126 protein-coding genes and 14 pseudogenes (1 of these 140 only partly in view) are annotated in these 230,686 nt (G+C 71.9%); 79 read left to right on the top strand and 61 right to left on the bottom strand.

The annotated features are described in order from the left end of the window. Positions 1 to 70 precede the first annotated feature (70 nt). The 6 genes from BLV72_RS35135 to BLV72_RS50415 form a co-directional block, all read right to left on the bottom strand. Positions 71 to 676: a LuxR C-terminal-related transcriptional regulator gene (locus BLV72_RS35135; RefSeq protein ID WP_167746449.1), complete on the bottom strand. Its 606-nt coding sequence runs from the start codon at positions 674 to 676 to the stop codon at positions 71 to 73. Positions 677 to 1,007: 331 nt separating this feature from the next. After that, positions 1,008 to 3,815 (bottom strand): ATP-binding protein, encoded by a 2,808-nt coding sequence (locus BLV72_RS35130; protein WP_093467437.1) that lies wholly within the window; start codon positions 3,813 to 3,815, stop codon positions 1,008 to 1,010. Beyond that, positions 3,805 to 6,561, bottom strand: coding sequence for an AAA family ATPase (locus BLV72_RS35125; protein WP_093467436.1), 2,757 nt, complete (start codon positions 6,559 to 6,561; stop codon positions 3,805 to 3,807). The genes BLV72_RS35130 and BLV72_RS35125 overlap by 11 nt, the downstream gene beginning before the upstream one ends. A gap of 57 nt (positions 6,562 to 6,618) precedes the next feature. Then, positions 6,619 to 9,519: a helix-turn-helix transcriptional regulator gene (locus tag BLV72_RS35120; protein WP_093467434.1), complete on the bottom strand. Its 2,901-nt coding sequence runs from the start codon at positions 9,517 to 9,519 to the stop codon at positions 6,619 to 6,621. A 225-nt stretch (positions 9,520 to 9,744) separates the two neighbouring features. Further along, complete coding sequence (locus BLV72_RS35115) at positions 9,745 to 10,251, bottom strand: ATP-binding protein (RefSeq protein WP_093467433.1); 507 nt, start codon at positions 10,249 to 10,251, stop codon at positions 9,745 to 9,747. Beyond that, a complete protein-coding gene (locus BLV72_RS50415; protein ID WP_093467431.1) occupies positions 10,248 to 10,442 on the bottom strand; it encodes a DUF5999 family protein in 195 nt (64 codons plus the stop codon). The genes BLV72_RS35115 and BLV72_RS50415 overlap by 4 nt, the downstream gene beginning before the upstream one ends. Before the next feature lie 377 nt (positions 10,443 to 10,819). On the opposite strand from BLV72_RS50415, the gene BLV72_RS35105 reads away from it, so the two are divergent. Further along, positions 10,820 to 13,123: an ATP-binding protein gene (locus BLV72_RS35105; RefSeq protein WP_244321160.1), complete on the top strand. Its 2,304-nt coding sequence runs from the start codon at positions 10,820 to 10,822 to the stop codon at positions 13,121 to 13,123. Positions 13,124 to 13,320: 197 nt separating this feature from the next. Continuing rightward, positions 13,321 to 15,348, top strand: a complete 2,028-nt coding sequence (locus BLV72_RS35100) for a pyridoxal phosphate-dependent aminotransferase (RefSeq protein ID WP_093467428.1) — start codon at positions 13,321 to 13,323, stop codon at positions 15,346 to 15,348. 11 nt (positions 15,349 to 15,359) lie between these two features. Here the strand turns inward: BLV72_RS35100 and BLV72_RS35095 are convergent, their stop codons facing one another. Continuing rightward, on the bottom strand, positions 15,360 to 15,830 hold the full coding sequence (locus tag BLV72_RS35095; protein WP_093467427.1) for a hypothetical protein: 471 nt from the start codon (positions 15,828 to 15,830) through the stop codon (positions 15,360 to 15,362). A gap of 212 nt (positions 15,831 to 16,042) precedes the next feature. Here BLV72_RS35095 and BLV72_RS35090 point away from each other — a divergent pair, with 212 nt between their 5' ends. After that, the gene (locus BLV72_RS35090; protein ID WP_093467425.1) at positions 16,043 to 16,903 is read left to right on the top strand and encodes a helix-turn-helix domain-containing protein; all 861 of its coding nucleotides are present in this window, start codon (positions 16,043 to 16,045) and stop codon (positions 16,901 to 16,903) included. Between the two features lie 5 nt (positions 16,904 to 16,908). Continuing rightward, the gene (locus BLV72_RS35085; protein ID WP_059142886.1) at positions 16,909 to 17,145 is read left to right on the top strand and encodes a DUF397 domain-containing protein; all 237 of its coding nucleotides are present in this window, start codon (positions 16,909 to 16,911) and stop codon (positions 17,143 to 17,145) included. A gap of 113 nt (positions 17,146 to 17,258) precedes the next feature. On the opposite strand, the gene BLV72_RS35080 is transcribed toward BLV72_RS35085, so the two are convergent. Both BLV72_RS35080 and BLV72_RS35075 read right to left on the bottom strand, forming a co-directional pair. Then, positions 17,259 to 18,413, bottom strand: coding sequence for a M20 family metallopeptidase (locus BLV72_RS35080; protein WP_093467424.1), 1,155 nt, complete (start codon positions 18,411 to 18,413; stop codon positions 17,259 to 17,261). A 47-nt stretch (positions 18,414 to 18,460) separates the two neighbouring features. Further along, positions 18,461 to 20,134 (bottom strand): AbgT family transporter, encoded by a 1,674-nt coding sequence (locus BLV72_RS35075; RefSeq protein WP_208906084.1) that lies wholly within the window; start codon positions 20,132 to 20,134, stop codon positions 18,461 to 18,463. Between the two features lie 93 nt (positions 20,135 to 20,227). On the opposite strand from BLV72_RS35075, the gene BLV72_RS35070 reads away from it, so the two are divergent. Then, positions 20,228 to 21,241, top strand: a complete 1,014-nt coding sequence (locus BLV72_RS35070) for an Lrp/AsnC family transcriptional regulator (RefSeq protein WP_093467422.1) — start codon at positions 20,228 to 20,230, stop codon at positions 21,239 to 21,241. 60 nt (positions 21,242 to 21,301) lie between these two features. Continuing rightward, complete coding sequence (locus BLV72_RS35065; RefSeq protein WP_093467421.1) at positions 21,302 to 21,712, top strand: SRPBCC family protein; 411 nt, start codon at positions 21,302 to 21,304, stop codon at positions 21,710 to 21,712. 46 nt (positions 21,713 to 21,758) lie between these two features. On the opposite strand, the gene BLV72_RS35060 is transcribed toward BLV72_RS35065, so the two are convergent. Further along, positions 21,759 to 22,592 carry an MOSC domain-containing protein gene (locus tag BLV72_RS35060; protein ID WP_093467419.1) on the bottom strand — a complete coding sequence of 278 codons (834 nt, stop codon included), beginning with the start codon at positions 22,590 to 22,592 and terminating at the stop codon, positions 21,759 to 21,761. Between the two features lie 1,528 nt (positions 22,593 to 24,120). Here BLV72_RS35060 and BLV72_RS35055 point away from each other — a divergent pair. After that, entirely contained in the window at positions 24,121 to 25,275 is a 1,155-nt protein-coding gene (locus BLV72_RS35055; RefSeq protein WP_093467418.1) for a transglycosylase family protein, read from the top strand. 214 nt (positions 25,276 to 25,489) lie between these two features. On the opposite strand, the gene BLV72_RS35050 is transcribed toward BLV72_RS35055, so the two are convergent. Next, the gene (locus BLV72_RS35050; protein ID WP_093467416.1) at positions 25,490 to 26,224 is read right to left on the bottom strand and encodes a DUF429 domain-containing protein; all 735 of its coding nucleotides are present in this window, start codon (positions 26,222 to 26,224) and stop codon (positions 25,490 to 25,492) included. 61 nt (positions 26,225 to 26,285) lie between these two features. Here BLV72_RS35050 and fdh point away from each other — a divergent pair, with 61 nt between their 5' ends. From fdh to BLV72_RS35030, 4 genes are all read left to right on the top strand, one after another. After that, positions 26,286 to 29,549 (top strand): formate dehydrogenase, encoded by a 3,264-nt coding sequence (gene fdh, locus BLV72_RS35045; RefSeq protein ID WP_093467415.1) that lies wholly within the window; start codon positions 26,286 to 26,288, stop codon positions 29,547 to 29,549. Next, positions 29,546 to 30,571, top strand: a complete 1,026-nt coding sequence (locus BLV72_RS35040) for a 4Fe-4S dicluster domain-containing protein (RefSeq protein WP_208905825.1) — start codon at positions 29,546 to 29,548, stop codon at positions 30,569 to 30,571. The genes fdh and BLV72_RS35040 overlap by 4 nt, the downstream gene beginning before the upstream one ends. After that, entirely contained in the window at positions 30,568 to 31,638 is a 1,071-nt protein-coding gene (nrfD, locus tag BLV72_RS35035; protein ID WP_093467413.1) for an NrfD/PsrC family molybdoenzyme membrane anchor subunit, read from the top strand. The genes BLV72_RS35040 and nrfD overlap by 4 nt, the downstream gene beginning before the upstream one ends. A gap of 175 nt (positions 31,639 to 31,813) precedes the next feature. Then, complete coding sequence (locus tag BLV72_RS35030) at positions 31,814 to 32,608, top strand: eCIS core domain-containing protein (RefSeq protein WP_093467412.1); 795 nt, start codon at positions 31,814 to 31,816, stop codon at positions 32,606 to 32,608. 56 nt (positions 32,609 to 32,664) lie between these two features. Here BLV72_RS35030 and BLV72_RS35025 read toward each other — a convergent pair whose 3' ends face one another. Next, positions 32,665 to 33,750: a hypothetical protein gene (locus tag BLV72_RS35025; protein WP_244321158.1), complete on the bottom strand. Its 1,086-nt coding sequence runs from the start codon at positions 33,748 to 33,750 to the stop codon at positions 32,665 to 32,667. A 53-nt stretch (positions 33,751 to 33,803) separates the two neighbouring features. On the opposite strand from BLV72_RS35025, the gene BLV72_RS50410 reads away from it, so the two are divergent. Further along, the gene (locus BLV72_RS50410) at positions 33,804 to 33,992 is read left to right on the top strand and encodes a hypothetical protein (RefSeq protein ID WP_167746448.1); all 189 of its coding nucleotides are present in this window, start codon (positions 33,804 to 33,806) and stop codon (positions 33,990 to 33,992) included. A gap of 114 nt (positions 33,993 to 34,106) precedes the next feature. Continuing rightward, a pseudogene (locus BLV72_RS48245) lies at positions 34,107 to 34,430 on the top strand (ATP-binding protein); the annotation flags it as partial. A gap of 119 nt (positions 34,431 to 34,549) precedes the next feature. Here BLV72_RS48245 and BLV72_RS35015 read toward each other — a convergent pair. Both BLV72_RS35015 and BLV72_RS35010 read right to left on the bottom strand, forming a co-directional pair. After that, a complete protein-coding gene (locus tag BLV72_RS35015) occupies positions 34,550 to 35,491 on the bottom strand; it encodes an IS5 family transposase (RefSeq protein WP_208905824.1) in 942 nt (313 codons plus the stop codon). 79 nt (positions 35,492 to 35,570) lie between these two features. Further along, entirely contained in the window at positions 35,571 to 37,499 is a 1,929-nt protein-coding gene (locus BLV72_RS35010; protein ID WP_093467410.1) for an alkaline phosphatase family protein, read from the bottom strand. 244 nt (positions 37,500 to 37,743) lie between these two features. Here BLV72_RS35010 and BLV72_RS35005 point away from each other — a divergent pair, with 244 nt between their 5' ends. From BLV72_RS35005 to BLV72_RS48240, 4 genes and pseudogenes are all read left to right on the top strand, one after another. Then, positions 37,744 to 38,115, top strand: a complete 372-nt coding sequence (locus BLV72_RS35005; RefSeq protein ID WP_093467409.1) for a MerR family transcriptional regulator — start codon at positions 37,744 to 37,746, stop codon at positions 38,113 to 38,115. Between the two features lie 23 nt (positions 38,116 to 38,138). Beyond that, the gene (locus BLV72_RS35000) at positions 38,139 to 38,489 is read left to right on the top strand and encodes a VOC family protein (RefSeq protein ID WP_093467407.1); all 351 of its coding nucleotides are present in this window, start codon (positions 38,139 to 38,141) and stop codon (positions 38,487 to 38,489) included. A 42-nt stretch (positions 38,490 to 38,531) separates the two neighbouring features. After that, positions 38,532 to 39,047, top strand: coding sequence for a DinB family protein (locus BLV72_RS34995; protein ID WP_093467406.1), 516 nt, complete (start codon positions 38,532 to 38,534; stop codon positions 39,045 to 39,047). A 10-nt stretch (positions 39,048 to 39,057) separates the two neighbouring features. Next, a pseudogene (locus BLV72_RS48240) lies at positions 39,058 to 39,246 on the top strand (class IV aminotransferase); the annotation flags it as partial. Between the two features lie 133 nt (positions 39,247 to 39,379). Here the strand turns inward: BLV72_RS48240 and BLV72_RS34985 are convergent. Next, positions 39,380 to 42,634 carry an AfsR/SARP family transcriptional regulator gene (locus BLV72_RS34985; RefSeq protein ID WP_244321156.1) on the bottom strand — a complete coding sequence of 1,085 codons (3,255 nt, stop codon included), beginning with the start codon at positions 42,632 to 42,634 and terminating at the stop codon, positions 39,380 to 39,382. Positions 42,635 to 42,854: 220 nt separating this feature from the next. On the opposite strand from BLV72_RS34985, the gene BLV72_RS34980 reads away from it, so the two are divergent. From BLV72_RS34980 to BLV72_RS34940, 9 genes and pseudogenes are all read left to right on the top strand, one after another. After that, positions 42,855 to 44,054, top strand: a complete 1,200-nt coding sequence (locus BLV72_RS34980; RefSeq protein WP_093467403.1) for an SGNH/GDSL hydrolase family protein — start codon at positions 42,855 to 42,857, stop codon at positions 44,052 to 44,054. A gap of 62 nt (positions 44,055 to 44,116) precedes the next feature. Beyond that, complete coding sequence (locus BLV72_RS34975; RefSeq protein ID WP_093470729.1) at positions 44,117 to 44,572, top strand: phage tail protein; 456 nt, start codon at positions 44,117 to 44,119, stop codon at positions 44,570 to 44,572. 3 nt (positions 44,573 to 44,575) lie between these two features. Next, positions 44,576 to 45,363 (top strand): annotated as a pseudogene (locus BLV72_RS34970) (CIS tube protein). A 40-nt stretch (positions 45,364 to 45,403) separates the two neighbouring features. Then, positions 45,404 to 47,025: pseudogene (locus tag BLV72_RS34965) on the top strand (VgrG-related protein); the annotation flags it as partial. Between the two features lie 86 nt (positions 47,026 to 47,111). Beyond that, the gene (locus BLV72_RS34960; RefSeq protein WP_093467401.1) at positions 47,112 to 47,282 is read left to right on the top strand and encodes a PAAR domain-containing protein; all 171 of its coding nucleotides are present in this window, start codon (positions 47,112 to 47,114) and stop codon (positions 47,280 to 47,282) included. A gap of 3 nt (positions 47,283 to 47,285) precedes the next feature. Beyond that, positions 47,286 to 47,693 carry a GPW/gp25 family protein gene (locus BLV72_RS34955; RefSeq protein WP_093467400.1) on the top strand — a complete coding sequence of 136 codons (408 nt, stop codon included), beginning with the start codon at positions 47,286 to 47,288 and terminating at the stop codon, positions 47,691 to 47,693. Beyond that, positions 47,690 to 48,229: pseudogene (locus BLV72_RS34950) on the top strand (putative baseplate assembly protein); the annotation flags it as partial. The gene BLV72_RS34955 and the pseudogene BLV72_RS34950, both read left to right, overlap by 4 nt. 144 nt (positions 48,230 to 48,373) lie before the next feature. Continuing rightward, positions 48,374 to 48,934: a phage tail protein gene (locus BLV72_RS34945; RefSeq protein WP_093467398.1), complete on the top strand. Its 561-nt coding sequence runs from the start codon at positions 48,374 to 48,376 to the stop codon at positions 48,932 to 48,934. Between the two features lie 488 nt (positions 48,935 to 49,422). Continuing rightward, a complete protein-coding gene (locus BLV72_RS34940) occupies positions 49,423 to 50,106 on the top strand; it encodes a discoidin domain-containing protein (RefSeq protein ID WP_244321155.1) in 684 nt (227 codons plus the stop codon). Between the two features lie 84 nt (positions 50,107 to 50,190). Here BLV72_RS34940 and BLV72_RS34935 read toward each other — a convergent pair whose 3' ends face one another. Beyond that, complete coding sequence (locus BLV72_RS34935) at positions 50,191 to 50,949, bottom strand: GntR family transcriptional regulator (protein WP_093467397.1); 759 nt, start codon at positions 50,947 to 50,949, stop codon at positions 50,191 to 50,193. A gap of 147 nt (positions 50,950 to 51,096) precedes the next feature. On the opposite strand from BLV72_RS34935, the gene manD reads away from it, so the two are divergent. The 6 genes and pseudogenes from manD to BLV72_RS34905 all read left to right on the top strand — a co-directional run bounded on the left by manD (position 51,097) and on the right by BLV72_RS34905 (position 60,394). Further along, positions 51,097 to 52,314, top strand: coding sequence for a D-mannonate dehydratase ManD (gene manD / locus BLV72_RS34930; RefSeq protein ID WP_093467395.1), 1,218 nt, complete (start codon positions 51,097 to 51,099; stop codon positions 52,312 to 52,314). After that, the gene (locus BLV72_RS34925) at positions 52,311 to 53,744 is read left to right on the top strand and encodes a mannitol dehydrogenase family protein (RefSeq protein ID WP_093467394.1); all 1,434 of its coding nucleotides are present in this window, start codon (positions 52,311 to 52,313) and stop codon (positions 53,742 to 53,744) included. Before manD ends, BLV72_RS34925 begins: the two co-directional genes overlap by 4 nt. A 33-nt stretch (positions 53,745 to 53,777) precedes the next feature. Then, the gene (locus BLV72_RS34920) at positions 53,778 to 55,148 is read left to right on the top strand and encodes an MFS transporter (RefSeq protein WP_093467392.1); all 1,371 of its coding nucleotides are present in this window, start codon (positions 53,778 to 53,780) and stop codon (positions 55,146 to 55,148) included. A gap of 9 nt (positions 55,149 to 55,157) precedes the next feature. Further along, positions 55,158 to 56,009, top strand: a pseudogene (locus tag BLV72_RS50405) (alcohol dehydrogenase catalytic domain-containing protein); the annotation flags it as partial. 296 nt (positions 56,010 to 56,305) lie between these two features. Next, positions 56,306 to 56,728, top strand: a complete 423-nt coding sequence (locus BLV72_RS34910) for a YchJ family protein (RefSeq protein WP_093470727.1) — start codon at positions 56,306 to 56,308, stop codon at positions 56,726 to 56,728. Positions 56,729 to 56,887: 159 nt separating this feature from the next. Then, positions 56,888 to 60,394: a phosphodiester glycosidase family protein gene (locus tag BLV72_RS34905; RefSeq protein WP_093467391.1), complete on the top strand. Its 3,507-nt coding sequence runs from the start codon at positions 56,888 to 56,890 to the stop codon at positions 60,392 to 60,394. 100 nt (positions 60,395 to 60,494) lie between these two features. On the opposite strand, the gene BLV72_RS34900 is transcribed toward BLV72_RS34905, so the two are convergent. Continuing rightward, positions 60,495 to 62,831 (bottom strand): collagenase, encoded by a 2,337-nt coding sequence (locus BLV72_RS34900; RefSeq protein WP_093467389.1) that lies wholly within the window; start codon positions 62,829 to 62,831, stop codon positions 60,495 to 60,497. 149 nt (positions 62,832 to 62,980) lie between these two features. On the opposite strand from BLV72_RS34900, the gene BLV72_RS34895 reads away from it, so the two are divergent. Continuing rightward, a complete protein-coding gene (locus tag BLV72_RS34895; protein WP_093470726.1) occupies positions 62,981 to 64,366 on the top strand; it encodes an aminopeptidase P family protein in 1,386 nt (461 codons plus the stop codon). A gap of 70 nt (positions 64,367 to 64,436) precedes the next feature. On the opposite strand, the gene BLV72_RS34890 is transcribed toward BLV72_RS34895, so the two are convergent. Next, on the bottom strand, positions 64,437 to 65,123 hold the full coding sequence (locus BLV72_RS34890) for a GntR family transcriptional regulator (RefSeq protein ID WP_093467388.1): 687 nt from the start codon (positions 65,121 to 65,123) through the stop codon (positions 64,437 to 64,439). A gap of 98 nt (positions 65,124 to 65,221) precedes the next feature. Next, on the bottom strand, positions 65,222 to 65,788 hold the full coding sequence (locus BLV72_RS34885) for a tyrosine-type recombinase/integrase (RefSeq protein ID WP_093470725.1): 567 nt from the start codon (positions 65,786 to 65,788) through the stop codon (positions 65,222 to 65,224). A 98-nt stretch (positions 65,789 to 65,886) separates the two neighbouring features. On the opposite strand from BLV72_RS34885, the gene BLV72_RS34880 reads away from it, so the two are divergent. From BLV72_RS34880 to BLV72_RS34865, 4 genes are all read left to right on the top strand, one after another. Beyond that, a complete protein-coding gene (locus BLV72_RS34880) occupies positions 65,887 to 66,399 on the top strand; it encodes a metallophosphoesterase family protein (RefSeq protein ID WP_093467386.1) in 513 nt (170 codons plus the stop codon). A 110-nt stretch (positions 66,400 to 66,509) separates the two neighbouring features. Then, complete coding sequence (locus BLV72_RS34875; protein WP_093467385.1) at positions 66,510 to 67,901, top strand: MFS transporter; 1,392 nt, start codon at positions 66,510 to 66,512, stop codon at positions 67,899 to 67,901. Positions 67,902 to 67,992: 91 nt separating this feature from the next. After that, positions 67,993 to 68,472 carry a DoxX family protein gene (locus BLV72_RS34870; protein WP_342030692.1) on the top strand — a complete coding sequence of 160 codons (480 nt, stop codon included), beginning with the start codon at positions 67,993 to 67,995 and terminating at the stop codon, positions 68,470 to 68,472. Positions 68,473 to 68,710: 238 nt separating this feature from the next. After that, positions 68,711 to 69,208 carry a hypothetical protein gene (locus BLV72_RS34865; RefSeq protein ID WP_093467383.1) on the top strand — a complete coding sequence of 166 codons (498 nt, stop codon included), beginning with the start codon at positions 68,711 to 68,713 and terminating at the stop codon, positions 69,206 to 69,208. Between the two features lie 119 nt (positions 69,209 to 69,327). Here the strand turns inward: BLV72_RS34865 and BLV72_RS50400 are convergent, their stop codons facing one another. Together BLV72_RS50400 and BLV72_RS50395 are read right to left on the bottom strand one after the other, a co-directional pair. Further along, positions 69,328 to 70,464, bottom strand: coding sequence for a transketolase-like TK C-terminal-containing protein (locus tag BLV72_RS50400; RefSeq protein WP_244321154.1), 1,137 nt, complete (start codon positions 70,462 to 70,464; stop codon positions 69,328 to 69,330). Positions 70,465 to 71,027: 563 nt separating this feature from the next. Continuing rightward, positions 71,028 to 71,471: pseudogene (locus BLV72_RS50395) on the bottom strand (thiamine pyrophosphate-dependent enzyme); the annotation flags it as partial. Between the two features lie 363 nt (positions 71,472 to 71,834). On the opposite strand from BLV72_RS50395, the gene BLV72_RS34855 reads away from it, so the two are divergent. Beyond that, complete coding sequence (locus BLV72_RS34855; RefSeq protein ID WP_093470724.1) at positions 71,835 to 72,317, top strand: Lrp/AsnC family transcriptional regulator; 483 nt, start codon at positions 71,835 to 71,837, stop codon at positions 72,315 to 72,317. A 373-nt stretch (positions 72,318 to 72,690) separates the two neighbouring features. Here the strand turns inward: BLV72_RS34855 and BLV72_RS34850 are convergent, their stop codons facing one another. The 3 genes from BLV72_RS34850 to BLV72_RS34840 all read right to left on the bottom strand — a co-directional run bounded on the left by BLV72_RS34850 (position 72,691) and on the right by BLV72_RS34840 (position 74,913). Next, positions 72,691 to 73,200 (bottom strand): acyltransferase domain-containing protein, encoded by a 510-nt coding sequence (locus BLV72_RS34850; RefSeq protein ID WP_093467382.1) that lies wholly within the window; start codon positions 73,198 to 73,200, stop codon positions 72,691 to 72,693. Positions 73,201 to 73,599: 399 nt separating this feature from the next. Beyond that, positions 73,600 to 73,869, bottom strand: a complete 270-nt coding sequence (locus tag BLV72_RS34845) for a hypothetical protein (protein WP_143059829.1) — start codon at positions 73,867 to 73,869, stop codon at positions 73,600 to 73,602. A 597-nt stretch (positions 73,870 to 74,466) separates the two neighbouring features. After that, the gene (locus BLV72_RS34840; protein WP_093467379.1) at positions 74,467 to 74,913 is read right to left on the bottom strand and encodes an anthrone oxygenase family protein; all 447 of its coding nucleotides are present in this window, start codon (positions 74,911 to 74,913) and stop codon (positions 74,467 to 74,469) included. 94 nt (positions 74,914 to 75,007) lie between these two features. On the opposite strand from BLV72_RS34840, the gene BLV72_RS34835 reads away from it, so the two are divergent. Then, entirely contained in the window at positions 75,008 to 75,586 is a 579-nt protein-coding gene (locus tag BLV72_RS34835; protein ID WP_093467377.1) for a TetR/AcrR family transcriptional regulator, read from the top strand. A 231-nt stretch (positions 75,587 to 75,817) separates the two neighbouring features. On the opposite strand, the pseudogene BLV72_RS34830 reads toward BLV72_RS34835, so the two are convergent. Beyond that, positions 75,818 to 76,143, bottom strand: a pseudogene (locus tag BLV72_RS34830) (Tn3 family transposase); the annotation flags it as partial. A gap of 498 nt (positions 76,144 to 76,641) precedes the next feature. On the opposite strand from BLV72_RS34830, the gene BLV72_RS34825 reads away from it, so the two are divergent. The 4 genes from BLV72_RS34825 to gndA all read left to right on the top strand — a co-directional run bounded on the left by BLV72_RS34825 (position 76,642) and on the right by gndA (position 79,526). Continuing rightward, on the top strand, positions 76,642 to 76,938 hold the full coding sequence (locus tag BLV72_RS34825; RefSeq protein ID WP_143059828.1) for a hypothetical protein: 297 nt from the start codon (positions 76,642 to 76,644) through the stop codon (positions 76,936 to 76,938). Between the two features lie 64 nt (positions 76,939 to 77,002). After that, positions 77,003 to 77,248, top strand: coding sequence for a hypothetical protein (locus BLV72_RS34820; protein WP_093467374.1), 246 nt, complete (start codon positions 77,003 to 77,005; stop codon positions 77,246 to 77,248). A 229-nt stretch (positions 77,249 to 77,477) separates the two neighbouring features. Beyond that, positions 77,478 to 77,738, top strand: a complete 261-nt coding sequence (locus BLV72_RS34815; RefSeq protein ID WP_244321153.1) for a hypothetical protein — start codon at positions 77,478 to 77,480, stop codon at positions 77,736 to 77,738. Positions 77,739 to 78,071: 333 nt separating this feature from the next. Beyond that, on the top strand, positions 78,072 to 79,526 hold the full coding sequence (gndA, locus tag BLV72_RS34810) for an NADP-dependent phosphogluconate dehydrogenase (RefSeq protein ID WP_093467370.1): 1,455 nt from the start codon (positions 78,072 to 78,074) through the stop codon (positions 79,524 to 79,526). Positions 79,527 to 79,778: 252 nt separating this feature from the next. On the opposite strand, the gene BLV72_RS34805 is transcribed toward gndA, so the two are convergent. Together BLV72_RS34805 and BLV72_RS34800 are read right to left on the bottom strand one after the other, a co-directional pair. Then, the gene (locus BLV72_RS34805; protein WP_093467368.1) at positions 79,779 to 81,113 is read right to left on the bottom strand and encodes an MFS transporter; all 1,335 of its coding nucleotides are present in this window, start codon (positions 81,111 to 81,113) and stop codon (positions 79,779 to 79,781) included. Between the two features lie 77 nt (positions 81,114 to 81,190). Continuing rightward, positions 81,191 to 82,342 (bottom strand): XdhC family protein, encoded by a 1,152-nt coding sequence (locus tag BLV72_RS34800; protein WP_093467366.1) that lies wholly within the window; start codon positions 82,340 to 82,342, stop codon positions 81,191 to 81,193. A gap of 51 nt (positions 82,343 to 82,393) precedes the next feature. Between BLV72_RS34800 and BLV72_RS34795 the strand changes: the two genes are divergently transcribed. The 5 genes from BLV72_RS34795 to BLV72_RS34775 all read left to right on the top strand — a co-directional run bounded on the left by BLV72_RS34795 (position 82,394) and on the right by BLV72_RS34775 (position 87,763). Further along, entirely contained in the window at positions 82,394 to 82,972 is a 579-nt protein-coding gene (locus BLV72_RS34795; RefSeq protein ID WP_093467364.1) for a 2Fe-2S iron-sulfur cluster-binding protein, read from the top strand. Next, complete coding sequence (locus BLV72_RS34790) at positions 82,969 to 83,970, top strand: FAD binding domain-containing protein (RefSeq protein WP_093467362.1); 1,002 nt, start codon at positions 82,969 to 82,971, stop codon at positions 83,968 to 83,970. Before BLV72_RS34795 ends, BLV72_RS34790 begins: the two co-directional genes overlap by 4 nt. After that, on the top strand, positions 83,967 to 86,129 hold the full coding sequence (locus BLV72_RS34785; RefSeq protein ID WP_093467360.1) for a xanthine dehydrogenase family protein molybdopterin-binding subunit: 2,163 nt from the start codon (positions 83,967 to 83,969) through the stop codon (positions 86,127 to 86,129). Before BLV72_RS34790 ends, BLV72_RS34785 begins: the two co-directional genes overlap by 4 nt. A gap of 10 nt (positions 86,130 to 86,139) precedes the next feature. Next, positions 86,140 to 86,787, top strand: a complete 648-nt coding sequence (locus BLV72_RS34780) for a TetR/AcrR family transcriptional regulator (protein ID WP_093467358.1) — start codon at positions 86,140 to 86,142, stop codon at positions 86,785 to 86,787. Between the two features lie 82 nt (positions 86,788 to 86,869). After that, positions 86,870 to 87,763, top strand: coding sequence for a lysozyme (locus BLV72_RS34775; protein ID WP_093467356.1), 894 nt, complete (start codon positions 86,870 to 86,872; stop codon positions 87,761 to 87,763). 11 nt (positions 87,764 to 87,774) lie between these two features. Here the strand turns inward: BLV72_RS34775 and BLV72_RS34770 are convergent, their stop codons facing one another. The 3 genes from BLV72_RS34770 to BLV72_RS34760 form a co-directional block, all read right to left on the bottom strand. Further along, positions 87,775 to 88,374: an extensin gene (locus BLV72_RS34770; protein ID WP_093467354.1), complete on the bottom strand. Its 600-nt coding sequence runs from the start codon at positions 88,372 to 88,374 to the stop codon at positions 87,775 to 87,777. Positions 88,375 to 88,545: 171 nt separating this feature from the next. Continuing rightward, positions 88,546 to 89,802, bottom strand: coding sequence for an acyltransferase family protein (locus BLV72_RS34765; protein ID WP_093470723.1), 1,257 nt, complete (start codon positions 89,800 to 89,802; stop codon positions 88,546 to 88,548). Then, a complete protein-coding gene (locus tag BLV72_RS34760; protein WP_244321152.1) occupies positions 89,799 to 92,093 on the bottom strand; it encodes a glycosyltransferase in 2,295 nt (764 codons plus the stop codon). Before BLV72_RS34760 ends, BLV72_RS34765 begins: the two co-directional genes overlap by 4 nt. A gap of 711 nt (positions 92,094 to 92,804) precedes the next feature. Here BLV72_RS34760 and BLV72_RS34755 point away from each other — a divergent pair. Next, on the top strand, positions 92,805 to 93,986 hold the full coding sequence (locus BLV72_RS34755) for an FAD-dependent monooxygenase (RefSeq protein ID WP_093467350.1): 1,182 nt from the start codon (positions 92,805 to 92,807) through the stop codon (positions 93,984 to 93,986). 80 nt (positions 93,987 to 94,066) lie between these two features. Here the strand turns inward: BLV72_RS34755 and BLV72_RS34750 are convergent, their stop codons facing one another. Both BLV72_RS34750 and BLV72_RS34745 read right to left on the bottom strand, forming a co-directional pair. Next, positions 94,067 to 94,921, bottom strand: coding sequence for an ABC transporter permease (locus BLV72_RS34750; protein WP_093467348.1), 855 nt, complete (start codon positions 94,919 to 94,921; stop codon positions 94,067 to 94,069). After that, a complete protein-coding gene (locus tag BLV72_RS34745; protein ID WP_093467346.1) occupies positions 94,918 to 97,722 on the bottom strand; it encodes an alpha/beta fold hydrolase in 2,805 nt (934 codons plus the stop codon). The genes BLV72_RS34750 and BLV72_RS34745 overlap by 4 nt, the downstream gene beginning before the upstream one ends. A gap of 167 nt (positions 97,723 to 97,889) precedes the next feature. Here BLV72_RS34745 and BLV72_RS34740 point away from each other — a divergent pair. Both BLV72_RS34740 and BLV72_RS34735 read left to right on the top strand, forming a co-directional pair. After that, positions 97,890 to 99,157 (top strand): annotated as a pseudogene (locus BLV72_RS34740) (VWA domain-containing protein). Then, a complete protein-coding gene (locus BLV72_RS34735) occupies positions 99,157 to 100,023 on the top strand; it encodes a hypothetical protein (protein WP_093467344.1) in 867 nt (288 codons plus the stop codon). The pseudogene BLV72_RS34740 and the gene BLV72_RS34735 overlap by 1 nt, the downstream one beginning before the upstream one ends. A gap of 93 nt (positions 100,024 to 100,116) precedes the next feature. Here BLV72_RS34735 and BLV72_RS34730 read toward each other — a convergent pair. After that, a pseudogene (locus BLV72_RS34730) lies at positions 100,117 to 100,650 on the bottom strand (TerD family protein); the annotation flags it as partial. A 156-nt stretch (positions 100,651 to 100,806) separates the two neighbouring features. Between BLV72_RS34730 and BLV72_RS34725 the strand changes: the two are divergent. Beyond that, a complete protein-coding gene (locus BLV72_RS34725) occupies positions 100,807 to 101,175 on the top strand; it encodes a BlaI/MecI/CopY family transcriptional regulator (RefSeq protein ID WP_093467340.1) in 369 nt (122 codons plus the stop codon). 197 nt (positions 101,176 to 101,372) lie between these two features. Further along, entirely contained in the window at positions 101,373 to 102,083 is a 711-nt protein-coding gene (locus tag BLV72_RS34720) for a M56 family metallopeptidase (RefSeq protein ID WP_342030691.1), read from the top strand. A gap of 79 nt (positions 102,084 to 102,162) precedes the next feature. Here the strand turns inward: BLV72_RS34720 and BLV72_RS34715 are convergent, their stop codons facing one another. The 4 genes from BLV72_RS34715 to BLV72_RS34700 form a co-directional block, all read right to left on the bottom strand. Then, entirely contained in the window at positions 102,163 to 102,840 is a 678-nt protein-coding gene (locus tag BLV72_RS34715) for a DUF305 domain-containing protein (RefSeq protein ID WP_093467337.1), read from the bottom strand. Positions 102,841 to 102,911: 71 nt separating this feature from the next. Next, a complete protein-coding gene (locus BLV72_RS34710) occupies positions 102,912 to 103,415 on the bottom strand; it encodes a hypothetical protein (RefSeq protein ID WP_244321151.1) in 504 nt (167 codons plus the stop codon). Positions 103,416 to 103,512: 97 nt separating this feature from the next. After that, positions 103,513 to 103,992: a general stress protein gene (locus BLV72_RS34705; RefSeq protein WP_093467334.1), complete on the bottom strand. Its 480-nt coding sequence runs from the start codon at positions 103,990 to 103,992 to the stop codon at positions 103,513 to 103,515. A 420-nt stretch (positions 103,993 to 104,412) separates the two neighbouring features. Next, positions 104,413 to 104,709, bottom strand: a complete 297-nt coding sequence (locus BLV72_RS34700; protein WP_093467332.1) for a hypothetical protein — start codon at positions 104,707 to 104,709, stop codon at positions 104,413 to 104,415. 123 nt (positions 104,710 to 104,832) lie between these two features. On the opposite strand from BLV72_RS34700, the gene BLV72_RS34695 reads away from it, so the two are divergent. Further along, positions 104,833 to 105,201, top strand: coding sequence for an arsenate reductase family protein (locus tag BLV72_RS34695; RefSeq protein WP_093470722.1), 369 nt, complete (start codon positions 104,833 to 104,835; stop codon positions 105,199 to 105,201). Between the two features lie 113 nt (positions 105,202 to 105,314). Here BLV72_RS34695 and BLV72_RS34690 read toward each other — a convergent pair whose 3' ends face one another. Beyond that, entirely contained in the window at positions 105,315 to 106,949 is a 1,635-nt protein-coding gene (locus BLV72_RS34690; RefSeq protein ID WP_093467331.1) for an AMP-binding protein, read from the bottom strand. 461 nt (positions 106,950 to 107,410) lie between these two features. Between BLV72_RS34690 and BLV72_RS34685 the strand changes: the two genes are divergently transcribed. Continuing rightward, on the top strand, positions 107,411 to 109,414 hold the full coding sequence (locus tag BLV72_RS34685; protein ID WP_244321150.1) for a M6 family metalloprotease domain-containing protein: 2,004 nt from the start codon (positions 107,411 to 107,413) through the stop codon (positions 109,412 to 109,414). A 115-nt stretch (positions 109,415 to 109,529) separates the two neighbouring features. Here the strand turns inward: BLV72_RS34685 and BLV72_RS34680 are convergent, their stop codons facing one another. After that, entirely contained in the window at positions 109,530 to 110,927 is a 1,398-nt protein-coding gene (locus tag BLV72_RS34680; RefSeq protein WP_093467328.1) for a M28 family metallopeptidase, read from the bottom strand. Between the two features lie 290 nt (positions 110,928 to 111,217). Between BLV72_RS34680 and BLV72_RS34675 the strand changes: the two genes are divergently transcribed. The 12 genes and pseudogenes from BLV72_RS34675 to BLV72_RS34635 all read left to right on the top strand — a co-directional run bounded on the left by BLV72_RS34675 (position 111,218) and on the right by BLV72_RS34635 (position 145,713). Beyond that, positions 111,218 to 111,865, top strand: a complete 648-nt coding sequence (locus BLV72_RS34675; RefSeq protein WP_093467326.1) for a hypothetical protein — start codon at positions 111,218 to 111,220, stop codon at positions 111,863 to 111,865. Positions 111,866 to 111,904: 39 nt separating this feature from the next. Then, positions 111,905 to 121,621 (top strand): type I polyketide synthase, encoded by a 9,717-nt coding sequence (locus BLV72_RS50390; protein ID WP_143059827.1) that lies wholly within the window; start codon positions 111,905 to 111,907, stop codon positions 121,619 to 121,621. After that, a complete protein-coding gene (locus tag BLV72_RS47490; RefSeq protein ID WP_167746445.1) occupies positions 121,555 to 123,681 on the top strand; it encodes a type I polyketide synthase in 2,127 nt (708 codons plus the stop codon). The genes BLV72_RS50390 and BLV72_RS47490 overlap by 67 nt, the downstream gene beginning before the upstream one ends. Beyond that, the gene (locus BLV72_RS47485) at positions 123,681 to 126,122 is read left to right on the top strand and encodes an SDR family NAD(P)-dependent oxidoreductase (protein WP_143059825.1); all 2,442 of its coding nucleotides are present in this window, start codon (positions 123,681 to 123,683) and stop codon (positions 126,120 to 126,122) included. The genes BLV72_RS47490 and BLV72_RS47485 overlap by 1 nt, the downstream gene beginning before the upstream one ends. A gap of 62 nt (positions 126,123 to 126,184) precedes the next feature. Next, a complete protein-coding gene (locus BLV72_RS48235) occupies positions 126,185 to 126,352 on the top strand; it encodes a hypothetical protein (RefSeq protein ID WP_167746444.1) in 168 nt (55 codons plus the stop codon). A 53-nt stretch (positions 126,353 to 126,405) separates the two neighbouring features. Further along, positions 126,406 to 132,972, top strand: a pseudogene (locus BLV72_RS34665) (SDR family NAD(P)-dependent oxidoreductase); the annotation flags it as partial. Between the two features lie 140 nt (positions 132,973 to 133,112). Continuing rightward, positions 133,113 to 138,935: a type I polyketide synthase gene (locus tag BLV72_RS34660; protein ID WP_093467325.1), complete on the top strand. Its 5,823-nt coding sequence runs from the start codon at positions 133,113 to 133,115 to the stop codon at positions 138,933 to 138,935. Next, positions 138,932 to 139,369: a nuclear transport factor 2 family protein gene (locus BLV72_RS34655; RefSeq protein ID WP_093467323.1), complete on the top strand. Its 438-nt coding sequence runs from the start codon at positions 138,932 to 138,934 to the stop codon at positions 139,367 to 139,369. Before BLV72_RS34660 ends, BLV72_RS34655 begins: the two co-directional genes overlap by 4 nt. Positions 139,370 to 139,404: 35 nt before the next feature. Further along, positions 139,405 to 139,872 carry a nuclear transport factor 2 family protein gene (locus tag BLV72_RS34650; RefSeq protein WP_093467322.1) on the top strand — a complete coding sequence of 156 codons (468 nt, stop codon included), beginning with the start codon at positions 139,405 to 139,407 and terminating at the stop codon, positions 139,870 to 139,872. Between the two features lie 35 nt (positions 139,873 to 139,907). Further along, positions 139,908 to 141,338, top strand: a complete 1,431-nt coding sequence (locus BLV72_RS34645; RefSeq protein WP_093467320.1) for an NAD(P)/FAD-dependent oxidoreductase — start codon at positions 139,908 to 139,910, stop codon at positions 141,336 to 141,338. After that, positions 141,335 to 145,018, top strand: a pseudogene (locus BLV72_RS34640) (type I polyketide synthase); the annotation flags it as partial. The gene BLV72_RS34645 and the pseudogene BLV72_RS34640, both read left to right, overlap by 4 nt. Before the next feature lie 287 nt (positions 145,019 to 145,305). Then, entirely contained in the window at positions 145,306 to 145,713 is a 408-nt protein-coding gene (locus BLV72_RS34635) for an acyl carrier protein (RefSeq protein WP_093467317.1), read from the top strand. Positions 145,714 to 145,807: 94 nt separating this feature from the next. Here the strand turns inward: BLV72_RS34635 and BLV72_RS34630 are convergent, their stop codons facing one another. Further along, positions 145,808 to 147,067: a cytochrome P450 gene (locus BLV72_RS34630; RefSeq protein ID WP_093467316.1), complete on the bottom strand. Its 1,260-nt coding sequence runs from the start codon at positions 147,065 to 147,067 to the stop codon at positions 145,808 to 145,810. Positions 147,068 to 147,239: 172 nt separating this feature from the next. On the opposite strand from BLV72_RS34630, the gene BLV72_RS34625 reads away from it, so the two are divergent. Next, a complete protein-coding gene (locus tag BLV72_RS34625; RefSeq protein ID WP_093467314.1) occupies positions 147,240 to 148,106 on the top strand; it encodes an alpha/beta fold hydrolase in 867 nt (288 codons plus the stop codon). 105 nt (positions 148,107 to 148,211) lie between these two features. Here the strand turns inward: BLV72_RS34625 and BLV72_RS50385 are convergent, their stop codons facing one another. The 9 genes and pseudogenes from BLV72_RS50385 to BLV72_RS34595 form a co-directional block, all read right to left on the bottom strand. Continuing rightward, positions 148,212 to 149,585: a beta-ketoacyl reductase gene (locus BLV72_RS50385; protein ID WP_244321468.1), complete on the bottom strand. Its 1,374-nt coding sequence runs from the start codon at positions 149,583 to 149,585 to the stop codon at positions 148,212 to 148,214. Positions 149,586 to 149,956: 371 nt separating this feature from the next. Continuing rightward, positions 149,957 to 153,220: a type I polyketide synthase gene (locus BLV72_RS34620; RefSeq protein ID WP_244321149.1), complete on the bottom strand. Its 3,264-nt coding sequence runs from the start codon at positions 153,218 to 153,220 to the stop codon at positions 149,957 to 149,959. A gap of 16 nt (positions 153,221 to 153,236) precedes the next feature. Continuing rightward, positions 153,237 to 165,356: a type I polyketide synthase gene (locus BLV72_RS34615; protein WP_093467312.1), complete on the bottom strand. Its 12,120-nt coding sequence runs from the start codon at positions 165,354 to 165,356 to the stop codon at positions 153,237 to 153,239. Between the two features lie 41 nt (positions 165,357 to 165,397). Next, positions 165,398 to 177,601, bottom strand: coding sequence for a type I polyketide synthase (locus BLV72_RS34610; protein ID WP_093467311.1), 12,204 nt, complete (start codon positions 177,599 to 177,601; stop codon positions 165,398 to 165,400). Between the two features lie 16 nt (positions 177,602 to 177,617). After that, positions 177,618 to 188,504, bottom strand: coding sequence for a type I polyketide synthase (locus tag BLV72_RS34605; protein ID WP_244321148.1), 10,887 nt, complete (start codon positions 188,502 to 188,504; stop codon positions 177,618 to 177,620). A 98-nt stretch (positions 188,505 to 188,602) separates the two neighbouring features. Beyond that, positions 188,603 to 189,724 (bottom strand): annotated as a pseudogene (locus BLV72_RS50380) (beta-ketoacyl synthase N-terminal-like domain-containing protein); the annotation flags it as partial. A gap of 86 nt (positions 189,725 to 189,810) precedes the next feature. After that, a complete protein-coding gene (locus BLV72_RS34600) occupies positions 189,811 to 196,518 on the bottom strand; it encodes a type I polyketide synthase (protein ID WP_244321147.1) in 6,708 nt (2,235 codons plus the stop codon). Between the two features lie 41 nt (positions 196,519 to 196,559). Beyond that, positions 196,560 to 198,899, bottom strand: coding sequence for an acyltransferase domain-containing protein (locus tag BLV72_RS52170; protein WP_425288417.1), 2,340 nt, complete (start codon positions 198,897 to 198,899; stop codon positions 196,560 to 196,562). 5 nt (positions 198,900 to 198,904) lie between these two features. Then, positions 198,905 to 203,902, bottom strand: coding sequence for a beta-ketoacyl synthase N-terminal-like domain-containing protein (locus BLV72_RS34595; protein ID WP_425288416.1), 4,998 nt, complete (start codon positions 203,900 to 203,902; stop codon positions 198,905 to 198,907). 243 nt (positions 203,903 to 204,145) lie between these two features. Here BLV72_RS34595 and BLV72_RS34590 point away from each other — a divergent pair, with 243 nt between their 5' ends. The 4 genes from BLV72_RS34590 to BLV72_RS34575 all read left to right on the top strand — a co-directional run bounded on the left by BLV72_RS34590 (position 204,146) and on the right by BLV72_RS34575 (position 208,718). Beyond that, the gene (locus tag BLV72_RS34590; RefSeq protein WP_093467308.1) at positions 204,146 to 204,958 is read left to right on the top strand and encodes an SAM-dependent methyltransferase; all 813 of its coding nucleotides are present in this window, start codon (positions 204,146 to 204,148) and stop codon (positions 204,956 to 204,958) included. Positions 204,959 to 205,693: 735 nt separating this feature from the next. Next, on the top strand, positions 205,694 to 206,464 hold the full coding sequence (locus tag BLV72_RS34585) for an AfsR/SARP family transcriptional regulator (RefSeq protein WP_059144684.1): 771 nt from the start codon (positions 205,694 to 205,696) through the stop codon (positions 206,462 to 206,464). A gap of 26 nt (positions 206,465 to 206,490) precedes the next feature. Continuing rightward, positions 206,491 to 206,721, top strand: a complete 231-nt coding sequence (locus BLV72_RS34580; RefSeq protein WP_093467306.1) for a DUF5988 family protein — start codon at positions 206,491 to 206,493, stop codon at positions 206,719 to 206,721. Positions 206,722 to 206,807: 86 nt separating this feature from the next. Further along, the gene (locus BLV72_RS34575; RefSeq protein WP_093467305.1) at positions 206,808 to 208,718 is read left to right on the top strand and encodes a Xaa-Pro dipeptidyl-peptidase; all 1,911 of its coding nucleotides are present in this window, start codon (positions 206,808 to 206,810) and stop codon (positions 208,716 to 208,718) included. Positions 208,719 to 208,759: 41 nt separating this feature from the next. Here BLV72_RS34575 and BLV72_RS34570 read toward each other — a convergent pair whose 3' ends face one another. After that, complete coding sequence (locus BLV72_RS34570) at positions 208,760 to 209,611, bottom strand: class I SAM-dependent methyltransferase (RefSeq protein ID WP_093470721.1); 852 nt, start codon at positions 209,609 to 209,611, stop codon at positions 208,760 to 208,762. Between the two features lie 320 nt (positions 209,612 to 209,931). Between BLV72_RS34570 and BLV72_RS34565 the strand changes: the two genes are divergently transcribed. After that, complete coding sequence (locus BLV72_RS34565) at positions 209,932 to 211,125, top strand: CapA family protein (protein WP_093467303.1); 1,194 nt, start codon at positions 209,932 to 209,934, stop codon at positions 211,123 to 211,125. Positions 211,126 to 211,149: 24 nt separating this feature from the next. Here the strand turns inward: BLV72_RS34565 and BLV72_RS34560 are convergent, their stop codons facing one another. Continuing rightward, entirely contained in the window at positions 211,150 to 213,801 is a 2,652-nt protein-coding gene (locus BLV72_RS34560; protein ID WP_093467302.1) for an ATP-dependent Clp protease ATP-binding subunit, read from the bottom strand. A gap of 127 nt (positions 213,802 to 213,928) precedes the next feature. After that, positions 213,929 to 215,038, bottom strand: coding sequence for a PP2C family protein-serine/threonine phosphatase (locus BLV72_RS34555; protein ID WP_093467300.1), 1,110 nt, complete (start codon positions 215,036 to 215,038; stop codon positions 213,929 to 213,931). Positions 215,039 to 215,242: 204 nt separating this feature from the next. On the opposite strand from BLV72_RS34555, the gene sigJ reads away from it, so the two are divergent. Both sigJ and BLV72_RS34545 read left to right on the top strand, forming a co-directional pair. Continuing rightward, complete coding sequence (sigJ, locus tag BLV72_RS34550) at positions 215,243 to 216,115, top strand: RNA polymerase sigma factor SigJ (protein WP_093467299.1); 873 nt, start codon at positions 215,243 to 215,245, stop codon at positions 216,113 to 216,115. 74 nt (positions 216,116 to 216,189) lie between these two features. Continuing rightward, positions 216,190 to 217,272: an NAD(P)/FAD-dependent oxidoreductase gene (locus tag BLV72_RS34545; RefSeq protein ID WP_093467297.1), complete on the top strand. Its 1,083-nt coding sequence runs from the start codon at positions 216,190 to 216,192 to the stop codon at positions 217,270 to 217,272. 88 nt (positions 217,273 to 217,360) lie between these two features. Here the strand turns inward: BLV72_RS34545 and BLV72_RS34540 are convergent, their stop codons facing one another. The 4 genes from BLV72_RS34540 to BLV72_RS34525 form a co-directional block, all read right to left on the bottom strand. Further along, on the bottom strand, positions 217,361 to 218,821 hold the full coding sequence (locus BLV72_RS34540; protein WP_093467296.1) for an aldehyde dehydrogenase family protein: 1,461 nt from the start codon (positions 218,819 to 218,821) through the stop codon (positions 217,361 to 217,363). A gap of 76 nt (positions 218,822 to 218,897) precedes the next feature. Further along, on the bottom strand, positions 218,898 to 220,646 hold the full coding sequence (locus BLV72_RS34535; protein ID WP_093470720.1) for an ABC transporter permease subunit: 1,749 nt from the start codon (positions 220,644 to 220,646) through the stop codon (positions 218,898 to 218,900). Between the two features lie 179 nt (positions 220,647 to 220,825). Continuing rightward, a complete protein-coding gene (locus BLV72_RS34530) occupies positions 220,826 to 222,412 on the bottom strand; it encodes an ABC transporter substrate-binding protein (RefSeq protein ID WP_093467294.1) in 1,587 nt (528 codons plus the stop codon). Between the two features lie 72 nt (positions 222,413 to 222,484). Then, on the bottom strand, positions 222,485 to 222,970 hold the full coding sequence (locus tag BLV72_RS34525) for a GNAT family N-acetyltransferase (protein ID WP_425288547.1): 486 nt from the start codon (positions 222,968 to 222,970) through the stop codon (positions 222,485 to 222,487). Positions 222,971 to 223,102: 132 nt separating this feature from the next. Here BLV72_RS34525 and BLV72_RS51610 point away from each other — a divergent pair. Next, a pseudogene (locus tag BLV72_RS51610) lies at positions 223,103 to 223,636 on the top strand (ATP-binding protein); the annotation flags it as partial. 100 nt (positions 223,637 to 223,736) lie between these two features. Next, positions 223,737 to 225,518, top strand: coding sequence for a tetratricopeptide repeat protein (locus tag BLV72_RS34520; RefSeq protein WP_342030689.1), 1,782 nt, complete (start codon positions 223,737 to 223,739; stop codon positions 225,516 to 225,518). 44 nt (positions 225,519 to 225,562) lie between these two features. Here BLV72_RS34520 and BLV72_RS34515 read toward each other — a convergent pair whose 3' ends face one another. From BLV72_RS34515 to BLV72_RS34505, 3 genes are all read right to left on the bottom strand, one after another. Beyond that, a complete protein-coding gene (locus BLV72_RS34515) occupies positions 225,563 to 225,886 on the bottom strand; it encodes a hypothetical protein (RefSeq protein ID WP_093467291.1) in 324 nt (107 codons plus the stop codon). Positions 225,887 to 225,997: 111 nt separating this feature from the next. Further along, entirely contained in the window at positions 225,998 to 226,567 is a 570-nt protein-coding gene (locus tag BLV72_RS48230; protein ID WP_093467290.1) for a hypothetical protein, read from the bottom strand. A 155-nt stretch (positions 226,568 to 226,722) separates the two neighbouring features. Next, entirely contained in the window at positions 226,723 to 227,049 is a 327-nt protein-coding gene (locus tag BLV72_RS34505; RefSeq protein ID WP_059144654.1) for an MmcQ/YjbR family DNA-binding protein, read from the bottom strand. Between the two features lie 53 nt (positions 227,050 to 227,102). On the opposite strand from BLV72_RS34505, the gene BLV72_RS34500 reads away from it, so the two are divergent. Continuing rightward, positions 227,103 to 227,762 carry a PhzF family phenazine biosynthesis protein gene (locus BLV72_RS34500; protein WP_093467288.1) on the top strand — a complete coding sequence of 220 codons (660 nt, stop codon included), beginning with the start codon at positions 227,103 to 227,105 and terminating at the stop codon, positions 227,760 to 227,762. 45 nt (positions 227,763 to 227,807) lie between these two features. On the opposite strand, the gene BLV72_RS34495 is transcribed toward BLV72_RS34500, so the two are convergent. Both BLV72_RS34495 and BLV72_RS34490 read right to left on the bottom strand, forming a co-directional pair. Beyond that, positions 227,808 to 228,731, bottom strand: a complete 924-nt coding sequence (locus BLV72_RS34495) for a pseudouridine-5'-phosphate glycosidase (protein ID WP_093467286.1) — start codon at positions 228,729 to 228,731, stop codon at positions 227,808 to 227,810. Continuing rightward, the gene (locus tag BLV72_RS34490) at positions 228,728 to 229,864 is read right to left on the bottom strand and encodes a PfkB family carbohydrate kinase (protein ID WP_093467285.1); all 1,137 of its coding nucleotides are present in this window, start codon (positions 229,862 to 229,864) and stop codon (positions 228,728 to 228,730) included. The genes BLV72_RS34495 and BLV72_RS34490 overlap by 4 nt, the downstream gene beginning before the upstream one ends. 166 nt (positions 229,865 to 230,030) lie before the next feature. Here BLV72_RS34490 and BLV72_RS34485 point away from each other — a divergent pair, with 166 nt between their 5' ends. Next, a protein-coding gene (locus BLV72_RS34485) for an ATP-grasp domain-containing protein (protein ID WP_093467283.1) crosses the window boundary here: on the top strand, positions 230,031 to 230,686 show its 5' portion. Its footprint extends 250 nt past the window's final position; 656 of the gene's 906 nt are visible here — the first part of the coding sequence; it begins with the start codon at positions 230,031 to 230,033; its stop codon lies beyond the right edge, outside the window.

The raw sequence follows: 230,686 nt of genomic DNA, 5'->3' as shown, positions 1-230,686 counted from the left end.
GGCGACGCGCCATGGCCGGCCCGAATTCGGGCCGGCCATGACGCGTCTGTCGGCACCCGCGGGGGGCGCGTCATTTGACGAAGTCGTCGACGACCTTTGGCGGCCAGCAGCCCACGTTGAGGACGCCTATGGAGTAGGCGCGGGAGACCAGGGCGGCCCGGTTGGGCACCCGCAGCTTCCGCAGCAGCCGTGTCACGTGGTACTCGACACCCTGCCGGCTGAGGTAGAGCCGGGAGGCCAGCGGGATCGTGGAGAGCCCGGCCGCGATGCCCTCCAGAATGCGTGCCTCGGTCTCGGTGAGGAGCTTCTTACGGTCGGTGACCATGTCGACCTCCTCGCCGCCCGCCGCGGGCCGCAGCACCACGAGGATCGAGGCCACATGGGCGGAGCCCTCGCGCACGGCGACCGCCGTGAGCCCGCTGGTGAAGGCGGCCCCCTCGGCCCCGATGGCCACCACATGGGTGGTGAACCGGTGACGGGAGCCGTCGAGGAGCCGGCTGAACTGCCGCTTCACCGCCTGCCGCACACTGGGGTGCAGAAGGTCACTGAAGTCACGGCCGCACACGTCCGTGGAGGCGTCGTCGAACTGCCGGAAGAACTCCCGGTTCGCCTGCTGGACGGTGAGCGACGGGTCAAGACAGACGACACAGGCCCCTGGCTGGTCGAACTGGCGCAATAGATCCGTGTACTCGGTCTGCTCGTGTCCAAGCTCGTGGGGGGTTGGCCGAGCCGAATCGGTCAGTAAAGGCAATGCCAAGGGACTGCCATCCCTTCCTAATTCTCAGAATTTGGAATTGAATACCAGATATTCAATTCCAAATGTTCATTTCAGAATTGAGACTAGGGATCTACGAGCACGGAAGTCAACGTCAACAGGGGTGTCGCCCCCAATCCTGTGGTGGGGTGCCCCGAAGGTTCGGTCCGCACCCCACCCCTTCGGTGGGCCGGTACGGTCGGTTCACGAATCCTCGTCAAACACCGACCAATTATCGCCGTTAACGCTACGTTCATAAATCCATGCGAGGCAGCAGCTCGATGAGCTCGCGGCGTCCGGAGACGCCCAGCTTGCGATAGGAACTCGTCAGGTGCTTCTCGACGGCGCGGGAGCTCACCCCCAGCTCGGCGGCGGCCTCCTGGTTGGTGAGGCCGCGTCCCACGAGGGAGGCCACGGTGCGCTCGGTACGGGTGAGGGCCGCCTCCGGCGGGGCGGCCGACGCACCGCTGCCGTCCGCGGCGCGGATCCGCTCGACCAGCCAGGGGACCCCGCACGCCGCGGCCAGCGCCCCGGCCTCCTGGAGTACCGCCGCCGCCTCGCCGCCCGATCTCAGCTGCCGGCCCAGCAGCAGGAGCGTGCGGGCGAGTTCCAGTTCATCGGCCGAGGCGCGCAGCACATCGACCGATTCCCGCAGCAGCCGCACCCCCTGGTCACCGCCGATCAGCCGGGCCTTCACCCGCAGCGCGCGGCCGAGCGCCACCGGGGCGCCCCACTCCCTCGCCCGCAGCAGCTCCTCCTCGGCCAGCGCCCCGGCCGCGCCGGGGTCGCCGACGCGCCGGTGAAGTTCGGCCGCCCAGGGCCGCCAGGCGAAGAGCACGGGATTGCGCCAGCCCGAAGCCTCCAGCTGCCGGCCGCAGGCCAGGAGGGTTTCCAGGGCGCTGGTCCAGCGTCCGTTCCCGGCGTCCTGCGCCGCCTTGGCGAACTGCAGAGTCGCGGTCAGGGCCAGGCTCGAGGAGCGGCGCCGCCCGGGACCGTCCAGAATCCGCTCGATCAGTACCGGGTCCTGAAGGTCCAGGGCGACGCGGGTGAGGGCGAGGGTGGAGACGACCCCGGCCTCCTGCCAGTGCACCTCGGCCAGCCGCACGGCGCGCTCGGCGTACTCACGCGCCTGGGAGACGCGCCCCCGGGCGCTGAGCACCATGGCCTGCTGGACGTTGACGAGCGCGTCGGCGACCGTGCCGCCCTGCCGCCGCGTCTGCTGTTCCATCGCGAGCCAGGAGCTGATCCCCCGGACCGAATCGGCGGCGACCAGCCCGATCACCACCAGCGGCAGCGGGGTGTGGACCTGTTCTGAGGTGGCCGGTTCGCGCTCCAGGATGCGGTTCGCCAGCCGGGAGACCTCGGCCGCGGACCATCGGGCGGTGAGCACCGCCGAGTTGAGCAGCACCGCCGTCAGCTCACGCTCGGCGGCGGTGATCAGCGCCGGCTCCTCCCCCAGCGCGGACAGCCGCTCCACCGCGGCGGCCAGCTCCGCCGGATCCTCGTGCCCCGCGTGCCGCAGCCGCGCCTCGAGCCGCAGCGCCACATCGCGCGCCGTGCCCTCCAGCGAGGTGGCGGGCCCCAGGTCCTCGGCGACCTGGTGCAGCAGATCGATGGCCGACGGGGGCCCCAGGCCCACGATGGTCGGCGAGATCCGCAGGGCGGCGGCGGCCCGGAGCCGGGGCGTGGTCAGCAGGGGTATCGCCTGGGAGATATGGCGTTCACAGGCGGCCGGGTCGAAGCCGCGCTCCGCGGTGGCCAGATCGATCAGCAGCCGGGCCCGGCCCTCCCCCGCCAGCGAGCCGTCCAGAAGGGCGCGGCGCAGATAGCGGGCGGCGGTACGCGGCGCTCCGCGGCGCAGCGCGGTGTCCGCCGCGGCCCGCAGCACCTCCACCGCCCAGGGATGGCCCGAGTTGGTGACGGCCATGAGCTGGGCCGCGACCAGTTCGGCGGGGCGTCCGTTGTGGTAGAGCAGGGCCGCCGCGGCGTCGTGCAGCCGCTCCCGTTCCGCCACGGTCATCGAGGACTCGACCGCGTCCTGCACCACCCGGTGGAGGAAGCGCGGCTCCTGCTCGGCGGCGAGCAGCCCCACCTCGTGGAGGTCGCGCAGCGTGGCCAGGAAGCCGATCGGGTCCAGCCCGGCCAGCCGGGCCAGCAGGTCCGGTTCCGCCTGGCCGCCGAGGACCGCGATGGCCGCGGCCAGATCCCGCGCCGGCCGCGGCTGGACGCGCAGGGAGCCGGCCAGCCGCTCGCGCAGCAGGGCGGGGCGCAGCGAGCGGACCGCCTCGACCTGCCCGGCGGTGGGCCGCAGGCCGCCCACGGCCAGCTCCGCCAGCACCGACTTCAGGAACAGCGGGTTGCCGGCGGAGGTCTCATGGCAGGCGCGGGCGAACTCCTCGTCCCCCGGCACGCCGAACTGCTCGTGGATCACTTCCTTGGTGGCGCCCAGCGACAGCGGCGCGGGGCGCAGCACCCGCCGCGCCGCGTCGACGACCTCCCGCAGCAGGGGGTCCCCGGGGCGCCGATAGCCGTCCCGCAGCCCGCAGACGACCACGGCGCGCAGCCCGTGCAACCGCTTGACGAGGAAGGCCAGCCAGCGCAGCGACGGTGCGTCGACCCACTGCAGGTCGTCCACGAGGATGAGCAGCGGGCTGTCGGCGCTGACGGCGGCCAGCGCCGAGCGCAGGCCGTACAGCGCCTCCTCGGGCATGGTGAGGGTTCCGCCGTCGTCGAGCAGCGGGGCGTCGTCGGAGAAGACCGTCCGGTAGAGGTCGCCCTCTTCCCCCAGCCGGGACTCGTGGAGTTCCCCCGGGGCACCGGTCAGCAGGCTGTCGAAGAGCTGGCGGACCACGCCGAGGGTGAAGTCCTGCTCCACCGGCGCGGCGTTGGCGCGCAGGACGCGGATCTCCTCGCCGTCGGCGAGCATCGGCAGCTGCTGCAGCAGCGCGGTCCGGCCGATGCCCATGGGGCCGGTGAGCAACACCAGCGACGAGTCGCCCGCCGCCGCGGCCCGCAGGGCCTCCGCGACCTGGGCCAGTTCGGCCTCCCGCTCAAGCAACATCCGTTCCGCCTCCCTCTGCCGCCCGCAGCAACGCGATCAGCTCCGCTCGGCCGCTGATCCCCAGCTTCCGGTACGCGCCGCTGAGCCTCAGCTCCACGGTGCGTCTGGTGACAGAGAGGGTTTCCGCTATCTCCCGGTTGCCATGGCCGAGTCCGACAAGGGCCGCGGTGCGCTGCTCGGGTTCGGTCAGACTCGCCCACGCCGGATGCGGAACGCGTCCGCGAACGGCGGACGGCCCGGCCCGCTCGGACAGCGCGCGCACGCGTGCGACCAGCCGGCTGGAGGACCGGTGGGCGATGACGAAGCTGAACAGCTCGGCCACCAGGGGGGCCGCGGCCTGCGGGTTCCCCGCGTCGAGCTCGGCCGTGGCCAGCTCCATCAGGGACCCCGCGTAGGCGAGTCGGGCCGGGGTGCCGCGCAGGGTGGCCACCGCCTCGCGGAGACGGTCGACCTGCCCCTCGCGGGCCACCCGTCCGGCGCCCAGCTGAGCCCAGCCGATCGTGTTGGGGGCGCCCCACAACCGGGCCAGCGTGAGCTCCTCATCGGTGAGCCGCCGTGCCTCCTCGTGGTCGCCGAGGGCGTCGTGGACCCGGGCGGCCATCGAACGCCATGGCATCAGGGCGGGGTTGATCCGCCCGCGGCCCAGCTCCCATCTGCCGGTGGACCGGAACAGCTCCAGCGCCTCGGGCAGCCGGTCGTCCTTGACGGCCACCAGCGCCCTGGCGAAGAGCAGATAGCCCCAGGAGGCGCCCTCCCGCGACTCGGCGGGCGCGGACGCGCCCGCGAGCACACTGGCCTGGCCGACATCGCCGTTCTCCAGGGCGATGAGGATCCGGATGGCCATCAGATACGGGACGGTGTGGCGATGCCAGAGGGAGCGCGGCAGTGACCGCTCCGCGGCGGCCACGTCCCGTTCGGCCATGTCGAGCCGGCCGCGCCGCAGGTTCAGCTCGCCGCGGACGGCCAGGGCCTGGGCGGCGGCCGCGCGGGCGTGCCGCCTGCGCAGATCGGTGTGGAGCACGTCCAGCCGGACCTCGGCCTCGTCCAGGTCGTCGGTCAGCAGCAGGGTACGGGCGGCGGTGAGCCGGGGCAGGATCAGGGCCCCCGCGGCGCCGTCCACGGTGAAGACCCGCTGGGCCAGCGCCCTGGCGGTGGGCAGGTCCTCGCCGCGCAGGGCCAGGCGCCAGGCGAGCGCCGCGGCCTGTACCGGGCAGGTGGGGTCGGGAGGCAGCGGTGGGATGCCGTCCGGGACCAGATCGGTGTCCTCCTGCCCGGCGGACTCGGTGAGCCAGAACAGCCCGGCCAAGGCCCCCCGTTCCTCGCCGTCGGTGAAGGGCAGCACATCCGCGATCGCGCGGCGCAGAGCCTTGTCGTCGCCGCGGGAGAGCCCCAGGTCGGCGGCGCGTACCCGGATCCGGCCGGGCCCGCCGTCGCCGGTGCGGATGATCTCCGCCAATCGGCGGCCCGCGGCCTCGGGGACGGCCAGCACTTCGATGGCGGCCAGTTCCAGGCCCAACTGGGCGCGCGGCGCCGGGTCCAGCGGCTCCTGAAGCGCCCGCGACAGACAGGCGATCGCCTGGGCGGTCCGGCCCCCGCGCAGCGCGGCGGCGCAGGTGCGGCGCAGTACGGGGATCACCCAGGGCTCGTCGACCGGGCGGGCGGCGAGCAGCAGCCGGGCGATGTCCTCGTCGGGTACGGCCGCCCGATAGGCCAACTCGGCTGCGCGGGCGTGCAGCTCGGCCCGCTCGTCGCCGGGCATCTCGGCGAGGATCCAGCTCCGCACCTCGGGCCGGCTCAGCCGGAGCCCGGTTTCGGTGGCGGTGGCGAGCCCGCTTTCCTGGAGTGCCTCGGGCAGTCCGGGCTCGCCGGCGGCGCGGGGGTCCGCGAGGGCGTACAGCAGGGACAGATCCAGTAGATCGCCGCAGACGGCGAGGGCGCGGACGACGGCGACGGCCGTGTCGGACAGCGCTGCGAGTGCGCGGAGGGCGTATTCACCGCTGACGGCCTCGGCGATCGTGCACAGTTCCGGCACCCGCCCGGCCACCGGTGTGTATCCGCGTCTGATGAAGCGCCTCAACGCCTCGGACAGCACCTCGGGGTTGCCCGCGCTCGCCTCCAGGGCGGCCGAGGTGAAGGCGGTCTCGCCGGGGCGGTCGCAGATCAGCGCCACCGTGGCGGCCACATCGCGCGGGGCGAGCGGGGCCAGCTCGACTTCGAGGGTGATCACTTGGTGCGGCGCGGTGGAGAGGGGGCAGGCGCCGGGGCGGAGCCGGCCGGTGCCGCTCACCAGCAGGGCGATCCGGGCGTCGGGCAGGCGCCGGATGAGCGCCCCGAACCAGCGCAGCGAGGCCGGGTCCAGCCATTCCACATCGTCGACCACCAGCAGCGTGGGCTGTCCACGCGCGGTCCGTAGCAACTCGGTGAGGCCCGGTAAGCGGCTCTCGGGTCCCCGTCCGGTCAGGGCCTTCAGCGAGCCGTCGGTGAGTCCGTCCATCGGGGCCAGCAGCTGTGCCACCACGCCGTAGCGCACCTCGCGCTCGCCCGGCGTCGCCTGGGCGCGCAGAACGCGGTAGCCCTGGTCCTCGGCCAGCCGGGCGGCGAGGTTCAACAGGCGGCTCTGTCCGTAGCCGGGCCTGCCGATCAGCGTCACCACCGAGGAACGGCCCCTGCCGAGATCGGCGACGGTCTGGGCAAGCATGGCCTGCTCTCGTTCACGGCCGGGGAACGGGAGCCCGTTGAGCTGCATGGTGTGACTATATGCCTGGGGCGGGGTGCGGACGTGGCACCCGGTCCCGCGTGCGCGTCAGCGTCGGCCGCGGGAGGCGAAGACCCACGCCGGTGCCTGTGGGTCGGGAAGGCTCGGGGTGCTCAGCACCGAGGCCAGCTCACCGCGCTGACCGACACTCAGCTTCCGGTAGACGCTGGTGAGATGGGTCTCGACGGTGCGTACGGTGACGAACAGCGACTCGGCGATCTCGCGATTGCCCGCCCCGCGCGAGGCCATTTGGGCCACTTTGCGCTCGGTGCCGGTGAGCAGGTCGACCGGTGAGGCGGTGATCTCGCGCATCCGGCCGCCCGCGGCGACCAGCCGGTTACGGGCGTCCTTGGCGAGCGCGAGCGCGCCGCAGCCCTGGGCGAGGTCGACGGCCGAGCGCAGCCGCTCCCGGGCGTCGCGCGGCCGCCCGATGTCCAGCAGCGCCCCGCCGAGCAGGAACTCGGCCCGGGCGTGCTCGGCGCGGGCGGGCGAGCCGGAGAGGTGCTCGACCGCCTCGGTGAGATGCCCGATGCCCTCCTCGCCGGGGGTGGTCACCCCGCGGGCGAGGGCGGCGAGTCCGAAGGCGCGCGGGGTGCTCCAGCGGCGGGCCAGCTCGGCGCCGTGCTCGACCAGATCCCGCGCCTCGTCCGCCCGCTTCTCCGCCGCGAGCACACAGGCCGCCTCGGTCCACCAGGGCAGGAACGCCGGATTGGCGAAACCCGAATCCTCCAGGGAGGCACCGCAGTCCAGCAGCAGCCGCAGCGCGGTGGCGCCGTCGCCGAGCGCCCAGCGGGCTCGGGCCCGGGCCATGAGATACCAGTGGTACTCCATGACGAACCCGTCCAGATTCGGCCGGGTGACGGCGGCCAGCAGTTCCTCGGCCCGCTCCGGTTCGCCCCGGTCGATGAGGATCGTCGCCAGCGCGGTCTGCGGCATGGTCACATTGCCGCTCCAGCGCTCCTCGCCGATGATCTCGACGGCGGTCTGGGCGTCGGCGAGCGCGTCGGGGATCGCGCCGACGCCGTGCAGCAGCATGGCGCGGTAGGACAGGGTGATCACATAGGACCACACCGCGGCGTTGTCCTGGCCCTGGCGCAGCGCATGGTCCAGCGCCTCCATCGCCCCCTCGACCTCGTCGGCCAGGCCCAGGGTGAACGCGGAGAAGAGCAGCGACCAGTTGTCGAGCCGGTCCGAGGAGTCCAGCGCGCGGCGGGCCTGTTCCACGGTCCGCCGCACCGAGCGGCCCTCCATCGCGGACAGGACCGTCATCATGGCGAGCATCTGCCGCTGGGCGGGGGTGTCCCCGGAGGGTTCGGGAATCCGCGCGAAGCGCTCCCGGACCGTGTGGATCGTGGCCTTCTCGTCGGATCCGCTGATCAGCAGCGCCGATTGGACGAGGGTGCGCAGCTCACGGTCGCGCGGATCGGGGTCGGGCCCCAGCTCGGCCTCGAGCTCGTCGAGCACCTCGCTGAGCACCCGGACGGCGGTCGGCGACTGCTGGACGGTGAGGCAGGTGAGGCCGAACTGCACGGCGATGGGCGCCTTGGTGCGAACGTCGGTGGCCAGCGTGAGCGCACGCCTGAGCAGGCGGATGGCCTCGGCGGGATTGATCTCCGCGAGCGCCTTGGCGAGCGGGACATGGGCCGACAGACTGTCCGGCTCCGCCTCCAGGACGCGGTAGAGATAGCGGGCGGCGGCCTCCGGGGCGCCGCGGTGCTCGGCCTGGACGGCGGCCTCCCGCAGCACCCAGCCCATCCAGGGCTGGGGGGTGCCGGGCACCAGCAGCACCTGGTTGGCGACCTCCTCGGCGGGCCGTCCGGCATCGCTCAGCAGCAGGGCCGCCCGGGCGCGCAGCTCGGCCAGCGGCTCCTCACCGGCGGCCTCCAGCACCGCGGAGCGCACCACGTCATGGGCCAGGTCCGCCCGGTCCGGCGCCATCACCTCGGCCCCGCGCAGCAGTTCCACGGCCTCCGCGACCCGGGCCGCGGGCACCCCGGCCAGCGCGCCGATGTGCTCCACGTCCTCCTCGCCGAGCACCGCGATGGCGGTGGCCACGTCCCGGACCCAGCCGGGCCGGGCGTCGAAGAGGGCACGCACGGACAGGGCGACCACGTACTGCCCGACCTCGGCGATCTCGCGCAGGCCGCTCTCGTCGGGTGAGACGCCCTTGGCCCGCAGTTCGCGCAGCAGCCGGGTGACGGTCAGCGGATTGCCGCCGCAGACGGCGGCGGCGCGCCCGGCGAAGGCGTGCGCGACGGGGGCCGCGAAGACCTGGCGGGCCATTTCGGCCACTTCTAAGTCGGTCAGCGGGTCGAGGCGGATCACCGAGGAGCGGGGCTGGGCGAGGATGTCCGCCAGGGTCGCGGGGGCGACCGGTTCCTCCTCGGTGCGCTGGGCGAGCACCACCAGCAGCGGCAGCTCGTCGGCCCGGCGCAGCAGGAAGTCGATCCAGCGCAGGGACCGCTCGTCGCACCAGTGCACATCGTCCATGACGAGCACGAGCGGGCCCTGGGCCATCAGGTTGGCAGCCAGCCAGTACAGGCCGTGCAGCACCGGGTAGACGGAGGCGGCCGTGGACGGCCCCTCCTCACCCGGATGGGGGCTGAGCGCCGGGAGGGCTCGGCGGGCGCTGCCGCGCAGCAGCGCGGATTCCTGGGCGTCCTCGGCCGAGAGCCCGAGTCCCCCGAAGAGTGCACGTACTCCGCTGTAGCCGGCGCCGGCCACCACCTGACCGCAGGTGCCGTGCAGAACGGTCATCTTCCGGCAGACGTCGCTGTCGAGGAACGCGCGCAAAAGACTGGTCTTGCCGATTCCGGCCGGGCCCGCCAGGGCCACCAGACCGGAACGCCCGTTGTGGGCGGCCTCCGCGTGGGCGGTCAGCGCCGCGAGTTCGGCAGCGCGCCCGACAAGCGTGCCGGGTAAACCGGAATCGATTTTCCGGTCCACCACGCAGCCTCCTCGCGCCACAAAAAGCGAACAACTTTCAGAAAAGTGTGCTACTGCCGCGATCAGGAGGCTACATGACCGCTGTCATGACGATCAATATCGATCAGTGAAGCCCGGAGACGGAAGGCGTGGTGAGGGCGATCACCATTCCGTCCCCGGGCCTTCGGTATCACTGTGTGGGTACGAGGCGTGAAGTCGTCTATGGCATCTCCTTTCGTGGGCTCACGTTCACGGGGTCATGTGCCCTTCTTCCAGGGCGGCTTCCAGCGCGAGGGCAGGTGGGTGGAGCTCGAACCAGACGACCTTGCCCGCCGCGGTGCAGGTGGAGCCCCAGCAGCGGGAGAGCAGGTCCAGCAGATGGAGTCCGCGGCCGCCTTCGTCATCGCCGCACGGCCGGCGCACCCGGGGCTGTCCGGGGTCCTCGTCCGCCACCTCGCACCGGAAGGCGCGGTCGACGGAGCACAGGGAGAGCGTCAGGCGGATCGGTCCGCCGGCGTGCCGCAGGGCATTGGTCACCAGCTCGCTGACGAGCAGCTCGGCGTCGTCGGAGAAGTCGTGCAGCGCCCATACCCCGAGCTGGGCGATGGCCAGCCGCCGGGCCCTGGGCACCGACGAGGGCTCGGAAGGCAGCAGCCACGACGTCCCGCCACTGGTGGCGGGAGGCCGGGCCGTCTCGGGCCGGCGCTCGGTGCTCACCGGGGCGCCGCGCGAGAGGGAAACGGTGGTCGCATTCATGTCGACTGATCGGGACTGATCCGCGGGGCGGGGATGGCACGCCCGTCGGGAAGGAGTTCACCCGCGTCCGCGAAGATCACCACTCCGTTGCAGAGCAGGCTCCACCCCTGCTCGGGGTGGGTGGCCACCAGACGCGCCGAATCATGATCCGATGCGTCGGCCGACGGACAGGGAGGTTGGTGGAGGCACATGGTCCGAACCTTCGATCTTCCACCATGGACTGGCGGAACTCGTTTCCGAGGTCACCATGGTGGGTCGGCGGAGCGGTGCGCGACGAGGGGAGATCTCCCCGCATCGGTACCCGAACCCGCCCCTGGCCCCCGGGGAGGTCACGGGTGGCCGGCGTCCGCTCACCCTCGGTGAAACACCGCCCCGGCGGGCGGCCCACCCGCCCGAAGTGCGTGCGGTGGCTCCCGGCCCGGGCATAGCCTGGAATGGAGGGCTTCGGGTCCGTGCGGGCATCGGCCCGTCCGTCCGAGCCCGGTGCGAGGCATCGATGGGTGCGGTGGTGACGAGCACCCCGACCGGACGGCAGACAGTGAGGCTGCCGGCCGAGGTGACGAGTTTTGTGGGACGTCGGCATGAGGCGGCCGAGGTCAAGGAGATGCTGTCCGCGTCCCGCCTGGTCACCCTCACCGGCGTCGGCGGAGTGGGCAAGACCCGGCTGGCGCTGCGGGTCGCGGACGAGGCGCGCCGGGCCTTCCCCGACGGCGTCTGGCTGGCCGAACTCGCCGAGCTGGACAACCCGGCCCTCCTCGCCCAGGGCGTCACCGAAGCACTGGAGATACGGGACCACTCCCCCCGCCCGGCCCTCGACGTCCTCGTCGACCATCTGCGGGACCGGCAGGCACTGATCGTCCTCGACAACTGCGAACACCTCCTGGAGGAGTGCGCCCGGCTCGCCGACCGGCTGCTGCGCGCGGCGCCCCGGCTGCGGCTGCTGGCCACCAGCCGTCAGGCGCTGGGCACGGCCGGTGAGCAGAGCCTGGCCGTCCCCACCCTGGGGCTGCCGGACCCCGAGGGGCCACGGCCCACCCTCGCCGCGCTCGCGCGGTGCGACGCGATACGGCTGTTCACCGAACGGGCGGCGGCCATCGTGCCCGGATTCGAGCTCACCGAGGACAACCGGGAGTCCGTCGAGCTGATCTGCCGACGGCTCGACGGCATCCCGCTGGGGATCGAGATCGCGGTCGTACGGCTGCGCGCGCTGTCCGTCCAGCAGCTGCTGGACCGGCTCGACGACCGGTTCCGGCTGCTCACCACCGGTTCCCGGACGGTCCTCCCCCGCCATCAGACGCTGCGGGCGCTGATCGACTGGAGCTATGAGCTGTGCAGCGAGCGGGAGCGGCTGCTGTGGGCCCGGGTCTCGGTGTTCGCCGGAAGCCTGGACCTGGACGCGGCCGAGGCGGTCTGCTCGGACGAGGGCATCGACCGCGAGGAGATCCTGGACCTGGTGACCGAGCTGGTGGACAAGTCGGTGCTGCTCAGGGAGGAGCACCGGACGACGGTGCGCTACCGGATGCTGGACACCCTGCGCAGCTACGGCCGTGAGCGGCTGGCGGCCGCCGGGGAGGAGGCCGTACGGCTGGGCCGCCATCGCGACTACTACCGCGGGCTCGCCGCGGACGCGCGGGCGGCGCTCTTCGGACCGGCCCAGGTGCAGTGGTTCGCCCGGCTCCAGCTGGAGCACGCCAATCTGCGCACCGCCCTGGAGGGCTGCCTGACCGGGCCCGGGCAGATCGGCCACGGTCTGGAGATGGCGGCCGATCTGCTCTACCACTGGATCACCAGCTACTACCTCGGCGAGGGCCGCCGCTGGCTGGACCAGGCCCTGGAGCTGTGCACCGAACCCACCGGGGCACGGGCGCGGGCCCTGTGGACCGACAGCTGGCTGGCCGTCATCCAGTCGGACACCGACACCGCCGCGGCCATGCTCGAGGAGAGCCGGTCCATCGGGACCCGGTTGGGCCTGGACCCGGTGCTCGCCTACACCGCGCTCTACTCCGGCATGGTCGCCATGTACCGCGGCGAGACCCGATCCGCGATCGCGCTCTACGAGGAGGCCGTGACGCGCCATCGCGCGACCGGCGATCCGGTGGGGCTGGCCCTGGCGCTCATCCGGCTCTCGCTCGCCCACTCCTTCATCGGCGACTCACCCCGCGCGATCGCCCTGGGCGAGGAGTCGCTGGCGGTGTGCGACGCGTACGGCGAGGGCTGGCACCGGGCCTACACGATGATGGCGCTCGGCCTGGACGTATGGCGCCAGGGCGACACCGCCCGGGCGGCCGCCCTGGAGAAGGACAGCCTCACGTTCAACCGCTCGCTGGACGACCCGCTGGGCGTCGCGGTCAATCTGGAGGTGCTGGCCTGGATCGCGGCCACCGACCGGGACCACACCCGGGCGGCCAGGCTGCTGGGCGCCCTGCGGACCATCTGGCACGCCATCGGCGCCGCCCACTCCGGCTACGGGCATCTCGTCCACTACCACGACGAGTGCGAGGCCACGGTGCGGCGGGCACTGGGCAAACCGGCCTTCAACGTGGCGTCCAAATCGGGCGCCCGGCTGTCCTACGCCGAGGCGCTGGTATACGCGCTCGAAGACGAAATGCCCAGCGAGGAGACGGCGGTGGGCGGGCGGCCATCGCCGCTGACGCCCCGGGAGTCCGAAATCGCGCAACTGGTCGCGCAGGGGCTCAGCAACAGGGAGATCGCCTCGTCCCTGGTCATCGCCCAGCGCACGGCCGAGGGCCATATTGAGCACATTTTGAGCAAGCTGGGTTTCACCTCGCGTGCGCAGGTGGCGGTCTGGGTAGCGGAACAGCACCGCACCGCGGAGGCCGATGGCGCACACCCGCCAGGGGGTACGGTCTGAGACCGCGCCGACATTCTCAAGGGGCAAGAGGCGGAATTCTATTCGATACGGGCGCACATGTCCCCGAAGTTTTCACAAGCCCCACGAAAATCCTCGCCCGGCCCGGCTTCGAGGGATCATGCGTCAGGCTCGAGGGACGAGCCGCAACGGCCGTGTCAGCGCGTCGACGCGACCCATGCGACCGAGGAGGTCCCGCCGTGACTGTTGCCGCAGTCGGCAATACCGGTGATGCCACGGAACTTTTCCGCGGCACCGCCCACAGCCCGTCGTTCTTCGCGCTCAACCGCGCCGGGGTCACGGGTGGCGGACAGGAGCTCGTGGACTTCTGCATCCCCTGCAATCCCTACTTCCCCACCCCCGCCATGTTCGCCGTGATGGCGGTCAGGCTGCGGGACATCCTCACCTACTACCCGAGCTCCGCGGAGACCATCACCGCCGAACTGGCCGATGTGCTCGGGCTGCAGCCGCAGACCATGGCGATGGGCAACGGCTCGACCGAGCTCATCACCTGGATCGACCATCTGCTGGTGAAGGAAAGCCTGGCGGTGCCGATTCCCACCTTCGGCCGCTGGACCGACCAGCCGATGGAGACCGGCAAACGGGTCGACATGTTCCAGCTTCCGGAAATGAGCGGATTCGCACTCGACCCGAACGCCTTCGTCAACTTCGTACGCTCCCGAGGCTCTCGGGTCGCCGTGATCTGCAACCCCAACAACCCCGACGGCGGACTGGTGTCCCGCCAGGCCCTCATCGGCATCATGGACGCCCTGGCCGACCTCGATCTGATCGTGATCGACGAGTCGTTCCTGGAGTTCGCGGACGCCGAGGCGTATCCGAGCGTCGTCGACGAGGCCATCCTGCGCCCGAATGTGATCGTGCTGCGCAGCCTCGGCAAGAACTTCGGGCTGCACGGTGTGCGCTTCGGCTATCTGGTCGCCAATCCGTCACTCGCCGTGCAGATCCGCTCCCGGCTGCCGAAGTGGAACCTCAACTCCTTCGCCGAGGTCATCGTCTTCATGCTGAAGCGGTACCGGCAGGAGTACGTGGACAGCCTGCGCATGCTCAGCCGCGACCGACAGCAGATGACCACCCAGCTGGCCGGGCTGCCCGGGATGACGGTCTACCCCTCCCAGGGCAACTTCGTCTTCGTCAAGCTGCCGGCCGGAACGGACGGCGGCTGGGTCCGGGACCAACTGCTCTCCCAGCACGGAGTGCTGGTGCGCGAATGCGGCAACAAGCTGGGCAGCAGCAGCCAGTTCATGCGGCTGGTGGTGCGCTCCCAGCCCGATGTGCAGCGACTGCTGACCGGGCTGAGCACGGTGCTGTACGGGACGTCCTTCTACGCTCCGCAGGTCGGCTGGGACCAGCAGCCGTCGCTGTCCTCGGGGTACGCGGGATCCTCGGGGTACGCGGGATTGTCGGGGTCCTGGGGACCTGCCGCCGCGCAAGCGCCGTCGCTGGACTACTCCTACCAGCAGCCGCCCCAGCTGCCCGCGGCGCCCATGGCGCAGGAGCCCCAGCCGATGTACTCCGCGGCCGCCCTCCCGGCCCCGCAGGGCGTGACCGGCGATCCGTACGGGCAGGCGTCCTTCGCGGGTGCCTCGGCGGGGTACGCCCAGCAGCAGCCGCTCGCGGAGCTGTCGCCCGCGTATGTCGCCACTCCCCCGGCCCAGACGCCGCTGTACCAGGCCCCGGCGGCGCTGCCGCAGCCCCAGATGACCCAGCCCCAGATGGCCCAGCCCCAGATGACCCAGGCCGCGCAGCCGCTGATCCCGCAGCAGGCACCGGCGCAGCAGTTCCAGGCCCCGCGGTTGCAGCCGGCCCAGAGCCAGGCGCCGCAGGGCCAGGCGCGGTTCATGCAGATGGCCCCGCAGCCGCAGAGCGCGCCGTACCAGGGCGCCCAGGCGCAGACCGGCCAGATCCCGATGGTCCAGGTCCAGGGCGCTCAGGGGCAGGGGGCAGGGGGCGGGTACAACCTGTTCCGGCCCGAGGAGACGACGGTCGACCAGATCCCGGTCTACGGTCAGGGGGACGCCGGGGTGCCCGAGCCGTCGTCGGTGGAGCGGACGCAGGCCATGACCTACGACCCCGCCGAGCTGAAGGCCGCGGCCGCGGCCCCGGTGGTGCCCCTCAGCGAGCAGGAGGACGACCCGACGGGGCAGACTCCGGCACTGCAGCGCTATCCGCGCCCCGCGGCGTACCTCCAGGACGACTCGATGTCATGACCAAGCCGAGGTCATGACCGTGGCAGCCCTTCGTCGCACGGCCAGGCCGGGGAAACCCCGGCCGCCGCGCAGACCGCGATATGCAGCAGCAGGGGATGGGTGTACGGCTCCCCGTCGCCCGGCCAGTGCACCACACCGGCCTCCTCGGCCCCGGTGGGGCCGGTCCGCCGCCCGGGCGGGCCGGTCACCATGGCGCCGACCGCGTAGACGGCCGGTGCGGGCCAGTTGACCCCGATGTCCGACTGCGGCGGCACGATCCACCACCAGCGCCCGGCGCGGGCGAGGACACATCCCGCCCGGGGCAGCAGGTCCATGACCCCGGGGCCGTGCCGCTCGGCGATCCCCACCGCGTCATAGGCCCGGTCCGTCCGCAGCGCCGACGGCAGTTGAAGGCGGTGGCGTCCGAACGCCGGACGGAATCCGCGCCGGCCGAGCCGGCCGCGGACGAGGCCGGTCAGCGCACCGGCGAAGGCGTACGTCATCTAGGGGCACTTCACAAAGGTCGGGCCGCTTGCGCCTGCGGTCGCCGCGGCAGAACGCGGTAACGGGATCATGACGCAACTATGCGCACCGCCGCGCACACTTGGCAAGGGGCACTCTGAAAAGTGCAGAGTCGTAAGTGCAATGTGTCCGTTCCGCACTGGCCATGGCACACTGCGAACATCAGCGTTGGGGAGGTCAGGGAGGGATTCAGGTGAGCGAACCGCGGTCGGCCCCGACCGTGGGTCAGGTCGTCCTCGGCAAGAGGCTGCAGGACCTGCGGGAGAAGGCGGGGTTCAGGCGGGACGAGGCGGCCAGAGTGCTGCGGGTCGCGCCCGCCACCGTCCGTCGCATGGAGACCGCCGAGGTCGCACTGAAGGTTCCGTATGTGCAGATGCTGCTGGACGCCTACGGGATCACCGGCGACGAGCTCGATTCCTTCATCACCCTGACCGAGGAGGCCAACAAGCCCGGCTGGTGGCAGCGGTTCCACGACATCCTCCCGGACTGGTTCAGCGTGCATGTCAGCCTCGAGGGCGCGGCCGAGATGATCCGGGCGTACGAGCCGCATTTCGTCCCCGGACTGCTCCAGACCGAGGAGTACGCCCACGCGGTCATGCAGACCGGTGCGGTCGGCCAGTCCGCTCCCCGGCAGGCGGAGCGCCATGTGGCACTGCGCATGGAGCGGCAGACGCTGCTCAGCCGGCGGGACGCGCCCCGGCTGTGGGTGGTGATGGACGAGACGGTGCTGCGCCGCCAGGTGGGCTCGGCGGAGGTGATGCGCGACCAGATCGACCGGCTGCTGGAGGCCGTCGAGATGCCGCACATCACGCTGCAGATCTCGGAGTTCACCTCCGGACACCATCCGGGCACCTACGGGCCCTTCGTCCTCTTCCGCTTCGCTGTTCCCGAACTGCCGGACATGGTCTACGTCGAGTACCTGACCGGCGCCGTCTACCTGGATGAGCGCATCGAGGTGGCCTCCCATCTGGAGGCCCTGGACCGCATGGCGGCCCAGGCGGCAACCGCACGACGCACAAAGGAAATCCTCCGCGATTTCCGCAAGGAGCTCTGATCGGAATGGATCGCATTCACAACGGCATGCGCGCGAGCGACCTCGGCAGCGAGGGCTGGCACAAGCCGTGGAGTGGTGGCAACGGCGGCAACTGCGTCGAAGCCATGAGGCTGGACGACGGCCGGGTCGCGATCCGTCAGTCGACCGATCCGGACGGTCCGGCGCTGATCTACACCCGCAGCGAGATCATGGCGTTCATCGAGGGCGCCAAGGCGGGCGAGGCCGATTTCCTCATCTCCTGATAGGCCTCCCGTGCACCGGCCCGCGCACCGTGGCCGCGCCGGTGCCACCGTGGGCCGCCGCCGTATCCGGACACGGCGGCGGCCCACGGGTTTCCGGCCGTCGGCGTCGGACGCTACGAGGCGTCCGCCGCCAGCGCCCGCAGCAGACCGACGGTCAGCGCAGTACGAACCGGGATCGGGGCGAGCACCGTGTGCTCATGGCGGGCGTGGGCGCCGGAGCCGAGGGCGCCGAGCCCGTCGAGGACCGGACGGCCGAGCGCGGAGACGAAGTTGCCGTCGCTGGCCCCGCCGACCGCGGTCTCCTCCAGCTCCCAGCCGTGTTCCGCGGCGACCGCGTGGGCCTGCTCGAACAGTCGGCGGGACGGATCATTGGGGACCATCGGCGGGCGGTTCCACTCACCGGTGACGGTCAGCCGCACCCGCTGGTCGGAGGGGGTGAGGGCGTGCAGCGCGGTGTCGATCCGCTTCATCTCCTGTGGTTCGGCGATCCGGATGTCGATACCGCAGCTCGCCTGTGCGGCGATCACATTGCGCCCGGTGCCGCCGCTGATCAGCCCCACGTTGACCGTGGTTCCGCGCTCCGGGGCGCTGAGCGCGGCGATCTGCGGGACGACCTCGGCCAGCGCGTGGATGGCGCTCGCGCCCGCGAACGGGTCGAGTCCCGCATGCGATTCGATGCCGTAGGCGGTCACATCGAACAGCCCGACGCCCTTGCGGGAGGTCTTGAGCGCCCCGTCCAGCGACGCCTCGAAGACCAGCGTGGCCAGCACGTCCTCGCTCAGCCGCTCGATATGGCGCCGGGAGGCGGGGCTGCCGATCTCCTCGTCGCCGCCCAGCAGCAGCCGCACCGAGGGGTGGGGAAGCTCCAGCTCGCGCAGCAGCCGCAGGGTCCAGACGGCCTGCACCAGACCCGTCTTCATATCGAAGACACCGGGGCCGCTCGCCCGGCCGTCCTCCACCTGGAAGGGCCATTCGGCGAGCGTTCCGGCCGGCCAGACCGTGTCGTAGTGGCACAGCAGCAGTACGGTGCCGGGGGCCGTGCCGCGATAGGTCACGGCCAGCACATCGCCGTACGTCCCGCAGTCGTGGCGCTCGGTTCCGTCCGGCTCGCCGAGCCGGTCGACGAGCCAGCCGCTGATCGTGGCGAGCCCGGCGTTCAGCAGCCGCTTGTCATTGCTCGGCGTCTCCAGCTCCACCAGCGTCCGTAGGTCGTCGATCATCTCGGGCAGCACCCGGACGGTGGCGGCGGCGAGATCGGAGGGGGTCATTCGAGGGGGTCCTTCCCGAGGTGGCGTGGGTGAGGGAGCGGCCGGGGTCAGCGGACGGGCGCGCCGGGGCCGAGCGGGATGCCCAGCGCCCACCAGACGTAGAAGAGCAGGGTCCAGGCCACCAGCATGGCCACGGAGAGCGGCAGGGTCAGCGAGGCGAGGGTGCCGATGCCCGCGGAGCGCCGGTAGCGCTGGAGGAAGCCGAGCGCCATGACGAAGTAGGCGCTCATCGGGGTGATGGCGTTGGTGCAGGAGTCGGCGATGCGGTAGACGGCCTGGGTGGCCTCCGGGGGGATGTGCAACAGCATCAGCATCGGCACGAAGACCGGGGCCACCAGCGCCCACATGGCAGAACCGCTGGTCATCGCCAGATTGATCACCGTGCACACCAGCACGATGCCGACGAAGGCGACCGGGCCGGTGACCCCGAGGTCCTTGAGCAGATCGGCGCCGCGGATGGCGAGCACCTGGCCGACGCCGGTCCACTTGAAGTAGGCGAGGAACTGCGAGATGGCGAAGAACAGCACCAGGATGGGGGCCATCTCCCGCATGCCCTGTGCCATGAAGTCCGGGATGTCACGGCCGCCGCGCACGGTGCCGGCCGCGCGTCCGTAGACCGCGCCGAGGAGGGCGAAGAGCAGTCCGAGCACCACGGCGATACCGGAGAGCACGGGCGATTCGACGATGCTGCCGCCCTCGCCGCGCAGCGGTGACCCGGTGGGGATCATCGCCACCACGACCACCGCGAGAAAGACGAAGAGGGCGACGGTGGCGTGGCGCAGCCCGCGGCGCTCCTCGGGTGCCAGGGCGAGTTCGACCTCCGTGGTCGGCCCGGTCTCCCCGGCGGTGTCCGCGGCCGTCTCCTCCGGCTCGGGCGGAAGCGCCGCCACCCGCTTCACCAGCACTTTCTCGGTGACGAAGGTGATCACGGCGGCCAGCACCACCGAGGAGGCCAGGGAGAAGAAGTAGTTGGACAGCGGGGTGACGACATAGCCGGGGTCCACGGTGTGCGCGGCGGCCGTGGTCAGCCCGGACAGAACCGCGTCCATCGGGGTGATCAGCGGGCTGGCGTCATAGCCCGCCGATACGCCCACGAAGGCCACCACGATCCCCAGGAGCGGACTGCGTCCGACGGCCCGGAAGGCCAGCCCGCCCAGGGGGACCAGCGCCACATAGGCGGCGTCGGACGCGATGTGGGCGACCATCGCGGTGAAGGCCAGGGCGAAGGTCATCCAGCGGGCCGGGACCTTGGCGACACCGGCCCGCAGCATCGCCCCGAGCAGCCCCGACCGGTCGGCGACGGCGACACCGAGCATGACGACCAGGATGGTGCCGAGCGGTGGGAAGGTGGCGTAGTTGGTGATCGCGTCGCTGATCATCGACCGCACCCCGTCGACCGAGATCAGGCTGCGCACCGCCACGGTCTTGCCGCCCGCCGGATCGACCGCGGAGACGTCCGCGGTGGCGAGCCCCCAGCTGATCAGCGCGAGGAGGACGCTGAGTATCGCGAACAGCCAGAAGGGATGGGGAAGTTTGTTGCCCGCGCGCTCGACGGCGCCGAGCACCCGGAGCAGTGCGGACAGCGCCGCCGAGGACTCCCCGGGCCCATCGGGAGGCGTTGCGCCGGGTGGCTTCCCGGGCGTGTTGTCGGGTGTGGTCGTGGTGTCTTTGGAACTCACCGTCCGCACTCCTTCGTCGGCGACGCAGTAGTGGTCGTCCATTAGAGAAGGCATGACGGAATGAGGCAAGTAAAAGAGTTGTAACGCAAGAATGATTCACGCATGGAGCACCAATCGCACGATAGATTCGTATCCATGGCAGACGTTCCCACCACACCACCGGTACTCGACGACGCCGACCTCGATCTGGTGGCCGCCCTGCAGGTGGCGCCGAGAGCGCCGCTGAGCGCGCTGGCCGAGGTGCTCGGCAGCTCGGCCAGCACCGTCGGCCGCCGGCTGACCCGGCTCGGGGAGGAGCGGCTGCTGCGGGTGATCGGGCAGGTGGAGTGGCCGATGCTGGCCGAGGGCAATCCCATGCACCTCTGGGTGGCCACGGCCCCGGGGCAGGCGTGGCAGGTGGCCCGGCGGCTGTCCGAGCTGCCCGAGATACCGTTCGTCGCCACGACCACGGGCCGCACCGATGTCTACTGCTCCCTGCACGCGACCCGGCGCGACCGGGCCCGGGAGCTGCTGATGACCCGGATCCCGTCCGTCCCCGGTGTGCGGTCGGCCCATACCGAACTGGTGCTCAGGGCGACGGCGAAGTCCGACTCCTGGCGGCTGCGGCGGCTGGACGACGCCCAGGTGGGGGCACTGCGGGAGGTCGCCGATCCGGTGGCGGAGCCCACCGCCGTCACCGAGTTCAGCGATGACGAGCTGCGGGGCGTGGAACTGCTGCGCCGGGACGGCCGGGCGAGCGCCGCCGATGTGGCGCGCGGTCTCGGCATCAGCCGGTCCACCGCCTACCGGCTGACCCAGTCGCTCCTCCAGCGCGGTCTGGTACGGCCCCGGGTGGAGATCGAACCGGCGCTGCTCGGCCATGCGCTGGAGGTCGTGATCGAGCTGCATGCCGCGCCCGGGGCCATCCAGGAAGTGGCCGACGCGCTGGCCCGGCATCCTTCGGCGCGCTATGTCTCGATCGTCGCGGGCACCTCCTCGGTGATCCACCACGGGGTGTTCCGGGACGAGGACGGCCTCGCCGACCTGCTCACCCGCGATCTGGGGAAGCTCCCCGGCATCACGGCCTGCGAGGTGTCGGTGGTCCTGGATGTGCTGCGCCGGTACTGGATCGGCCGGGAGGACGGAAAGTTGCTGAGCCAGGACCGATGAGTTCTGTGCGGCGGGCCGGTCTGATGGTGACGACACCTTCCCGCTCGCCGAGGAGAGACCATGAGCGACACCGAGATCACCGTCACCCGGGACCTGGACGCACCGCGCGAGACGGTGTGGCGGGTGTGGACCGAACCGGAGTACTTCGCCCGCTGGTTCGGCGCCGCCCCCGAGTCCGTCGCCCTCGACGTCCGGCCGGGCGGCGCCTGGACGGCGAACGTCGCCACTCCCGGGGGCGAGATGCCGATGCGCGGCGTCTACCGCGAGGTGGTCGGCCTGGAGCGGCTGGTGTGGACCCTGGACCTTCCGCAGGGGGTCATGGAGATGACCGCCACCTTCGCCGAGCTGGGCGACGGCCGGACCCGGGTGGTGCTCCGGCAGCCGGCCCCGCCGCAGGAGCAGTGCGCCCAGGCCGAGGAGGGCGCCGCCCAGCTTCTGGACAGCTTCGCCAAGGTGCTCGCGTCGGTCTGAGCGCTCGCGTCGGTCTGAGCGCTCCCGTCGGTCTGAGCGCTCCCGGTCACTCCCCCGGCGGCGGCCCATCCCACTCGATGACGTCCACCTCATCGCCGATCGCCAGCTTTCCGGCGCGGGTCACGGAGAACTGGCAGCCGAACAGGGTGGCGCCGTCCGGGCCGCGCCGGTAGCCGGCCAGGGTGCGCAGTGGCTCAGGACCCGCTTTGACGCCCTTGTTCTGATCGACGGTCGTCACGACGCACCGACCGGTGCGCTTGGCGAAGCCCAGCTCGGCGCCGCCGATGGCGATCCGGCGGATCCGGTCCTCCCGATGGGGTTCGTCCCATCCGCCGAGCACAATGCCGGGGCGGAAGCGGTTCATCGGCAGTGCGGCGCCGCCCGCCTCGGCGATTCGCCTGTTCAGCCCGTCCAGGCTGGCCCGGGAGACGAGGTGTACGGCACCGCTGTCGGCGTAGCCGCAGGTGCCGGGGATCCAACCTTCGGTCACCCGGTCGTGCTCCGGGGGGACCCGCACCAGCCTGCTCGGCGCGCCCAGCGCCTGCGATAGCCACGTGGCGGCCTCATCGCCCTGGTCGATCCCGAGGAAGGGGTTGTGGAACAGCTTGACCTCGCGCCGGGCGGAGGTGGTGTCGATGTCGATGGCCACCTCGCCCTCGCCGGGTGCCGACAGGGTGAGCCGGGTGCCGTCCAGGTCGATGGCGGGGCGGATGACGGCGAGCCGGGGATCCCGCCGCTGGGTGCGGCACTCTCCGTCCTCGCCTATGACCATGAAACTGCGGTCGTGTCGCAGACCCGCCTCCGTCAGCAGCGCATCGGATACGGGAACACCCGCGCATCCCTTGACGGGATAGGAGGTCAGCTCGACAACGGTCGCCACACGGCAACCCTACCCGGGGCCCCGCCCGGGGGTCGCGTCGCCGATCGGCCGGTCGGGGCGCGCCTTGCGCCCTCGCCCGGTGCCCGACCGGCGTTTCATGGCACGTCCCGGCTCCGCCATGCGCCCCCGGCCCGGCGTCCGGCGGCGGGGCGTAGCGCGGAGTACGGCGAATGACCCACCGCGTACGGCCGGTGACCACCGGCATATGGCGTAGGCGCGCTGCGCCTCCCCGCCGACAGGAACCCAAAACCGGCCGTTTCCCTGGAGCGGCGGACGAGATCGCGGGAAAAGCACGACCTCCGGCGTCGCCCGGGGTACCGGACCGGCGGGGTGAAGGGTGCTGATTTCGGGGCCGCCCCTGAGAGCGGCTCGAAGGGGGGAAGTCGATGTGAGGCAATGATATGCGCGGGGGCGCGGTTCCCGCTATACACAGACCGCGTGATTCTCCGCCAGTTCCCCGCCACCATGACGACCGGCTGATTTCGGAGAACTGCCGCGGTGCACGGGCGCTCGGCGAGGCGATGCACGACAAGAGATACGGTAAACGCCAAGTCAAGTCCGTACGTACACCCGCGAGTTGGTCCAGTCGTCAAGCGACTCCCCCTGTCCGCGGGCCATACCGGATGCCGGAGAAGGGACGAGCCGGGGCCGGGGTTCCGCACCCGGCACCCTCGATCCCGCACCATCTCCCCTCGCGTCTTCGCCCACGCCGCCCCCGACCCCGACCGGCCCCGCCGCTGAACGCCGCGGTCGGCGGCACGCGCCCGTAGATACGTTTCAAGGACCGGCCGCACCCAGGGAAACGCCACCGAGCCCGCCGGGCGCATTCGCTCATGCGTCCCCTCTTCCCCCACTCCACCGCAAGGCCGTCCTATTTCCCGCCCCTCGCTCTGCCTCCCGCTCTCCCCTCTCTCCTCCACTCCCCGGCATTCTCCGGTTGTCGGCAGGAAGAGCGGAACGGCCAGTTCCAGCGCGGTGCCGCGCGGTTACGGCCGCCCGCCGCGGCCCGGCCGCCAAGCGGCCGATCTTGACCGGGCGGCGACGCAATAGCGCCGAGGAAGATCCCGTGCCGCACGTCCGGCCCCCACCGGGCGCCGTATTGAGCCGCCCGCCGCTCGTCCGGGCTTCAACCGTCCATGCCCCGGCCGCAATTCGCCCGGCCCGCCGCCCGGGATCGGTCACCGATCATCCGGAAACGAATCCGGCGGAATAGCGTCCGCCCCCTCCGGCGCCCCGGAGAATCATTTCCCGCCGTACGAGGACGTCCAGCGAGGCCGGATCGCCCGCCTCCGGCCCGGCCCGCCGGACCCGCCCCGCCGGCGGCCGTGCGCCCCCGGCCCTCCATGCGCCTCCCGCCATCCAACTGACGGAGCGTCATCGGATTCCGGGGTGGCACCGGGCGGCGCACGGCCGTCCATGAGGCCCCCTGCGCCTTGTGACCAGCGGGGCCGGGCTGCGGTACTCGTACAGCCCGCCGGGTCCTCCGGAGGGCACGTCGAGAGCCGTTGTGTCGAGAGGAACCAGCCTCATGGCCGTACGAGGAAGTCACCGACGCCCCGCATCGCCCAGCCGGGTCTCCCCGCTGTGTGCGGCCCTCACCGCCGGCGGTGTCGGCATCGTCCTGCCGCTCCTCGGCACCGGGCCCGCCCATGCGGCCTCGGTCGGCACCTGGGACCGGGTCGCCAAGTGCGAGAGCGGGGGCAACTGGCACATCAACACCGGCAACGGCTACTACGGCGGGCTGCAGTTCTCCCAGCACACCTGGGCAGCGTTCGGCGGCACCGCCTACGCACCGCGGGCCGATCTGGCGTCCAAGGCCCAGCAGATCACCGTGGCGGAGGTGGTCCTGCGCAAACAGGGCCCGGGCGCGTGGCCGGTCTGCTCCGTCCGCGGCCGGCTGAGCCGGTCCGGGCCGCCCGCCGAGGTGGCGAGCCGCGGCGCCGAACCCCGCGCCGAGCACCCGGCCGAGCCCGCCAAGAAGTCGGCCAAGTCCGCCGCGAAGTCCCGGGCCCGGCAGCACACCGCCCGCGCGGCGTCCGGCTCGTACTCGGTCGTCCGCGGCGACACGCTGTCCCGCATCGCCACGCGTGCGTCGGTCAGCGGTGGCTGGAAGGCGCTGTACCACGCCAACCGCGGGACCATCGGCCCCAATCCCCATCTGATCCACCCGGGGCAGCGGCTGGCCCTGCCCTCGGGCGCCCGGCACCAGCGCAAGGCGGCGCCCCGCCATCGCGCCTCGGCCATCTCGAGCCACACGGTGGTCCGCAAGGCCGCCGCCCGCCCGCATACGGCCCCGGTCAGCGGGACGGTCAGCGCGGCGTACGGCCTCCGCGGCGCCCGGTGGGCGAGCGGCCATCACACCGGCGTGGACTTCGCGGTCCCCATCGGCACCTCGGTGCGCGCGGCCGCCCCGGGCACCGTGGTGGCGGCGGGGTGGGGCGGCGCCTTCGGCTACCAGGTGATCATCCGCCACGCCGACGGCCTCTACACCCACTACGCGCATCTGTCGGCGCTGACGGTCCGCACCGGGCAGTCCGTCGAGGCGGGCCGCCGGATCGCCCGGTCCGGCAACACCGGGAACGCCACGGGACCGCATCTCCACTTCGAGGTCCGTACCGGTCCGCACTACGGGTCCGATATCGACCCGCTCGCCTATCTGCGCTCACGCGGCGTCGGCGTCTGACGGCTCACACCGGACGCACGGCGCCCCTCACGAAGGTGTCCGGCGGATCGTGACGCCTGCGGCAGGCTGCTCCCCTCCGCCCCCGGCAACGGGAAGGGGCGGAGAGGGGAACGACCCGCCGGACACCCCATAGGTCCATCTCCAGGGGGTGGGGGAAGGGGAGGCCGCCCGAGGCACGGCTCGGGCGGCCTCCCGCCGTTCGCGCGGGGATCGGTCAGTACCAGATCGCGGCGGACAGCCCGGTGTCCGCCTCCTGAGGCGGATCGGGAAGGCTCCGGGCGGTCCGGAGCGCGATGCGCCGCGCGCTCCAGGCCGCCACCGCCGCGTCCAGGACGTCGTCGGACGGCACCCGGCCGGCCGGTCCGAGGTCGTCGGGCAGGACGATGCCCTGGTCCTCCAGCAGCCGGCGGCGCACGGCCTGGCCGTTCCAGCCCTTCTTGCTCCAGGCCACGGGCCGCCCCTCGTCGATGGCGGCGAAGGAGACCTCGGGATGAACCTCGTAGAGCCGGTGGTCGCCCCCGTCGCGGCAGGCATTGGCCTCGCGCAGCTTCGCGGCCAGCCCCCAGGTCTGACGGCTCAGCCCCTGACCGGTCAGGGAGCGGCAGCGCCGATTGGCCTCGTCGAAGTCCTCCGCCTCCCAGACCCCGCGCGGCGGTACGGGAAAGACCCGGGAGCGGTGCGGGGCCACCATCGCGACGGCCAGAGCCTCCGCCTCGCGCCATCCGGCCGTCAGCAGTCCCAGCGGCATGTCGACCGCGACCACGGCGGCGTCCGGAAGCCGGCCGAGCAGCTCGCTCAGCCCGCCGGCGGTATCCGCCCCGGCGAACTGACCCTCCTCGCACAGCGTCACGGCCACCCAGCCGGTACGGCAGGCGTCCACCCCCACGACGGGTGATCCGGCGCATCCGGGTGCGAGCGGGGTGTGAAAAGCATCGCGGCGGGAACCCATGCGCCGTATCCGACCATGCCGATGGGCCGGTGCGGGGCAGAACGGCGCGAAAGGACGGGCGATGGGCGTACGTACATGGATTCAGGAGTGGCCCGTCTACCGCCAGCTGACCGGAAGCGACCCACTCGGCCGCGGCGCCGCCGCCACCTCGGCCGCCACCCGTGGGCAGCGCCCCCGCACCGTCACCGCCGACAAGGTGGTCAAGTCGGTGTGCCCCTACTGCGCGGTGGGGTGCGCCCAGAACGTCTATGTGAAGGACGAGCGGGTGGTGCAGATCGAGGGCGACCCCGACTCACCGGTCAGCCGCGGCCGGCTGTGTCCCAAGGGCTCGGCGTCCCTCCAGCTCACCACCGGCGAGTCCCGGCGCCACGAGGTGCTCTACCGCCGCCCGTACGGCACCGAATGGGAGCGGCTGGACCTGGACACCGCGATGGACATGGTGGCCGAACGGGTGGTCCGCACCCGCCGCGAGGGCTGGCAGTGGGAGCAGGACGGGGTCAGCGTCAACCGCACCCTGGGGATCGCCAGCCTCGGCGGCGCCACCTTGGACAACGAAGAGAACTACCTCATCAAGAAGTTGTGGACGGGGCTCGGGGTGATCCAGGTGGAGAACCAGGCCCGGGTCTGCCACTCCTCCACCGTCGCCGGGCTCGGCACCTCCTTCGGCCGCGGCGGCGCCACCACCTTTCTGCAGGATCTGCAGAACTCGGACTGCATCGTGATCGAGGGCTCCAACTTCGCCGAGGCCCATCCCGTGGGCTTCCAGTGGGTGATGGAGGCCAAGGCTCGCGGTGCGAAGGTCATCCATGTCGATCCGCGCTTCAGCCGCACCAGCGCGCTGGCCGATCTGTATGTGCCGATCCGGGCCGGCACCGACATCGCCTTTCTCGGCGGCATCATCAACCATGTGCTCACCGGCGGCCATGACTTCCGCGACTACGTCCTGGAGTACACCAACGCCTCGACCATCGTCGGCGAGGACTTCGAGGACACCGAGGATCTGTCGGGGATCTTCTCCGGCCTCGACCCGGAGACCGGCCACTACGACATCTCCACCTGGAGCTACGAGGGCGCCCGGGTCCAGGCGCCGCAGGGGGCGCCCGACGAGCTGTACGAGGAGCGCACCGGCCGTGGCGCGTCCCTCTCGACCGCCGCCCAGTCCGAGTCCCATGGCTCCGGCGGCGCGCCCGTCCATCCGGACGTCCCCACCGACCGCACCCTGCAGCATCCGCGCTGCGTCTATCAGGTCCTCAAGCGCCACTTCTCCCGCTACACACCCGAGATGGTCGAGGAGACCTGCGGGATTCCCCAGGACACCTTCCTGGAGGTGTGCCGCGCGCTGGTGGAGAACTCGGGCCCGGACCGCACCTCGGAGTTCGTGTACGCCGTCGGCTGGACCCAGCACACCGTGGGCGCCCAGTACATCCGCACCGCGAGCATCCTTCAGCTGCTGCTCGGCAACATCGGCCGCCCCGGCGGCGGCATCCAGGCGCTGCGCGGCCACGCCAGCATCCAGGGCTCCAGCGACATCCCGACCCTGTTCAACGTGCTCCCCGGCTACATCCCGATGCCGCATGCCCATGCGCATGAGGACCTGGACACCTTCGTCGAGGCCGTCAAGACCGACAAGGGGTTCTGGGGCGAGATGCGCTCCTATGTCGTCAGCCTGCTCAAGGCGTACTACGGCGACGCCGCGCACGCCGGCAACGACTACTGCTTCGATCATCTGCCCCGGCTGACCGGCTCCCACAGCACCTACCACACCGTGAGGGAGATGCTGAACGGAGTCTGCAAGGGCTTCTTCCTGATGGGTGAGAACCCCGCCGTGGGCTCGGCCAACACCAAGATGCAGCGCCTGGGCATGGCCAACCTGGACTGGCTGGTGGTCCGCGACTTCTCCCTCATCGAGTCCGCCACCTGGTGGAAGGACGGACCGGAGATCGAGACCGGCGAGCTGCGCACCGAGGACATCGCCACCGAGGTGTTCTTCTTCCCCGCCGCCGCCCACACCGAGAAGTCCGGCTCCTTCACCAACACCAACCGGATGCTGCAGTGGCATTTCGCGGCCAAGGAGCCGGACGGCGAGGCGCGCAGCGATCTGTGGTTCATGTACCACCTGGGCCGGCTGGTCAAGGAGCGGCTGAAGGACTCCACCGACCCCATGGATCGGGCCGTCCACGATCTGGCCTGGTCCTATCCCACCGAGGGCCCGCTCGCCGAGCCCAGCGCCGAGGCGGTTCTGGCCGAGATCAACGGCCGCGACGCGCGGGGCGCGCCGCTCAGCGCGTACACCCAGCTCAAGGACGACGGCTCCACCTCCTGCGGCTGCTGGATCTACTGCGGGGTGTACGCGGACGGCGTCAACCAGGCCGCCCGCCGTAAACCGCATACCGAGCAGGACTGGATCGCCGCCGAATGGGCCTGGGCCTGGCCCGCCAACCGGCGCATCCTCTACAACCGCGCCTCGGCCGATCCGGCGGGCCGGCCGTGGAGCGAGCGCAAGGCGCTGGTGTGGTGGGACGCGAGCCAGGAGCGGTGGACCGGCCATGACATCCCGGACTTCATCCCCGACCGGGCGCCCTCCTACCGCCCGCCCGAGGACGCCCGGGGCCCGGACGCGCTCAGCGGAGTGGATCCGTTCATCATGCAGGCCGACGGCAAGGGATGGCTGTACGCCCCGGCCGGGCTGGTGGACGGTCCGATGCCGACGCACTACGAGCCGCAGGACTCACCGGTGCGCAATCCGCTCTACCCGGAGCAGCAGCGCAACCCGGTCCGGGAGGTGATCTCCGATGAGCACAACGCCTTCCATCCCAGCGGGGGCGAGCCGGGCAGCGAGGTGTTCCCGTACATGATCACCACCTACCGGCTCACCGAGCACTTCACGGCGGGCGGGATGAGCCGCTGGACGCCGTATCTGGCCGAGCTGCAGCCGGAGTTCTTCTGCGAGGTCTCTCCCGAGCTGGCCCGCGAGCGACATCTGGAGCACACCGGCTGGGCGACGCTGGTCAGCGCGCGCGGGGTGATCGAGGCCCGGGTGATGGTCACCGAGCGGATGTCCCCGATCAGGGCCGGGGGCCGCACGGTGCATCAGATCGGGCTGCCGTACCACTGGGGCCCCAATGGCTACACACGCGGGGACGCCGCCAATGAGCTGTCCGCGATCGTCCTCGACCCGAATGTCCATATCCAGGAGGTGAAGGCGCTGAGCGCCGACATCCGTCCCGGCCGCCGCCCCCGCGGCCCGGAGCTGACGGCTCTACTCGAAGACTATCGGCGGCGCGCCGGGATCACGGCGCGGACCGGAACGGAGGTGCGGGGATGACCGACACCTCCCGGCGCTCATCACTGATCGGCCGCAATCTGCTGGCCGGAGCCGAACCGGACGTGGCCGGGGACGCCGGACACGACGGCCATCCGCCCCGGGTCGGCTTCTTCACCGACACCTCGGTGTGCATCGGCTGCAAGGCGTGCGAGGTGGCGTGCAAGGAGTGGAACGCCATCCCGGAGGACGGGCTGGACTTCACCGGCATGTCCTTCGACAACACCCAGGGCCTTGACGCCTCCAGCTGGCGCCATGTGGCCTTCATCGAGCAGAGCAAGCCGCTGGGCCGGGCCGAGGCGGCGGTCGACCACAGCGATGTCGATGTGCTGGCCCTCGCGGCGCAGGGCTCCGGGACCCCGGTCGGGGAGGCGGCGATCACCCCCACCTCCCCGGCACCGTCCCCGTCCGCCGACGGGCAGACCGGGCTGCGGTGGCTGATGGCCTCGGACGTGTGCAAGCACTGCACCCACGCGGCGTGCCTGGACGTCTGCCCGACCGGTGCGCTCTTCCGCACCGAGTTCGGGACCGTGGTGGTCCAGGACGACATCTGCAACGGCTGCGGCTACTGCGTGGCCGCGTGTCCGTACGGGGTCATCGATGTGCGGCCCCAGGACGGCGGGGCCCATAAGTGCACCCTGTGCTACGACCGGCTCGGCGCCGGCCAGGAACCCGCGTGTGCCAAGGCGTGCCCCACCGACTCCATCCAGTTCGGCCCCCTGGACGAGCTGCGCGAGCGCGCCGCCGCCCGGGTCGAGGAGCTGCACCGGGTGGGCGTGGAGGATGCCCGGCTGTACGGACACGACCCGGAGGACGGTGTCGGCGGCGACGGTGCCTTCTTCCTGCTGCTGGACGAGCCGGAGGTCTACGGGCTGCCACCGGACCCGGTCGTCACCACCCGGGATCTGCCCTCGATGTGGCGGCACGCGGGCGCCGCGGCACTGACCCTGCTCGGCGGCGTGGCCGCCGTGTTCGCGGCCCACGGCGGCATGAGCGGACGCCGTACCGGAAGGAGGGGCCGATGAGCGAGTCGGACGTCACCCGTGACGGCATCCGCGGCGCCCGGCCGGACCGTGACGCGCTGGTGGGCAAGGGGATGGAGAACGGCGAGCGGCGCCGCCGCAAGGGCGGAAAGGGCCGCAAGGGCGATCAGTCAATGGTCCCCCGGGCGGAGTTCACCTCCTACTACGGGCGGCCGGTGCTGAACCCGCCCACCTGGAGCGCCCGGGACGTCGCGGGCTATCTCTTCCTCGGCGGGCTCGCGGGCGCCGGCTCGGTGCTCGCGGCGGGCGCCGAGCTGACCGGCCGTCCGGTCATGGCCCGCGCGCTCAAGGTGTCCTCGGTGGCCGCCCTGGCCGGCTCCACCGCCGCGCTGATCCACGACCTCGGGCGCCCCGAGCGGTTCGCCAATATGCTGCGGGTCTTCAAGCCCACCTCGCCGATGAGCGTCGGCTCATGGCTGCTGATGGTCTACGGCCCCATCGCCGGCGCGGCCGCCGCCTCGGACCTGGCCGGGCGGCTGCCACGCGCCGGCCGGGCGGCCACGGTGGGCGCGGGGCTGCTGGGCCCGGCAGTGGCCTCGTACACGGCGGTGCTGGCCGCCAACACGGCCGTCCCCGCATGGCACGACGGCTACCGCGAAATGCCGTTCGTCTTCATCGGCTCGGCCGCCACGGCGGCGAGCGGCATGGCCCTGCTGGTCTCGCCGGTCGCCGAGAACGCCCCGGCGCGCGGGGTCGCGGTCCTCGGTACGGCGCTGGAGACCGCCGCCGTCAAGGCCATGGAACGGCGGGTCGGCGTGGTCGCCGAAACCTACCGCGAGGGCCGGGCGGGCCGGCTGATGCGCGCCGCCGAGGCACTTTCGGCGGCGGGCGCCCTCGGCGGCGCCCTCCTCGGCCGCCGCAATCGCACCGCCGCGGCCCTCAGCGGTGCGGCCCTGCTGGCGGCCTCCGTCTGCACCCGTTTCGGGGTGTTCCACGCCGGGATCCGGTCGGCGGAGGACCCGAAGTACACGGTCCTGCCCCAGCGGGAGCGGCTCGACGCGCGACGGGAACGACCCGACGCACAGCGGGACCGGCCGCAGGACGGCTGACCCGCCGCGGCGCGCCGTAGGACCGCCCCCGCCGCGGCCGTACGGCGCTGCCCGAAAGGGCAGCCCGCACTGCCCTTCCCCGGCGGGCCCCGGCCTGGACGGCGCGGCATCCGTCCCGCGACGCTGACTGGAGGCGGACATCCGGTGTGGGGCGGCAGTCCCCGGGGAGCGGCAGATGCACGCACATGAGCATGACCACGGACACGAGCACGACGAATCCCTCGCCTCGCCGAAGCGGACGGGCCCTGATATGCAGGCGGAACTTCCGCATCTGCTGAGGGCCGCCGCCACGGGCCGTACGGAGGTGCTCGGCCCTTCCGGAATGAGCACCCTGCAGCGCACGGTGGGCAACTCGGCCGTCGGAGCGGCGATCCAGCGGGACGCCGAGCGGGGCGAGGAGGGCGAGGGGCGGTCGAGCGTCCATGACGTCGTCGCCTCCGGCGGCGGGGAGCCTTTGGACACCGACACCCGCGGCGACATGGAGGCCCGGCTCGGCGCCGACTTCGGGGACGTACGGGTGCACACCGGCTCCGCGGCGCACGAGTCGGCGACGGAAGTCGGCGCCCGCGCCTACACGGTGGGGAACAACGTGGTCTTCCAGCGGGACGCCTACGACCCGTCCTCGCATCAGGGCAGCACCACGCTCGCCCATGAGCTGACCCATGTCATCCAGCAGCGCAGCGGCCCGGTCGACGGTACGGAGGCCCCGGGCGGGATCCGGGTGAGCGATCCGTCCGACCGCTTCGAACAGGAGGCGTCGGCCAACGCCGAGCGGGTGACGGCGGAGCCGTCGCCCGCCCCGGGCCCCGCGCCCGCCCCGGCGGCGGCCGCGCCCTCCACCGCCGCGCCGCCGGTGCAGCGCCAGGAGGCGGACGAGGACGAGGAGCCGGCGGACGTCCAGGGGTCGTTCGTCCAGCGGGCCGCCGAGGGCGGGACCGAGGACGAGGAGGAGGCCCCGCCCGAGGGATAGACCGGCTGGGGGGGGTGGGCCCACCTGCGGGATGGGCCCACCCCGGTATCGTCCTGTCAGCCGTTGGTCTCCGTCGCCGAGATCTTGCCGCCCAGGAACAGCGACTCCGAGCACTGGGACGGCGCCGGGGCCTTCACCGGCCGGCCCACCTCACGGCAGCTCACCGAGATGGTGACCTTGCCCTTGGCCGCCACCTGGATGGGGGTCACGAAGTGGTAGTCGGAGTCCCGGAAGTTCTCCAGCGCCAGATTGAGCAGTTGTCCATCGTCACTGGAGATGACCAGCGTGCCGGTGTCGCCCTGCGGATTCTGCACCACGATGTCGGTGAGCTCGAAGCTCTTCCCGTCGGGGACCGTGTACGCGGTCCGCTCGGCGGCCCCGCCACCCACCGCGTCGCGCACCTGCACCCGTGCGCTGGCCGGGGCCGCGGGCCCGCCGGGCTCCCCGGGCTCGGCATCCGAACCGTCGGACGGCGCGCGGGACTTGCCGCCGCCGGGGCCGGTCGAGCCGCCGTCCTGACCACCATCTTGACCGCCGCCGCCCGACGCCCCCTGTCGGCCGCCCTGCTGCCCGTCCTGAGCTCCGCCGCTCTCCTTGTCCCCTTGTTTCACGGCGGATTCGACCGCCTGCGGGGTGATCGCCTCCCGGGCGGCCGACCGTACGGTGGGGCGCAGCAGCGCGTACCAGAGGCCCACCAGGAGCGCGGCCACCAGGACGGCGGCGGCGAGCGTCCGGGGAAGCCAGCGGGGCAGGATGGCCTGTTGTTCGTAGGTGCCGTCCAGGACCACCGGCTCATACGGGTCCTGGCCCTCCCCCGTCCGTGGTGTCACCACCGCCTGGAACGGATGGGTGATCGGGGTGCCGCGCCACAGCCGCTGGGTGGGACGCACCCTGAGCGTGGCGAACTTGGCCTCGCCCGGTGGAACGGTCAGCTCGGCGGGCTCGAAGGCCATCTTGGTCCGCTCGGTGGCGCCGCGTGCGCTGAGCACCACCGGAAGGGGTGTGTTGCCGCGGTTGTCCACCGCCACCTTGTGACGGCCGTGCCAGGCGCTGTTGGAGCCGCGGGGCACCAGCTCCGAGGTGACCTCGGTGAAGGGCCGCACCGTCACACCGCGTTCGAGTAGATGACATGGACACGCCATTCTCCCATGCTTGGCCATGCCCCTCCCTCAGTCGCCCGAGGGGAGAGAGCGACGTGAATCAAACGACGGGAGAACGCGTTACGGTGGCGCTGCGCGTCCAAGGCCCGGTGTCGCGGGCCGGAGTGGCCAGCCAACTGCGCACCCGGCCCGAGGTCAAGGTCATCGACTGGGACGAACCGGACTCACCGCAGGTCGTGGTCGTCGTCCTGGACGTTCTCGATGATGGCGCTCTACGCGTGTGACGCCAGATTCAACGGACCAGCGCAGCGCGGGGGGTGCTGGTCACCACCCAAATCGATGAGCAGCAACTGGTCAACGCCGCGGAGTGCGGCTTTGTCGGAGTCGTCCGCCGCGCGGAGGCGACGCCGGAGCGGTTAGTGCAGGTGATCGACTTCCCCCTCCCCGACGCCGACCACCGCCGCCTGCTGTGGGACCGCTCACTGGGCACCGTCCTCCCCCGCTCCACCGATCTGGACCTGGACTTCTGCGCCGAGTCCTTCGAGCTGGCGGGCGGCAACATCCGCTCGGTGGCCGTCACCGCCGCCTACCTCGCGGCCGAATCCGGCAGCCCGGTGACCATGCCCGACCTCATCCACGCACTGCAGCGCGAATACCAGAAACTGGGCCGCCTGACCCTGGCCTCGGAATTCGGCCCGTACATGCCCCTGCTGAGGGACTGACGGACTTGGTGGCGGGCCAGGAGAGCCATCGCCTCGCCACGAAGACCACTGGCCGGACCGCATCGGCCACCACCACCCTGGTGGACCGTGGAACAACCGATCGACCCGCCCCGGCGCGCCTAGGCCGTTTCTGATGGCTCTTGGACGGTGTCGCGGAGCCAGATGACGATCGCGGAAACGGCCAGGGTGCCGTTGAAGATGTAGTCGCGCTTGTCGTACCGGGTGGCCACGGCGCGGAACTGCTTCCACTTGTTCACGCACCGCTCGACCGCGTTGCGGCGACGGTACTGGGCCTTGTCGAAGGCCGGGGGCCGACCGCCGGAGCGTCCGCGGCGCTTGCGGTGGACCCGCTGGTCGTCGGGCTGCGCGATGGTGGCCTTGATGCCGCGCCGTCGCAGGTAGTCGCGGTTGTCGCGGCTGGAATACGCCTTGTCGCCGCGCACCCGGTCCGGCCGGCTGCGCGGGCGGCCCGGGCCGCGGTGCTGGATGCGTAAGCCGTTCAGCACCGCGGCGAACATCGGGCTGTCCCCACGCTGACCTGGTGAAGTCAGCCAGTGCAGCGGGCGGGCCGGTCGTCGGAGAGCAGATGCACTTTGCTGGTCAGCCCGCCCGCGAGCGTCCCAACGCCTCGCGTCCATCTGCCTCCTCACGGGCCCCGCCCCCTTTTGCGGGTGGTCGGCCGGAGGCTTGCGGGGCGCCCCGGCCGCGTGCTGATGCGCCCGGCAGGAGGTCGAGTCGATGTTCACGGCCCACTCCTGCCGGGACACCTGGCGGGCGAATGCCCCATCCGGGTCACCGGCATCTGCCTCGATCTGCAGCTCCTGAAGGATGACCTGCCATGTGCCATCGGCCGACCAGCGCCGGTGACGCTCGTAGACGGTCTGCCAGGGACCGTACCGTTCCGGCAGATCCGGCCAGGGCACCCCAGTCCGGGCCCGGAAAAGCACCCCATTGATCACTCTGCGGTGATCCGCCCACTGCCCGCCCGGCTTGCCGTTGCCAGGCAGCAGGGGTTCGATCTTCTGCCACTGCGCGTCCGTGAGCTCGTGTCGCCGCACCATACGGGCGTCCTGCCCGACCAACCACGAGATCCACCCAGTCCACCAAGAGCCATCAGAAACGCCCTAGGGCCACCGAGGACTATCGCTTCGCGGAAGCCTTCGCCGAGGCTTTCGGCGAGGCCGACGGCGAGGAAGGCGCCGTGCCGCCGCCCGGGTTCGGACCGTAGGCGTCCAGGAAGCGGTCGCGGAAGGAGCTCATCTTCCACACCGGGGCCTTCGCGCCCGGCATCAGGCCGTCCTCCCAGCCCCAGTGGGAGATCCGGTCCAGCACCGCCTTGTCGTGCGCGACGATCGCGACCGGTACGTCCCGGCTGGCGTTGTTGCCGCTGACCCGCGAGAGGGGTTGGTGGTCGCCGAGGAAGACGAGCACGGTGTTCTTGTTGCCGTACTTCAGCACATAGTCGATGAGGCTGTTCACCGAGTACTGGATGGACTTTCCGTACTCGGCCTTCACCTTGGTGGAGTCGGTGAACACATCCGCGGGATTCTTGCCGGCCTTCTGGATGGCCTTGTAGACCGAGCCGTCGCCGACCTGGCTCCAGGGGATCGTCTTGGGGATGGGCGCCCAGGGCTGGTGGCTGGAGGTCAGGATGATCTCCGACATCAGCGGCTTGTCGCGCTTCTTGCCGTGCTCCAAGTGCTCGAACGCCTTGAGGGCGTACTGGTCGGGCATGGTCGACCAGCTGAACTTCGGGCCCTTGTAGCCGAGGTCGCGGGAGTCGTAGACGTGGTCGAGGCCGTAGAACTTGCCCTCCGGCCAGCCCTTGGTGACTCCCGGCATGATGCCGACCGTCCGCCAGGCGCCGGTGCGCTGGAAGGCGCGGGTGATGGACATGTGGTCGCCCGCGGTGACGGTGCGGTAGCGGTTCTGGTTGTCGATCCACAGGCCGGTGAGGAAGGTCGAGTGCCCCAGCCAGCTGCTGCCGCCGTAGGTGGCCGAGGTGAGCCAGCCGCTCTTGGAGGCGAACCCGGCCTTGCTCAACCGCTTGGTGGCGTTCTTGAGGGTCTTGTCCACACCGGGGGCGATCGCCGGGTCCTCGATGGCCGAGCGGCCGTAGCTCTCGATGAAGGTGAACATCATGTCCTTGCCGCGCAACCCGGTCAGCAGCTGGTCGCCGGGGGTGTCGCCGTAGGTGTCCACGGCGGCCACCTTGGCGAACTCCCGCTCGTCCTTGAGGGTCTTGCGGACCCGCTCCGCCCGGTCCTGGACGAGCGCGGTGGTGCTCCGGGACGCGAACGGCGCCCCGGCCACCTGCACGCCGAGCGCCGCGCACATGACCCAGACGGTGCCGAGCACCAGGGTGGTACGGGTCGCCACGGCGCTGTTCCTCGCCATGACGTTGCTGATCCGCAGGACGGCGAGTCCCATCAGGACGAGCACGGCGACGGCCAGGACCACGACACCGATCACGGCGGCGGTGGCGGCCGTCCCGCCGAGCGCGTCCTTGACGTACGACTGGGCGTCGTCCAGGAGTATCCAGTCGAGCACCACGTTGAACCCACGGCCGAGGAACTCGTTGAAGCCGATGTCGAGGAGGTTCAAGATGGTCAGCGCCCCGAGGGCCACCCCGGCGAGCACCGCCACCACCCGTCGCGCCATCGACGGCAGCATGAGCAGCAGCGTGGCGCCGAACACCCCCTCCACCGGGATGCGCATAAAGGCCCTGGGTTCGACGAGGCTGAGCTGGGTCGGCAGGAGGAGGGCGATGAACACGAGGGCGAGGGAAAGCCCCGTGGCCGCCCATGCCACCGCCCGCGCCACGGCGGGGTATGTGGCCCGCCAGCCCTTGGGGGCGGCGGGCGTGTCGTGGACGGAGCTCACCTCCTGGTCGGGGACCGCGTCCGGCTCCCCGGTGTCATCCTGCCGCTGGGCGGGGAGATCCGGCGTGGCCTCAGGCTCAGCCTCAACCTCAGGTGGACTCTCCGGAGTCGGGCCCTCCGTCGGGGCCCGCTCCGTGGTTCCCTTGTCCGTTTCCGACCGCTGATGAGAGCTCGATTGGCGCGACAACCCGAAGGTCCTTCCCTGCGAAGCCCGGTGGTGGCACGGCGGACCCGGCTCGGGTAGTCGGGCCCGTCGTTATCCGTACGGCGTGCCGGGGGCCTCCGTTCAATCACCTGGCATTTTTCCCGGCGCCTTCCGCCCGCTCGCGAGCGCACCCGCGCCCCTCGCGAGCGCACCCGCCCCACGATACGCTGCAACCTTCACATGGATGGGATCGGCGGCACGCGGGCGGAGAGACAAGGACGGACACATGCGCATCGGAGAGCTCTCGGAGCGCACCGGCACACCGCGCCGGCTGCTGCGCTACTACGAGGAGCAGAAGCTGATCCTGCCCGACCGCTGTGCGAACGGCTACCGCTCCTACGACGAGCGCCTCGTCGACCGGGTGCTGCAGATCAGGGGGCTGCTCGACGCGGGGCTTCCGACCCGGATCATCAAGCAGATCCTGCCGTGCCTCGACAAGCCCCGGCGCATTCACTTCTCCGACGCCACACCGGAGATGATCGCCACGCTGGAGAGCGAGCGGGACCGCATGACCGAGCGCATCGAGTGCCTGACCCGCAACCGGGACGCGATCTCCGAGTACCTTGACGCAGTGCGCAGCAACAACACCGCCAGCTGACCCACCACCCCGGGGAGCCCACGATGACCGTCCGCCGTGTCGTACCCAACGTCCGGTCCGAAGCGATGCGGGAGAACCGGGAGTTCTACGGTCTCCTGGGCTTCGAAGAGGTGATGAACCAGGGCTGGATCATGACGCTCGCCTCCACCACCAACCCCACGGCCCAGATCAGCGTGCTCACCCACGACGAGACCGGACCGGTGGTCCCCGATGTGAGCGTCGAGGTGGACGACGTGGACGCGGCCTACGCGGTGATGTGCGACAGCGGCGCCGAGATCGTGCACTCTCTGCGGGACGAGGAGTGGGGTGTCCGCCGCTTCTTCGTCCGCGACCCCAACGGCCGCGTGATCAATGTGCTGAGCCACCGCCGATAACCCGATGCGCCCCGCCCCCGCACTCGGCTGGCGTCCGCCCTCATGACGACGCCACCGCGCATCCGCCCGCCCCGCACCGCCGATGAGCGCACCCAGCTGCTGGGCTGGCTCGATATGCAGCGTGCCGTCATCGCGTGGAAGTGCGAGGGCCTGTCCGAGGCGGACGCCCACCGATCCTTCCTCCCCACCTCGCCCCAGATGACCCTGGCCGGGCTCGTCTCCCATATGTGCTGGGCGGAACACCTGTGGTTCGAGATCGTCCTCCTCGGCCGCCCGGCCCAGGGCCCCCGGTTCGACGAGGACGTCGAGGATGCCCATATGAGGGTCGAGGGCGTCCCGCTCGCTCAGCTCCTCAAGGACTACGCGCAGCAGTGCCAGGTGTCCAACGAGATCATCGCGGCCCACTCCCTGGACGACACCGGCCGCCACCCGGAGTACAACGCCAGCTCCACCAGCCTGCGGTGGATCCTCTTCCACATGATCGAGGAAACCGCCCGCCACGCCGGCCACATGGACACCATCCGGGAACTCGTCGACGGGACGAAGGGCCACTACTAAAGGGCCACTACTGACGCCCCGCTACGGTGGCCGGGTGACCTACATCGAGATCAACGGCTCGCCCGCCACCGCGGACACATTGCGGCTGCCCGCGCTCACCAGCTACGGGCACTTCACGGCGATGCAGATCCGAGACGCCCGGGTCCGCGGCCTCGACCTCCACCTCGATCGGCTGCGCTCGGCGACCCGGGAACTGTTCTAGCCCCCGGCACGGACTTCGACCCGGACCACATCGCACACCACTACTGGCGCCTCCACACCCAGCCCCGCGACGCCTGGAAACGGGAAATCCTCCACACTGGCGCCAGCTGACCCCCGCCTCGCTGGAACAGCTACCTGTCGACGGTGCCGGACAGCCGGGCCGGGTCGGCTGCGGCCACCGCCGTCCTCCCGTCCAGCTCCCAGCCTTTCGCGTACGCCGCGGCGAACTCCTCGCCGCCCAACGCGGCCTCTCCCCGGCGGGTGAGCTCGTGGACCTGCGGATCGGTGTGGTCATGCGTGCCGCGAAGCCGGGCCGCGGTTCCCAGCAGTACAGCTGACTCGTGCTGCCGCCCGCGCGTCTCGGCGAGCGCGGCCGTGTTCACCGTCACCAGTGACAGGATCGGCAGATCCCGGGTTGCCAGCGCGGCCGCGTAAGCCTCGCGCAGCGCCTTGTCCACGCCGGGCAGGTCGCCCAGCGCCAGGCAGAGCGCGGCCCGTGCGCTGCCGACCAGCGTCCGGACGTGGTCCGTGGGGAACCCGGTTTCCTCGAGCAGGCACCGTTCGGCGGCGTCGAGCAGGTCGCCCGCTCTGTCCAGGTCGCCGAGCCGCACCCGGAAGTCGGCCTCGCATACGTCGACCAGGACCAGCATGTCCGCCGAGGACGCGTGCAGCGCCCGCTCCCGGGCGGAGTCGATCACCGCGAGCGCCCGGTCGGTGTCGCCGCGCCGCAGGTGCACGTCGATCCAGCGCAGGTCGCTGTAGAGCTGGTCGCCGAGGCTGAGCGAGCCGAACTCACCCGCCAGCGTCCGGGCCTCGCGCAGGTCGGCCAGCGCGCCGTCGAGGTCGTCGTATCGCCGCAAGTGGGCGCTCATCGGCAGCGTGGCGGCCCGGCCCCAACGGTCGCCGGCCTGCCGGAAGCGGTCCAGGGCCGCCTTCACATGGACACGCATCCGCGTCAGCGCGCCCCCGTTCTCGGCGATCTCGGCCTGGAACATATGGGCCAGCCCGGACAGCCATACGTCGTCGTCGCCGTCGGCCAGGCGCTGGAAGATCGCGAGTGCGGCCTCCTCCTTCTGCAGGAAGAGCAGGACCGGGCCGAACACGCGGTAGTGGCTCGGCAGCTCCGGATGCGTGAGCAGCCGGTCGGCCAGCTCGCGCATCTCCGTCCGGTCGTCCGCGGCTTCCCCGGCGGTGATCCCCGACAGGATGTCCGCCCGGTTCAGCAGGTAGGCGGCTCGGACGCAGTCGCGCTCGGGTGTCGGCCCGCCGCTGGTCGCCGCCAGCACCTCGCCCAGCCAGTAGGCGGCGTCGGAGTGGCGGCCGCACATCTGCCAGTACCAGACCAGGGTCAGGGCGAGGGTGGTCGCGCCGTGGGAGTCGCGGGTGGCGCACAGGTGGCGCAGGGCGGCGAGCGTGTTGTCGTACTCGGCGCCGATGACCTCCATGGCTGTCAGCTGGCCGGGCCCGCGCAGCAAAGGGTCCTGACCGGTCATCACCTGCGTGAAGTGGGCGGCGGCCAGATCGCGGGCCGTGCCGAGGTCGCCGGTGTCGGTCAGCCGGTCGGCGCCGTACTCGCGGATGGTTTCGAGCATGCGGTAGCGGCCGGTGCCGGGCGCGAGCTGCAGCAGTGAGCGGTCGACGAGGGTGGCGAGCAGTTCGGGGATGTCGGCTGTGGGCACGGTGGTGCCGGCGCAGACGGCGGTGGCCGAGGCGAATGTGACGCCGCCGGGCAGGATGGAGATCCGTTCCGCGACGGTGCGTTCGTGCTCGCCCAACAGCTCCCAGCTCCAGGCGATGACCGCGCGCAGGGTGCGGTGCCGGGGTGGTGCGGTGCGGCTGCCGGTGGTGAGCAGCCGGAACCGGTCGGAGAGTCCGTCGGCCAGGTGGGGCAGTGACAGCGTCCGCAACCGGGCGGCGGCCAGCTCGAGGGCCAGCGGCAGGCCGTCCAGCCCGTGCACCACGCGCACGATGTCGGGCAGCGAGGTCTCGTCGACGTCGAAACCGGGTCGCACGGCGGCGGCCCGCTCGGTGAACAGGCGCACCGAGGCCGCCCTTCGGGCCTGTTCGACGCCGTCGCCCGGGTCGGGCAGCACGAGCGGGGCCAGCGGCACGAGCGCCTCGCCGTCGACCGCGAGGGGTTCGCGGCTGGTGGCGAGCACGCGCAGCCCCGGGCAGCGGGGCAGCAGCGCCGAGACGAGGCGGGCCACGGCGTCGATCAGGTGCTCACAGTTGTCGACCAGCAGCAGGCTCTCCCGGCCGCCGAGCTCGCCGACGAGGACATCCAGCTCGTCACCCTCGATCCGCTTGCGGGCGTCGAGCATCGCGCCGCCCCGCAGGCCGATCCCGGTGAGCACTGCCGTGGCGATCTTCGCCGGTTCGGTGACGGAGACGAGGTCGATGAGCCAGGCGCCGTCGCGCAATGCGTGGCGGTGCCGGCGGGCGGCCTCCAGCGCAAGCCGGGTCTTCCCGGCGCCACCGGGACCGAGGACAGTGACCAGGCGTCCGGTGGTGAGCAGGGTGTCGATGCGGGTGAGGTCGTCGTCGCGGCCGATGAAGCTGGTCAGCGGCGCGGGCAGGTTGGTCGCGCCGCCATGTCCTCGCGGCTCGTCGGGGACAGCGTGAACTCGGCGCGACCGAATCCGCTCGGGTCCGGTGGCCGCCGGGCTCCCGGCCGGAGCGCCCTCGACCGAGGCGTCCGGCACCAGGATCGGCCGGCCGGGGCGCAGCAGGCGCAGATGGCGTTCCCGCAGGGCGGTGCCCGGGTCGGCGCCGAGGACATCGGCCAGCGTCTCGCGGACCCGCTCGTAGACCGCGAGCGCCTCGGCCTGACGGCCCTGAGCGGCGAGCGCGTCCATCAGCAGTGCGGCCGCCCGCTCGTTGACCGTCTGATCGGCCAGCAACCCGGTCAGCCGGGCGGCTGCCAACTCGGCCCGCCCCAGCGACAATTCGGCGTCAGCGAGATCGACGACCGCCTCGATGGACACCTGCGCCAACCGTGTCGCGACCGCGGGCGCGACCGCGGCGATGGCCGCGGGTTCGGTACCGGGATGGTCGCCCCACAACGCCACGGCCTTGGACAGCGCGGCGACCGCGGCCTCCGGGTCACCTGCCCGCAGCCCGTCCCGACCGGCAACGGTGAGCCGTTCGAAGCGCAGCGCGTCCACGTCGGCCGCGTCCACCGCCAGCCGGTAGCCGCCCGTGATCTGCACGACCACGCCACGGGCCGGGTCAGTCGGGGTGAGGGCGCGGCGCAGCCGGGAGACGAGGGCCTGCAGGGCGTGGGCGGGGCCGGACGGCGGCTCCTCGGCCCAGATCGCGTCGACCAGCACGCCGGGCTCGACCGCGTGGCCACCGGCGAGCGCCAGCCGGACGAGCAAGCCCCGCAACCGCGCTCCCGAAACGGTCAGAACGGCGTCACCGCGAGACACCCGAAACGGGCCGAGCAGCGTGATGCGAAGCCGTGCGCCCCTGTCCATTCCCCGATCTTCGCGCGCCCGCCCGCGAGGCCCAAATCAGGGCGACCGTGTCAGCTCCGTGTGAGCCCGCTGTGAGCGGCCCGCCTCAGTCTTCCCATGCCGCACACCGTCACGAGCAATGGAGGCAAAGATGACCGGGACAAACAACGCCTGCAGCTGGGTCCGGAGCTGGGGCGCCTCGCCCCAGGCGGCTCACGACGGGCTCGGCTCGCTCAACGACTACCCGCCCCTCGCCGACGTGACCCTGCGCCAGGTCGTGCGCATCAGCGGCGGCGGGCGGCGGGTGCGCATCCGTTTCACCAACGAGTTCGGGACCGCGCCCTTCACCATCGGCGCGGCGCGGGTGGGCCTCGCGGCGCCCGGTGGCGGGGTGCGGCCGGGCAGCGAGCGCGTGCTGGCCTTCTCCGGCGCGTCGTCCGTCACCGTCCCGGCGGGCGCGCCGATCCTCAGCGACCCGGTCGACCTGCACCTGCCCGCCCTCGCCAAGCTGTCCATCAGCCTCTACCTGCCGGGGCGCGTGGAAACCTGCACCTGCCACGACCCCGCCCTGGAGATGGGCTGGACGATTCCGGGCGACGCCGTTGCCTCCCCCGCCCTGCCGGAGAACGCCGAGGTGCTGCCGGTACGGGCCCTGATCTCCGCCGTCGAGCTGCTTCCCGACGCCCCTGCCAAGGCCATCGTCGTGGTGGGCGACTCCCGCTCCGACGGCGCCGGCTCGACCCCGGACACCAACCACAGCTGGCCGGAGCTGCTGGCCGAGCGTCTCGCCGAGCGGGGCATGGCCACCGGCTACGTTTCCAACCAGGGAATCAGCGGCAACCGGATGCTCAACAACGGCATCGGTGTCGCCGCCACGGCCCGCTTCGACCGTGATGTGCTGGCAACGCCCGGCCTCGGTCACGTGGTGCTCTCCGTGGGCGGCAACGACCTCGCCATCTCCTTCGCCCCACGGGGCGGCGACGGCCCCTTGGCCGATTTCCTGAAGGTGTTCCCCGGCGCACCGGTGACGACGGACGACGTCATCGCGGGCTACCGCCAGCTGATCGCCCGGGCGCATGACCACGGCGTGAGGGTCTATGCCACGACGATCGCGCCGTATGAGGGCGCGGAGGTCTACACACCGGAGGGCGAGCGCGCCCGCCAGGCGGTCAACGAATGGATCCGCACCAGTGGCGCCTTCGACGCCGTACTGGACTTCGACGCCGTCTGGCGCGACCCGACCTGCCCCAGCCGGGTCAGGGAGGACTTCCACGTCGGCGACCATCTGCACGGCAACGATGCGGGCTACCGGGCCCTGGCCGACTCCATAGACCTGTCGCTGTTCAGCTGAGTCGCGGCCGACCTGCCGCCGGAGCGCTTCCGTGTTCGGGCGGTTCCACACACAACCACGACCTGCGGCCCGGTTCTGGACGCGGAGCGCCCGTTACCGATGACCCGGCGGTCAGCGTCTGTTTCGTCGTCACGGTCGACGGCATCGAGCTCGGCTCGTTCAACACCTGTGAGGGCCTCGGCTGCGAGGTGGTGCTCGAACAGCGCGAGGAGGGCGGCAACAACAGCCATCTGTGGCAGCTGCCCACCCGGCTGAAGTACCCCAACATCAAGCTGTCCCGGCCGCTGACCCGTGACACCGAGAAGGTGGCCAAGTGGTTCGCGAGCATGACCACCGGGATCGCCCGCCGCACCGCGCATATCGAGGCGCGGACGGGTGACGGCCACAAGGTGGCCCAGTGGGGTCTGCTCGAGGTGGTGCCGGTGCGCTGGACCGGGCCGTCGTTCAACCCGGAGTCGCCCAAGGTGGCCATGGAGACCATCGAGATCGCCCACCACGGCTATGTGATGGAGGGCTGACCCATGAGCTCACCCGTGGCGTTCAGCGCGGCGGGCGGCGGGGCCGCCGCGGGCAGAACAGGTGGCGGGGCCCGGCCCAAGCTGGAGCACGCCTATCTGGAGCTGCGCACCCCGCCGCCGGGTGGCGGTCTGACGCCCGGCGGGCCGTGCGGGCGGATCGACTTCCAGTTCAACCCCAAGGAGCTGAGCCTGACCAAGGCGGCGCGGCCAAGGGGGCGAAGAGCGCGGGGCCGCCCGAGTACCAGGGGCCGCAGCCCAGCAAGCTGACCGTCGAGATGTTCTTCGACGCGAGCGACACCCAGGACACCAGCGTGGTGACCTCGGTGGAGCGGCTGTTCACCTGCTGTGTGCCGACCGACGAGACCCGGCAGCAGCAGCGGGCCTCGCCGCCATGGGTGGTGTTCCACTGGGGCGGGCTCACCGGGTTCCCCGGCTACGTCAGCCAAGTGCAGGCGAAGTACACCCTGTTCACCACCTCCGGTGTGCCGATCCGGGCGGTGTGCCAGGTGACGATGGAGGAGATCACCGGGGAGCCCCCGGGGCAGAATCCGACGTCGGGCGCGCTGCACGCACGCCGGGTGCACCGCGTGCGCACCGGCGACACGCTGCCGCTGCTGGCCTGGCGTGAGTACGGCGATCCGGCGGCATGGCGGGTCATCGCGGAGACCAACGGGATCGACGATCCGATGCGGCTGCCGGGCGGTCTCGAACTGCTGCTTCCGGCGCTGGACGAGCTGGACCGCGACGAGGGGGCCGGAGCCCACGGCGACGGTCATGGCGGGGGGTGGTGAGCGATGGCCCAGCAGAGCGTCGCCAAGGCCCTGGTGGGCGGGGGTGGAGATCGGTACCGAGGTGCGGCTGATGGCCGGCGCCGGGGGCGCTCCTTTGCCGCGTCCCCTGCTGACCGGGAGCGTCACCGCGCTGGAGGTGGAGATCGACGACACCGGCACCTTCACGGTGGTGCGCGGGCTGGACGAGTCGCACCGGCTCTTCCGAGGCCGCCAGGTGGCCAGCTACCAGAACATGACCCTCGCCGACATCTGTGTCCGGGTGGCGCGGCGGGCGGGGCTCAAGCCGGGGAAGGTCGATGTGGCGGGCCCGGTGCTGGAGCATGTGGCGCAGCCGAACATCAGCGACTGGGAGTTCCTCCGCGGGCTCGCCGAGGAGGCGGGCGCCCAGGTGTATGTGACGGACGGCCGGCTGCATATCGCCAAGCCCACCGAGGCGGGTGGCGCCCCGGACACCTCGGCGCGCGCCGCCCGCGACCCCCTGGTGCTGGAGATGGGGGACAATCTGCTGCGCTGCCGGGCCGGGGTGTCGGCGGCCGAGCAGGTGTCCACGGTCGAGGTGCGGGGCTGGGACGTCAAGACCAAGCAGCCGCTGGTGGGCCGCGCGGACGCGGGCACGGCGGCGACGTTGGACCTGGGGGTGACGGCGGCGGAGGTGGCGCGGCCGTTCGGCGAGGCCAGCTTTGTGGTGTCCGACGCGCCGTACGGGCACCAGGCGCAGGTGGATCAGGCCGCAGGCGCCCTCGCGGCGCGGATCGCGGGGTCGTTCGCCGAGCTGGAGGCGGTGATCCGGGGAAACCCGGAGGTGCGGGCGGGGGGGCGCGGTCACCCTGGCCGGGGTCGGCAAACCCTTCGAGGGGCGCTAGACCGTCACCTCCTCGCGGCATGTGTTCGACCCGGTGCGCGGCTATGAGACCTGGGTGACGGTGTCCGGGCAGCAGGAGCGTTCGCTCTTCGGGCTGACCGGCGGCGGGTCCGGTGGTGGTGGCGCGGAGACCGCCGCCCGGTGTTCGGGACTGGCCAACGGCACGGTCACCGACACCAAGGACCCCGACGGGCTCGGCCGGGTCAAGGTGCGGTTCCCCTGGCTGTCCGACGAGTACGCGAGCGACTGGGCGCGCACCGCCCAGGCGGGCGGGACCGGTGGCGGGGAGGCGTTCATCCCCGAGGTCGGCGACGAAGTGCTGATCGGTTTCGAGCAGGGCCATCTGGACCGCCCGTATGTGCTCGCCGGTCTCTACAACGGCAAGCACAAGCCGGGGCAGGGCCAGGGCACTTCGGGGCAGGGGCAGGGGCAGGGTCTCGGTCCTCAGCAGGGCCGGGGCGACGGCCAGGAGGCGGCGGCGGTCGACCCCACCAGCGGCGCGGTCAACAAGCGCGCGTTCGGCTCCCGCGGCGGCAACAAACTGGAGCTGCTCGACGCGGCGAACGGCCCGCAGGGCGTACGGCTGGTCACGCGGCACGCTGGAGCTGGGCGGCGCCACGGTGAAGCTGACCGCCCGCGGCGGCGTGCAGGTGGACGGCGGCAACGGCCAGGTGAAGCTGTCCACCGGCGGCGCGGTGGAGGTGCGGGGCAACCAGGTGGCGGTGAGCGGCACCACCCGCACCGAGCTCAAGGGCGGGGATTCGCTCTCCGTCAACGCGCCGATGGTGCGCATCTACTGACACCGCACACGACAGCGCCGAGTCGGTGTGAAGAGACGAGCGAAGAGACAGGCGAAGAGACAGCGACCAGGCAGGGGGCACAGCACATGCCAGCAGCCGCACGCGTCGGCGATCCCACCGGCCACCCCGGGGTGGTCGGCCCGCCCGGCGAGCCCACCGTGCTCATCGGCGGCCGGCCGGCGGCGCGGGTGGGTGACACGGCGGGGTGCGGCGCGTCCATCACGTCCGGGTGTCCGAGCGTGCTGATCGGAGGGTGAGGGATGGGACGGCAGTTCATCGGCGCGGGCTGGGCGTTTCCACCCCGTACGGACGCCACCGGATCGATCGCCCTGGTCCGCGAGGAGCGGGAGATCGAGGAGTCGATCCGGCTGATCCTGGCCACCTCGCCCGGTGAGCGGCCGATGCGGCCGGAGTTCGGCTGCGCCCTCGGCGACTATGTGTTCGCACCCGCGGACGCCGGTACGGCCGGGCAGCTGGCCTACGAGGTGCGGCTGGCCCTGGAGCGGTGGGAGCCGCGGATCGAGGTGGCGGATGTCGCCGTCCGCTTCGACGAGGCGGACAACGGGGTGCTCTACCTCGACATCGGCTACGCGGTGCGCGGCGCGAACGACCCGCGCAACCTCGTGTTCCCGTTCTATGTGATCCCGCACGGCGAGGAGGGCGGATGACACTCCCCAGCCCGAACCTGGACGACCGGAGATTCCAGGGATTGGTGGACGAGGCCAAGCGGCTGGTGCAGCAGCGCTGTCCGGAGTGGACCGACCACAATGTCTCCGATCCGGGTGTCACGCTCATCGAGGCGTTCGCCACCATGGTCGACCAGCTCGTGTACCGGCTCAACCGGGTGCCGGACAAGAACTATCTGGCCTTCCTCGACCTGATCGGGGTGCGGCTCTATCCGCCCACGGCGGCGCGCACCGAGGCCACGTTCTGGCTGTCGGCGCCGCAGCCGGAGCCGGTGCGGATCCATGCGGGCACGGAGGTGGCCACGGTGCGCACCGAGACCGAGGAGGCGGTGGTCTTCACCACCGGCCGGGATCTGTCGGTGGTGCCGTGCGACCTGACCCATCTGGCCACCTGGCCGGCCACCGGCGATGCCACCGACCGCTCGCAGGAGCTGGGGCTGGGCCGTGATGTGCCCTGCTTCGGCCGCACGCCCACCCCCGGCGACTGTCTCTACCTCGGTCTCTCCCAGCCGGTGCCCGGCGTGGATCTCGTCGAGGACGTACGGCTGTTCCCGGCGGACCCGGTGACCGGGCAGCGGGCGGAGGCCACCACGAGGATCGAACTGGACCGGCACGCGCTGGTGTTCAGCTATGAGCACCAGCTGCGGGTACGGGAGGCATGAGTGCGCGGAACACTTCCCGGGCTGCCCACGGCCCATCCCCTGCTCCATCAGCTTCCCGCCGTCTATCTCGACCATCCGTTCCTGGAGCGGTTCCTGAGCGCGCTGGACGAGGTGCTGGCACCGGTGCTGCTCACCCTGGACAACCTGCCCGCACATCTGCATCCGCGCACCGCGCCCGAGGATCTGCTGGCGTGGCTGGCCGAGTGGGTGGCGGTGGAGGTGGACCCGGAGCGCCCGGTGACCCAGCGGCGCGCGGTGGTGGCGAGCGCCGTCACCCGCCACCGCCGGCGGGGCACCCGGGAAGGGCTGGCGGCGGCCGTGCGCGTGGAGACCGGTATCGAACCGGAGATCATCGAGAGCGGCGCCACGGACTGGTCCACCGAACCCGGGGCGCCGCTGCCCGGTTCGGCACGGCCCTGGGTGACGGTGCGGCTCACGGTGCCGGACGCCGACGCGGTGGCGCCGACCCGGCTGCGGCTGGAGCGGCTGCTCGCCGCGGAGGTGCCGGCGCATGTCGTCTACCGGGTGGAGGTCGCGGCCGAGGGGACGGGGGCGTCATGATCTGTCCCGACTGCGGACACCGCAATGAGGCGGGGGCGCACTTCTGCGCTTCCTGCGAGGCGTTCCTGGCCTGGGACGAGGAACCGGACCGGCGGCCGGGGGCCTCGGCGCCGCCCGCCACCCCGCCGGGCTCCGGTACGGGCGAGGGGGCGCGCCCCGGGTCGCCCACCCCGGCACCCGCCCCGCCCGCCGCGCCGCCCGTAGCTCCGCCAGCCGCCCCGCCCGTAGCTCCGCCTGCCACTCCGGCTGTCGCTCCGGCCGTCGCTCCGCACGCCGTGACACCGCCCGCCGTGCGCCCGAACGAGCCCGCGGCGGCGCCCCGGCGGCCCGGGGACCGGCTGGACGACACCGATACCGGTCCGGACCACCGGCCGGGTGCGCCGGACGAGCCCCCGGCGTCGCCCCCGCGGCCCGACGCCCCGCCGCGCCGCCCCGGCCGCCCGTGTCCCCGGTGCCGTGCGGACAATCCGTCGGACCGCAGGCTCTGTATGCGCTGCGGCATCCTGCTCGACTCCGCGCCGGAGCCCGGCCGGCCGCGTCGGCTGCCCTGGTGGCGCCGGATCTTCCGGCGCGACGCCCAGCGCCCGCTGGCCGCGGGCAGCAGGCCCGCCCACCGGACCTGGCCGCGGCCCCGGCTGACCCTTCCGGTCCTGGTGCTGGCGCTGGCCGCGGCGGCGTGGTTCGCCCGGTCCCAGCTGTCCGAGGTCTTCACCTTCACCCAGGACCAGACCGGCGATCCAAAGGCCCTGCATCCCACGGCGGTGCGCGGCTCCAGCCAGGCGCCGGGCCACCGGGCCGGGGCGGCCTTCGACGGCTACAACAACCGGTACTGGGCGCCGGCCACCGCGGGCCCTGGCACGGGCCAGTACCTGGAGGCCGACTTCGACCGGCCGGTGCGGCTGCGGAAGCTGCTGATCACCTCGGGGCGCTCGGCGAAGGCGGATGAGTTTCTGACCCAGGCGCGGCCCTCGGAGCTCACTCTCACCCTGGTCACCTCGGAGGGCGAGCGCACCACGAAGGGCGTCAACCTCCAGGACCAGCCCGGTCAGCAGAGCTTTGATGTGCGCGGCTCGGACGTGGTGCGGATCCGGCTGCCGGTCGACGCGGCGTACGGTGCCCGGTCGGACCGGCGGACGGCCATCGCCGAGGTGGAGTTCTTCGGCCGTCAGTGACGCGGGGTGCGTCCCTGACGGCCGGTCAAAGAGGACGGACGACGGTCACGCCTCGCCCGGGACGGCCGGTCGCACCCGGCCAGGTCAGCCCTCTCCCCGGGAGGCCGTGCGCCGGGCGCTGTCGCGGCGCGGCCTGAGGGGGGCGTCCTCGTCGCTGAAGAGTTCCGGGTGCTTGGCGCGGATCTTCTCCACATCGCTGAAGACCAGCCGCAGATGGGAGCGCAGCGCCCCGTCGGCCCGGTCCAGATCGCCCTCTTCCAGCAGGTCGACCACCTCGCGGTGCTGGCCGATGAGCAGGGACATCTGCTGGGTCATGGGGAGTGACAGCCTGCGGGCGCGGTCCAGCTGGGCCTTGGCCTGGCTGACGACGGGCCAGGCGGAGGCGTGTCCGCTGACGGCCATCAGCCGGGCGTGGAACTCCTCGTCCAGCTGGAAGAAGCCCTGCATATCGGACTGGCGGTCGGCCTCCTCCTGCGCGATGAGCAACACCCGCAGCTCCGCCACGTCCCGCGCGGTGGCCTTCTCCACGGCCTCCCGCAGCGCGGCGCACTCCAGTGCCTCCCGGATGAACTGGGCGGAGGCGACATCGCGCTCCCGGATGCGCGAGACGAACGTGCCCATCTGGGGATAGATGTCGACCAGCCCCTCGTCGGCGAGCAGGATCAGGGACTCGCGGACGGGGGTGCGGCTGACCCCGAGCTCGGCCGCCAGGTCGTTCTCCGAGACGGCGGAGCCGGGCTCCAGCTCCAGGCTGACGATGCGCGAACGCAGCACCTCATGGACCAGTTGCCGGGTGTTGCGCCCCCGGGAGCGTGCCGCGTGCAGTCCCTCCGCCGGTGCCATCTGACCCCTTCCGAACCCTTGACTCGCCTCACTGACGTACTTGTATGGTAGCCGACCGACAGCCCGGACTCCACCCCCGGAGCCACCGGAGCCCCTCGGGAACCCTCCGGAACCCCCGGCAGCCCGCTCAGTGAGGAGCACATGCGTATGGCCACGATCACGGAGGCCAAGGTCATCGTCACCTCGCCGGGTCGCAACTTCGTGACCCTGAAGGTGACCACCTCCGACGGCGTGACCGGTCTCGGTGACGCGACCCTCAACGGCCGCGAACTCGCGGTCGCCTCCTACCTGGAGGACCACCTCGTACCGCTGCTCATCGGCCGCGACCCCGCCCGTATCGAGGACACCTGGCACTACCTCTACAAGGGCGCCTACTGGCGCCGCGGCCCGGTGACCATGACCGCCATCTCGGCCGTGGACACCGCGCTGTGGGACATCAAGGGCAAGGTCGCGGGCCTCCCCGTGTACGACCTGCTGGGCGGCAAGGCCCGCGAGGGCGCCATGGTCTACGGCCACGCCAGCGGCGGCGACGTCCCCGAGCTGCTGGAGGACGTCGCCCGCTTCCAGGAGATGGGCTACCGCGCGATCCGTGCCCAGGCCGCCGTCCCCGGCTCACCGGGGACCTACGGCATCCGCCACGGCACGGTCGCCACCGTCTACGAGCCCGCCACCGGCGCGCTGCCCGAGGAACAGCCCTGGTCGACCGAGGCGTATCTGGACTTCGCACCGCGCTATCTGGAGGCGGTCCGCGAGCGGTTCGGCTTCGACTTCCATCTGCTGCACGACGTCCACCACCGGCTCACCCCCACCGAAGCGGGGCGGCTGGGCCGCAGCCTGGAGGAGGTGCGGCTGTTCTGGATGGAGGACCCCACCCCCGCCGAGCTCCAGGAGTCCTTCCGCCAGATCCGCCGTTCCACCACCACGCCGATAGCGGTCGGCGAGGTCTTCAACTCCATCTGGGACTGCCAGCAGCTCATCACCGAGCGGCTCATCGACTACATCCGCGCCTCGGTCGTGCACGCCGGCGGCATCACCCATCTGCGGCGGATCTTCCACCTCGCCGAGCTGTACCAGGTGCGCACCGGCTCGCACGGCGCCACCGACCTGTCGCCGGTGAGCATGTCCGCCGCCGTCCACCTCGATGTCACCGTGCCCAACTTCGGCATCCAGGAGTACATGGCGCACGACCCGCTCACCCATGAGGTGTTCCGGCCGACCTACGAGCTGCGGGACGGCGCGCTGCACCCCTCGGCCGCGCCCGGCCTCGGCATCGAGCTCGACGAGGAGGCGGCCGCCCGCTTCCCGTACGACCCGAAGTACCTTCCGGTGAGCCGCCGTACCGATGGGTCGGTGCACGACTGGTGAGCACCCATCCCCCACGGCGCCTGTCCCTGGCCACGCTGCCCGGCGTCCCCGCGGAGAGCCGTCCGCCGATCGACCCGCGGGCGCTGCGCCCCCGGATCGTGCATCTGGGCATCGGCGCCTTCCACCGCGCCCACCAGGCCCTCTACACACAAGCCGCCGAGGCGGCGCACGGTGGCGGCTGGGGCATCGCCGGTGTCACCCAGCGCAGCCGGTCCGTCGTGGACGCGCTGCGCCCGCAGGACGGGCTGTACTCGTTCACCGAGCGGCGCCCCGACGGCCCGGCCACCCGCGTGGTCGGCACCGTGACCGAGGTGCTGCACGCCGCCGACGACGGCGCCCGGCTCGGCGGGCTCCTCGCCTCCCCCGAGGTCACCCTCGTCACCCTCACCGTCACCGAGAAGGGCTACCGGCGCGACGCCGCCACCGGCGGACTCGCCCTGGAGGACCCGCTCGTCCGGGACGATCTGGAGGGACGGCCCGCCCCCGCGAGCGTGGCCGGGCAGCTCGCGGCGGGGCTGCGCGCCCGGCTGCGGGCCGGCGGCGCCCCTCTGTCGATGGTGTCCTGCGACAACATGGCCGACAACGGCGTCGTACTGCGCCGCCTGGTGCGGGAGTTCATCGCCGCGACCGCGTGGGAGGACCGTGACCGCCTGCTGGACTGGATCACCGGCTCGGTCGCCTTCCCCGCCACCGTCGTCGACCGCATCGTCCCCGCCACCACCGACGCCGACCGGCGGGCCGCCGCCGGCGCGCTGACCGTGGCCGACGAAGGCGCGGTGACCGGCGAACCGTTCACCCAGTGGGTCCTCCAGGACATCTTCGCCGCCGACCGCCCGCGCTGGGAGACGGCGGGGGTGCGCTTCGTCGCGGACGTCGCCCCCTACCAGCTCGCCAAGCTCCGGCTGCTCAACGGCTCCCACTCGCTCATCGCCTATCTCGGCCTGGCCGCCGGATGCGAAACCGTCGCCGATGTCCTGGCCACCCCCTGGGGCGAGGAGACCGTACGCGCCTACTGCGCCGAGACCGCCCAGAGTCTGCCGCCCACCGAGGGGCTGGACCTCCCCGCCTACATCGACGGCCTGGTGCACCGCTTCGCCAACCCCGCGATGGAACACCGCATCCGGCAGATCGCCATGGACGGATCCCAGAAGATCCCCGAACGGTGGCTCGCCCCGCTGCGCGAGCTGCGCGCCGCCGGACGGGACACCCCCCTCCTGGCCACGGCCCTGGCCGCCTGGGCCCGCCGCACCCGGGACCACCCCCTGGACGATCCGCGCGCCGAGGAGCTGCGCCGCGCCTGGGACGGCCCGCACGCCGAGGCCCCGCGCCGGCTGCTGCGGCTGCTGGGCGCCGAGGACCTCGCGGACGACACCGCCCTCGTCGCGTCCGTACGGGCGGAGCTGGACTCCGGCGCCCGGCCGCCACGCTGACCGCACGCACCGCCCCCGCAAAGGAGAGCCGCCTTGAAGACGCCCAGAGTCGCCCCCGCCACCGACACGCCATCCCAGGACGAGGCCACGACCGGGCCACCGCGCCCACGCGGCCTGCGGCACAACACCCGCTGGCTGATGGTCTTCCTCTGTTTCCTGGGCATGACCGTCAACTACGTAGACCGCGCCACCATCTCCATCTCCCTGCCCTATATGACCGATGACCTGCACATCGGCCCCGAGTGGCAGGGCGTCATCCTCAGCATGTTCTTCGTGACCTACGCGCTGGGCCAACTGCCCGCCGGGGCGCTGATCGACCGCTACGGCGAGAAGCGCATGTTCGCCATCGGCGGGCTGCTCTGGTCGCTGGTCACCGTGGGCACCGGCTTCGTCCGGGGCATCGGCAGCCTGCTCTTCGCCCGTCTCGCCCTCGGCGCGGGCGAGGCCCCGGCCTACCCCTCGTGCGCCAAGTCCGTCTCCCGCTGGTTCCCGGTCCGCGAACGGGCGCTGGCCAACAGCGTCTGGGACAACGGCGCCCGCGCCGGCACCGCCGTCGCCGCCCCGATCGTGACCGCGCTGATCGCCTGGCAGGGCTGGCGGATGGCGTTCTGGGTCACCGGCGCCGTGGCCCTGCTGTGGGTGGCGCTGTGGCTGAAGACGTACCGCGAGCCCACGGCGCGCGACGGGCTCAGCGCCGAGGAGCGCGCGTACGTGACGGCCGGCGGCGCCCGGCTCGAGGAGAGCCCCGCCGAGGAGACGGCCCCGGAGGAGCCCGCCGTCCGCTGGCGCGACCTGTTCCGCCACCGCACGGTCTGGGGCATGATGATCGGCTTCTTCTGCCTCAACTACGTCATCTACTTCTTCATCACCTGGTTCCCCAGCTACCTCGTCGACGCCCGCGGCTTCGACCTGCTCAAGCTGGGCTTCTACGGCGCCCTGCCCGGCATCGTCGCCATCGCCGGCAGTCTGCTCGGCGGCTGGACCAGCGATACGCTGCTGCGCCGCGGCTGGTCGGTGACCCGGGCCCGCAAGACCTGTCTGGTGTGCGGCATGCTCTTCTCCTCGGTCATCGCCTTCGCCGTGCTCGTCCCCAGCGCCATGTGGGCCCTGGTGCTGCTCTCCGTCAGCTACGCGAGCCTGGCCTTCTCCGCCGCCTCGGTGGCCAGCCTGCCCGCCGACGTCGCGCCCACCCCGCGCCATGTCGCCTCGCTCGGCGGCATCCAGAACTTCGCCTCCAACCTGGCCGGGGTCCTCGGCTCGACCACCACCGGGCTGCTGCTGGGCTTCTTCCACCACTCCTTCGTCGCACCGCTGATGCTGTCCGGCGCGCTGTGCGTGGTCGGCGCCCTCACCTACGGCCTGGTCGTCCAGCGCGTCGAACCGCTGCGGCTGTCCGCCGCCTGAGCCCCACTGATGCACGAGGAGAACCACCCCGATATGAACGACGCCACCGCCGCGATCCTGCACGGCCCCAAGGACGTGCGCATCGAGCGGCGCCCGCTTCCCCAACCCGCCGCCGGCGAGGTCCTCGTGAAGATCGGCGCGGTGGGGCTGTGCGGCTCCGACCTGCACTACTACGCCCACAGCGAGAACGGCCCCAATGTGCTCCGCTCCCCCACCGCGCTCGGCCACGAGGCGGCCGGAACGGTCATGGCGGGCGACGGCCCCCTGGCCGCGGGCACCCGGGCCGCGATCGAGCCCGCCATCCCGTGCGGACGCTGCCGCGCCTGCCGCACGGGCCGCTACAACCAGTGCCCCCACGGCCGCTGCTTCGGCTCCCCGCCCACCGACGGCGCCCTGACCGGGTATCTGACCGTGCCCGCGGAGTTCGCCCATCCGCTCCCCGACGACTTCCCCCTCACCTCCGGGGCGCTCATCGAACCCCTCGCGGTCGCCCTGCACGCGGTGCGCCGCGGCAATGTCACGGCCGGGGACCGGGTGCTGATCACCGGCGCCGGGCCGATCGGCCTGCTGGTCCTCCAGGCCGCCCGCGCCGTGGGGGCGGGCGAGACCGTGGTGACCGACGTCAACCCCGGCCGGCTGGCCCACGCCCGCCGCCTGGGCGCCGACCGCGCCCTGGACACCTCCCGTGAACCCCTCCCCCAGGATCCGGCGTTCGACATCGCACTCGACTGCTCCGGCATCGAATCCGCCCTGACCGCCGCCGCGCACGCGGTACGCCCCGGCGGCACCGTGGTCGCCGTCGGCAACCCGCCCCAGCCCCGCACCACGCTGCCCCTGGCCTGGATGCAGCGCCAGGAGCTCACCCTGGTCACCGCCTTCCGCTACGCCGGGGAGTTCCCCGCGGCGGTGTCCCTGGCCGCCACCGGACGGATCGACCTTGAGTCGCTGGTCACCGCCCGCTTCCCCTCGAACGTACGGCGGACGCCCTGGAGACGGCGCTCTCCGACCCCACACAGCTCAAGGTCGTCATCGAGCCGTGAGCCATGGCCGCCCGAGCGGTCGGTCCCTGAGCCATGGCCGCCCGAACAGTCGAGCCCGGAGCAGCCGTCCGGGCCTGAGCGGCCCCCGTCCGTCTCCCACCCGTCACAATGGGGATCATGTCCCGACGTACCCGACGCCCGCAGCCGGCCCGCCCCACCCCGGCCTCCTGCCCCTGCGGGCTGCCCGCGGCCTACGACGACTGCTGCGGCCGGCTGCACCGCGGCCAGGCCCGCGCGACCACCGCCGAGCAGCTGATGCGCTCGCGCTACAGCGCCTTCGCCGTCGGGGACGAGGCGTATCTGCTGCGCAGCTGGCACCCCACCACCCGGCCGCCCGGCGCCGGGCCGGACCCGGGGCTGCACTGGGTGCGCCTGGAGATCCTGGGCACCAGCGAGGGCAGCGCGTTCCACACCACGGGCACCGTCGAGTTCCGCGCCCACTACACCGAGGGCGGCCGCGCGGGCTCGCTCCACGAGAACAGCCGCTTCGTACGGCACGAGGGCGACTGGGTCTATCTCGACGGCGTGACCGGCGACTGACCGCGCTTCACGAGGGTCGGTGCGGTCACGGTCCGCGCCGACTTGGTCATTTGTTTCCCGTGTCGTCGCCGACGCCTTCTGGTGCCCGGTCAACTCCGGGGCGATGCTGGGGCGCTGTGCGTGTGAACCACGCGAGTCCCCTGGCCCCATGGAGTTGCCGTGCCTCCTGTCGCGTTCGCCAGACCTCTGGCGGCCCTGGCCGCGGTGTCCGCCCTTGTGCTGGGCGCCGCCGGGCAGGCCACCGCCGACACCACCCCCGCCCCGGCGCCCGAACCCCTGCCGCGGGTCTCCACGGAGATGCTGCGGCCGGTCGCGCCGCCCGCCGCCAGCGGTGCACCGGGCACCCGGTCCGTGGCCGAAGGCGACGGGCTGCAGACCGCCCGCTCCTCGCGGCCGGTCGCCCCGGGGGTGAAGCTGACCTCGTACGACCGGCTGGAGTCGGACAAATGGCTGCGGGTCGACGCGCTGTCGGTGGACCTGGCCGGCGGCACCAAGGTCGACTATCTCCACCCCGACCAGGTCGCCAAGCGCCGGACCGTCTCCCAACTGGCCGCCGAGCACGACGCCGGGCCGGGGCGCCGCACGGTCGCGGCGATCAACGGTGACTTCTTCGACATCAACCAGACCGGCGCCCCCGAGGGCAACGGCATCGGCGACGGCCGCCTCGTCAACTCCGCCTCCGCGGCCGGGCCCGCCCAGGCCGTCGGCATCGGCCCGGCCGACGCGGGCCGCATCCTCCAGCTCTACTTCGACGGCACCCTGACCCTCCCCGACGGTCCCCATCCGCTCGCGGCACTCAACGCCGCCAACGTCCCGGCCGCCGGGATCGGGGCGTACACCGCCCAGTGGGGCGAGGCGGACCGCGCCCAGACCGTGGACGGCGCACGGCGCACCGCCGAGGTCACGGTCGTGGACGGCAAGGTCACCAAGGCGGCCGGCGCGCCCGGCAAGGGCCCGATCCCGGCCGGTGCGACCGTGCTGCTCGGCCGGGACGCCGGGGCCGACGAGCTGTCCTCACTGGCCGTCGGCGACGCGGTGTCGATGGAGTACCGGCCGCGCACCGGCGGCGGCGACCTGCCGCGCACGGCCCTCAGCGGCCGGGAACTGCTGGTGGTGGACGGCGAGCCGGTCGGCCACGACGGCGAGGGCAACAACACCACGGCGCCGCGCACCGCGGTCGGCTTCTCCCGCGACGGCCGCACCATGCAGATCCTCACCGTGGACGGGCGGCAGGCCGACAGCGGCGGGGTGACCCTCACCGAGCTGGGCCTGATGATGAAGGACGCGGGCGCCTACAGCGCGCTCAACCTCGACGGCGGCGGCTCCTCCACGCTCGTCGCCCGCGAGCCCGGCAGCGACACCACCCGGGTGGAGAACAGCCCGTCCGACGGCGCCGAGCGCACCGTCCCCAACGGCCTGGCCCTCACCGCGCCCGACGGCAGCGGCCGGCTCAAGGGCTTCTGGGTGGACACCGCGATGGACCGCGCGTCCGCGCCCACCGCGGACCCGGTCCAAGGCGGCCACCCCGAGCGGGTCTTCCCCGGGCTCACCCGCCGCCTCACCGCGGCCGGTTACGACGAGACGTACGGCCCGGCCGACGGCGCGCCGCAGTGGCGGACGGCCGATTCCCGTATCGGCCGGGTCGGCTCCGACGGCACCTTCACCGCCCGCCACGGCGGTGACACCACCGTCACCGCCCGGCGCGGCGCCGCCCACGGCGACCTCGGCCTCACCGTCCTGGACCGGCTGGACCGGATCCAGCCCACCGGCCGGCTGGTCGGCCTGGCCGACGCCGAGGCCACGGGCCGGTTCGGCATCGTCGGCCTGGACGCGCACGGCACCAGCGCCCCCGTCGAACCCTCCGATGTGCGGCTCTCGTACGACCACGCGCTGTTCGACATCGCCCCGGACCCCCGGGCGGGCACCTTCACCGTCAAGGCGCGCCACGACCAGGCCGCGGCGCAGGTCAAGGTCCGCGTCGGCGGCGCCACCACGGTGCTCGCCGTCACCGTCGGCCTGACCGAGCGGCAGGAGGCGTCCTTCGACGACGCCGACGGCTGGACCTTCAGCCAGGCCCGCGCCTCCGGTTCGGCGGAGGCCACGCCCGACGGCCACACCGGCACCGGGCTGAAGCTGGACTACGACTTCACCCAGTCCACGGCCACCCGCGCCGCCTATGTCACCCCGCCGCAGCAGATCGAGGTGGACGGGCAGCCGCAGTCCTTCGGCCTGTGGATCAAGGGCGACGGCAAGGGGGCGTGGCCCACTCTGCACCTCAAGGACGCGGCGGGCTCCGACCAGTTGCTCCGCGGACCGTATGTCACCTGGACCGGATGGCGGCACGTCGACTTCGCCGTCCCGGCCGGGGTCGCGTATCCGCTGAAGGTCAACCGCTTCTACCTCGCCGAGACCGCCGCCACCCGCCAGTACACCGGCAGTGTGGTCGTCGATGACCTCTCGGCGCGGGTGCCGCCCTCCGTCGAACTGCCCACGGAGAGCGTGCGCCCCGATCCGCTGATCTCCACCGCCGCGCAGGTGCGGGGACGCGACTGGCGGTTCGCGGTGATGTCCGACGCGCAGTTCGTGGCCCGCGATCCGGGCAGCCCGATCGTCGCCCAGGCCCGCCGCACCCTGCGGGAGATCAAGGCGGCCGAGCCCGACTTCCTGGTGATCAACGGGGACCTGGTGGACGAGGGCTCCCCCGCCGATCTGTCCTTCGCCCGCACCGTGCTGAAGGAGGAGCTGGGCGATGACCTGCCCTGGTACTACGTGCCCGGCAACCATGAGGTGATGGGCGGCTCCATCGACAACTTCACCGGCGAATTCGGGCCCGCCCACCGCTCGTTCGACCACCGGGGCACCCGCTTCCTCACCCTGGACACCTCACGGCTGGGGCTGCGCGCCGGTGGCTTCGACCAGATCAAGGAGTTGCGCGCCCAGCTGGACGCGGCCGCGAAGGACCCCGACGTCGGCTCGGTGATGGTGATCGAGCATGTGCCGCCGCGCGACCCCACCCCGCAGCAGGGCAGCCAGCTCGGCGACCGCAAGGAGGCGGCGCTGCTGGAGGGCTGGCTGACCGACTTCCGCCGCACGACGGGCAAGGGCGCGGGGTTCATCGGCAGCCACGTCGGCACCTTCCACGCCGCACGGGTGGACGGCGTCCCGTATCTGATCAACGGCAACTCGGGCAAGAACCCCGCCACCCCGCCCAATCAGGGCGGGTTCACCGGCTGGTCGATGGTCGGCGTGGACCACGTCTCGGCCCGGGACCAGGCGGCCGCGCGCCACGCACCGTGGCAGGGCGGCCCGGACTGGGTGTCCGTGCAGACCCGCGCCCATGTGGACGGGCTCACCGTCACCGCACCGGAGGACCTGCACACCGGGCAGGCCGCCGCCATCACGGCGACCGTCTTCCAGGGCGAGGGGATCGATGCCCGCCGGGTGCCGGTCGGCTTCCCGCTGAGCGCGGACTGGACCGGCTCGCCAGGCGTCCACATCGGCGATCCGGACGACGCCGGGCGCCGTGATGTGGCGGCGTACGACCCGGCGAGCGGCAAGCTGACCGCGCTGCGCCCGGGAACGGCCACCCTGGCGGTGCGCGTGAACGGCGCCACCGCCCAGGCGCGGTTCACCGTCACCGCGGCGGCCGCGGCGCCCGCGGCCTGAGGGCTCTCCGGCGGAACACGATTCCGGCGGCCGGCCCGCCGGGACATCGGCCCGCGCATCCGCACCGAGCAGGTGCGGATGCGCGGTACCGAACGTCAGATCACCGCCGCAGCGGTCCCTCGCAACTGAAGTCCGCGGTACCGGAGTTGCCCGTCACGGTGGGCCGGCCGAAGCCGCAGTTCATATCGCCGAAGTCGACGGCGGCGGGCTTGGAACGGTCGAGCAGATTGGCGTCGACCGCCTCGGACATCTCCGTGAAGACCTTGTTGAGGCTGCCGGGGTCGCTGAGGTTCGCGGTGATCCGGCCGGTGCAGACGAACCGTCCGTGCTCGCCGTCGCCGTTGTCCTCGCAGGCGGGCTGGTTGCCGGTGGCCCGGGAGAAGGCGCTCTGCGCCCCGGCGGCGTCGGTGAGCGTCAGGTCCTCGTTGGGCACGAACGTGGTGTCCGGTACGAACAGGTCGTCGACGATGGCTGTCTGAGCGTCGAGGAACGCGTCGTACTGCAGCTGGAGGTTGGTGTCCGCGCCCTGCTGGTTGCGCCAGTTGTCGAAGGCGACGGGGTCGTCGGCGCGGATGAACCGGTACATCTCCTGGAGCTTCGCCGGGTGGTCGCGCCACAGGAACTCGAAGAAGGTGCCCGCGTAGGAGTAGAAGCGGAAGCCGTCGCGGTCGTAGGTCGCGTGCAGCATCTCGTCGATCGTCATCCGCGGCCTGCCGCCCTGGGTGTCGTTGATGATGTCGCGGACCAGGGACTGGCGTACGCGGATGCCGTCGTCACGGGTCGAGCCGTCGAAGAACTCGGCGCTGCCCTCGTCCATGGCGGTCGTGCGGTCGCCCTCGTACCAGGGGCCCTCGCCGAAGAAACCCGGGACGGCGAACCGGCCGTTGAGGTAGTGGGTGTACTCGTGCCGGAAGAGCTCTTCCAGGGTGAGGGAGGAGTCCTGCGGCACACGGCGCTGGTAGGTGTAGAAGGTCGCACCCTGCTCGATGTAGACACCGCCGTTGTCGGTCCCCATGCCGGTGAGCATCGGGTGGTAGACCTCGTAGTCGGAGCGTGAGGCGTACAGCACGATGGTGAGAGTGGCGTTGGGGTCGCCTGCGAGCGGCTCCTCGGTGCCGAGCACCCGGTGGAACTGTGCCCTGACCTGCTTGGACGCATAGTAGAGCTGGTCGACGGTGGCACGGTCGAGGGCGGTGCGGACCTTGATGCCGCCGTTGTCGTAGGAGTACGTGTGCGGGAAGATCCGCTTCTCTATGTCCTCCTTGCACACGCCGTAGGGCTTGCACGCCTCGAAGGTGATGAGCCAGGAGACGACCTTGCCCCAGGGCGCGCTGCCCTCGCCGAAGTTGTGGACGGTGACGGGCAGCAGGGCTCCGAGGTCGGTGATGGTCTGCTGCTCGAGGGAGTCGATCTCGCCGAAGCGGCCGTATTCGAGGAGGGCGTCGCGGACCACCCAGGCGTTGGGGGTGTCCTTGAGGTGGGTGTAGTCGGCGAACGCCTTGAAGGCGGCACGGTAGCCGGGGTCGGCGGCGACCGCGGCCCGGAACTCCTTGTCCTGGTTGCCGGAGTAGACGCCCAGGTAGTTCAGCGAGAGCGCGGAGAGGGCGGCATTGCCCCAGGACTGGTCCCTGTTGGTGGCGGTGTGCCCCGGGTCCATGGTGGCCAAGGTCCTCTTGACCAGGCCGAGTTGGTACTGGCGTCCGCCGGGCCCGCTGCAGGCGATCAGGGCCTCGCGCAGGGTGTCGGCGTTGGCCCGGGTGGCGTCGAAGGTGTGGGCCGCTGCGCCGAAGGCGTCGACCGCGCCGCGTACCGCGTTGACGGTGGGGGCGTCGGTGGTGTCGATCTCGTCGTGCGAGAAGTCGTGGTAGGCCACCGCGTGGAGGTACGTGAACATCTCGTACAGGTGGCTGGTGTTCTCGCCGTCGTGGCCTGGCGCGAGGAAGGCGATGCGCCGGGCCACGGTCTGGACGTGTGCGTCGGACATGACGGGGATCAGCCGCGAGTCCCAGTTCCAGATGAGGCCACGCAGACAGCCGTCGGCGGTGACCGCGGGGTCGGCGAGGAAGTCGGCGAGCTGATCGGGGCTCAGCCCGGTGATGCCGTCCAGGGTGCAGGGGGCGACTGCTGACTTCTTGCCGTGGTGAGCGGTGGCCGCCTCGGACAGCGGGCCGGGGATCCGTCCGTCGGCGGTGACGGAACGAGGCGCGGGAGGCGGAGACGCGCTCAACTTCGGATCCCGCTGCAGGCGTTGGGCGTGGTCGAAGCGGTTGTCGGCGGGCCGGGGCGGGGGCTTCGGTGCCGCCTTCGGCTGCCACGGTTGGGCGGATGGTACGGGGTCCCTGGGGGCGGCCGCGGCGGCCTGCCCGAGTGGCATCACGAGCGCGGCGGCGAGCGTCGCGGCCAGCAGGAGTCTGCGCGAGGGGCGCGAAGGTAACACCTGAACCTCCAAGAGGCGGTGGGGGGGTGAGTGGGGCCCGAGGCGCTGGCCTTCACGTCACGAGGTGTGACCTGTAACATAGTAATGTGAAATTGCACTGACAAGGCGTCAGGAAAAGGTCATCCAGATTTCCTTCACCGGAGGTGTCCGTGACCGCGCGTGCCACCCAACTCCACACCGGCAGCCATGACGTGCCCGTATCGGACGCCCTCGCCCGCTCGATGGCCGACGGCTGGGCCCCCGCCCCACCCCCCGGTGACTCCCGTGTCCCCGGCTTCGAGCAGCTCACCGGCCGCCGGGCCCGGCTCGCCGCCCGCTTCCCCGGGGAGCGGCTGCTCATCCCGGCCGGCGAGCTGAAGGTCCGCTCCCACGACTGCGACCACCGCTTCCGCCCGCACAGCGCGTGCGCCTGGCTGACCGGGCTGACCGGCGAGGACCAGCCCGGCCATGTGCTGGTCCTGGAGCCGGACGGCGAGCCGGTGCTGTACCTGCGGCCGCGGTCACCACGCGACGAGGGCGGGGAGTTCTACCGGGACCGCAAATACGGCGAGTTCTGGGTCGGCCGCCGCCCCGACCTGGCCGAGGCCGCGCGGCTGACCGGCGTCCGCTGCGCCCACCTGGACGGCCTCGCCCGCCTCGGCCCCGGCAGGGACGCCTCCCGCGATCCCGAACTCGCCTCCGCGCTCAGCGAGTTGCGCTTGGTGAAGGACCCATGGGAGGTGGCCCAGCTCCAGCAGGCCGTGGATCACACCACCACCGGATTCGAGGACGTCGTCCGTGCCCTGCCGTCGGCACTGCGGCACCCCCGCGGCGAACGCTGGATCGAGGGCGTCTTCCAGCTGCGCGCCCGCGCCGAGGGCAACGGCACGGGCTACGAGACCATCGCCGCCGCCGGCGCCCACGCCTGTGTGCTGCACTGGACCCGCAACGACGGCCCGCTCGACCCGCGGCATCTGCTGCTGCTCGACGCGGGCGTGGAGACCGACGCGCTGTACACCGCCGACATCACCCGCACCCTGCCGCTGTCCGGACGCTTCTCCCCCGTCCAGCGCCGGGTCCACGAGCTGGTGCTCGCCGCGCAGGACGCCGGGATCGCCGCCCTCAAACCGGGCGCGAGCTTCCGCGACTTCCACCGGGCCTGTTCCACCGTGCTCGCCGAGGGCCTCGCCGACTGGGGCGTACTGCGCATCCCCGCGGCACAGGCGCTCACCGCCGAGAGCGGCCTCCACCGGCGCTACACCCTGTGCAGCTCCGGCCATATGCTCGGGCTCGACGTCCACGACTGCGCCCGGGCCCGCGCGGAGCAGTACCTGGACGGCGTCCTGGAGGAGGGCCAGGTCCTCACCGTCGAACCGGGCCTCTACCTCCAGCCCGACGACACGACCCTGCCGCCCGAACTGCGCGGGATCGGCGTCCGCGTCGAGGACGATCTGGTGATCACGGCCGACGGTGCCCGCCTGATGTCAACGGCCCTGCCCCGCACGGCCGATGCGGTGGAGGAGTGGATGGACCGGCTGCTGTCCCCGTCCGGCTGATCCGCGGTAGCGCTGCGCTCCCGTTCAAGGGCCCGCTCCTGTCCAAGGGGCCCGGCGGGGCGGCGCCCCGTCAGGGCACTCGCGCCGCCTCCTCGCGGCCCTGGGCCCACAGGGAACGGACATGGCCGAGGTGGCGGGTCATGCAGGCCTCCGCCGCCTCGACGTCCCCGGCCAGCATCACATCGAGCAGCTCCACGTGCTCCTCGGCGGACGGCAGCAGCTGGTCGTGTTCGTCGAGCCAGGTCAGGCCGTAGAGACGGGAGCGCTTGCGCAGGTCGCTCACCGTCTCGACGAGCCGGTCATTGCCATTGAGGCCCAGCAGTTCGAGATGGAAGCGGCGGTCGGCCTCCAGATAGCCGACGAGGTCATGGGCGGCGGCCGCGTCGACGATCTCCAGGGCGATCGGGCGGAGCGCTTCGAGCTGGGCGCGGGTCGCGGTGCGGGTGACCCGGCCGACGACCGGGACCTCGATCAGCGCCCGGATCTCGGTGTACTGGTCGAGATCGCGCTCGCTCACCTCGGTGATCCGGAAGCCCTTGTTGCGCACCGGCTCGACCAGCCCCTCGCGGGCCAGGTCGAGCATGGCCTCCCGCACCGGTGTGGCCGAGACCCCGAAGTCCGCGGCCAGACCGGGCGCCGAGTAGACCGTGCCCGGCCGGAGTTCACCGGCTATCAGGGCCGCACGCAGCTGATGGGCGACCTGGTCGCGCAGCCGGTGCTGAACGGTGGCCAGGCTCCGATGCTTGAGTTCACCCATCTCGGCCCTCCGAATGGCACGTCGAGTCGGCGCGGAGTGCCAGCGTACAATGTCACGTTGCGCCGGCGGCCCGACAATGGCCCGGCCGGGACCTGGGCTCAGGTGTCCCAGACCCGGCGGACCTGTTCGAAGCGGGTGGGCAGCGGAGGGCGGCGACCGGCGTACCGGGCGTTCGTACGGTGGACGAACCGGCGCCAGGAGAGCACCAGCCCCTGCCGGGTGATGGGCAGCCCGGCCACCACGGTCACGCCGTTGTCATGGGTGTGGTGCACCGTCAGCAACAGCGCGTCCGGCACCGACCCCTCCAGCTCGGCGCAGAGCTCCTGCCGCACCCGCAGCCAGCGGCGCAGCACCAGCACGGTGCCGCGGTCCAGGCCGTGCCGGCGCGGGACGCGATGCTTGCCGTGCTCGATGGTCACCCATCCGGAGTCCAGGTCCAGCGCGGACATGGTGCAGCGCAGCAGTCCGCCGTACCGGGCGCCGCTGGCCCGTGCCAGGCCCACCACCACGGCCAGCCGTACGGTCTCCGGCTTCGCGCCGTCCTCCATGGCCTGCACCGACAGCTGCCGCCAGATCCACTCCGCCTCCGCCGCCTGGACCAGCGGCCGCGGATAGCGGTCCTGCACCGCCTCCTTCGCCGTCCGCGTCTGGGACCGCGCTGCCATGTCCACCCCCTGGGAGCTTCGCGACACCGAGTCGCTTGGCACACTATTTCTTCCGTCGATGTCCTCGTCAAGGGCATCACGGCGGTACGGTCGTCCGTGTGCGTCTACTGCTGATGTCCGACACCCATCTCCCCCGGCGCGCCAAGGCGCTCCCCGGGGAATTGCTGGAGCGGCTGCCGCACGCCGATGTGGTGGTCCACGCGGGCGACTGGGTCGACCTCGCCACCCTCGATCTGCTCCAGGAGCGATCGCGCCGGCTGATCGGGGTGTACGGCAACAACGACGGGCCCGAGCTGCGGGCGCGGCTGCCGGAGGTGGCCCGGGCCGAGCTGGCGGGGGTGCGGCTGGGCGTGGTGCACGAGACCGGAGCGGCGCGGGGGCGGGAGCGGCGCTGCGCCGAGCGGTTCCCCGGCCTTGATGTGCTGGTGTTCGGCCACAGCCATATCCCGTGGGACTCCACGGCCGAGGGGCCGCAGGGACCGCTGCGGCTGCTCAACCCCGGCTCCCCCACCGATCGGCGCCGACAGCCGTACTGTACGTATCTGACGGCCACGATCGAGGGCGGGCGGCTGACCGCCGTGGAGCTGCACCGGCTGCCGCCCCGCCGCTGACCGATCGCCGTTCCCCGGGTGTGATGGCCGCGCCCGTTTCCTTCCGTTCGCTCGTCTCTCTTTTCAGCCCCGGTATCCGACAGGTCCTTTTCGGTGCCGAGGAGTGTGTGATGACGGCGAAAAATGGCGAGTCCGCGGGGCGATGGGCCCCGGCGGCGGTGTCCGCGACCGTGTTCTGCGTCCAGCTGGACGCGTTCGCGCTGAACCTGGCCCTGCCCGGGATCGGGCGGGATCTGGGGGCGGCGGGCGGCGGTCTGCAGTGGGTGGTGAGCGGGTATCTGCTCGCGGCCGGCGCGCTGATGGTGGGTGCGGGGCGGCTGGGCGATCTGTACGGCCGCCGCCGGTTGCTGATGGCGGGGCTTGCGGTGTTCGGCGGGGCGTCGCTGGTCTGTGCGCTGGCCCCGTCGCTTCGGGTGCTGGTGGGCGCGCGGGTGGTGCAGGGCGCGGGCGGGGCGATGGCCATGCCGGCCGGTCTCGCGCTGCTCACGAACGCCTGCTCGCCCGGTTCGCGGGCGCGGGTCATGGGCCGGGCGCTGGGGGTCGGGGGCGTGGCCACGGTGTGCGGGCCGTACGTCGGCGGGGTGCTGACCGAGGCCGTGTCCTGGCGGGCGGTGTGCTGGCTGAACGTACCCCTCGCGCTGCTCGCGGCGGTGTGCGCGGCGCGGGCCGGGGAGTCGCGGGACACCACCGCGCCGGCGTCCGTGGACGTGGCGGGGCTGGTCACGGCGACCGGCGCGCTCGCGGCGCTCGCGGTCCTGGTCGACCGGGGGCAGCTGTGGGGCTGGGTCTCGGGCCGTTCGGCGGTGGCCCTGGCGCTGGCGGTCGGGCTCGGGGCCGTCTTCGTACGGCATGAGCGGGCGGCGGCGCATCCGCTGGTGGATCTCGCGCTGTTCGGCAACCGGCCCTTTGTGGCGCTCACGGCGGCGGGGGCGGCGGCCAATACCGCGACCGTGGTCGTCCTGTTCGCCGTGCCCCTGGCGCTGCAGGGGCCGTGGCGGCTGTCGGCGGCGGGCGCGGGGGCGGCATTCCTGGCCCCGGCGGCGGCGATGGCGCTGGCCGGGCCGGTGGCGGGGCGGATCCGCACGGCGGACGCGGTGCGGGCGATGGCCGGGGCCCTGGTGCTGGGGGCGGCGGCGCTGGGCGCCGCCACCGCGGCGCCGACCCTGCCGGTCTTCCTCGTCGCGGTCACGGGGTGCGGGGCCGCGCTCGGGGTCGCGGGCGCCCTGACGCTCATCGCCACCCAGGCGGTGGTGCGGCCCGACCGCGCCGGGGAGGCGTCGGGGGTGACCAAGACGGTCATCACCACCGCGGCGGGGCTGGGGGTGACCCTGTCCGGGCCCGCCGCCGGCGCACACGGCACCGCCACGGCCACAGCGGTCGACGCGGCCCTGATGGCGGCCGGGGGCTGCTGTCTGGCCGGGGCCGCGCTCCTGGTGCTGACGACGGTACGGCCCGGCGGCGCACGCGGGGGCCGCTCCGCGGCCGACGGGTGCCCGGATTGAACCCCGCAGCTCGATGGAATAGAAAGTATTTAAGGTGCATATCGGATCTCGGCTCGACGATCCGCGCCGAGCCCGACCAGACGAGGGCGCCATGACTTCTTCCCACCCCGAGAACGCCACCGCACCCGCCCCGGCCTCGCCCAGGTCAGCGGCGCATGTGCTCCGAGCCCATGATGTCGGTCTGCTGGTTCTCCGACTCGGCGTCGGGCTGATCGTCGCCGCGCGCGGCGCACAGCACCTCTTCGGCTGGTGGGGCGGCCTGGGCATCGACAAGACGGCCGTGGCGTTCGCGCAGTTCGGCTATCCGGCGCCCAAGGCCATGGCCGTGATCGCCGGGCTCACCGAGACCTTCGGCGGCCTCGCCCTCGCCGTGGGGCTGCTCACCCCGGTCGCCGGTGCGGCCGTCGCGGCCACGATGGCCAACGCCGTCGCCGCCGCCTCGCCACTCGGCTATTTCGGCGGTTTCGAGTTCCCGCTGCTGGTCGGGGTCGGCGCGGCCGGGCTCGCGCTCTCCGGCGCCGGCCGGATCTCCCTCGACGCGCTCCTCCCCTCCTGCGGTCGCAGCGGCTGATCTACGGCATCACCATGCTGGTGCTGGCGGCGATCCTGGCGACGGTGACGATCCTCCTCAGCAAGACCTGACGGCCACCGTCACGGGGCCACGAGGAGCCCGGGCACGGGGCGGGAAGAAGGATCGCCGTAGCACGGGTGAACACCAGGGGCCGGTTCTCCGTATCGCTCTGTGTGCGTCCTGCCCATGGGACGCGCGCCGCCCGCACAGGCCGATACCGAGACCGGAGGCCCCGTCCATGAACGACCCGTTCATCCCTCCCATCCAGGCGCTGCCGGATGGCGACGCCGAAGTCCGCCTGGTGCTCCATCTGCCCTGGGAAGTGGTCGCCGCGCTGGGCCAGGAGGCCGGCCGGCTGGCGGCCCAGACGCAGCGGCCGGTGAGCCTCGACGAGGCGGTCAGCCATCGGCTGCGCCAGGGGACCCACACCATCGGTGTCCACGCCAAGCCCGAGCGGGAGCGGACCCAGCCCGCGGCCACGGCGCCCCACCCCGCACCGCCGCTGGCGGCCCGCTCCCCCGGTGAGCAGGCCCGGCAGGCGATCGAGAAGATCAACGGGTCGGCGCATCCGCACAACGGCACCGCGAACGGCAGCGCCGGTGCCGCCGAGACCACGGGCCCGCAGCACACCACCGGCGCCCCGGAACCGGCCCCGCCCGACACCCGGGGCATCCTGGAGCGCCCCACCAGGGCCACCGGAACGGTGAACGGCACGTCCACGGAGATGCCGAGATAGCACCGGACCCAGACATCGGGCAACGGCTGGAATGGCCGCGGATACGAGGGTGCCGTCCTCCACCGGACGGCACCCTCGTATGTGCGGCACCTCGAAGGTGCGAGGCTCAGCCCCTCGCCCTACTCGACGTGGTCCAGCGCCGCGGCGACGATGCCGTCGCTGTCGATGCCGTGGTAGCGGTAGACGTCCTCGATCGCACCGGACTGGCCGAACCGGGTCACGCCGAGGGTGGTGACGGGCGTGTTCTGGATCGTGCCCAGGAAGGACAGGGTGTGCGGGTGTCCGTCCAGCACGGTGACCAGCGGCGTGGTCCGCTCGGCGGGGAAGACCTGGTCGAGGATCCAGGTCGGGTCCTCCGACAGGCCACGGCGGGCCTGCAGCGCGCGGAAGAGCAGGTCCGGGCTGGTCACGCACACGACATCGGCGCCGTGGCCGAGTGCGGCGAGCCGGTCGGCGGCGGCCAGGGCCTCGGGGACCAGTGCGCCCATCGCGGCGATGGTCACCTCCGGGTTCTCGTGCTGCCTCAGCCGGTAGGCTCCGGCGACCGCGTGCCGGCGGCGCCGCTCACGCGCGGCCGGGTCGGTCGGCACCGCGGCCGCGGACTGGTCGACGGGCCGGGTGGACAGCCGCAGGTAGGCCGAACTCCCGTCCGGCCGACCGAGGTTGCCGAGCGCGGCCAGCAAACACCATTCGGTGTCGATCGCGAACGCGGGCTCGTAGGTGACACAGCCGGGCTGCTCGATACCCAGTGACGGAGTGGTGATCGACTGGTGGGCACCGCCCTCGGGAGCGAGCGTGACACCGGACGGCGTGCCGACCAGGATCGACTGGCCACCGGCGTAGATACCGAAGGACCACGGCTCCAGCGCCCTGTTGACGAAGGGGTCGTAGACCACACCGATCGGCAGCAGCGGCTGGCCCCAGCGGCTCCAGGTGGTGCCCAGTTCGCCGAGCAGACCGACCAAGTTGGTCTCCGCTATGCCCAGCTCCACATGCTGGCCCGTGGGCCGCTCCCGCCAGTGCAGGATCGTCTCGGCGTCGTCGGCGAACCAGTTGGGGCGCTCGGTCGGGGACCACACCCCGACCTTGTTGAGCCAGCCGCCGAGATTGGTGCTGGAGCTGACGTCGGGGCTGACGGTGACGATCCGTGCCGCCGCCTCCGGCGCCCGCCGGGTGAGGTCCAGCAGGACGCGCCCGAGCGCCTGCTGGGTGTTGCCGGTGCCGGTCGGTGCCGGGCGGGCCAGGTCGGCGGGCACCTCGGGGGCCGCCGCGACGCGTGTCCGGGGCGGCGCAGCCGATCGGCGGCCGCCGCGCACAGGGCCGCTTCCGGCGAGCCGTCGCCGAAGGCCGCCCAGGGGCGGTCGAGGTCCGTCCCCAGACGGTCGGCCAGCGCCTTCATCTGGTCGCCGGTCAGCAGCGAGGAATGGTTCTGCGGATGGCCCTCGGTGGGCAGCCCGCAGCCCTTGACCGTATACGCGAAGATCACGGTCGGGCGGGTGTCGTCGACGGCGTCGTACGCGTCCATGAGGGCGGGGATGTCATGGCCGCCCAGATTGCGCACCGCCGCCAGCAGCGAGCCATCGTCCAGGGGTGCGATGAGGTCGGCGATCGGCCCGGCCGTGGAGCCGGTGCCGGGCAGGCGCTCACGCAGTTCGTCGGCGGAACACCGCAGCAGGCGCTGGTATTCGGGGTTGCCCATGGCGTCGATACGGGCGCGCAGCGCCTCGCCGCCCGGCCGTGCGAACAACTGCTGCAGGAGCTGCCCGTACTTGAGGTTGATCACCTGCCAGCCGGCTGCGGTGAACATGCCCCGCAGCCGCTCCGCGGCGATACCGGGCACCACGCGGTCCAGGGACTGCCGGTTGAGGTCGACGACCCACACCACCTCGCCCAGGCCCGGCACCATCGGGTCCTGGATCGCCTCCCAGATCGCGCCCTCGTCCAGTTCCGCGTCGCCCAGCAGGGAGTACTGCCGTCCCGTACCGGCCCCGCCGAAATGCCCATCGGCGTAGCGGCGCGCGATGGCTCCCCACAGGGGGGCGGTGGCGCCGATGCCGACCGAACCGGTGGAGTAGTCGACCGGGTCGGGGTCCTTGGACCGGCTGGGGTAGCTCTGCAGGCCGCCGAAGGCGCGCAGGGTGGTCAGACAGGACTCGTCCAGCTCGCCCAGCAGGTAGTTGATCGCATGCAGCACGGGCGAGGCGTGAGGCTTGACCGACACCCGGTCCTCGGAGGTCAGCGCGTGGAACCACAGCGCCGTCATGATCGAGGTCATCGAGGCGCTGGACGCCTGGTGACCGCCGACCTTCAGCCCCGAAGGGTTCGGCCGCACCCGGTTGGCATGATCGATGATCGCCGTGGACAGCCACAGCACGCGCCGTTCGACCGCCTCGAGCGCGGCGAGTTCCGCCTCCTTGGCGACGCCCGGGCCCTTGCCGCCGGCTGACCTCGGCTCCGAGTTCACGACCGTCACAGAGCGCACCCCACTGTCCGCACCTTGCTTCCGCAAAAATTGACGTTGTGCTCCGCAAGTAGACAGATAATCCTTTGGATGCACAACATGTTCCCGTAGCACTGTGCATTCTGCTCAGACTCCGAGGCGGATGAGGGACATCGATTGGGCACCATGAGCGATGAACGAGGCGTGGACGCCACCGACGCGCGGATCCTGCTCGCCCTTGCCGCCGATCCACGAGCCACCATCGTCGCCCTCGCCGAACAGCTGGGGTTGTCCCGCAACACCGTCCAGGCCCGGGTGGCCAGATTGGAGCAGGGCGGCGCGCTGGACTCCTTCGAACGCCGGATCACCCCGAGGGCGCTGGGCCATCCCCTCACCGCGTTCGTCACCGCGCGGGTCCATCAGCACCGGTTGGCCGAGGTGTCCGAATCGCTGGCGGGCATCGACGAGGTCGTGGAGGTCTTCGGCCTCAGCGGCGAGACGGATCTGCTCATACGGGTGGCCTCCACGGACGTGGAGGCCCTGTACGGAATCGCGGGACAGATCCTGGCCATCCCCGGCATCGAGCGCACCACGACGGCCCTGGCCATGCGCGAACTGGTGCCTCACCGCCTCACCCCACTGCTGCGCCGTGCCGCGGCGGGTGGATAGCGGGCTGTCGGGCGACACGGCGGGCCGGGGGAACTCCTGGATACCGCCGGGTCACGGCGGCGCCCGGAAGCGAGGTCAGCCGGCGGCGCCGACCTTGGTGTCATCCGCTGCCGGTTCGGGGGACACGGCGGACGGATGCAGCACGGCCCGGGCCCGGTCGGCGTCGAAGTCGTTCACCGCGACCGCCATCAGCGCCCTGGAGAACCGCGAAAGCCACCGCGAGAACTGACGCGGCCGGCGCGGCTGAAGCGCTCGACGATCACGGACCCAGGATGGGCCGGGCGAGGGTGATGGTGTGCCCTTCACCACCGTCTGAAGATGTCTTCCGCGGTGTGCGGAACACCCGTGGCTTTCCGTGGGATTATCGCTTCCTTCAGCCCCGCGACGGCGGCGGCGACGGCCTCGCTCGGGCCCGAGACGACCGGCTGGGTGGGCGAGTTGTGGTTGGCGCCACCACGTCGTCCGCCAGGTCCGCGAGGCGCAGCACCTCCTCGACCTGACCGGCGGAGGCACCGACCGCGGCCATGGTCCCCGCGTCGCCCTCCGGGGCCCGGCCGAGGATGGCCTCGGCGCGGGCGGCGCCGGCGGCGAGCAGTTCGTCGGGGGTGAACACTCCGGCGGCGGCGAGCGCGGCGAGTTCGCCGTAGCTGTGGCCGCCGGCCATCGCGGGGCGCACCCCGAGCGAGCTGAGCAGGTCGGTGGCGGCGAGCGCGGTGGTGCCGAGGGCGGGCAGGACCACCGCCGTGTCGGTGATCCGGGCCTGGGTGCGGGCCGCGGCCTCGGCGTCGAGCGCGGCCGGCGGGAAGAGCGCGTCGGCCCAGCGGGCGCCGAGGTGCAGATGGCGGTGGATTCCGGGGAAGGCCGCGAAGAGCGACGCGAGCATCCCGGGGCGCCTGGCTGCCCTGGCCCGGAAAGTGCAGCGCGAGCTGGCCCTCCGCGACCTCCCGCGGCACGGCGCGGGCGAGGGTGGATGCCGTCGGCGGGGGCGGGTTCGCCCTCGGCGGCCCGGCGCAACAGCTCTGGCAGTTCGGCCGACGAGCGGGCGATCACCGCGATCAGTACGGGTTCGCCGCGCACGGTTGGCGCGCCATTCAATCCCACCGTAAGTCGTCACACGCTGACGGGCCTTGAGGACGAATTCGCTAGCGCTCACTTCTTGCCAGCCTCCGATCTGCCGCCAACATCACCAAATTCCGACTCTCCTGTTTCAGGAGAAAAGGCGAGGGCCCGGGAATCGCAAGTCGCGCGATTCTCGGGCCTTGCACTTGACACAAAGGCCGCATCAGGCCCGGAGGATGCTCATCGACCGCCTCGTCTCGCCCGAGCCCAGCCAGCTCGTGTCGCCCGAGCCCAGCCGACAGTCACACCAGAGGATGCTCATCGACCACTTCGTGTCGCCCGAGCCCAGCCAGCAGTCAAAGTCGAGAGCGCCAGGAATATGCTGGGAACTCGAAGGATTGACGATGGCGTTGCCGCGTGCCTCGCAGCTGGCCGCCGAGTAGAACCAGTTCTCGTAGTAGACCTCCCAGCCCTGAACCTTCTGGACCGCCATTTGTGGCGCTGCTACTGAGGACTCAACGGCCGTAGCTTGCGTCGCCGTTACAGCGCCGAAGCCGAGGAGCGCGGCACACATAGCCCCAATGACAGCGAACCTCGATAACTTCATGACAAACTCCCTTCTCGCTTGTCCCGGCATAGCTGTTATCGACCGCGTCGAACGTACCGCCGGGCGCCCGGGACCCGTCCCGTCGTCCTCGCGCCGAGGCGCGTACAACTGTCGCGTAGCCGGAGGGAGTCCCACCTTCCCGCTGCCACGGATTTCGGCGTGGCGCGACGACGCGGTGGCTGAGCGAGACGCGTGCATCGTGAACCCTCCAGGTGAGGCGGGCTGGTGCGCGGCCGAGCACTGGGTCAAGGACGGGCTCCTAGGCTCGGCGTATTCGGGTCCAGGTTCTGCAGCATGGCCATTCCCGGCACTTCTTCTCGCTATCGGTCAGTGGGAGTCGCTGGCGCCCGCGCCCTGGGGGTACCAGCGGAGTCCGAGGGTGTTGGTGTCCGGGTCCTGGATGTAGATGGAGGTGGCGGTGCCGCACTTCGGGCGCACGGCCGAGGGGTTGCGGCTGATGACCGGACGGGTGAGCCCGCGGGCTCAGGCGAGAGCGGCGACCAGCAGGGTGAAGGCGGCGATGATGACGGCGACGCGGACGTAGTGGAAGCGGTCCCAGCGGTTCATCTGCTCCTTCCAGTCGGCGGGCCGGTTGTCAGGGGTCCACGTCTTGCCCCGGTTGTTGATCGGGACGAGCAGCAGAAGCGACATGATCACGCTGAGGATCAGCAGCGCGCCGGCGGTGACGACGAGGCCGGTGCCGTGGTGGTGCCATCCGGCGATGGCCCAGACCGCGACAAGGGCGAGCGAAGTGAGGTACCAGACCGGCATCACGGCGCCGAGCATCCGGCCCCCGTGGGCGTGGCCGAGTTGACCGCTGTCCTCCGGGAGGGCGTTGAGGATCGGGTTGATGACGAAGGCGACGGAGAACTCCACCCCCACCATCACGCCGACGACCACGGTGGTGACGACCTCGAGTGCGTTGAGCATGACGCCCACCCCTCTTCGCATCTAGTGTTGCTAGCTGGCGAGGCAACGCTAGTGCTGCTTTAGCTCGCTTGTCTAGCGATGCTAGGATCGAATCATGTCGGTACAGGAACGCAAGGAGCGCGAACGGGCAGCCCGCGAGCGCCTCATCGTGGCGACGGCCCGCGAACTCGCCGAGCAGCAGGGCTGGGACGCCGTCACCACCCGTCGGCTCGCCGAGCGCATCGAGTACAGCCAGCCCGTCCTCTACAGCCACTTCCGTGGCAAACGGGAGATCATCGGTGCCGTCGCCCTCCAGGGCGCCACCGAGCTGGCCGCGGCGGTGCGTGCCGCGGCCTCCAGCGCGAACAGCCCGCGCGAGCGGGTCGCCGCCCTCGCCCGCGCCTACCTCGACTTCGCTCAACGCCATCCGGCGGTCTACGACGCCATCTTCCAGCTCGACGGCGGTCTCGCGTACGCACAGGAGGACACCCCGGAACCTCTCAAGGACGCTTTCGCCGCGCTGCTGGAGTGCCTCGGCGAGGTCGCCGGGGACGGCGTCCACCCGGGGCTGTTCACCGAGGTGTTCTGGGCGTCCCTGCACGGCGTCGCGACCCTGACCCGGGCGGGGCGGCTGCCGCCGGAGGACACCGAGCCGAGGGTGGAGCTGCTGGTGGACCGGCTCGCCATGGTCTGACACACCATCCCGGCGGGCACTCAGCCGGGGCCCTCGGGCCCCGCCGCTGCCTGCCTGCGGCATCGCGGTCACTCGCGTCCACCCGGCGCAGCCGCAGATCGCCGGGCCCCCGTACCTCGGACGGGCACCCGCCCCGGAAGCTGCGATGCTCATTGATCACGACCCGATACGCACCCTAACGCCGCGTCATTCGCCGGTGCCCTCGTCGTCCTCGTCGAGGTGGACGGTCGCCGGGGCGACGACCCGGAGCAGGTGCAGGGTCTTGGCGATGCGCCCGTACTCGGCGAACGCCTGGCCCAGCGGGGTCGGCCGCCCCTCGGGGCCGAACATCCGCAGCAGGTGGTAGGCGCGGACCTGCCCGGTCACCAGTGAGCCGGTGACCCGCAGCATGTCCGGCCAGTGTGTGATGACCTTGGTCAGGTTGGCCTCGTTGCGGGCCAGGTCCTCCAGCGGCCCGTGGTCACCGTCCCCACACCGGGCATCTCCACCCGCCGGAGCCGCTGGTCGCCCAGGTCCTTGAAGCGCGGCGAGAAGTTGTAGCCCAGCAAGGCCCGAATCGCGCTCCTCGAACAACTCACCAGGCCCGGGTACTTCGTCGCCGGCGCCCACCTGGACTCGCCCGGAGTGGGGCAGGTGACACGCAAGGGCACTGGCTACGCGCTTGAGTACCTTGCGCCGTCGCTCGCCTGAATCTGTCGAGCACGCACCTGTGGCCGATGCCGCGCTGCGACCAGGATTCCTTGGCAGAAGACCTGGTCCTACGACGTGACGGGCGTGCGGGACCCCTCCCGGGCGCCCGCGTGTAGAACGGTCCCATGAACCCATCGGAATCACCGGCCCACCGCCGTAGGACCAGGCTGTCTGCGGCGCGCGGCCCGGCGGGGACCGTCTGCGTCCTGGCCCTCGCCGCCGCGCTGACCGGCTGCGGCTCCGACTCGGGCGGCGACACGGGGGCGCCCGCGCCAGCCGCATCCTCGCGTCCGGCCGAACCGTCCCCCGCCTCGCCGACACCCACGAAGCCCTCCTCATCACCGTCGCCGACCGCGGTGAAGCCGATGAAGCCGTCAACCCCGGCCGAGCTGCGGGCGTGTGCGGACGGAAGCTGCACGGTCGTCGTGACGAAGGGCACCGAGATCCCGCGCGTCGACGGCCTTCGGGCGGGACCGTTCTCGGTGAGCGCCGTCGGTGCCGAGGGCGTGGACCTGAGCTCGGTCGACGCGAGCGGATTCGCCTCCAACCTGCTCGGGCAGCGCCCCGACCAGGGCGGGCCCTCCACCGTCAACGAGCTGTCGATCGCCGTTCTCGCCATCGCGGGGGACACCGCGAAGCTGCGGCTCTTCCCGGCGAAGTAGGGCCAGTGCCGTTTCGGCCTACAACGCCGACAGCGCACCGTACGCGGGCGAGGGTCCGCATCCGATGACGATCATCCACCATGACTCCGGCCCCGCCACGCTGGAGCTGCAGTACGTCGCCCTGCCCGACGGCTGGGACCCAGAGGTCGACTTCGACTGGACGGATGAGGATGAGGATCACACCAAGGTCCAACTGGTGGTCTGCGACGATGCCGTCGCCACCGGAGAGACGCCCCTCACGTGGCCGCGCCCTGCCTTGGGCGGGAGGGGTCCCGGTGGGGGCGGGGTTCCATGGGGCCATGATGCGTAGAACGTCATCCACCGCCGCCCTCGCCGTTGTTGTCGCTGTCGTGTTCGCCGCTCTCACGTCGTGTTCCTCGGACACCTCGGACGGGTCCCCCGCCGAGGGCCGGCCCAGCGGGTCCGGCTCCGGGTCGCCGCCGACTCCCACGGAGTCGGCCACGCCGTCGCCCTCGCCAACCGGGCCGTGCGCTGACGGGACGTGCGAGATCGAGGTCGCCGCGGGAGACATTGTGACAGTGCCGGCGACGTACGGCCTCGGGCAGATCAAGGTGACGGCGATCGCTGGCCGCGAGGTCGAGATGGTCGCGCAGCTGACAGGTTCGGGCTTCAGCGTTTCGGGCTGTTCCGGTGGCGGCGGCGTGTCGTCGGAGGGCGGAGGCGGCGTCGGACTGAGCTGCGGTGAGGGACCCGCCGCGACCATCAACGACGCCATGAGCCTGAAGGTCGTCAAGATCCACGACACCGCCGCCGTCCTCCGTATCAAACCCGCCGGATGACCTACGGCTCGACCCTTGGGGCAGGGCTCCTCGCGTCTCCGTAGGGGGGCGGTACCGCGAGGGCTGCCCGCCGCAGGGCCCATCACGCGCACATCGCACGCTCACCACCCGTCCACCAGCCGCCTTGTGGATACCCCACAACTCGGCGCACCGGCCGGGTGGGAGAAAGATGACACACCTCGGCCGCTTTCTTCGGACACGCGTCCGCCGTCGGGAACATCGTGCAACTATGACCGGGCGATGCCCGGCTGACCGAGAGGGAAGATCCCCGCTCCCCTCGTCGTTGCCACCTCGCATAAGCATTCGATGCGCGTGACAGGAGTGGAACACCGTATGCCCAGCCCTTCCACCACCCAGCCCACCGCCCAGATCGGCGTCACCGGGCTCGCCGTCATGGGCAGCAACCTCGCCCGTAACTTCGCCCGGCACGGGCACACCGTCGCTCTCCACAACCGCACGTTCGCCAAGACCAAGGCGCTGATGGAGGAGCACGGCCACGAGGGGAGTTTCGTGCCGGCCGAGACCGCCGCGGAGTTCGTCGCGGCCCTGCAGCGGCCGCGGCGGCTCGTCATCATGGTCAAGGCGGGTGCGCCCACCGACGCCGTCATCGAGGAGTTCGCACCCCTCCTCGAAGAGGGCGACGTGATCATCGACGGGGGCAACGCCCACTTCGAGGACACCCGGCGCCGGGAGAAGTCCCTGCGCGAGCGCGGGCTGCACTTCGTGGGCACCGGCATCTCCGGCGGCGAGGAGGGCGCGCTCAACGGGCCCAGCATCATGCCCGGCGGGTCGGCGGAATCCTACAAGTCGCTCGGGCCGCTACTGGAGGACATCTCCGCCAAGGTGGACGGCACGCCGTGCTGCACCCACATCGGCCCGGACGGCGCCGGCCACTTCGTGAAGATGGTGCACAACGGCATCGAGTACGCGGACATGCAGCTCATCGCGGAGTCGTACGACCTGCTGCGACGGGCGCTGGGCATGGCGCCGGGTGAGATCGCCGAGGTCTTCCGCACCTGGAACGGCGGCCGGTTGGAGTCGTATCTGATCGAGATCACCGCCGAGGTGCTCGGGCACACCGACTCCGCCACCGGCAAGCCGTTCGTGGACGTGGTGCAGGACCAGGCCGAGCAGAAGGGCACCGGCCGCTGGACCGTCCAGACCGCGCTGGACCTGGGCGTGCCGGTGAGCGGGATCGCCGAGGCGGTGTTCGCCCGCTCGCTGTCCGGCCACGCGGATCTGCGGGACGCCTCGCAGGGGCTGCCGGGGCCGTCCGGCAAGAAGCTCACGGGCGCGGCGGCGGAGCGGTTCGCCGACGATGTCGAGCAGGCGCTGTACGCGTCGAAGATCGTGGCGTACGCGCAGGGCATCCACCAGATCGAGGCGGGCAGCCAGGAGTACGGCTGGGACATCGACCCGGGGGCGGTCGCGAAGATCTGGCGCGGCGGCTGCATCATCCGGGCGCGGTTCCTGAACCGGATCACCGAGGCGTACGCCAAGGACCGCAAGCCCGTCACGCTGCTCACCGATGACCACTTCGCCGAGGCGCTGGGCGCGGCGCAGGACGCCTGGCGGCGAGTGGTGGCCACCTCGGTCGAGCTGGGCGTGCCGGCGCCGGGCTTCTCGGCGGCCCTGGCGTACTACGACGCGCTGCGCTCGGAGCGGCTGCCCGCCGCGCTGGTGCAGGGGCAGCGGGACTTCTTCGGCGCGCACACCTACCGGCGGGTGGACCGCGAGGGTTCGTTCCACACGATGTGGGGCGCCGACCGCGACGAGCGTACGGCCTGACGTCGCGAGGGCCGTGTCCCCGCGCCGGGTTCCGGCGGGGACACGGCCCTCGTGCCATTGTGTGCGCGGCCGCGCCATGTGCACCGCGCCCGCACGAGGGGCGCGCCGTGTGCACCGCGCCCCTCGTGCGGTTGTGCCACCGACCTCGTACGTGCGGTTGTGCCACCGACCTCGTGCGGTCGCGCCACGGCCCGGACCTCGTGGCGTCGCGCCGCTGCCCGGCACTCATTCCGGCGCGCCGCGGCCGCCTCGTCAGGGCGTGTAGCGGCGGAAGGCGGGCACCGCGGCGGCCAGCCCGAGCGTGCTGACGGCCACCAGCAGCCCGCCCGCGGCGACCGCCGCGCGGGCCCCGACGAGGGAGCCCGCGGTGCCGTGCAGCAGGTCGGCGATGCGCGGGCCGCCCGCCACCACCACGGTGAACACGCCCTGCATCCGGCCGCGCATGTCGTCGGTGGCGGCCGACTGGAGAATCGCCCCGCGGAAGACCATCGAGACCATGTCGGCGACGCCCGCCAGGGCGAGGAAGGCCACCGCCCACCACAGGTTCGGGCTGAGCCCGAATCCGGCGATGGCCACGCCCCAGGCCACCACGGCGGTGATGACCATCAGGCCGTGGCGGCGGGCGCGGGAGAAGGTGCCGGACAGCAGACCGCCGGCCACCGCGCCGATCGGGATCGCCGCGAAGAGCAGGCCGAGCGCGAACCCCTCGCCCCAGGGCGCGTACGTGTGCGAGGCGAGCTGGGGGAAGAGCGCACGGGGCATGCCGAAGACCATGGCGATGATGTCCGCGAGGAAGGACATCAGCAGGATGCGGTGGGCGGCGATGTACCGGAAGCCGTCGACCACATCGCGCCACCCGGCCCGGCGGCCGCCGCCCCCGGCGCCCTCGGTGAGGGGCGGCAGGGCCGGCAGCCGCCAGACGGCCCACAGGGTGATGCACAGCGCCACGGCGTCGACGAGATAGAGCGTGGGCAGACCGAGGACGGGGATCAGGGCGCCCGCCAGCAGCGGGCCGATGATCATGCCCGTCTGGGCGACGGTGGACTGCAGGGCGCCCGCGGCGGGCAGTTCGTCGGCCGGGACGAGACGGGCGACGGAGGCGCTGCGGGCCGGGGAGTTCATGCCGAAGAAGCCCTGCTGGACGGCGAGCAGCACCATGAGCACCGCCACCGAGTCCAGACCGGCGAACGACTGTGCCCAGAACAACAGCGAGGTGACGGCGATGCCCACGTTGGTGACGAGCATCAGGGTGCGCCGGTCCATCCGGTCGGCGACCACCCCGCCCCACAGCGCGAAGACCACCAGCGGGAGGAGCCCCGCGAAGCTGGCGTAGCCGACCCACGCCGATGAGCCGGTGATGTCGTAGATCTGCTTGGGGACGGCCACGGCGGTCAGCTGGCTGCCGATGGCCGTGACGGTGGTGGAGGTCCACAGCCGTCGGAAGGGGCGGTGGCGCAGCGGCCGGGTGTCCATCACCCAACGACGCCAGCCGGCTTTCGGCGGCGGGGCGGGGGCGCCGTCCCCGGTCGTGTCGTCGTCCCGGGCGGTGGGTTCTATCTCGTCGTCGCTGCTTCTGGCGGTCTCCACGGCTGGTTCGATTCCTCCTACATCCATTCGGGCCGGGAACCATTGTGACGACCCCCGGCCCGCGCCGTGGCCCCGGCTCAGTCTCCGGCCGCGGGCCGCATCGACCGCGGGCGGTGGATGCTGCCGCTCAGGGAGGTCAGCCGGGTGCCGCTGCCGCCCCCGCGGTCGGCGATGATCTCGGCCGCGATGCTGATCGCGGTCTCCTCCGGAGTGCGGGCGCCGAGGTCCAGGCCGATCGGCGAGGCCAGGCGGGCCAGCGCCTCCTCGCCGAGGCCGGTGGCGCGCAGCCGGCGGAGCCGGTCGTCGTGGGTGCGGCGGGAGCCCATGGCGCCGACGTAGGCCATCGGCAGGCGCAGGGCGACGTCCAGCAGTGGCACATCGAACTTCGGATCGTGGGTGAGCACACAGACCACCGTGCGTTCGTCGATCCGGCCCGCCTCCGCCTCGGTGCGCAGATAGCGGTGCGGCCAGTCGGTCACCACCTCGTGTGCCTCGGGGAAACGGCGCGCGGTGGCGAAGACCGGCCGCGCGTCGCACACGGTGACGTGATAGCCGAGGTACGCGCCGATCCGGGCCATGGCCGCCGCGAAGTCGACGGCGCCGAAGACCAGCATCCTCGGCGGGGTGGCGTGGACGGAGACGAACAGGGTGAGCTCCTCGTCCATGCGCGTGCCGTCGTAGCCGTAGCGCAGGGTCTCGGTGCGCCCGCCGGCCAGCAGTCCGCGCGCGTCCTCGGCGATGGCCGCGTCCAGCCGCGCGGAGCCGAGGGAGCCCGAGGTGCCCTCGGGCCGTACGACCAGCCGTCGGCCCAGCCGCCCCTCCGGGTCGGGCCCGTCGACGGCCACGCAGATCACCTCGGCCACCGGCTCCCCCGCGGCCACCGCCGTGGCCACCTCGCCCAGTTCGGGGAAGCCTTCGGGGTCGACCCGCTCCACATACACATCGATGATTCCGCCGCAGGTCAGCCCGACCGCGAAGGCGTCGTCGTCGCTGACGCCGTAGCGCTCCAGCACGGGCCTGCCGCTGTCGGTCACCTCCTGCGCCAGTTCGTAGACGGCGCCCTCGACACAGCCGCCGGAGACACTGCCGATCGCGGCGCCATCGGGCCCGACCAGCATGCTCGTCCCGGGCGGCAGCGGGGAGGAGTGCCAGGTCGCCACCACCGTGGCACGGGCGAACGGCTCGCCCTCGCCCCACCATCGGTGCATCTGCGCTACGACGTCTCGCATGGAATCCAAATCTCCTCGCCGACCCATGTAAGAGGTTGATACATTCAATGTATGAGCCTCTCACATCACTCACCGAGTAGCGACATCACCTTGCGGATCAACGGCACGTCCCACCCCATGACCATCGACAACCGGACGACCCTGCTCGATGTGTTGCGCGAGCGGCTGGCGCTCACGGGCACCAAGAAGGGCTGCGACCACGGTCAGTGCGGGGCCTGCACGGTGCTGGTCGACGGTGAGCGGGTGAACAGCTGCCTGGTGTTCGCGGTGACCGCCGAGGAGCGGGAGATCGTTTCCATCGAGGGCGTGGCGGCTCTGTCGGACGGCGGGGAGCTGCACCCGGTGCAGCGCGCCTTCCTCGACCACGACGGGCTGCAGTGCGGCTACTGCACCCCGGGCCAGATCTGTTCCGCCATCGGGGCGCTGGGCGAGGCCGGGCGCGGCTGGCCCAGCCATGTCACCGAGGACACCGCCGCCGGGGTGGCCGATGTCGCGGAGCTGGACGCGCGGGAGGTGCGCGAGCGCATGAGCGGCAATCTGTGCCGCTGCGGTGCGTACAACGGCATCGTGGAGGCCGTGCTGGAGGCCGCGGGCGCCCAGGACACCGCCACGGTCGGGGGCGCCCGATGAAGGAGTTCGCCTACGCCCGCGCGGGCGACGCCGACGAGGCGGCCTCGCTGATCGCCGAGCGCCCGGATGCCACCTATCTCGGCGGGGGCACCAATCTGGTGGATCTGATGAAGCTCGGCGTCACCGGCCCCGGGCTGCTCATCGACGTCTCCCGGCTGCCGTACAACCGGATCGAGCACCGCGACGACGGCTCCGTGCTCATCGGCGCCACCGTGCGCAACGGCGCTCTGGCGGGCGATCCGGGCATCCGCGAGCGCTTCCCGCTGCTGTCCCAGGCGCTGCTGGCCGGGGCGTCCGGGCAGCTGCGCACGGTCGCCACGGTGGGCGGCAATCTGCTGCAACGCACCCGTTGCGGGTACTTCCAGGATGTGACCAAGCCGTGCAACAAGCGCGAACCGGGCTCCGGGTGCCCGGCGATCCAGGGTGCGCACCGCGATCTGGCCGTGCTGGGCACCTCCGACCACTGCGTGGCCTCCCACCCCTCCGACATGGCGGTGGCACTGGTGGCGCTCGACGCGGTGGCGCATCTGCGGTCCGTGGACGGCGGCTCGCGCACCGTTCCGGTGGCGGAGCTGTATCTGCTGCCCGGCGACACACCGCACCGGGAGACCGTCCTGGACCACGGCGACCTCATCACCGCCGTGGAGCTGCCTGCGCCGCCGCCAGGTGCCCGGATGCGCTACCGCAAGGTGCGTGACCGCTGGTCGTACGCCTTCGCGCTGGTGAGCGCCGCCACCGCGGTCTCCGTGGCCGAGGACGGCTCGCTCCGGGACGTGCGGATCGCGCTCGGCGGGGTGGCGCCCCGGCCGTGGCGGGCCCGGATCGCCGAGGAGCGGCTGCGCGGCGGCCGGCCGGACGAGGACACGCTGCGGGAGGCGGCCGGGGCCGAGCTGGCCGAGGCACGGCCGCTGCCGGACAACGCCTTCAAGGTCGACCTGGCCGTTGATCTGATCGTCGCGGGCGTCCGCGACCTCGTCGCGAGGAAGGATCGCGCATGACCACCGTCGAGCGATGCGTCGGCGCCCCGATGACCCGGGTCGACGGCCTGGACAAGGTGACCGGCGCGGCGCGCTACGCCTATGAGTTCCCGACCCAGGGCGTCGGCTACGTGTGGCCGGTGCAGGCGACCATCGCCCGCGGCCGGGTGACGGAGGTGGATCCCGCCCCGGCGCTGGCCCTGCCCGGTGTGCTGACGGTGCTCGACCACACCAACGCCCCGCGGCTGAACGCCGAGGCGGAGGCGAGCGCGGACCTCTTCGTGCTGCAGTCCCCTCAGGTGGCCTACCACGGCCAGATGGTGGCCGCCGTGGTGGCCACCTCGCTGGAGGCGGCGCGCGAGGGTGCGGCGGCGGTCCGGGTGAGCTATGAGCGGGAGCCGCACGATGTGGTGCTGCGCGCCGACGACGAGCGGCTGGAGATCGCCGAGACGGTGACCGACGGCAGTGCCGGCCTGGTCGAGCGCGGTGACGCCGACGCGGCGTGGGCCGACGCCCCGGTGCGGGTGGACCGGACGTACACCACCCCGGTCGAGCATGTGAGCCCGATGGAGCCGCATGCCACCATCGCGGTGTGGGACGAGGACCGGCTGACGCTGTTCAACTCCGACCAGGGCCCGTACATGAGCGCGCAGCTGCTGTCCGCGCTGTTCGGGATCGAGCTGAGTGCGGTCGAGGTCGTCGCCGAGTACATCGGCGGGGGCTTCGGGTCCAAGGGCATTCCGCGCTCGCCGACGGTGCTGGCGGCGCTGGCCGCACGGGCCGTCGGACGGCCGGTGAAGATCGCCCTGACCCGGCAGCAGATGTTCCAGCTGATCCCCTACCGCTCCCCCACCATCCAGCGGGTGCGGCTGGGTGCCGGGCGCGACGGCCGGCTGACGGTGATCCAGCACGAGTCGGTGCAGCAGCGCTCGGCGCTGGTGCCGTTCGCCGACCAGACGGTGTCCTCGACGCGGATGATGTACGCGGCGCCCAACGCCCGTACGACGGTGAAGGTGGCGCCGCTGGATGTGATGACGCCCGCCTGGTTCCGCGCGCCCGGCCACACTCCGGGGATGTTCGCGCTGGAGTCGGCCGTCGACGAACTGGCCGAGGCGCTGGGCATGGACCCGATCGAGCTGCGGATCCGCAACGAGCCGGAGACCGACCCGGAGAGCGGTAAGCCGTTCAGCAGCCGCAACCTGGTCGCCTGCCTGCGCGAGGGCGCGGCGCGCTTCGGCTGGGAGCACCGCGATCCGACACCGGGGACTCGGCGCGAGGGGCGCTGGCTGGTCGGCACCGGTGTGGCCGCCTCGCACCACCCGGACTACACCTTCCCCTCCTCCGCGGTGGCGCGCGCCGAGGAGGACGGGACGTTCCGGGTGCGCGTCGGCGCGGCCGACCTCGGCACGGGTGCCCGCACCGCCCTCACCCAGGTGGCGGCGGACGCGCTGGGCATTCCGGTGTCGCGGCTGCGGCTGGAGATCGGCCGCGCGTCGCTGGGCATGGCGCCGTTCGCGGGCGGTTCGCTGGGCACCGCCTCCTGGGGCTGGGCGGTGGACAAGGCGTGCCGTGCGCTGCTGAAGGAGCTGGACGTCTACGCGGGTGTGGTCCCGGACGGCGGTCTCGAGGTGGTGGCCGACACCACCGAGGACCTGGGGCAGCGGGCGGATCTGTCGCGGCACACCTTCGGGGCGCAGTTCGCCCAGGTGCGGGTGGACGGCGACACCGGTGAGGTCCGGGTGGACCGAATGCTGGGCGTGTTCGCGGCCGGGCGGATCGTCAATCCGCACACCGCGCGCTCGCAGTTCCTGGGAGCCATGACGATGGGTCTGTCGATGGCGCTGCTGGAGATCGGCGAGGTCGATCCGGTCTTCGGCGACTTCGCCAACCATGACTTCGCGGGCTATCACATCGCCGCCCACGCCGATGTCCCGCGGCTGGACGTGGTGTGCCTGGAGGAAACTGACAACACCTCCAACCCGGTGGGTGCCAAGGGCATCGGCGAACTGGGCATCGTGGGCGCGGCGGCCGCCATCGGCAACGCCTTCCACCATGCCACCGGCGAGCGGGTGCGGGATCTGCCGATCCGCATCGAGCGCTCGCGGGAGGCGCTCCGGGTGGCCCGGTTCGCCGAAAAGCGCAGGCCAGAGGCCAGCGAGCCGGAGCCTGGGGTCGGGTAGGGTCACCCGAATGGCACCCACCCCGAAGGGACGCGCCACCTACCACCACGGCGACCTGGCCGCCGCGCTGGTGGAGGCGACCCTGGAGATCATCGACGAGGTCGGGGTGCGCGGTTTCTCCGTCGCGGAGGCCGCGCGCCGCACCTGTGTCAGCCCCGGTGCCCCGTACCGCCATTTCGCCGACCGTGACGCGCTGCTCGCGGCCGCCGCGCTGGAGGTCTCGCGGCGGCTGCGGGCCATCTACCTGGAGACCGCGGCCGGGACCGGCTCCGCTCAGGAGCGGCTGGCGACGGTGGCGGGCACCTTCGTGCGCGCGGCCGCCCGCTACCGCGGCGGGCTGGACATTCTGTTCGCCCCGGGGTTGCGGGCCACCCATCCGGAGCTACGGGACAGCACCAGGGAGTTCGTCGATCTGCTGCTGCCGAGCGCGTTCGAGGTAATCGCTCCGGGTGAGGGACCGGCGACGGCCGTGGCGCTGCTCGACGCGCTGCATGCACTCGCCCGGGGGTACGTCGCCCAATTGCTGGAAGGGAAGTTCGGCGATCCCAAGGACGTGGTCGAGGGGGTCGCCACCCGTGCGACCCAGGCCGCCCGGGCGCTGGTAGCGGGCTACGGCGTGCCTTCGGGGCACGTCGGCGAGGTGGCACGGGACCGCTGACGGAGGGACAGAATTTCCCGTTCCGCTTCACGTTCTTCGTTCGGCGCGCATACCGTCGTTGCGGAACGGATCGGAGGAACAGATGTCCCTGAAATCCGGTAAGGGCGCCCACCGGGCCCCTTCGCGTCTGCGCTCGCCGCACGCCATCGGCGCACTGGGGGTGGCGGTCACCGCCGCCGTCCTCGCCACCCTCGCCCCGGCCATGGCCGGGGCGGCCGACCCCGACCACGACGCCGGTACCGACCCGGCCCCCGCATCCGTCCCGCACCCCGAGCGGGACTGGATGGGCTCGACGATCGCCCGCCACGAGAAGTCCGACCCCGGCGCCGCACCCAGGGCCACCAGAGCGGGCTCGGTGGAGGGTGTGGATGTCAGCGACCATCAGGGTTCGGTCGACTGGGCGGCCCTGTGGGACGACAACGTCCGATTCGCCTATGTGAAGGCCACCGAGAGCACGACCTACAAGAACCCCTCGTTCGCCGCGCAGTACAACGGCTCCTTCCAGCAGGGCATGATCCGCGGCGCCTACCACTTCGCCCTGCCGGATCGTTCCAGCGGCACCCGCCAGGCCGACTTCTTCGTGCGCAACGGAGGCGACTGGTCCGACGACGGCAAGACGCTGCCGCCCGTCCTGGACCTCGAGTACAACCCGTACGGAGCAACCTGCTACGGCTTGACCGCATCCCAGATCGTGGACTGGATCGGCGACTTCACCGCGCGGATCAAGGAGCGCACCGGACGCCAGCCGGTGATCTACACGGCCACCGGCTGGTGGAAGACGTGCACCGGGAACAGCGCCGCCTTCGCCGAGCGGAACCCACTGTGGCTGGCGCGGTACGCCGCCACCCCCGGGGCCCTGCCGGCCGGCTGGGACACCCACACCCTGTGGCAGTACACCTCCACCGGACCGCTGGTGGGCGACCACAACAGGTTCAACGGAAGCCTGGCCGGTCTCAAGGCGCTGGCCACGGGGTGAGGCGGCGGCGCTCAGCCGCCGAGCACACCGCCGAGCACTCCGTCGAGCGTGTCCCCGACACCGTCCACCAGACCGCCCACCAGCCCCTTGCCGTGGTGACCGTCCCCGCCGGGGGTGGACTGCGGCGGCTGGCTGGGCTGCTGCGAGGGGGTGGTCGGATCGGCGCTCGGGGTCGTCTCGCTGGGCGAGGAGGGCTCCGAGGGGACCTGGTCGTCCCGCTGCGCCGGGGTGGGGGCCGCGTGGGTCGCGGCCTTGGAGGGCGCCGCGTCGGGGGTGGCCGGGGTGGTGGGCCGCTGCGCGCCGGCGCTCCGGTCCGTCGCCCCGCCACCGGGAGTGGCGGCGTCCGTGTCGTCGGAGATCAGCTTCGGCTTCGTGGACTCGCTGGGCGAGACATGGCTCTGCGAGGGCGAGTGGCCGACGGCGGGGTCGATGTGCGGCGCCTGCTCCTGCTGGGTGTTCACATCGGAGCTGGCCTGCACGGACTTGTCACCGTCTGCGGCCATCGAGTGGAGGCCGAAGGCTATGGTTCCGGCCACTCCGAGGGCGGTAGCCGCCTTGAGCGTCGTGGTACGCGCCTGCTGAGCGGCGGTCGGTCGGCTGTGTCGACCCATTTCGCTGGTCTCCCCGTTATGACATGGGTTGGGTGCAGTGCACCGGAAGGCCCGGTTCCGAGAGGAACTGATGTCCGACGCATACGTGTTACAGAGTAAAGAATGAGCCAGATGATAACCATGGCCCCCCGGTGTACGGCCACCCGCACACCGGGGAACGTTTGTCCATGGCTAGCGCGCGGCCTCCGGATAGAAGTCGCGTGAACGGCCCTGACCGTCCTTGAGCTTGCCGAGCAGGCTCGCCGGATACTCGATGAGCCAGTAGCTCACCGCGGCGGCGGCCACGGCCACCACCAGCACGATGACCACGGCCGGCGGGAAGCCCGCCTGACCGTCGGGGGGCAGCAGCCCGGCGTTGTACAGGCCCAGCATGATCGGCTCATGCCAGACGAAGAGGCTGTAGCTGGCCAGCCCGGCGCCGGTGAGCCAGCGGACCGTGAGCCACCGGTGCCACCGTCCCTGCCGCCGCACATGGATGGTGCTGTACAGCAGCAGCATCCACAGCAGGGCGGACAGCGGATGGTAGAAGGTGGTGGGGAAGTCCTCCGCCTCCGTACCGGACCAGGACAGCAGATACAGCCCCAGGAGGGCGGCCACCCGCAGCGGGATCGCCACCTTCGCGTGGAGCCGGCCCCGGTCGCCGAGGGCGACCATCATCACGGCCAGGCCCATGCCCGCCGCGAATCCTCCGAAGCGGGCCTGCGGTCCGAAGTACACCGGCCATTCGGTGTGCGGGATCTCCAGCACATAGCGGGCGACCGCGATCCAGATGAACGGCCCGATGTACAGCAGGGCGCATCCGGCCGCGCACACCGCCACCCGGGAGGCCCGCTTGCGCAGCGGACGGCAGGCGCGGGCGGCCAGGGGGCCGAGTCCCACCAGCGCCAGATAGAACATGATTTCCAGCGACAACGACCAGGTGGGGCCGATGGTGTAGAAGATCTGCTCCTGGTCGAAGACCTGAGTGAAGGTGAGATGGTGCACCAGGTCCGACCACTCGCCGGGCAGGGTGGGATTGCGGGTGGCCCACACGCACAGGACAGCCAGGAAGTACAGCGGGATGATCCGGATGGCGCGCCGGAAGAGGAACACCCGCCCGGGGCGGGTCGAGCCCCCGTCGATCGCCGCCCGTGCGTAGGACAGTGTCAGCAGATACGCGGACAGGACGAAGAAGAAGTCGATGACCTCCAGCGACACCAGCGCGTTCGCGTACCGGTTGGGCACCGGTGAGTGGGCGCCGTCCCGGTCGTAGGTGAAGTACTGCTGCCAGACGTGGAAGACGACCGTGAGGAGCGCCGCCATGCCCCGGAAGCCCTGGATCTCCGCGTTCCTCCGGTTCCGGGAGGGCGCGCCCTTGGCGGGCGTGCCGTTGACCGGCCGGCGAACGGTGGCGGGCGCGGGGGTGAGGGTCGTGGACACCGTGCTCATGTCCGCTTCACCGCCTTCTCGCCGGGTCGCGGGGTGACCCGCCACTGGCGGTCCCGCAGCACCTCCTTGAGGAGCGACTGACGGGCCACGATGTTCTTGAAGTGGCTGTAGAAGAAGGTGGACACCACCAGATACCGCCAGAACCACGCCCTGCGGCGGCGCAGTTCGGGCACGGCGAGCCGCCATGCGAACAGCGCCTGGACCAGCCCGGCGGACAGGGTGAACAAGGTGGCCAGCAGGCAGACCGGCACCGCCCAGTCGAGCTGGTCCACGCCGCCCGCCCGCCACGCCGAGTACAGCAGCACCGGCAGGATCTGCAGGGTCAGCCACGGCTGGATCTCACGCCAGCCCAGCAGCACCACCAGTCCCGCCTTCTGGCGGGCGGTGAAGGCCGGGGAGCGCAGTCCGCGCCACAGATACTTCAGCGACACCTGGAGCCAGCCCTGGGCCCAGCGCGACCGCTGGTTCCACAGCGCCTTGAGAGTGGTGGGCGCCAGTTCGCGCGAGATGAGCGTGCGGTCGGTGGCGATCCGGGCGCCCTCGTGCAGGGCGCGCATCGAGGAGTCGATGTCCTCGGTGAGCATCGTGCCGTGCATCCGGGTGCGGGCGAGCAGATCGGTGCGCCAGAAGCCGTTGGAGCCGCCGAAGACACCGAAGGTGTAGAGCCGGGTCCGGCCGGGGTGGCTGACGGCGTAGATGGCCTCGAACTCCACGCCCACCAACTTGGAGACCCAGGAGCTCTCGCCGTTGCGGATCACACAGTGGCCCTGGACCACGTCGTAGCCGTTTGAGAGCCAGTGCCAGGCGTGCTGGAAGGCGTCGGGCACCGGGTGGTGGTCCGCGTCGAAGATGCCCACGAACTCACCGCGCACCCGGGTCACCGCGGCGTTGACGTTCTGCGCCTTGGAGGTGCTGCCCGCCACCGGCATCAGCACCAGCCGCGGGTCGCGGCGGGCCATCTCCCGCAGGGTCTCCTCGACGGGCATGGGGTGCGGCGTGTTGTACGCGAGCACGATCTCCAGCTCGTTGGGGTAGTCCAGGCGCAGAAAGGACTCGATGGTGTCGACGATGGTCGCGGCCTCATTGGGCAGATATGCGGCGATGACCGCGCTGGCCGGCGGATACGGCTGGGCGGGCCGTTCGGGCCGGGGTTTGGCGTCGAGCGAGAAGAGGCACTCCAGCACGATCATCGCGGCGGAGAGCACCAGCCCGGACACCACGACCCAGTAGGCGGCCGAGCCGACGTCCCAGCCCAGTTCGTACATCTGCTGGTAGAAGACGAACGGGATGCCCACGCCGAAGAGAAGCACCAGGATGGGCGAGAGCGCCGACAGCAGGGCGCGGAGCGCGGTGGCCAGCGGGCGGCGACGGCGGCGGTGGCTGCCGCGCATCCACGCCGCGTACTTGACCGGCCGCAGATCCCGGTGGCGGATCGATTCCTCGACCGCGTTGCGGGAGTTGGCGACGGCCTGGGCGCGGTCCGGGCAGTCGGCCAGTGGGGTCCATCCGATCGCCGGGGTCAGCCGTACGTTCTCGTCGGCGACCACGAAGCGGGTCCCGGCCACGGCGTTGGCGAACTTCTGCAGTTCGTCGCGCGCGGTGTCCTCGTCCACCCCGGGCATCAGCATCAGCAGATGGCCTTCGTCGTCCCAGCCGAGCCGGTCGCAGACGCCGCCCAGCTTCTCCGCCACTCCGGCGAGGCGTTCGGCGACCTCACGGCGCACCCGCGGCCCCAGCCGGGCTTCGAGGGCGGCTATCTCGGCGACGCCGACCATGGCGACGACACCGCCGACGCGGCTGTCGTCGACCCGCTTGAGCTCCCGGTCGAGTTCGCCCAGGAAGTGGGGCTGGGAGTACAGACCGGTGCGCGGGTCGAGCAGCAGATTCTCGACGGGGACCGGGACCCGGCGCAGCTTGGCCTCGATCCGGGCGGAGAGCTCGACGGGGTCGGAGCTGTCCGGTACGCAGTCGTCGGCGCCGCCGCGCAGCATGTCGGCGACGCCGACGGGGCCGGGGTCGGAGGTGACCACGAGCAGGGGAAGTGCCCGTCCCGCGGGCACGGCGCGGACCTCGCGTATCAGGTCCAGTCCGTCGTGGGCGTCGTCCAGGGCGACGATCGCGTCCGGAGGGGATTGCCGCATCTGACGGCTGACGTCGCCGGGCGCCGCATGGCTCACCTCATGCCCGGTCGAGACGAGTGTCCGGGTCAGCTGATCGAGTCTGGGGCCCGGTGTGCCGACCGCCAGCACCCGCCCGCTCGGTTCCGCCACATCGCCGCGAGCGGCGGGCACGGGTTGCTGGTATTCGCGTGATCGTGGGTGGTGCGAAGTAAGCACCTGAGTGGTTCCTTTCTGGAAGACGTGCGTCACCGAACGGGCCGTGGGCGCGCGGACATTCCGGCCGGGGTCAGGGCAGACCACGTGGCCCGCGGGCATGCCGACATGGGCATGCGTCCACGGGCAGGCCGGAGGACGGCGGCGCCGGGAAGGCCGGGGCGATCCGCCGTTCGGTGAGTGGTGAGAGGCGGCTACGCCGCGACCGTGGCCGATCCGCGCGGGGAGAGGTGAGGTCTCCGGCGGGGTCTCGGGCAGACGGACGCGACGGCGGCGGGGGACACGCGAACGTGCTCCAGCGAATTGCGCATAAGGTCCCATCCTGTTCGGATCGTGGGGGGCGGACCGAACGTCACCAGTGCGGGTCGACCGATCTTTTGGGCTGACCGGTCGGAATCCTTAGTCTCATCGATCACTACGGAACCACACAACACATCGAAGTAACACTCTCATTAACCGATGAGAGAGTTCCGCGCGCCGACGGTCGATCGCCCCCTGTCCCAACTTCCGCACGGCGGCGGGGTGTCGGAGCCCTGTCGGTGCGGCGTCGGTGGGGCGTCGGCGGGTCATCCACCCGGCGTCGACGCCACGTCGGTGCGGTGTCGGTACCTGCGGCCAGTCTTTTTCCAGGCACCACATTCGGTGGTTGAATTCGGAAGGGACAACACCATGCACAAAACCCGGGTCCTGATTTCCGGCGCCAGTATCGCCGGGCCCGCCCTCGCCTACTGGCTGGACCGCTATGGCTGCCAGGTCACCGTGGTGGAGCGCGCCGCGGGCCCGCGCCCGGGCGGGCAGGCGATCGACGTACGAGGCCCGGCGCTGGAGGTGTGCGCGCGCATGGGTGTGCTGGAGGAGATCCGGGCGCAGCGCACCGGGCTGCGCGGTATGTCGATGGTCGACGGCGACGGAAAGGAGCTGTTCAGCACCACCGAGCGCACCATGACTGGCGGAGATTTCGACAGGCCCGACGTCGAGATTCTCCGGGACGATCTGTCCTCGGTCCTGATGGCCGCGGGGGGCGACGGGATCGAGTACCTCTTCAACGATTCGATCGCCTCGCTCGCGCAGGGCCTCGATGAAGTGGCGGTCACCTTCCACCGGGGCGGTTCGCGCGCCTTCGACATCGTGGTGGCGGCCGACGGGGTGCACTCGTCCACCCGGGCGCTGGTCTTCGGCCCGGAGGAGCAATTCCTGCACCATATGGGGGGTTATCTGGGCGTGTGGACGGCGCCGAACTATCTGGGCCTCGACCGCTGGGAGGTCATCTACCAGATGCCCGGCGACGTCTGGGGCGGCATGGTGATGAGTGTCCGCGAGAACGCCGAGATCCGGGTCTACGTCGGCATCGACTCGGACGAACCGCCCGCCCAGTTCCTCGGCTCCCGGACCGTCTCGGATCAGAAACGGCTGGTGGCCGAGCGGCACAAGGACGCGCGCTGGGAGGTGCCACGGCTGCTGGAGTACATGTGGGGGGCGCCCGACTTCCACCTCGACGTGTCGGCCCAGATCCATATGGACACCTGGTCCCGTGGCCGGGTGGCCCTGGTCGGCGACGCCGGTTACTGCGGCTCGCCGATGTCAGGGCAGAGCACCAGCGTGGCCATGGTCGGCGCCTATGTCCTGGCGGGCGAGCTGAAGGCCGCAGGCGGCGACCACACCGCGGCCTTCGCGGCCTACGAGCGCGAGCTGCGGGGCTATGTGGCGGCCAACCAGCAGATCGCGCTGGACCACAAGGCACGGAAGGACGCGGAGACCGCCTCGCCCGGGCAGGAGTCCGACACCAACCCGACCCATATCGGTGACGGCTTCTACGAGGTGGTCAACTCCTACACCCTCAAGGACTACTGACCGGGCCGCCCGACGGCCGTGGACGTGGTCTCGTGTCCCCGTGGCCTCATGGCCCCGTGGCCCCGTGGCCCCGTGGCCGGCTAGGACACCACGTCCTTGCGGCCGAAGCCACGGAAGGCGAACGCGAGGAGCACCAGCGCATAGGCGACGGACACCGAGACGCCCTTCACCATTCCGCCCCATTCCATATGGGGCTGGAGTGCGTCCGCCCACGCGAACTGCCAGTGCGCGGGCAGGAAGTCGCGCCAGGAGCCGAGCGCTGTGACCGCGTCCAGCACATTGCCCACGATGGTGAGCCCCACCGCGCCGCCCACCGCGCCCAGCGGCGCGTCGGTGACGGTCGAGAGCCAGAACGCGAGGGCGGCCGTGACCAGCTGGGACAGGAAGATGTACAGCACCACGAGGGCGAGCCGGACGAGGGCGTCCCCGATCGGCAGTTCACCGCCCGTGGGCATCTGCAGCGGCCCCCAGCCGTATGCGGCGGTGCCCACCGCGAGCGCGACCAGCGGCAGCAGCACCATGGCGGCGGCGCTGAACGCGAGGGCCACCACCAGCTTGCTCCCCAGCAGCCGGGCCCGGGGCACGGGCGCGGCCAGCAGATAGCGCAGCGAGGACCAGCTGGCCTCGGAGGCCACGGTGTCACCGCAGAACAGCGCCACCGGCACCACCAGCAAAAAGGCGGCCGAGACGAACAGCGCGGTGGCGGCGAGGTTGGCTCCGGAGGCGGTGGCCGTGGTCATCAGGGTGACCCGGTCCTCCCGCCCCTCGGGGGTGCCGCCGATGGCGAACGCGGCGACGAGGACGAACGGCAGCAGCGCCAGCACCAGCCCCATGACCAGGGTCCGGCGGCGGCGCAGCTGCCGTACGGCCTCGACCCGCAGCGGCAGGGTGTGATGGGCCCGGTAGCCGGGCGCGACCTGGGACAGGGAGCTCACGCGGATCCTCCTGCAATCAGCGTCAAGAAGGCGTCTTCCAGGCGCCGGTTGGGCCCGAAGCTGGTCACCGGAATCTCCAGCCGCACCAGTTCGGCGAGCAGCCGCGCCGGGGTGGTCCCGTCGAGCTGGACGAGCAGTCCGTCGGCGGTGCGGGCGGCGGAGGCGATACCGGGCAGCGCGTTCACCTTGTCGACGTGGACGTCGCTCAGCTCGCCGTCGTGGCCCACCAGCACACTGCCGCCGTTGCCGGTGATCTCGCCGACCGGGCCCGCCTGGATGAGCCGGCCGCGGTCCATGACGACCAGATGGGTGCAGGACTGCTCGACCTCGGCCAGGAGATGGCTGGAGACGATCACGGTGCGCCCCTCGGCGGCGTACCGGATCATCACCTCGCGCATCTCGCGGATCTGCGGCGGGTCGAGGCCGTTGGTCGGTTCGTCGAGGATCAGCAGATCGGGCAGGCCCAGCATGGCCTGGGCGATGGCCAGCCGCTGCCGCATGCCCTGGGAGTAGGTGCGCACCGCACGCTCCAGCGCGCTGCCCAGGCCCGCGATCTCCAGCGCCTCCTCGATATGGGCGTCGGCGGCGGGGCGGCCGGTGGCCCGCCAGTACAGCTCCAGGTTGGCGCTGCCGGTCAGATGCGGCAGGAAGCCCGCCCCCTCGACGAAGGCGCCGACGCGGGAGAGCACGGGCGCGCCGGGCCTGATGGCCTGACCGAAGACACGGATCTCGCCCTCGTCGGGGGCGATGAGCCCCATCAGCATGCGCAAGGTGGTGGTCTTGCCCGCGCCGTTGGGCCCGAGCAGCCCGAGCACCTGCCCCTTCTCGACGCGGAAGGACAGCTCGCGTACCGCGTAGCGATCGGCGGACTTGGCGTAGCGCTTGCTGAGACCGGTGATCTGCAGGGGCACCTCGGCCAGTTCGGGATCGGGCGCGGGAGTGGCCGTACGCCGCCTGCCGGTCACCACCAGCGCGAGCGCCACCACGGCCGCGGCGAGCGGCAGCCCCCACACCCAGGCGGGCAGCGGGGCGGGCTGGGTGTGCACCGCGGGTGCGGTGGGAACCGTCAGGCCGCCGTCCACGAGCCCGACCGTGTAGGTGGCGGGCTCGGTCGGGGAGGCGTAGCCGAGATCGGTGGAGGCGAGGACGAGCCGCAGCCGATGGCCCGCGATGAGCTCGTGGTCGACGGCGGGCAGCCGGACGGTGACGGTACGGCCCTGCTTCGCGCCGGTGACGCGCAGCGGTGTGACCAGTTGCTCGGGCAGCACCTGCCGGCCGTCCGGTCCCACGTCGTAGACCTTGGCGAACAGGACGGCGTCGTCCGTGTCGGCCTTGACCCGCACCTTCACCTCGGGCGATCCGGTGATGCGCAGGGGCCGGTCCAGCCGCGCCGAGTCGAACCGCGCGAACTGGCCCGGGACGTCGAGAGAGAGGCCGACGCCGAGCGAGGACGCCTGGGACAGCCCGGCCACGCCCGGCACCGTGGAGATGGAGGGCGGCCCCGCCCCGGGCGGGTTGGCGAACGACTGCTCGCGTCCGGGCAGTGCCACCTTCCGGGTGCCGTCGCCCAGGCCCGGGTAGCGGTCGCCGTCGGCGCCGCGCAGCTGGACCGCGCCGTTGGTGGTGTCGATGCCGCCGGTGCGGCTGATCCGGAAGGCGGGCCCGGTGTCGGTGCCCTTGTCGCCCTTGAGGTAGCGGTCGAACCAGGCGTGGGTGCGCGCCGCCACGCGCGAGGTCTCGCGGTCGCCGCCGTCATGTCCGCCGGCCGTCCAGTCGACGGCGACCGGCGCCCCGGTGGCCCGGATCGACTTCGCCATCTCATCGGCCTGGCCGAGGGGGAAGAGGGAGTCGACCTGTCCCTGGAGGATCAGCGTGGGGACCTTGATCCGGTCGGCGACGGCGGACGGGCTGCGGGCCTCGAGCAGCCGGCGGGCGGCGGCGTCGGGCGCTCCGGCAACCGCGACCCGCTCGTACATCTCGCACAGCCGCTTCTCGAAGCGACCGCAGCCCCGGCCTCCCAAGGGCTTCCCGCCGCTCTCGTCCCCTGCGCCGTTCGTGTCTCCGGGGTCCGCCCGGACTCCCTGGCCCGCCCCGCCGTTCGCGCCTCCCGGGCCCGACTGGCCCATGCCGCCGCCCGCTCCTCTCCCGCCGTTCGCGTCCTCCTGGTCTCCCTGGGCCTGGGAGAGGTCGGCCGAGCCGGTGGTGAAGAACAACCCGGCCCAGAGCTTTTTGTAGACACCGTTCGGGAAGAGCGCGTCGGCGAGGTTCCAGTAGGTGATCTCGGGCGCGATGGCGTCCACCCGGCGGTCGTATCCGGCCGCGAGCAGGGAGATCGCCCCACCGTAGGAGGCGCCGGCGACGCCCACCCGGGGGTCGCCCTGGCCGTCGAGCCGCACTTCGGGGCGTTTCGCCAGCCAGTCGATCAGCCGCCGGGCATCGGCCACCTCATGGTCCGGGTCGTTCAGCCCGATCTTCCCCGTGGATCTGCCGAATCCACGCGCCGACCAGGTGAGCACGGCGTATCCGTCGCGGGCCAGTTCCTCGGCCCGGTCGCGTACGTCGTCCTTGCTGCCCCCGAAGCCGTGGGCGAGCAGGACCGCGGGCCTTCGGCCGGAGCCCGAGGTGAAGTACGAGGTGTCGATGCGCGCCCCCGGCATGTCCAGCACGCGGTCCTGGCGGTGCACGGCCGGCCGGTCGTCGGAGGCGGCGGCCGCCCAGGTGCCCGCGCCCGCGAGGACGGCCGCGGCGGCCACGGCGGCGGCCAGGCGCCGGCCCCGCAGCCGGGTCTTTCGGAGATCCATACCCGCAACCCTAAGAGGAGGACGCAAACGCCGGAGCTGACACCAGACGGATTCTCGTCCCCTCCCGGGGAGTACCCGGACACCTCCCGTACACCCGGCGCGGTATGCCCCCGGCCGCGGCGGCCGGGCTTTTGGACCCGTCAGGTGAAGCTCCATAAGATGCGCCGGTGATCATAAAGAAACGTCTGGCGACAGGCGCGTTGGGGCTGCTCGCGGCCCTCGCCTGCGGTCTGATATCCCCTCCCGCCGCCATGGCCGGCGAACCGGCTTCCGATTCCCGAAGGTCGAACTGGTGCTCGATGTCAGCGGCTCCATGCGGGCCCGCGACGTCGACGGCGACACCCGGATGGCGGCAGCGAAACAGGCGTTCAACGAGGTGCTGGACGCCACTCCCGAGGAGGTGCGGCTGGGCATCCGCACCCTCGGCGCCAATTACCCGGGCAAGGACCGCGTGGCCGGCTGCCGGGACAGCGAGCAGCTCTACCCGGTGGGCCAGGTGGACCGCACCGAGGCCAAGGCGGCCGTCGCCACCCTGCGCCCCACCGGCTGGACGCCCATCGGGCTCGCGCTGCGCGGCGCGTCCAAGGACCTCTCCAGCGGCGACGGAACGCGCCGGATCGTGCTGATCACGGACGGCGAGGACTCCTGCGGTCAGCCCGACCCGTGTGATGTGGCCCGTGAGCTGGCCGCCCAGGGAACCCACCTGGTCGTCGACACGCTCGGGCTGACGCTGGACCGCAAGGTCCGCGAGCAGCTCAGCTGCATCGCCGAGGCCACCGGTGGCACGTATACCGCGATCCAGCACCGGGACCAGCTCTCCAGCCGTATCAAGCAGCTGGTCCGGCGCTCCGCCGACACCCCCGTGCAGACGCCCACGCCGGTGCGGGGCGCCGCACAGTGCGCGAAGGCCCCGTACCTGGGCTCCGGCCTTTACAGCGACCGGGAGAGCTTCGGCGAACACCGCTGGTACCGGATGCGCGTGGCGCCCGGTCAGGAGCTGCGGGCCTCGGCGAGCGTGGCCGTGGACCGCGCCGTCGACCCGGACTACGGGGTGCTGCTGCGGGCGATGACCCCGGGCGGCCGGGAGCTGGTGCGCGGCAGCGAGGCGGGCAGCGGCCGTACGGACGTCCTCTCCAGCGGGCTGCGCTATCCGGTCGCCGATGTGGACGACGACGAGGACGAGACCGCGCGGACGGTCTGCCTGGAGCTGAGCCAGTCCTTCTCCGCGCCCGCTTCCGTCAAGCGCGCTCCGGGCCTTCCGGTGGAGCTCGCCGTCGATGTGGTCGGCAACGACGATCCGCCCGCCGATGTGGCCGCCTTCGGCCTGGGCCGCGGCTGGATGCTGCTGGGTGTGCTCACCGTGGGCGGGCTGCTCGCGGGGTTGCTGTGGGGCTGGCTGGCCCGCTGGCGTGTCACCGTCTGGAGGTCCAACTGATGCGAGCCCTGCGTACCGTGGGCGCCGCGCTCACCCTGTGTGCCGCCGCCTGGCTGACCGCCGCCGTCCCCGCCGCCGCGGACGGCACGGACAGCGCGGCCGGCAAGAAGGACGGCGCACCCACCGAGGCGGGCACGAACTTCCGTACCGCCACCGAGATCAAGCCCGGCCAGAAGGCCACCGCGGCGGCCTCCACCGGCGACTATCTGTACTGGGTGTTCCCGGCCGCCGCCGGGCAGATACCCAAGGTCGAGGCCGAGCTGAAGCTGCCCGACGCTTCGAGCCGGCACGGCAGCGCCACCTGGCAGCTCGATGTCTACGACGGTCTGCGCCGCCACCAGCCGTGCGCCTCGGGCACCCCGGCGCGCAGGGCGGCCCAGCAGGACGGGTCGGTCACCGTGAGCTGCACTCTGCGCCAGGTGCGGTCCTGGTCCGAGCGCTGGGCCAACGACCCTCTGCAGGGCGCCTATTACGTGCGGCTCACCGTCGTCGATCTGCCCGCCGAGGACCTCGGGCTGCCGATCGACGCCGAGGTGGAGGCGTCCGTACCGGACGCGGGCGGGGCGCACGCCGACGGCGGGGACGTGACCCCGCTCAATCCGGTGCTGCGGTCCGGAACGACCCCGGGCACGGACTCCGAGCCGTCGGGCGACACGTCCTCGGCTTCCGCGGATTCCGCTGACGACAAGGACGGGGGCATCCCGCACGCGGTCGCCGAGCCGGAGGACGACTGGGGCTCCGGCTGGTGGTCGGACCGATGGGTGTGGACCGTGATCGGCGCGGCGCTGGCGGCGCTCGCCGGGGTGGGCGGCTACACCCTCACCCGGGGGCCGCGCTTCCCGGGCCGCCCGCCGAGCGACGCCTGACCCGATATCTGACCCGATGTCCGGAATCGGCGCGCGGCCCGCACCTTCACCGTGCGGGCCGCGCGCCACACCGGACCCCGATCGCCGGGACCCTCAGGAATAGTCCTGGCCCATGAGCCGCCCAAACTCTTCGGGATCCGTGTCGAATCCACGAATAGCGCTCTGCATTCCCCATTCCCCCGAGTCGTCCCGGGTGAATACCGCTACCGTGGCGGCAGTGGCTTCTGCGACACCGGTGAAGTCGCTGTTAATGAGCTCGGTGTATCCGTTGAGAATCCGGACGCTGGTGTTCGGCACATCTCCGAACGCCTTCCGTCCCGAGCTCGGCTGGATGACTATCCCGACGACCACCCGTGAGTATTCGGACGACAGCCGTTCGAGTTCGAGGGTCATGGACTCGTCGGTGCCAAGGCCCTGACCGGTGCGGCTGTCCCTGTTGAGGTTGATGGTGCCGTCCGGTGAGCGGCTGTCGAAGTGGACGAGATACGCGGGCTCACCGTACGGATCGGCGGCGCGGTACGTCCCCGCCACGATGTCGAGATCATGGGGCGGCTCGCCGGTGGGACTCGGATCCCACTTGAGCGCCACCTCGATTTTCCGAAGCCCCTTGTTGAGACCAGTCACCCGGACTTCCCTTCCCTCGAACCGTGCGGATGTTGAATGCGCGTGGCGTCAAGCCTATCGCGGGCAGGGCGAGTTGAGGATTTCCCGACGGCCGCGTGCGGGGCCTCCCCGAGGGGTCTCTACTATGGGCCTCCGTACTAACGGCGGAAGGAAGCGTCCATGCGACGGTTGGGGGAGCTCGAGGCGGAGATCATGGACCGCCTCTGGGCTTGGCAGCGTCCCACCACAGTGCGGGAGATCGTGGACGACATCAATGAGCACCGCCCGGTCGCCTATACCACGGTGATGACCGTCGCTTCCATCCTCTACAACAAGGGCTGGCTGCTGCGCGCCAAGGAGGGCCGGGCGTGGGTGTACTCACCGGTCCGCAGCCGCGAGGAGTACACCGCCGCCCTGATGGAGGACGCGCTCGGCACCAGCGAGGACCGCTCCGCCGCCCTCGCCCATTTCGTCGAGCAGATGGGCCCGGAGGAGGTCAGCGCGCTGCGCAAAGCCTTGCGGACCGCGGCGCGGCGGACCCAGGCGTGACGGCCGCCCTCGCGCTGGGCTGCTACGCCGCCGTGGTCGGCTCGGTGGCCCCGAAGGCGCTGTCGCGCAGCGCCTGGCCGCATCGCGCACCCGGTTTGGCGGTTGCCGTTTGGCATGGATTGGTCCTGTCGTTCACCATCGCGCTGGCTCTGACCACTTATCACCTCGTCACCCCAACATGGCATCTTCATAATGGAATGTCCGGCTTACTCCGGTTCTGTGGGTTGTCGTTCGACGTCCGTATCCCGGGCACGGGCCCGGTCGGCGTTCCGGCCATCGCGGTACCGGCCTTGGTGGCCCTGCTTCCGTTCGCCTGCTTCGCGCATGAGCTGCTGCGGGCCCGGCGCGTTCGCGCCCGCCACCGGGGCGTACTGGACATGGTCGGGCGGCGCTCGGCGCGATGGCGCGCCACCGTGCTGGACCATGACACGCCCGCGGCGTACTGCCTACCCGGCCGCAGGCCGCGGATCGTCGTGAGCGCGGGCGCGCTGAGACTGCTCTCCCCCGCGCAACTGGAGTCCGTACTGGAGCATGAGCGCGCGCATATCGCGGGCCGCCACCATCTGGCGATGGCGGCCGCCGAGGCGTTCGCCCGGGTGTTCCGGTGGCTGCCGCTGGCGCGCGAGGCCAGGGCGCAGACGGCACTTCTGCTGGAGATGGCCGCGGACGACCGGGCGCTGCGCCGCCATCCGCGCGAAGCGCTCGTCTCCGCCCTGTACGCGCTGGCGGCGGGCCAGGCTCCCGGCGGGGCCTTCAACCTCGGCGGACCGGACGCGGTGGTCCGGCTGCGGCGGATGCTGGAGGCCCGGCGGCGTCCGCATCCGGCGCTGCGCGGCGCGGTGGTGGCGGCCGCGGTGGCCGTACCGCTGCTGCCCCCTCTGCTCGGCTGCGCCCCCGGGATGGGGTAACGGCCCCTGCGCGCCTCGGTGGCCGCTCCGGGCCACGCGGAGGGACCGCGCGGCCCGGAGCGGCGGGACTCGATGCGGATCAGAGCCGGTCGAGGAGGGTTCGCAGGGTGGCGACCTCGGTGGACTGGTTCTTGACGACGCCGTCGGCGAGCTTCTTCGCCTTGGCGTTATGCCCGTTCTTCTTCTCGCCCTTCGCCATGGCGATCGCGCCCCGGTGATGGTCGATCATCATGCTCGCGAAGGCGCGGTCGAAGGCAGGCCCCTTGGCGGCCTCGAGCTTCCGCATGTCCTCCTTGGACATCATTCCACCCATACCGCTCTTACCGCCTGAACCATGCTCCATGCCATCCATGCCGTCCATACCGCCCGATGACGGCTTCTCCGGCTTGCCCCAACCCTTGAGCCAGGACTTCAGGGTGGCGATCTCCGGGTCCTGCGCCTTCTCGATCTGCCCCGCCAGGCTCGTGATCCGCGCGTCCGAGGCCCGGTCGTCGGCCAGTGCGGCCATCGCGAGGGCCTGCTCATGATGCGGGATCATCATCTGCGCGAAGCGGACGTCCGCGTCGTTGAACGTGCCCGCAGCGGAGCCCGTGGTTGCCTCGGAGGCGGTGGACTCCTTCGTGCTCGTGTGGTCCATGCCCTTCTTGTCGTCGCTCCCGCCACAGCCGGCGAGCAGCAGCCCTCCGGCGGCGACGGCGCCCACGAACGCGAGACGGCGATGGAGCGGCCGACGCGGGACATGCGTGAATGCGGTCATGTCGATATACCTCTTTTTGCCAAGTGTTGACTGTTCCATGGGGCGTACCGGCGCTTTGCGCGCGGTTCGGCCTAAATCCGCAGAACAGATAGGGCAGTGAGGTCGGGTCCACGTGACGGAGGGTCGGGCCGTGCGACGACGGCCGACGTCACGGGGAGCCTCAGCGAGGGACCGCCGCGGCGGGCGAGCACCGCGCGCAGGAGCACTCCGAGCACCCAGACGCCGAGCACCGCGACACACAGCGAGGCCATGTCCATCCCGGTCATGGGTGCGCGTGGCTTTGTGTGTGGCGTTGTCTCGGGTACGGCCGGCGCATGCGCGGCCGCGACGGACGGGGCGGGCGCGGCCCGATGCGGCCCGGAGCCGATGGCGGCCGTACCGCCGTCGCGGTCACCGCCGTACGGCGCGGGGCGCGGCTCACCGAAGGCGTGGTGTGCCGAGGCGCTCCCACCCGGACCGGATCCGCCGGCGGGATGGCCCAGGGTGTGCATGACGAAAACACCGAGCGCGAGCACGACGACGAGCAGGAGCCGCGGAAGGACTCCGTCCGCGCGCATACTCCTGCCGGTGTTCACCGTCGCTCCTCGGGGTCGGTGTGATCTCTCGGAGCCACACCCTACTCCTAATTCCGTTAGTACGTGCACCGGCCCCCGGAGGACCCTCGGAAGTCGCTCAGCTCTCCTGCATCGCGAGCCTGGCCAGCATGTTCTTCGCCTCATCGGCGACCTCGGCGTCCGCGACCACGTCATAGCGCGCGGCCACGATCTGGCTGCGGGACGAGAAATCGCGCTGCCCGCGGGTCATGGCATGCCCGACGAATCCGAAGATCGCGCCGAACACCGCGCCGTAGACGAGACCGCTCACCAGCAGCACGATCACATTATTGGCCCCGGCGGCGAACACGGTCAGCAGCAGCCCGACCAGCAGTCCGAACCAGGCGCCTGTACCGGCCCCCGCCAGCGCCGCACGGCCCCTGGTCATCCGCCCGAGCACCGTCTCGACCATCCGGAGGTCCGAACCGATGATCGCCATGTGTTCCACCGGAAACTTGTTGTCGGAAAGGAAGTCGACCGCGCGCTGGGCGCCGGCGTAGGTCGGAAACGAGCCGACGACCGGGCGGTCGACCACCTCCGACGGCGGTTGCTGGGTCATCGCCGCCTCCCTCCGTCAAGGAGAGCGTGCGCCCGCGCCTGCCCCCTCGCAACGGGAGAGGCGGCGGCGAGCAGCGAGGGAAAGCGGCGGAACCTCCGAGGAGGGCCCGCGCCGCCGGATATCCGGAACGCCGGCGCGGCTATCCGCGGAACATTTCCCCGGCCCTCTTCGCCCTTCTCCCTGCCACTCTTCGCCCTTCATTTCCCACCGGGCACGAGGGCCGCGCCATTCTTGGAAGGAGCCGTTTCCTTTCGCGCTGTCGGGGGCATGGGGCGCTCCCCCGCCCGGGAAACCGTTATCCGTTTTCGGTTAACCGTTGACAGTGATCACAGCTGCGGGTACGGCTGACGCTGACGCGGTGACCGCGCGCCGTCGGGCCGGGCCCGCCGCGCTCCGAGGAGGCGCGGCGGGCCGGCGGTTCTAGCTGCGGGCGGGGCGGTCGGTGTGATCGGTGCGGATGAGGGAGCGCACCATCCGGCAGGTGATGTCGGAGGGCGGATGCACTCCGATCCGGGCGGCCGTGGAGCGTATCTTGCGGTTGGACGCCTGCTCGGGGCGGTAGACACCGGAGTTGAGCAGCGCGATGGCCAGACGCATGGCCTTCAGACGGCGGTTGTGGGACTCGTACCACTCACGCGGACGCCCGGCGGGCATCCGCTTCTTCGGCAGGGTCGGAAAGCTCGGCAGCTCTTGAAGAGGGGGTGCGGCAACGGCCATCGGCAGCCTCCTGAGATGGTCGGGAAACCTTCCCTTCAACTGCCTCTATTCTACGGCCGGGCACTGACAAAGGCCCCTGGTCAGGCGCCATTTACGAGGCGGTCTCGCGATACCGTGTACGGCATGGAGATCTGGATCAATCCGGCATGCTCGAAGTGCCGTGGCGCGCTCACCCTGCTGGACGCGGAGGGGGCCGGGTACACCGTCCGCCGCTATCTCGAAGACGTACCGAGCCAGGACGAGATCCGCGAGGTGCTCGGCCGGCTCGGGCTGGAGCCGTGGGACATCACCCGCACCCAGGAGGCGGCCGCGAAGGAGCTGGGGCTGAAGGACTGGCCGCGCGAGGAGAGCGCACGGGACCGCTGGATCGCGGCGCTCGCCGAGCACCCCAAGCTCATCCAGCGGCCCATCATCACGGCGGACGACGGCACGGCCGTGGTGGGGCGCACGGAGGAGGCGGTGCGGGAGGCGATGTCCCGGTCCCGGGAGTGACTCAAGGCGTGGTCACGAGGCGCCGGCGCCCCGTGCTGCGACACGGGGCTCCGGGGCGTCGCGCGGTACGGCTCCGGGGCGTGCGCGGAGGCCGCCTCGGCGCGGGAGGCGGCTCAGCGGCGCCGGGGCGAGGGCTGCTGCGGACGCAGCAGGAACCGCTGTGTCTTACCGCTGGAGGTCTTCGGCAGCTCGGCGACGAAGTGGACGTTCCGCGGATAGGCGTGCTTGGCGTACCGCTCCCTGACCAGCTGCTGCAGCTCGGCCACGAGCCCGTCGCCCGCCTCCGTCCCGGGACGCGGCACGACGAACGCCTCCACGACCTCGCCGTACTCCTCGTCCGGTACGCCGACGACGGCGGCCTCCGCCACCGCGGCGTGCTCCAGCAGCACGGTCTCCACCTCGAAGGGGCCGATGCGGTAGCCCGCCATCAGGATGATGTCGTCGCCGCGCCCGGAGAAGAACAGATGGCCCTCCTCGTCGCGGGAGGCGGTGTCCCCGGTGTAGAACCAGTGCCCGTCGGGGCTGAACTTCTCGGCGGTCTGCTCGGGGGCGTCGCGGTAGCCCTTGAACCACATCAGCGGGCTGTCCTCGATGTCCACCACGACCCGGCCGGGGATGTCCACGCGGGCCAGCGCGGAGTTGGTGTCCTCGCGCAGCACCTTCACCCCCCAGCCGGGCAGCGGACGGCCCATGGAGCCGCGCTTGATGTCGTCGCGCAGGGCCGGGTGCCAGGCGTGGGCGATCACCATGCCCAGCTCGGTCGAGCCGTAGTGGTCGCGCACGGGGACACCGAGTGTCTCGAGCGTCCAGTCGACGACGTCCGGGGGCAGCGGCTCGCCCGCGGCGGAGCAGCAGCGCAGCCGCAGATCGCCGGGGGCGGGGATGCCGGAGGCGCGCAGTTTGCGGTAGACGGTGGGCCCGGCGGCGAAGTTGGTGACCCCGAAGCGGGAGAGCACCTCCCAGGTGGACTCCGCGGAGAACAGGCCGCTCAGCAGCAGCGCGCGCTGCCCGAGGGCGAGCGGCCCGATGAGCGCGTAGTACAGGCCGTACGCCCAGCCGGGGTCGGCGGCGTTCCAGAAGACGTCGGTGGGCCGGTGGTCCAGGCCGAACTGCTGGTACATCGCGAAGCCCGCGACGGCCCGCAGCGGAATCGGGACGGCCTTGGGGGTGCCCGCGGTACCCGAGGTGAACAGCTCGACGATGAGCCCGTCGCCGCCCACGGCCACCGGCTCGGGGAGCGTGGCGTCTCCCTCGGCCAGTTCCGCGAAGGACAGGTCGGACCCGGTGACGGGCCCGGTGGTGACGATCCGCCAGGGGCGCTCGCCGGGGAAGCCCGACTCCGGATCCAGCTTGGGGCGTTGGTCGGCGTCGCTGATCACGACCTTGGTGGCGTCGCCCGCGATCCGCAGCGCGATGGCCGGCGGGGCGAACGCGGTGAACAGCGGCACCTGGACGGCCCCGAGCCGCCAGATCGCAAGGCTGGCGACCAGCAGGTCGGCTGATTTGCCCATCAAAGTGGCGACGCGGTCGCCCACTCCGACGCCCAGGGCGGCCAGGGCACCGGCCATACGCGACGAACGGTCACGCAGCTCCCTGTACGTCATGTCGTGGCCGGTCAGGTCCTTGCCCACCACAGTGAACGCGACGGCGTCGTCCGGGTGCCTGTCGCACAGCAGGTACGCGGTGTTCGCCGCGGGCTCACCGAAGGTCTTGAGCAGGTCAGCCATGCGCTGTTCCGGGCTGGTCAAGAGGGCTCCTAGTGCTGGTATCCACGAATCGCGCCGGACGGGAGACAGGGTCGGTGCCCGGCTTCGGGCGAGTGCGGACGCACCTCGGGGGCGCGGGCGCATCTCGCCTTCCGGGGTGGGCTGTTCCCGGGTTGCGCTGAGCCGAAGTCCCAGGCGGCAGCTCCCGTTGGCCTGTACACGCTATCGCGCTTTCCCGCCGGTCCGGCAGCCGTCCTCCGGTACCGGAGACCGGGACGGCCTCCGCGAGCCGGAGCGGAGTCGGTGCGGAGCCGATGCGGAGCCCGCGGCGCAACCGGCGGACGATGGCCCCGTCCGTCACCGACGCACTCTGGCGCCCCCTCTTTCCCCGCCTTACCTTTGGGCAGCGGTAGGCATACCGCCTGTACGGCTTGTCATGTCTGAGCTCCAAGACGCCCGACACGAGGTGAGCCTTGTTACTCCTCCGAAGACCCGTCGGCCGGTTGACCGTCGTCGCCACGGTCCTCGCCACCGCCGCGGCCATCGCCGCCGGACCCGCGCGGGCCACCCCCGATGACACGCCGTCGGCCGGCTCCGCCCATCCCTCGCTGGTGCGGCCGATCGACCCGCAGCAGTGGCGCAACCCCGACGACATGACCTGGGCCGACTACCGTGCGGTCCCCGGAACGCGCTGGGCGGACCCCGACGTCAAACCCACACAGCGCACCTTCAAGGGTGCGCTGGTGCTCCTGGACTATCCGGACGAGGAGTTCACGGTCAGCCGCCCGGCCGGATCCACCCTCTTCGGCAATCCCCAGGCCAGTGCGTCCGATATCCCCCGCGACCGCCTCCCGCGCTTCTACCAGGACTTCCTCAACACACCAGGGCCGCTGAACAACGGTCACACCATCAACGAGTACTGGATGGAGGACTCCGGCGGCCGCATCGGTGTCGATCTGACCGCCTTCGGTGTGTACCGCATGCCGGGCAAGTCCTATCAGTACGGCGTCGAGGACTCGATGAACCCGGGCGCCTGCCCGGCCGGGGACACCTGCGACCAGGACATCCGGGCCGACGGCAAGGCCGCCTGGGTGTCCGATGTCGGCGCCGACAAGGCGGACTCGTTCGACTTCGTCTTCTACCTCACGGCCGGACAGGACGAGTCGTCCACCTGGCAGGAGTTCGGCCAGATGAAGTTCCCGAGCGCGGCGGACATACCCGCCGACTGGGGACCACCGGCCACCGCGGGCGACAATTCCGCCCGGACCCGCTATGTGCCGTGGACGTCCTGGCAGTCCGCCGCCCGTATCTGGCCCAACGCCGCCGACGGGTCGTCGGTGCAGGCCGAGAGCTCCGGCATGGCCGTGTACGCCCATGAACTCAGCCATATCCTGGGCATCGGGGACAACTACAACAACCCGTACGGCACGCCCCTCAGCCGTTCGTACACCGGTATCTGGGGCATGCTCTCCCGCGGTTCGTTCAACGGCCCCGGCGGGCCGCACACCCGCTGGCAGATCCCCGCCACCGCCGGGGGCTCGATGGGCTCCCAGCATGTGCTGCGCGACAAGCTGAAGCTCGGGATCGTCGACGAGAAGAACGTCCTGCGGCTGGACCGCGACGCCCTGAAGAGCTCCGGCCTCGTCGTCGCCCGGGTCACCGCACGCTCGGCGCCACCGGGTGAGAAGGGGCTCTCCGGGGTCAACATCGCCCTGGGCCGCGATCTCTCGCCGTCCTGCGACAACGCCACCGACCCGCTGTGCGACGGCGGTGGCTACGACAACTACACGGTCGAGATCGTCGACCGCATGGGCATGGACTCGTTCACCCCGGATCACGGGGTGCTGCTCACCAAGACGAAGAACAAGGACCGGGCGCCGTTCGCCTGGGTGGTCGACGCGCATCCCGAGGACATCGACCTGGTGGACTTCCAGCGCCCCGACGACACCACCCAGAAGATCACCATGGGCGACTACCGGCAGCTCAGCGATGCGCTCTTCCACGCCGGAGCCGACTCAGGCAGCCAGTACGAGTACATCGACCGGGCCAACCGGCTGCACTTCTATGTGCTCGGCCTCAAGCGCGACCGGTCCGGAGTGCTTTCGTACACCATCGCCGTGAAGTCCCTCGACGGCGCGGGACCGCAGCGCCGCGGACTGGCCCTCCACCGCGGCGAGGCCAAGGGGGACGCCGCCCTCTCCCGGGCCGTGTGCACCTTCGGCCTCGACAACACCGGACGCGCTACGGGCAACCGGGCCGAGTCGGCGGCCACTTCGGTGGACTCGGATGTCTACCGGCTGTCGGCGAGGGCCGTCGGCCGGGGCTGGTCCGCGTGGCTGCCCAACCGTCTCGCCACCGCAAAGGCCGGTGAATCGGTGGATGTCGAGGTGGCCGTGGCCGCGAAGAAGGGCGCCACACGGCAGGGGGCGGTGATGCTCACCGCCCGCTCGGAAAGCGATCCGCACCGCACCGCCAAGGCCATGTGCCGGCTGTCGAGCCGCCGGTAGGGCGATGGGTGACAGGTGACGTGTGACAGGTGACGTGTGAAACGGGTGACGGCCCGCCGGCATACGGCGGGCCGTCGCTGCTGTCCGCTCCGCGGGCCGTCGGGGCTCGGTGGCTTTACTCCGTCTCGTCCCCCGGGGTCTGGATCGGCACCCGGAGGGTGTCGGGCTCACAGCCGGCCGTACCGGCGATGATCCGTGCCGCCCCCTTGGTGAGTGGCACCAGGCTCTGCTCGTCCACCTTGTCCGGGGTGTCCCGCGGATCGAAGATGTACATGGGCGTGGTGATCAGCTGCACCAGTGGCACACCCGTGTAGTAGAAGTAGGCGCCGTCGGTGGCCGGGTTCGGCGCGAAGGCGGTCGGCGACAGGATCCAGGAGCGGCGCAGGTCCTCCGCCGCGAGGGACTCGGCCACCAGCTCCTCCAGCCGGGGCGCCTGGGTGGTGAACCACCAGCGCACCTCGGGGTCGTCGGTGGGCACGACCTCCCCGTCGACCACCACCGCCTGGCGTGCCGCGTGTTCCAGATGCATTTCGAGGACGACCTGCGGAAACAGCTCCGGGTGCGCCGCGATGAACGCCTGTGTGCCCGCGGCGCCCGCCATATGGCCGGACGTCAGCACGAACAGCATGTTGTGCGGTCGCAGCTCCTGGGGCACGGACGCCCAGAACTTGGCCTGCGCCAGCACGAGCGCGACCCCGGACGCGTCCTCCACGGCCGACGCCCAGGGGCCGTCGTGGTGTGAGCCGATGATCAGCCAGTGGTCGGAGGCGCCGGGCAGGGTGCCCACCACATTGTGGGTGGTCTCCTCGGTGATGGTGGCGTCGGAGACGATCCGGCCCTCGCACTCCCCCGACGCCATCAGCTCGCGGACCCGCTGCCCGTCCTCGCCACTCAGCCAGATGCCGGGGATGGGGCGCCGTTCGGCGTCATAGGGCCAGTAGAAGTCGCTGGTCTCCCAGGGCAGTCCGGTGAGCAGCCCGACGTAGGCCGTGGCACCGTCCTTGATGGCGATGTCGAAGTCCAGCACATGGGGAAGGTCGAACGGCACGGTCTGGACGAGGTCGGGGAACACGCCCTCGGGGTCGTAGGAGCCGGTGGCCCGGGCCTGCACCTCGGTCTGCGGCAGCCGCGTGAAGCCGATCTCCTGGACCGCGATGGAGCCGCGCACCTCCCCGTCCTCCATCCGCACCAGCGGGCCCTCGGTGCCCTCGGTCGGGGTGGTGTACGGCAGGGCGAGTCCCTCGAAGCGGACGGCCTCATCGGGGCGGCCGGTGGGCCAGATCTCGAAGGCGGCGGACCGCGGCCGCCAGATGGGCGTGTCCAGCGGCTCCAGCCGCACGTCCGCCAGCCCGGTCTCCCGGAACTGTTCCGCGGCCCACTCCTCGGTCCAGCCGTCGGCCGGATAGCCCGCCCGGCGAATGCCCTGGCTGACGATCAGTTCGATCCAGGCCATCATCTCCTTCGACGTGGGTGCCCGATCGAGGTACTTCTCCAGCGCCGGCCAGCCGCTCATCGTCATCCTCCTCATCGCCACGGTCCGGATTCATGCTCGATGAGCGGGCTAAAGCTGGGCTAACGCGATGCCAGTGCGCCTCTTTTCGCGGGGGCCCTTTCCGTCTCGGTTCGTATCCATCGGTTCGTATCGAGCGGTTCGTATCAAGCGGTTCGCGTCTGGGAGGAGGCCAAGCCGGGCGTTAGACCCACTTTGGCGACGGCGCAAATGATGGTCGCCGTATCCGGACTGGTCGCCCGGCAGGCGGCTCAGCCGCAGGTCAGTGCCCGATTGACGGTTGGGAGTCGAGTGTGCGCGCCGAGAAGTCAGAGGAACGGGAACCGGATGGCACGGCCCGGCGGAGGAAGTGGATCCGGCGCGTCCCGGCCGGTGTCGTGGGCGTGGCCGCCGTGAGCCTGATCTCGCTCACCGTCTCCCCGGTGAACGCCGAGCCCGATAGCAGAGCGAAACCGCCGCGCGGCAGGAATCCACTTCCCGCTCCCCCGCAGATCCGGGATCTCGACTTTCTGCTCGGTTCGTACACCTGCGAGTACACCCCACCGCCGGGCGGCACGGCGGCGGTGCTGAAGCTGACCACCAGGCGGGCGATGGGCGGGCATTACTTCTACACGGACGCCACCCTCGAACCCGGAAACGTGGTCGGCCGTTCGACCTTCGGCTGGAATCCCGTCGACGGGAAATTCATCAACCAGTACCACGACAACTGGGGTTCCTCCGGAAACTACATCTCGTCCGGCTGGAAGGACGGCCACCTGATATTCAAGGGCCCCCTCACCCAGGTGATCACACCGAATGCCACGGGACAGACATCGGGCGTGAAGCTGGACCTCATGGATGACTACCAGGTGCTCGGTCGAGGGCATTTCAAGAACTCCACGAGTTTCACCTTCCCCGATGGAAGTACCTTGCACGGCAGTTACGACTGCCGCCGCCAATAGCGTTCAGTTCCGGACCGAGGGAAGTGGGGGTGGCCGACCATGGCGAGCAATGAAGAGAAGCTGCTCGACTATCTGAAGCGGGTGACGGCGGATCTCCGGCAGACGCAGCGCCGTCTCAAGGATGCCGAATCCGCGGGGCATGAGCCGGTCGCGATCGTGGGAATGTCCTGCCGCTTTCCCGGAGGCGTACGGTCCCCCGAAGAGCTGTGGGAACTGGTCGCCACCGAGCGGGACGCCATCTCGGAACTCCCCACCGACCGCAATTGGGACCTGGAGAATCTCTTCCATCCCGACCCGGACCACCCGGGGACGAGCTATACGCGCGAGGGCGGCTTCATCGACGACCCCGCGGGATTCGACGCCACGTTCTTCGGCATCAGCCCCCGCGAGGCTCTCGGGATGGCCCCGCAGCAGCGGCTGGCCCTGGAGGCGTCCTGGGAGGCCATCGAGCACGCCGGTGTCGACCCGGAGTCGCTGCGAGGCAGCCGGACCGGCACCTTCATCGGCTGCGATCACCTCGACTACTGCTCCGACGCCTCCCAGGTGCCCGAGGGTTCGGCCGGCTACTTCACCATCGGCAACTCCGCCAGTGTGGTGTCCGGCCGGGTGGCGTACACCCTCGGTCTGGAAGGCGCCGCGGTGACGGTGGACACCGCCTGCTCCTCCTCCCTGGTCGCCATGCATCTTGCCTGCCAGGCGATCCGGCAGGGCGAATGCGATATGGCGCTGGCCGGGGGCGTGGCCGTGATGTCCTCCACGGCGCCGTTCATCGGCTTCAGCGAGCTGCGGGGGCTCGCCCCGGACGGCAGGTCCAAGGCGTTCTCGGCGAACAGCGACGGCATGACCCTGGCCGAAGGCGTTGGCGTCCTGCTGCTGGAGCGGCTGTCGGACGCGCGCCGCAACGGCCACCAGGTGCTGGCCGTGATCCGGGGCACGGCGGTCAACCAGGACGGCGCCAGCAACGGCCTCACCGCACCGAACGGGCCCTCGCAGCAGCGCGTGATCCGGCAGGCGCTCGCCAACGCGCGGCTGTCACCGTCCGAGGTGGACGCGGTCGAGGCGCATGGCACGGGCACGACGCTGGGTGACCCGATCGAGGCACAGGCGCTGCTGGCCACGTACGGGCAGGAGCGGGACGAGGGACGTCCGCTGTGGCTGGGGTCCATCAAATCCAACATCGGGCATGCGCAGATGGCGGCAGGTGCGGCCGGGGTCATCAAGATGGTGATGGCGATGCGGCATGGGGTACTGCCCGCCTCGCTGCACATCGACGAACCGACACCCCATGTCGACTGGAACGCGGGCGATGTCCACCTGCTGACCGAGGCGCGGGAGTGGCCGCAAGGCGAGCATCCACGCCGGGCGGGTGTGTCCTCGTTCGGCATCAGCGGGACGAACGCCCACCTGATCCTGGAGCAGGCCCCCGAGGAGGCCGCGACGGAGCTCGGGAACCTCGGGGTGGAGCCGGTGAAGCCGGTGGCGGTGGCGCCGGTGCCGGTGGCGCCGGTCGCCGCCGAGGTGGAGCCGGGGGCGGTCGGGGCGGAACCGGTGGCGGTCGCGGTGGAGGCGGTGGCCGTCGGGGTGGAGCCGGTCGCGGTCGAGTCGGTGGGCGGGCCGGTGCCGTGGGTGGTGTCGGCGCGCGGTACGGAGGCGCTACGCGGCCAGGCCCGGGCGCTTGCCGCACGGGTGAACGCCGATGCGGGGGTGAGCGCTGCGGAGGTGGGCTGGTCCCTGCTGCGGACCAGGACGCTCTTCGACCACCGGGCCGTGGTCATCGGCCACCGCGACGAACTGGTGGCGGGGCTGGAAGCACTGGCCGCCGGAGAACCGCATCCGGGCCTGGTGGGGCCCGGACAGGCCGCCGAGGCCGTGGGGCAGACCGTGTTCCTGTTCAGCGGGCAGGGCAGCCAGCGCCCCGGCATGGGCGCCGAACTCTACGACCGCTTCCCCGCCTTCGCGGCGGCTTTCGACGAGGTCTGCGGTCTTCTCGACCCGCATCTGGAGCACCCCCTGCGGGAGTTGGTCTTCAGCCGCGAATCCGAAGACGCGGCGCTGCTGGACCACACCACCTATGCCCAGGCGGGGCTGTTCGCCCTGCACATCGCCCTGGCGCGGCTGCTCGACTCACTCGGCGTACGCCCCGACGCCGTCATCGGCCACTCCATCGGCGAGATCGCCGCAGCCCACATCGCCGGAGTCTTCGACCTCCCCGACGCCTGCCACCTCGTCGCCACCCGCGCCACCCTCATGGGAGGACTCCCCAAGGGCGGAGGCATGGCCACCATCACCGCCACCCCCGACGAACTCGCCGAGGACCTGGCCCACTACGACGGCCAAGTGAGCATCGCCGCCCTCAACACCCCCGGCAACACCGTCATCTCCGGCCCCATCGACCTCATCACCGACATCAGCAACTCGTGGGCCGAACGCGGCCGCAAAACACGCACCCTCACCGTCAGCCACGCCTTCCACTCCCCCCTGATGGACCCCATCCTCGCCCCCTTCAAGGAAGCCATCAGCGAACTCACCTACCACCCACCCACCATCCCCCTCATCAGCAACCTCACCGGACAACCAGCCGACCACCACATCACCACCCCCGACTACTGGACCCAACACATCCGCCAACCCGTCCACTTCCACCCCGCCATCACCCACACCGCACCCCACACCAGCCTGTATCTCGAACTCAGCCCCGACCCCATCCTCACCACCGCAACCCACCACACCCTCCACCACCACACCACCACCAACACCGAGCAGAGCAACCCCACCGACCGGCCGACGCCCCTGATCACGTCCGCCCTCACCCGTAAGCAGCCCGAGGAACGGGCCCTCACTCATGCCCTCGCCCGGCTGCACACCACGGGCGTGGAAGTCGACTGGACCAGTTGGTTCCCCACCGACCCGGCGCCCCAGGTGGTCGGGTTGCCGACGTACGCCTTCCAGCACCAGCGCTTCTGGCTGGCCCCGCCCGCCGCTCGTACGAGCTTCGAGGGGACTGCCGAGGATTCGGCCGAGGCGCAGCTCTGGCATGCCATCGAAGAGCTGGACGTCGACACCCTCACCAGCACACTCCAGCTGGAGAAGGACGGCCGCGGCATCGACGCCCTGTTGCCCGCACTCCCCGTGCTGTCCGCCTGGCGGCGTCAGCACCGTGAACGTTCCACCATCGACTCCTGGCGCTACCGGGCCACTTGGCAGCAGCTCCCCGACCCGGCCACACCGGCCCTGACCGGCACCTGGCTGGTGGTCGCCCCTGCCGAGCAGGAGGAGCACCCGACGGTCCGGGTCACCGTCCAGGCGCTGCGGGCGCACGGCGCCACGGCGCTCCCGTTGGCGGTCGACGCTCATGACGTCGATCGCGCCACGCTCCGCGAACGCCTCGGCCGGCTGACCGAGGAGACCGAGGAGACCGAGCCCTCCGGAGTCATCAGCCTGCTCGCCCTCGACCAGGAACCGCTCGTCGGCCACTCCGCGGTGCCCGCCGGGCTCGGCGCCACCGTCGCTCTTCTCCAGGCTCTCGGTGATGCCGACATCAGCGCGCCCCTGTGGTGCGTGACGCAAGGCGCCGTGGCCACCGGTCGCAGCGACCTCCTCCCCCACCCCGAGCAGTCGCAGATCTGGGGGTTCGGCCGCGTGGCCGCGCTGGAACATCCGCAGCGCTGGGGCGGCCTCATCGATCTGCCCGCCACCATGACCCACCACACCGCGGGTCGGCTGGCAGCCCTTCTCGTACCCGGGCAGCCCGAGGACCAGGCCGCCATCCGCACCACCGGAACGTACGCGCGCCGCCTCACCCGTGTGCCCGCCGTCGACACCGCCCCCGCCCCCTGGGAGCCGTCGGGGACCACGCTCATCACGGGTGGCACCGGGGGTCTCGGCGCCCATGTCGCCCGCTGGCTCGCCCACCACGGCGCACCCCACCTCCACCTCATCAGCCGTTCCGGACCCGATGCGCCCGGCGCGTCCGAGCTCAGCGAGGAGCTCACCGCTCTGGGGGCGGACGTCACCATCACCGCCTGCGACGCCTCCGACCGCGCCGCACTCCGGCAACTCATCGACACCGTCCCCACCGAACACCCCCTCACCGCCGTCTTCCACACCGCCGGCACGATGGAACTCGGGCAGATCAGCGAGCTGGATCCCGGGCGGTTGCAGTCCGTTCTGCGGTCCAAGGCCCTGGCCGCCGCTCATCTGCACGACCTCACCCAGCACCTCGATCTCACGGCCTTCGTTCTCTTCTCGTCGAACGCCGCCACCTGGGGCAGCGGACAACAGGCCGCCTACGCCGCCGCGAACACCTACCTGGACGCGCTCGCCGAACACCGCCACACCCGGGGCCTGCCCGCCACCAGCCTTGCCTGGGGCCCCTGGGGCGAGGCAGGCATGGCCGCCGACCAGCACACGCTCTCCCACCTCAAGCGGCGCGGTCTGTCGCCTCTCCCCACCGACCTCGCCATCGCGTCGCTGCACCACGCCCTGGCCCACCACGACACCGCCGTCACGATCGCGGATGTCGACTGGGCGAGGTTCGGCAGTACGTTCACCGCGCAGCGCCCGAGTCCGTTCCTCACCCGGCTGATGCCGTCGTCCGCCGAGCCCGCCACGCCCACGGACACCGCCGACGACAATCCGTTGCGCCAGCAGCTCGGCGCGGCGCCGGCCTCGCAGCGGCACCAGATCCTCGTCCGTCATATCCAGACCCTGGCCGCGACGATCCTCGGTCACCCCGGCCTGGACGCCATTCCCCCGGCGCAGCCCTTCCAGGAGCTGGGCTTCGACTCCCTCACCGCGGTCGAGCTGCGCAATCAGCTCGCCACCACCACCGGCCTCCCGCTCGCCCCGGCGCTGGTCTTCGACCATCCGACGCCGAATGCACTCGCCACCTATCTGGGTACCGAACTGACGGGGCAGAAGGCCGCCGTCACCACCCACACGGCGTCCGCGGCCGCTGACGACGAGCCGATCGCGATCGTCGGCATGGCCTGCCGTTACCCGGGCGGCGTGCGCTCACCGGAGGAGTTGTGGGAGCTGGTCGCCGCGGGCCGGGACGCCGTCGGGGAGATGCCCACCGACCGGGACTGGGATCTGAACACCCTCTTCGATCCCGACCCCGAGCGTCTGGGCACCAGCTATGCACGCGAGGGCGGCTTCCTCCACGGCGCGGCCGGGTTCGACGCGGCGTTCTTCGGCATCAGCCCCCGCGAAGCGCTCGCCATGGACCCCCAGCAGCGCCTGCTCCTGGAAACCGCCTGGGAGACCTTCGAGAACGCTGGCCTGGACCGGGACACGCTCGCAGGCAGCGTCACCGGTGTCTTCGCGGGCGGCACCTATCAGGGCTACGGCGCCTCCGGAAGCTCCTCGGCGCGGGAGGTCGAGGGATATCTGCTCGCGGGCGGTACGCCGAGTGTCATGTCCGGCCGGGTGGCGTACGCGTTCGGCCTCGAAGGCCCTGCGGTGACCGTGGACACGGCGTGTTCGTCCTCCCTGGTGGCGATGCATCTGGCGGCCCAGGCGCTACGGCAGGGCGAGTGCACAATGGCGCTGGCGGGCGGCGTGACGGTGATGGCCACGCCGACCACCTTCATCGAGTTCTCCCGCCAGCGCGGTCTGGCGGCCGACGGCCGGTGCAAGCCGTTCGCATCGGCGGCCGACGGCACCGGCTGGGGCGAGGGCGCCGGTCTGCTGCTGCTGGAGCGGCTCTCGGACGCGCGCCGCAACGGCCACCAGGTGCTGGCCGTGCTCCGGGGTTCCGCGGTCAACCAGGACGGCACCAGTAACGGCCTCACCGCGCCGAACGGGCCCTCACAGCAACGGGTCATCGGCCAGGCGCTCGCCAACGCGCGGCTGTCGCCTTCAGAGGTCGATGTGGTGGAGGGGCACGGCACCGGGACCACGCTCGGCGATCCGATCGAGGCGCAGGCGCTGCTGGCCACGTACGGGCAGGAGCGGCGGAGTGGACATCCGCTGTGGCTCGGCTCCATCAAGTCCAACATCGGCCACACCCAGGCCGCCGCAGGCGTAGCCGGGGTCATCAAGATGGTGATGGCGATGCGGCATGGGGTACTGCCCGCCTCACTGCACATCGACGAACCGACACCCCATGTCGACTGGAACGCGGGCGAAGTCCACCTGCTGACCGAGGCGCGGGAGTGGCCGGGGGACGAACATCCTCGTCGGGCGGGGGTCTCCTCCTTCGGCATCAGCGGGACCAATGCGCATGTCATCGTGGAGCAGGCCCCCGAGGAGCCGTCGGCGGCGGTCGAAGCCGTCGAGACGGAGCCGGTGGGCGGGCCGGTGCCGTGGGTGGTCTCGGCGCGCGGTACGGAGGCGCTACGCGGCCAGGCACGGGCACTGGCCGCCCGGGTGAACGCCGACCCGGGGGTGAGTCCTGCGGAGGTGGGCTGGTCCCTGCTGCGGACCAGGACACTGTTCGACCAGCGCGCGGTGGTGATCGGCCAGGACCGTGAGGAGCTGGTGGCGGGGCTGGAGGCACTGGCCGCCGGAGAGCCGCACCCGGGCCTGGTGGGGCCCGGGGAGACGACTGGCGATGCGACCGGGCAGACCGTGTTTCTGTTCAGCGGGCAGGGCAGCCAGCGCCCCGGCATGGGCGCCGAACTCTACGACCGCTTCCCCGTCTTCGCCGAAGCCTTCGACGAGGTCTGCGCCCTCATCGATCCGCATCTCGAACACCCGCTACGGCAGGTGGTCCTCAACACTGATGCAGAGCGTGCCAGGTTGCTGGATCACACCACCTACGCCCAAGCCGGACTGTTCGCCCTGCACATCGCCCTGGCGCGGCTGCTCAACTCACTCGGCGTACGCCCCGACGCCGTCATCGGCCACTCCATCGGCGAGATCGCCGCCGCCCACATCGCCGGAGTCTTCGACCTCCCCGACGCCTGCCACCTCGTCGCCACCCGAGCCACCCTCATGGGAGGACTCCCCAAGGGCGGAGGCATGGCCACCATCACCGCCACCCCCGACGAACTCGCCGAGGACCTGGCCCACTACGACGGCCAAGTGAGCATCGCCGCCCTCAACACCCCCGGCAACACCGTCATCTCCGGCCCCATCGACCTCATCACCGACATCAGCACCACCTGGGCCGAACGCGGCCGCAAAACACGCACCCTCACCGTCAGCCACGCCTTCCACTCCCCCCTGATGGACCCCATCCTCGCCCCCTTCAAGGAAGCCATCAGCGAACTCACCTACCACCCACCCACCATCCCCCTCATCAGCAACCTCACCGGACAACCAGCCGACCACCACATCACCACCCCCGACTACTGGACCCAACACATCCGCCAACCCGTCCACTTCCACCCCGCCATCACCCACACCGCACCCCACACCAGCCTGTATCTCGAACTCAGCCCCGACCCCATCCTCACCACCGCAACCCACCACACCCTCCACCACCACACCACCGACCGGCCCTCCCCCTTCACCACCTCCACCCTCACCCACAAACGGCCCGACACAGAGGCCCTCACCCACACCCTCGCCCAACTCCACACCAGCGGAACCACCATCGACTGGACCAGCTGGTACCCCGCCACCCCCACCCCCCGCACCATCGACCTCCCCACCTACGCCTTCCAACACCAGCACTACTGGCTGTCGTCGGCTTCCTCCTCGGACCCGGCGCCCACCGAGGCGGCCCTGGCCGACCGGGAGTTCTGGGAGGCGGTGGAGCGGGAGGATCTGGAAGCGCTCGCGGCGACCATCGACTCACCGGCGGACCAGCAGCCCATGCTGAGCGCCGTTCTCCCGACGCTGTCCGCCTGGCGGCGGCATCACCGGGAGCAGTCGGTCATCAATTCCTGGCGGTATCAGGCCACATGGAAGCGCCTTTCCGCTCCCTCCACGCCTCCGACCCTCTCCGGCACCTGGCTGCTGGTCATCCCCTCCGGTCAGTCCGGCCATCCTGCCGTGGCAACCGTCGAGCAGGCCCTGATCTCTCACGGCGCCACCCCGCTCCGCCATGTGCTCGACCCCCACACCGCCGATGGCGACGCCTTGGCGGACCACCTCACCCGTCTCACCTCAAAGGCCGAACCCGCCGGAGTGCTGAGCCTGCTCGCCCTCGACGAGGAGCCGCATCCCGACTACGCCGCCGTGCCCTCCGGGCTGGCCGCGACCACCGTGCTCATCCAGGCCCTCGGCGGCGCCGAGATCCCGGCACCCCTGTGGTGCCTCACCCAGGGCGCCGTCGCCACCGGCCCCGGCGATCAGCTCCCGAGCCCGCGGCAGGCGCAGACCTGGGGACTGGGCCGCGCGGCGGCCCTGGAACACCCTCGCCGCTGGGGTGGCCTGATCGACCTCCCGACCGTCATCGACCACCACACCTCCGACCGTCTGGCCGCCCTGCTCGCCCCCGGTCGACCGGAGGACCAGACCGCCATCCGCGCCACCGGCAGCTACGCCCGGCGCCTCCGTAGGGCCGGTGCCCCCGCCACCGCGCCCAGGACCTGGCAGCCCACGGGTACCACGCTCATCACCGGCGGCACCGGGGGTCTCGGCGCCCATGTCGCCCGCTGGCTCGCCCACCACGGCGCACCCCACCTCCACCTCATCAGCCGATCCGGCCCCGACGCCCCCGGCGCCACCCAACTCACCCAAGAACTCACCACCCTGGGCACCACCGTCACCATCACCGCATGCGACGCCTCCGACCGCACCGCACTCCACCACCTCCTCGACACTATCCCGGCGGAACACCCCCTCACCGCCGTCATCCACGCCGCCGGAACGTCGGACACCGAGCTCATCGCCGATCTGGGGCCGGAGCGACTGCAGCATGTGCTCGGGCCCAAGGCCCTGGCCGCCGCTCATCTGCATGAGCTGACGCAGGGGCTCGACCTCAGCGCCTTCGTACTCTTCTCGTCCGGCGCGGCCGCGTGGGGCGGCAGTCGGCAAGGCGCCTACGCCGCCGCGAACACCTACCTCGACGCCCTCGCCGAGCACCGCCGCGCCCGAGGACTCCCCGCCACCAGCCTCGCCTGGGGCCCCTGGGGCGACGCGGGCATGGCCGCCGACGAGACGGCGCTCGCGTTCTACGGCCGACGTGGACTGTCTCCGCTGAGCCCTGAAATGGCCGTGGCATCGCTCCAGCACGCCCTGGACCACCGTGACACCACCCTCACCGTCGCGGACATCGACTGGGAGAAGTTCCCGGCGGCCTTCACCGCCCAGCGCCCCAGCCCGCTCCTCGACGACCTGATCACGACCACCGAGAACCCCACCGAGCGAACGAGCAGCGCATCGACGGGCGCGTCCGCCGGCACCTCGCTCCAGCAGCGGCTCTCCGCCGGCACCCCCGAGCAGCAGCACCAACTCCTGCTGGAACGGATCCAGACCCTCGCGGCCTCGATCCTGGGCCATTCCGGGCCGGACGCCATTCCGCCCGCCCAGCCGTTCCAGGAGCTCGGGTTCGACTCCCTGACCGCCGTGGAGCTGCGCAACCAGCTCGCCACCGCCACCGGAATCGACCTCGCGCCCGCGCTCGTCTTCGACCACCCCACGCCCAACGCCCTCGCGACGTACCTGCGCGCCGAACTCACGGGCCAGCAGGTCGCCGTCGCCGCTCACAGCCCCACCACGGCCGCCCAGGACGAGCCGATCGCGATCGTCGGCATGGCCTGCCGCTACCCCGGCGACGCACACTCCTCGAAGGATCTGTGGGACCTGGTCGTCGCCCATCGCGATGCCATCGCGGAGATGCCACCGACCGCAACTGGGATCTGAACGCGCTCTACGACCCCGACCCCGACCGCGCGGGGACGAGTTACGTCCGGGAGGGCGGCTTCCTCTATCAGGCAGCCGAGTTCGACCCCGGGTTCTTCGGCATCAGCCCGCGCGAGGCGGTCGCCATGGACCCCCAGCAGCGCCTGCTTCTGGAAACCGCCTGGGAGACCTTCGAGAACGCGGGCCTGGACCGGGACACGCTCGCAGGCAGCAATACGGGAGTGTTCGCGGGGGTGACGTCCCAGGACTATCTGTCCCTGACCGGCGATACGGCGAGCGACGTCGAAGGCTATGTCGCCACGGGCAATATCGGCAGCGTGGTGTCCGGCCGGGTGGCGTACTCGTTCGGCCTCGAAGGGCCCGCGGTGACGGTGGACACGGCGTGCTCGTCGTCGCTGGTGGCGATGCATCTGGCGGCCCAAGCGCTGCGGCAGGGCGAATGCACGATGGCGCTGGCGGGCGGCGTGACGGTGATGGCCACCCCGGGCGCGTTCATCGAGTTCTCCCGCCAGCGCGGTCTGGCGCCCGACGCGCGGTGCAAGCCGTTCGCGGCTGCGGCGGACGGCATGGTGTGGGGCGAGGGCGCCGGTCTCGTACTGCTGGAGCGGCTGTCGGACGCGCGCCGCAACGGCCACCGGGTGCTGGCTGTCGTCCGGGGCTCGGCCGTCAACCAGGACGGCACCAGTAACGGCCTGACCGCACCGAACGGACCCTCGCAGCAGCGGGTGATCCGGCAGGCGCTCGCCAACGCCCGGCTGTCACCGTCCGAGGTGGACGCGGTCGAGGCACACGGTACGGGCACGACGCTGGGTGACCCGATCGAGGCGCAGGCCCTGCTGGCCACGTACGGCCAGGACCGACCGGAGGACCGGCCGCTGTGGCTCGGCTCCGTCAAGTCCAACATCGGCCACACCCAGGCCGCCGCCGGAGTGGCCGGTGTCATCAAGATGGTGATGGCGATGCGCCACGGGATGCTGCCCGCCACGCTGCACATCGACGAACCGACACCCCATGTCGACTGGAACGCCGGCGACCTGCGCCTGCTCACCGAACCCGTCCCATGGCCCCAGGGCGAACGGCCCCGGCGGGCGGGGATCTCCTCCTTCGGCATCTCCGGTACGAACGCCCACCTCATCCTTGAGCAGGCCCCCGAGCCGATCGAGCCCACCCCGGTATCGAACGCCGCTGGTGTGGCTCCGTGGGTGATCTCCGCACAGAGCGAGGCGGCGCTACGGGGCCAGGCGCGAGCCTTGACCGGGCACATCAACAGCGATCCCAAGATGACACCGGCCGAGGTGGGCTGGTCGCTGCTGCGGACCAGGACGCTCTTCGACCACCGAGCCGTGGTCATCGGCCAGGACCGCGACGAACTGGTGGCTGGGCTGGAAGCACTGGCCGCCGGAGAACCGCATCCGAGTCTGGTGAACCCCGGACAGGCCGCCGAGGCCGTGGGGCAGACCGTGTTCCTGTTCAGCGGGCAGGGCAGCCAGCGCCCCGGCATGGGCGCCGAACTCTATGACCGCTTCCCCGTCTTCGCCGAAGCCTTCGACGAGGTCTGCGCCCTCATCGATCCCCATCTGGAACACCCCCTGCGGGAGTTGGTCTTCAGCCACGACCCCGAAGACGCGGCGCTGCTGGACCACACCACCTACGCCCAAGCCGGACTGTTCGCCCTGCACATCGCCCTGGCACGACTGCTCGACTCGATCGGCGTACGCCCCGACGCCGTCATCGGCCACTCCATCGGCGAGATCGCCGCCGCCCACATCGCCGGAGTCTTCGACCTCCCCGACGCCTGCCACCTCGTCGCCACCCGCGCCACCCTCATGGGAGGACTCCCCAAGGGCGGAGGCATGGCCACCATCACCGCCACCCCCGACGAACTCGCCGAGGACCTGGCCCACTACGACCGCCAAGTGAGCATCGCCGCCCTCAACACCCCCGGCAACACCGTCATCTCCGGCCCCATCGACCTCATCACCGACATCAGCAACTCGTGGGCCGAACGCGGCCGCAAAACACGCACCCTCACCGTCAGCCACGCCTTCCACTCCCCCTGATGAACCCCATCCTCGCCCCCTTCAAGGAAGCCATCAGCAAACTCACCTACCACCCACCCACCATCCCCCTCATCAGCAACCTCACCGGACAACCAGCCGACCACCACATCACCACCCCCGACTACTGGACCCAACACATCCGCCAACCCGTCCACTTCCACCCCGCCATCACCCACACCGCACCCCACACCAGCCTGTATCTCGAACTCAGCCCCGACCCCATCCTCACCACCGCAACCCACCACACCCTCCACCACCACACCACCACCAACACCGAGCAGAGCAACCCCACCAACCGCCCAACACCCCTCACCACCTCCACCCTCACCCACAAACGGCCCGACACAGAGGCCCTCACCCACACCCTCGCCCAACTCCACACCAGCGGAACCACCATCGACTGGACCAGCTGGTACCCCGCCACCCCCACCCCCCGCACCATCGACCTCCCCACCTACGCCTTCCAACACCAGCACTACTGGCTCGCCCCGCCCGCTCCGCGCGCCGACGCTCATGCCAACGGCCACGACCCGGCCGAGGCCAGGCTCTGGGAGGCCATCGAAGAGCTCGATGTCGACGCACTCACCAGCACACTCCAGCTGGAGAAGGACAGCCCCGGCGTCGATGCCCTGTTGCCCGCGCTCCCCGTACTGTCGACTTGGCGGCGCCGGCACCGCGAACGGTCCACCATCGACTCCTGGCGCTATCGCGTCGCGTGGAGGCAGTTGCCGGACCCCGCCACCGCGCCGACGCTCAGCGGGACCTGGCTGCTGCTCGTCCCCTCCGGACTGGAGGAGCACCCGGCCGTCCACGCCGCCGTCCAAGCGCTCGACGCGCACGGCGCGGCCCATGAGCTTCGGTCGGTCGATGGCGCGGACGCCCGGCGCGACGGCCTTGCCCCACTGGTCTCGCATCTGCCCGACGGCAGCACACCGGAGGGCATTCTGAGTCTGCTCGCGCTCGACCAGACGCCCCACCCCGACCACCCCGCCGTCCCCATGGGACTGGCCGCTACGGCCGCGCTCGTCCAGGCCCTCAGCCAGACGGCGCCGGTCGCGCCCCTGTGGTGTGTCACTCAGGGTGCGGTGGCCGCCGTCGCCACCGATCCGCTCCCCCATCCGCACCAGGCCCAGATCTGGGGTATGGGTCGGGTCGCGGCGCTGGAACACCCGCATCTCTGGGGCGGTCTCCTCGACCTCCCGGCCGTCGTCGACGGCCGCACCCCCGCCCGTATCGCCGCCGTGCTGATGCCCGGGCAGCCGGAGGACCAGGTGGCCATCCGCTCCACCGCCCTGGCCCGCCGGCTGGAGCGCGCCGCCTGCCCGGACACCGCACCCACCACGTGGCGCCCCACCGGGACGACCCTGATCACCGGCGGCACCGGGGGTCTCGGCGCCCATGTCGCCCGCTGGCTCGCCCACCACGGCGCACCCCACCTCCACCTCATCAGCCGATCCGGCCCCGACGCCCCCGGCGCCACCCAACTCACCCAAGAACTCACCACCCTGGGCACCACCGTCACCATCACCGCATGCGACGTCACCGACCGCACCGCACTCCACCACCTCCTCGACACCATCCCAGCGGAACACCCCCTCACCGCCGTCATCCACGCCGCCGGTATCGCGGAGAACACCCCGCTCACCGAGCTGGATCTTCCGGGGATGGAGGCGGTACTGCGGCCCAAGGCGCTCGCGGCCGCCCTGCTCCATGAACTCACCGAGGATCTCGACCTCAGCGCGTTCGTGCTCTTCTCGTCCGGCGCGGCCGCGTGGGGCGGGAGCCGACAGCCTTCGTACGCCGCCGCCAACGCCTATCTCGACGCCCTCGCCGAGCACCGCCGCGCCCGCGGACTCCCCGCCACCAGCCTCGCCTGGGCGCCGTGGAGCGATGCGGGCATGGCCGCCGACGAGGCCGTCGTCGAGTATTACCGTCGGCGCGGGATGCGCCCCCTGGACACCGATCTCGCCATCGCCTCGCTCCAGCACTCCCTCGACCACGACGACACCACGATCACCATCGCGGACATCGACTGGGAGAGGTTCCCGGCCGGTTTCACCGCACAGCGGCCCAGCCCGCTGCTGTCCGACCTGGCCGCCGCCGCGTCGCCGGGCGTCGATGCCGCCCCGGACGACGCCGCGGCCGTGAGCGGTTCACTTCAGCGGCAACTGGCCACCGGCACTCCCACCCAGCAGCATCAGCTTCTCCTCCACCACATCCAGACGCATGCCGCGGCGATCCTCGGCCACCCCGCCATCGATGCCGTTCCACCCGCCCAGCCCTTCCAGGAGCTGGGGTTCGACTCCCTCACGGCCGTCGAATTCGGGCATCGGCTCTCCGCCGCCACCGGTCTCGACCTTCCGCCCACGCTGGTCTTCGACCACCCCACCCCCAAGGAGCTGGCCGACTTTCTGCGCGAGCGGCTCGTCGAGGGGAGCTGACCTCCGAGGGACATCTGCTGTCGGAGCTCGACCGGTGGGACGCGGTCTCGGCGCCCTCGGCGGTGGACGAGGCGGCCCGTCGGCGGATCACCGGCCGACTGCGGCTGCTGCTGGCCAAGTGGAACGACACGGAACGGGAAACGGAGCGTTCCGCGGCCCACAGCGAGCTCGAGACGGCGACGGCAGAGGACATCTTCGACCTCATCTCCGACGAGTTCGGAAAGTCGTGAGCCCGATGACCCCCATCCTCCGCGACGCGCCAAGGAGCCTCCGCTAGATGTCGAACGAAGAGAAGCTGCTCGACCACCTCAAGTGGGTCACGGCCGAGTTGCGCCAGACCCGTGAGCGTCTGCGCGAGGCCGAGTCCGAGGAGCCGGAGCCCATCGCGATCGTGGGCATGGCCTGCCGCTATCCGGGTGGGGTGCGCTCGCCCGAGGAGCTGTGGCGGCTGGTGCGGGACGGGGAGGACGCCGTCTCCGGCTTTCCCGCGGACCGGGGGTGGGGCACGGAGGAGCTGTTCGACCCGGATCCCGAAAGCTATGGGAAGTCCTACGTGGACCAGGGCGGATTCTGCTACGACGCGACCGAATTCGACGCGGCCTTCTTCGACATCAGCCCCCGCGAGGCCCAGGCCATGGACCCCCAGCAGCGGCTGCTGCTGGAGACCGCGTGGGAGGCATTCGAGCGCGCCGGGCTCAATCGGGATTCGCTGAGCGGCAGTAACACCGGGGTGTTCGCCGGGGTGGGTTCGCATGACTATCTGTCGGTCATCGGCAACATCACCAGCGAGGTGGAGGGCTACGTCGGCGCCGGGAACCTCGGCAGTGTGGTGTCCGGCCGGGTGGCGTACTCGCTCGGGCTCGAGGGTCCGGCGGTCACGGTGGACACCGCGTGTTCCTCGTCGCTGGTCGCCATCCACCTGGCCACTCAGGCGCTGCGCCACGGCGAATGCGATCTGGCCCTGGCCGGCGGGGTGGCCGTGATGGCGACGCCCGGCGCGTTCATCGAGTTCTCCCGGCAGCGTGGCATGGCCCCGGACGGCCGTTGCAAGCCGTTCGCGGCGGCCGCCGACGGCACCGGATGGGGCGAGGGCGCCGGGTTGATCGTCCTGGAGCGCCTGTGCGAGGCGCAGCGCCGCAACCGCCGTATTCTCGGGGTGATCCGGGGCTCGGCGGTCAACCAGGACGGCGCCAGCAACGGTCTCACGGCGCCGAACGGGCCCTCGCAGCAGCGGGTGATCCGGCAGGCACTCGCCAACGCGCAGGTGTCCGCCGCCGAGGTGGACGCGGTCGACGGGCACGGCACCGGGACCACGCTCGGCGATCCGATCGAGGCGCAGGCGCTGCTGGCCACCTACGGACAGGGCAGGCCGGAGGACGGGCCGCTGTGGCTCGGCTCGATCAAGTCCAACCTGGGGCACACTCAGGCCGCCGCCGGTGCGGCCAGTGTGATCAAGATGGTGATGGCGATGCGGCATGAGCTGCTGCCCGCCTCGCTGCACATCGACGAGCCGACGCCCCACGCCGACTGGGCATCGGGTGCGGTGCGGCTGCTGACCGAGCCGGTTCCCTGGCCGCGTGGCGAGCGTCCGCGCCGGGCCGGTGTGTCCGCGTTCGGTATCTCCGGTACGAACGCCCATCTCATCCTGGAGCAGGCCCCCGAACCGGCCGAGACCACCCCCGCACCCGACACCTCACCAGGCGGTGTTTCAGTGGGTGGTCTGGTGCCGTGGGTGGTCTCCGGGCGTGGCCATAAGGCATTACGCGGCCAGGCGACAGCACTGGCCGAACGAGTGGCCACCGACCCCGAGATCACGCCCGAGCAAGTCGGCTGGTCGCTGATCAGCACCCGGACCGTCTTCGACCACCGCGCCGTCATCATCGGCCAACACCACGACGAACTCCTGGCCGGACTCAACGCCCTGGCCAACGGCCACACCCACCCCACCCTCATCGAACCCGACACCACCGCCACCCCAGGCAGCCTCGGCCCAGTCCTGGTCTTCCCCGGCCAGGGCTCACAGTGGCTCGGCATGGGCGCCGGACTCCTCGACACCTCACCCCCCTTCGCCACCCGCATCACCGAATGCGAACAAGCCCTCACACCCCACGTCGACTGGTCCCTCACCGACGTCCTGCGCGGCGGCGTCAACGCAGCCGACCTCACCCGCGTCGACGTCGTCCAACCCGTCCTATGGGCCGTCATGGTCTCCCTCGCCGCCGTATGGGACCACCACGGCGTCATCCCCGCCGCCGTCGTCGGCCACAGCCAAGGCGAAATCGCCGCCGCCTGCGTCGCCGGAGCACTCTCCCTCGACGAAGGCGCCCGCATCGTCGCCCTCCGCGCCCACGCCCTCCGCCGCCTCACCGGCCACGGCGCCATGGCCTCCCTCACCATCAACCACCACCAAGCGAAAGAGTTCCTGAGCGGGCTCGGCGAACGCGCCGAGGGAGTGGGCATCGCCGCCGTCAACGGCCCCGGATCCATCGTCGTATCCGGACCGCCGGAGCAGGTCGCCCACGCCGTGGCCGCATGCGAACAGGCGGGCCGCCGGGCCCGGCTGATCGACGTGGACTACGCCTCCCACAGCGCCCAAGTCGACGAGATCACGGATGAGTTGAGGGAAGTGCTGTCGGGGATTGAACCCGTCCAGGCGGAGGTGGCGTTCTACTCGACGGTCACCGGCGCCCGCATGGACACCAGCGGACTCGACACCGACTACTGGGTCACCAACCTCCGCGAACAAGTACGGTTCGCCGACGCCGTACAAGCACTCCTCACCGACGGCCACCGCGTATTCATCGAAGCCAGCACCCACCCCGTCCTCACCATCGGCATGCAGGAGACCTTCGAGGAAGCCGATGTGCCCGCCGCCGCGGTGCCGACACTGCGACGGGACCACGGCGACCACGCACAGCTGATGCGATCGGTGGCGCAGGCGTTCACCGCCGGGGTCGCGGTCGACTGGACCCGCTGGTTCCGCACCGACCCCGCACCCCGCGCCATCGATCTGCCCACCTACGCCTTCCAGCGACGGCGCTACTGGCTGGACGGGCGGGGTGGCCACAGCGGCGACCCGGGCGACCTCGGGCTGGGGCCCGCCGGTCATCCGCTGCTCGGCGCCGCCGTGGAACTCGCGGAGGACGGCGCCCATGTACTCACCGGCCGGCTGTCGCCGCGGACCCACCCCTGGCTGAACGACCACCGGGTCCTGGACACCGTTCTGCTCCCGGGCACCGCCTTCGCCGAGCTCGCCCTGCACACCGCCGCGCGGACCGGCTGTGACCAGGTGTCGGAGCTGACCCTGCACGCGCCCCTGGTGATTCCGCAGGGTGAGGCGGTCGATGTACAGATCGCCGTGTCCGCTCCCGATCACACCGGGGAGCGTCCGATCACGGTGCATTCCCGGCCGGCGGCCGACACGGCGGACACCGGCGACGCGGCCTGGACCCGGCATGCCACCGGCGCGCTCGCCACTTCGTCCGGGACCGACTCCGCGGCCCTGGACGGCGCCTGGCCGCCTCCCGGGGCCACACCGCTCCCCGTCGAGGACTTCTACCGGCAACTCGCCGACCACGGCTATCACTATGGACCGTCCTTCCAGGGCCTCACCGCCGCCTGGCGGCTGGACGGCGACGTGTACGCCGAGGTGTCCCTGCCCGAAGGGGAGCGCGACGGCGCGGCCGCGTACGGCATCCATCCCGCCCTCTTCGACGCCGCGCTCCATGCCCGGGCCCTGGACGTCGCCCCCGGTTCGAAGGACGCGCACCGGATCCTGCTCCCGTTCACCTGGAGCGGTCTGCGGCTGCGCGCCACCGGGGCGGACACCCTGCGGATTCGCATGACCCCGACGGCACCGGACCGGCTCGCCCTGTTCGCGGCCGATCCGACCGGCGCCACGGTGGCCGTCGTGGACGATCTGATCCTGCGCCCGGTGCCGGACGGGCAGCTGGGGCGGGCCCGTGCGGCGGGCAGGAACGCGCTGTTCCAGCTCACCTGGACGCGGCTGACACCGGCCGAGGGCGCCCCCACCTGCCGTTCGGTCGTGATCGGACCGGACGGCGGCCTCTTGGCCGATGCGCTGCCCGACGCCACTGGCCTTCCGGATCTCGCGGCCGTGCGGACGGCCGTTGCGGACGGTGTCCCGGCCCCCGATGTGGTGTTCGCCTTCTTCGGCTCTCCGGACGATGGGCCGGGCGATCCGGTCGAGCGCACCCATTGCCTCGGCAAAGAGGCTCTCGGAGTGCTGCGGGAGTTCCTCGCCGCCCCCGAACTCGCCGACGTCCGGCTGGCGGTGGTCACCCGTGGGGCGGTGGCCCCGCAGAGCCATGACGATGTCCACGATCTGCCCGCTTCGGCCGTGTGGGGGCTGGTGCGCAGCGCCCAGTCGGAGAACCCCGGCCGGATCCTGCTGCTCGACCTCGACGAACGGGACGCCTCGCTACCCGCCGTGGCCGCCGCCGTGGCTTCGGGCGAGCCCCAACTGGCGCTGCGCGATGGTGTGGCGTACGTCCCGCGGCTGGTCCACGACGACGCGGCCAAGCGGCTCACCTCGCCGGAGGGGGCGGCCGCGTGGCGTCTGGGGCTGACCGGCCACGGCAGCCTGGACCAGTTCGCGCTGGTCGACTGCCCGGACAACACCCGCCCGCTGGGCCGTGGCGAGGTCCGGGTGGCGCTGCGGGCGGGCGGGGTGAACTTCCATGACGTGGTCGTGGCGCTGGGCATGGTGGAGGATCCCAGGCCGCTGGGTGGCGACGGTGCGGGCGTGGTCGTCGAGGTGGGTCCGGACACCGACGCGTTCGCGGTGGGCGACCGGGTGATGGGGCTGGTCAACGGCACCGGACCGCTGGTCGTCACCGATGTCCGGATGATCACCAGGATCCCGGTGGGGTGGTCGTACGCCCAGGCGGCGACCACACCGTCCGCGTTTCTCACGGCCTACTACGGTCTCGCCGATCTCGCGGGGCTGCGGGCCGGGGAGAAGCTGCTGTTGCACGCGGCTACGGGCGGGGTGGGCCTGGCGGCCGTGCAGCTGGCACGCCACTGGCGGGCCGAGGTGTTTGCCACGGCAGGCCCCGCCAAGTGGCATGCCCTGCGGGAGCGCGGATTCGACGACGGTCACATCGCCTCCTCGCGCACTCTCGACTTCGAGGAGGGGTTCCGCGCCGCCGCTGGTTCCATCGATGTGGTGCTCAACTCCCTGGCCGGTGACTTCGTGGACGCGTCCTTGCGGCTGCTGGCGCCCGGCGGTCGCTTCATCGACATGGGCCGGACCGACGTCCGCGACCCCGAGGAGGTGGGCGCCCGCTGTCCGGGGGTGGTCTACCGCGCGTTCGACCTGGTCGGCGGTGCGGGTCCGGACCGTATCCAGCGGATGCTGGCCGAGTTGTCGGCCCTGTTCGAGGACGGGACGCTGCGGCCGTTGCCCACCACCCTGTGGGACATCCGCCGGGCTCCCGAGGCGTTCCGCTACTTCAGCCAGGCGCGCCACATCGGCAAGATCGTGCTGACGCTCCCCATCGCCCTCGACCCGGACGGCACGGTGCTCATCACCGGTGGCACGGGCACTCTCGGCGCCGCCACCGCCCGCCATCTGGTGGCCCAGCACGGCGTACGGCGGCTGCTGCTGATCAGCCGCCGGGGCCTGGACGCCCCGGGGGCCACGGAGCTGGCGGCCGAGCTGACCGGGCTCGGCGCGCGGGTGACCATCGCGGCGTGTGACGCGGCCGACCGGGCCGCGCTGGCCAAGCTGCTGGAGACCGTTCCCGAGCGCCATCCGCTCACCGCCGTCGTCCACGCCGCCGGGCTGCTGCGCGATGCCACGGTCGAGGCGCTCACGCCCGATCAGCTCGATGAGGTGTTGTGGGCGAAGGCCGACGCGGCGTGGAATCTGCACGACCTCACCCGCGACGCGGGGCTGTCGGTGTTCGTGTTGTTCTCCGCGGCCGCCGGGCTGCTGGGCGCCGCGGGACAGGGCAACTACGCGGCGGCCAACGCCTTCCTGGACGCGCTCGCCGCGCACCGTCATGCCCAGGGTCTGCCCGCCACCTCCCTGGCCTGGGGGTACTGGGCGCAGGCCACCGGAATGACCGGAGGGATGACCGACGCAGACCGGGCGCGGCTGGCGCGGGCCGGGATGGTGGGTCTGGAGACCGAACAGGGTCTCGCACTGCTCGACATCGCCCTCGACAGCGGCCTTCCGGCCCTGGCACCCATCCAGCTCGATCTGGCCGTCCTGCGGCGTGAGGACCACGCCGACGACCTGCCGCCCCTCTTCAGGAGCCTGGTGCGCGGCAGCGCCCCGCAGGCGGCCACCGGAGCCGCCGGCCCGGGCGGAGCGGCACCGGCGGAGGCGTTCGCCACGCTGTCCGAGGAGGACCGGCGGCAGGCGCTCCTCAAGCTGGTGCGCAACGCCACGGCGACCGTGCTGGGGCATGACACGGCGGATGCCATTCACCCCGCCCAGAACTTCCGGGAGCTGGGCTTCGACTCGCTGACCGCCGTGGAGCTGCGGAACCGGCTGGGCGCTGCCACCGGTCTGCGGCTGCCCGCCACGCTGGTCTTCGACCACCCCACGCCCACCGCGGTGGTACGGCTGCTGGGGGAGCTCCTGGTCCCCGCCGAAGTGGCGCCGGCGACCTCACTTCTCACCGGGCTCGACACCCTCGACGCCGCCTTGACCGGGGAATCGCCGACCGCGAGCAGCGGGCCCGGATCGCGGTGCGGCTGCGGGAGTTGCTGCGCAAGGTGGACGGCCCGTGGCATGGCGACGACGGTGACGACCCCGCCGAGGAGGATCTGGCGTCGGCCAGCGACGAGGAGTTGTTCCAGGCGCTCGACAACGAGCTGACCGTCCCCTCCGACGACGGTCTCCGGTGAACCGCTGAATCAGGACCGCTGAATCAGGACCGCTCAATCAGAACCGCTGAATCAGGACCCCTAACAGGACCGCCGAAATCAGGACCGCCGTGACGATCGGGTTGATGCGATATGACGGATGACGAGAAGCTTCGCAGCTATCTCAAGCGGGCGACCGCCGATCTGCGTCTGGCCAGGCGGCAGTTGCGCGAGGTCGAGGACCGCGCCCGGGAGCCCATCGCCATCATCGGGATGGCCTGCCACTTCCCCGGCGATGTGGCGACCCCCGAGGACCTGTGGCGGGTGGTGGACGAAGGCGTGGATGTCATCTCCACGTTTCCCGAGGACCGTGGCTGGGACCTGGAGAACCTCTACGACCCGGACCCGGAGCACGCCGGTACCAGCAGCGCCCGCGAGGGCGGGTTTCTGCGCGATGTGGCCGATTTCGACGCCGAGTTCTTCGGGATCAACCCGCGTGAGGCCGCCGCGATGGATCCACAGCAGCGGCTGCTGCTGGAGACGTCGTGGGAGGCGTTCGAGCGCGCGGGGCTGACGCGGGAGGCGCTGAGCGGCAGCGACACCGGGGTGTTCGCCGGAGTGGACTCGTACCACTATCTGTCGCTCATCGGCCAGACGACCGGCGACTCGGCGGGCTACGTGGCCACCGGGAACCTCGGCAGCGTGGTCTCGGGCCGGGTGTCGTACTCGTTCGGCCTGGAGGGGCCCGCGGTCACGGTGGACACGGCGTGCTCGTCATCTCTGGTGGCCACGCATCTGGCGGTGCAGGCGCTGCGGCAGGACGAGTGTTCGCTGGCCCTCGCGGGCGGGGTGACGGTGATGGCCACACCCGGCGGGTTCACCGAGTTCTCACGTCAGCGCGCGCTGTCCCCGGACGGGCGGTGCAAGGCGTTCGCCGCGGCGGCGGACGGCACGGGCTTCTCCGAGGGCGTCGGTCTGGTGCTGCTGGAGCGGCTGTCCGAAGCACGGCGCAACGGGCATCGGGTACTGGCGGTGATCCGCGGTTCGGCGGTCAACCAGGACGGCGCCAGCAACGGTCTCACGGCGCCGAACGGGCCCTCGCAGCAGCGGGTGATCCGTCAGGCGCTGGCCAACGCGGGGCTGTCGCCGTCCGAAGTGGACGCGGTGGAGGCACACGGTACGGGCACGACGCTGGGTGACCCGATCGAGGCGCAGGCGCTGCTGGCCACCTACGGCCAGGAGCGGCCGGAGGGACGTCCGCTGTGGCTGGGCTCCGTCAAGTCCAACATCGGGCACACCCAGGCGGCCGCCGGAGTGGCGAGCATCATCAAAATGGTGGAGGCGCTGCGGCACGGGCTGCTCCCCGCCTCGCTGCACATCGACGAGCCGACACCGCATGTGGACTGGGGCGCGGGCGCGGTGCGGCTGCTGACCGAACCGGTCGAGTGGGCGGCGAACGAGCGGCCGTGTCGTGCGGGGGTGTCGTCGTTCGGAATCTCCGGTACGAACGCCCATCTCATCCTGGAGCAGGCCCCCGAACCGGCCGAGACCACCCCCGCACCCGACACCTCACCAGGCGGTGTTTCAGTGGGTGGTCTGGTGCCGTGGGTGGTCTCCGGGCGTGGCCATAAGGCATTACGCGGCCAGGCGACAGCACTGGCCGAACGAGTGGCCACCGACCCCGAGATCACGCCCGAGCAAGTCGGCTGGTCGCTGATCAGCACCCGGACCGTCTTCGACCACCGCGCCGTCATCATCGGCCAACACCACGACGAACTCCTGGCCGGACTCAACGCCCTGGCCAACGGCCACACCCACCCCACCCTCATCGAACCCGACACCACCGCCACCCCAGGCAGCCTCGGCCCAGTCCTGGTCTTCCCCGGCCAGGGCTCACAGTGGCTCGGCATGGGCGCCGGACTCCTCGACACCTCACCCCCCTTCGCCACCCGCATCACCGAATGCGAACAAGCCCTCACACCCCACGTCGACTGGTCCCTCACCGACGTCCTGCGCGGCGGCGTCAACGCAGCCGACCTCGCCCGCGTCGACGTCGTCCAACCCGTCCTATGGGCCGTCATGGTCTCCCTCGCCGCCGTATGGGACCACCACGGCGTCATCCCCGCCGCCGTCGTCGGCCACAGCCAAGGCGAAATCGCCGCCGCCTGCGTCGCCGGAGCACTCTCCCTCGACGAAGGCGCCCGCATCGTCGCCCTCCGCGCCCACGCCCTCCGCCGCCTCACCGGCCACGGCGCCATGGCCTCCCTCACCATCAACCACCACCAAGCGAAAGAGTTCCTGAGCGGGCTCGGCGAACGCGCCGAGGGAGTGGGCATCGCCGCCGTCAACGGCCCCGGATCCATCGTCGTATCCGGACCGCCGGAGCAGGTCGCCCACGCCGTGGCCGCATGCGAAAAGGCGGGCCGCCGGGCCCGGCTGATCGACGTGGACTACGCCTCCCACAGCGCCCAAGTCGACGAGATCACGGATGAGTTGAGGGAAGTGCTGTCGGGGATTGAACCCGTCCAGGCGGAGGTGGCGTTCTACTCGACGGTCACCGGCACCCGCATGGACACCAGCAGACTCGACACCGACTACTGGGTCACCAACCTCCGCGAACAAGTACGGTTCGCCGACGCCGTACAAGCACTCCTCACCGACGGCCACCGCGTATTCATCGAAGCCAGCACCCACCCCGTCCTCACCATCGGCATGCAGGAGACCTTCGAGGAAGCCGATGTGCCCGCCGCCGCGGTGCCGACACTGCGACGGGACCACGGCGACCACGCACAGCTGATGCGATCGGTGGCGCAGGCGTTCACCGCCGGGGTCGCGGTCGACTGGACCCGCTGGTTCCGCACCGACCCCGCACCCCGCGCCATCGACCTGCCCACCTACGCCTTCCAGCGTGAGCGGTACTGGCTGGACGGAGCGGGCGGGCCGGGTGGCGATCCGGCCGATCTGGGTCTGACGTCCGCGGGTCATCCGCTGCTCGGCGCCGCCGTGGAACTCGCCGACGGCACCACCCATGTGCTCACCGGCCGCCTCTCCGCACGCTCCCACCCGTGGCTCGCCGAGCATGTGGTGGCGGGTGCGGTGCTGGCGCCGGGCGCGGTGCTGGTGGAGTGGGCGCTGCGGGCAGCCGACGAGGTCGGCTGTGACGGGGTGGAGGAGCTCGCGCTGCAGGTTCCGCTGGCGCTGCCCGAGTCCGGTGGGCTGCGGGTGCAGGTGGTGGTGGGTGCCACGGCGGAGGACGGGCGGCGTGAGGTGCGGATGTACTCCCGCCCCGACGGCCCCGACCGGCTCGACCGCCCCGACCGCCCCGGCCAGGCCCTGGTCCTCGATTCCGGTACGGACGCGGGGTGGGTGTGTCATGCGGTGGGCGTGCTCGCACCCGCCGCCGAGGCCCCCGCACCGGTGGAGGGCCTGGGCGGGGCGTGGCCACCATCGGGCGCCGAGCCGCTGGACGTCGGCGCCTTCTACGAGCAGGTGATGGCGGCGGGTTACGGATACGGCCCGGCGTATCAGGGGCTGAAGGCCGCGTGGCGCCATGGCCGGGATGTCCTCGCCGAGGTGGCGCTGCCCGATGCCGCGGGTGGCCGGGACGGTTTCGGCATCCATCCGGCGCTGCTGGACGCGGCGCTGCATCCGTCGCTGCTGATGGACCGGCCCGAGGGTCAGGAGGACGACGGCCAGGTGTGGTTGCCCTTCGCCTGGAACGGCGTGTCCCTGTGGGCCACCGAGGCGGCCACGGTACGGGTCCGGCTGTCGCGGGACGAGGAGCGACAGTCGCTGCGGCTGACGGTGGCGGACACGGTGGGCGCTCCGGTGCTCACGGTCGATTCGCTGGTGACCCGTCCGGCCGCGACGGATCGGCTGCGCACGGCCGCGGCCACCCGTGCCGTGGACGGGCTGTTCACTCTGGACTGGACGCCGCTGCCCGCCGCGGCCACCGCACCGTCCCCGACGTCGGTGGTCGGCGAGGGCGGCTGGGTGGTGCTGGGCGGGGACCGGCTGGGGCTGGCGGACCCGGTCGCGGCCAGGGTGGGTCCGGAGGCCACGGTGTGCCATCCGGACCTGGAGGCGCTGATCGCGGCTGTGGAGGCGGGTGAGCCCGCCCCTGCCGTCGTCCTGGCCCATCCGTACGCCGTTGAGGGCGGCCACGGGGACGGGCTGGGGGCGGTCGAGGAGTTGCTGGGGCTGGTGCAGTCCTGGCTGAGGCGGCCGGCCCTGGCCGACGCGCGGCTGGTGGTCGTCACACGGGATGCGGTGGCGGCGGGCCGTCCGGGCGAACGCACCGACGACACCGACGACACCGACGACAGCAATGACCCCGATGGCACCGCGCTGGATCCGTCCGGTGCCGGGGCGTGGGGGCTGATTCGCAGCGCCCAGTCGGAGAACCCGGGCCGGTTTGTCCTGCTCGATCTTGATGAGGGCCGCGAGGGCGTCGTGGCGGCCGTGGTGCGCGCGATCGCGTCGCATGAGCCTCAGGTGGCGGTGCGGGACGGGCAGGTGCTGGTGCCCCGGATGGCCCGCGCGACGGCAGCGACGGCCGCGCCGGGACCGGCCGTCGACGAGCAGGACGAGCAGGAGAAGGTCCCCGGACTCGACGCCGATGGCACCGTGCTGATCACCGGTGGCACCGGCACCCTGGGTGCTCTGGTCGCCGAGCATCTGGTGCGCACCTGGGGTGTCGGGCATCTGCTGCTGGTGAGCCGGAGCGGTCCGGAGGCCGCCGGTACCCATGAACTCACCGACAGGCTGACGGAGTTGGGCGCCCAGGTGCGGATCGCCGCGGTCGATGTCACCGACCCGGACGCGGTGGCCGGTCTGGTGGCCGGGGTCGATCCCGCGCATCCGCTGACCGGTGTCGTCCACGCGGCCGGGGTGCTGGACGACGCCGTCCTCACCACCCAGACCCCGGAGCGGCTGGCGCGGGTGTGGCGTCCGAAGGCCACCGCCGCGGCCCATCTGCACGCCGCGACCGCGGAGTTGCCGCTGTCCCTGTTTGTGATGTTCTCCTCCACGGCGGGCACGCTGGGCGCCTCCGGGCAGTCCAACTACGCCGCGGCGAACGCCTACTGCGATGCCCTGGCCGCCCATCGCCGTGCCCTCGGCCTGCCGGGGCTCTCGGTGGCGTGGGGCCTGTGGGCGGACGCCAGCGGGATGACCGGGCATCTGGGGGATGCGGACCGGGCCAGGATGGCCCAGTCGGGCATCGGGGCGATGTCCAGCGAGCGGGCGCTGGGGCTGCTGGACGCCGCCGTGCGCCACGGCCACCCCCATCTGATCGCCATCGATCTGGACGTACGGGCCCTGGCGGGGCAGCCGGCGCTCACCCTGCCCGCTCCCCTGCGGGCGCTCACCGGCGGCGGTACGGCCCGGCGCACCGCGGCCACCGCCCGGCCGCACACCGACTGGGCCGGTCATCTGGCCGCGCTGCCACTGGAGGAGCAGCGCCGCACGCTGCTCAGTCTGGTCCTCACCCATGCCGCGGCGGCGCTGGGCCACTCCGACCCCGGGCGGATCCAGACCGAGCGCGGCTTCCTGGAGCTCGGCTTCGACTCGCTGACCGCGATCGAACTGCGGAACAGGCTGACCGCCGTGACCGGGCTGCGGCTCGCCACCACCCTGATTTTCGACCATCCGAATCCGGCCGCGCTCGCCGCGCATCTGCATACGGAACTGGCGCCCGAGGACGTGGATCCGCTCGCCCCGATGCTGGGCGAAATCGACAGGATGGAAAGCGCGCTGCTTTCCGTGGCGCGGGACGAGGCGGCGCAGGAGGCGCTGCTCAAGCGCCTTCAGAGCACGCTGTCGAAATTGGGCGCCCTGCACGGCGGCGGAACGGAGGAAGGGCCCGCGGCCGACCGTATTCAGGGCGCCACGGCCGACGAGATCTTCCAGTTCATCGACCAGGACCTTGGCCGGAGCGAGAGCAACGGAGAGCATGCACATGGGGGCACACGGTGATTGATGAGCGGAGCCGGAAGAAGCTCATCCTCGAGCACAGCCGCCGGATGAACGCCGCGGATATCGACGGGCTTCTCGAACTCTACGCGGACGAGGTCACTTTCGAGGATCCGGTCGGATCGGGGCGCAGGACCGGGCGGGACGCCCTTCGTGAGCATTTCGAGGAGTTGGCCGCGGCGGGTATCAGCGAGATTCCCGGTGAGCCGGTCGCGGGGCAGGACGGTGTGCATGTCCTGGTGCCGGTGACGGCCACCATGGACTATCTGCCCAAAGGCCCCGGATTCGCCGAGCGCGGCTGGCTGACGGCCCCGGACACCCCGGAGAACTCCCGCATCACCTGGGACTACGTCCTGATGATGCGCGCGGGGGCCGGCGGTCTCATTCAGGAACTGCAGATGTTCTGGGGAAGGTCGGACCTTGACATCACCGGCTGATCCCCCACGACCCCGGCACCGCACAGGAGGCGTTCATGGCCGATGAGGCGACCCTCAAGAAAATGGCCCTGGAATACGCGCGGCGGATGAACGCCGGTGATGTCGAGGCCGTATTGGAGCTGTTCTCGGACGACATCGTCTTCGAAGACCCGGTCGGCGCGCCCCCGCTCATCGGAAAGGACGCCCTTCGCGGCCATATCGCCTGGTCCATCGAATGCCAGGTGCACGAGACCCCGGGCCGTCCGGTCACCTCGATGGACGGCCGCAGGGTGGCGGTGCCGACCACGGTCACGGTGTACGCACCGGCGAAACTCACCTTCAGCATCATCGGCGTGATCGAACTCGGCGATGACGGTCTGGTCCATCACGCCCAGGCGTTCTGGGGCATCACGGATACGAAAGTGGGCGACGGCCCCGAACTCACCGGTGTCGCGCATTTCATGGCGGTCACCCAGAACCTCGCCAAGATGGTCCAGGCCAAGGGCAGCCCCAGTCCGATGTAAAAGGCCGTAAGCGGTGAAGGGACGAAAGCAGAACCATGACCGAACCCAAGCACGGAATCGTTCTGGGCGGAGGCTGGGCGGGAATGCTGGCTGCCCATGTGCTGGCCCGCCATCTGGAGCGCGTCACCGTCGTGGAGCGCGATGTGCTGCCGGACGGGCCCCGGCACCGTAAGGGGTCGCCGCAGGGACGCCACGTCCATGTGCTGTGGTCCAGCGGTGCGCGCATCGTGGACACACTGCTGCCGGGCATGATCGACCAACTGCTCGACGCGGGCGCCCGCCGGATCGGTTTCCATCAGGACCTGGTGACCTTGACGTCCCACGGCTGGCAACACCGCTTTCCACCGCGGCAGTACGCCCTGATGTGCACCCGCCCGTTCCTGGACTGGAAGGTCCGCGATCGCGTCCTGGCCACCGGGCGGATCGTCTTACGTCAGCGCACCGAGATCCTCGATCTGGTCGGCGACGCCAAACGGGTCTCCGGGGTCCGGGTGCGCGACATGGACACCGGTGCGCAGGAAGCGCTGGAGGCCGATCTGGTGATCGACGCCTCCGGCCGCGGCTCCCGGCTCCGGCACTGGCTGTCGGCACTGGAGGTGCCGCCGCTCGAGGAGGACATCGTCGATGCGGGCATCGCGTACGCCACCCGCGTCTACCAGGGGCCGCCGGGTGCCGCAGCCGGATTCCCCGCCGTCAATGTGGCCGCCGACCACCGGCTGCGCGAGCCGGGCCGGTTCGGGGTGGTGTATCCACAGGAGGACGGCACCTGGATGGTGACCCTGTCGTGCACCCGGGGCGCCGGACTGCCCGCGCACGACGACGACTTCCTGCCCTACGCCCGGACGCTGCGCCATCCGCTGGTCGCCGATCTCATCGACCTCGCGAAGCCGCTGACCTCGGTGGCCGTCTCGCGTGTCGGCGCCAACCGGCGACTGTATCCGGAGCGGCTGGACATCTGGCCGGAGGGGCTGCTGGTGCTCGGCGACGCGCTGGCCGCGTTCAACCCCATCTACGGCCATGGGATGAGCTCCGCGGCTCGTGCGGCCGCCGCGCTGGACACCGAGCTCCAGCGGTCCGGGACCGACGCGGGAGCGGCCCGCCGGGCCCAGCACGCGATCAGCGCCACCGTGGACGATCCCTGGATCATGGCCGCGTCCAAGGATGTGGAGTACGTCAACTGCCGGATGAGCACGACCGATCCGCGGCTGACCGGCGGGGCCGTGGCCCGGCAGCGCTTCTCCGATCTGATCGCCGACCGGTCGATCCGGTCCTCGGCGGTGTGTGATGTGGTGACCGATGTCATCAGCCTGACCGCCCCGCAGTCCGAGCTGGCGTCCAGCCGCTTTCTGTCGCTCATGCACAAGGACCGGGTCCTTCCGGAGCTCACCGAGCCGCCGCTGACCGCCGATGAGCTCGCGCTGGTGAACCTGACGCCGCGCAGCACGGTGAGTGCGGGCGGCTCATGAGCAACGAGGAAAAGCTCGTCGACTATCTCAAGTGGACCACGGCCGAGCTCCATGAGACCCGGCAGCGGCTGCGGGAGGTCCAGGCGGAGCTGGCGGAGCCGATCGCCGTCGTCGGCATGGCCTGCCGCTTTCCCGGCGGTGTGCGCACCCCGGCACAGCTGTGGGACCTGGTGGCCGACGAACGAGACGCCGTCTCCAGTTTCCCCACCGACCGGGGCTGGGACCTGGAGAACCTCTATCACCCCGATCCGGAGCACCACGGCACCTCGTACGTCCGGGCCGGTGGCTTCATCTATGACGCGGCCGACTTCGACGCGGAGTTCTTCGACATCGGTGCCCGGGAGGCAGCGGCCATCGAACCGCAGCAGCGAATGCTGCTGGAGCTGGCCTGGGAGGCGACGGAGAGCGCGGGCATCGATCCGCACACCCTGCGGGGCAGCCGGACCGGCGTCTACACCGGGGTGATGTACCACGACTACGCCTCGCGGCTGGACGAGATCCCCGAGGGCCTGCTGGGCCAGGTGGGCAACGGCAACGCGGGCAGTGTGTCCTCGGGCCGGGTGGCGTTCACCCTCGGTCTGCAGGGCGCGGCGGTCAGCTTGGACACCGCGTGTTCGTCGTCGCTGGTGGCGATGCATCTGGCGGCCGGATCGCTGCGCCGGGGCGAGTGCACGCTGGCGCTGGCCGGTGGAGCCGCCATCATGTACACCGCGAGCGTCTTCCAAGTGGGCTCCAGCCAGCGCCAGTTGTCCCCCGATGTCCGGTGTCGGTCGTTCGCGGACGCCGCCGACGGCATGGTGTACGGGGAGGGCGCCGGTCTGGTGCTGCTGGAGCGGCTGTCGGACGCACGGCGCAACGGGCATCCGGTGCTGGCCGTGATCCGCGGCTCGGCGATCAACCAGGACGGTGCCAGTACGGGCATGGCCGCTCCCAACGGCCCCGCCCAGCAGCAACTGATCCGCGACGCCCTGGCGGACGCCCGGCTGTCCACGGGGGACGTGGACGCGGTGGAGGCGCATGGCACCGGTACCGCCTTCGGCGATTCCATCGAGCTCCAGGCGCTGCTCGCCACGTACGGCCAGGACCGTCCGGAGGACCGGCCGCTGCTGCTGGGATCCATCAAGTCGAACGTCGGTCACACGCAGGCCGCCGCCGGAATGGCCGGTGTGATCAAGATGGTGATGGCGATGCGCCGGGGCGTGCTGCCGCGTTCGCTGCACATCGACCGGCCGACCCGGCTGGTGCACTGGCGCAAGGGCGCGGTGCGGCTGCTGACCGAGCGGATGGACTGGCCGCGAGTGGACCGGCCGCGGCGGGCCGGGGTGTCCTCGTTCAGTGCCAGCGGCACCAACGCCCATGTGATTCTGGAGGAGTTCACCGAACCGGCGGTGGAGCCCGCTGCCGACGACGGTGGCGCCCGCGACCCGGGAGTGGTGCCGTGGGTGCTGTCCGCGCGGGGCGCGGCGGCGCTGCGCGGACAGGCCCGTGCGCTGGCCGCGCATACGGCGGCGGCCGATCCGGGCCTGTCCCCCGCCGATGTCGGATGGTCGCTGGTGACCACACGGTCGTCCTTCGACCACCGGGCGGTCGTGGTCGGCCGGGAAATGGGCGAGCTGAGGGCGGGGCTGGCGGCGCTGGCGGCCGGTGAGCCGCATCCCTCGGTGGTGGGGCCCGAGGTGACCCGTACCGGCACGGCGGCGGCCTCGGTGGGCGGGACGGTGTTCGTCTTCGGTGGCGAGGGTGGCTGCCACCTGCCGGGGACGGGTTCCGAGCTGTACGACCGGTTTCCCGTCTTCGCCACCGCCTTCGACGAGGCCGGTGAGCTGCTGGGATTGAAGGGGGACCGCGACGCGTCCGCCCGGGAGGGGCTGTTCGCCCTCTACGTCGCACTGGCCCGGCTGCTGGCCTCGGTGGGGGTGCGCCCCGACGCGGTGGTGGGCTGTGGGGTCGGTGAGATCGCCGCAGCGCACATCGCCGGTGGTCTCGACCTCGTCCACGCCTGCCGCCTGGTCGCCGCCGGCACCGATCCGAGCACGGTGGAGTACGAGCGGCCGCCCCTGCCCTCGCTCGATGAGGCCGGTGCGGTGTGGGAGCTGGGTCCGGAGGCGATGCTGACCTCCGCCCCGGCGGCGCTGGTGCTGTCACCCTTCCGGGGCGACGGGGCCGAGGGGTCCGAAGGGTCCGAGGTGCGGGAGCTGGTGTGCGGCCTGGCCCGTATGCACACCATGGGCGCCACTGTGGACTGGGCCGCGCTGTACGACGGCGGTCCGGCTCCCCGCACCGTCGCCCTGCCCACCTATGCCTTTCAACGACAGCGCTTCTGGCTGGAGAACGAGGCTCCGGCGGATGCCGTGTCCCGGGTGGAGACCTGGGCGGACGCCGAGTTCTGGGATGCTGTGGCCCGTACGGACACGGCGACCCTGATCCGGGCGCTCGAGGTCCCCGCCGGCCGGCGCGATGTGCTCGCGGAGATCCTGCCCGCCCTGGCCACCTGGCGGCGGCAGCGGGAGTGGCGCTACCGCATCACCTGGAAGCCCCTCGCCGACCCGCCGACGCCACGGCTGACCGGCACCTGGCTGGTCGTGACGCCCGGCCACAGCGGGTCCGGAGACAGCAGTGGCGACGCCACGGTGGCCGCCGTGACCACCGCGCTGCGCGACCATGGTGCCGAGGCCCTCGTGTTCGCCCCGGACACCACACCACCGGACGACGAGACCCAGGCCCGGCAGATGTCCGAAGCCGTCGCCGGACAGCCGGTCACGGGGGTGCTCTCTTTGCCGGCAGTGGAGCCACCGACCGACGACAGGCGCAGTCCGGCGCTCGCTCCCACCCTCGACGTGTTCGAGACACTCCGGCGCGCCGGGATCGAGGCCCCGGTGTGGCTGGCCACCCGTGGTGGCGTCGGCGTCGACCTGGGCGATCCGATGTCCCGTCCGGAGCAGGCCCGGTTCTGGGGTCTGGGCGGTGCGCTGGCGATGGAGCGTCCGCGCTGGTGGGCCGGGCTGGTCGACCTGCCGGAGCGGTTCGACGACCGGGCGGGACGGCGGCTCGCGGCGGTCCTGGCCGGGGCGTACGGCGAAGCGGAGGTGGCCGTGCGCGGCGACAGCTGCTTCGCCCGGCGCTTGGTGCGCGACACCCCCACGGCCCTCACCACCCCTGCCCGACGGCTCCGGGGAACGGTCCTCATCACGGGCGCCGCCACCGCCCTGGCCGCGCACACCGCCCGCTGGGCGGCCGAGGACGGCGCCGAACACCTGCTGCTGGTCGACACCGCACCACCGGCCGCCGATCTGGTGGCCGAGCTGAGCGCCTCGGGCGTACGGGTGTCCGTGGCCACCGTCGATGTGGCGGATCCGGAGGCGCTCGCCACCGCGGTCGCGGGCATTCCCGCGGAGTTCCCGCTGACGGCCGTCCTGCATCTCACGGCACCGCTGGCCGCCGACGCGGGGCAGTTGGATTCGGCGCGGATCGAGGACGAGTGGGCGGCGACGGTGGCGGGCGCGGTGAACCTCTGCGCCCTCGGCAGCAGCCATGAGCTGTCCGCCCTGGTGCTCGGGTGCTCGATCGTGGGCGTCCTGCCCAGCCCGGGCCTGGGCAACCAGGCACCGGCCCACGCCTATCTGAGCGCGCTCGCGCAGGAGTGCCGGGCACGGGGCGTTCCGGCGACCTCGGTGTGCTGGGGTTCGATCGACGACCCCGACACGGCTGTCGGCGCCGCCAAGCAGCTCCGGACCAACGGGATGCCCGCACTGCCCCCCCGCTCGGCCGCCGCCCTGCTGCGGCAGGCGGTCATGGCGGACACGGCGTCCGTGGTCATCGCGGACATCGACTGGACCTGGATGACCGCACACGCCTCCGAGCTGGGAACGCATCGACTCTTCGATGACCTTTCCGGCCCTTCGGCCACGCCGCATACGCACCACGGTCGGTGATCACGCCGACCGGCCCCAACCAGGCGGGAGTACCGATGAACGCACACACCACCGTCAACAACCACACCCCCGGCGACACCGGCCCTCAAGGAGACGGATCCGCGATGCAGACGGAGAAGAGCGAGACCGCACTCGACGGGGCGGCGCTGCACCAGGCGCTCGCCATCGCCACGGCCGAGGAGCGCGAGGACATCCTGCGGGAGACCGTACGGACACAGCTCGCCGACATCCTGGCACCCGCCGTGGTGGACGACGACAGCAACTTCCTGGAGAACGGCCTCACTTCGCTGACCGCTCTCGAGCTCACCCGCAATCTGATGACGCTCACCGACGTGGAGATCCCCCTCGTCGCCATTCTGGAGTACCCCACCCCCGCGCAGCTCGGCCACTACCTCGCCGAGGCGTACGCCGCGGTCAACTCCGGTGACGGCGCCACGGCCTAGTCCGGCCCGCAGGGCACAACGCCGCGCGGGAGGGGGTTCGTCCCCCTCCCGCGCGGCGTTCTCCTGTCGGTGGTGCGCGGCTTCCGCAGATGTGTCAGAAAGCGCAGTCCACGTGTTTGATGGCCTCGACGAAGCTGGCCACCAGCCGCCGGGGCTCCCCCACCGTGCGGATCTCCGGCAGCCGGCTGAACAGCTCACGGAAGAGGACCGTGACCTCCATCCGGGCGAGATGGGCACCCAGGCAGAAGTGCGGGCCGACCGATCCGAAGGTCATATGCGGATTGGGGTCCCGGGTGATGTCGAACTGATAGGGGTCGGTGAAGACGTCCTCGTCCCGGTTGGCGGACCAGTAGAAGAGCAGCAGCTTGTCGCCCTCCTGGAAGCGGTGGCCGTTCACCTCGCAGTCCCGTTTGACGGTGCGGCGCATCCAGTTGATGGGGGTCGCGACCCGCAGGATCTCCTCGACCGCGCCCGGCGCGTAGGTCTCGAAGTCGGAGAGCAGCAGCTTCCGCTGCTCCGGATGTTCGGTGAGCAGCACCAGACCACGTGAGATCGCGTTACGGGTGGTCTCCATGCCGGCGACGACGAGCAGGATGAAGAAGGAGGAGAGCTCTTCGGGGCTCAGCCGCTCACCGTCGATCTGCGCCTGCACCAGCCGGGTGACCAGATCCCCGGTGGGGTTGCGGGTGCGGTCGGCGGCGAGCCGTGAGATGTAGTCGGCGAGTTCATGTGAGGTCTTCAGCAGGGCGGCGGTGGCCTGATCGGCCCGGGGAACGTATTCGGGGTCGAAGGTGCCGACGATGACATTGGACCGGTCGTAAATGAACTCGTAGTCGTCGCCGGGAATCCCCATCATGCCGCTGAGCACCGCGATCGGCATGATCGCCGCGACGTTCCGGACGAAGTCGCCCGGGCCGTCCGCGATGAGGTCGTCGACAATCTTCCGGGCCGCCTTTTGGGACGCCACCTCGAACTCGGCGGCCATTCCCCGGCCGAAGGCGCGGGACACCAGCCGGCGCAGCCGGGCGTGCTGGGGATTGTCCATATTGATCATCGAGCCGAAGAAGCTGTTGAACTCCTCCGGCAGATCGATGATGCTGATCGCGGTGGGCAGCGAGCCGAAGTCCTGCGGACGGCGGCTCACCTCGGCGATATCGGCGTGCCTGACCATCGCGTAATAGCCGGACCCACGCCCGAACCCGGGCATGACCGGCTCGCGGAAGAGCACGGGCTCCGGCCGCCGGCGCAGCGCCGCGAAGGCGGCGTCACGGTCGCCGTAGGGCTGGGCCCAGAAGGACAAGTCGGTGAGGTCGATGTTGTCGACATGAGCGAACCTCGATTCCGGGGGATACACAGCGCCTCACTTCGGCTCGGAGTCTGCGGTCGGTATAAGAGTTGCGTCGGTGTGGGAAAATGAATCGCCCGGCGGCCCAGCATCTCGCGTCCCGCTTAAGCGCCGCTAATCTGCGCAGACATCACATCCCCAGCGGTCGAATCGGATTGGGCGGCGCGGCTAGAATTCCGGCATGGATCTTTCCGTGCCCGTAACCGACGATGTGAAATTGCATTTCCGGCACCGGCCGGGAACGGCGTCGCTTCCCTTTCTCCTGGTCCACGGCATGGCCTCCAGCGCCCGGCTGTGGGACGAGGTCGCCGACCATCTGGCCGCCGCGGGCCATGCGGTGTACGCGGTGGATCTGCGCGGCCACGGAGACTCCGACACGCCGGAGACCGGCTACGACACCCCGACCGCGGTGGCGGATCTGGTGGCGGCGGCCGCCGCCCTGGGGCTGGACCGGGTGGTGGTGGCCGGTCACTCCTGGGGCGGCAATGTCTCGGTGCGGCTGGCCGCCGAGCACCCCGAACTGGTGGCCGCGCTGGCCCTCGTGGACGGCGGCTGGCTGGAGCCGGCCAAGGCGTTCGCCTCCTGGGACGCGTTCGTCGGGGCATTGCGGCCCGCGTCCCTGGAGGGCGCCACCGTGCAGAGCGTGAGCGACTACTTCCGCGCCATCCACCCGGACTGGTCCCCTGCGGCGATCGAGGCCGCGGTGGACACGATGCTGGTGAACCCGGACGGCTCGCTGTCCCGGCGCATGTCCACCGAGCAGCACATGTCGATCCTGCACAGCATCTGGAACGAGCCGCCGAGGCCGTGGTACGCGGCCATCACGGTGCCCACCCTGCTGATGCCCGCCATTCCCAAGGGCGCGGACGGGAAGTGGGCGGACCGCATCCGCTCCCGCATCAGGGAGACCACGGCCGATCTGCGGCACGCGACGATGCGGGAATATCTCGACTCCGAGCACGATCTGCACGCCCAGCGTCCGCGGCGGGTGGCCGACGATCTGCTCGACCTGGCCCGCGGCGTCCAGCCGGCCCTCGGCATTCGCTGACTGCCCGCGGTGCTCGCTGACTGCCCGCATGCGAACTCCCCGTACGGTCCGCGTACGGGGAGTTCGCATGTGCGGTGGTCGCGGGCGCGGGCCCGCGACCACCGGTCAGACTCCGAGTTCGCGGTCGATGAGGGCGAACACCTCGTCGGCGGTGGCCGCCGTCAGGTCCTCCTCGTCCGCCGGTCCGTCGGCCTCCTGGGCGGTGGCGGCGTACTTCCACACCAGGGCCTGCAACCGGTTCACCAGGCCGGCTCGCCGCGGGTCGCCGGTCGGCAGCCCGGCGAGTGCGGCCTCGACCTCGTCGAGGTGTCCGGACAGCGGATGGGCCTCGCCGGCCTCTCCCGGGTCCACCTCGGCCAGCAGATGGCGCGCCAGCGCCCGGGGTGTCGGATAGTCGAAGACCACCGTCGTCGGCAGGCTCAGCCCCGTGGTGGCGCGCAGCCGGTTCCTGAGCTCGACGGCCGCGATGGAGTCGAACCCCAACTCCTTGAACGGGCGGTCCGGCTCGACCGACTCCGGCGCCGGATAGTGCAGTACGGCGGCCACATGGGCGCGTACCAGCGCCAGCAGCCGCTCGACCCGCTCGTCCTCGGCCAAGGGGCCCAGCTCCCGCCGCAGCGCGGACGCCTCATCGGTGCCGGTGTCCTCCGCGGATCCCCGCGCCGCCTCGATGGCCTGGCGGGCGGCCGGGATGTCGTCGAAGAGCCTGCTGGGGCGGGCGAGGGTGAACAGCGGCGCGAAGCGCTCCCATTCCACATCGGCGATCGTGACGCGCGGATCGTCGTGATCGAGCACCTGGCGCAGCGCGGTCAGCGCCGGCCGTGGGTCCAGCGGGGACAAGCCCTGCCGCCGGGAGCGCTCGGTGTGCGGGGCCACCGGTCCGTCCGATGTGTCACCGTCGTACGGCAGATCCCACAGTCCCCACGCGATCGAGACGGTGGGGCGGCCGTCGGCCCGGTCGCGCTGTGCCAGCGCGTCGAGGCAGGCGGTGGCGGCCGCGTAGGAGCCGTGGTCCTTGCTGCCCCAGGACGCGGCGACGGTGGAGAAGTAGACCACGGTGTCCTCGGGGCCCATGCCGCAGAGTTCGTCCAACCGGCGCCCGGTGTCGGCGAGGTGGGCGCGGATCTCCTCGGCCAGCCGCTGCGGGGTGAGGTCCATCAGCGGGGCCAGTTCACCGGAGGCCGAGGTGTGGATGATCGTCCCGATCCGTCCACTCGTCTCCGCCACCCGCTCGATGAGGCGTGCGGTGCCGTCCCGGTCGGCGGGTGAGTGGTCCGCCATGGTGAGTCCGGTGCCGAGCGCGTCCAGTTCGGCCTTCAGCTCCAGTTCGGCTTTCGACTCCAGTTCGGCTTTCAGCTCCACGGCGCCGGGGTCGTCGCCACCTCCAGGGGCCAGCATCACGATGTGTTCGGCGCCGTCGGCGGCCAGCCGGCGGGCGACGTGGGCGGCGGGTCCGTCGGCGGTTCCGGTGATGAGCACGGTGCCCCGGGGCTTCCAGGTGCGCCGCGGGTCACGGCCGCCGATCGGGTCCGGGACCAGCCGTCGGCCGTACGCACCGGTCGGGCGCAGCGCCACCTCGTCCTCGCCGCAGGCCCCGGTGAGCACGGCGCGCAGCCGCTCCGCGTCCAGGGTGTCCGGGCTCGCGGGCAGGTCCACCGACCCGCCCCATCGATCGGGGTGTTCGAGGGCGGCCACCCTGCCGAGCCCCCACAGTTGGGCCTGGTGGGGCGCGTCCAGGGGGTCGGAGCCGTCGATGGCGACCGCGCCGCGGGTGGCACACCACAGGGGGGCCGCGACGGCGGCGTCCACCAGCGCCTGGAGCAGGGTGAGCGTGCCGGTCAGGCCGGGGGTCACGCCGGGCAGCGGTGGCCGCGCGTCGTCGTCCAGGGCCAGCAGCGACAGTACGCCGGTCGGTGGCGGCTCCTCGGCCCACCGGGAGCGCAGCAGCTCGGCGAGCTCCTCCCGGTCGGTGTCCTCGACCAGCTCCAGCCTGTGCACCTGGCCGCCGTCCCCGCCCAGCGCCCGTACGCAGGCGTCCGTCCAGCCGTCGGCGGCGCCCTTCGGGTGGACCACGAGCCAGGAGCCCGCGGCGGCCGGGGCGGCGTCGGGGCGGGCCGCCACTCGACGCGGTAGCGCCAGGAGTCCACGGCGGAACGCTCACGACGGCCGCGGCGCCATGTGGAGAGCGCGGGGAGCACGGTGCCCAGGGAGGTCCGGTGGCCGGTGTCGTCCGGGAGGCTCAGCGTCTCGGAGAGCGCGCTCAGGTCCTCTCCCTCCACCGCGGCCCAGAACCGGGACTCCTCCTCGTCCGCCGGGGACTCGGTGGCGAAGGACACCGAGTCGGCCAGCCAGTACCGCTCCCGCTGGAAGGCGTAGGTGGGCAGGGCGACCGTGCGCGGGGTGGCGGGGCCGGTGGGGTGGAGGGTGGTCCAGTCGACCGCGACGCCCGCGGTGAAGGCCAGCGCGAGGGACTCGATCAGCCGCGCCCGGCCGCCGTGGTCGCGCCGGAGCGTGGGTACGGTGACCCCGTCGGCCCCGGCCTCCTCGAAGCTCTCCTGCATTCCGACGGTCAGTACGGGATGGGTGCTGCTCTCGATGAACACACGGTGGCCATCGGCCAGCAGCGCCTGGACGGTGTCGGCGAACCGCACCGGCTCCCGGAGGTTGCTCACCCAGTACGCGGTGTCCAGCCCGGTGGTGTCGATCCGGCGGGCGGTGACCGTGGAGTAGAACGCCACCGCCGACGCGACCGGCCGCACACCCGCCAGGGCCTCCGCCAGCTCGTCGGCGATCTCGTCCACCTGGGGGCTGTGCGAGGCGTAGTCCACCTCGATCGGCCGGGCCCGGTCGCCCGCCTCCTGACATGCCGCCACGGCGTGCGCCACCTGCTCGGGCGGTCCGGAGATCACCGTGGAGGAGGGGCCGTTGACCGCCGCCACGCCGACGGCCGCCGTCTGGTCGCCCAGATCGGCCAGCAGCTTCCCGGCCCGCTCCCGGCTCACTCCCAGGGAGGCCATCGCCCCGCCACCGGCCAACCGCCGCAACGCCTTGCTGCGCAGCGCCACCACCTTGGCGCCGTCCTCCAGCGACAGCGCCCCGGCCACCACGGCCGCCGCGATCTCGCCCTGGCTGTGCCCGATCACCGCCCCGGGACATACGCCGTGTCCCACCCATACCGCGGCGAGCGACACCATCACGGCCCACAGGACGGGCTGCACCACATCGACGCGGCCCAGGTCGGCCGCCCCGTCGGCACCGCGCAGCACATCGGTGAGGGACCAGTCGACGTACGGCGCCAGGGCCCGTTCGCACTCCGCCACTCGGGTCGCGAACACGGGCGAGGCGTCGAGCAGTTCGGCGCCCATGCCCGCCCACTGCGAGCCCTGGCCGGGGAACACCAGCACCGGGCCCAGGTGCCCCGCCACGGCGGCGCCACCGGGGTGGACCAGGTCCGGGTGCGTCCCGCCGGTGGCCAGCGCCTCCACGGCCGCCATCAGCTCCTCGCGGGTCTCGCCCACGGCCACGGCCCGGTGGTCGAACACCGATCGGGTGGTGGCCAGTGACCAGCTCACATCGGCGATGGACGGCCCGGGATCGGCAGCCATCCGCCGGGCGAGTGCCGCCGCCTGCCCCCGCAGGGCCTGGGCCCCACGGGCGGACAGCACCCAGGGCACCACTGCCTCGGCTGCGGGCGTGGCGGGCTCCGGCCGGTCGGAGGGGCTGGGCTCGGGGGCCTGTTCCAGGATCAGATGGGCGTTGGTGCCGCTGATCCCGAAGGAGGACACCCCGGCCCTGCGGGGTCGCTCACCCCTCGGCCACGCCACCGGTTCGGTCAGCAGCCGTACCCCGCCGCCTTCCCACTCCACATGCGGGGTCGGCTCGTCGATGTGCAGGGTGACCGGCAGCGTCTCGTGCTGGAGCGCCATCACCATCTTGATGACACCGGCCACACCGGCGGCCGCCTGGGCATGGCCGATGTTCGACTTGAGCGACCCCAGCCACAGGGGCCGTTCACCGGGCCGGTCCTGTCCATAGGTGGCCAGCAGTGCGTGTGCCTCGATCGGATCGCCGAGGGAAGTCCCCGTGCCATGGGCCTCCACCGCGTCGACCTGGTCGGCGGCGAGGCGCGCACTGGCCAGCGCCTGACGGATCACCCGTTCCTGCGATACGTCGTTGGGCGCGGTCAGACCGTTGCTGGCACCGTCCTGGTTGATGGCCGAGCCCCGGATCAGGGCCAACACCCGATGCCCGTGGCGGCGTGCGTCGGACAGCCGCTCCAGCAGCACCAGGCCGACGCCTTCGGAGAAGCCCGTGCCGTCCGCGGCCGACGCGAAGGACTTGCAGCGGCCGTCCGGGGCCAGCCCGCGCTGCCGGGAGAACTCGGCGAAGGCGGTCGGAGTGGTGAGCGCGGTGACCCCGCCCGCGAGTGCCAGATCGCATTCGCCCTGGCGCAGCGCCTGGCTCGCCAGATGCATCGCCACCAGCGACGACGAACACGCCGTGTCCACCGTCACCGCCGGACCCTCCAGGCCGAAGGTGTACGCCACCCGGCCGGAGACCACACTGGTGAGGCTGCCGGTGGTGGCATAGCCCTCGAAGCCCTCGGGGACGCGGGGCATCCGGGACATATAGTCCTGGCTGGACACGCCCGCGTACACACCGGTCCGGCTGCCCTTCGCCGTCACCGGGTCGACCCCCGCGCGTTCGAACAGCTCCCAGGCCACCTCCAGCAGCAGCCGCTGCTGTGGATCCATCGCCAGGGCCTCGCGTGGGCTGATGCCGAAGAATTCCGCGTCGAAGCGGTCGGCGCCGTCCAGGAAACCGCCGTGCCGGACGTAGCTGGTACCGGGGTGGTCGGGGTCGGGGTGGTAGAGGCCCTCCAGATCCCAGCCCCGGTCGGTGGGGAACGCGGTGATGCCGTCGCCACCGGAGGCCACCAGCTCCCACAGTTCCTCGGGGCAGCCGACACCACCCGGATAACGGCAGGCCATGCTCACGATGGCCACCGGCTCCTGGGATCGCTCCTCCATCTCGCGCAGCCGCTGACGAGCCTGCCCGAGATCCACCGTGACCCGCTTCAGATACTGGCGGAGTTTCTCTTCCGTACCCGACATCAGTCCTCACTCACGATCAAGAGGGCAGTTCCCTGTCGATGAACTCGAACAACTCGTCGTCCGACGCGGAGTCGAGGGCGCCGTCGTCCGAGGTGGGGTGGTGCCGGCCGGTGGCCTCGGCCGGTGTGTCGTCGGTCAGGCGCCACAGCAGAGCCTCCAGGCGCTTCGCCAGCCGGTCGCGGGCCTCGTCGTGGGGTACGAGGCGCGCCATCGCCGCCTCCAGCCTCTCCAGCTCACCGAAGACGGGCGACGAGGCCGAGGTGTCCGCCTGGGCGGGGCACAGCTTCTCGCGCAGTTCGGCGGCGATGGCCGAGGGCGTCGGATGCCGGAAGACGACGGTGGCGGGCAGCCGCAGCCCGGTGGCGGCGGCGAGCCGGTTGCGCAGTTCGACACCGGTCAGCGAGTCGAAGCCCAGATCCTTGAAGGGGATGTCAGCGGACACCGCCCCGGCGTCGGTGTGGCCCAGGACCGCCGCGGCCTGCGTGCGCACCAGCGTGAGCAGGATCCGGTGCTGTTCCTCCGAGGGCACCGCCGCGAGCTGGGCGACCAGACCGGCGGCGGGCGCCCCGGTGGCGGCGGTACGACGTGTGGTCGTTCCGTCGTCGACGAGTGTGCGCAGCAGGGCGGGCAAGGTGTCCGCGGGCTGAGCGGCCAGGGCCCGGAGGTCGAGCTGAACGGCCGCGGGCTGCGGGGCACCGTGCCAGCAGGCGGCGTCCATCAGCCGCAGCGCCTGGTCACCGGACATGGCGGCGATGCCGGAACGGGACATCCTGGCCAGGTCCGCCTCGTCCAGATGCCCGGTCATCCCGCTGGCGTCGGCCCACAGCCCCCAGGCCACCGAGGCCGCCGGGAGGCCCATGGCCTGGCGGTGGGTGGCCAGGGCGTCGCAATAGGCGTTGGCCGCGGCGTAGTTGGCCTGGCCGGGGCTGCCCATCACCCCCGCGGCCGAGGAGAACATCACGAACATGCCGAGCCGCAGCTGCGCGGTGGCGGCATGGAGATGGGCCGCGGCCGTGGCCTTGGGCGCCCACACCCGCGCCAGACGCTCCGGGGTCTGCGAGGTGACCATCGCATCGTCCAGCACACCCGCCGCGTGGACGACACCGGTCAGGGGGTGCGCCGGATCGACGCCCGCGACGAGGTCGTTCACCGCGGCGCCGTCGGTGACGTCCACGGCCACGATCCGGGGCTCGGCGCCCAGGTCGGTGAGGTGGGCCAGCAGCTCCGGTGCGCCGGGGGCGTCCATGCCGCCGCGGCTCACCAGCAGCAGGTGGCGGATGTTCCAGACGCGGACGAGGTGCTCGGCGACGTGCTTGCCGAGGGTGCCGGTGCCACCGGTGATGAGCACGGTGCCGTCCGGGTCCACCGGGGCGGGGACGTCCAGGACCAGCTTGCCGGTGTGCTTGGCCTGACTGAAATACCGCAGCGCCTCACGCGCCCGGCTCAGCGGCCACGCCCGTACCGGAGGCGGCTCAAGAAGCTCGGAGGCGAACAACTCGCCCAGCTCGTCCAGCATTTGGCCGATACGGTCCGGACCGGCGTCCGTGATCAGGTCATAGACCCGGTAGGACACCCCGGGATGCTCGGCGGTGATGAGTTCCGGGTCGCGGATATCGGTCTTGCCCATCTCCAGCAACCGGCCGCCTCCGCGGAGGAGGCGGAGCGAGGCGTCCACAAACGGCCCGGCGAGGCTGTTGAGCACCACATCCACACCCCGGCCACCCGTGGCTTCCCGAAGCGTCTCCTCGAAGTCCAGATCGCGTGAGGAGGCCCGGTGCGCCTCATCGATGCCCATCGCCTCCAGCACCGCATGCTTCCCCGGGCTCGCCGTGGCATAGACCTCCGCACCCAGATGCCGCGCGATCCGCACGGCGGCCGTCCCCACACCACCGGTCGCGGCATGGATCAGCACCCGTTCACCCGCCTGGAGCCCGGCGAGGTCGGTCAGTCCGTACCAGGCGGTCAGATAGGCCACCGGTACGGCCGCCGCCTGCCGGAAACTCCAGCCGTCGGGAATCGGCGCCAGCAACCGCGCGTCGGTGACCGCCAGTGGTCCGAACGCCTGGTCGAGAACGCCCATCACCCGATCGCCCACGGACACCTGGGTCACCTCGGGGCCGATGTCCACCACGACTCCGGCGCCCTCACCGCCGAGTCCGGTCTGTCCGGGCACCATGCCCAAACCGACCAGCACATCACGGAAGTTGACCCCGGCGGCGCGTACGGCGACCCGTACCTGGCCAGCGCCCAGGGGCTCCAGCACCTCGAGGCAGGGCATGGGTACGACGTTCTCCAGGGTCGCCGTGCCCGCCGTGTCCAGCCGCCATGCCTCCGGCTGCTCCACGGGGCCCACCAGCCCGGCGCCCCCGGTACCGGCATGGACCAGGCGGGGCACCAGCGCCCGACCGGCACGCAGGGCCAGCTGGGGCTCGTCCATCTCCACGGCGCGCGCCACGGCGATGCGCACGGCGTCAGTGTGGGGGGCGGCCTTGGGGCCGCCCTGGGGGTCGGCGTGGGCGTGGAGGTCGTCGTCGAGGTCGAGGAGGACGAACCGGCCGGGGTTCTCCGACTGTGCGCTGCGTACGAGGCCCCATACGGCGGCCGCGGCCAGGTCCACCCGGGTGGTGCTCTCGGGACCGTCGACCGCGACCGCGCCTCGCGTGACCACCACCAACCGCGCATCCGCCCACCGCGGTTCGGCGAGCCAGCTCCGCACCAGTTCCAGCGCCCGTTCCGTCGCCGAGAGCGCCTCGGCCGACGCCTCCTCGACGCCCACACCGATGGGGCCGGTCAGGACGGTCATATCGGCGAGAACGACCGGCGGGACCGGCTCCTCATCACCGAGTGCCGCGATCAGCGCAGCCGGATCCTGGTGGTGCCCGCCGGCGCCCAGGACGGCCCAGTCATCGGCCCCGGCCGCCACCTCTTCGGCCCCGGCCGCGAGCGGCAGGGGAGTCCAATCGACGGTGAACAGGCTGTCCGTGCCGTGGCTGCCGTGAGTCACCGCCGCCCGCAACTGATCGACACTCGCGGGCCGCATCGCCACGGAGTCCACGGTCAGTACCGGCGCGCCGACGGGGTCGGCCACTGTCAGCCGCAGGGCGCGCTCGCCCTCGGCATTCCCCTGCTGGGGAGAGAGCCGAACCCGGACCGTGGTGGCCCCGGCCGCCCACAACGTCACACCGTTCCAGGCGAACGGCAGCCAGACGTGGCCATCGGTGGCTTCGGTACCGGTCTCGGTGTTGTCCGCGTCGAGCTGGTCGATCAGCAGTGCGGGATGCAGCGCGGCGTCGAGCAGCGCCGGGTGGACGCCGAATCCGGTCTGCTCCCCGGCGGCCTCGGGCAGGACCACCTCCGCACACACATCCGCGCCGTCCCGCCACACGGCCCGCAGCCCCTGGAACGACGGACCGTACGCATACCCCGAGGCGGCGACCCGGTCGTAGAACCCCTCGACGCCGAGCGGTGCCGCACCGGCCGGGGGCCACGCCCCGCCCAGTCCCATCGCCTCATCGGAACGGTCCGAGGGTGCGCTCAATACGCCCTCCGCATGGCACACCCATCCCGTGGCGGAGTCTCCTTCACCTGCGAGCCGGGAGTACACCCGCACATCGCGCCGCCCGTCCTCGGCGGCCTCGCCCACGACGACCTGCACCCGCAGCCCGCCCGACGACGGCAGCACCAGCGGCACCCGCAGGGCCAGTTCATCCACACCGCCACAGCCGACCTCATCGGCCGCCCGCAGCACCCATTCGGCCAGCGCAGCGCCCGGGACCAGCGCCGCGTCCGCCACCACATGCTCACCGAGCCACGTATGCGTACGGGCGGAAATCCAGCCCGTCAGCACATGGCCACGGCCATCGGCAAGCTCCACAGCGGCACCCAGCAGCGGATGTCCGGCGGAAACGAGCCCGAGGTCGGCCGGGTCGCCGGCGCGTCCACCGTGGCCGTCGAGCCAGTAGCGCTCGCGCTGGAACGCGTAGGTGGGCAGCGCGACCACGCGGGGTGCCGGGGAGCTCGGGTACAGGGTGGTCCAGTCGACGTCGACCCCGGCGGTGAACGCCTGGGCGAGCGAATGGAGGAGCTGGGCCCGGCCACCGTGATCCCGGCGCAGGGTCGGCACGGTGACGGCCGTGACCTCGGTCTCCTCGAAGGTCTCCTGCAGGCCGAGCGTGAGCACCGGATGCGTACTGGCCTCGATGAACACGCGATGCCCGTCCGCCAGCAACGCCTGAACAGCATCGGTGAACCGCACCCGCTCCCGCAGATTCGCCACCCAGTAGCCCGTGTCCAGGTCGGTGGTGACGGCACGACCGCCGGTCACCGTCGAGTAGAACGCCGTACCCGAACCGGACGTATCAAACGGACGGACACCGGCCAGAACCTCGCTCAGCTCATCACGGATCTCGTCCACCTGAGGACCGTGCGAGGCATAATCCACCTCGATCAACCGCGCCCGCTCCCCCACCTCCTGGCATGCGGCTACGACAGTGGCCACCTGCTCCGGCGGACCAGAAACCACCGTCGACGAAGGCCCGTTGACGGCCGCCACGCCTACCCCGGCGGCCTGATCGCCCAGGTCAGAGAGCAACTGGCCCGCCCGCTCCTGGCCAACGCCGAGTGAGGCCATCGCCCCACCACCGGCCAGCTGTCGCAACGCCTTGCTGCGCAAGGCCACGACCTTGGCACCGTCTTCCAGGGACAGCGCTCCCGCGACGACAGCCGCCGCGATCTCACCCTGACTATGACCCACCACCGCAGCAGGACGCACCCCATGTCCGGCCCACACCGCCGCCAACGACACCATCACCGCCCACAGAACGGGCTGGACCACATCCACCCGGCCCAGATCCGCCGCACCCTCCGCGCCGCGCAACACATCGGTGAGCGACCACTCCACATACGGCGCCAGCGCCCGCTCACACTCCCCCACCCGCGCCGCGAACACCGGCGACACCTCCAGCAGCTCAGCACCCATCCCCACCCACTGCGAACCCTGACCCGGAAACACCAGCACCGGACCCACATCACCCACCAACGCCGCCGCACCCGACTGCACCACACCCAGATGCGCCACGCCCTCGGCCAACGCCTCCACGGCGGCCAACAGCTCGGCGCGGTCATCACCCACCACCACCGCCCGATGCTCGAACACCGACCGCGTCGTCACCAACGACCAGCCCACATCGACGGATGAGAGCTCGGATGCGCCGCCCACACGTTCAGCCAGGGCGGCAGCCTGGCCGCGCAGCGCCTCCGCACTCCGCGCAGAGAGCACCCACGAGACCGTGCCCGTGTCGGAGGAGACCGGCTCCGCCCGCTCGTCCTCCTCGGGCGGAGCGGGAGCCTGTTCGAGGATCACATGGGCGTTGGTGCCGGAGGCGCCGAACGAGGACACACCGGCGCGGCGTGGCCGCTCACCGTTCGGCCACTCCACCGCCTCGGTCAGCAGCCGTACCGCGCCGCTGTCCCAGTCCACATGCGGGCTCGGCTCATCGATATGCAGGGAGGCAGGCAGCGTCCCATGGCGCATCGCCTGCACCATCTTGATGACACCCGCCACACCCGCCGCCGCCTGCGTATGCCCAATGTTGGACTTGATCGAGCCGAGCAACAGCGGCTGCCCAGCGGGGCGATCCTGACCATAGGTGGCCAGCAGCGCCTGCGCCTCGATCGGATCACCCAGCGTCGTACCCGTGCCATGCGCCTCCACCGCATCGACATCCGAGACCGTCAGCCCGGCGCTCGCCAGCGCCTGACGAATCACCCGCTGCTGCGAGGGACCGTTCGGCGCCGTCAACCCGTTCGACGCACCGTCCTGATTCACGGCCGAACCACGGATCACCGCCAGCACCTCATGACCGTTGCGCCGGGCGTCCGACAGCCGCTCCAACAGCAGAACACCCACGCCCTCGCCCCAGCCCGTCCCGTCGGCAGCGGCCGCGAAGGGCTTGCACCGGCCATCGGGAGCCAGACCGCGCTGGCGGGAGAAACCGGTGAACACATCCGGGGTGGCCATCACCGTCACACCGCCCGCCAGGGCCAGGGTGCACTCCCCCTGCCGCAACGCCTGCGTCGCCAGATGCATCGCCACCAACGACGACGAACACGCCGTATCCACCGTCACCGCAGGACCCTCAAAGCCCAACGTGTACGCCACCCGACCCGAGACCACGCTGCCCGAACCCGCGAGCATCGCATAGCCTTCCAGCCGCGCGTCGCCGCCGCTGAGCCCGGCCGCGTAGTCGTGGTACATCACGCCCGCATAGACACCGGTCGGACTGCCCTTCAACGACACCGGGTCGATCCCCGCCCGCTCCAGCACCTCCCACGACGCCTCCAGCAGCAACCGTTGCTGCGGATCGGTGGCCAGCGCCTCCCGCGGGTTGATCCCGAAGAACGCCGCGTCGAACGCATCGGCGTCATAGAGGAAGGCGCCCTCATGGGCATAGCTGGTGCCCGGGTGATCGGGGTCCGGATGGAAGAGCCCGTCCAGGTCCCAGCCTCGGCCGGTCGGAAACTCCCCGATCACGTCCTTCCCCGAGGCGACCAGGTCCCACAACGCTTCAGGGGAGTTCGCGCCTCCCGGAAAACGGCAGGTCATCCCGATGATCGCCACGGGATCGTCCGTATCGGCCCTCGCAGCGACGGGTGCACGGGAACCGGCGGTCTCGCCGGTCAGCCGGGTGCACAGATACTCGGCCAACACCCGAGGCGTCGGATAGTCGAACACCATCGTCGCCGGCAACCGCAACCCCGTCACCACCGACAACCGATTACGCAACTCCACCGCCGTCAACGAATCAAAACCCAACTCCTTGAACGCAGCATCCACCCGCACCTCACTCGCAGAACCAAACCCCAACACCACCGCCACACCACCCCGCACCACCTCCACCACCACATCCAACCGAGCACCAGCCCCCAACCCCACCAACCGCGCAGCCAACCCCGAAGCCGACGGGCCGCCCTCGGCGATCCGCCGCCTGGTACGAGCAGCCACCAAACCCCGCAGCGCCGCCGGAAGATCCTCACCGGCCGCCCCGGCCGGATCGAAGTCCACGGCCACCATCAGCGGGTTCGCGAAGCTGCATGCGGCGTCCAGCAGGGCCAGCCCGCGCTCGGACGACAACGGCCTCATCCCGCGCAGTCGTGTCAGGTCCGCCCGACCCAGATGCCCGGTCATCTCGCTCGACTGGGCCCACAGCCCCCATGCCAGCGAAAGCCCGGGCAGTCCCAGCGCCTGCCGGTGGGCGACCAGGGCATCGACAAACGCATTCGCCGCCGCGTATCCGGCCTGACCCGCGTTGCCCACGACCCCGGCTGCCGAGGAGAACATCACGAACATGCGAAGCGGAAGATCCGCCGTAGCGGTGTGCAGATGGGCGGCCGCTGCGGCCTTCGCCGCCCAGACCCGCGCCACCTGTTCCCGGGTCTGCGAGGTGACCACCGCGTCATCCAGCAGCCCGGCCGCATGAATGACACCGGTCAGCGGATGCGCCGGGTCGATACCGGCCACCGCGTCGGCCACCGCGTCACCGTCCGTGACATCCACCGTGGCGATTCGCACCTGCGCGCCCAGGTCGCTCAGCCGCTCGGCCAACTCCGGTGCACCGGGCGCGTCCAAGCCACGTCGGCTGACCAGGACCAGATGCTCGACCTGCCACGTACGCACCAGATGCTCGGCCACCAGACCGCCCAGCAGGCCGGTACCCCCGGTGATCAGCACCGTACCGTCGGGGGCGAGCCCGCCAGGGGTCAGCCCTCCGGGTTCGCTCTCGGCGGCGCCCTCGGTGTCGCGTGCGCGCATCAGCCGGGGCACCATCAACCGCCCGGCACGCAGCGCCGCCTGTGGCTCATCCGCCCGTACGGCACGGGCCACGGCATCCGTCACATCACCCGCGGCCGGATCGGTGGCCTGGTGAAGGTCGAGGAGGACGAACCGGTCCGGGTGTTCCGCCTGCGCACTCCGCAGCAGCCCCCACAGCCCCGCTGCGGCCACATCCAGCTCTTGGTTACCGGTGTCCCCATCTTCAGGGGCTTCGGTCGACACCGCCCCGCGTGTCACCACCATCAACCGGGTGTCGATCAGTCGCGGTTCGGCCAGCCACCTCTGCACGAGCTCCAGCGCTCGGCCGACGGCAGCCAAGCCGTCGGCCGCCCTTGCCACGACTCCGGCCTCGTGCGGGCCACCGCCTGCGGATAGGCAGGTCACGGCGAAGGCGGGAGGTGGCGTGCCGTCGTCGAGCGCGGCGACCAGCGCTTCGAGACCCGGATGGCACACCACTCCCTCATCGCCGAGTCCGGGCTCCTCGGCCAGGTGCAGGACGTCCTCGCCCAGCACGACCCAGCCCATGGCGTCGGAGGTGTCCACCTCCGCGACGTCGGGCATCGGGATCCAGTCCAGCGTGAACAGCCCATCGACGCCACGTCCGTCCCCGGACCTCAGCTGACGGGGGTCGGCGGGGCGCATCGTCAGGGAGTCGACCGTCAGCACCGGGGCGCCCATGGCATCGGCCACGACCACCCGCAACCCGCCCTCCGCCACCGCACCGTCCTGATGGGGAGAGGGCTGGCGGGGCGAGAGCCGGACCCGGACCGTGGTCGCCTCCGCCGCCCACAGGGAGACACCGTTCCAGGCGAACGGCAGTCTCATTCCATCGTCGTCGGCCGACTCGGCGTCTGCGGTGAGCAGCATCGGATGCAGGGCGGCGTCGAGCAGTGCCGGATGGATGCCGAAGCCATCCGCGTCCCCCGCCGACTCGGGCAGCGCCACCTCGGCCAGCAGGTCGGCGCCGTCGCGCCACACGGCACGCAGCCCCTGGAACGACGGACCGTACGCGTAGCCCGCCGCCACGGCATGCTCGTAGAACCCCCCGACATCCATCGGCTTCGCGCCCTCGGGAGGCCAGACTCCCCCCAGCTCCTCGGCCACGCTCGGCGTGGCGGGCGGGCTCAGGACACCCTCCGCATGGGTCACCCAGTCCGGATCCGCGCCGGGCTGGACATCGCGGTCGGGCCGGGAGTACACCCGTACATCGCGCCGCCCGTCCTCGGCGGCCTCGCCCACGACGATCTGCACCCGCAGCCCGCCCGACGACGGCAGCACCAACGGGACCTGCAGCGCCAGTTCCTCGATGCTGCCGCAGCCCACCTCATCGGCCGCCCGTAACGCCCACTCCACCAACGCCGCACCCGGCACCAGTGGCGCTCCCGCGACCACATGGTCACCGAGCCAGCCCTCGCCACCGGTGGTCGACACCCGTCCGGTCAGCACCAGCCCGCCATCGGCAAGGCCTACCGCCGCCCGCAACAACGGGTGCTCCACCCGCTGCAGCCCTGCAGCACCCACATCGCCGAGTCCGCCGGTGGCGGTGGCCCAGTAGCGCTGACGTTGGAAGGCGTACGTGGGCAGATCGACGGTACGAGGGGTGGGGTCGGCCGGGAACGCGGCCGACCAGTCGACGTCGACCCCGGCGGTGAACGCCTGGGCGAGCGAATGGAGGAGCTGGGCCCGGCCACCGTGATCCCGGCGCAGGGTCGGCACGGCGATGGCCGTGACCTCGGTTTCCTCGAAGGTCTCCTGCAGGCCGAGCGTGAGCACCGGATGCGTACTGGCCTCGATGAACACGCGATGCCCGTCCGCCAGCAACGCCTGAACAGCATCGGTGAACCGCACCCGCTCCCGCAGATTCGCCACCCAGTAGCCCGTGTCCAAGTCGGTGGTGACAGCACGACCACCGGTCACGGTCGAATAGAACGCCGTGCCCGAACCGGACGTATCAAACGGGAGGACACCGGCCAGGACCTCGCTCAGCTCATCACGGATCTCGTCCACCTGAGGACCGTGCGAGGCATAATCCACCTCGATCAACCGCGCCCGCTCCCCCACCTCCTGACACGCGGCTACGACGGCGGCCACCTGCCCCGGCGGACCCGAAACCACCGTGGAAGAGGGCCCATTGACTGCGGCCACGCCTACTTCGGCGGCCTGATCGCCCAGGCCGGAGAGCAACTCCCCCGCCCGCTCCTGGCCAACGCCGAGCGAAGCCATCGCCCCACCACCGGCCAACCGCCGCAACGCCCTACTCCGCAGCGCCACCACCTTCGCGCCGTCCTCCAACGACAACGCACCCGCCACCACCGCAGCCGCGATCTCACCCTGACTATGACCCACCACCGCCGCAGGACGCACCCCATACCCCGTCCACACCGCAGCCAACGACACCATCACCGCCCACAACACCGGCTGCACCACATCCACCCGGCCCAAATCCGCCGCACCCTCCACACCACGCAACACATCCGTCAGCGACCACTCCACATACGGCGCCAGCGCCCGCTCACACTCCCCCACCCGCGCCGCGAACACCGGCGACACCTCCAACAACTCCGCACCCATCCCCACCCACTGCGAACCCTGACCCGGAAACACCAGCACCGGACCCACATCACCCACCAACGCCGCCCCACCCGGCTCCACCACACCCGGATGCGACACACCCCCCGCCAACGCCTCCACCCCCGCAACCAACTCACCACAGCCCTCACCCACCACCACCGCCCGATGCTCAAACACCGACCGCGTCGTCACCAACGACCACCCCACATCCACAGACGACAGCTCCACCGCACCACCCACCCGCCCAGCCAACGCCGCCGCCTGCCCCCGCAACGCCTCCACACTCCGCCCCGACACCACCCACGGCACCACCCCACCCACCTCGGAGGACACCGACTCCACGTCCTCCTCAGGAGCCTGCTCCACGATCACATGCGCATTGGTGCCGCTGATCCCGAAGGACGACACACCGGCCCGGCGCGGGCGCTCACCCTCAGGCCACTCCACCGCCTCGGTCAGCAGCCGCACCCCGCCGCCGTCCCACTCCACATGGGGCGTCAGCTCCTCGGCATGAAGGGTTGCCGGGAGTACGCCGTGCCGCAGGGCCATCACCATCTTGATCACACCGGCCACGCCCGCCGCGCCCTGGGTGTGGCCGATGTTCGACTTCAGCGAGCCGAGCCACAGCGGCCGGTCCTCCGGCCGGTCCCGGCCGTAGGTGGCGATCAGCGCGTCGGCCTCGATCGGGTCGCCCAGCCTGGTGCCCGTGCCATGCGCCTCCACCGCGTCCACCTCGGACGGGGCCAGCCGGGCGCTGGCGAGGGCCTGGCGGATCACCCGCTGCTGGGAGGGGCCGTTCGGCGCGGTGAAGCCGTTGCTGGCGCCGTCCTGGTTGATGGCCGAGCCACGGATCAGGGCGAGCACCTCATGCCCGTTGCGCCGGGCGTCGGAGAGCCGTTCCAGCAGGACGAGTCCGACGCCTTCGCCCCACCCCGTGCCATCCGCATTCACCGAGAACGCCTTGCACCGCCCGTCCGGGGACAGCCCCCGTTGCCGGGAGAAGCCGGTGAACACCTCGGGGGTGGCCATCACCGTCACACCGCCCGCCAGGGCCAGGGTGCACTCCTCCTGCCGCAGGGCCTGGCAGGCCAGATGAATCGCGACCAGGGAGGACGAGCACGCCGTCTCCACCGTGACGGCCGGTCCTTCCAGGCCGAAGGTGTAGGAGATCCGGCCCGACAGCAGGCTCGGTGCGGTGCCCGCGTATCCCTCGGATCCTTTCTGCGGAAGGTCACCCGATGTGGTGCCGCCGGTGGTCGCCGTACCGGCGTAGACGCCCGTCCGGGAGCCCTTGAGGGACACCGGGTCGATTCCCGCCCGTTCGCATGCCTCCCAGGCGGTTTCCAGCAGCAGTCGCTGCTGAGGGCTGGTGGCGAGCGCCTCGCGTGGGCTGATGCCGAAGAACTGCGGGTCGAATCGGTCGGCGTCGTAGAGGAATCCGCCCCGGCGGACATACGTGGTGCCGGGGTGGTCCGGGTCCGGGTGATAGAGGCTGTCGAGATCCCAGCCGCGGTCGGTGGGGAAGTCCCCGATGGCGTCCACACCGCCGTTGACCAGCCGCCACAGGTCCTCGGGCGTGTTCACTCCGCCCGGGAAGCGGCACGCGATGCTCACGACCGCGATCGGCTCCTGGTATCGCTCCTCCACCTCGCGCAAACGCAGGCGCGTATCGTGCAGATCCGCGGAGACGCGCTTGAGATACTCGACCAGTTTCTCTTCATTCACGTTCACCATGAGGTTTCACCCGGCCTCAGCGATCGTCGCGCCCGGCACATTCAGGACACACCCAGTTCGTTGTCGATGAAGTCGAGAACCTGGGCCGCGGACGCGGACTCCAGCCTCTCCGCGGCGGTCTTTTCTTCCTCCGCCGGCTTTCGTGTCGCCTTCCACTTCGCCAGCAGGCTTTCGAGCCGTGCCGTGACCGCCCCCGAATCGTCGTCTTTCATCTCGAGGCCGATCAGGGTGGCTTCGAGCCTGGCCAGTTCGTTGAGGACCGGATCGGCGCCGCCCCGGCCCGTGGCGGCGCCGACCGCCGGGGCGATGCGGTCCAGCAGGTAGTCGGCGAGCACGGCCGCTTCCGGATAGTCGAAGACGAGGGCGGCGGGCAGCCGCAGACCGGTGGCGGCGGCGAGCCGGTTGCGCAGTTCGACGGCGGTCAGCGAGTCGAAGCCCAGCTCCTTGAAGTTGGTGTCGGCCTGCACCGCTTCGGCGTCGGCATGCCCGAGCACGGTGGCCACATGGCCACGGACCAACTGGAGTACGGCGCGATGCTGTTCCGCGGCGGACAGGCCAGCCAGCCGGCCGGCCCAGTCGTCCGGCCGCGCTTCGGCTGCCGCGGCCGTACGCCGTGCCGCCGCGCCACCGGTGCCGGATGCGGCGAGGGCGCGGAGCGTGGCGGGGAGGCCGTCGGCGGGCTGGGCGGCCAGGACACGGGTGTTCATGTCCGCCGCGATCAGCTGGTGGCCGCCGTGCTCGGCCGCCGCGTCGAGCAGTCGGAGGGCATGGTCGGCGGCCATCGCGGTGACGCCCGAGCGGGACATCCGGGCCAGGTCCGCGTCGGCGAGGCCGCCGGTCATGTCGCTGGATTCGGCCCACAGGCCCCAGGCCACCGAGACCGTCGGCAGGCCCCGTGCCTGGCGGTGGGCCGCCAGCGCGTCGCAGAAGGCGTTGGCCGCCGCGTAGTTGGCCTGTCCCGGGCTGCCCATGACCCCGGCGGCCGACGAGAAGAGCACGAACGCGCCCAGGCGCAGATGTGCCGTCGCGGCGTGCAGATGTGCGGCGGCGGTGGCCTTCGCCGCCCAGACCCGGGCCAGCCGCTCGGGAGTCTGCGCGGTGACGACGGCGTCATCCAGCACACCGGCGGCGTGGATGACTCCGGTCAGCGGATGCACCGGGTCGATCCCCGCCACCAGATCGGCCACGGCCGGCGCGTCGGTGACATCGGCGGCGACGATGCGTACCCGCGCGCCGAGGGCGGTCAGCCGGTCGGCGAGGTCCCGGGCGCCCGGCGCTTCCGGGCCCCTGCGGCTCACCAGCAGCAGATGCCCGATCCGCCAGACGCGTACGAGGTGTTCGGCGACCAGCGCGCCCAGGGTGCCGGTGCCACCGGTGATGAGGACGGTGCCGTCCGGATCCACCGGGGCGGGAACGTCCAGGACCAGCTTGCCGGTGTGCTTGGCCTGGCTGAGATGGCGCAGCGCGTCACGTGTCCGGCTGAGCGGCCAGGTCCGCACCGGCAGCGGCCGCAGAGCTCCGGTGGCGAACAGCTCGCCCAGTTCGCCCAGCATCCGGCCGATGTGTTCGGGTCCGGCGTCGGTGATCAGGTCGTAGACCTGGTACGTCACCCCGGGGTGCTGCTCCGCGACGCGCTCGGGGTCACGGAGGTCGGTCTTGCCCATCTCCATCAGCCGGCCGCCCTCACCCAGCAGCCGCAGCGAGGCGTCGACGAAGGGTCCGGCGAGGCTGTTGAGCACCACATCGACGCCACGGCCGCCGGTGGCCTCGCGGAACACCTCCTCGAAGTCCAGATCGCGCGACGAGGCCCGGTGTGCCTCGTCGATGCCCATCGCCTCCAGCACCTCATGCTTGCCGGGGCTCGCCGTCGCGTAGACCTCCGCCCCCAGATGCCGGGCGATCCGTACCGCCGCCATGCCCACACCGCCGGTCGCGGCATGGATCAGGACCGTCTCCCCGGCCTGGAGCCGAGCCAGCTCCACGAGCCCGTACCAGGCGGTCAGGAACGCCACCGGCACCGAGGCCGCCTGCGCCGAGGTCCACCCGGTGGGAACGGGCGCCACCATGCGGGCGTCGGTCACCGCCGTCGGGCCGAACGCGCGGTCGAAGACCCCCATGACCCGGTCGCCCACCGCGACCCCGGTCACGTCGGGGCCGACGTCCAGCACCACACCGGCGCCCTCGCCACCGAGCCCGGTCTGGCCCGGGACCATGCCCAAACTGATGAGCGCGTCGCGGAAGTTGATGCCGGCCGCGTGCACCGCCACCCGCACCTGACGCGGTCCGAGGGGCTCGAGCACCTCCGGGCACGGCACCGGCTTCACGTTCTCCACCGTGGCCGCGCCGGTCGGCTCCAGCCGCCATGCGGGCTGTCCCACCAGTGCGGCCACACCCCCACTGCTCACGCCACCGGCACGCATCAGCCGGGGCACCCGGAGCCGCCCCGCCCGCAGCGCGACCTGCGGCTCGTCCAGGTGCGCCGCCCACGCCACGGCGCTGCGCACACTCTCTTCGAGCGGCTCGGAGGCCGGGTCGAGATCGACCAGAACGAATCGCCCCGGATTCTCCGCCTGCGCACTGCGCACCAGCCCGCACATGGCGGCCCCGGCCACGTCCAGGCCACCGTCCCCGGCGCCGCCCGTGCAGGAGGCGCCGTCCGCCTCGGAGGCGCCGTCCGCCTCGGGCGCGCCCTCAGGGTCGGAGGTGTCGATGGCGACCGCTCCCCGCGTGACCACCACCAGCCGGGCGTCGGCCAGGCGCGGTTCGGCCAGCCAGCCTCGCACCAGTTCCAGCACCCACTCCGAGGCCGCCAGACCGGCGGCCGCCAGGTCCGTACCCGCGTCCCCGCCGGACGGGCCGCCGAGCGCCGGCAGATACGCGATGGCCACCGAGGGGGCGGGACCGTCACCGTCGAGGGCGGACACCAACGACTCCAGATGCGGATGGTGTACCGCACCCGGCACGCTCGGCCCGCACTCCCGCGGGCCCAGAACCACCCACTCGCCGCCGTCCGCCGGATCCGGCTCCTGACGTCCTGCGCCGGTGTCCGGTGCGGGCACGGGCAGGGGCGTCCACTCCAGGGTGAACAGCCCGTCCACCTCGGGCCCGGCGGACGTCCGCAGTCGGTCGACATCGGCCGGTCGCATCACCAGCGAGTCGACGGTCAGCACCGGACCGCCCAGGGCGTCGGCCACCTCGACCCGCAGACCTCGCTCGCCCTCGGCGCCACCCGCCTCTTGCTCCAGGGGCGAGAGCCGGACCCGTACGGTCGTGGCACCGCCCGCCCACAGCGACACGCCGTTCCAGGCGAACGGCAGCCACACCCGGTCCTCCTCATGCTCCTGCGCGGGCTGGTCAAGAAGGAACGCCGGATGGAGCGCGGCATCCAGCAGTGCCGGATGAATACCGAATCCCTCGGGCTCTCCGGCGGCCTCGGGCAGCGCCACTTCGGCGAACACATCCGCGCCATCCCGCCATACGGCCCGCAGGCCACGGAACGACGGCCCGTAGGCGTATCCCGACGCCGCGGCGCGCTCGTAAAACCCGTCGAGCCGTACGGGTTCCGCGCCCGCCGGGGGCCATACCCCGCCCGGCTCGTCCACCGGGCCCCGCGCGGGGCTCTGCCGGGACGGCGGACTCAGGACGCCCTCGGCATGGCACACCCAGCCCGCTTCGGCACCGGGCTCGACATCACGGTCGGGCCGGGAGTACACCCGTACATCACGCCGCCCGTCCTCGGTGGCCACGCCGACCACCACCTGCACGCGCAGCCCACCGGACGCGGGCAGGACGAGCGGGACCTGGAGCGCCAGCTCCTCCACTCCACCACAGCCCGCCTCATCGGCGGCCCGCAGCGCCCACTCCACCAGCGCCGCGCCCGGCGCCAGCACGGCGCCCGCCATCACATGCTCGGCCAGCCAGCCCCCGGCGCCACCGGCCGAGATCCGGCCGGTGAGTACCAGCCCGCCATCGGCGAGCCCGACGGCCGCCGGCAACTGCGCATGCTCGACCCGCTGCAGCCCGGCGGCGCCCACATCCCCGACGCCACCGCCCTGGGCCAGCCAGTAGCGCTCGCGCTGGAAGGCGTACGTGGGCAGCTCGGCCGTCCGGGGCGCCGGGTCGGCCGGGAACCAGTGGGCCCAGTCGACATCCGTGCCATGCGTGTGCAGTTGAGCGAGGGCGTGGCCGAGTGCGTGCCCATCGGGTCGCTTACGGCTCAGGGTGGCCGTCACCAGCGGAGTCGGCCGCCCGGCCCCGGCCCCGCCCTCGTCGGCGTCGGCGTCGGCGTCGGCGTCGGCGTCGGTCGTCGCCTCGTCGGCGGTGAGGTGCTGAAGAGTGTGCTGGGTCGCGGTGGCCAGGACGGAGTCGGGGCCGAGCTCGAGGAAGACGCCGGTTGCGGGTGCGATATGAGCGACGGCGGGATGGAAGCGGACAGGTTGGCGGATGTGGCACACCCAGTACCCCGGCGTGGCCATCTCCTCGTCGGCCGGCTCACCGGTGAGGTTGCTGAGCACCGGAAGGGTGGGCGGCTGGAAGGTCAGACCGTCGATGGCCTGCGCGAACGGCTCCAGGATGGGGTCCATCAGCGGGGAGTGGAAGGCGTGGCTGACGGTCAGGGTCCTGGTCTTGCGGCCCTTCGCCGCCCAGACGTTGCCGAGGTCGGCGACCAGCTCGACCGGGCCGGAGACGACGGTGTTGCCGGGGCTGTTCAGGGCAGCGACGCCCACCTGGCCGTCGTATCGGGCCAGCTCCTCGGCGAGTTCGTCGGCGGTGGCCGCGATGGTGACCATGCCTCCGCCCTCGGGAAGCCCACCCATCAGGGTGGCGCGGGCGGCGACGAGACGGCAGGCGTCGGGGAGGTCGAAGACTCCGGCGACATGGGCGGCAGCGATCTCACCGATGGAGTGTCCGATCACGGCGTCGGGGCGTACGCCGAGTGAGTCGAGCAGGCGGGCCAGGGCGATATGCAGGGCGAACAGTCCGGCCTGGGCGTAGGTGGTGTGGTCCAGCAACCCCGGCCGTTCGGCCACACCGTGGAAAACCACGTCGCGAAGGGGATGTTCCAGGTGGGGGTCGAGCAGGCCGCAGACCTCGTCGAACGCCGTGGCGAACACCGGGAACCGTTCGTACAGCCCGGCCCCCATCCCCTGGCGCTGGCTGCCCTGACCGCTGAAAAGCCACACGGTCTTGCCCGTCGCCGCGCCACTGGCGGGGAGCACCACACCCGGATGCGGCTCACCGCTCGCCAGCGCCTCCACCGCGGCCAACAGCTCGGCGCGGTCATCACCCAACGCCACCGCCCGGTGCTCGAAGAGCGATCGTGTGGTGGCAAGTGACCAGCCCACCTCGACTGCCGTCACATCGGAGGAGTTGGCCATGCGTTCGGCCAGCGCGGCGGCCTGGCCGCGCAGCGCCTCCCCACTCCGCGCGGACAGCGTCCATGGAACCGCCCGCATAGCGGGGGAGATCACGGGTACGGTGGTGACACGCTCGACCGGCTCGGGGGCCTGCTCCAGAAGGAGATGGGCGTTGGTGCCGGAGGCGCCGAACGAGGACACACCGGCCCGGCGCGGCCGCTCACCGTTCGGCCACTGCACCGCCTCGGTCAGCAGCCGTACCGCGCCGCTGTCCCAGTCCACATGGGGAGTGGGTTCGTCAATGTGCAGAGAGGCGGGCAGCGTGCCGTGGCGCATCGCCTGCACCATCTTGATGACACCCGCCACGCCCGCCGCCGCCTGGGCATGGCCGATGTTGGACTTGATCGAGCCGAGCAGCAGCGGCTGCCCGGCAGGGCGATCCTGACCGTAGGTGGCCAGCAGCGCCTGCGCCTCGATCGGATCACCCAGCGTCGTACCCGTGCCATGCGCCTCCACCGCATCGATGTCGGACGGCGACAGCCCGGCGCTCGTCAGTGCTTGGCGGATGACTCGCTGCTGCGAGGGGCCGTTCGGCGCGGTGAGTCCGTTCGACGCACCGTCCTGGTTGACGGCCGACCCACGGATCACGGCCAGGACGTCGTGACCGTTGCGCCGGGCGTCCGACAGCCGCTCCAACAGCAGAACGCCCACGCCTTCGCTCCAGCCGGTGCCGTCGGCAGCGGCCGCGAAGGGCTTGCACCGGCCATCGGGAGCCAGACCGCGCTGGCGGGAGAAACCGGTGAACACATCCGGGGTGGCCATCACCGTCACCCCACCGGCCAACGCCAGAGTGCACTCCCCCTGCCGCAACGCCTGCGCCGCCAGATGCATCGCCACCAACGACGACGAACACGCCGTATCCACCGTCACCGCAGGACCCTCAAAGCCCAACGTGTACGCCACCCGACCCGACACCACGCTGCCCGAACTGGCCAGCATCGCATAGCCTTCCAGCCGCGCGTCGCCGCCGCTGAGCCCCGCCGCGTAGTCGTGGTACATCACGCCCGCATAGACACCGGTCGGGCTTCCCTTCAACGACACCGGGTCGATCCCCGCCCGCTCCAGCACCTCCCACGACGCCTCCAGCAGCAACCGCTGCTGCGGATCGGTGGCCAGCGCCTCCCGCGGATTGATCCCGAAGAACGCCGCGTCGAACGCATCGGCGTCGTACAGGAATCCGCCTTTGCGCGCGTACGAGGTGCCGGGGTGGTCCGGGTCGGGGTGGAAGAGCCCGTCCAGGTCCCAGCCTCGGCCGGTCGGAAACTCCCCGATGGCGTCACGGCCCGAGGCGACCAGATTCCAGAGCTCCTCCGGGGAGCTGACCCCGCCCGGAAACCGGCAGGTCATCGCGACGATGGCGATCGGCTCATCCGCATCGGCCGCCGTTACGACGGGCGCGTGCGCGGCCGACCCGGCGGTCTCGCCGGTCAGCCGGGTGCACAGATACTCGGCCAACACCCGAGGCGTCGGATAGTCGAACACCATCGTCGCCGGCAACCGCAACCCCGTCACCACCGACAACCGATTACGCAACTCCACCGCCGTCAACGAATCAAAACCCAACTCCTTGAACGCAGCATCCACCCGCACCTCACTCGCAGAACCAAACCCCAACACCACCGCCACACCACCCCGCACCACCTCCACCACCACATCCAACCGAGCACCAGCCCCCAACCCCACCAACCGCGCAGCCAACCCCGAAGCCGACGGGCCGCCCTCGGCGATCCGCCGCCTGGTACGACCAGCCGCCAAACCCCGCAGCACCGCCGGAAGATCCCCACCAGCCACCCCGGCCGGATCGACGGCGGCGGCGACGCACAGGGGGCCGCCCTGCACACAGGCGGCATCGAGCAGGCCCAGCGCCTTCTCGCTGGACATCGCGGCGATGCCCGAGCGGGACATCCGAGCCCGGTCCGTCACGGCGAGCTTTCCGGTCATCTCACTGGACTGGGCCCACAGGCCCCAGGCCACCGCCAGCCCGGGAAGGCCGCGGGCCTGACGGTGGGCGGCGAGAGCGTCGCAAAAGGCGTTCGCCGCCGCGTAGTTGGCCTGCCCTGGGCTGCCCATGACTCCGGCGGCCGATGAGAACATCGCGAACAGGGACAGCGGAAGGCCCGCGGTGGCGGTGTGCAGATGTGCCGCGCCCGTGGCCTTGGCCGCCCACACCCGGGCCAGCCGTTCGGGTGTCTGCGAAGTCATCACCGCGTCGTCGAGCAGCCCCGTGGCATGGATGACACCGGTCAGCGGATGCTCGGCATCGACCCCCGCCACCAGCTCGGCCACCGCCGACGCGTCCGTGACGTCCACGGCGGCGATCCGCACCCGCGCACCCAGCCCTTCCAGGCGGGCGGCCAGATCGTGGGCCCCCGGGGCGTCCGGCCCGCGACGGCTCACCAGAAGCAGATGGCCGACCTGCCAGGTGCGCACCAGGTGCTCGGCCACCAGGCCGCCCAGGGTGCCGGTGCCGCCCGTCACCAGCACGGTGCCGGCAGGATCGAGCGCCGCCGGGTTGTCCCGCTCCTCCGGACCGCTGTCGGCGGAGGCACGGACCAGCCGTGGCACCCACGCCCGGCCGTCCCGTACGGCCAACTGCGGCTCATCCAGGTCCGCCGCCTGGGTGATGGCGTCCCGCAGGTGCAGGCCGAGCTCTCGATCTGCATCCAGTTCGAGGTCGAGATCCAGTCCGAGGTCGAGCAGAACGAAGCGTCCCGGGTTCTCCGCCTGCGCGCTCCGCAGGAGACCCCATAGCGCGGCGGCAGCCACGTCCGTATCGCCCTCGGCGTCGGTGACGGCGACCGCGCCACGCGTCACCACGACCAACCGGGCATCGGTCAGCCGCGGCTCGGTCAGCCACTTCCGCACCAGTTCCAGGGCGTGTTGTGCCACTGCCAGACCAGCAGCCGCCATATCGGTCGCGGTGTCGGCGTCGGCGTCCGAGCGCGGGAACTCGGCGAGAACCACGGCCGGGACCGGCTTCCCGTCATCGAGCCCCGCGAGAAACGCCTCCAGATCCGGATACGCCCCCTCGGTCGCCAGCACCGCCCAGGTGTCGCGATCGGCCACAGGCCCATCGGCCCCTGTGGGCTGCGGCAGTGGGGTCCAGTCCAGAACGAACAGACCGTCCACACCACGTGCCGCCGCGGCCCCCCGCAACTGCTCTACGGACGCCGGTCGCGTCACCAGGGAGTCGACCGTCAGAACGGGGTCGCCCACGGCATCGGCCACCACCAGCCTCAGCCCGCGCTCACCCTCGGCGCCGTCCCCATGCGGGGTGAGCCGCACGCGCACCGTGCTCGCCCCAGCGGCCCACAACGACACCCCGTTCCAGGCGAACGGCAGCAGCACCTGGCCGCCGTCCCGCTCCCACTCGGATCCGGTGTCGAGCAGGAGAGCCGGATGCAGGGCGGCGTCGAGCAGCGCCGGGTGGATACCGAAGCCGTCCGCGTCCCCCGCCGCCTCGGGCAGCACCACCTCGGCCAGCAGGTCAGCGCCGTCCCGCCACACGGCACGCAGCCCCTGGAACGACGGCCCATACGCATAGCCTGCCGCCTCGGAACGCTCGTAAAAACCTTCCAGATCCACCGGTTTCGCACTCGCCGGAGGCCATGTTCCGCCCAGTCCCTCAGCCGACTGGCCCGCGCCTTCCGGTGTCGGACTCAGCAACCCTTCGGCGTGGCACAGCCAGCCCGCATCACCCTCGCCGTCCGGACGGGAGTAGATCCGCACATCGCGCCGCCCGTCCTCCGCCGCGGCGCCGACCGCCACCTGGATGCGCAGCCCGCCCGACTCCGGCAGCACCAACGGCACCTGGAGAGCCAGCTCCTCGATCCCACCGCAGCCGACCTCGTCAGCCGCCCGCAACGCCCACTCCACCAGCGCAGCACCCGGGGCCAGGACGGCGTTCGCCACGATGTGTTCGCCGAGCCAGTCGTCACCGCCAGCGGCCGCGATACGCCCGGTGAGCAGGTGGGTGCTGCCATCGGCCAGCTCAACGGCGGCGCCCAGTAAGGGATGATCCGCGGCGACCAGGCCGAGGCCGGTGGGGTCGCCGACCGCGCCCGAGCCGTTCATCCAGTAACGCTGGTGCTGGAAGGCGTACGTGGGCAGATCGACCGTACGAGGCGTGGGGTCGCCCGGGAACGCGGCCCTCCAGTCCACCTCGACCCCGGCGATGAACGCCTGGCCCAGTGAGTGGAGGAGCTGGGCCTGCCCACCGTGATCGCGACGCAGCGTGGGCACGGCAACCGCGTCCACACCCACCTGCTCGAACGTCTCCTGCAAACCGAGAGTCAACACGGGGTGACTGCTGGCCTCGATGAACACCCGATGCCCATCCGCCAACAACGCCTCGACGGCATCGGCAAACCGCACCCGCTCCCGCACATTCGACACCCAATAGCCCGCCTCCAGCACGGAAGCGTCCACCCGATCACCGGTCACCGTCGAATAGAACGCCACCTCATCCGCCCCACCACCAACCGGACGAACACCCGCCAGAACCTCATTCAACTCATCCCTGATCTCCTCCACCTGAGGACCATGCGAGGCATAATCCACCTCGATCAACCGCGCCCGCTCCCCCACCTCCTGACACGCCGCAACGACAGCGGCCACCTGCCCCGGCGGACCCGAAACCACCGTGGAAGAGGGCCCATTGACTGCGGCCACGCCTACTTCGGCGGCCTGATCGCCCAGGCCGGAGAGCAACTCCCCCGCCCGCTCCTGGCCAACGCCGAGCGAAGCCATCGCCCCACCACCGGCCAACCGCCGCAACGCCCTACTCCGCAGCGCCACCACCTTCGCGCCGTCCTCCAACGACAACGCACCCGCCACCACCGCAGCCGCGATCTCACCCTGACTATGACCCACCACCGCAGCAGGACGCACCCCATACCCCGTCCACACCGCAGCCAACGACACCATCACCGCCCACAACACCGGCTGCACCACATCCACCCGCCCCAAATCCGCCGCACCCTCCACACCACGCAACACATCCGTCAGCGACCACTCCACATACGGCGCCAGCGCCCGCTCACACTCCCCCACCCGCGCCGCGAACACCGGCGACACCTCCAACAACTCCGCACCCATCCCCACCCACTGCGACCCCTGACCCGGAAACACCAGCACCGGACCCACATCACCCACCAACGCCGCCCCACCCGACTGCACCACACCCAGACGCGGCACACCCTCGGCCAACGCCTCCACGGCGGCCAACAGCTCGACGCGGTCATCACCCACCACCACCGCCCGATGCTCAAACACCGACCGCGTCGTCACCAACGACCACCCCACATCCACAGACGACAGCTCCACCGCACCACCCACCCGCCCAGCCAACGCCGCCGCCTGCCCCCGCAACGCCTCCACACTCCGCCCCGACACCACCCACGGCACCACCCCACCCACCTCGGAGGACACCGACTCCACGTCCTCCTCAGGAGCCTGCTCCACGATCACATGCGCATTGGTGCCGCTGATCCCGAACGCGGAGACCCCGGCCCGGCGCGGCTGCTCGTTCCTCGGCCACTCCACCGGCTCCGTGAGCAGCCGCACCGCGCCGCCGGACCAGTCCGCGTGCGGGGTCGGCTCATCGACGTACAGCGTGGCGGGCAGCAGTTCATGGCGCAGCGCCATCACCATCTTGATCACACCGGCGACACCCGCCGCACCCTGGGTATGGCCGATGTTGGACTTCAGCGAGCCGAGCCATAGTGGCCGGTCCTCCGGCCGGTCCGCGCCGTACGCGGCGAGCAGCGCCTCGGCTTCGATCGGGTCGCCGAGCGTGGTGCCCGTGCCATGTGCCTCCACCGCGTCCACCTCGGCGGAGGAGAGCTGGGCGTTGATCAGCGCCTGGCGGATCACCCGCTGCTGGGACGGGCCGTTGGGCGCGGTCAGGCCGTTGGACGCGCCGTCCTGGTTGATGGCCGAGCCACGGATCACCGCGAGCACCTGGTGGCCGTTGCGTTGTGCGTCGGAGAGCCGCTCCAGCAGCAGGAGCCCGACGCCCTCCGAGAAGCCCGTGCCGTCGGCGGCGGCCGCGAAGGGCTTGCAGCGGCCGTCGGGGGCCAGTCCTCGCTGGCGGGAGAATTCCACAAAGGTGTTCGGGGTGGTCATCACGGTCACGCCGCCGGCCAGGGCGAGGGTGCATTCGCCCTGCCGCAGCGCCTGGCAGGCGAGATGCATGGCGACCAGCGATGACGAGCAGGCGGTGTCCACCGTCACCGCGGGCCCCTCCAGGCCGAGGGTGAAGGCCACCCGGCCGGAGACGACGCTCAGGGTGTTTCCGGTGAGCAGATATCCTTCCGCGCTCTTTTCGATCTGCGGGGTGCCGAAACCGAGAATTCCGGCGCCCGCGTAGACCCCGGTGGGGGTGCCCTTGAGCGAGGTGGGATCGATTCCCGCGCGTTCGAGCACCTCCCAGGAGACTTCCAGCAGTTGGCGCTGCTGGGGTTCGGCCGCCAGGGCCTCGCGCGGGCTGATGCCGAAGAAGGCGGCGTCGAAGCCGTCGGCCCGGTCCAGGAATCCGCCGTGGCGGACGTAGCTGGTGCCGGAGTGGTCGGGGTCGGGGTGGTAGAGGGCCTCGGGGTGCCAGCCGCGGTTGGTCGGGAACTCCCCGATCGCGTCCCCGCGCGAGGCGACCAGCTCCCACAGGTCCTCGGGCGACGCGATCCCGCCGGGGAACCGGCAGGCCATGCTCACGATGGCCACCGGCTCCTGTGACCGCTCCTCCATCTCGCGAAGCCGCCGACGTGTCTGCCCCAGATCGGCCGTGACCTTCTTGAGGTACTGGCGGAGCTTCTCTTCGGTACCCGACATCAGTTCCGCGCCTCCATCAGGGCAGTTCACGGTCAATGAGCTCGAACATCTCGTCGTCCGAGGCGGCTTCGAGGGCGTCGAAGCCGGTCGCGTCGGCCGGGGCACCGGGCCCGCCGCCGTTCCATGTCGCCAGCAGGGCGCCCAGCCGTTTGGCGATCCGCTGCCGGCCTTCGTCGTCCGTGACGAGAGTGGCCAAGGTGGTGTCCAGCCTGGCCAGCTCGCCGAGGACCGGGTCGACGGCGTCCCGGCCCGGGGCGGCTCCGTCGCCGGGTGCCAGCCGTTCCAGCAGGTAGTCGGCGAGTACGGCCGCCTCCGGGTAGTCGAAGACGAGGGCGGCGGGCAGCCGCAGACCGGTGGCGGCGGCGAGCCGGTTGCGCAGTTCGACGGCGGTCAGCGAGTCGAAGCCCAGCTCCTTGAAGCTGGCCTCGGCCTGCACCGCGTCCACATCGGCGTGTCCGAGGACCGTGGCGGCGTGGCCACGGACCAGGTTGAGCACGAGTCGGTGCCGTTCGGCCGTGGACAGGCCCGCGAGCCGGGCGCCCCAGTCGACCTGGCGGCCTTCCCCGGCCGCCGCGGTGCGCCGCCCGGTGCCGCCACCGCCGCCCGTGGCGGCCAGGGCGTGCAGCGTGGCGGGCAGGCTGTCGGCGGGCAGTCCGGCGAGGGTGCGGGTGTCCACGTGGGCGGCGACCAGATGGTCACCGCCGTGCTGGACGGCGGCGTCGAGCAGGGCCAGGCCGTGCCGGGTGCTCAGGGCGGCGACGCCGGTACGGGACATCCGGGCCAGATCCGCCTCGGCCAGGTGTCCGGTCATCCCGCTGGCGTCCGCCCACAGGCCCCAGGCGATCGATACGCCGGGCAGCCCGGCGGCGCGCCGATGGGCGGCGAGTGCGTCGCAAAAGGCGTTGGCCGCCGCGTAGTTGGCCTGTCCGGGGCTGCCGAGTGTGCCCGCGGCGGAGGAGAAGAGGACGAACATGCCGAGCCGCAGATGGGCCGTGGCCGTGTGCAGATGGGCCGCGGCCGTGGCCTTGGCCGTCCAGACCCGTGCCAGCCGTTCGGGGGTCTGCGAGGTCACCATCGCGTCGTCCAGCACACCGGTGGCGTGGATGACTCCGGTCAGCGGATGCCCGGGGTCGATGCCCGCCACCAGCTCCGCCACCGCCGTGGCGTCGGTGACATCCGCCGCCGCGAGGCGCACCCGCGCGCCCAGCTCCTCCAGCCGGGCGGCCAGGTCGCGGGCGCCCGGAGCATCCGGCCCCCGCCTGCTCACCAGCAGCAGATGGCCGATCCCCCAGGTGCGGACGAGGTGTTCGGCGATGTAGGCGCCCAGGGTGCCGGTGCCGCCCGTGATCAGTACCGTGCCGTCCGGGTCGACCGCGGCGGGTACGTCCAGCACCAGCTTGCCGGTGTGCCGGGCCTGGCTCAGCTGTCGTAGCGCGTCCCGCGCCCGGCTGAGTGGCCAGGGCCGTACCGGGGCGGGCCGCAGCGCTCCGGCCGCGAACAGCTCGCTCACTTCGCGCAGTATCTCCCCGATGCGGTCCGGACCGGCGTCGGGGACCAGATCGAAGGCGCGGTAGCGGACGCCCGGATGCGTGGCCGCGAGGTGTTCGGGAGCGCGGATGTCGGTCTTGCCCATTTCGGAGAGCCGTCCGCCGTCGGCCAGCAGCCGCAAGGAGGCGTCGACGTACGGCCCGGCGAGGCTGTTGAGCACCACATCGACGCCACGTCCGCCGGTGGCCTCGCGGAACACCTCCTCGAAGTCCAGTTCGCGCGAGGAGGCGCGATGTGCCTGGTCGATGCCCATGTCCTCGAGCACCCCGTGCTTGCCGGGGCCGGCCGTGGCATAGACCTCGGCGCCCAAGTGGCGGGCGATCTGCACGGCCGCCATGCCGACGCCGCCGGTCGCGGCGTGGATCAGCACCGTTTCGCCGTCCCGCAGCCCGGCCAGGTCCACCAGCCCGTACCAGGCGGTGAGGAACACCACCGGTACGGCGGCCGCCTGCCGGAAGCTCCAGCCGTCGGGGATCGGCACGACCATGCGCGCGTCCGCCACCGCCCAGGGGCCGAACGCGCCCTCGAACAGGCCCATGACCCGGTCGCCCACCGCGAGCCCGGTCACCTCCGGGCCGATGTCCACGACGATGCCCGCGCCCTCGCTGCCGCGGAACACCCCGCCTCCGGGGTACATCCCGACGACGATCAGCGCATCGCGGAAGTTCATGCCCGCCGCGTGCACCGCGATCCGGACCTCTCCCGGCCCCAGCCGCTCCAGCGCCTCGGGACACGGCACGGGCGTCACATTGTCCACGGTGGACGCGCCCCGCACGGCGAGTCGCCACGCGGGCTCTCCCACCGGGCCCACCAGGCCGCCGCTGCCGGGGCCGCCCGCGCGGATCAGACGGGGCGCCCACACCCGGCCGGAGCCCACCGCCACCTGCGGTTCGTCCAGGGCGACGGCCCTCAGTACACCGTCCAGCACCGCCGCGCCGATCTCGTCGGCGTCGGGCGCGCCGTGCGGATCGCGGTCGAGCAGGACGAACCGCTGCGGGTTCTCCGCCTGTGCGCTGCGCAGCAGCCCCCATACCGCGGCACCGGCCGCGTCCACGGCCCCGGCATCGGAGTCCTCCGCCACCGGGCCGCCGGCCGCGACCGCGCCGTGTGTCACCACCACCAAACGGCTCTCGGTCAGCCGGGGTTCGGCCAGCCAGCCCCGCAGCAGGTCCAGGGTCCGCCCCACGGCCGCCAGGGCATCGGCTTCGGTGGCCCCGATGTCCACGGCCGCCGTCGAGGCCGGTACGGCGGTCAGCGCCACCGAGGGCGCGGGTGTTCCGGCGTCGAGCGCCGCGACCAGCGACTCCAGGTCCGGATGGCGGACCACGACCGGTGGGGTCCACTCCACGGTCTCGGAGCCCAGTGCCACCCAGCCGCCCTCCCCGGCCACCGGCTCGGGCAGCCCCGTGTCGGTGCCAGGCGCCGCCTCGGGGAGCGGGATCCAGTCGAGGGTGAACAGTCCGTCCACGGCGCCTCGGCCGGCGGTTCGCAGCTGATCCGTGCGGGCGGGGCGCAACACCAGCGAGTCGACCGTCAGGACCGGGTCGCCGACGGCGTCGGCCACGGTCAGCCGCAGCGCCCGCTCGCCGTCCGCGCCCTGCTCACGCGGGGACAGGCGGACGCGTACGGTGGTCGCTCCGGCGGCCCACAGCGACACCCCGTTCCAGGTGAACGGCAGCCACACCTGGTCAGGGTCGCGCTGCTGCTCGGCCGCGGCGGTGAGCATGCCCGCCGGGTGCAGCGCGGCGTCCAGCAGCGCCGGATGGATGCCGAATCCGGCCCGGTCGCCCGCCGCTTCGGGGAGCGCCACCTCGGCCAGCACGTCAGCGCCGTCGCGCCACAGTTTCCGGACGCCCCGGAACGCGGGCCCGTATCCGTATCCGGCGGCCGCTGCGCGCTCGTAGAAGCCATCCGTGTCCACCGGCTCCGCGCCCGCCGGGGGCCAGGCTCCGGCGGGCCGGGGTGCCGGTTCGCCGTGGGAGCCGAGTACGCCGACCGCATGGCACACCCAGACCGGGTCCGTAGTGGTTTCGGCGTCGCGGTCGGGCCGGGAGTACACCCGTACGTCGCGGCGGCCGTCGTCGGCGGCCTCGCCCACCACCACCTGGACGCGCAGCCCGCCGGTGTCGGGGAGGACGAGCGGGACCTGCAGGGCGAGTTCCTCGACCGCGCCGCAGCCCGCCTCGTCGGCGGCCCGCAGCGCCCATTCGACCTGGGCCGCGCCCGGCACCAGCCGGGCGCCCGCCACCACGTGTTCGCCGAGCCAGCCCTCGCCGCCACCGGCCGTCAGCCGTCCGGTGAGCAGATGGGTGCTGCCGTCGGCGAGCTCCACGGCCGCACCGAGCAGCGGGTGATCGGCGGAGACCAGGCCGAGGTCGGTGGGGTCGCCTCCCCGGCCGGCGGTGCCTTCGAGCCAGTAGCGCTCGCGCTGGAAGGCGTAGGTGGGCAGCGGCACCGTGCGGGGCGCGGGGTCGGTGGGGAACAGGGTGGTCCAGTCGACCTCGGCTCCCGCGGTGAACGCCTGGGCCAGCGACCGCACCAGCTGGGCGAGATCGCCGTGGTCCCGGCGCAGGGTCGGTACGGTGGCGGCGGGAACACCCGCCTCCTCGAAGCTCTCCTGCATGCCCACCGTAAGGACGGGATGGGTGCTGGCCTCGATGAACACCCGATGGCCATCGGCCAGCAGCGCCTGAATCGTCTCGGCGAACCGCACCCGCTCCCGCAGGTTCCGCACCCAGTAGCCCGTGTCGAGCGCGGAGGGATCGGCCCGGCCACCGGTCACGGCGGAGTAGAAGGCCACCCCGGACCCGGACGCGCCGACCGGCTCAACTCCCCGTAGCAGTGCGGTGAGTTCTTCGGCGATCTCGTCGACCTGGGGACTGTGCGAGGCGTAGTCCACCTCGATCGTCCGGGCGCGTTCCCCGGTGTCACGGCAGGCGGCCACGGCGGCGGCCACGGGCTCCGGCGGCCCGGACACCACCGTGGAGGCAGGGCCGTTCACGGCGGCCACGACCACGGCGGCGGCGCGGTCGCCGAGCCCGGACAGCAGCTCCGCGGCCTGTTCCTCACCTACGCCGAGGGAGGCCATGGCCCCGCCACCGGCCAGTTGGCGCAGCGCGCGGCTACGCAGGGCCACGATTCGGGCGCCGTCCTCCACGGTGAGCGCCCCGGCCACGCAGGCGGCGGCGATCTCGCCCTGGCTATGGCCCACGACGGCGGCGGGCCGCACTCCGTGGCCCGCCCATACGGCGGCCAGGGACACCATCACCGCCCACAGGACGGGCTGCACCACGTCCACTCGGCTCAGATCGCCCGCGCCGTCCACGCCGCGCAGCACGTCGGTGAGCGACCAGTCGACGTGGGGGGCGAGCGCTCGTTCGCACTCCGCCACCCGGGCGGCGAACACCGGTGAGGCGTCCAGCAGCCCGGCGCCCATCCCGATCCACTGCGAGCCCTGGCCGGGGAAGACCAGCACCGGGCCCGCGCCGCCCATGGTGGCGGCCGTGCCCGTGTGCACCACGCCCGGGTGGGTCTCGTCGGCCGCCAAGGCCTCGACAGCCGCCATCAGTTCGCCGCGGCTCTCGCCGACCACCACGGCGCGGTGGTCGAAGAGGGTGCGGGAGCGGATGAGGGACCAGCCCACCTCGACGGGCGAGGCCGCGGATCCGGTGGCCAGCCGCGCGGCCAGCGCCCGCGCCTGGTCCCGCAGCGCCTCGGCGCCCCGCGCGGACAGCACCCAGGGCACCACCCGGGAGCCGTCGGGCTCGGGCTCGCGCTCGGTGTGCTGGGCCTGGTCGGGGGCCTGTTCGAGGATCACATGGGCGTTGGTGCCGCTGATGCCGAAGGAGGAGACACCCGCGCGCCGGGGCCGTTCGGCCCGTGGCCATTCGACCGCCTCGGTCAGCAGCCGCACTCCGTCCTCGTCCCATTCCACATGCGGGCTGGGTGCGTTGATGTGGAGGGAGGCGGGCAACAGGCCGTGGCGCATCGCCATGACCATCTTGATCACACCCGCCACACCGGCGGCGGCCTGCGTATGCCCGATGTTGGACTTGATGGAGCCGAGCCACAGCGGCCGTCCCTCGGGCCGCTCCTGCCCGTAGGTGGCCAGCAGCGCCTGGGCCTCGATGGGGTCGCCGAGCGTGGTGCCCGTGCCATGGGCCTCCACCACATCGACGTCCGCCGGGGAGAGGTGTGCGGTGGCCAGGGCCTGGCGGATCACCCGCTGCTGGGAGGGCCCGTTCGGGGCGGTCAGGCCGTTGGAGGCGCCGTCCTGGTTGATGGCCGAGCCGCGGATCACCGCCAGCACCTCACGGCCGTTGCGGCGCGCGTCCGACAGCCGCTCCAGGACGAGCAGACCGATGCCCTCGCCCCAGCCGGTGCCGTCGGCCGCCGCGGCGAACGGCTTGCAGCGGCCGTCCGGGGCCAGTCCGCGCTGCCGCGAGAACTCCACGAAGGTGTTCGGTGTGGCCATCACCGTCACTCCGCCGGCCAGGGCCAGGGTGCACTCCCCCTCCCGCAGGGCCTGGGCCGCGAAGTGCATGGCCACCAGCGATGAGGAACACGCCGTGTCCACCGTCACCGCGGGCCCCTCCAGGCCGAGGGTGAACGCCACCCGGCCGGAGGCGATGCTCGGTGTGCTGCCGGTCATCAGACGGCCCTCGACGCCCTCCGGGGTGCGGCCCAGGAAGCGGCTGCCGTAGTCGTCGTACATGACCCCGGTGATCACCGCGCTCCGGCTGCCCCGCAGGGTCACCGGGTCGATGCCCGCGCTCTCGAACGCCTGCCACGCGGTCTCCAGCAGCAGCCGCTGCTGGGGGTCGGTGGCCAGCGCCTCGCGCGGGGAGATCCCGAAGAACTCGGCGTCGAACCGCGGGGCCTCGTAGAGGAATCCGCCCTCGCGGGCGTAACTGGTGCCGGTGTGGTCCGGGTCGGGGTCGAAGAGGCCCGCGAGGTCCCAGCCGCGGTCCGCGGGGAACTCCCCGATCGCGTCCACACCCTCGGCCACCAGCCGCCACAGCTCCTCGGGTGAGCCGACGCCACCCGGATAGCGGCAGGCCATGCCGACGATGGCGATCGGGTCGTCGTCGGCCGCCACGAGAGTGGCCGTCGGCGGCAGCGGTGTCTCGGCCACGCTCCCGACCAGCCGCTCGCGCAGGAAGCGCACCAGGGCGTCGGGGGTCGGATAGTCGAAGACGACGGTGGCCGGGATCCGGGTGCCGGTGGCCGCGTTGAGCCGGTTGCGCAGGTCCAGCGCCGTCAGCGAGTCGAAGCCGAGGTCCTGGAACGCCCTGCCCAGTTCGATGGCCTCCGGTGCGGGGTGGGCCAGCACGGTGGCGACCTGGTCGCGTACCAGCTCTCCGATGAGCCGGTCCTGCTCCTCGGTGGGCAGCCCGGCGAGCCGCCCGGACAAGGAGCTCGTCCCGGTGTTCCGCGCGGCCTTCGTGGGGACGTGCACCAGCCGCCGCAGTACGGGCGGAAGTGGCCCGGCGGCGGCCCGGGTGCGCAGCGCCGCGAGGTCGAAGCGCGCGGGGACGAGCGTGGGGTGGTCGGTGGTGAGCGCCGTGTCGAGCAGCGTGAGCGCCTGCTCGCTGGAGACGGGGGCGATCCCGGAGCGGGCCAGCCGGGCGAGGTCCGCGTCGTCCAGGTGGCCGGTCATGCCACCGGCGGACGCCAGCAGCCCCCAGGCCAGCGTATGGGCCGTCCGTCCCTCGGCGCGGCGGTGCTCGGCGAGGGCGTTGAGGAACATGTTGGCCGCGGCGTAGTTGGCCTGGCCGCCGTTGCCCATGATGGAGGCGGCGGAGGAGAACATCACGAACGCGGCCGGGTCCATGTCCCGGGTCAGCCGGTGCAGATGCCATGCCGCGTCCAGCTTCGGGGCAAGTACGGTCTCGAGTTGCCCGGGGGTCATGGCGGTGACCACACCGTCGTCGAGCACCCCCGCGGCGTGGATGACGGCCGTCAGGGGATGCGCCGCGGGGAGGGTGGCGAGCAGCGCGGCCAGCGCCTCGGGGTCGGCGGCGTCACATGCGGCGATGCGTACGTCCGCGGCGCCCAGCGCGGTCAGTTCGTCCGCGAAGGCGTCGATGTCCTCCGTGATGCCCCCGCGCCGGCTGACCAGCAGCAGATGGCGGACACCGTGTGCGGTGACCAGATGCCGGGCGACCAGCCGGCCCAGCGCTCCGGTGCCACCGGTGATCAGTGCCGTGCCGTCCGGGTCGAGGGCGCGCGGCGGGGTGCCCTGATGGGGGGTGCGGGGCGGGGTGTCCTGGTCGGGGCGGACCTTGACCAGCCGGGGCACATGAGCCGTTCCCGCCCGCACCGCCACCTCGGATTCGGCACCGGCGACGACGGCCGGAAGGGCGGTGCGCAGGACATCGCGCGACGCGGTGTCGTCGTCCAGGTCGAGCAGCAGGATGCGCTCCGGGTGCTCGGCCTGGGCCGCGCGGACCAGGCCCCATACGGGCGCGGTGGCCAGGTCGGCGGGGCGGTCCCCGGGGCCGGTGGCGACCGCGGCACGGGTGGCGATGACCAGCCGGGCCCCGCTGAACCGCTCGTCCGTGAGCCAGGTGCGCAGCGCTCCGAGGACGTGATGGACTGCCGCGCGGACACGGGCAGGCGTCTCGTCCGGGTGTGTTGCGGTGTCCGGTGCGTCGGGGCATGCGAGGACGACGACGTCGGGGGCGGGCTGTCCGTCGTCGAGGGCGGCCCGCAGGGCGGCCAGGTCCGGATAGGCCGGGAGGTCCGGGTCCTCCGGATGTTGGGACCCGACGGTGGCCCAACTCGCCGTGGGCGGGGCCGTTTCGGCGGAGACCGGATACGGCTGCCAGTCCAGGCGGTACAGCGGGGCGTCGGCCGTGGCGGCGCGGGCGGAGCGCCAGCGGTCGGCGGAGACCTCCCGCAGCCCGAGGGCGTCGATGGTGGCCACGGGTGCGCCGTGGTCGTCGGTCAGCCGCAGTGTGATGGTGTCCGGGGCGGTGGGGGTGATGCGTACGCGCAACCGGGTGGTGCCGGTGGCGAAGAGCCGTACCCCGCTGAAAGAGAACGGCAGTCGCACGGTCCCCTCGGCGCCGTCCGGCGCGTGGTCGCCGCCGAAGAGTTCTTCCACCGGGTGCAGGGCGCTGTCGAGCAGGGCGGGGTGCAGTCCGTAGCCATCGGCCTCGCCGCGCTGTTCCGGGGCCAGGCGTACCTCGGCGAACATCTCCTCGCCGAGTCGCCATGCGGTGTGCAGGCCGCGGAAGGCGGGCCCGTAGGTGTAGCCCTGCGCGGTCAGCCGCTCGTACAGGTCCGCCACGTCGACCGGGGTGGCCCCGGCGGGTGGCCAGGCCGTGGTTTGCGGTTCGTCGTCGGGCGGTGGCGTGCCCGCGTCGGCCAGTACGCCGGTGGCGTGGTGGCGCCAGGCGGCCGGGGCGTCCAGGGCGTCGCCGCCCTCGTCGGCGGGACAGGAGGCGATGGTGACGGCCCGTCGTCCGATCTCGTCGGGCGCGGTGACGGCGAGCTGGATCCGTACCGCGCCGGAGGCGGGCAGGATCAGCGGCGTCTCCAGGGTGAGGTCGTCGAGCAGTTCGCAGCCGGTGTGCGCGGCGGCGAGGAGGGCCAGTTCCAGCAGGGCCGTACCGGGCAGCGGCACGCTGTCCGCGATGGTGTGGTCGGCGAGCCAGGCGTGGGTGTGCGGGGACAGCCGGCCGGTGAGCAGCAGCCCGCCGTCGGGTGTCTCCACGGCTGCCTGGAGCAGGGGATGACCGGTCGGGCCGAGGCCCACGGCGCGTACGTCGGCGGTGGCGTTCGGGACGGGCCGCCAGTACCGCTGCCGCTGGAACCGGTAGGTGGGCAGGTCGACACGGCCCGCGTCCTCGGGGAGGGCGGCGGCGAAGTCGACCGCGGCGCCGCCGATGTGCGTCAGGGCGAGCGCGGTCAGCAGCGTACGGGGCTCGTCGCGGCCCGGGCGCAGGGCGGTGGCGAACACGGGCGCGGGGTCAGGGGTGGCCGGCGCGTCGGAGGCATCGGCAGGGGATGTCCCGGCGGCCAGGGCGTCCTGGGCCATGGTGGTGAGGACGGCGTCCGGGCCGAGTTCGAGGTAGCGCGTCACGCCTTCGCCGTGCAGGGTACGCAGACCGTCGTGGAACCGTACGGGCTCGCTGACGTGGCGTACCCAGTACTCGGGGTCGCGAAGCTGCTCGGGGTCGGCCGGCCGGCCGGTGACGTTGGAGATCACCGGGATGCGCGGGGCGTGGTAGGTGAGCCGCCGCGCCACGTCGCGGAAGTCGTCGAGCATGGGATGGAGCAGGGGCGAGTGGAAGGCGTGGCTGACGCGGAGCCGCTTGGTGCGGTGCCCTCGCTCCTTCAGGGTGCGGGCGATCTCGTCGACGTCTTCCGTGGCTCCGGATACGACCACCGAGGTGGGGCCGTTGACCGCGGCGAGCGCCACGCGGTCCGCACGGCCGGTGAGCAGGGGGAGGACCTGGTCCTCGGTGGCTTCGACGGCCGCCATGGCGCCGCCGGACGGCAGCGCCTGCATCAGTCGGCCGCGGGCGGCCACCAGCTCGCAGGCGTCGGGAAGGGACAGCACGCCCGCCACATGCGCGGCCACCAGCTCGCCGACGGAATGGCCGGTCAGGAACGACGGGGTGAGGCCGAACGACTCGACGAGCCGGAAGAGCGCGGTCTCCAGGGCGAAGAGGGCCGCCTGGGTCACAGCGGTGCCGTGCAGGGCCCGCGCCTGGTCGGTGTCCTCGGCCGCGAAGAGGGTGTCGCGCAGCGGGTGGCCGAGCAGCGGGTCCAGATGGGCGCAGGCGTCGTCGAGGGCGGCGGCGAACACCTCGAAGGTCCGGTACAGCTCACGGCCCATACCGGGCCGCTGGCTGCCCTGCCCGGTGAACATGAAGGCGGTGCCGCCGGAGCGGGCCGCCGCCGTGGCCCGGATCAGCCCGGGGTGGCTCCGGCCCTCGGCCAGGGCCCGCACGGCGGCCAGCAGTTCGTGTCGGTCCTCGCCGATGGCCACGGCCCGGTGTTCGAAGGCCGAGCGGGTCCGGGCGAGCGACCAGCCCACATCGGCCACGGGCAGGCGCGGGTGGGTGGCGAGATGTGCGGCGAGTGCCTGGGCCTGGTCCCGTAACGCCTGGTCGGTGCGGGCGGACACCACCCAGGGCACCAGCCGCGGCACCACGCGGGCGACCTGCGGGGCGGTGTCCACGGCGGTCGGGCCGGGGGTCCGGTCCGGTGCGGAGGGCTCGTCCGCGGGGGGCTGTTCGAGCAGCAGATGGGCGTTGGTCCCGGAGATGCCGAAGGAGGACACCGCCGCCCGGCGGGGTCGCTCGCCGCGCGGCCAGTCGACGGCTTCGGTGAGCAGGCGCACGGCGCCGGTGTCCCATGCGACATGGGCGTGGGCTGGTCGACATGCAACGTGGCGGGCAGCGTCTCCTGCCGCATCGCCATGATCATCTTGATGACGCCGGCCACGCCCGCGGCGCCCTGGGTGTGCCCGATGTTGGACTTGATCGATCCCAGCCACAGCGGCCGGTCCTCGGACCGGTCCCGGCCGTAGGTGGTGAGCAGCGCATGGGCTTCGATGGGATCGCCGAGGCGGGTTCCGGTGCCATGCGCCTCCACCACGTCCACTTCGGCCGGGGACAGCCGTGCGTTCGCCAACGCCTGGTGGATGACGCGCTGTTGGGACGGGCCGTTGGGCGCGGTCAGGCCGTTGGAGGCGCCGTCCTGGTTGATGGCCGAGCCCCGGATCACCGCGAGCACCTGATGGCCGTTGCGGCGTGCGTCGGACAGCCGCTCCAGCAGCACCAGGCCGACGCCCTCGGAGAACGCGGTGCCGTCGGCGTCGGCGGAGAACGCCTTGCACCGGCCGTCGGGAGCCAGCCCGCGCTGCCGGGAGAACTCGGTGAAGACGTTGGGGATCGCCATCACCGTCACTCCGCCGGCCAGGGCCAGGGTGCACTCGCCCTGCCGCAGCGCCTGCGCCGCCAGATGCATCGACACCAGCGAGGACGAGCACGCGGTGTCCACCGTGACCGCGGGTCCCTCCAGGCCCAGGGTGTACGCCACCCGGCCGGAGAGCACACTGGGCGCGTTGCCGGTGACCAGATAGCCCTCGGCGCTCTTCTCGATGTGCGGGGTGCCGAAACCGGGAAGCGCGGTCCCGGCGTACACGCCCGTCGAGGTGCCCTTCAGCGAGAGCGGGTCGATTCCGGCGCGTTCGAGGAGCTCCCAGGCCACCTCCAACAGGAGCCGCTGCTGCGGGTCGATGGCCAGCGCCTCGCGCGGGCTGATCCCGAAGAACTCGGGATCGAACCGGTCGGCGTCGTAGAGGAAACCGCCCTCGCGGGCATGGCTGGTGCCGGGGTGGTCCGGGTCCGAGTGGAAGAGTCCCTCCAGGTCCCAGCCTCGGTCGGCCGGAAACTCCCCCATCGCGTGTGCGCCGGAGGCGAGGAGCCGCCACAGCTTCTCGGGCGAGTCGGCCCCGCCCGGGTAGCGGCAGGCCATGCCGACCACGGCCACCGGCTCCTGGGAGCGGTCCTCCAACTCGCGCAGCCGCTGACGCGTTTCGTGCAGATCGCCTGCCACTCGCCTCAGATAGTCGACCAGCTTCTCTTCATTAGCGTGCGTCACAGAGGGTCACCCGGCCTTCAGCGAAGGGCGCGCCACGTTGTTCATGACAGGCCAAGTTCGTTGTCGATGAATTCCAGAACCTGATCGGCGGTCGCCACCTGCAACCGCTCCACGGCGTTGCCGTCGTCCGCCTCCGCCGGCGAGCACATCGCCTTCCACTTGGACAGCAACGTCTCCAGCCGGGCGGTGACCGCGCCGGAGTCCACGTCCTCGACGACGACGGCCGACAGGCTGTTCTCCAGCCTGACCAGCTCGTTGAGGACGGGATGGGGCTGGGGTACGCCGGGTCCCTGGGCACCCGGCTCACCGTGCGGCGCGAGCTCCTGGCGCAGATGCTCGGCCAGCGCCGCCGCCTCCGGGTGGTCGAAGACCAGGGCCGCGGGCAGCCGCAGTCCGGTGGCCGCGGCCAGCCGGTTGCGCAGCTCCACTGCGGTCAGCGAGTCGAAGCCGAGGTCCTTGAACGACGCGTCCGGCTGCACCACCCCCGGATCGGCGTGGCCGAGCACCGTGGCCGCCTGGGTGCGCACCAGGTTGAGCAGCAGCCGGTGCTGTTCGGTGGAGGGCAGCCCCCTGAGCCGGCCCGCCCAGTCGGTGTGCTGTCCACCGGCGGCCGCCGTGGGCCGGGCCCGCCCGCTGCCGCCGACGGTGGCGAGGGCCCGCAGGGGGGCGGGGAGCGCGCCGGGGGGCTGCGCGGCGAGGGATCCGGTGTCCAGGTGGAGCGCCAGCAGATGCGGATGGCCGTGGTGGCAGGCCGCGTCCAGCAGCGCCAGCCCCTCCTCGGTGCTGTTGGCCTTGATGCCCAGGCGGCCGATCCGGGCCAGATCGGCGTCGGCCAGCCGTGCGGTGAGACCGCTGGTGGCCGCCCAGAGCCCCCATGCCACCGACAGCCCGGGGAGCCCGGCCGCCTGGCGGCGGGTGGCGAGGGCGTCGCAGAAGGCGTTGGCGGCGGCGTAGTTGGCCTGGCCGGGGGTGCCGAGATCGGAGGCGAAGGAGGAGAACAGGACGAACATGCCCAGCCGCAGACGCGCGGTGGCGGTGTGCAGCTGGGCCGCCGCCGCGGCCTTCGCCGCCCAGGCCCGCGCCAGCCGCTTCGGATCCTGTGAGGGCAGCATCGCGTCGTCCAGCGCCCCGGCCGCGTGCACGACGCCGGTCAGGGGGTGTGCCGGGTCGATGCCCGCGAGGACTTCGGCCACTTGGTCGGCGTCGCCGATGTCGCAGGCGGCGATACGTACGTCGGCTCCCAGGTCGGCGAGGCGGGCCAGCAGCTCCGGTGCGCCGGGGGCGTCCATACCGCTGCGGCTCACCAGCAGCAGGTGGCGGATGTTCCAGGCACGGACGAGGTGTTCGGCGACGTGCTTGCCGAGGGTGCCGGTCCCGCCAGTGATGAGCACGGTGCCGTCCGGGTCCACCGGGGCGGGCACGTCCAGGACCAGCTTGCCCGTGTGCTTGGCCTGACTCAGATACCGCAACGCCTCACGCGCCCGGCTCAGCGGCCACGCCCGTACCGGAGGCGGCTCCAGCACACCGGAGGTGAACAACTCTCCCAGCGCATGCAACATCTCGCCGATACGCTCCGGACCGGCATCGGCGATCAGGTCGTACGCGTGATAGCGGACCCCGGGATACGCCGCCGCGATCCGCTCCGGGTCGCGGATATCGGTCTTGCCCATCTCCAGCAACCGGCCGCCTTCGCGGAGGAGGCGGAGCGAGGCGTCCGCAAACGGCCCGGCGAGGCTGTTGAGCACCACATCCACACCCCGGCCACCGGTGGCTTCCCGAAGCGTCTCCTCGAAGTCCAGATCGCGTGAGGAGGCCCGGTGCGCCTCATCGATGCCCATCGCCTCCAGCACCGCATGCTTCCCCGGGCTCGCCGTGGCATAGACCTCCGCACCCAGATGCCGCGCGATCCGCACGGCGGCCGTCCCCACACCACCGGTCGCGGCATGGATCAGCACCCGTTCACCCGCCTGGAGCCCGCCCAGCACCACGAGGCCGTACCAGGCGGTGAGGAACACGACGGGGGCCGCGGCCGCCTGCCGGAAGGTCCAGCCGTCGGGGATGGGCACGACCGTACGGGCGTCCGCCACGGCCCGCGGGCCGAACGCGCCCTCGAACAGGCCCATGACCCGGTCGCCCACCGCGAGCCCAGTCACCTCCGGGCCGATCTCCCGCACCACACCGGCGCCCTCGCTGCCGCGGAACACCGCGTCCCCGGGGTACATCCCCAACACGATCAGCGCATCGCGGAAGTTGACGCCCGCCGCGTGGACATCGATCCGCACCTGGCCCGCCCGCAGAGGTTCCAGCACCTCCGGGCAGGCCACCGGCCGCACGCAGTCCACCGTCCCCGCGCCCTCGAGTCCGAGCCGCCACGCGGACCGCCCCACCGGGGCCGCCAGTCCCGCACTGCGCGCGGCACGCACCAGCCGGGGCATCAGCGCCCGTCCCGCGCGCAGCGCCAGCTGCGACTCGTCCATCTCCACGGCGCGCGCCACCACGTCGGTCACGAGGTGGGCCGACACCTCGGTGTGAGGGTCGAGGTCGAGCAGCAGGAAACGGCCGGGGTTCTCGGCCTGCGCGCTGCGCACCAGACCCCATACCGCGGCCCCCGCCGCATCCACGCCCTCGGCCGTGGGATCAACGCCATCCAGGTCACCGGTCGCGACGGCGCCACGCGTCGTCACCACCAACCGGGCCTCGGCCAGGCGTGGTTCGGCCAGCCAGTCCTGCAGCAGGGCCAGGACCCGCTCCGCCGAGGCCAGACCGTCGGCCGCGATCCCGCTACCCCGCGCATCCACCGGCCTGGCGGGCTCAAGTGCCAGTACGAGCGCGGGGGCGGGCGCGCCCGCGTCGAGCGCGCTGATCAACGCCTGCGGATCCGGATGGCATACGGCGACGGACCCGGCCGGAGCCTTGTCCCCGGGCCCCAGAATCGCCCAGCCGGCATCATCGGCCGTGTGTTCGGTGGACTGCCCGGCGCCGTTGGGCAGCGCGGGAACAGGCAGGGGCACCCAATCCATGACGAACAGCCCATCGGCGCCCGGACGTTGGGCCGTACGCAGCTGATCGGCGTCGGCCGACCGCAGCACCACCGCGTCCGCGCTCAGCACCGGGGCACCCAGGGCGTCCGCCACGGTCACCCGCAGCGTGCGCTCCCCCTCCGCACTCGGCTCGTACGGAGAGATCCGCACCCGTACCGTGGTCGCCCCGGCCGCCCACAGCGACACTCCGTTCCAGGTGAACGGCAGCCACACCCGGCCACCGGCCGACTCGGCGGCGTCGCTCGTGGACCCCTCGGTCAGCAGAACGGGATGCAGCGCGGCGTCCAGCAGCGCCGGGTGGATGCCGAACCCCGTCCGCTCCTCCGCCGCTTCGGGCAGCGCCACCTCGGCCAGCAGGTCAGCGCCGTCCCGCCACACGGCGCGCAGCCCCTGGAAGGCCGGGCCGTAGGCATACCCCAACGCCCCGATGTGCTCGTAGAAGTCCACGGGCTCAACCGGCTTCGCACCCGCCGGTGGCCACGCCCCGCCCAACTCCTCCCCCGGCCCGGAGTCCTCGGGAGGCGGGCTCAGCACGCCCTCCGCATGGCACACCCATCCGGCCGCCGTGTGGCCACTGCCGTCGGGACGCGAGTACATCCGCACATCGCGTCGGCCATCGGCGCCGGGCCCGCCGACGACCACTTGCAGCCGGACCCCGCCGTGGGGCGGCAGCACGAGCGGTACCTGGAGCGCCAGCTCCTCCACACCCCCGCAGCCGGCCTCGTCGGCGGCCCGCAACGCCCACTCCACCAGGGCCGTCCCGGGCACCAGGGCCGCGCCCGCCACCACATGGTCGGCGAGCCAGCCATGGAACTGTGCCGAGAGCCGTCCCGTCAGCAGATGGCCCTGGCCGTCGGCGAGCTCCACGGCGGCGCCCAGCAAGGGATGATCCGCGGCGACCAGGCCGAGGTCGGTGGGATCGGCACCCCGGCCGCTGCTGAGACCGTCGAGCCAATAGCGCTGGTGCTGGAAGGCGTACGTGGGCAGATCGAACGTACGAGGCGTGGGATCGGCCGGGAACGCGGCCCTCCAGTCCACCTCGACCCCGGCGATGAACGCCTGGCCCAGTGAGTGGAGGAGCTGGGCCTGCCCACCGTGATCGCGACGCAGCGTGGGCACGGCAACCGCGTCCACACCCACCTGCTCGAACGTCTCCTGCAGACCGAGAGTCAACACGGGGTGACTGCTGGCCTCGATGAACACCCGATGCCCATCCGCCAACAACGCCTCGACGGCATCAGCGAACCGCACCCGCTCCCGCACATTCGACACCCAATAGCCCGCCTCCAGCACGGAAGCGTCCACCCGCTCACCGGTCACCGTCGAATAGAACGCCACCTCATCCGCCCCACCACCAACCGGACGAACACCCGCCAGAACCTCATTCAACTCATCCCTGATCTCCTCCACCTGAGGACCATGCGAGGCATAATCCACCTCGATCAACCGCGCCCGCTCCCCCGCCTCCTGGCATGCGGCTACGACAGCGGCCACCTGCCCCGGCGGACCCGAAACCACAGTCGACGAAGGCCCGTTGACGGCCGCCACGCCAACCCCGGCGGCCTGATCGCCCAGGCCGGAGAGCAACTGACCCGCCCGCTCGTGACCCACGCCGAGTGAGGCCATCGCCCCACCACCGGCCAGCTGTCGCAACGCCCTACTCCGCAGCGCCACCACCTTCGCGCCGTCCTCCAACGACAACGCACCCGCCACCACCGCAGCCGCGATCTCACCCTGACTATGACCCACCACCGCAGCAGGACGCACCCCATACCCCGTCCACACCGCAGCCAACGACACCATCACCGCCCACAACACCGGCTGCACCACATCCACCCGGCCCAGATCCGCCGCACCCTCCGCGCCGCGCAACACATCCGTCAGCGACCACTCCACATACGGCGCCAGCGCCCGCTCACACTCCCCCACCCGCGCCGCGAACACCGGCGACACATCCAGCAACTCCGCACCCATCCCCACCCACTGCGAACCCTGACCCGGAAACACCAGCACCGGACCCACATCACCCACCAACGCCGCCCCACCCGACTGCACCACACCCAGACGCGGCACGCCCTCGGCCAACGCCTCCACGGCGGCCAACAGCTCGGCGCGGTCATCACCCACCACCACCGCCCGATGCTCGAACACCGACCGCGTCGTCACCAACGACCACCCCACATCCACAGACGACAGCTCGGCCGCGCCCTCCACCCGCTCAGCCAGAGCGGCAGCCTGCCCCCGCAACGCCTCCTTGCTGCGGGCCGAGAGCACCCACGGAACCGTGCTCAGGTCCGAGCAAGCCGGGTCCACGGGCGCATCGTTCTCAGGCGCCTGCTCCAGGATCAGATGGGCGTTCGTGCCGGAGATGCCGAACGAGGAGACCGCCGCACGGCGGGGTCGTTCCAGGTGGGGCCACTCCATCGGTTCGTTGAGCAGCCGCAGCCCGCTGCCCTCCCAGTCCACATGCGGGGTGGGGACGTCGAGGTGCAGGTTCGCGGGCAGTTGGGGGTGCCTAAGCGCCATCACCATCTTGATCACGCCTGCCACACCGGCCGCCGCATGCGTATGGCCGATGTTGGACTTCAGCGAGCCCAAGAGCAGTGGCCGGTCGGCGGGGCGGTTCCGGCCGTACGTGGCGGTCAGTGCCTCGGCCTCGATCGGGTCGCCGAGTTTGGTGCCGGTGCCGTGTGCTTCGAGGGCGTCCACGTCGCCCGGCGTCAGCTGGGCGTTGGCGAGGGCCTGGCCGATGACGCGTTCCTGGGCTACGTCGTTGGGTGCGGTGAGGCCGTTGCTGGCGCCGTCCTGGTTGATCGCCGAGCCGCGGATCACCGCCAGCACCCGATGGCGGTTGCGCCGTGCCTCCGAGAGCCGCTCCAGCACCACCAGGCCGACGCCTTCGGAGAACCCGGTGCCGTCCGCATCGGCGGCGAAGGACTTGCACCGGCCGTCCGGGGCCAGTGCGCGCTGCCGGGAGAACTCGGTGAACATGATGGGGGTGGCGAGCGAGGTGACACCGCCCGCCAGGGCCAGGGTGCACTCACCCTGCCGCAGCGCCTGCACCGCCAGATGCATGGCAACCAGCGAGGCCGAGCATGCGGTGTCCACGGTCACCGCCGGCCCTTCCAGACCGAAGGTGTAGGCCACCCGGCCCGAGATCACGCTGGTGAGTCCGCCCGTGGTGGCGTAGCCCTCGAATCCCTCCGGGATGCGCGGAGCCCGGGACAGATAGTCCTGACTGGACACACCGGCGTAGACACCGGTGGGGGTGCCCTTGAGCGACACCGGATCGATACCGGCCCGCTCCAGGGATTCCCAGGCCATCTCCAGCACCAGCCGCTGCTGCGGGTCCATGGCGAGCGCTTCCCTGGGGCTGATGCCGAAGAACGCCGCGTCGAACCGGTCCGCCTCGACGAATCCGCCCTGCCGGACACAGCTGGTGCCGTAGTGCTCGGGATCGGGGTGGTAGAGGTTCTCGAGGTCCCAGCCGCGGTCCGTCGGGAAGTCCCCGATCGCGTCGACACCCGAGACGAGCAGATCCCACAGCTCCTCCGGGGAGGTGACTCCGCCGGGAAAGCGGCAGGCCATGCCGACCACGGCCACCGGCTCGTGGGAACGCTCCTCCACCTCGCGCAAACGCAGACGCGTATCGTGCAGATCGGCGGAAACGCGCTTGAGATACTCGACCAGCTTCTCTTCGTTCGCCATGAGGGTCACCCGGCCTTCAGCGATCGTCGCGCCCGGCACATTCAGGACACACCAAGCTCGTTGTCAATAAACTCAAGGACCTGATCCGCCGAGGCGGACTCCAGCCTTTGGGCCGCGCTCATTTCGTCCGTCGGCTGCCGTGGCACCTGCGTGCCCGGCTGGACGATCACGGTGGGGGTGGCGGCGGTGCCGTCGGAGGACAGCCGTCCCACAAGGTGGTGGGCGATGCCTTCCGGGGTCGGATGCCGGAAGATCAGGGCCGCGGGCAGCCGTAGACCCGTGGCGGCCGCGAGGCGATCGCGCAGTTCGACAGCGGTCAGCGACTCGAAGCCCAGCTCCTTGAAGCTGGCGTCGGCGCGCACCGCCTCGGCATCGGTGTGGCCCAGCACGGTGGCGGCGTGGTCGCGCACCAGGCCGAGGAGCGTGCGATATCGGTCGACGGCCGACAGCCGCGCCAGCCGGGCGGCCCAGTCGACGGACGGCACTTCGGCGGCGGCAGCGGTGCGCCGCCGTACGCCTCCGCCACCGTCGCCATCGGTGGCCACCCGACCGGTGTTCAGGGAGCGCAGCTGATCGGCCTCGGCGGGACGCAGCAACAGCGCGTCGATCGTCAGCACCGGGGCGCCCACGGCGTCGGCGACGACGACTCGCAGTTCCCGCTCGTCCTCGGCGGTCTGCGGACGGGGGGTGAGCCTGACCCGTACGGCGGTGGCCTCGGCCGCCCACAGGGATACGCCGCTCACCGTGAACGGCAGCCACATCCGCCCCTCGTCCGGCTCCGGCCCGGCATCGAGATGGCCGGTCAGCAGCGTCGGGTGCAGCACCGCGTCCAGCAGGGCGGGGTGGATACCGAACCCATGGGGCTCTCCCGCGGCCTTGGGCAGTTCCACATCGGCCAGCAGTTCGGCGCCGTCCCGCCATACCGCGCGCACCCCCTGGAACGCGGCTCCGTAGGCGTATCCGGATGCGGCGATCCGTTCGTAGAACCCATCGGTGTCCACCGGCCGCGCTCCGCGCGGCGGCCAGGTCCCGGGCAGCTCCCCCGCTCGACTCTCCCGTACGGCGGGGCCGAGGACACCCACGGCATGGCACATCCAGTCGGTGTCCCCACCCGTGCGAAGGGCGTCGTCGGGGAGGGAGTAGACCGCGACGTCACGGCGTCCGTCGTCGGCGGACGGGCCCACCACCACCTGGACACACCGGCCGCCCGTCGCGGGCATCACCAGGGGCAGCCGCAGTGCGAGTTCCTCCACCGCACCGCAGCCGGCCTCGTCGGCCGCCCGCAGCGCCCACTCCATCAGCACCGTTGCGGGGACCAGAGCCACGCCCGCCACCACATGGTCGGCGAGCCAGCCATGCGTCTGCGAGGAGAGCCGTCCGGTCAGCACATGGCCACTGCCATCGGCGAGCCGCACCGCGGCGCCCAACAGCGGATGGTCCGCGGCGACCAGGCCGAGGGCGCCGGGGTCCCCGCCGGGGCCGCTCGCGGCGTCCAGCCAGTAGCGGCGGCGCTGGAAGGCATACGTGGGCAGATCGACCGTACGAGGCGTGGGGTCAGCCGGGAAGGCAGCCGACCAGTCCACTTCGGCCCCGGCGATGAACGCGTGCGCGACCGACTTCGTGAGCTGGGCCAGGTCTCCGTGGTCCCGGCGCAGGGTGGGCACCGCGGCGGCGCCGCTCTCCGCGTGCTCGAAGCTCTCCCGCATTGCCATGGTGAGGACGGGGTGGGTGCTGGCCTCGATGAACACCCGGTGGCCATCGGCCAGCAGCGCCTGAATCGCCTCGGCGAACCGCACCCGCTCCCGCAGATTCCGCACCCAGTAGCCCGTGTCCAGGACGGAGGGATCGACCCGGCCACCGGTCACGGTGGAGTAGAAGGCCACCCCGGACCCGGACGCGCCGACCGGCTCAACTCCGCTCAGCAGCTCGGTGAGTTCCTCGGCGATCGCGTCGACCTGGGGGCTGTGCGAGGCGTAGTCCACCTCGATCATCCGCGCCCGCTCGCCCGCCTCCTGGCAGGCGGTCACGGCGGCGGCCACCTGCTCCGGCGGTCCGGACACCACCGTGGACTCGGGCCCGTTCACCACCGCCACCACGACCGCGGCGGCTCGGTCGCCGAGCCCGGACAGCAGCTCCTCGGTCCGCTCGTGGCCCACGCCGAGGGAGGCCATGGCCCCGCCTCCGGCGAGTCGCCGCAGAGCCCTGCTGCGCAGTGCCACGATCTTGGCGCCGTCCTCCAGGGACAGCGCTCCCGCCACCACGGCCGCCGCGATCTCGCCCTGGCTGTGGCCCACCACGGCGGCCGGCCGCCCACCGTATTCGGCCCAGACGGCGGCCAGGGACACCATCGCCGCCCAGAGCACCGGCTGCACCACATCCACCCGGCTCAGATCGGCGGCGCCTTCGGCCCCCGCAGCACATCGGTGAGCGACCAGTCGACGTGGGGTGCGAGCGCTCGTTCGCACTCCGCCACTCTCGCGGCGAACACCGGGGACGCCTCCAGCAGTCCGGCACCCATCCCGGCCCACTGCGAGCCCTGGCCGGGGAACACCATCACCGGGCCCGCGCCACCCGTGGTGGCGGCCGTGCCCGTGTGCACCACGCCCGGGTGGGTGTTCTCGGTCGCCAACGCCTCGAGGGCGGCGGTGAGTTCATCGCGGTCGTCGCCGACCACCACCGCGCGGTGCTCGAACGCCGTCCGGGTGGTGATCAGTGACCAGCCCACGTCCCGGGGTGACGGCGTGTTGTCGGCGGCCATGCGGGCGGCCAGCTCCCGGGCCTGTCCTCGAAGGGCCTCGGCGCTCCGGGCGGAGAGCACCCAGGGCACCGGCCGGTCGTCCTCGTCCGTCCGAGCCTCAGCGGGTGCGCGTTCCGGCTCGGGGGCCTGTTCCACGATCAGGTGTGCGTTGGTGCCGCTGATGCCGAAGGAGGACACGCCCGCGCGGCGCGGGCGTTCGTCGCGCGGCCACTCCACCGGCCCCGTCAGCAGGCGCACCGCACCGCTGCCCCAGTTGACGTGCGGGCTGGGCGCGTCGATGTGCAAGGTGGCGGGCAGCAGTCCGTGCCGCATGGCCATCACCATCTTGATGACGCCCGCCACGCCTGCGGCGGCCTGGGTGTGGCCGATGTTGGACTTCAGCGAGCCCAGCCACAGGGGCCGCTCTCCGGTCCGCTCCTGCCCGTAGGTGGCGAGCAGGGCCTGGGCCTCGATCGGGTCGCCGAGGGTGGTTCCAGTGCCATGGGCCTCGACGGCGTCCACCTCGGACGGCGACAGCCGGGCGTCGGCCAGGGCTTGGCGGATCACCCGTTGCTGGGAGGGGCCGTTGGGCGCGGTGAGGCCGTTGGAGGCGCCGTCCTGGTTGACGGCCGAGCCCCGGATCACCGCCAGCACCCGGTGGCCCGCCCGCCGGGCGTCGGAGAGCCGTTCCAGGAGCAGCAGGCCGACGCCCTCGCCCCATCCGGTGCCGTCGGCAGCCGCCGCGAACGGCTTGCACCGCCCGTCGGGGGCCAGCCCCCGCTGGCGGGAGAAGCCGGTGAACATGCCGGGTGCGGCCATCACCGTCACCCCTCCGGCCAGGGCCAGCGCACACTCGCCCTGCCGCAAGGCACGTACCGCCAGGTGGACGGCCACGAGCGAGGACGAACACGCCGTGTCCACCGACACCGCGGGCCCCTCCAGGCCGAAGGTGAACGCCACCCGCCCGGACACCACGCTCGGGGCGCCGCCGGTCAGCAGATGGCCGTCGAGCCCCTTGGGCGCCTCGTGCAGCCGGGGGCCGTAGTCCTGGGCCGTCACGCCGACGAACACCCCGGTCGGGCTGGACCGGAGGGCGGTGGAGCGGATGCCCGCCCGTTCGAAGGTCTCCCACGCGGTCTCCAGCAGCAGCCGCTGCTGGGGGTCGGTGGCCAGCGCCTCGCGGGGGCTGATCCCGAAGAACTCCGCGTCGAATTCCGGTGCGTCGTAGAGGAACCCGCCCTCGTGGGCGTAGCTGGTGCCGGGGCGGTCCTGGTCGGGGTCGAAGAGTCCGGCCAGGTCCCAGCCGCGGTCCCGGGGGAACTCCCCGATCGCGTCGGCGCCCTCGGCCACCAGCCGCCACAGCGCCTCGGGCGAATCGACCCCGCCCGGGAAGCGGCAGCCCATGGCCACCACCGCGATCGGTTCGCCGGCGTCGCGCGGTGTGGTGGCCGTGGACGCGGTGGAGGAGCCGGTGGCCGGGGTGGTGTGGGCGCGCAGATGGTCGGCGACGGCCAGTGGCGTGGGGTGGTCGAAGGTGAGCGTGGCGGTCAGGGGCAGCCCGGTGGCCGCGCCGAGCCGCTCGCTCAGTTCGGCCGCCGCGAGCGAGTCGAAGCCCAGCTCCTTGAAGGTGAGGCCGGCATCGATGGCGCCCGGCTCGGAGTGCCCGAGGACGAGGGCCACATGCGTCCGCACGGTGTCCAGCGGTTCGCGGTGCCACGCCGCGTCGGCGGGCTCGGCCGTCTCTGCTGTGGGAAGTGCCGGGTCCGTGGCGCCGTCCGTCCCGGTGGTGTGGGTGGCCTGAGCAGTGGTGTGGGTGGCCGGTGCGGTGGCGTGGGTGGCCGTCCCGGTGGATTCGGGTGCGATGCCGGGCCAGTAGCGGTCCCGCTGGAAGGCGTACGTCGGCAGGGCGACCCGCTGCCGGGGCTGCCCGGCGCAGGCGCGGTCCCAGGCCACTTCGGCACCGCGGACATACGCCTGGGCCATGGCGGTGGCGAAGGTGCGTGCCTCGGGGCGGTCGCGGCGCAGCGCCGCCACGGCGGCCGGGCGCGGCCGCTCGGGGGCCGGTCCCGGGCGTGCGGTGAGGCATTCGCGGGTCATGGCGGTGAGCGGGGCGTCCGGTCCCAGTTCGAGGAAGGTGGTGACACCTGCGTCCAGGAGGGTGTGCACACCGTCCATGAAGCGCACCGCGTGGCGGGCGTGCCGGGCCCAGTAGTCGGGTGAGGCGAGTTGGGAGGCGGTGGCGAGCCGTCCCGTCACATTGGAGACGAGGGGGATGGCCGGTGCGGAGAAGGTCAGCTCCGAGGCGACGGCGCGCAGTTCGTCGAGCATGCCGTCCATATGTGGCGAGTGGAAGGCGTGGCTGACCTTCAGCAGCCGGGCCTTGCGGCCGCGCTCGCGCCAGACGGCGGCGGCCGCGTGGACGGCGTCGTGGTCGCCCGAAATCACCACGGAGGAGGGCCCGTTGACGGCGGCGATGTCCAGCCGGTCCTCCCATCCGGCGAGCAGTCCGGCGGTTTCGTCCGCGTCGGCGTGCAGCGCGGCCATGGCTCCCTTCGCCGTGACCGACTGCATCAGCCGGCCGCGGGCGGCCACCAGAGCGCAGGCGTCGGGCAGGGTGAGCACACCGGTCACATGGGCCGCGGCGATCTCGCCGACCGAGTGGCCCATCACATGGCCGGGGGTGAGTCCCCAGGATTCGGCCAGCCGGTACAGGGCCACTTCGATGGCGAACAGCGCGGGCTGGGTGTACGAGGTCCGGTCGAGCAACGCCGCCCGAGGCGAGGACGCCTGGGCGGACAACACCTCGTGCAGCGGCTCCGCCAGCCGTGCGTCCAGACAGCCGCACACCTCGTCCAGCGCCGCGGCGAAGACCGGATAGGCGGCATACAGCTCACGTCCCATGGCCGCTCGCTGGCTCCCCTGCCCGCTGAAGAGGAAGGCGAGGCCGCCGTCCACGGCGCTGCCCCGCACCACTCCGGCGGTCTCCGCGCCCCGGCCCAGCGCGTCCAACCCGCTCAGCAGCTCGTCGATGTCCTCGCCGAGGAGCACGGCGCGGTGGTCGAAGGCGGTGCGGGTGGTGGCCAGGGACTGTGCGATGTCGGCCGGGGAGAGGTCGGGCTGGTCCGCCAGATGGTCCCGCAGCCGCCCGGCCTGGGCGCGCAGCGCCGCGGGGGTCTTCGCGGAGATCGGCCAGGCCACCACAGGGGGTGCGGGGGTGTCGACCGGTGCGGGCACGGAGGCGGGTGCGGGCCCGGAGGTGGGCGCATCGCCGAGGACGAGATGGCAGTTGGTGCCGCCCATGCCGAAGGAGCTGACCCCGGCGAGCAGTGGCCGGTCCGGGCGGGGCCAGTCGCCGAGCCGGTCCTGGACCCGCAGTCCGAGCTCGGTCAGCGGGATCCGCGGGTTCGGGGTGGTGAAGTGGAGGCTGGCCGGGAGCAGGCGATGCTTGATACCGAGGGCGGTCTTGAGCAGGCCGACGATGCCCGCGGCGCCTTCGAGGTGGCCCACGTTGGTCTTGGCGGAGCCGACGAGCAGGGGGGTGCCGTCCGTCCGGGCGGTGCCGAGCGCGGCGCCGAGTGCCGCCGCTTCGACGGGGTCGCCGACGGGCGTTCCGGTGCCGTGCAGCTCGACGTACTGGACCTCGTCGGGTGCGACTCCGGCCCGCCGGTGGGCGGTGCGCACCACGTCCTCCTGGGCCGCCGGGCTGGGGGCCGTCAGTCCGTCGGTGGCACCGTCGTTGTTGACGGCTCCGGCGTGGATGACGCAGTACACCGGGTCGCCGTCGCGTACGGCCGCTGCCAGTGGTTTGAGGAGGACCGCCGCGCCGCCCTCACCACGGACGAAGCCGTTGGCGCGGGCGTCGAAGGTGTGGCAGCGCCCCTCCGGGGAGAGCCCGCCGAACTGGGCGGCGACTGCCGTCATGCTGTCCTCGGTGAGGATGAGGTTGACACCGCCGGCCAGCGCGAGGGTGCACTCCCCGCGCCGCAGGCTCTCGCAGGCCGTGTGGACGGCCACCAGCGAGGACGACTGTGCGGTGTCGACGGTGAGGCTCGGGCCGCGCAGACCGTATCCGTAGGAGACCCGGTTGGCGATGATGCTGCGGTGGACACCGGTCATGGCGTGCCGGGTGGCCGCGGTGGTGTCCCGGCGCAGCAGGGTGGCGTATTCGTCCCAGATGGCGCCGACGAACACACCGGTCGGGGTGTCCTTCAGCGTTCCGGGGCGGATTCCCGCGTCCTCGAACGACTCCCAGGCGAGTTCGAGCATCAGCCGTTGCTGGGGGTCCATGGCCGTCGCCTCGCGGGGCGAGATGCCGAAGAAGGAGGCGTCGAAGGTGTCGACGCGGTCCAGGAAGCCGCCGTACCAGGTCGGGGCCGACCGGTTGAGGCCGTCGGTGGCGGGGCCGTCGGTGGCGACGGTGCCAGTGACCGGGCCGTCGGTGGCGACGGTGCCAGTGGCGGGGCCGTCGGTGGCCGGGGCGCCGGTCCGGCGGCGGTCCTCCGGCATGGTGGTGACGGCGTTCCCGCCCTGCCGCAGCAGCCGCCAGAAGGCTGACGGACTGGGTGCGTGCGGCAGGCGGCAGGCCATTCCCACCACGGCGATGGGCTCCGCGTGCTGAGGTGTCCGGTTGGGCGCGGCGCTATCCATCGCACCCCATTCGGCGCTGGGAGAACATCTGCGTGTTCTGGGTCATGGGCGGCACTCCCGCTCCGGATTGATGATCGGTGCGAGCACGTGGCCCATCGTGGGGCGCGGCTCTAAAGCAAGACCAAATAGGCCGCGGCCGGTGACTTTAGAGACGCGTTACCGGAACCCATGACCATCGCTGAGCGGGTGAGCCCTTTATGTGCCCTTGGCCGACCCGATCTCCGAGCACACAGGAGGAGTGTCATGACATCTCCATCGGCCGTGCCGCCAGGCGGCACGGTGTCGGACTACTACAGCTCGCTGGGACCGCTTCTGCAGATGGCGTGGGACGACAACTTCCACTTCGGCTACTGGGACGGCCCGTCCGATACCCGTTCGGTCCAGGAGGCCACCGATCGCTTCACGGATCTGCTGATCGAACGGCTGCGGGTGGGGGCGGGAGACCGGGTGCTTGATGTCGGCTGCGGTATCGGGAAACCCGCGATGCGCGTGGCGACCGCCACCGGTGCCCATGTCCTGGGCATCACCATCAGCGAGCTCCAGGTCAAACAGGCGACCGAATCCGCCCGGCTGGCCGATCTGTCCCACCAGGTGGCATTCCAATACGCCGACGCCATGGCCATGCCTTTCGAGGACGCGGCTTTCGATGCCGTACTCGCATTCGAATCGATCAATCACATGGACCGCGCGACGGCGCTGCGGGAGATGGCCCGGGTGCTGGGTTCCGGGGGCCGGCTGGTGCTCACGGATGTCACCCCGCCGAGCGACGGGAGTTACCAGCCGGACGGCGATCCCGATGTGGTCACCTCGCTGACCCGGCTGGAGGACTGGCCCGGTCTGATCGATGCCGCGGGGCTGGTGCTCGACGAGCTCACCGACGTCACCGAGAACACGAAGGACACCGCCGACCGGATGATCGACGGCATCCTGCGCTGCCGCCGGGAGTTCGAGGCGCAGCACGGGGTCAGCGTCCAGGAGGTGCTGGACGCCGCCAAGTCGGCGCTCCCCACCGTGCCGAGCGCCGGCTGCGCGATCGTGGTGGCCCACAAGCCCTGAATCAGCAACAAACCTGACGGTTATTCGACATCCCCTTCATGGGTCCCGCGGAGCCGGAATTCCTCGCTCCTCATCAAAGCGGCACCAAGGGGCCCATGATCTCGCAAGATTCGCTTGTCCCGGTCGATGCGATCCGCGTATTCTCATTCGCGGACTGCAACACCTCAAGTGCGGGATATCCGGACTCCGATCTTCCGGACGTATTGCGAATACCCGCTCCGCACCGTCGAGGACGCCGCCTCGAGGGCGCGTATATCCGGATTCTAGGTGAGGTGGGTAGTCATAGGACTTGCTTACGATGTGGGGCACCCGCCGAAGGCGTCCGATCTTGTCAGTTCTCTGATTCCTCGGCAGGGCCCGCGATAAAAGAGGGGTGAGTAATGGCAGTCGCGAACGGCGTGCGTCAGTGGATCCGGCGGCACCGCCCGTCCCCGCGCAGAGGGGCGCGACCGGACCACTTTCCACACGCAAGCGGCTCAGCAAGCGCCCACTTCCCATCCCCTCCGGGGTCGCCGGACTCCGGGGACGTGACAATTTCCGCGCGCCACCCGGGCGGCCGGGGACGGCGATCCGCGCGGACCACCAGAGCCCACCCCGCACATGCGTTCGTCTCCGGAAGCAGATGGACATCGTCCTCGAAATCGAGGAAACACCCAGAAAACACCGCGGGCACTTCCGGCAAAGGCGCCGACTGTCCCATGACCGCACTCGTCGGCGACTCGGATGGGGCACATCGTGCGATATGAGATCATGGGACCTCTCCGGGTGGTAGAAGGAGAGCGGAAATTAACCATCAGGGCGCGGAAGATCGAGGTCCTGTTGACCGTTCTTCTCGTCCGCGCCGATCAGGTGGTCCCGATCGACCAGCTCATCGCGGAGATCTGGGGGGAGTATCCGCCGCGCCGGGCGATCGCCGGGCTCCATGTGTATGTCTCCCAGATCCGCAAGTTCCTGCGCCGGCCCAACCAGAGCGAAAGCCCCGTTCTCACCCGCCCCCCGGGATATGTCCTGCGGCTGGGCCCCGATCGCCTCGACTTCCACTGCTTCGAACGACTGGTGTGCGAGGGCCGGGATCACCTCAGGGAGCGGCGCTACCAGCAGGCCACGGCCACTTTCGAAAGCGCACTCGATCTCTGGCGCGATCCGTTGCTGGATGATGTATGCCATGGGCCGATCCTCGAAGGCTTTCAGACCTGGCTGAAGGAGGCCCGGCTGGAATGCATCGAGATGCTGACGGATTCCCGGCTCATGCTCGGCCGCCATCGCGAACTGGTGAGTGATCTGTACCAGTTGACCACCGAGCATCCTCTGCGGGAGGCACTCCACCGTCAGTTGATGCTGGCGCTCTACCGCTGTGGCCGCCGGGCGGACGCATTGCATGTGTATCAAGCGGCGCGCAAGACGCTCAATGAGGAACTCGGGCTCGAACCGTGCCGGGCCCTGCAGGACATGCAGCGGGCCATCCTCACCTCGGATGACCGGCTGGAACTGCATGTTCCCGCATGAGGAAGACCGCGTAAGGAGGTGGACATATGAGCGATCACGTCAGTTACCTGTCCGACGGCAGCCCGATCGAGGTCGTCCTCGAAGGCGGACCTGACGATCTGCCCCGGGAATTCCGGACCGGGCGGTCGACCCTCACCAGCAAGAAGCTCAAAATCCAGCATCGCGATGGATACGAGCACTTCGAACTCGTCAGCGATTCCGCTGACATCACCACAGCGATCTTTCGCTGGACCATGCGTACGAAAATCGCCGAGTAGCCTCCATGGCCCCGGAACCCCGGGATCCCCGACCGGTCACCGCCGACTCCTGATCCCGGGGCGGGGGCCGTGGCCAGGAGGTCCGTATGCTCACCTCACGATGGCGCGGCGCCGTGATCGCCGCGGTCGCGATATCGACAGCCCTTGCCGCACTGCCCGCCGGACCCGCGTCGGCCCGCACATCCGCCCAGCCCGTCGGCCCGCCCGGTGCCCAGGTGGTGGACGGCCGCACCCAGCCGGTGTTCTCGTATCCGGATGCCGTGCGCGAGCACCTCATGGTCCAGACGCCCGTCGACAGTGACGGCGATGGGCACAAGGACCGGGTCGCGGTGGACATCATCCGACCCGAGGAAACCCAGCAGAGCCTCAAGGTGCCGGTCATCATGTCTGCCAGCCCCTACAACGACACCGTGGGCCGCGGGTTCGAATCGGAGCGGAAGAGCTACGACGCCCAGGGCGCCCCGGCCAAGTTCCCGCTCTTCTACGACAATTACTTCGTGCCGCGCGGCTACGCCGTGGTCGATGTGGATGTGACCGGGACCGGGCGATCCGACGGCTGTCCGACGATCGGCGGCGCCTCCGACGTGGCGGCGGCCAAGGCGACGATCGACTGGCTGGGCGGCCGGGCCACGGCCTACGCGGCCGACGGCAGCGAGGTGAAGGCCTCCTGGTCCACCGGCAAGGTGGGCATGATCGGCCACTCGTACGAGGGCATGCTGGCCAACGCCGTGGCCGGCACCGGTGTGGAGGGGCTGGAGACCATCGTCCCGATCTCCGGGATGAGCTCGTGGTACGACTTCGCCCGCACCAACGGCGCCAAGCACTGGAATGGTTTCGCCTCCTATCTGACGACGGCGCTGGACACCGATCCGCCCCAGAAGTGCCAGGCGGTGCGCGACCGGCTGCAGGCCGGTGAGGACGACGCCACCGGCAACTACAACGCCCACTGGCATGAGCGCAATTACATCGCGCAGCCGGCGCCCGAGGTGGACAAGGTGCGCGCGAGCGTCCTCGCGGCACATGACCTCAGCGACTACAACGTCCGGATCGACCAGTTCGCGAACTGGTGGGCCCCGCTGGCCGAGCGCGATGTGCCACGCAAGCTGTGGCTGGGCCGCTACGGGCACACCGATCCGTTCGACTGGCCCGGTCGGCGCGCGCAGTGGGTCGACACCGTGCACCGATGGTTCGACCACTGGCTGTACGGCGTGCGGAACGGGATCATGGACGAGCCCCGGGTCGATCTGCAGACCGGCCCGACCACCTGGACGACCCAGGCCGACTGGCCCGCCGGCACCTCCTCGGTGCCTCTGCACCCCGGGCCCGACAGCTCCCTGGCGCTGAGTCCCGCGAGCGGCACCGGGACCTTCACCGACACCAAGCTGAGCGAGGCGGATCTCACCGCCGACCCGGCGGCGAGCCGTCCGGGCCGGCTGGCGTTCGTCACCCCGCCGCTGCGCACCGGGGTGCGGCTCTCCGGCACGCCCACCGTGGATCTGCGGGTCACGCTCGACAAACCGACGTCGAACCTCACCGCGCTGCTCGTGGACTACGGCGAGGACGAACGGATCGACTGGAACCGCAACGAGCCGCAGAACAGGATCCATGACGGTCTGCAGGGGCTGGACGAGGACTCCTGCCACGGGGAGAGCACCGCCCAGGACGACGCCTGCTACCAGAAGACCGCCAATGTGACGGCGCGCAAATCCTCCGAGGTGATCGCCCGCGGCTGGATGGACGCCCAGAACCGCCACTCGGTCACCACTCCCGAGCCGCTGACCCCCGGCCGGTCCTACCGGATCACCTGGAAGACACTGCCGAACGACTACGAGATCAAGCCGGGCCATCGGCTGGGGCTGGTCCTGGGCGGCACCGATGCCGACTTCCTCTACTTCGAGGAAGCGACCGGGGCGAAGGTGACGGTGGACCTGGGCGGCAGCCGTGTCACCGTACCGGTGACCACCACCGGTGGACTCACCAAGTCCCTTCATCGGTAAGCGAGTTGTCGGAGCCCGGGTCGCCCACCGGCGGTCCGGGCTCAGCCCTGGATCCAGGTGTGGATCACATGGGCGCCCAGGTCCGCGTACCCGTCGGCCATGCGGTGTCCGCTCTCGTACCGGGCCGTGAGGTCGCGGTAGCGGATGTCCTCCCTCGCGGAGAAGCCCAGCCGGTGGAGGTCACCGGCGAGTTCCTCCGGGGTGAAAAAGCTGAGGAAGGGCTCACCGGCCTCGGCGGCCCATGCCGCACGGGCCTCGTGCACGGCGCGGTGCTCCGGTGGCAGCGTGTCCGGCGGCTCGCCGTAGTCGAAGACGACTCCGGAGCCGCCCGGCAGGTCGGCGATGAAGCCGAGCGTGTCCAGTACGGCGGTGTGCGTCAGATAGGGCACCACCCCGAGCCAGATGAAGAACGTCGGGCTGGCCGGATCGAAGCCCGCCGCCGTCAGCCCGTCGGCCAGGCTCTGCCGCTCGAAGTCGACCGGTGCGAAGGTCAGCGAGGGCGGTACGGGAATCTCCGCGGCGGCCAGCCGGCCGCGCTTCCACTCCTGGGTCGCGGGGTGGTCCACCTCGAACACCCGCAGGCCCTCCGCCTCGTACGGATTGCGGCAGCCGAAGGTGTCCAGCCCCGCCCCCAGCGCCACCGTCTGCCGCACCCCGCGCGCCACGGCGGCCGCTACGGCGTCCTCGGCGAATCGCGCGCGGGCGGCCACGGACAGCCGCACATCCTCACGCTCGGGCCGGAAGGCCGCTTCGAGGAGGGGATCGTCCGCGTCGGCGGCGAGGATACGGAGCGCCAGCGGATCGTGAAACACCCGGCCGCCCTCCAGCTCCTGGTGGGCCGCGCGGAACGCGGCCGCGCCACGGGCGGTGATGCTGGGCCGGCCGATCTGCATGGAGCGTCCTCCCCCGAGGTCCCGCCGTATGTCGCGGGCGACCCAGCCCATGGTGTCAGCTCCGCACCCCGCGCGCATCGCTAACCGCCCATGTTCACACGGGAGTTACACGAGGGACGGCGGCCTGCAGAATCGCCCGAGCTGCGGCGCCGCGCGGCAGGCGCGCATTGTCCCATCGATGGACGCCGAACAGGCGGCAGCCGGGCCCATCGGGTACATCCGGTCGGCCGAACCGGTGAAGCTCCCCACCACTCCGCAACCCCTTCGGATGTCGTGCATATAAATATGACAATCCGACAATCAGAACAAAAGGGTCCGGTATGGACCGGACCAGTGCGGAGTGCACCGTGTCCCATCACCCACGCCATCGGACGGCGCTTCTCGCCGTCGCCCTGCTCGGCGCCGTCACCGCGTGCGGCAGCGGGACACCGGCCGCCCCCGAAGCCGAGGAGAAGCCGTCGAGAACCGCGCCGGCCAGAAGCGGGGCCATGAAGGGCTTCACCCTGGTGGCCACCGGCGATCTGCTGGTGCACGCCTCGGTCATCCGGCAGGCACAGGCGGACGCGGGCGGTGACGGCTATGACTTCCAGCGCATGATCCGGGCGGCCGCGCCCGTGGTCGCCCAGGCCGACCTGGCCATCTGCCATATGGAGACCGTCTACGGGGCCGCCCACGGGCCGTTCACCGGCTATCCGACCTTCAAGACGCCTCCGCAGCTCGCCTCGGCCGTGAAGGGCCTCGGCTACGACTCCTGCTCCACCGCCTCCAACCACACCCTCGACGCCGGCCCCGAGGGGGTGGTCCGCACCCTCGACGCCATGGACAAGGCCGGACTGAAGCACGCCGGATCGGCCCGTTCCGCCGCGGAGAGCACCCGTCCCACGATGATGGAGGCCGGTGGCGCCAAGGTCGCCCAGCTCGCCTACGCCTACGGCACCAACGGCATCCCGGTCCCCAAGGGCAAGGCGTGGCTGGTCAACCTCATCAACCCGGCGCGGATCATCAAGGACGCGCGGGCCGCGCGGCGCGCCGGGGCCGATGTGGTCGTCGTCAGCGTGCACTGGGGTACCGAATGGCAACAGGCGCCGGACAAGCTCCAGCTCGCGCTCGCCAAGAAGCTGACCGCCTCCAAGGACGGGGGCCGCCGCGACATCGACCTGATCATCGGCACCCACGCCCATGTCCCCCAGGCGTACGAGAAGGTCAACGGCACCTGGGTGGTCTACGGCATGGGCGACCAGATCGCGGGGATCATGCCCGACAAGCGCGGTCAGATGGGCTCGGCGGCCCGCTTCACCTTCACCCCGCCCACCGCCGAGGGCAGGGCGTGGGAGGTGAAGAAGGCGGAGTACATCCCGCACGCCGTGGACAACGATCCGATCTCCCTGGTGAACCTCCCCCGGGCCCTGGAGAAGAGCCCCGGCAACCCGGGCTACACCAGCGCGCTGAGCACCATCCAGGAGGCGGTGCTCAGCCGGGGCGCCAAGAAGGACGGTCTGACGATGGGCCGTTGACCCGGCTGCCGGCTCCCCGTGGCGCTACCACTCGGGCTGATCCGGCCCGCCCGGCTCGTCCGGCTGTTCCGCCTGACCCCCCGGCTGCTCCGCCTGATCCGGCGGGCCGGGCTGCCCCGTCCGGTCCGCCTCCTGGGTGTGGAAGGCCAGGTTTTCGTTCTCCACATCGACGCGGACGTGGCTGTGGGCCGGCAGCGTGCCGCCGAGCAGCATCCGGGAGAGCGGATTGTCGACCTCGCGCTGGATGGTGCGGCGCAGCGGCCGGGCGCCGTACTCCGGCTGGTGTCCGTGCTGGGCCAGCCACTCGACGGCGGGCGGGGTGAACTCCACGCTGACGTCCTGGGCGTGCAGTCGGCGCCGGGTCTCCTCCAGCAGCACATCGGCGATCTGCCGGAGCTGGTCGTCGGCGAGCCGGCGGAAGATGACGACCTCGTCGATGCGGTTGAGGAACTCCGGCCGGAAGTGCTCGCGCAGCGGGCGCAGCACCCGCTCCCGGCGCGCCGCCTCGTCGGCCTCGTCGCCACCGCCGCCGAAGCCCAGGGGGCCACCGCGTCCGGTGATGGCTTCCGAGCCGAGGTTGCTGGTCATCACGATGACGGTGTTCTTGAAGTCGATGGTGCGGCCCTGGGCGTCCGTCAGCCTGCCGTCCTCGAGCACCTGGAGCAGGATGTTGAAGACATCGGGGTGCCCCTTCTCCACCTCGTCCAGGAGCAGCAGGGAGTAGGGCTGGCGGCGCACCGCCTCGGTGAGCTGCCCGGCCTCCTCGTGGCCGACGTATCCGGGGGGCGCGCCGACCAGCCGGCTGACGGTGTGCTTCTCCTGGTACTCGCTCATGTCGAGGCGGACCATGCGGTCCTCGCTGCCGAAGAGTGCCTCGGCCAGGGCGCGGGCCAGTTCGGTCTTGCCGACGCCGGTGGGGCCGAGGAAGAGGAAGCTGCCGCTCGGGCGGTTGGGGTCGGCGAGTCCGGCGCGGGCGCGCAGGACCGCGTCGGCCACGGCGGCCACGGCCTCCTCCTGCCCGACCACCCGCCGATGGAGGTGTTCCTCCAGGCCCAGCAGGCGTTGGCGCTCCTCCTGGGTGAGGCTGGCGACGGGGATTCCGGTCTGCCGGGAGACGATTTCGGCGATGTCCTCGACGGTGACCTCGGCGACGCGCCCGCCGTGGTACTGCGTACCCGATGCCTCCGCGATCCGGGTGTTCAGTGCGGCGATGCGGTCGCGCAGGGAGGTGGCGTGTTCGTAGCTCTCGGACGCGACGGCCTGGTCCTTGTCGCGGGTGAGCTGCTCGACCTCCCGCTCCAGGGCGCGCAGATCGGTGCCGCGGCCGCTGGAGCGCAGCCGGACCCGGGCGCCGGCCTGGTCCATGAGGTCGATGGCCTTGTCGGGCAGGAAACGGTCGGTCAGATAGCGGTCGGAGAGCTCGACGGCGGCGAGCAGCGCCTCGTCGGTGTAGCGGACCTGGTGATGGGCCTCGTAGCGGTCCCGGAGGCCGTGCAGGATGGCGACGGCGTCCGTGGGGGTGGGCTCGGGGACCATGATGGGCTGGAAGCGGCGGGCGAGTGCGGCGTCCTTCTCGATGTACTGGCGGTACTCGCGGAGCGTGGACGCGCCCATCACATGCAGTTCGCCGCGGGCCAGCGCGGGCTTGAGGAGATTGCTCGCGTCCATCTGGCCGCCCTCGGAGCCTCCGCCGCCGGCGCCGACGACCGTGTGCAGCTCATCGATGAAGATGATCAACTCGTCGGAGTTGGCGCGGATCTCATCGACGATGCCGGTGACCCGCTGCTCGAAGTCGCCGCGGAAGCGGGTGCCGGCCACGACGCTCGCGATGTCGAGCTGGACGACCCGGCGGCCGAGCAGGATGTCCGGCACATCGGCGTCGGTGATCCGCTGGGCGAGCCCTTCGACGACGGCCGTCTTGCCGACTCCGGCCTCGCCGATGAGGACGGGGTTGTTCTTGCCGCGCCGGGCGAGCACCTCGATGCTCTGCTCGATCTCCTCATCGCGGCCGATCACGGGGTCGATCCGCCCCTCGCGGGCCAGTTCGGTCAGATCGCGGCCGAACCGGTCGAGGTTCGGGGTCTTCCGCTGGTCCACGACGGGCCGCTGGTCGGTCGTGGGGGCGCTCGGCGTAAGGCCGCCGGTCTGGGGCGGACCGGGGGCCCGGGGTTCGAAGCGGGCGGCGTTCAAGATCTGCCCGGCGGTGGACTCGCGGTTGGCGGCGAGCGCGATCAGCACATGCTCGGGGCCGATGTACGAGGAGCCGCGTGAGCGGGCTATCTCATGGGCGTCGAGCAACGCCCGCTTGACGGCCGGGGTGACGGCGACCGAGTTGCGCGGCGGGCCGCCTCCCGCCTCCCGGTCGATGTCCGCGGCGATCCGGTCGGGGTCGGCTCCGGCGCGCGAGACCATGGTCCGGGTGGGCTCGGAGAAGAGCGCCGCCCGCAGCAGATGTTCGGTGTCGAGGTCGGTGCTGCCGTGTTCGGCGGCGTAGGAGGCGGCGGCCGAGACGAGATGGCGCGCGTTCTCACTCATCAGCCGGCCGAAGTCGACATGGCGTGAATCGGGCCGCTGCCCGGCCGGCCCGGTCCCGAGGAAGCGTGCGAGGAAGTCGCCGAGTGGATCCGGCCCGAAGTCCTCGGGGCCCTGGTTCGGGCCCTCATTCCCGCTGCCCATGTGACCAGTTTAAGGGCGATTGACACTGATGTCCGTTCGTGGGCGGTTTCGCGGGCGGCGGGCATCGGGGAGCCGGGCTCCGCCCCAGCTCCCCGCCCGGGCCGCCTCGGCTCGCCGCCCGGTGGCGTCAGCGATCCACCCTGTGCCGTTCGAGGACGACCAGGGCGGCGTCATCGCCCTGGTGGCCGCCCGTGTGGCAGATCAGATCGCGGTGCACTCGGTCGACGAGGTGCTGGGGGCCCGCGCCGTTCCATCCGGGGAGCCGTTCGACGAGCGGATAGAAGGTGCCCTCGCTGTTCCGCGCCTCGATGACCCCGTCGGTGTAGAGCAGCAGCTGATCGCCCTCGTCGAAGGGGAAGACCTCGCTGTGGTACCGGTCGGCCACCAGATGACCGAGGCCCAGCGGCAGTGCGGGCGCATAGCCCTCCAGCGTCTTCACGCCCGAGTCGCGCAGCGCGATCGGCGGCGGATGTCCGCAGTTGACGAGGCGGACCACCGGCTGGTCGTCGGGGATCTCCAGCACGGCGGCGGTGACGAACGACTCCCCCGCCCCGGGTGCCTTGTCGGGGGGTTCGGTCCGCTCGGCGGACAGGGCGGTGTCCAAGTAGGCCGCCAGATCGGTCAGGGGTACGGGCCAGTGCGCCATCGCGCGGAAGGCACCGAGCACCAGGGAGGCGTCCGCGACGGCGGTCAGCCCACTGCCCCGGACATCGCCGATGATCAGACGGGTGGTGTTCGAGGTGCGCGCCGCCGCGTACAGATCGCCGCCGATCTCCGCCCCCGGCTCGGCCGCGAGGTAGACCGAGGCGATCAGCAGCGGGCCGACCCGGACGGGAAGCGGGCGCAGCAGGACCCGCTGCGCCACATCGGCCACCGCCCGCACCCGGTTCAGCTCGCGCATATGACGGTCGAGGACCGCGCGGAACAGCACGATCATCGCCGAGACCAGGGCCAGGGTGATCACCTCGGTCAGGCGGCCGGGCTGGCCGAGGAAGCCCTCATAGGCGTTCGCCGTGATCTGGGCGCCGACAGCCAGGAGCCCCACACACGCGGTGAGCAGGGGGCCGGCGAACGAGGCGGTCATGGCGGGGGCCGCGATCAGCAGCGGGCTGAGCCTGACGCTCGCCGGGGCCAGCACATCGCCGAGCGTGATCAGCCCGATGACCAGCAGGGGGATCACGACCAAGACGCGGGTACGCCACCTTGGCCGGCGCAGATCCGAATGACCCTGCCACATATGCACATCTACTGCTTACGCCTGCCCTTGCGCCCGCGCCAGCCCCGCCCCGCCCGGCAGGGCACAACGCTCCGCCGGAAGGGGCCCGGACCTCCCACGAGGCCACGGCGTCGCCGGGGAGGCCGCCGCGCCGCCCGGGAGGCGGCTGTCACACTTCCGGCCGCCGTCTCGTCCTCCCTCTCGGGCCGACGAGAGGATCAGGACATGGCAGAGCTGACCGACTTCGAACAGCAGCGCGACCGGCTGTGGGCCGTCGCCTATCGCATCACCGGCTCGGTCGCCGACGCCGATGACGCGGTGCAGGAGACCTGGCTGCGCTGGCAGGCGCTGCCCGCGGACGAGGTCGCCGACCCCCGCGCGTATCTGACCACCGTCATCAGCCGGATCTGCTACGACCTGCTGGGGTCGGCGCGGGTGCGGCGCGAGGCGTACGTCGGGCCCTGGCTGCCCGAGCCGGTGGTGGCGGCCGGCGGTCCGGAGGACCGGGTGACGCTCGACGAGTCGGTGGGGCTGGCGCTGCTCACCGTGCTGGAGCGGCTGACCCCGGCGGAGCGGACCGCCTTCATCCTGCACGATGTCTTCTCGGTGCCGTTCCCCGAGATCGCCGAGGTCGTGGGCCGGAGTCCGGATTCCGTACGGCAACTGGCCTCCCGGGCGCGCAAGCGGGTCCGGGAGGAGGCGCCGCGGCGCTCGGTGGACCGCGGGGAGCACCGGCGGGCCGTGGACGCGTTTCTCCGGGCGGTCCTGGGCGGTGACATGGAGGGGCTGCTGGAGATCCTGGATCCGGAGGTCGTCTGGCGTTCGGACGGTGGCGGCAAGGTGGCGGCGGCCCGGGTCCCGGTGGTGGGCGACGAGAAGGTGGCCCGCTTCGCCCAGCGTCTCGCCCGGGGTTTCGATCCGGCCACGATGGTGGTGCACCGGTGCGCGGTCAACGACGCCCCGGGCCTGGTCATCGCCGACCGCACGGACGGCCAGGCCGTGGTCTTCGCCTTCTCCGTGCACCAGGGTCTGATCACCGAGATCGACGTGATCGTCAACCCCGACAAGCTCCGCCACCTCGATCTGCCGAGCCTGTGACCGGCATCACCGTCACATCTGAGGCCGCCATGTCGTCCTCCTCGTGAACACCACCCGAGAAGGAGGCCGCCGGTATGGAGAAGCAGCAGGTCCTGGTACTCGGCGCGGGCTATGCGGGGCTGATGGCCGCCCTGCGGCTGGCCCCGCACACCCGCGTCACCCTGGTCGATCCGAGCACCGCTTTCACCGAACGCGTCCGGCTGCACGAGCGGGCCGCAGGACGGCCCGACATCACGCATCCGCTCGACGCGCTGGCGCGGCGGACCGGCATCGCCCACGTGGCCGCCCGCGCCACCGTGATCGACCCGGCCGCCCGGCAGGTCACCACCGACGACGGCCGCCGGCTGCCGTACGACCGGCTGGTGTACGCGCTCGGCAGCCACACCCCCGACCCCGGTGAGCGCGCCTACACCCCGGAGACGGCGGCCGAACTGCACAAGCGGCTGCTGGACGGCCCGGGCGAGCTGACGGTGGTCGGCGGGGGACTCACCGGCATCGAGCTCGCGGCCGAGATCGCCGAGTCCCGGCATGCCTGGAAGGTCCGGCTGATCACGGGTGACGAGGTCGGCACGGGGCTGTCGGCGAAGGGCCGCGCCCATGTCCGTTCAACGCTCACCGGGCTCGGGGTCCGGATCGAGGAGGGCCGCCGGGTGGCGGGCCCCGAGGACATCGACACCGACGCGGTGGTGTGGGCCACCGCGATGACCGCGAACACCGCCCTGGCCGAGGCCGCCGGGATCACCCTCGATCCCACCGGCGGCATCAGCGTCGACGGTGCCCTGCGCTCGGTGTCCCATCCGGAGATCTACGCGGTGGGCGACGCCGCGGCCATGACCACCCCCGCCGCCGGTCATCTGCGCATGGCCTGTGCCACCGCGCTCCCTGCCGGTTCGCACGCCGCCTCCTCGATCATCGCCGAGACGCGCGGGCGGCAGCCGGAGCCGCTGCGCTTCCGCTTTGTGGTGCAGTGCGTGAGCCTGGGCCGCCGGGACGGGCTGATCCAGTTGGTGCGGGCGGACGACTCCCCGCGCGAGCGGGTGCTGCGCGGTGGCCTGGCCGCACGCACCAAGGAGCGGGTCGTGCGCTCCACCGTCAGCATGCTGCGGCTGGCGGCGCGCCGCCCCGGGGCCGTGCCCCTCATCCCCGGGATGAGCTGAGTCTCCAGGATGAGGCGCGTCCCCGGGATGAGGTGCGTCCCGGGGACGGGCTGAATCCCGGCGATGGGCCAAGGGCGCCGCACAGCCGCTAGAAGGGGTAGTGCGCGTGCTGGGTGGCGAGGGTGATCCACCGGGTGTCACTGAACGCCTCGATGCCCCAGCGGCCACCGAACCGCCCGTACCCCGAATGCTTGATGCCACCGAACGGGGCCTGTGGCTCGTCCGCCACCGACTGGTCGTTGATGTGCACGATGCCGGTCCGGATACGGCGGGCGACCTTGAGTCCATGGGTCCCGTTCTCGGTGATGATGCCGCAGGTCAGCCCGTGGTCGGTGGCGTTGGCCAGGGCCACGGCCCGATCGTCGTCGGCGAAGGTGTCGACCACGCACACCGGCCCGAACGCCTCGGCGTGGTGGATGTCCATGTCCGGGGTGACACCGGTCAGCACCGTCGCCGGGTGGACCGCGCCGTCCGGTTCGCCACCGCCGGTCAGTACCGTGGCGCCCTTGTCCACCGCGTCCTTCACCAGGGCCGCCACCCGGCGCGCCGAGGCGGCCGCGACCAGCGGGCCGAGCACGGTGGACGGGTCGGCCGGGTCCCCGCACGGCAGGGCGGCCGCCTTCGCGGTGAACTTCGCGGTGAACTCCTCGGCGAGGCTTTCATGGACGAGTATCCGGTCGCCCGACATGCAGATCTGACCGGAGTTCATGAACACGCCGAAGGTGGCGGCGTTCACCGCGTGGTCCACATCGGCGTCGTCCAGGACGATGATGGCGTTCTTGCCACCGAGCTCCAGCACGGCCGGCTTGAGGTGCTGCGCGGCCAGTGAGCCGATGGTCCTGCCGACTCCGGTGGAGCCGGTGAAGTTGACGATCCGTACGCGCGGATCGGCGATGAGCGCCCGGGCCACCTCGGCGGCGTCCGCACGGGCGTTGGTGACCACATTGAGCACCCCGTCGGGCAGCCCGGCGTCGCGCAGCACATCGGCGACGAAGAGCCCGCAGGCGAGCGGGGCGTCCTCGCTGGGCTTCATCACGACCGTATTGCCTGCCGCCAGGGGCGCCGTGACGGACCGGACCCCGAGGATGATCGGCGCGTTCCAGGGGGCGAAGGCCGCGACGACACCGGCCGGTTCGCGGACGGCGAGGCCGAGCGCGCCCGCCTCCTGGGCGCTGAGCACCTCACCGCGCGGGGCGGTGATCGCGGCGGCGGCCTCGCGGAGGATGTTCGCGGCCAGGCCCACGTTGAAGTGCGCCCAGGGCGCGGTGCCTCCGGCCTCCTGGGCCATGATCTCGGCGGCCCGGTCGGCGCGCGACTCCAGCAGGTCCGCCGCGGTCAGGAAGATCCTACGGCGCTCGAACGGGGCCAGCTCCGCCCAGGCCGGGAAGGCGGCGTCGGCGGCGGCCACCGCGCGCGCCACGTCCTCGGGCCCGGCGGCCGCGACGGTGGCGAACACCTCACCGGTGTAGGGGTTGAGGTCCTCGGCGGTGCGCCCCGAGGTGGCCGGGATGTCCTTGCCATCGATCAACAGGTCGCGGTGAAGGGTCATATCGGATGTCCTTTGCGGTCCCTCGCCCCAAGGGCGGCGTTCGCGGAATGAACTTCAGTTCACTATGGCGTGGACGTCAGTCTCCGCCGCGCCCCGGGCCGTCGTCAATGCGCAGGCGGGGACGGGGCCACCGCACCCCGCCGGACGCCGTCACCGCCAGGACGCCCAGGAGGGCCAGCGCGGCGGCGGGGGCGAGGACCGTCCACGGGGCGCGCTCGGCGTAGGGATGGTTCTCGGCCAGCAGCCGCCCCCACTCCGGGGACGGCGGCTGCGCGCCCAGGCCGAGGAAGCCCAGTGAGGCCAGGGCGAGCGCCGCGGCCGGCAGACGCAGCAGGGCGTGCCGGACGACCGGGGGCAGGACCGCGGGCAGGATGTGGCGGCGCAGCAGATGGCGGCGGGAGGCGCCCAGTGCGCGGGTGGCGGCGAGATGTGTGGCGGCGCGCTGCTGCCGCAGCAGGGCGGAGGTGTGCGCGGCCAGCGGCGCCCAGGCGACGGCGGCCACGGCGAGCGCGGGGGTGTACGGGCCGCGTCCGGCCGCTCCGGCGACCAGGAGCCCGGCGAGCACGGGCGGCACCGCGTTCACGGTCTCGACGAGTCCGCCGGACAGCCGGGGCACCAGGCCGAGCAGCACCCCCGCCACCAGCGCGGCGGCGCTCACCGCCACCGCGAGCGCGAGCGTGGACAGCGCGCCGTGCGCCACCCGGGCCAGCAGATCGCGGCCCAGCGCGTCGGTGCCGAACGGATGCGCCCAGGACGGGGAGGTGAGCCGGGCGGCGGTGTCCACGGCCAGCGGGTCCCGGAGGGCACCGAGCACCACGACGGCGAGCAGGAGCGCGCCGTAGAGCAGCGGAACGGAGCGGGCGGACGGCGCGGACGGCCGGTGGAGCGAGGGGAGCGCCCCGTCGCGCAGCGCGGGCCCGAGCAACAGCCGGGCCGCGAGCCGGGCGAGACCTCCGGCGGCGGCCGCGAGCAGGACGAGGACGAGGGTGCCCGCCTGAAGCACCGGCAGGTCCTGGGCGATGGCCGCCTGCAGCGTGAGCCGGCCGAGCCCTGGGATGTCGAAGACCTGCTCGACGGCGACCGCCCCGCCGGTGAGCCCGACCACGAACAGCCCGATGTTCGGCAGCACTCCGGGCACGGCACGCCGCAGCGCGTGACGGGCGATCCGCCGGGCGGGCAGCCCGCGTGCCGCGGCGGCCCGGGCCCAGGGCTCCGCGAACGCACCGGGCAGGGCGTCGTCCAGCACCCGGCCCAGCAGGGCGCCCGCGGGCAGGCCGAGGGCGAGCGAGGGCAGCACCATCCACCGCGGCCCGTACCAGCCGGCCGCGGGCAGCCAGCCGAGCCGCACCCCGACCACGGCGGCCAGCACGGACGCCAGCAGGAACTCCGGCAGCGCCGCGAAGAGCGCGCCGCCGCTTCCCGTACCGGCCCCGCGCCGGGCGGCCCGCCGCCGCGGCCCGAGCCACAGCGTGCGCCCGCACACCGCGCCCGCGGTGACCGCCGCGACCACCAGCGCCCCGCCCATGAGCAGCAGCGAGACCCCGAGCGCCTCGGCGACCGAGGGGGTCACGGCGGTGCCCGAGATCCAGGACCGGCCCGCGTCGCCGTGGGGCAGTCCGGCGAGCCACCGGCCGAGCAGCCGCAACGGCCCGGCGTCGAGGTCGAGTCGGGAGCGCAGGGACTCCAGGAGCTCGGGGCTGGGCTCGCGGTCGGCCTCGCGCGCCTTGAGGACGGTACGGGCGGGGTCGGTGCGGGACAGCCAGGGCAAGAGCCCGATGCCGCACAGCAACGCCCCGGCGAGCGCGAGGCGCCACAGCGCGCTCAGACCGGTGGACCGCGCCCCACTGAGGCCGGTGGGCCGCCCGGCGCTCCGGCGGGTGAACGGCGCCGTGCTCGGCCCGGTGTTCCGCCCGGCGCCCGGCCCGGTGGACCGCCCGCCCGTGCTCGGCCCGGTCGCCCGCCCCGCACTCGGTTCGGTGGACCGCGCCCTGGTCCGCGCGCCGCTCAACGCCGCGTACCGGTGCCGACGAGCGTGCGCTCGTACGGATCGAGGATCACACCCCGCACCGAGGCGCCGACGCCGTGGATGATCCGCTGATGGACCAGCGGGACGACCCCGTCCGTACGCAGCACGGCGGTCTGCGCGGCCAGGGCCGCGCGATGGCGCGCCGCGTCGTCGGCGCGGGAGCCGGCCTCGGCGACCGCGCGGTCGACGGCCTTGTCGCACACCCGGGCCAGGTTGTAGCCGCCGTCGCAGGTGAAGTCGTCGGCGAGATAGGAGACCGGGTCGCCGGTGTCGAGCATGGTGTTACGGGCGGCCACCACGGCGTCGAACTTCCCGGCCAGGGCGTCGCCTTCGAGCCGGGAGTACTCCCGCACCTCCAGCTTCACACTGAACCCGGCCTTGCGCAGCTGCTGTTGCAGTACCTGGGCGACCTCGGGCAGCTCGGGCCGGTTGTCGTAGGTGGCGAGGGTGAGCGCGGTGTTCGCGGCGCGCTTGGCGGCGGGGCGGCCGGACGGCCGGGGGCGCTCGCCCGCGGCCCAGGTGAGGGCCGGGCCGAACAGGCCGCGGCCGGTGTCGGCATGCCCCTCGTAGACGCCCTCGGCGAGGGCGGAGGCGTCGACGGCCTCACGGGCGGCGGCGCGGACGGCGGGGTCGGCGAAGGGGCCGGAGCGGGTGTTGAGGAAGAGGGCGGTGGTGCGGGCGGTGGGCACCTCGCGGACGGTCGGCTGGTCGAGGGTGGCCGCCTGGGAGACCGGGACCGCCTCGGCCATGTCCACCTCGCCGCTGCGCAGCGCGTTGGTGCGGGCCGTGCCATCGGCGATGAAGCGGACGTCGAGACCGGAGGCATGGGCGAGGCCGCCCCAGTAGTCGTCGAAGCGGTGGAGGGTGGCACGGGTGGCGCCGCTCGTCCTGGCCAGGGTGAAGGGACCGGTGGCGGTGCCGGCCGGATCGACCGCCGCTTTCCCGTCCGCCGTGTCCGAACGCGGCTCTGCCGTACCGGACGTATCCGCGCCGGACTCATCCGTACCGGCCGCCCCCGCACCGGCCGTCGTGCGATACGCCTTGGGCGCGAGGATGGCCAGGCTCGGGCTGGACAGTCGCAGGGGCAAGGCGGAGTCGGCGGTCGCGGTGGTGACCCGGACCCGCCGCTCCCCCACCGCCTCGGCGGTGAGCCTGACCCCGGTGAGCGCGGCGGGCGAGGGATCGGCGTGGGTGGCATGGGTGAGGGCGCCCGCCACCGCCGCCGGGGTGACCTCGGTGCCGTCCTGGAACCGCGCCTCGCGCAGGGTGAACACCCAGCCGCCGCCGCTCTCCCGGGTCCAGGACTCGGCGAGGGCGGGCACCGCGCCGCCGTTGCCGTCCAGCCGGGTCAGCCCTTCGGTGACCCCGAGCCGGCTGAGCAAGGTGGCGTCGGCGCCGTACGGGGAGAAGCGCTCGGCGGGCGGGAAGGCCATCGCGACCCGGAGGCGTCCACCGCCCGCCCCGGCCCCGGCGTCGTACGGCGAACCGTCGCGGGCCGCGAAACAGCCGGTGAGCAGCGGGACGAGCAGCAGCGCGGCGGCCCACCGGCGGCGGACAGAGTGCATGGGCGTGGTTCTCCAGGGGCGGCGCGGGAACGGCGAAACACAGACGCTAGATGATAATCATTTCCATAAAGGTCATGGCGTCCCGGGCCCCATGGGGACCTCGAAGTGGACGATTCCCTGACCGCCCCCGGGCGCCTCCCGCTCATCGCAGACGACCTTCCCCAGCGACCGCCAGAACGGCTCGGCGCCCACCACCGCCGGATCGGTGTGCAGATAGACCGCGCGATAGCCGCCGTCCGCCACGGCGAAGTCCAGCAGCGCATGCACCAGCCGCCGGGCCAGCCCGTTGCGCCGATGCTCGGACCGCACATAGACCCGGCGCAGCTGGGCGGTCTCCCCCGACGGGTAACGCGCGGCCAGCCAGGGCGGGTTGGGCGGATGGGCCGGGCCCCGGGAGTCGAGCGCGGCGGTCGCCACGACCGCCCCGTCGCTCTCGTCCACCGCCACCAGCAGAGTGTGGCGCGCACCGTTCAGATACGCGGCGGCGGGATCGATGATGTCGGCGTGCCAGCGTGGCACATAGCCGGTTGCGAAGTCGCGGTAGACGGTGTCGAGCATCACGCTGCGGACGGCGTCGAGGTCATCGGGGGTCGCGGTTCTGATGCGGTAGCTGGGCACCTGCGCATCGTACGCAATAAGCCTGCGCGCCGATCGTACTGGCAGACTGGGTCCGGACCGGAGGAGGGGCCGATGGGGCGGGGACGGCCGTCGATGCAGGAGCTGATCCAGCGGCGCAGGAACGCCGGATTCGTGGGGCGGCAAAGGGAACTGCACGCGTTCCGGGACAACTTCGGCCTGCCGCCGGAGGACGGGCGGCATCGCTTTGTCTTCCATGTGCACGGCCACGCGGGTGTGGGCAAGACCTGGCTGATGCGCCGGCTGGAAGAGACCGCCCGCCAGGAGTACGGCGCGTTCACCGCCCGCATCGACGAGTCGGCGGGCTCCGTCCCCGAGGCGATGGCCGCGATCAGCGAGCAATTCGCCCGCCAGGGGCGGGAGTTCACGGCCTTCGACCGTCGGCTCGCCACCTATCGGCAGCGCCGCCACGAGGCGGAGTCGGTACCCGCGGAGGGCGAGCGGCCCGGGCCCAGCACCGGCAGCATGGTCGCCGCGCGAGCCGGGCTCACCGGCCTCGGTCTGGTACCCGGTGTCGGGGCGCTGGCGGGTGCCGTCGACCCGGTGCCGCTCGCCGAGGGCACCGACCGGCTGCGGGCGGCGCTCAGCTCCCGGTTCCGCGACCACAAGGACGTCCAGCTGGTGCTGGACCCGGTGGAGACGCTGACCCCTGCTGCTGGTCAGGGAGTTATCGGAGGCGGCAGCGACGGTGCCATGGCTGGTGCTGTTCTTCGACACCTACGAACGCCTCGGCCCGCTGCTCGACCCCTGGCTGCGCACCCTGTTGGCCAGCGAACGCCTGGGCACCATCCCCGCCAACACCGTGCTGGTGCTGGCCGGGCAGACCCGCCCGGACCCCGGCTGCTGGGGCGATCTGGCCGATGTGGTCGCGGAGCTGCCGCTGGAGCCGTTCACCGACGCGGAGGCCCGGCAGCTGCTCAGCTCCAAGGGGATCACCGATGAGCCGGTGGTGCGGGAGGTGCTGCGGCTCTCCGGCCGGCTGCCCGTGCTGGTGTCCACCCTCGCCGAGAACCCCGGAACCAGCGGCGATCTGGACGACCCCAGTGCCACCGCCGTCGACCGGTTCCTGAAGTGGGAGCGCGATCCGGTGCGCCGCTCCGCCGCCCTGGCGGGCGCGCTGCCCCGGCGGCTGAACGAGGACATCTTCAGGGCGGCCGTGGACGAGGACGGAGCCGAGCTGTTCGGCTGGCTGCGGTCGCTGCCGTTCATCGGCGACCGCAACGGGGCGGCCCGCTACCACGACGTGGTCCGCGCCCCGATGCTGCGGCTTCGGCGGACCACCTCACCGCAGCGGTGGACCGCGGCGCACACCCGCCTGGCCGAGGCCTTCGCCGGGTGGCGGGAGGCGGCCGCCGGGGGGCTCGACGCGCGCGACGGTTGGCGGCTGGCCGCCTGGAGCGGACCGCGTCTGGAGGAGTGGTATCACCTGCTGTGCGCACGGCCGTCGGCGGCGCTGCCCGGGGCGCTGCGGGACGGGATCGGCGCCTGCGACGCGGGCCCCGCGGTGGCCCGGCGCTGGGCGTCCACCCTGGTCGAGGCGGGCGAGGACGCCGACTCGGACCCGGTGCGCACCTGGGGGTGGCATCTGGTGGAGGCGCTGGCGGACGAACGGCGGCGCGGTATCGAGGCGATGGGGCTGCTGCTGGCGCGGGCCGGGCTGGATGCCCCCGCCCGGGTCGCGGCGCTCGTCCTACGGGGGTGGCACCGCCGGTCGGTCGAGGAGTTCGACGGGGCCCTGGAGGACTTCCGCCGGGCGATCGAGCTGGACCCCGGGAACGTACGCGCGCACTTCGGGCGTGCCGTGGTCCACCGGGCGACCGGGGACTTCACCGCGGCGATGGACGCGCTCGACGGCGTGGCGGCGCTGGAGCCGGGCTCGACCTGGGTTCAGCGGGAGCGCGGCGAGACCTGCCGCCGGGCGGGCCGGTACGAGGAGGCGCTGGCCCTGCTCGACCCGGTGGTCGCGGCCGATCCGGCGGACCATGTGGCTCTGGGCAGCCGCGGCCAGACCATGATGGCCCTCGGCCGGATCCATGAGGCCCTGGCCGACTTCGACCGGGCCATCGAACGACACGGCGACTACACCTGGGCGCTGGTCCGGCGGGCCCGTGTCCGCAGCACCCTGGGGGACGCGGCGGGCGCGCTGGAGGACCTGGACCGGGCGGAGGAGCTGGAGCCGGGCGTCCCGGGAACGCTGGGCGAGCGCGGTGATATCCACCGCTTCGCGGGCCGCTACGAGGAGGCCATCGCGGAGTACGATCGGGCACTGGCTCTCGACCCCGGCTACGCCTGGGCCCTGGGGAGCCGCGCGATGGCCAACGAGGCCCTGGGCAGACGCACGGAGGCGCTGGCGGATCTGGACCGTGCGGTGGCGCTGAATCCCGGCTACGCCTGGGCCGTGGCGCAGCGCGAGCGTTTGCTTCTCGGCGGGGATTCACCGGAGGGCGGGCGGAACGACGGACCGGTGTGACCTCCCGGCACCCGTGCTTCCGGCTCCTCTCCCTCCGTGGCCGGTCACCGGCCCTGTCGTGACGCGCGCCGGGTGATGCAGGCCGACACGGCGTGGCGTACGGCGCGCAGCACGGCACGGCAGCGCGACAGATACCGGGCCGGGCGGGGCCGGCGGACCGGACGCGGTGCGGCCGATGGAGCCGGTGCGGACGTCGGGGCCGGTACGGCCTCGGACACGTCCTGAGCGGTGGTGTCCACCGGATCGGGAGCGGCCGGATCGGCCGGGGGCGGCGACGGATCGGTGGTCCTGGCCTGCGGGGTGACGGGGCGCCGGGCGGCTTCTGCGCGCATCATCGCGCGCATGGCGGCATAGACATCGATGGGCATGCGGATACTCCTGCGGTCTCGAACGTCCGTTGGCTGAGCGGGCAGGGCACACCGCATCCGGAATCCGCGGGGCAGTCGCGGAAGCGGGATGGCGGACGCGCCCGGGCCCGGTCAGCAGCGCAGGACGACGGACCGTGAGGAGAGCGGGCCGGCCGGGAGGTCGCCCCCGGCGGCGAACGCGCCGCCGCCCGTCGCGGGGTCGGCGGGGTCGGCGGGGCGACCGCGGACCGCGACGAGCACGAGGGGGCCGAGGGACGTCGAGAGGGATCGATGGGCGCCGAACGAGGCGCCGTGGACCACCCGTCCGGCATGCCGCGCCGGATGCCCGGCACCGTCCCGGGTAAGGAGCTTCGCCGACGCCGACGCGGTGGAGCGTTCGTCCTCGGTCTCCGGCACCGGCGGAACAGGCGCTGGGAGGACGGGAGCGCCCGCGGGGGCGGACGTGGCGAGGCCCCGGCCCGAGGCGGCAGCACCGGCGTCACCGGGCATGGACGTGGCTGGGGCCGGGGCCGGATTCGCAGGCCCGGCCGCGCACCGGTCAGGGCCGGTGGACGGCGAGTCGCGGACGACCCCCAGAGCCAGCACGGCATGCAGCAACGTGACCGCCAGCAGCAGAAGGACGGCGGCCGCGCACGGGCCGCCGCACACCGCGGGGCGGTTCGTGTCGCGGCCGTGCACCATGCGGCCTCCCTCGCTGATCCCCCTCAAGGGAACCCCGCACAGCGGAAGACGGCACTCCGATTACCGGGAAAAGTCTATACTTTCACCCGTGTCGGTTATCTCCTCGAACACGCATATCGTCGCATTTCGAGGAGTCACCGGCCGCCGTGGTGTGATCATTCGAGCAACGTGGCCGGTGCGGCCTGCCGCCAGGAGTCCAGCAGGATGTCCCGCAGCTCATCGACGTCCTCCAGCGCGGCGAGCCGCACCCGCACCCAGGCCGAACTCGCCTCATGAGCGGCCACCCAGAACTTCTCCGGCTCCGCCAGCACCAACTCCTTCCGCTCCTCCTTGGGACATCTGACGGCCATCGAGGTCTCGTCCTCGGGCAAGGTGGCGAACATCTTCCCGGCGACCCGGAAGGTGGGCATCGACCAGGCGATCTTCTCTGTGGTCTCCGGCAGCGACAGGGCGACGGCACGGACATCGTCGGAGGTGGTCATGGCCCGACCGTAGAACACCCCACCGACAAGCGCGCCCGTGCTTGAATGCGCAGGTGACGGATTTGGACGTGCTCAAGGTGTTCTGCGGGCCCTACGGCCGCGGTGGCAATGAACTCGGCGTGGTGCGGGACGGCGCCGCGGTGGTCGGCGAGGCGGAGCGGCAGCGGGTCGCCGCCCGGCTGGGGTTCAGCGAGACCGTGTTCGTGGACGATCCGGAGCGCGGCGTCGTCGACATCTACACACCGAGCGTCCGGCTGCCCTTCGCGGGCCATCCGCTGGTGGGCACCGCCTGGCTGCTGGACCTGCCCGAGCTGCTGCCGCCCGCCGGTGAGGTGCCCGCGCGCCAGGACGGCGAGTTCACCTGGATCACCGGCCGGCCCGCCTGGGCGGCCGGGCGGCGCACCCGGCAGTACGCCTCGCCGGAGGAGGTCGAGGCGCTGCCCACCCCTCCCGAGGGCGACGGCTGGCTGTACGCCTGGGCGTGGCAGGACGAGGCCGCGGGCCGGGTGCGGGCGCGCGCGTTTCCCCGCCGGGGGGACGGGATCGTCGAGGACGAGGCCACCGGCGCCGCCGCCCTGATTCTCTCGGGCGAGCTGGGCCGCGCCCTCAACATCACCCAGGGCGTGGGGTCGCAGATCCTCACCGGTCCCCTGCCGGACGGCTCCATCGAGATCGGTGGCCGGGTCGAGCTCGCCGAGGTCCGCTCGCTGTAGGCCGGCAGCCGCCCCGAGCCCCGGCGGTGGTCCGGGCGGTCGCGGTCAGTGCGTACGGGCGTAGTGGATCGCGATCCGCGCCCCGAGCCGTGCGTTGTTCTTGACCAGGGCGATATTGGTTTGCAGGCTCTCGCCCTTGGTCAACTCGACGATCCGGCCCAGCAGATACGGGGTCGCGTCCTTGCCGCCGATTCCCGCCTCCGCCAGCTCGGCGAGGGCCTGCTCGATGATGCCGTCGATCCGCTCGGCGGGGATCTCCTCGGCCTCGGGCACCGGATTGGCGATGCTCAGCCCCGCCGTCATGCCCAGCTCCCACTGGGCGCGCATGGTGGCGGCGATCTCCTCGGGCGAGTCGACGCGCAGCGGGGAGCGGAAGCCGCTCACCCGCGAGTAGAAGGCGGGGAAGTCGTCGGTGCCGTAGGTGAGCACCGGAACGCCCAGGGTCTCCAGCTTCTCCAGGGTCAGTCCGATGTCGAGGATGCTCTTGACCCCGGCGCTGATGACGGCCACCGGGGTGGTGGCGAGCTCGGTGAGATCCGCGCTGATGTCGAAGGAGTGCTCCGCTCCCCGGTGCACTCCGCCGATGCCACCGGTGACGAAGACCCGGATCCCGGCGAGCGCGGCGAGCCGCATGGTGGACGCCACGGTGGTGGCGCCATGGCCGCCGCGCGCGATGACATGGGCGAGGTCGCGCACGCTGACCTTGCCGACGTCCGGGCTGGTGGCGAGCAGTTCGAGGTCGGCACGGTCCAGACCGGCACGTGGCGTGCCGTGGAGGACGGCGATGGTGGCGGGGACCGCCCCCTCCGCGCGGATGATCTCCTCGACCTCGGTGGCCATCTCGACGTTCTGCGGATACGGCATGCCGTGGCTGATGATCGTGGACTCCAGCGCGACCACGGGACGGCCCTCGCGCAGGGCCTCCGCGACCTCCTCGGTGAGGCTCAGCCGGGGGTGGGGGGTGGTCATGTGGTCCTCCGCAGCGGTGCGTTGAGCGCGTCCTCGATCAGACGCGCGGTCAGGTCGGGTCGTACGGTGGCGGGGGTGGCCACGGTCAGCGCGGCGGCGGCGTGGCCGTAGCGGGCGGCGTCGACCGGGTCGGCGCCACCGAGCAGGGCGTGTGCGAACGCGCCGAGCATCGCGTCGCCGGCCCCTGTGACGTCGTGCACCTCGGCCGGTGGCGCCTCCAGCGGCACCTTGCCCTCGTCGAGGGTGCTCAACAGGGAGCCGCGCGCACCGAGCCGCACCCACACATGCCGTACGCCGCGCTCGTGGAGGAGGGCCACGGCCGCGAGCAGCTCCGGATCGTCCGCGGCGGCGTCCCCGTCGAGGTCCCGGCCCGCCAGCGCGCCCAGCTCCGCCACGTTCGGCGTCACGGCGAAGACCGGCCGCCCGGTGGCGAACAGCGGGGCGAGCAGCGCCGCCTTGGGGACGCTCACCGGGTCGATCAGCGTCTGGACGCCGGTGGCGGCGGCGATGTCCAGGACGTACGAGAGCACCCGCGGGGAGAGGTTCCCGTCCAGCACCAGCAGGCCGGCGTGGCCGATGAGCTCCCGCGCGGTGTGCAGATGCTCGGGGCTCAGCGCGTCGGTGGCGGCCATGTCGGCGATGGCCACGACCAGATCGCCGTCGGCGTCCAGCACCGCCGTATAGGTGCCGGTGGGATGCGGGCCGCGGTGCACATGGTCGATGCGCACCCCGGCGGCCTGGGTCTCGCTCAACAGCCGCTCCCCCGCCGCGTCCTGCCCCACGGCGGCGATGAGATGGGTGGGGGTGCCCAGCCGGGCGAGGTTCTCGGCGACATTGCGGGCGACGCCGCCGGGGCTGGTGTGGGACCGGCCCGGATTGCTGGTGCGGTACGCGACGGGTGCGAGGCTGCGCACCTTGATGTCCACGTTGGCGCCGCCGATGACCACCACCGCGTGTTCCCGGCGCAGGATGTAGCCGCGCCCCAGGATGGCGCCCTTCTTGCCCAGGTTGGAGAGATGGACGTTGACCGCGGCCCGTGTGGTCCCGAGGGCGTCGGCGATGGACTGGGCCCCGGCCAGGGGGTCCCGCCGCAGCAACGCGAGAATCTCCCGTTCCCTGCGGGTCAGCATCATGCTCAGCAGAGTAAAGGACCCTTAGCCCGATAAACAGGCCACTGACACCCATGGGTTGGCCCAGGAGATCGTAAAAGAACGGCGGATGACATCCTGGGAAGCCATGGCGCGCCGGACACTCTCGGCAGCAGCCCGGGAACCTGTCCGGTGACGAGGAAGAAGGCCGATGAGACTCTGCTTTCTGGTGGAGGAGCGCTATCGCCATGACGGGATGCCCCGTGAGGTGATCCGTCAGCTCTCCGCCTGGGGCCACCAGGTGGACGTGGTCCGGCCGGGCCGTTCCCTGCTGCGGATGTCCGATGCGGTGCGGGCGGGCAGCCATGACGCCTGGGTGCTCAAGACGGTGTCCGGAGGACCCGGGCTGACGCTGCTGGAGGCCGCCTCTGCGGTCGGGCTGACCACCGTCAACGACGCCCGCGCCATCCGCGGCGTACGGGACAAGGCGCTGGCGGCCGCGATCGGGCGCAGCCGGGGGCTGCCGTTGCCGCCCACCTACGCGGCGGCCCGGCCCGAGGAGCTGGAGGAGATACCGGAGGCCGAGTTCCCGCTGGTGGTCAAGCCCGCGGACGGCAGCTCCGGGCGGGCCGTGCGGCTGGTGCCGACGCCGGACCGGCTGCGGGCGCTGCGTGCCGAACTGGCCGTGGAGGGCATGCTCATCGCCCAGCCCTACGTGCCGAATTCGGGCATCGACCTCAAGGTGTACTGCGTGGACGGGGAGTTGCACGCGACCGAGCGGAGCTCACCGCTCAGCCCCGACGGGGGCACCCGCGGCCGTCGGGTACGGCTGTCCGCCGAAGTGGCGGCCATCGCCGCCGAGGTGGG

Source organism: Streptomyces melanosporofaciens (assembly GCF_900105695.1).
GTDB classification, from domain to species: Bacteria; Actinomycetota; Actinomycetes; order Streptomycetales; family Streptomycetaceae; genus Streptomyces; species Streptomyces antimycoticus.
The sequence above is the reverse complement of the archived record's forward strand: the minus strand, read 5'-3'. Positions and strand labels throughout refer to the sequence as shown.

Excerpts from the sequence above, each read along its gene's own strand:
- BLV72_RS35130 (WP_093467437.1), bottom strand. The coding sequence starts at position 3,815 with ATGTTGCTTGAGCGGGAGGCCGAACTGGCCCAGGTCGCGGAGGCCCTG.
- BLV72_RS35125 (WP_093467436.1), bottom strand. The coding sequence starts at position 6,561 with ATGCAGCTCAACGGGCTCCCGTTCCCCGGCCGTGAACGAGAGCAGGCC.
- BLV72_RS35115 (WP_093467433.1), bottom strand. The coding sequence starts at position 10,251 with ATGAATGCGACCACCGTTTCCCTCTCGCGCGGCGCCCCGGTGAGCACC.
- BLV72_RS50415 (WP_093467431.1), bottom strand. The coding sequence starts at position 10,442 with ATGTGCCTCCACCAACCTCCCTGTCCGTCGGCCGACGCATCGGATCAT.
- BLV72_RS35095 (WP_093467427.1), bottom strand. The coding sequence starts at position 15,830 with ATGACGTACGCCTTCGCCGGTGCGCTGACCGGCCTCGTCCGCGGCCGG.
- BLV72_RS35085 (WP_059142886.1), top strand. The coding sequence starts at position 16,909 with ATGGATCGCATTCACAACGGCATGCGCGCGAGCGACCTCGGCAGCGAG.
- BLV72_RS35080 (WP_093467424.1), bottom strand. The coding sequence starts at position 18,413 with ATGACCCCCTCCGATCTCGCCGCCGCCACCGTCCGGGTGCTGCCCGAG.
- BLV72_RS35075 (WP_208906084.1), bottom strand. The coding sequence starts at position 20,134 with ATGGACGACCACTACTGCGTCGCCGACGAAGGAGTGCGGACGGTGAGT.
- BLV72_RS35070 (WP_093467422.1), top strand. The coding sequence starts at position 20,228 with ATGGCAGACGTTCCCACCACACCACCGGTACTCGACGACGCCGACCTC.
- BLV72_RS35065 (WP_093467421.1), top strand. The coding sequence starts at position 21,302 with ATGAGCGACACCGAGATCACCGTCACCCGGGACCTGGACGCACCGCGC.
- BLV72_RS35055 (WP_093467418.1), top strand. The coding sequence starts at position 24,121 with ATGGCCGTACGAGGAAGTCACCGACGCCCCGCATCGCCCAGCCGGGTC.
- BLV72_RS35050 (WP_093467416.1), bottom strand. The coding sequence starts at position 26,224 with ATGGGTTCCCGCCGCGATGCTTTTCACACCCCGCTCGCACCCGGATGC.
- fdh (WP_093467415.1), top strand. The coding sequence starts at position 26,286 with ATGGGCGTACGTACATGGATTCAGGAGTGGCCCGTCTACCGCCAGCTG.
- BLV72_RS35040 (WP_208905825.1), top strand. The coding sequence starts at position 29,546 with ATGACCGACACCTCCCGGCGCTCATCACTGATCGGCCGCAATCTGCTG.
- nrfD (WP_093467413.1), top strand. The coding sequence starts at position 30,568 with ATGAGCGAGTCGGACGTCACCCGTGACGGCATCCGCGGCGCCCGGCCG.
- BLV72_RS35030 (WP_093467412.1), top strand. The coding sequence starts at position 31,814 with ATGCACGCACATGAGCATGACCACGGACACGAGCACGACGAATCCCTC.
- BLV72_RS35025 (WP_244321158.1), bottom strand. The coding sequence starts at position 33,750 with ATGGCGTGTCCATGTCATCTACTCGAACGCGGTGTGACGGTGCGGCCC.
- BLV72_RS35015 (WP_208905824.1), bottom strand. The coding sequence starts at position 35,491 with ATGGTGCGGCGACACGAGCTCACGGACGCGCAGTGGCAGAAGATCGAA.
- BLV72_RS35005 (WP_093467409.1), top strand. The coding sequence starts at position 37,744 with ATGCGCATCGGAGAGCTCTCGGAGCGCACCGGCACACCGCGCCGGCTG.
- BLV72_RS35000 (WP_093467407.1), top strand. The coding sequence starts at position 38,139 with ATGACCGTCCGCCGTGTCGTACCCAACGTCCGGTCCGAAGCGATGCGG.
- BLV72_RS34995 (WP_093467406.1), top strand. The coding sequence starts at position 38,532 with ATGACGACGCCACCGCGCATCCGCCCGCCCCGCACCGCCGATGAGCGC.
- BLV72_RS34980 (WP_093467403.1), top strand. The coding sequence starts at position 42,855 with ATGACCGGGACAAACAACGCCTGCAGCTGGGTCCGGAGCTGGGGCGCC.
- BLV72_RS34960 (WP_093467401.1), top strand. The coding sequence starts at position 47,112 with ATGCCAGCAGCCGCACGCGTCGGCGATCCCACCGGCCACCCCGGGGTG.
- BLV72_RS34955 (WP_093467400.1), top strand. The coding sequence starts at position 47,286 with ATGGGACGGCAGTTCATCGGCGCGGGCTGGGCGTTTCCACCCCGTACG.
- BLV72_RS34940 (WP_244321155.1), top strand. The coding sequence starts at position 49,423 with ATGCGCTGCGGCATCCTGCTCGACTCCGCGCCGGAGCCCGGCCGGCCG.
- BLV72_RS34935 (WP_093467397.1), bottom strand. The coding sequence starts at position 50,949 with ATGGCACCGGCGGAGGGACTGCACGCGGCACGCTCCCGGGGGCGCAAC.
- manD (WP_093467395.1), top strand. The coding sequence starts at position 51,097 with ATGGCCACGATCACGGAGGCCAAGGTCATCGTCACCTCGCCGGGTCGC.
- BLV72_RS34910 (WP_093470727.1), top strand. The coding sequence starts at position 56,306 with ATGTCCCGACGTACCCGACGCCCGCAGCCGGCCCGCCCCACCCCGGCC.
- BLV72_RS34890 (WP_093467388.1), bottom strand. The coding sequence starts at position 65,123 with ATGGGTGAACTCAAGCATCGGAGCCTGGCCACCGTTCAGCACCGGCTG.
- BLV72_RS34885 (WP_093470725.1), bottom strand. The coding sequence starts at position 65,788 with ATGGCAGCGCGGTCCCAGACGCGGACGGCGAAGGAGGCGGTGCAGGAC.
- BLV72_RS34875 (WP_093467385.1), top strand. The coding sequence starts at position 66,510 with ATGACGGCGAAAAATGGCGAGTCCGCGGGGCGATGGGCCCCGGCGGCG.
- BLV72_RS34870 (WP_342030692.1), top strand. The coding sequence starts at position 67,993 with ATGACTTCTTCCCACCCCGAGAACGCCACCGCACCCGCCCCGGCCTCG.
- BLV72_RS34865 (WP_093467383.1), top strand. The coding sequence starts at position 68,711 with ATGAACGACCCGTTCATCCCTCCCATCCAGGCGCTGCCGGATGGCGAC.
- BLV72_RS34855 (WP_093470724.1), top strand. The coding sequence starts at position 71,835 with ATGAGCGATGAACGAGGCGTGGACGCCACCGACGCGCGGATCCTGCTC.
- BLV72_RS34850 (WP_093467382.1), bottom strand. The coding sequence starts at position 73,200 with ATGCTCGCGTCGCTCTTCGCGGCCTTCCCCGGAATCCACCGCCATCTG.
- BLV72_RS34845 (WP_143059829.1), bottom strand. The coding sequence starts at position 73,869 with ATGGCGGTCCAGAAGGTTCAGGGCTGGGAGGTCTACTACGAGAACTGG.
- BLV72_RS34840 (WP_093467379.1), bottom strand. The coding sequence starts at position 74,913 with ATGCTCAACGCACTCGAGGTCGTCACCACCGTGGTCGTCGGCGTGATG.
- BLV72_RS34835 (WP_093467377.1), top strand. The coding sequence starts at position 75,008 with ATGTCGGTACAGGAACGCAAGGAGCGCGAACGGGCAGCCCGCGAGCGC.
- BLV72_RS34825 (WP_143059828.1), top strand. The coding sequence starts at position 76,642 with ATGAAGCCGTCAACCCCGGCCGAGCTGCGGGCGTGTGCGGACGGAAGC.
- BLV72_RS34820 (WP_093467374.1), top strand. The coding sequence starts at position 77,003 with ATGACGATCATCCACCATGACTCCGGCCCCGCCACGCTGGAGCTGCAG.
- gndA (WP_093467370.1), top strand. The coding sequence starts at position 78,072 with ATGCCCAGCCCTTCCACCACCCAGCCCACCGCCCAGATCGGCGTCACC.
- BLV72_RS34800 (WP_093467366.1), bottom strand. The coding sequence starts at position 82,342 with ATGCGAGACGTCGTAGCGCAGATGCACCGATGGTGGGGCGAGGGCGAG.
- BLV72_RS34795 (WP_093467364.1), top strand. The coding sequence starts at position 82,394 with ATGAGCCTCTCACATCACTCACCGAGTAGCGACATCACCTTGCGGATC.
- BLV72_RS34790 (WP_093467362.1), top strand. The coding sequence starts at position 82,969 with ATGAAGGAGTTCGCCTACGCCCGCGCGGGCGACGCCGACGAGGCGGCC.
- BLV72_RS34785 (WP_093467360.1), top strand. The coding sequence starts at position 83,967 with ATGACCACCGTCGAGCGATGCGTCGGCGCCCCGATGACCCGGGTCGAC.
- BLV72_RS34780 (WP_093467358.1), top strand. The coding sequence starts at position 86,140 with ATGGCACCCACCCCGAAGGGACGCGCCACCTACCACCACGGCGACCTG.
- BLV72_RS34775 (WP_093467356.1), top strand. The coding sequence starts at position 86,870 with ATGTCCCTGAAATCCGGTAAGGGCGCCCACCGGGCCCCTTCGCGTCTG.
- BLV72_RS34770 (WP_093467354.1), bottom strand. The coding sequence starts at position 88,374 with ATGGGTCGACACAGCCGACCGACCGCCGCTCAGCAGGCGCGTACCACG.
- BLV72_RS34765 (WP_093470723.1), bottom strand. The coding sequence starts at position 89,802 with ATGAGCACGGTGTCCACGACCCTCACCCCCGCGCCCGCCACCGTTCGC.
- BLV72_RS34755 (WP_093467350.1), top strand. The coding sequence starts at position 92,805 with ATGCACAAAACCCGGGTCCTGATTTCCGGCGCCAGTATCGCCGGGCCC.
- BLV72_RS34745 (WP_093467346.1), bottom strand. The coding sequence starts at position 97,722 with ATGGATCTCCGAAAGACCCGGCTGCGGGGCCGGCGCCTGGCCGCCGCC.
- BLV72_RS34735 (WP_093467344.1), top strand. The coding sequence starts at position 99,157 with ATGCGAGCCCTGCGTACCGTGGGCGCCGCGCTCACCCTGTGTGCCGCC.
- BLV72_RS34725 (WP_093467340.1), top strand. The coding sequence starts at position 100,807 with ATGCGACGGTTGGGGGAGCTCGAGGCGGAGATCATGGACCGCCTCTGG.
- BLV72_RS34720 (WP_342030691.1), top strand. The coding sequence starts at position 101,373 with ATGTCCGGCTTACTCCGGTTCTGTGGGTTGTCGTTCGACGTCCGTATC.
- BLV72_RS34715 (WP_093467337.1), bottom strand. The coding sequence starts at position 102,840 with ATGACCGCATTCACGCATGTCCCGCGTCGGCCGCTCCATCGCCGTCTC.
- BLV72_RS34705 (WP_093467334.1), bottom strand. The coding sequence starts at position 103,992 with ATGACCCAGCAACCGCCGTCGGAGGTGGTCGACCGCCCGGTCGTCGGC.
- BLV72_RS34700 (WP_093467332.1), bottom strand. The coding sequence starts at position 104,709 with ATGGCCGTTGCCGCACCCCCTCTTCAAGAGCTGCCGAGCTTTCCGACC.
- BLV72_RS34695 (WP_093470722.1), top strand. The coding sequence starts at position 104,833 with ATGGAGATCTGGATCAATCCGGCATGCTCGAAGTGCCGTGGCGCGCTC.
- BLV72_RS34680 (WP_093467328.1), bottom strand. The coding sequence starts at position 110,927 with ATGAGCGGCTGGCCGGCGCTGGAGAAGTACCTCGATCGGGCACCCACG.
- BLV72_RS50390 (WP_143059827.1), top strand. The coding sequence starts at position 111,905 with ATGGCGAGCAATGAAGAGAAGCTGCTCGACTATCTGAAGCGGGTGACG.
- BLV72_RS47485 (WP_143059825.1), top strand. The coding sequence starts at position 123,681 with ATGAACCCCATCCTCGCCCCCTTCAAGGAAGCCATCAGCAAACTCACC.
- BLV72_RS34660 (WP_093467325.1), top strand. The coding sequence starts at position 133,113 with ATGACGGATGACGAGAAGCTTCGCAGCTATCTCAAGCGGGCGACCGCC.
- BLV72_RS34650 (WP_093467322.1), top strand. The coding sequence starts at position 139,405 with ATGGCCGATGAGGCGACCCTCAAGAAAATGGCCCTGGAATACGCGCGG.
- BLV72_RS34645 (WP_093467320.1), top strand. The coding sequence starts at position 139,908 with ATGACCGAACCCAAGCACGGAATCGTTCTGGGCGGAGGCTGGGCGGGA.
- BLV72_RS34635 (WP_093467317.1), top strand. The coding sequence starts at position 145,306 with ATGAACGCACACACCACCGTCAACAACCACACCCCCGGCGACACCGGC.
- BLV72_RS34625 (WP_093467314.1), top strand. The coding sequence starts at position 147,240 with ATGGATCTTTCCGTGCCCGTAACCGACGATGTGAAATTGCATTTCCGG.
- BLV72_RS34620 (WP_244321149.1), bottom strand. The coding sequence starts at position 153,220 with ATGTCGGGTACGGAAGAGAAACTCCGCCAGTATCTGAAGCGGGTCACG.
- BLV72_RS34615 (WP_093467312.1), bottom strand. The coding sequence starts at position 165,356 with ATGGTGAACGTGAATGAAGAGAAACTGGTCGAGTATCTCAAGCGCGTC.
- BLV72_RS34610 (WP_093467311.1), bottom strand. The coding sequence starts at position 177,601 with ATGTCGGGTACCGAAGAGAAGCTCCGCCAGTACCTCAAGAAGGTCACG.
- BLV72_RS34600 (WP_244321147.1), bottom strand. The coding sequence starts at position 196,518 with ATGGCGAACGAAGAGAAGCTGGTCGAGTATCTCAAGCGCGTTTCCGCC.
- BLV72_RS34595 (WP_425288416.1), bottom strand. The coding sequence starts at position 203,902 with ATGGATAGCGCCGCGCCCAACCGGACACCTCAGCACGCGGAGCCCATC.
- BLV72_RS34590 (WP_093467308.1), top strand. The coding sequence starts at position 204,146 with ATGACATCTCCATCGGCCGTGCCGCCAGGCGGCACGGTGTCGGACTAC.
- BLV72_RS34580 (WP_093467306.1), top strand. The coding sequence starts at position 206,491 with ATGAGCGATCACGTCAGTTACCTGTCCGACGGCAGCCCGATCGAGGTC.
- BLV72_RS34575 (WP_093467305.1), top strand. The coding sequence starts at position 206,808 with ATGCTCACCTCACGATGGCGCGGCGCCGTGATCGCCGCGGTCGCGATA.
- BLV72_RS34570 (WP_093470721.1), bottom strand. The coding sequence starts at position 209,611 with ATGCAGATCGGCCGGCCCAGCATCACCGCCCGTGGCGCGGCCGCGTTC.
- BLV72_RS34565 (WP_093467303.1), top strand. The coding sequence starts at position 209,932 with ATGGACCGGACCAGTGCGGAGTGCACCGTGTCCCATCACCCACGCCAT.
- BLV72_RS34560 (WP_093467302.1), bottom strand. The coding sequence starts at position 213,801 with ATGGGCAGCGGGAATGAGGGCCCGAACCAGGGCCCCGAGGACTTCGGG.
- BLV72_RS34555 (WP_093467300.1), bottom strand. The coding sequence starts at position 215,038 with ATGTGGCAGGGTCATTCGGATCTGCGCCGGCCAAGGTGGCGTACCCGC.
- sigJ (WP_093467299.1), top strand. The coding sequence starts at position 215,243 with ATGGCAGAGCTGACCGACTTCGAACAGCAGCGCGACCGGCTGTGGGCC.
- BLV72_RS34545 (WP_093467297.1), top strand. The coding sequence starts at position 216,190 with ATGGAGAAGCAGCAGGTCCTGGTACTCGGCGCGGGCTATGCGGGGCTG.
- BLV72_RS34540 (WP_093467296.1), bottom strand. The coding sequence starts at position 218,821 with ATGACCCTTCACCGCGACCTGTTGATCGATGGCAAGGACATCCCGGCC.
- BLV72_RS34530 (WP_093467294.1), bottom strand. The coding sequence starts at position 222,412 with ATGCACTCTGTCCGCCGCCGGTGGGCCGCCGCGCTGCTGCTCGTCCCG.
- BLV72_RS34525 (WP_425288547.1), bottom strand. The coding sequence starts at position 222,970 with ATGCTCGACACCGTCTACCGCGACTTCGCAACCGGCTATGTGCCACGC.
- BLV72_RS34515 (WP_093467291.1), bottom strand. The coding sequence starts at position 225,886 with ATGCCCATCGATGTCTATGCCGCCATGCGCGCGATGATGCGCGCAGAA.
- BLV72_RS48230 (WP_093467290.1), bottom strand. The coding sequence starts at position 226,567 with ATGGTGCACGGCCGCGACACGAACCGCCCCGCGGTGTGCGGCGGCCCG.
- BLV72_RS34505 (WP_059144654.1), bottom strand. The coding sequence starts at position 227,049 with ATGACCACCTCCGACGATGTCCGTGCCGTCGCCCTGTCGCTGCCGGAG.
- BLV72_RS34495 (WP_093467286.1), bottom strand. The coding sequence starts at position 228,731 with ATGACCACCCCCCACCCCCGGCTGAGCCTCACCGAGGAGGTCGCGGAG.
- BLV72_RS34490 (WP_093467285.1), bottom strand. The coding sequence starts at position 229,864 with ATGATGCTGACCCGCAGGGAACGGGAGATTCTCGCGTTGCTGCGGCGG.